Below are 230,686 nucleotides of genomic sequence, written 5' to 3'. Positions count from 1 at the left end.
AAAGCGAAAACAAATTTCCACGTCGTCCCCCATATGCTGCCCGCGAGCCACGTCGCGATGCGCTGGAAGTCCGCCGGATTGAGCCGAAGCGTCAGCACGATCATCGCCGCGTTAATTCCGGCTGTTACGGCAATACCCGTAAGCAGCAGGCTCGAGGTTGAGATGCCGTCCCTTTTCTTGTAGGCAAGCGCATAGATTAACGCCGCCGTCGCGGCTGCTCCCAGGAAAGCCATCAGAGGCAGCAGAAATACGGGAACCGCGGTCGTAAGCGGAACGTAAGCGATAAATAAAGCGATGACAAGCCCCGCACCCGAATTAATCCCGAGGATGCCCGGGTCCGCAAGCGCGTTGCGGGTGATGCCCTGCAGAATGCAGCCGGATATGGCTAGTCCCGCGCCAATCAGCACGGATATCACGATTCGGGGCAGTCGGAATTCCCAAAGAATCAGCTCTTGCTGTTTCGTCCCTGCGCCAAACAGCGAGCTGATGACCTCCTGCGGCGAAAGCTTGATTTGGCCGGTGTTCATGCTGATAAAAAATACAATGATTATTAGCGCCGCGAGAATGCTCGCGACGAGATAGGTTCTGCGCCTCATTTGCGCTTCGGATGTCAAGGCGGCGTTTATCTTCATCTACAGCTCCCTCCTTTCATTGCGGGCGAGATAGAGGAAGAACGGAACGCCGATCAGCGCGATTAGTGCTCCGACAGGAGTTTCGGCCGGCGGATTGACCATTCTAGCGGCCAAGTCCGCGTATACGACGAGCAGGCCGCCGAGCACGGCCGAACACGGAATGATCCAGCGGTAATCAACGCCTACCAGCTTGCGCGAAACATGCGGAATAATTAATCCGACGAACCCGACCATGCCGACTACGGATACCGACGCGCCCGCCAGGATAAGGACGATGACAGTGCCCGCAAGCTTGACGAGCTGCGTCCGCTGACCGAGCCCTTTCGATATTTCGTCGCCCAGGCTCAGCAGCGTAATGGAACGGGACAGCGCGAACGCGCCCAGCATGGCTGCGGCGACCCAAGGAAGCATAATCTCCAGATGCTCCCACTTTGTTCTCCCCAATCCGCCGGCATACCAGAATGCGAGATCCTGACCAATTTGGTAATGAAGCGCGATTCCTTCGCTCAAGGCGCTAAACAGCGCGCTAAGCGCGGCGCCCGCCAAGGTCAGCCTTACCGGAGTCAGTCCTCCTCTGGCAAACGCGCCGACGCCATATACGACAGCCACTGCGAAAGCCGCTCCCGCGAAGCAGAACAAGATCATGTAGGTATAGGGCAATCCCGGCAAAAAAGCCATGCACGCCGCAAGCGCGAACGCCGCCCCGGAATTGAGACCGAGCAAAGCGGAATCCGCAAGCGGGTTGCGCGTCATCCCCTGCATAATCGCGCCGGCTACAGCAAAGCTGGCGCCGACCATCACCCCCGCGAACACCCTTGGGAGCCGCAGCTCTCGAATGACTTGGTGGTCCGGATTATCCGGGTTAAAACGGAACACCGCTTCCCAGACGACCCCGAAGGAGATAGTAGCCGCGCCGAACGATATGGCAATGACGAGACCCAGCGCCAACGCGGCGAGGCCTAACAGAATGACGAGCGAGGCAGCCACGGGACGGCTTTGTTTGACGGCTTGCTCAGCCGCTAACTTTTCATACGATTCTTGCGTACCCATTATGTTCACCTTTCGAGCTTTTATATGATAGCGATTATCGTTATCATAAACTACGCGTAAATTCAGCGCCATACTTTTCTTATCCGACAAACAAATAAGGCTTTGCTCCCATGTCAGGGAACAAAGCCTCTCATCATTATGATCATCCCACCGAAGAGTTCATTCTGCCAAGTTCGTCTTCAACCAAAGACGTTAGTTCATCCTCATATCCGCCGGTAATGCGATATTTGCGAATGTAATCCTTCACAAACTTCCGCGGATCCTTGGGCTGGAAAATTCTCGTTAGTTCCTTCAGACTTTCCTTGACTTCATTCTGGCTATGTTTCGCCATGAAATCTCCTCCCTTATACGATGGATGGACGTCCTAAACAGCATTTTACGAGAACGTATGCGGCTCTTACACCGCACAACTCCCACTCGGTGCAGGCAACTCCATGGCCAATGAGTCACAATGTTTTCATTTTTCTTACTATTATAACAGTTATCATCCGAATATAAAAGCAAACAATAAATCTAGTCCTTCATCCCATTCTGCTCGGCTTCCGATTTCTCTTCCAAAGAACGCGAACGGTCAGGCGGGGCATCATCTGGCAGATGGGCCGCCGTCTTCTCCTTACGCAGCATTCGCAAATACGCGATAACGCCGATGACGCCGACCGCAACGCCAAAAGCCAGCAGCAGAGCCGAAGCCAAGCCCTGATTCATGCCCTCACCTCCATTCCTTCTACTCCTATTATCGGAATCCGGCATGCAGCAATTGATGTACAAGTTGCACAATAATATTTCCATAAATTTGCTATCATTATATCGAAACTGACAACCACTTACAAGACTAGCCACTTCTAGTCTCAGCTTCCAGGAGGGCGCCGTCAGCTATAAAATCCGGTAGCTTCCGCTGCCCAAAGCCAGCAGCTTGCCGTCCTCGGCCTTCACCCTCGATTCCAACGTCAGCGTTCGGCCCGTCCTATGAATCAGCTCCGCTTCGCAGGTCAGCAGGCCGCCTTTACTGCTTGCCAGAAAGTGCGTGTTCATCGTCGCGGTCACCGCGCGTTCCTTCGTCTCCGCCAGCATGACCACAAGGCCCATCGCGTTATCCATCAGCGACATTAATACGCCCCCGTGGACAATGCCCAGCAGGTTCAGGTGGGACGGCACAATATCCAGACATATGGCAGCCTTCCGTCCATCTGCCTGCACAATTTCACAGCCTAGCATTCCCCAAAAAGTTTTCTGTGCCCGTTCCGCAAGCCGGGTCATTTGACCGGCGTCATCCGCCTGCTGCAGAATCCAGCTATCGTCCACGCCGCTCACTCCTTTCCGCCTTCCGGACCATCGCTTAAATCGGTATCCTCCTCGGCAAGCTTCCGGCGGAGCACTTTGCCGACCATTGTTTTTGGAAGCGTTTCCTTAAATGCATAGTAGTGAGGCACCTTATACGCCGCCAGCCGCTCTCTGCACCACCGGTCCAGCTGGCTCCGCGATACTTGCCATCCCTCCTTCAGCACGATATAGGCTTTGACCGTCTCGCCGCGGTAAGCGTCCTTGACCCCAAGCACCGCCGCTTCCTTCACGGCGGGATGCTCGAACAGCACCTCCTCCACCTCGCGAGGATACACGTTAAAGCCGCTAGCGATAATGACATCCTTAATCCGATCCATTATCGTAAAGTAACCGTCCTCATCCATCGTCGCCAAGTCGCCTGTGCGAAGCCATCCGTCAACGAGCGTCTTCGCCGTCTCTTCCGGGCGCTTCCAATAGCCTTTCATCACCTGCGGGCCTCTTACAAAAAGCTCGCCAAGCTCGCCGGGCGGGAGCCGCTTGCCTGTCGACGGATCCACGACCGCCGCGTCCGTATCGGGGAACGGAATGCCGATCGTGCCGATTTTCCGCAGTCCCCAGATCGGATTGGCATGCGTAACAGGCGAGGCCTCCGTTAGACCGTAGCCTTCGATCAGCCTTCCGCCGCTTAAGCTTTCGAATCGCTCCTGCACCTCGAGGGGCAGCGCGGCCGAACCGCTGATACACACGTTGACGGAGGATAGATCGTTTTTGGCCGTATTAGGATGATTAATAAGCGCAACATACATTGTAGGAGCGCCGGGAAAAATCGTCGGCTTTCGCTCGTCGATCGTCTTCAGCACCGTTTCCGTCTCGAAGCGCGGCAGCAGAATAAGCGAGCCCGCCCGCATGACGGACATATTCAGCAATACCGTCAGCCCGAAGACATGAAATAATGGCAGCGCCGCAAGGAAACGCTCCTTGCCGTCTTCAGCCTTATAGCACCAGGCCGCGTTCTGATAGGAATTGGCCACCAGGTTGGCATGCGTGAGCATGACGCCTTTGGGCGTTCCCGTCGTCCCTCCCGTATATTGTAGCGCGGCCAGGCTGTCCCCGCCGGCGAGTTTAGGCAGAGGCGCGTCCGAATTCCCTTCTTTCAGCACTTTGCGGTAAGCGGCAACGCCGTATTGGCCGTACGGGATATCCGGGCGAAAGCCTTCTTTCCTTTGTTTGATCGGGTAGAGCATATTTTTCGGAAAGGGCAGTCCATCCTTAAGCGAAGTGACAATAACATGTTTCAACTCCGGAACCGGCCCTTCCTCCGGCGTCTCGCCGCGGACGCGCGCTACTCGGGCATACAGCATATCAAGCGTAATAATAGCGGAAGCGCCGCTGTCCTTCAGCTGATGCTCCAGCTCGCGCTCGACATACAGCGGATTCGTTTGGACGATCACGGCGCCGGCAAACAGGACTCCGTAGTAGGAGATGACGGCCTGCGGGCAGTTCGGCAGCATAATCGCGACGCGGTCGCCCGCCTTAATGCCGCGCGAGGCCAGCCCGCTTGCCAGGCGGGCGGCCGCATCATAAAGCTCCCGGTACGTCATCGTTTTGCCCATAAAGTATAGGGCATTGTTCTCCGGGTAGCGATCTGCGGCATCGAGCAAAAACTGCGCGATGCTGCATTCGGGATACGTTAAATGGGGCGGAACCTCTTCGGGATAGTGACGAAGCCATGGCCGCGGAAACGGCTCGCCGGCTTCATCATGGGAGCTTGCATCAGCCTCTGAATCGGACTCGGGTGAAGCGGCGTTCTCCAGGGCCGCCTCGGGCGCTGGCGCAGAATCGGCATTTTGACTTTCGTCCGTCGATTGTTCGGGTACAAGCGGGTCTTCCGGTCTAAGCGGTTCCATGCTGGCTCTCCCCCTCTACACGACATAGTGCTCACTTCGAATCACCTGGGCCGCGATCTCCCGCTTGAGCGCGATCGTATCCGAGAGCGGCGCCCGCATGAGCTTCTTCAGCACGGACAACTGCATCTGCAAGCCGTCGCCCCGCTCCAAGGCAGCCAGCGCAGTTTTGGCAAGGCATTCCACACGCTCCATCGATTCCTGAATGAAGACCTCCGTCATTGCCGCGGCTAGCCTGGATTGATCCGCGTTTTTGTCTCGGCTCAGCATTTTCTGCGAACGCAGCAAGACGCTTTCCATCGCAAAGGTTTGAATCATCAAGTCGGCTAATACGCAAAGCACCTCCTGCTCCTGCTCAAGGCGCAGACCCAGCTTTTGAACGGCCAGTCCGCCGATGGCAAGGAATGTTCGTTTCGCTTGGGATACCCGGTATGCTTCCTTGCTTAGCGGCTCGTCGAAGCTTGGAAGAGGCATCGGCTGCAGCAGCTCGCTTTGCAGAGCCTGAACCCTCTCTAGCAATGGCAGCTCGCCTTTCATTGCCTTCTTCACCAGCGTGCCTGGAATCAACATGCGGTTGATTTCATTGGTCCCTTCAAAAATGCGGTTAATGCGGGAATCCCGGTAGATGCGCTCCACTTTGTATTCACGGATATAGCCGTAGCCTCCGTGAATTTGCACGCCCTCGTCAATGACGGCATCCAGCGCTTCGGAGGCAAACACCTTCACCATCGAGCATTCAATCGCGTATTCGCTGATCGCTTTGGCGGCGCGCATTCCCGCATCCGCAGCCGCGGATTCGCTCTCCTCGCCGGAATCGCGCAGCGTCTCATCGATGAAGCCTGCCGTCCGGTAGATCATGCTTTCCAGCGCGAACGTGCGGATGTTCATGTCCGCCAGCTTCGCGGCGATGAGGGGATAGCTTGAAATCGTCTTCCCGAACTGCTTGCGCGTATTCGCGTAGGAAGAGGCGAGCTCGATCGTCTCCTTTGCCGAGCCGAGACAAGCGGCGCCCAACTTGAACCGTCCGATATTCAAAATATTAAAGGCGATATGGTGCCCCTTCCCGATCTCGCCCAGCACGTTCTCGACCGGCACAGGGACATCCTCGAAGTAAAGCGGGCAGGTCGAGGAGCCCTTAATGCCCATCTTATGCTCCTCCGGCCCGACGCTGAACCCCGGCATCGTCCGTTCGACGATAAAAGCGGTAAACTTCTCCCCGTCGACTTTGGCGTAAACGATGAACACATCGGCGAAGCCAGCGTTTGTAATAAATATTTTGGAGCCGTTCAGCAAGTAATGCTTGCCGTCCTCCGACAGCTTGGCGGTCGTGCGCGCGCCCAGCGCGTCAGAGCCCGAGGCCGGTTCCGTCAAGCAGTAGGCCGCAATTTTGGACCCGTCGGCTAAATCCGGCAAATATTTGCGCTTCTGCTCCGGCGTTCCGAAAAAAACGATCGGGAGCGTCCCTATTCCCGTATGCGCGCCTACTGACAGAGCAAAAGAAGAGGATCTCGCAAGCGTCTCCGCCAAAAGCGTCGTGCTCACCTTGTCGAGACCGATCCCGCCGTACGCCTCCGGGACATCCGCGCCGAGCAGACCCAGCTCTCCGGCCTTCCGCATCAGCTCGACTGTCAGGTCGTAATTCAGCGCCTCGATCTCTTCGTCCTTCGGCTTCAATTCCGCCTCGAAAAACTGCTCGGCGGCAACCGACATCATACGCTGCTCCTCCGTGAAATCCTCGGGCGTTACGATCGATTCCGGTTTGCTCTCCTCTATTACAAATCGTCCGCCGAACCGTTTCGTATCCGTCATCTAAGCAGCCCTCCCTTTCGATTTCGATAAGATGAAGAGGCTATCCGGCCGAATGGGATCGGATTAGCCCGAATACACCTCAAGCACGCCGGCGGCGCCCATGCCGCCTCCGATACACATCGTAACGACGCCGATGCCGCCGCCTCTCCGCCCCAGCTCGTGAATAAGCGATACGGACAGCTTCGTGCCGGTGCAACCGAGCGGATGGCCAAGCGCAATGGCGCCGCCGTTCACGTTCACCCGCTCGTGATCGAGCTGAAGCTCCCGGATGATCGGTACGCACTGTGCGGCGAAAGCCTCATTCAGCTCGAACAAATCGACGTCTTGGACGGTTAATCCCGTTTTCCGAAGCGCCTTCGGTATCGCCTCGATCGGGCCGATTCCCATAATCTCAGGGGCGACACCCGCCACGCAGAAGCTCCGGAAAGCGGCAAGCGGCTTAAGTCCAAGCTCCTTCGCCCGCTTCCTGCTCGTCACGATGACCGCTGCGGCTCCGTCGCTCATTTGGGAGGAGTTCCCCGCCGTCACGGTTCCTTCTCTGGCGAACGAGGGCTTCAGCGGCGCAAGCGTATGGACGGTCGTCTCCGGCCGCACCCCTTCATCGATGCTGAAGGTGAACGACTTCTCCCACGGGCGGCCGTTATCGTCCGTGCCGGACCGTCTGGCATGAACGGGCACGATCTCTTCTTGGAATAGGCCCGCCGCTATTGCTGTCGCTGCTTTCTGATGGCTGGCAGCGGCGAAAGCATCCTGCGCCTCGCGGGATACGCCGTATCTGCGCGCCACCTCCTCTGCCGTATGGCCCATGCCCATGTATACCTCCGGCATCGCATCCACGATGCCGGGGTGCGGCGAAGGCCGAAAGCCCGTCATCGGCACATGGCTCATGCTCTCGACGCCGCCGGCCAGTATAACGTCCGCTTCGCCCAAGCGAATGCGCTCCGCCGCATATGCGATCGATTGCAGGCCGGACGCGCAGAACCGGTTGATCGTAACGGCGGGAGTCGTCACCGGCAGACCCGCGTATAACGCGATGATCCGCGCGATATTCAAGCCCTGCTCGCCCTCGGGCATCGCGCATCCGATAATGACGTCCTCTATCGTATGGGGGGACAGCTCCGGCACGCGTTCCAGAGCCCCCCGAAGCACCGCCCGGCCAAGATCCTCAGCTCTTGTCTCGGCGAGGCTGCCCTTGCTCGCTTTGCCCACCGCCGTCCGTACCGCCGACACGATGACGGCATCGCGCTCATTCTCCTCGAATCGCGCTTGCTTGCTCACCCAGATTCCCCCTTTATCAATTGCGAAGCGGCTTGCCTGTGGCAAGCATATGGCTCATGCGCTCCTGCGTCTTGCGTTCGCCGCACAAGCTGAGGAACGCCTCGCATTCCAAATCGAGCAGGTATTGCTCGCTAACCTCGGCTCCAGGCTTCACATCGCCGCCGGCCAGCACATGCGCCAGCTTGCCGCCGATGAGGGCGTCGTGCTCGCTGATCATGCCGGACAACCGCATCATCTGCACGCCCATCTTCAGCACCGCCACGCCTTCCCTGCCGGCAACGGGAATCCGCTCCTCCTGCTGCGGCGTATAGCCGGCCCGGTCCAGCTCCAGAACCGCCCGCTTTGCCTCTGCAATGCGCATATCCTGCCGCGCATTAACGCGGTCTTGAGGGCGTAGCAGCCCAAGCTTCACCGCATCGTGGCCGCTCGTCGACGCTTTCGCCATCGCGATCGTTTCGAATAAAGCATTCAGCGGCGGCTGCAAGTCGACGCCTCCTTTGCCGCCTCCCGCCGCCGCTTTCGCTCTTGCGGCAGCTAGCCCCGCCGCCTCCTTACAGCCGCCTCCCGCGGGAATAAGGCCGACTCCCGTCTCGACAAGGCCGAAGTAGGTCTCCGGCGACAAAATAATCTGATCCGCCGGCAAGCAGGCTTCCACGCCGCCGCCAAGCGTCATCCGATGAGGCGCGGCTACGACCGGACGGTCCAGCCGTTTAAGCCGAAGCATACTGTCCTGGAAGAAGCGAATAATTTCTTCCACCTCATCCCATTCCCCGTTCTGCGCTTCCATAAGCAGCAAGGCAAGGTTGGCTCCAACGCAGAAATTACGCCCCTCATTCGCCAGCACCAGTCCCCTCCAATTACGGGAAACCTCCTGCGCCGTCTGGCGGATGGCCGTCAAAATTTCCCCGCCGATCGCGTTATTCGGCGAATGGAATTCCAAACAAACGACATCGTCGCCGATATCGATGAGGCTGGCGCCCGTTGTGGACAGAACGGTTTTGCCCGATGCTTTTAAAGCGGACAATGATATGAGATCTTCCGGCGTCTTCTCCTCCGCATAACCCCCTCTTGTCGCAAAAAACCGTTTCTGATCGGCCGTCTTGTAAAAGCTGTCATGTCCGTCGGCCAGCCACGTCTCTACCCATTCCGGAATGGCGTCGCCTTCCCGCTTCATCCGGGCAACCGACTTCTCTAGCCCGATGGCGTCCCACAGCTCGAACGGGCCGAGCTCCCAGTTAAAGCCCCACCGCATCGCGCGGTCGATGTCCGCGATATTATCTGCAATGGCGCCGACCTGTGCGGCGGAATACAGCAGCGTCTTCTTCAAGGTCGACCAGGCGAACTGCGCATGCTTATGCGACGGATCGGCGGCGAGCAGCGCCTTCGCCTTGGCGGCGGCGCCTTTAGCCGCTTTGGCCGCGTCGATTATAGGAGAGCTCGCGCGAATTGGGTCGCCGTATTCCAGCGTATCGAGCCTCAGCGACTCGATCCGGCTGCGGCCGCCCTCTCCGCGCTGCTTGCGGTAGAAGCCTGCGCCGGATTTCTCGCCAAGCCGCCCGAGACCGACAAGCCGGGCCAGCAGCTCCGGTCTTTTGAATACTTCCCGCTCCTCCGCGTCCTCGCTTCTCTCCCGCACATTATCCACGACATGCAGCAGCGTATCGAGCCCGACCAAATCCAGCATGCGGAATGTCGCCGTCTTGGGCCTGCCCATCGCAGGACCCGTGAGCGCGTCAGCCTCCTCGACGGTCAGGCCGTACGCGAGCGTATCCGCCAGCGTAACGAGCATGCCGTAGGAGCCGATCCGGTTCGCGATAAAATTCGGCGTGTCCTTCGCCACCACAACGCCTTTGCCAAGCCGCTTCTCGCACAGCTCCGTCAGAAGCGCCACCGTCTCCGGATCGGTATCCTCCGACGGCACGATCTCAACGAGCTTCATATAACGCGGCGGGTTGAAGAAATGCGTCGCGGCGAAGTGCCGCCGGAATTCCAGGCTTCGCCCTTCCGCCATCGCGGAGACGGAAAGCCCGGACGTGTTCGTGCTGACCAGCGTGCCCGGCCTTCTCGCCGATTCGATCGCCTCCAGCACTTCTTTTTTTATATCAAGCCGTTCTACTACCGCCTCTACGATCCAGTCGACGTCTCCAAGCGCTTGGAGATGGTCGGTTAAATTGCCCGGCGTAATTCGATTCGTCCAGGCGGAATCGTAGAGCTGAGCGGGCTGCGCCTTAGCCATCCGCGCGACGGCCGCTGCGGACAAACGGTTGCGCACAGCTGCGTCGGAGAGCGTCAGCCCCTTCTTCTCCTCCTCGGCCGTCAAGCTTTGCGGGACAACGTCCAGCAAGAGCACCCGCATGCCCGCGTTCGCCAAGTGAGCGGCGATTCCCGCCCCCATAACGCCCGAGCCAATGACCGCCGCGTTTCGAATCGATCCTGACTTTTGGAGCTTGGAAGATGATGATTGCGGCATCGTCTAGCTTCACCTCTCCTTATTTAGTTAGGTTCAAGTTTGGGAAAACATCGTTATGTCTCTTTGCCCGACTGACCAGCCGCCTCCTTTAACCTTGGCTTTGGACGTTACTTCTGAGCTCGCCTGGCCTACCTCTTTCAGTAACCTCCTTTTTCGACGTTACTGTTGGGCTCGGCTGGCCTTCCCCCTTTAGTAACCTCCTTTTTCGACGTTACTGGTGGGCTCGGCTGGCCTACCTCTTTCAGTAACCTTCTTTTTCGACGTTACTGCAGAGCCCGACGGGAGTCCCACCTTCAGTAACCTCCTTTTTCGACGTTACTGCTGAGCTTGGCTGGCCTACCTCTTTCAGTAACCTCCTTTTTCGACGTTACTTCTGAGCTCGGCTGGCCTTCTCCCTTTAGTAACCTCCTTTTTCGACGTTACTGCTGAGCTCGACTGGCCACCCTCCTTCAGTAACCGACTTTTTTCGACGCTACTGCTGAGCCCGACAGGAGTCCCACCTTCAGTAACCGTGTTAATCGACGTTACTGCTGGGCTCGATTGGCCTCCCTCCTTCTGTAACCGCCTTTTTCGACGTTACTGCAGATCCCGACTAACCTACCTCTTTCAGTAACCTCCTCTTTCGACGTTACTGGTGGGCCGAGCACCTACAAACAGGCAGCGTCAGCCCCCTGAAAAGCCAACCTGCGAGCAGCGCATCAAAACGAACTAACTGCCGAATACGCTTTCAGCAAGCAGCTCCGCAACGTCGCGAGCCGTTACCTGACCATCCTCCTGCAGCGTCTTGAGACCGTCCTCCATCATCGTCAGGCAGTAAGGGCATGCTGAGCTGATAACGGAAGGACGCACCTCCAGCGCTTGGGCTGTGCGGGCATAGTTGACCCTGGTACCGGCATGCTCCTCCATCCACATGAGTCCGCCGCCTGCACCGCAGCACATGCCGTTTGGCCCGGAACGCTCCATCTCTTCGAGCTCAACGCCCGGAATGGCCCGGAGCAAACTGCGCGGCGCTTCATAGGTGTCGTTATAGCGGCCTAAGTAGCAGGAATCGTGCACCGTTACCCTCTCGCGCACCGCAAATTTCGGCTTCAGCCTCCCTTCCTGCAGCAGCCTTGCGAGCAATTGGGTATGATGCTCCACACGGACGTCCGGGCTAAGCCCGAAGTCGGGATACTCGTTTTTGAACGTATTGAATGTATGCGGGCATGCGGTCACGATTTGCTTGACGCCGTATTTCTCCAGCGTCTCGATATTTTCGCGGCACAGCTCCTGGAACAGAAGCTCGTTGCCGATCCGCCTTGCCGTGTCACCGGAGCTGCGCTCCTCATTGCCAAGCGTCGCGAAGTCGACTCCCGCCTCGTTAAGCAGCCTCACCAGATCGAACATAACCCGTCGGCTGCGGTTGTCATAGGCGCCCATCGAACCGGCCCACAGCAGAATCTCCGGCATACGCCCCTTCGTTTTACGCTCCGCCATCGTCTCAACGCGAATGCCGGTCTTCTGCTCGCATTCGTCAAGCCATGCGGCTCTTTCCGCGCGGGGCAGTCCCCAAGGGTTGCTCTGCCGCTCGATGTTCTGAAGCGCGCGCTGCCCATCGGACGGCAGCCTGCCTTCCATAAGCACGAGATAACGGCGCATGTCGATAATTTTGTCCACGTGCTCATTGCCGACCGGACATTGCTCCTCACAGTTGCGGCAGGTGGTGCAAGCCCACAGCTCATCCTCCGTCATCACGTCGCCGATGAGCTCCAGCTCCTCCGCTTTGGCGCCTTCCCGTCTCGCCCAAGCGGCTCCTTGGACCGTCATCGTCGGAGAAATATTCGTCCGGTACGATGCTTCCTCGCTTTCCCCCTGCACTTCCCAAGCGGGCATGACCGCCCCCATGACATGGGCGTCCGACAGCGGCGACTTCGATCCCGCCCATAAGCCGGCGGGCAGCCATGGAGATTTGGACGTAAGCGCGGCGCCCTTCTCCGTCAGGTGGTCCCTCAGCTTCACAATCAGATGCATCGGCGACAGCAGCTTGCCGGTGCTGGCCGCGGGACAAACGTTGGTGCAACGCCCGCATTCCACACACGCGTACAAATCCAGCAGCTGCTTTTGGTTAAAATGCTCAATCTTTCCCGCTCCGAAGGTCTCCGCTTCCTCATTCTCCAAATCAAGCGGCGTTAACCGTCCATGCGGCTCGTTGCGGCGGAACCATAGGTTGACCGGCGCCGTCAACAGGTGAAAATGCTTGGATTGCGGGACATACAGCAGAAATCCGAGCAGCACAAGCAAATGCAGCCACCAAAACAGCTCGAACCCGGCGTGCGCAGCCACGCTCCCCTCCTGCACGCCCGCCTGATGCAGCAGCCTCGAGAGCGGCTCGCTGACCGGCGCGAATTCCCGCGCAACAGACTCAGCCTCTCCTACCGCCAGCCGTTCGAAGGATAGGGACAGCAAAATGGTCAGCATCAGCGAGCCGATGAACCACATGACAAGAGACGGCTTCCAGCCGCGCTTCAGCCGGGGCAGCTTCTCTCCATACCGCCGGTAGGCCCCGTACAACACCGCAAGGAGCACCAGCGAGACCGTCATCTCCTGCGACCACGAGAAATACGGGTACAGCGGAAGGGGAAGCGGTTCTCCGCCGCTTAATCCTTTCCAGATGAGGTCGATCGCGCCGAACTGCAGCATGATAAAGCCGTAAAAATAAATCAAATGCGCAAGCCCGCTCCGGACATCCTTCAGCAGCTTGCGGTGGCCGAATACTTCCCGGGCGAAGCCGCGCCCGCGCTTCGGTGTATGCCTCTCGAATTTGAAGGGAACACCGAGCCTTATGTAGCGGACCCGTCTGAGCACGACGGCCGCGAACATCCATACCGCACATCCGACAAGCAGCGCAAACAGCGCCCATCTGATCAGCATCACGTTCGCATGGACATCCGCGAGAAATAAGCTCACCTCCCCGGACAGCGTCTCCCCATGCAGCTGCAGCGCCTGCCACATTCCTGTCATTCGCACAGCCCTCCCCCCCTGTTCAGCCGCCCCGCTTAGCTCCTGCGGGGCTTTTGTTCGACTGAATCGGACAAGCATTTAAAGCGCTTTCAAAAATATCCGCGGTGCTCCATATATATGACCTATCGCTCATGAACATGCTTTTGGCGAGGGAATCTGGAAGCGGTCTATTCGGCCTGCATCCGACATAAGGTAGCACTGATGGACAGTCAAATCCTTCTGACAAGGCTAATCCGCCGGGTCAGAGCTTCCAGGAGGCTTCTATGCTGAAAATTGTTGTTCTCCTTAAGCAAACCTTCGACACCGAGGAAAAAATAACCGTCACGCCCCAAGGCGTAGATGAGCGCGACGCAAAATTCGTCATTAATCCCTACGACGAATATGCGCTCGAGGAAGGGATCCGCCTCAAGGAAAAGCTGGGCGGCGAAGTCATTGTCGTCACGTGCGGAGAGGAACGCGCGCAGGAAGCGCTCCGAACCGCTCTCGCCGTCGGTGCGGACGAGGCGGTCCGCGTCGATGCGGCCGGCTTGCCGGACGATAGCTTTGCAATCGCGGAGGCGCTTGCGGCGGTTATCAAGCCGCTTGCCCCAGACCTGCTGCTCGCCGGGCTGTTCGCCGTCGACACAGGCTCCGGCAGCGTGGCGCTGCAGGTTGCGGAGCGTCTCGGCCTTCCTCATGCGTCGGCTGCGCTCAAGCTGACGGTCGGTTCTGCCGCTGAGCTTGGCCTGACCCGCCCGGCCGAAGCGCAGCGCTATGCGCTTGTCGAGCGCGACGCGGAGGGCGACACCGAGACCGTGGCTCTCCCGCTGCCCGCGCTCGTCACCGCCCAGCAAGGCTTGAACGAGCCGCGTTACCCGTCGCTTCCCGGCATCATGAAGGCGAAGCGCAAGCCGCTGCGCACGGTAGACTTATCCGAGCTCGGGCTTAGCGCGGCGGCGCGCACCGTCCGGACCGCCCTCTTCCCTCCGCCGCCCCGCGCCGCAGGCAAACGGATCGCGGGCTCGCCGGCGGAGCAAGCCGCCGAGCTCGTAAAGCTGCTGCAATCGGAAGCCAAGGTGCTGTAGCCGCGGCCACTGCCGCAAATGGAAAGGAGCTGCAAGCGTATGAGCAGAACGATTCTTGTATTCGCCGAGCGCCGCGACGGACAGCTGCGGCGCGTCGCTTTCGAGGCGCTGGGCGCAGCCAGGCGCCTCGCGGGCGAGGACGGCGCGGTGCACGCCGTCCTCGCCGGGTCCGGCGTCGCGGCGGAAGACGCCGCCGCGCTGCAGGCGCGAGGGGCGGACGTCGTCCATATCGCCGACGATCCGTCCCTCAAGGACTATGCGCCCGAGGCGTACCTCGCCGCTCTGGGCGCAGCCATGGATGCGGTAAGGCCGGACGCGCTGCTGCTCGGCCATACCGGCGTGGGGCGCGACCTCGCGCCCCGCGTGGCCGCGGCCTACGGCGCCGGCCACATCGCCGATGTCACCGCCATCGAAGCCTCCTCCGGCGATGACATCGGCTTCATCCGCCCGCTCTACGCCGGCAAGGCGTTCGAGCGGCGCAGCTTCGCGCCGGGGCGCCCGTGGGTCGTCACGGTGCGCCCGAACAACCTGCCGCCGGCGGAGCCAGCGGATGCCGGCGCACGAGGCGGCGGCTCGGCGCAAGCGCTCGCTTACGCGCCGCCGCCGCTGCTCACCGCCGTGCGCGGCGTGCTTCGCCGCGCCAGCGGGCAGCTCGATCTCGCCGAAGCCGACGTCGTCGTCTCCGGCGGCAGAGGCGTGCGCAGCGCGGCGGGCTTCGAGCCGCTGCGCGCGCTGGCGGACGCGCTCGGCGGCGCGGTAGGCGCGTCCCGCGCCGCCTGCGACGCCGGCTACTGCGACTATGCCCTCCAGATCGGGCAGACCGGCAAAGTGGTGACGCCGCAGCTGTACATCGCCTGCGGCATCAGCGGCGCGATTCAGCATCTGGCCGGCATGAGCCAGTCGCGCACGATCATCGCCATTAACAAGGATCCCGACGCCCCCATCTTCGGGGTGGCGGACTATGGCATCGTCGGCGATCTGTTCGAGGTCGTGCCGCTTCTAACCGCCGAAGTGCTGCGCGTCCGCTCGAGCTAATACGACCGTTACGCGAGAAGAGCCCCGGCTTCAGCCGAGGCTCTTCTTATGTGTCTATGGTTAGTGCGATGCTCCCAGAGGCAACAGACGGCGATGAAAGGCTATAACGACAACGCCTTCGGCTGCCGGCGCCGCCTGTATGCCGCAACCGTCATCGACGCGGCGAGCAGCGCGCAAATCCCGTACATGGACGGATACGAGACGAGGTCCGCAACCGGTCCCATGAGCATTCCCCCCATCGATACGCCTAAATCCGCCGAAGCGATGAACAACCCGATCCGTTCGTTGCGGCCCGCCTTCGGAAGCACGAACGTCAAATACGTGGTTAGCGTCGGATAGAGAAGCGCCTGCGCGATTCCGATGAACACGGCCCCGGCATAAAAGTAACCGGCTCCGTGAGACGCCGCAAGGCTCAGACAAGCCGCCCCTGCGGCCAAAACGAGCATCATCCCCATCATCAAGAGCGGCCGCCACTTGCCGTCGGAGGGGATTTTTGCCCTCAGCGTAAACCGGGATCCAACAACGACAGCCGCTTGAAGCATGAGAAAGACACCCGCATTCCCGCCCTTTACTTGCTCCGCGTACAACGGCACAAAGACAGAGGCCGCTCCAAATACGGCGGAAGCCGCCAGCATCAAGACGCTGCATTTGACCAGCTCGGGATGCCTGAACCATCCGGCGAAGCCTTTCATCGCGGCTGCCGTTCCCTGATCTTCCCGGTCAGGGGCAGCTTCCTCCTTCGCGTCAATCTTCGCGCTGAAGCCTACCGCGACCGTACTGACAGCGATAAAAAGCATAGCGGCGGTAAAATAGGCCGAATTCCCCGCCTGCCATATGCCGAGCGCGAGCAGCGGCCCAAATATGCCTGGTATGTACGAGCATAGAGAATACATGGAAATGCCCTGCGAGCGGTGCTCGTCCGGCAGCGCGTCAATCATGCCGAGCTGCAGCGCCATCGAAAAAAAAGCCGTGCAAACGCCCTGCAGCACCCGCGCCGCGAAATATCCTTCCAATCCGGTACATGTATAAAGCAACAGCGCCGACCCGTTGATCACTAAAACCGCGCGAAGCACTTTGACCGGGCCATATTTTTGAATGAAGCGCCCTGCCCACGGCCGAAAAAGCATGGTGGTAAACAAATACGCGCCCATGATGATCCCAATCGCCGAATTGGCGGCGCCGAGCGAATCGCCTTTTAACGGAATGAGGACCGTAAGTATCGCGTTTGCGCTAAAATAGAGCAGCGTTAATCCATATAGCCGCATAAACGGCCAAGCAAGCGCCCCTTTCACACTCCGACTCCTTTCCATAAACCGCTTGGCCCCCCGCAGCCCGCATCATTACCTAATGACCATCTTCAGCATGTGTTGAGCATACGGAGACTGCACCTCTTTCAACCGGTTCACTCCGATCATTTCCTCCAAACGTCCTTCCCGAATGAACATCACCCTATCGCAAAGATAGGCGGCAGCCTCGATGTCGTGCGTAATAAAGATATATCCCATCCCGTACAGCTTCCTCAAATCCTTTAACAGATCAAGCACCTGGACTTGCACGGATCCGTCAAGCGAGCTGATCGCCTCGTCCAGTACGATGCACTGCGGTTCGGCGGCCACGGCCCTTGCGATGCACACCCGCTGAGCCTCCCCGCCTGACAGCTCGTGAGGATATTTGACCCGATAAGCCGGGTCCAGCCCGACCTGAAAGAGCAGGGAATCGATCTTGCCGTGATGATTAAAATGTCGCCCGTATCGGGTCGTAAGCGGCTCCAACACTATTTTTTCCACAGTATAGAAAGGGTTCATGGACGAAGTATAATCCTGGAACACGGCGCTGATCTTGCCTAATCTGGCCTTGCGGTCCGCTACGTTTCGGCCATCGAAGCGTACCGTTCCGCCATCCGGCTTCTCGATGCCCAGAAGCAGCCTCGCCAGCGTCGATTTTCCGCTCCCGCTTTCGCCGATCACGCCCAGACATTCCCCCGGCATCCAATCGAAGCTGATGCCGTGCAGCACCTGCTTCTTTTCCCTCGAGAGCATCCCGCCTTTGCGGTAGCTTTTTTGCACGCGGTGAACATGAAGCATCTCTACTCCCCCATCACTTGGCGAAAATGCTGATGCAGCGACAGCTTTGCCGTTACCAGGCTGCGGGTATAATCATGCTGCGCTTTTGTAAATACGGCGCCTGTGGTCCCATGCTCGACGATGCGCCCATCCTTCATAACCAAAACCTCATCCGCGATTTTTCGAACGACGCCCAAATCGTGCGAAATAAATATCATCGTGCTGCCGAGTCGCTCCCTGAGCCGGATGAACTGCTCCACCACTTCGTATTGCGAGACCGTATCAAGGGCCGTCGTCGGTTCGTCGGCAATGACGACGTCGGGCTCCAGAACGAGCGTCAGCGCAATCATCACCCTCTGCAGCATGCCGCCGGAAAGCTGGTGCGGATAGGCGTTCATGACGTCCATCGGTGCGTTCAGCCTCACGCTTTCGAGCGCGCGCTTCATTCGCCCGGTCATTTCGCTCTTGCTCCAATCGAAATGCTCAGCCAGCGTCTCTATCAAATGAACGCCTACAGCGCGGGAAGGGTCGAAGGCTCGCATGCCGTGCTGCATAATCATGCACAGCCGCCTCCCCCTCCTTCTTCTCATTTCCTGCTCCGGCAGCTTCGCCAGATTTTCTCCGCCCAGCCAAATGTCCCCGGCCTGCTCGATTCCGGGTTTATTTAAACGCATAATCGCTCTGCAGGTTAACGACTTTCCGCTCCCGCTCTCGCCTACGATCGCCAGACAGCTTCCCTTTTTCACGTCAAAGGAGCTATCCGGAATAATAACTTTCCCGGTGCTTCGCTCCCTTATGGTCAGCTTCCTGATTTCCAGCATGTTCACCATGAGTCTTAGGCCACCTCTTTTCTTTCCAGCCTGCCGGCTGCGGCTTCGGCCATGCTTCGTTCTTTTCGGCTCGAGGCCGCGAGCTTCGGATCTACTGCGGCTTGAAACGCATCGGACAGGAAGTTGATGGCCAATACGACAATAATGATCGCAAGTCCCGGCGCCAGCATAAATTCGGGCTTCGAAAACATAACCTCCCTGGCTTCGTTCAGCATCATTCCCCATTCCGCTTTAGGAGCTTGAATGCCTAGCCCGAGGAAGGAAAAGCCCGAGATTTGCAGAACCATCGAGCCGAAAGAGCTGCTCGCGATGACGGCAATGTCGGGCAGCGCGGCCGGAATCAGATGCTTCCTCATTATGGCCGCGTTGCCGACGCCGGCAACCTTGGCGAACTTCACATAGTCGGATTCGCTGAATTGCATGACGGATGTTCTAATAATACGGGCGAACCAAGCCCATTTGAGCAATAGAAACGCCATCAAAATATGTTCAAGCCCGACTCCGAAAATGCCGACAACCGCGAGGGTCATCACATAGCTCGGAAAAGAAAGCATCACGTCGCATATCCGCATCAGAATGACATCCGTCTTACCTCTGAAGTAGCCCGCAACAAAACCGATCACTGCTCCGAGCAGCACGGACAGCAGCAGCGCCGCCAGCACCCCCAATACGCTGGGCTGTATGCCATAAATCAGCCGGGATAAGATGCACCTGCCCAGATGATCGTTGCCCAGCCAATATTCCCATGAAGCGGACGCGTACCGAAGCTCCATATGAACTTCTTCGGGATCATGCGGCGCGAAGACCGGAGCAAAAATGCCAACGGTCATTACGGCGACAAGAATCGCGAACGAGGCCGCCGCCACCCTGTCTTTGAGCACGTTTTTTAAGAACATCATGACCGATCATTCCTTAACTTGGGATTCAGCGCCGCGTTCAAGATGTCCGAGGCCGTATTAAACAGAACGAAGGCTGCCGCCAAAACGAGCACATAGGCCTGAATGACCGGAAAATCTCTGCCCAAGATGGCGTTGACGCTTAGCGTGCCGAGTCCCGGCCATGCGAATATATTTTCAACGACGACTGTGCTTCCGAGAATAATAGGAACCGCCATGCAGAACACCGATACGGCTACCTGCAAGGAATTTCTAACGATGCGCGCTCTCACCTTTTTCTCCGGCAATCCGCACGCCCTTCCGTACATCGCGTAATCTTCATTCATGTTGCTCAAGACGGAGCTTCGAATGATCCGGAAGTAGATGCCCGCGTAGCTGACCGTGATCAATGCGACCGGCAAAATATAGCTCCGGTAGGAATCCATTCCGCTCGTCGGCAGCAGATCCAGCTTCACGGAGAAATACCAGATCATCAGGGTGCCAAGCCAGTACGACGGCATCGAAGTGAGAAAGAAGAAAAGGCCTCTGAGTGATCGGTCGATCATTTTCCCTGCCCTCCATGCGCAATAGACGCCAAATCCTATCGATACGGCAATGATTGCGGCCACCGAGACGACCGTCAGCTTGATCGTGTTGAATAACGCGGGACCCAGCTGCGACCATACCGGCTTGCCCGTTATATAAGAGCTTCCAAAATCGAATTGCAGGCAAGAGGCAAGCCAGTTGGAATAACGGACTAGAAAAGGCTGGTCCATTCCGAGGGCCGTCTTCGTTTCCGCAATCAGCTCATCCGTTATTTTCGGCACGCCCTGCGCATGCAGAACCACTTCCGCCGGATCCATCGGCGACAGCTGAATAAAGGCGAACGTAAAAAACGATACCGCAAGCAGCAAAGGAATGGATTGAAGAATCCGCTTGACCATATACAATCCCATGGCTGCCCTCTACTCGAATGCCATCTGCTCGAACGGCAGCTCGAATTGCGTCTGCTTAAAGGAAATGCCCTTCAAGCCTTTCGGGGCCACGACAGTTACGCTTCCGTTCGTAATCGGAATAAAGACCGCTTCGTCATGAACGATTGTCAGAATATCCTTGTATAGCGCCTTTCGAGTTTCATCGTCCGAGGAGACCATCACTTGCTCGATTTTTTCATACAGCTCTTCCGCGTTTGCAATGCCGCTTGTCGTATGTAAGTAGGAGGCTTCGGAAGTAAAGGCGGCGATCGTGCTTTGCGGGTCGTATGCGAGACCCCAGGTTTGGTTGAACAGCAGGTCGTAGTCGCCCGTCGATCTCCGGTTCGCGATGGAAGCCGACTCCTCGCCGATTAACTCAAGCTGCATCCCGATCTGCTTCGCCGTGCTTTGGATATACTCCGCCTGCGACTTCTGCGATGAGGAGTTGACGTCATAGTAAAGCTTCATGGCGAGCGGCGCGCCATCCTTCATGCGAATCTCTCCGCCGTCCCTCAGCTGCCAGCCGGCATTCTCGAGAATCGTCTTAGCCTTCTCTAGGTCAAAGTCCCGCTTGGCGAGATCAACCTTTGCGTAATTGACGTTAGGCGCAAACAAAGTATGCGCGGCAGATTCCGTCCCGCTGAATATTTGCTTGCGGATCGTCTCTCTGTCGACCGCATGCCATAACGCTTCGCGGACCGCCGTTTCCTTCACCGGGCTGCTCGCGCTGCTGTTCGCCACAATCATTTTCGTATTCATGGGCTCGCTTCGAACCAGCTGATAATCCCCGCTGTCCGCCAAGCTGTTCATCGCTTCGATATCGATGCTGTCCGTTCCCCGGTCGTCCGTAAAGACGAAGTTGACTTCGCCTTTTTGCAAAGCCAAGAAGGTCGTTTCGCCCGCAGGCAGCACCTTCGCCGTAATTTTTTTTATGGCCGGCGCGCCGCCCCAATAATGGTCATTGGCCTCGAATACGGCGTATTGCTCGGTTTGATGCTCGGCGAGCTTATAAGGACCCGTCCCGTGATAACCGTTCACGCCGTCCTTCGTTTCCCCGTTCTTGAAGTCCTTCGGCGATAAAAAGACGTACGGCCTCGTCATCGACAATTCTTCGAGCGCCGGATAATAAGGCTCCGATAACACCAGCTCGACCGTGTCTTCGTCAATGACGCTGCAGCTGACAATTTTGGTCGAAAGCTTGATCCAGGCGTGCTTTTCCGCATTGCGCTGCACCGCTTCGATATTTAGCTTGACGGCCTCCGCGTTAAAGGGTTCGCCGTCATGGAACGTCACATTTTTCCTAAGATGAAACGTGTAGACCTTGCCGTCCTCCGAAATGTCCCATGACTCGGCAAGCAGCGGTTTGATGCCTTCCTTCGTGTTCTCCACCAACGATTCGTACACCATTCCTTGCGCCGGCATGGATCCCGGATACAAGTGGGGATTCATATCGTTAATATCCTTTGCCGTCGCGTAGATCAGCTCTTGGCCGTTATTCGGGCTCCCCGACCGTTCCGCTTGCCCGCCGCTGCACGCCGTAAGCAGCACGCATACCGCAATTATCGATGATAAGACGGCGGCGTTTTTTCTTCTCATGGCTCCCTCTCCTTTAATAGTAATTATTACGATTTAATCTCAGGAAAAATCATAATCATTTCCACGTCCACTGTCAATACTATTCGTAATAATTACGATAAATACCTGTGAACATGCGCTCGAATAAACGCAGCAAGGCCCCCAGCCATTACAGCCGGGGGCCTTGCTTGATTGTAGGCTTAAGCGAAATCCGGTACCGCGATTTCGTTAATGCAGTCGGGGGACTCGTACCATTCGTCGCGGACGGCGTTGGTGACGGGATAAGAGCGCATGAGATAACCCTCCATCGCCTCCAAATGCTTGCGAAGCCTGCTGAATTCCGTCAGCTTCGGATCCAGCCAATCCTCGACGCCTTCCTCGTCGAGAATAACAGGGACGCGCGGCTGCCAGACGGACATCGAGCCCGATGCCTCGGCCGTCAGCATCGTGACGGCCCGCACCTCTTTGCCGTTCACATGGCGCCAGCAATCATAAATGCCGGCAATCGCAAGCAGCGGCTGCGTCGGCACGACGGTATGCATCGCTCTCGGATCGCGTTCATTGCCGAACGTCTTTTGCCCGTAGAAGCCGCTGCACGGAATAATGCACCGCTGGCGCTTCAGCATCCGCTGCAGAAACGGCTTCTCTCCTAACGTCGAATGGTCCGTATTCACCGAATCTTTAGCCCAGAACGGGAATAGTCCCCACCTTGAATCCTGAAGCACCCGCGTATCGTGCCTGTCGTTCATTATGATCGATACGGTCTGGGTCGGGGTGATGTTGAATCGGCTCGCATGCCCGTGCATCACCTTCTGTATGCCGAACTTCTCCATGATCTGTCCTATTTCCGCTGTCAATGAAAACCGTTCAATCATCGCTATCGCTCCTTCGCCCTTAGCTGGGTAATGAATCCAGTGTTTGTAGAGCGGAGGAAAATTATTCATGTTAAGCTGCATGCAGCTACGTAGTAAAGCGTTTACGGAATTTCAAAGGCGGCATGCCCGTATGCGCCGCGAACAATCTGGAGAAATGCGGTGTCTGGCGGAACCCCGTCTCCTCGGCGATTCTCGCGATCGTCCAATCCGTTTTGATCAGCAGAAGCTTCGCCTGATCGAGCCGGTAATAGAGTAAATATTGCTGCGGCGTGCACCCGAATACCTCGGTCATGCAGCGCGTGATATAGTTGGTGTGCAGCTCCAGCACCTCGCTTAGCATCGCATTGCTGATTGGCGAGCGATAATTCAGCTTCAGGTAAGCGGCGGCGCGCTCCGCAATCGATACGGCTGCTCGGGCCGCGTCGGAGCGCCAGCCTTCGTCAAGCATTAGAAGCAAATGCAAGAACCGCTGCTGCCGGTCCCAGAACGCCCCGTGCGAGGAGCTCTTGGCGGCCTCGTGCAGCTGCGCGAATATTTGCTTTGCTTCATCCGGATAGGAAAGCTTCATTTTTTTGGGCAATCGGATCGCGTACGTATAGTAATCGCCTCGAATCGTTCCCGGCTGATGATCCTCGGTCTCCTCCCAGGCGCCCACCGTCTGAAAATGCACCCAATCGAACACCGTCTCCTCCGAGCAGGGACGGAACGAATAATGCCATCGGTCAGGCCGCAGAATGAGAGCGTCGCCGGGCATTAACGTCCATTTGCGGTCTTCCTCGGCTACATAAAGCGTCCCTTCGTTCACGAACAAGAGGTCAAAGACGCCCAAATTCGTACGATTCGGGTGCTCTTCGCCGGCCTGATAGGTAATACGGTTCGATTCTATAAAAAAAGGAAGCGGCGGCGACCGAAACGTTAACAATAATTCGTCTGACAAGCTGATCTCTCCTTCGATGCGCAGCATCGTTGCATCGTTGCAATTCCCGTGAATACTGCCATGTTACTTGAAGAGCCGAGCTTTTGTCCATACTATCTTTCGCGGCTTTTTCCATAAAAAAAGCCGCGTCATCCGCCCTCTTCGGGCAGTAACGAAGCTTTATACGGCCTAGATTAAATTTCTAATGTCCGGACTCCATGGAAAAGCGTCGCCATGTACAAGGTGTTCCCGCGGAGATCGACATCCGTCACCGGAAAGCCTGTCTCTACCGCCAACAGGATCAGTCTGTCGGCGATGTAAGCAAGCTTATATAAGCCATGGTCGGTGCACGCATAGGTTACGCCCTCTTTGACAGCTACGGAAAATACGAAACGCCGTCCGAACTGGATAAGCTCGAACCGCCCCTTTTTGTCGCCGACAATGAGTTCCCCCCTGTCGCTCGCTCCGATCAGATGGCCGCGGTAGACAGCCAAGCTGGTCACGCTCCGGTTCAGCTCGAAGCTTGCCCATTCGTCCATAAACCGGTCGTACAGCGATATCCCGCTGTTATGCCCGACGATCACATACTGCGGCAAGTTCAAAAAATCGTAAACCTTTAAGCCCTCGCAGCACAGCTGCCCCCATTTCGATCCCGTTCGAACCCATATTCCGTCATCCGTGGCGGCGTAACACGCGCCTCCAATCCTTTTATATTGATAACAGGGCAGCGATAATCCGTCCTTCTCCCATTGCTCCCCCGCCCATTCGTACAATCCGTCTGCCGTGCAGGCATGCAGCAGCTCCTGGTGCAGGCCAAGTCTGTAAATATTTGCGTAATCTTGAAGCCCTGAACCAAGCTTATCCCACTTGTAGTTGTGATCGATCTCATATACGCCGTAACCGACGGACGCCGCGAACACCCCGAAAGAGCTTGCCTTCACGGAGGAAAACGGGAATAGCATCCAGTTCCACGGCTTCTTGGTTTCGGTTTGCATCTATCTTCACCCTCTTTGCGCTCGTTTTCTTACCGCCCATCAATTGATAACCGTTCTCACTTTCAGTATGGTGTTATGATAACCATTCTCAAATACAATGTCAACTCTGCGGAAATCCGCCCATTTTTTAAAAAATGGTGAAATGCCTATGCGCCCGCCCGTCTACACCCAAGCAAAACTATGTATTCGCCCGTAGTATAAAGAAAATCACCTAGGAGGTGCTCCAACTGAAGTACGTGACCAAGCGTAAAATCAGCAAACGCGGCTTCAAGAAACGGACCGTCTTTATTAAGCATATTTCAGGCGGTAAAGCTTCGAGCAAGCGAAGAAGACATAAGAAGCTGCCGACTTATAGTCGTAAAAAAATTGCCGTATCCAAGACAAAACTTAGGCCTCTTCAGCAGCACCAGCAGCAACCGGAGCTTGAAGTGGATATCTCCCGGCTCCGTGAAGAGTTTATCGGTCCTGCCGGACCTCCCGGACCGCCAGGACCACCCGGACCTCCAGGGCCTCCTGGAGAACGCGGAAAGAAAGGCGATGACGGCGACCGGGGCAAGCGCGGACATACCGGCGCGACCGGACCTGCGGGACCGCCGGGGCCAATGGGACCTGCAGGGCCTAGGGGGCCTGCGGGGCCTCCCGGAGCAACCGGGGCGACTGGCCCCCGTGGAGCTGACGGTCAACCTGGCGGACCTCCGGGGCCGCAGGGACCCACTGGCGCAACCGGCGCCACTGGCGCTCAGGGACCTATTGGGCCGCAAGGGCCCGCGGGTGCTCAGGGACCGGCTGGACCGCAAGGGCCGCAAGGCATTCAAGGTGACCCTGGCCCGCAGGGACCGCAAGGACTCCGGGGACCGGTCGGGCCGCAAGGGCCGCAAGGGCCGCAAGGCGCTGCCGGACCTCAGGGACCTGTCGGACCTCAAGGTCCAATCGGCAACACCGGCGCGACCGGCGCTACAGGAGCAACGGGGGAACGCGGTCCTCAGGGCGCCGTTGGACCGCAAGGGCCGCAAGGTGAAGCTGGCCCTCAAGGGCCGGCCGGACTGCAAGGACCACAAGGACTGCAAGGACCGGTTGGTCCACAGGGGCCAATTGGCAACACCGGCCCTACGGGTGCGACCGGCGAAGCCGGACCGACCGGACCGACCGGCGCTACTGGAGCTACGGGAGCTACCGGAGCGACTGGCGCGACTGGTCCGACAGGAGCGACGGGCGCAACCGGTGCAGGTGAGCCGGGGCCGACCGGGCCAACGGGAGCTACTGGCGCCACGGGTGCGACCGGTGCGACGGGGGCTACAGGCGCAGGAGAACCAGGGCCGACCGGACCGACCGGAGCCACAGGCGCTACAGGGGCAACGGGCGCGACTGGCGTGACTGGTGCTACCGGCGCTACCGGTCCAACTGGAGCCACAGGTGCTACTGGCGCTACTGGCGCGACAGGTTCGCCGGGCATTGGAGCAATTCTTCCTTTTGCATCCGGATTGCCGGTTGAATTGACAACGGTTCTTGGCGGATTGGCAGGCACTGCCGGGCTAATCGGATTCGGCTCGAGCGCGCCTACACTTAATGTACTTGGAGAAACGCTCGAGTTAACAGGCGCTGCGGGAACCTTGCTGAACTTCGCATTCCCCGTGCCGCGAGACAGCGCCATAACTGGAATTGCCGCCTATTTCAGCACAACCGCCGCAATAAGCCTGCTCGGATCGGAAGTTACGATAGTTGCCCAATTGTATCGTTCAACAACACCAGATAATATCTTTAGTCCGATTCCAGGAGCCCTTGTCACGCTCAGCCCTCCCCTTACTGGGCTTGTTGAGGTCGGGGAAAACAGTTCTGATGCGGTATCCGGGCTAAACATTCCCGTAGCTGCGGGAACTCGTCTTCTGATGGTATTCTCGGCTACCGCCACTGGTCTTTCTCTTGTTAATACAGTCATCGGGTATGCCAGCGCCGGCGTATCCCTGGCTTAGGCTTCAAGGTCAAGCGTTGTATGATACGCTTGGCCTTTTATTTTGTATGTCCGACCATTTTTATAAGTTTCCTCCCAACCCCTATAAACGCACATACATGATTCCCTTCCTCTTCGTACAATGAGACAAACGAATGGGAGGTGTGTCATTCTGAATTTTCAATCACGTAAACGAAAGACAATCAAAATTACGAAAAAACAAAAGCTCTCGAAAAAGCCTAATCTATCCATTCATTCTAGTAGAATCTCGCGTTGCTTCAAGAAGAAGGAGAAGCACAAGCATCACGGGCATCATGAGCATCACGGGCACGAACATCACGAACATCATGAGCATCATGGACATCATGGACTAAACAAACTATTTAAAGTTACGGGCCCTGTAGGCTCCGCTACCGTCGGTTTAGGTGAACGGTTGAACTTCGAATCAGACTCAATCGATATCGTCGTGACGGAAGGCTCGGCAAATGTTCGCCTTGAAGTGCCGCCGCCTCCGCCTGGACCACGCGGACCGCGCGGGCCTAGAGGCGAAGAAGGAAAGAAAGGCAAACGAGGTAAACGAGGCAAACGAGGCGAAACTGGTGCAACTGGCGCTACGGGAGCTACAGGAGCTACGGGAGCAACTGGCGCGACTGGGGCTACTGGAGCTACGGGAGCTACGGGAGCAACTGGCGCGACTGGGGCTACTGGAGCTACGGGAGCAACTGGCGCGACTGGGGCTACAGGCGGAACTGGACCGACGGGGCCAACTGGACCAACGGGTGTAACTGGCGGCACAGGGCCAACCGGACCGACGGGCGGCACCGGACCGACGGGGCCAACTGGACCGACGGGCGGCACCGGACCGACGGGGCCGACTGGACCGACGGGCGGCACTGGACCAACGGGGCCGACTGGACCAACTGGCGGCACTGGACCGACAGGGCCAACTGGACCAACTGGCGGCACTGGACCGACAGGGCCAACTGGACCAACTGGTGAAACAGGCGGTACTGGACCAACAGGGCCAACTGGACCAACGGGCGGCACTGGACCGACAGGGCCAACCGGACCAACTGGTGTAACAGGCGGTACTGGACCAACGGGGCCGACTGGACCAACTGGCGGCACTGGACCGACAGGGCCAACTGGACCAACTGGTGAAACAGGCGGTACTGGACCAACGGGCGGCACTGGACCGACAGGGCCAACTGGACCAACGGGCGGCACTGGACCGACAGGGCCAACCGGACCGACTGGTGTAACCGGTGGAACAGGACCAACAGGGCCAACCGGACCGACTGGTGTAACCGGTGGAACGGGGCCGACTGGACCAACCGGCGGCACGGGTCCGACTGGGCCAACTGGACCGACAGGTGAAACTGGCGCAGCAGGCGCTACAGGCGCTGAAGGTGCGACTGGACCAACTGGACCAACTGGGCCTACGGGTGCTGACGGCGCGACAGGTGCAACAGGCGTTACTGGTGCGACAGGTGCAACAGGCGCTACTGGTGCAACGGGAGCTGACGGTGCGACCGGTCCAACTGGGCCGACGGGGCCGACCGGAGCTGATGGCGCGACTGGCGCGACTGGTGCGACAGGTGCAACAGGCGCGACTGGTGCAACGGGAGCTGACGGTGCGACCGGTCCAACTGGGCCGACGGGGCCGACCGGAGCTGATGGCGCGACTGGCGCGACTGGTGCGACTGGTGCTACAGGCGCGACTGGTGCAACGGGAGCTGACGGTGCGACCGGTCCAACTGGGCCGACGGGACCGACGGGGCCGACCGGACCGACCGGACCGACCGGACCGTCCGGAGCTCCGGGAGAACTCGAAAGTTTCGTTACAGCATGGAGAGTATTTAGTGGCACGGGTACCGACACAGTGCCACCGGAAACACCGATTACGTTTACCAATGGATTTGAAGTCGGAACGGCATTTACGTTTACGCCACCATCAAGCACAATTACGATCAATGAAACCGGCTATTATGAAGTGAATTTTGCTGTCCACAACGCAGGCGATGCAATGGGCTTCAGCCTCGAGCTTGGCGGTATAAGTGTCACTACCTTACCTTTCACAGGCCAGGGCGGCGGACCGGTTACAGGCGAAATAATAATTCAAGTCACCACTGTACCTGTTACTCTTCAACTCGTGAACTCCGATACAACGAACCCTACACAATTACACGGCAATACAAATGCAACCATTACCGTCAAAAAAATCAGCTCTCTCTAACAATTAAAGGACCGAGCGCTTCAAGCGTTCAGTCCTTTTTTTGCTTCAAAATACTTGTTTACGGCAGCTTTATTTTAAACAGCAAATTAAATTTACAGGTTTAAGATCGTAAGGATCGACGATTCTAAATTTAAGTGAAATTGCACGAATCAATAGGAAGTTTTTCGCGATATCTGAATGTGCAAGTGTTTTTGAACAGATTGTTTACTACAGGCTCTATTCATTTGTATACATCTACCAGATGCTAATAGTATATAAGCATTCCGTACGAATAACGTAATTAAGAGGCTCTTCAACTCTATAAACCCAAAAGTCAAGCACTAAGCGACGCCACTGCCCTCTCCTTATAAATAACCATTTTTTAGAATTCCCCCCCCCTCCTCCTCTAAACGCACATACGCTTATCCTTTATTGATCGTACTATGAACCAAACTCAAGGGAGGTGTATGATTCTGGATTTTAATACACGCAAACGAAGAACCATCATCATCACAAAAAAACGGAATTCTTCAAAAAAATCTTCATTATCGATCCATTCATCCAAAAAAGAAAAAAAGGAAGAGAAGAAGCGCTCAAGAAAACATCATCGCTCAGAAACATTATTTAAAGTGACAGGCCCTATAGGCTCCGCTAAAGTCGGTCTAGGAGAACGATTGAATTTCGAATCCGATTCGATCGATATCGTCGTAACGGAAGGCTCCGCAAATGTTCGTCTTGAAGTGCCTCCTCCACCGCCTGGGCCACGCGGACCTCGAGGTAAAGAAGGAAAACGAGGAAAACGAGGAAAGCGTGGCGCGACTGGAGCAACAGGTGCTACTGGTGCTACTGGTGCTACTGGTGCTACTGGTGCTACTGGCGCGACTGGTGCTACTGGTGCTACTGGTGCTACTGGTGCTACTGGCGCTACTGGCGCTACTGGCGCTACTGGCGCAACAGGTGCCACTGGCCCTACAGGGCCAACTGGTGCGACTGGACAAACTGGACCGACTGGGCCAAGTGGATCGACAGGCGGCACTGGACCGACTGGACCAACCGGACCGACGGGCGGCACTGGACCGACTGGACCAACCGGACCGACAGGCGGCACAGGGCCAACTGGACCGACGGGCGGTACAGGGCCAACTGGACCAACTGGACCGACGGGCGGCACTGGACCAACGGGACCAACCGGACCGACGGGCGGCACAGGGCCGACCGGACCAACCGGACCGACGGGCGGTACAGGGCCAACGGGACCAACTGGACCAACCGGATCGACTGGCGGTACAGGGCCAACGGGACCAACTGGACCGACGGGCGGCACAGGACCGACGGGACCAACTGGACCGACGGGCGGCACAGGGCCGACGGGACCAACCGGACCAACTGGCGGCACAGGGCCGACGGGACCAACCGGATCGACTGGCGGTACAGGTCCAACTGGACCAACTGGACCGACGGGCGGCACAGGGCCGACGGGACCAACCGGACCAACTGGCGCTGACGGTGCAACCGGAGCAACAGGCGCTGACGGCGTTACAGGACCGACGGGACCGACGGGACCAACCGGCACTTTTGACACCGGCGAAGGGCTCTTTAATGTTCTTGGCCCAACGGGTGCTGCTACAGTAGCACTTGGAGAAAATTTAATTTTTGAATCTGATTCGATCGAAATTACAGTCACTGATGGTTCTGCCATCGTCCGGCTAGAAGCTCCTTTTGGAACAACGGGACCGACGGGGCCAACCGGGGCCGCTGGCGCGACTGGTGCAACTGGACCGACGGGACCGACTGGCGCAACTGGCGCGACTGGCGCTGACGGCGCAACCGGACCGACGGGACCGACTGGCGCTACTGGCGCTACTGGCGCGACTGGCGCTACTGGTGCTACCGGCGCTGACGGCGCGACTGGACCAACAGGGCCGACTGGCGCGACTGGTGCTACTGGCGCTGACGGCGCGACTGGACCAACTGGACCAACAGGGCCGACTGGCGCTACTGGTGCAACCGGCGCTGACGGCGCGACTGGACCAACTGGACCAACAGGGCCGACTGGCGCTACCGGTGCAACCGGCGCTGACGGCGCGACTGGACCAACAGGGCCGACTGGCGCTACTGGTGCAACCGGCGCTGACGGCGCGACTGGACCAACAGGGCCGACTGGCGCTACTGGTGCAACCGGCGCTGACGGTGCAACCGGACCGACGGGACCGACTGGCGCTACTGGCGCGACTGGCGCTACCGGCGCTGACGGCGCGACTGGACCAACAGGGCCGACTGGCGCGACTGGTGCAACCGGCGCTGACGGCGCGACGGGACCAACAGGGCCGACTGGCGCGACTGGTGCAACCGGCGCTGACGGCGCGACGGGACCAACTGGACCAACAGGGCCGACTGGCGCGACTGGTGCAACCGGCGCTGACGGTGCAACCGGACCGACGGGACCGACTGGCGCGACTGGTGCGACTGGTGCGACTGGAGCTACTGGCGCTGCCGGCGCGACGGGACCAACTGGACCAACAGGGCCGACTGGCGCGACTGGTGCAACCGGCGCTGACGGTGCAACCGGACCGACGGGACCGACTGGTGCGACTGGAGCTACTGGTGCTGACGGCGCGACGGGACCAACTGGACCAACAGGGCCGACTGGCGCAACTGGCGCTGACGGTGCAACCGGACCGACGGGACCAACTGGTGCGACTGGCGCTGACGGCGCAACCGGACCGACGGGACCAACTGGTGCGACTGGCGCTGACGGTGCAACCGGACCAACAGGCGCTGATGGCGCGACTGGACCTACCGGACCTACTGGACCGACGGGACCAACCGGTGCGACTGGCGCTGACGGCGCGACCGGACCAACTGGACCGACGGGACCGACTGGCGCTGACGGCGCAACCGGAGCAACAGGTGCTGATGGCGCGACTGGACCGACGGGACCAACCGGACCGACCGGTGCTGACGGCGCAACCGGAGCAACGGGAGCTGACGGCGCGACTGGACCGACGGGACCAACCGGGCCGACTGGCGCTGACGGTGCAACCGGAGCAACAGGTGCTGACGGGGCGACGGGACCAACCGGGCCGACGGGTGCTGACGGGGCGACGGGACCAACCGGGCCGACGGGTGCTGACGGGGCGACGGGACCGACCGGACCGACGGGCGCTGACGGGGCGACGGGGCCGACAGGGCCAACAGGACCAACTGGGCCGACAGGTGAAACTGGAGTTGACGGTGCAACTGGACCGACCGGACCGACCGGACCAACCGGACCGACCGGACCAACCGGACCGACAGGGCCAACAGGAGACACTGGCGAAACCTTTGCACCAGCAGCTGCACATTTCAGTAACGGAGCAGCCATCACCATCGGTGCTGATACAAGAATTCCACTCGTTACTCAGAGCATAGAACCAGCATTAACATTTACTAACGCCGCTGGTCTCATCACGATAAATCAGGATGGCATTTATGTCATTTCCTATATGGTAATCATTGATGGAGACCAAACTGCTAACTTCGCAATTCAGCTTAATTCGACAACCGTCTTAACTGGCTCCTCCGGAGGTACAGCCAGCCCTGAAGCCAGCCCACAATCATTCTCCGGTTTTGTTATGCGAAGATTAGTGACAGGGGACACTATCGAAATAATTAATAATGGTACTAGCGATATTACTTTGACAGGCTTACTTGATGGAGTTGCAGTAGACAGCAGTTCACTTACAATAGCAAAAGTCGGAGATTAAGTACGTTTAGCTTGGATTTCATAGGCCATCCAGATTCGTCTGGCTGGCCTTTTTTTTGCAAAATAACTATTGAGGAAAATATCTGTTCTATTAGAAAGGCAATTTCATATGGAATTTAACTCTAATCTGCCCAGTTTCAAATTTCACATCTTTTATAGAGATGACCTCATCTGCTGGCAAGTCAATAGGAATTGAAACCTTTTCGAGTATGTCACTCGGCAATCTTATACTTTTCAAAGACAAGTCTTTCGGCTCCAATATCAATTGGTGATCCTCCCACTTCAGTCCATACTCAGCTCGGATCTGTGCAGGAATTTTTTGACGATACGTCACATTTAGATCGGCAATCATTCGATCCTCTACTAAATGAAACTTAGCGCCTTCAACCCTCACATCCTCTTTTATGATTGGATCCAAATGTTTCTTAATCAAATTGTTTACATCCTCTTCCGTCAGCACGAGCTCCGGCTTCAGCTCTTTCACCATGTCGAGCGCCTTCTGCTTTACGTCGATTGGGCTATAGTTAAGATTCAGCTGTTGATCCGGCGCAATATAACGGAGCAGCCCCCAAATTGCGCCCCCCACTATTATGACTAATACAACTAACGTTATAAAAAGCCTCTTAAACACTCTTCCCATCATACACCCTCCCCCTGCTCTAGCAAGACATTCCCATCAATTATTTTGCAGACCGTCCCTACATTCTCTCTGACATAATGGTATAATGAATCATTAAAAAGTCAAAGTCTTGCGCTTAACCGGAAGGAAGGTTACGTAATGGGAGTCCATTCTAATTCATATTATCGCATTGGTCTGGAAGAGATTGTTCAAGCGCAGATGCATCTAAAGGATGTCATCTCCCGAACGCCTCTGCAATATAATCGCGTTCTATCCGAACGATACAACTGCCAGGTTTGGCTGAAACGGGAAGATCTTCAGGTTGTTCGTTCGTTCAAAATAAGAGGAGCCTACCACCTTATGCGCTCCCTGACACCGGAAGAAATTACGCAAGGCGTCGTGTGCGCAAGCGCCGGTAATCACGCCCAGGGCGTGGCCTATTCGTGTCAGGCGCTCGGCATTCCAGGCAAAATCTACATGCCTAGCACTACGCCTAGACAAAAGGTGAAGCAGGTCGCCTTTTTCGGCGGAGATATGGTTGAGGTTATTTTAACCGGGGATACGTTCGACGACGCGTACGCAGAGGCTATCGCGGAGAGCAAGCGGAGTAACATGGCTTTCATCCATCCTTTTGATGACCGCAAAATCATTGCCGGCAACGGTACAGTCGGTCAGGAGCTGATGGAAAAAGCGGAGACGGCCCCTAACTTTATATTCGTAACGGTCGGCGGTGGCGGACTCGCAGCAGGCGTCGCTTCTTACGTCAAAACGGTATCGCCCGATACCCGCATTATCGGCGTTGAGCCCGAGGGTGCCCCATCCCTGCGCGTTTCCCTCGATGCCGGCGAGGTCGTGCCGCTTGAACAAATTGACAAATTCGTGGACGGCGCTGCCGTGAAACGAATCGGCGACCTGACCTTCTCCATATGCCAAGAGCTCCTTGATGATGTAGTCGTCGTTCCGGAAGGTAAAGTATGTACGACGATGCTCGATCTGTACAACGAGAACGCCATCGTCGCTGAGCCTGCCGGTGCGCTTCCGATTGCCGCGCTTGACGCTTACCGTGATCAAATCGCAGGCAAAACGGTCGTATGCGTAGTGAGCGGAGGCAATAATGACGTCGACCGGATGCAGGAAATTAAGGAACGCTCGTTGATTTACGAAGGGTATAAGCATTATTTTATGGTCAACTTCCCTCAAAGAGCCGGAGCTTTAAGAGAATTTCTAGACCAGGTGCTTGGACCTAACGATGACATCACCCGCTTCGAATATACGAAAAAATCAAACAAAGATAATGGTCCCGCGCTCGTCGGCATCGAGCTCAAGCACCGGGAGGACTACTTGCCCCTCGTTGATCGCATGACGAAAAAAGGCTTTCAATTTCTAGAGCTGAACAAAGACCCCGTATTATTCAACTTACTTATTTGACCATGGACGCAAAGGAGCCCGAGATTTCGAATCTCGGGCTTTGATTATGATTGATGGCAAAACGGTTGACTATAACCGCCAAAAACGACGTTACCGCACAATTTCCAAACCAGATCGACCTCGTATAAAGACGATACTTACCAAGCGTACGCTCGCGGCGCGTCCCCGCCAGGACCCGGGAAGATCTCGTCGATTCGCTTCAGCGTCTCCTCGCTCAGCTCGAGCTCGACTGCGCGGAGGGAGCGCTCGAATTGCTCCAGCGTACGGACGCCGATAATCGGCGCGGTAACGGCCGGGTTATGCAGCAGCCATGCCAGCGAGACCAGGTCCTCCGGCTCGCCGATCTCGTCGCACAGCTTCGCATAAGCGTCTAGCTGCGCGCGATGCTTTTCGAGACGCTTGTCGTCGCCGCTTCTGCGTCCGCCGCCTTTGCGGCGGTGATTGCCCGCGAGCAAGCCCCCGTCAAGCGGACTCCACGGAATAACGCCCAGCCCAAGCGCCTGCGAGGCCGGAAGCACTTCAAGCTCCGGAAGCCTGCACAGCAAATTATACTTGTGCTGCTCCGATACAAGGCCCAGCCTTCCTCTCGCCTTCGCTTCCCCTTGCGCGACCGCAATGTCCCAGCCGGCGAAGTTGCTGGACCCGACATAACCGATTTTACCCTGCATTTGCGCGATTTCAAACGCATCCCACAGCTCATTCCAGCTGACGTTGCGGTCAACGTGATGCATTTGGTACAGCTCGATATGATCGGTCTGCAGCCGCTTCAGAGAACCCTCTAAATGACGTCGGATTTTGTAAGCGGACAGCCCTTGCTCACGGTTCGGACCGTCATATGTATCATGCATATCGCCATACACTTTAGTAGCCAGGACGGTACGTTCTCTCCGCCCCTCTCCCTCTTTGAACCACCTGCCGATAATTTCCTCCGTTCGGCCGGCATTTTCTCCCCATCCGTAAATATTCGCCGTATCGAAGAAGTTAATGCCGGCATCAAGCGCCGCATCCATAATTCGGAACGCTTCCCTTTCATCGGTGTCAACGCCGAAATTCATCGTACCGAGACACAGCTTGCTGACCTTGAGGCCGGATCGGCCCAGATAAGTATACTTCACAAGCTTTCACTCCTTTTGTTTAGGGTTCGTTAAATGAGGACGGATATTACAATTCCTACACAAAAATAATATAAAGGATCCAAAGTAAATTCACATCTATTTTACAATACAAATTTACACTTTAGGATAGGAGGTGCGGCATGCTGCTACAATCCCAAGCCCGTTTACCTAAATTGCTAATCGTGTACGCTTCTTACGGCGAAGGACATATTCAAGCCGCCAAGGCGCTTCGTGACGCATGCGCCGATTACGGGGAGCACCAGATTGTCATGTGCGATCTCATGGCCGAATCGCATCCTTGGCTGAACGAAATGACCAGGCGTTTTTATCAAAGCAGTTATACTCATCTCCCCTATCTATACGGGTGGATGTACGACATTACCAAGCCGATGAAGCACAATTCGCTGTTCGGCAGCTGGCTGCACTCCTTCGGCCGTCAGAAGGTTCGGCAGCTGCTGCAGAAGGAGAAGCCCGATGCGGTAGTGTACACCTTCCCTTTTTATGCCCATCAAAGCTTGAAAAATCCAAGCAAACGCGTCCCTTCCTTTTCGGTCATAACCGATTTCGATCTGCACTGCCGCTGGGTCCATCCCAGCATTGACCGGTACTATGTCGCTACTCCCGATTTAAGCAGCGAGCTTCGGCAGCTCGGCATTCATCCGCAAAATATTAAAGTAAGCGGCATTCCCCTAAAAAAAGGGTTTCAGGCCGCTACCCGCGCGGCTGAGCTCTATGCCAAATACGGGCTGCAGGCGGGAAATCCGACCGCCCTCGTCATGGCCGGCGCGCAAGGCGTCTTGCCCCATGTGCTGGAAATGTGCGAAACGATGCTGCTTCGGGCTCCCGAGCTTCAAATTGCGCTGGTATGCGGACGGAATGACCTCTTGCATTCAGCCGCGGTCGAGCGCTTCCGGCAGCATCCCGCCGCAAGCCGTCTTCACGCGTTTGGCTACATGAACGACATTCACGAGCTAATGGCGATTTCGGATTGCCTGGTGACGAAACCCGGCGGCGTGACGCTGGCCGAAGCGATTGCCGCCGAATTGCCGGCTTTTATTTACCGGCCGGTTCCCGGCCAAGAGAAGCAAAACGCTCTGTATCTCCAATCCAAAGGAGCGGCTATTGTCTCCAACGATATGGATGATTTAATTAACCAGATGCTTGAACTTGTCCATGACCCGATGCGGCTCATGAATATGAGATTCCACATCCGCAAGCTGCAGCCGAAGGATAGCCACCCCTCCGTCTCCGCCGCTCAGACCATCGTTTTGGATATTGTATCCAAATTACGTATAATAAATCATGCATCACTCTTTTGATGACATGGACGGCAAAGGAGCTTATTACGTGGCTAAACGTCAAATATTCGGAGTAGGGGCGAACATGCTGCTCCTCTCCGTCATTTTATTTATTGTGGAATTCGTAAGAGGAGCGGTCTTGGTCAGCCTGCTGCCGATCTATGGCGCCGAGACGCTTGGACTATCTCCCGATGTCATCGGCGTCGCTATTTCCGCTCACTATATTACCGATACCCTGCTCAAAATTATGATCGGTTATTTGTTAGACCGGTTCTCCCCTCGTCTTATCGTGCAAATCAGCCTTATTGTGGCGTTAGCCGGCGTCTACGCGCTGCAATTCGCCGATCTGCCCTGGATGTTCATCGGCGCGGCGGCGATATACGGCATCGGGATGTCGCCGATTTGGATCGTATGTTTAACGAAAGTAACGGACGAGCACCGGGCAACGCAAATGGGCTACTTATACACCGTTTGGCTCTTTGGACTCGGCAGCGGGCCGATTATATGCAACATCCTGCTCGATTACAGCTCAGCGATGACGTACAATCTGCTCATTTTGCTTTCTGCGGCCGCCGTCGTTCTGTCCTTCTTCATGCGAGGCGGCCGTGAGACCGCCGTGCTAAACCGTATACCGATACGCGAGCAATTAACGGCGCTTCGGGAGAGAATCATCGCAATGCGGCTGCTCTTGCCTGGCATGATTCTGCAGACGGTCGGTGCAAGCATGCTGATTCCGATCCTGCCCACGTTCGCTACGAACAAGCTAGGCCTGACCGGCGCCCAATATTCGATCCTGCTTACCGCCGGCGGCTTATGCGCCGTAGCCGGGATGATACCGATGGGCAAGCTGTCGGACATGCTGGGCGGCAAACGCTGGTTCCTTGTATCCGGATTCGCTTCCTTCGCGATCGGTCTTTACCTACTGGCATGGGGGCTTTCCTTCTGGTATTGTTTTGTTATTGCGGTAGTCCTTGGATTGTCCTATGCCGCAATATTGCCAACTTGGAACGCGATGCTTGCTTCATACGTACCACCTAAGCAAGAAGGGATTGGCTGGGGACTTCTATCCACCTTCGAAGGCATCGGTGTCATGATCGGACCGATACTAGGCGGCGTCCTCGCTTTATGGGGCGGCGAAACAACCGTATTTTGGACAAGCGCAGTGTTGTTCGGTTTAATTGGCGTCTATTATTCAACTTTGAAACAGGGCGGGGTACATTAACGTTATGAGTCATTTGCAGAATTGGATCAATGATCTGAAGGAGATGGATGTCGACAGCATACAGAAAACGCTTGAAGGCTATTCGCAATTCGGACCTTTGCCGGGCATCGCGCTTCCATTCGTGGAATCGTTCCTTCCCTTCCTGCCGCTGATCGTCATTATTGCGGCTAACGCCAACATCTATGGGCTTGGGCTCGGCTTTCTTTTCTCCTGGATCGGCGTTACGGCAGGCGCTCTCTGCGTCTTCCTGATATGCCGTTCTCTTGGGCGAAATGTCAAAACGAAGCTGATGCGGCGGTTCCCGAAATCGGAGCGGTTTTTCAACTGGATTGAACGAAGGGGCTTTACCCCGTTATTTCTGCTTGCCTGCTTCCCTTTTACGCCATCTGTCGTCATCACGGTTATTTCCGGATTAAGCAAGGTTCCCTTTCATACTTTCCTCCTCGCGACCATTATGGGGAAAGCCGTCATGATCTTTGTTATTTCGATTATCAGCTTCGACATCGGCAATCTAGTGGATGAGCCTTGGCGTATTTTCGTATCCATCACGGCTGTCCTCGTTATGTGGTTCGGAGGCAAAAAGCTGGAGAGCCGTTATCAGATTAACGGATGAGGCACACAGGCGGAGCGCAGCTTAACGTGTGGGTCGACATAGGCGCGACCTCGGTCGTGCTTCTCCTCGCCGCCCTCTTATTAGGTGCGATGTTTATATTTATCAAGGCGGCGTCCGACGATGATTCGGGCAAGTACAAAATGCTTCGGGAGATGGTCGAAACGATCTTCGGGACGCCCGCTCATTTACGAAGCGGCGGCGGACAAGAAGCCGCGAATCAGGCAGTTGAAGCCAACGGTAAGGCAAAGGTTCCTGCTCAAACGGCAGCCTTCCGCGAGCCTTGTCCGGCATGCGGAGCGGAAGTGACGGAAAAAGACGACGTATGCCCTTCCTGCGAGCTGCGATTGTTATAACGCTTATATATTCGAACCTCCCGTGGCACACTAATCCTGATCTTCATCACGTAAGATCATGATTAATCCTGCAAAGGAGCGATACCCATGTCCGGAAAGCATCTATCCGACCGCCAAAGGGCTGCCAGCAAGGCACAATCGTTAGCCGACCGCAACCTCGCAAGCAAAGAACGCGCGAGCGAGCAGCAATCGGACGCGGACCGCGCGGCGGTACCGAAGCACGGTCTGTAAGGCGCCGCGCTTCTTAGGACAGTGTGAGGAGGGGAATGGCAATGAGCAACGAAAAAAAACAAATGAATCCCATATCCGGCGAACCGGTAGAGGCTGACGGCGTCTATCAGAACGAATGGGGCCGCCCCGAGCGTTTAGAACGCGGTGAGCGTTTCCCGGCCGACCCCATTATGGGCAGCACGGAGTGGAAGCAAGTCGAGCTCGTGTTCGATAATCATCATGAGGGCCGCACCGATCAACGGCTTATCCCTCACGATGACGATGATGATCCCGAAGCGCATATGCAGCATCCAAGACGTCATAAGGGAAGCAATAAGACCGATAAGCAATAGAATCGTCTAGGCTCACAGGAACAGGAAACGGGAGGTAAGCTGCAGCTGCACGGCTGGCAGAAACCTCCCGTTTTTTATCGATGTTAAGCGTTGCTGCTAAAGAGCTGAAGCTCAGTCCTTGCTGTTTCGATTCCGTTCACCCATAAGGTGAACACATGCAGCCCCTCGTAATGCTTGCGTGTCGTCAGGTCCGCAAAGCGGTGAACCCGCTTTCCCGACGCCTTCTCACCGGACGCATATTCGCGGTCGGACAGCAGAAACCGCTTCATGGACGTTTTCCCTCCGGCCTTGACGAAATCGATGCCGTATTCGATCCGCAGCTTAAGCTTCCCTGCATTTTGCTGCGTATTTTGTCCGGTCACATGAAAGCTGTAACGAAGCTCGACTTCGCCTCCGATTTGCGCTTCCCCGCTCGAAAGGGTTAGGACTGCATCATGGACCAAGCTCTCCGCCGTACCGGCTCCTTCTTCTTGTCCCGCATAGCCGAACAGCGCCATCACTCTAGGTTCCGCCTGTTTGATTAGAGTACGGCATGCGTGCCGTATAATCCAGTCCGTCCGCTCATTCCGCCCCTTCCAGCGCTCGGCAAGCTCGATCACAAGCTGGGGATGATCCTTGGCAATATCGTTTAAGTGATTCGCGACGCTTTTGCGGACATATAATGACGGATCCGCCTTCAGTTTGTTCAGCAGCGGAATCATCGGCGCAGGATCCCGCTTAAAAAGCGTAAGCGCTTGTCCCCAAGGCAGACGCGGCCTCGAGCCCTCGCTCGACAGTCTCCGGACATGTTCGTTCGGATGCTCTGCCCACTGTAGCAGCTGCGGGATCATCCGGTCCGGATGCTCGCTAATAAAAGGCCTTACCGCAAACTCTGACGAGGAACGCTGCGTAAAGCGGGCCAAAGCCTCCATCGAGAGCTCCCAGTCCTGCTCCTGTCTTCCGTATACCTCAACGAAATCCGGGAAGAACAGGTACGGAAAGCCGACACATGCGCCGTCAATCTTGTATAGAATGCCGATGGCCTCCCGGTAATCGCTCGGCAGGTTTGCTCCTAAAGCCTCCGTAATTCTCCGTATACGCGGCTTCAGCTCTAACGTCTCCCAGTCGTCTCTCCGCGCATCCGCTGCAAATTTCACCTTATCGAACGGCGTCCAAGCTTCCTCCAGGCGGGAACCGAAATCTTCAAGGAACGTTCCGTCATACATATGCTTCAATGGTTCAGCCATCTCTTATTCCTCCTGGCGGCGACAATGCCAAACATGCTTTTCGACTAAGAACATATGTTTGGATATAAGAGATATATCACAGATGATGCACTTTCCGCAAGCGGTCCCCATCCGGGTTCGATTAGACGGACCGGGATTTCAAAAACTTGATTTTCGTATCCGCCGGGTAGCGGTGAGGCAGCCGAATGGTAAATGTCGTTCCGACGCCCACCTGGCTTTCCGCGAATATGTGCCCTTCGTGGTTGTCGATGATTTTATAGGTCACCATGAGTCCGAGCCCGGTGCCTTTCTCCTTCGTCGTGTAAAATGGCTGTCCCATCTTCGAAAGCTGCTCCTGAGGGATGCCTATCCCTTCGTCTTGAATCCGAATGCCGACCGTCGCATGGTCCTCTAAAAATGCCCGTATTTTAACATGGCCCCCGTTTTGCATCGATTCGATGGCGTTTTTCAATAGATTCAAAAATACTTGCCGAAGCTGAGGCCTCACTCCCATTACCCATAGCGGATGATCGCCAACCTCGTTCACGTATACCATTTTAACGTTGTGCTGCTTGGCAATCTGACTCAGATTTCCGATCGTCTCTTTCATCAAGCTGCGAATATCGATATAGACGTATTCATAGGCTTGCGGCTTTGAGAGCATCAACAGCTCGCTGATGATCGTTTCGATATGCACCAGTTCCCCATGCATGACCGAATAGTAACGGTCGTGGGGAATTCGCCCGGTAGCCATCAGCTGCATGAAGCCTTTGAGCGAGGTGAGCGGATTCCGAATTTCATGCGCAATGCCTGCCGCCAGCTGGCCCGCAATGGAAAGCTTCTCCGTCTTAATTAGAAGCTCCTCGTTTTTCTTCCGTTCGGAGATGTCCCGAATGATCACCTGCTCGATTGGAGAGCCGTACATCGTGGCGCGGACTCGAACCATCTCCGCATGAATGAGCTTACCGGTTAACGACCTCCACACCACCTCGACGGGTTTCATCGATTCCGGACTTGCCGGCATCTCCGCATCAAGCCAGGCTGAGATTTCAGCATGATCGCTTTCTTCCAGCCAATCATAAATGCTGCGGCCGATCAGCTCGCCTTCATGAGACGCCTCGAACAGCCGCAGGCCCGACGGGTTCATATAGTCCCATTTGCCTTCTTTAATAAGCGCGATGGTATCCATGGAGTTCTCGACAAGCAGCTTATATCGTTCGTCGATTACCGCGAGCTTCCTCGTGCTTATCCAAGTGATAAGGCTGAAGCTGATGATCATAAACGTGCACATGCCGATTACATAAGCCAGCATGAACATATATTCATTAACCCGCTCAACCGTCATCATTCCCCGATATTCCACGGTAATGGCTCGCATGCCAAGCAGGTGCATCGTGAGATTGGAGACGCCAAGCGCGACGCTGCCGGCGATTCTGTAGTACCGCGGCTTTCGGTTAAGCAGCAGAATGGTTATGTATGAGCCTGCCAAACTCATGATAAATGACAAGACGAACCAAAGCATATCGACGGCATAGTCCTGTACGTCACTCGAAAAGATCTGCGTATAATGAAGGGTCATTGAGGAGAGTGCGATTAGAAAGGCAGCCATCCCCTCTCTAATGCGGGAGCTTGAGCGATCCCGGTAGAGGAAATAAAGTCCGGTAAACGTTAGGAGCACGGAAACCGCCAATGTCGCTACGATGCTCCAATCGAGCGTCAGCACATAGTCGGACGCAAGCAAAGAGATGACATGCATCGTCCATGAACCCAAGCTAAAAACAAGCGAAGCACCTATCATCCAATTGAAAAATTTTTTCGAATCGTATGGCTTTATATACTCAACCATACTCATCATCGTGAAGGTTGCGTAACACATAATCGTTAATGCTAATAACAGATAGTAGAGATTCCCAAGACCTATGTGTTCATTCATTTCGCACCCCCTGGACTATAGATAGGTAAACTCACCTATTTTCTTCGACAAATTTCCAAAAAATCCTTTTTTTCTTTTCGGTAAATCTGGCGGTTTTTGTTGATTTTAGGGGGAGGTAGGCCTTTTTCAGCTTGCCAATCTCGTATAGCAATGCTAGATTTGGTTCATACTACATATTACTAGGGTTAGACCTGATGTTACGGAGGCAATCTATCTATGAAAATGTTAAATGAATTCAAAGAGTTCGCCGTAAAAGGCAACGTCGTCGATCTTGCGGTAGGCGTCATTATCGGTGGCGCGTTCGGCAAAATCGTTACTTCGCTCGTTAACGATATTATTATGCCGCCGATCGGGGCGATTTTGGGGAAAGTCGATTTTAGAGATTTGCAGTGGAAGATACCGGTGGATACGTCCAACTTATCTGATCCTTCAACCGCTCCCGTAATCAAATACGGCCAGTTCATTAACGTTATTCTCGATTTTATCATTGTCGCGTTCTGTATTTTCATGCTTGTCAAAGTATTGAACAGGCTTCGCCGCAAGAAGGAGGAGCCGGAAGCGGTCAAGGCGGAACCGACCGAGAAGGAATGTCCCTATTGCTTGTCTCAGGTGCCGGTGAAGGCAACGCGCTGCAAGCATTGCACCTCCCACCTGGAGGCCGCGCCGAATGTCTAACGAAGAGCGCTTTGACATCTACGACGAAGACATGCGGCCGCTCGGCACCGCCACCCGGTCTGAAACGCATGCGAAAGGCTACTGGCACCGTTCCTTCCACTGCTGGGTTATACGGGCGGAGGACGGGCGCAGGTACGTATGGTTTCAGATGAGGCAGCTGATCAAGGATACGAATCCCGGCCGCTTCGATATTACGGTTGCCGGGCATCTCTCGGCCGGCGAGACGCTGCCGGATGCCGTTCGGGAGCTGGAGGAAGAGATCGGTATATCGGCCGAATTTGACGAGCTTATTCCGCTCGGGCAAGTTCGGGAGGACCTGAGCGGAGCCGTAAAGGGCCAACCGTTTATCGACCGGGAGGTCAGCGATGTGTTCGCGTTCGTCAGCGAAGCGCCGATGACGCAGCTGCGCCTGCAGCCTGAAGAGGTTGCCGGCGTTTATGAAGCGGAGATTGAGGAGCTGCTCGCGATATTCGAAGGAAGGCGCAGCGAGCTGGTTGTCCAGGGGGTGGAGCTGGCGGAGGAGCCGGGATCAGGCGCGCTCCAGCCAAGCTGCCGCAGCATTCGAGCCGATCAATTTGTCCCGCGGGACAACGCCTACTATGTAGATGTGATGAAGAAACTGCTGGCCCTGAAGCTTGAATAGAAGCATGAAGCGAGTTTTGAGGTGCATTCCGTGCCCTTGAGCCTCGCTTTTTTTTGTCCTCTAAAACGACTAGTTCTTAAGATCCAATTACGCCGCCAGCGGATGATCGAAACCTGCAAATCCAAATTTTTCTTTGGAAAACCTCCACATCTCTTCATAATAAAATGGGATGTGTCGATAAAAGCAGAATACTGTCGAATCTTACCAACATGGAGGCAAACTATGAGACAAAAGCTTAGCTTCAAGAACAGTTCCATTCGCTTCAAACTCATTATTCTGCTGCTCGTCATTTCTGTCATTCCCCTATTAGCAGCCACTTCCCTTTCTATTACCTACTTCAGTCGTACAACTGAAGCTGAAAATTTTGAAGTGCAGAAAAAAATCGCTTCGATTTATTCCGCTCAAATCGATGAGTGGATTCGAGACAAAGCTGCGAGGACGGAAACGCTCATCGCCAATCACCCGGAATTCGCCGAAGGCAGCACCGACAAGATTCTCCCGCTGCTTCGCACCATCAAAGAAAGCGATACCGATATTCAAAACATGAACTTTTTGAACCCGAATGGCACCGGCTTGGATATCGCAGGCGTTCCGATTGACGTCAGCGATCGCGCGCATTTCCTCGCTGCCAAGGAGTCCAAAAAAACATCGATCGGAGACATGCTTATCAGCAAGGTCACAAACAGCTATATTTTCCCCATCGACGTGCCCGTGCTGGACGCGTCAGGCAATCTAGCCGGCGTGATCGTGAGCACCGTCTCGCCTGACACGTTCGCCGTGTTGACGGACCAAATCAAGCTCCAGGAGAGCGGCTTCGGCTACCTTGTCTCCGGCAAGGGCGACTATTACACCTACCCGGACAAAGAACGGATCGGAAAGAACATAGCGGACTATCTTAACGACGCGGATGGTAAATTGTTTATCGATCGGCTCCTAGCAGAAGAGTCCGGAGCCCTTACATACCGCGATGAAAATGGCGTCAACATGTATAATCACTTCGAGACCATTCCAGGAACGAGCTGGAAGCTCGTCGTCTCTGTCCCAGAGCCCGAAGTGCTGGAATCGGTGAACCAATCGCGGAACCTATCGATTGTTATCGTCGCGGTCGTCGCGCTGCTTACAGTCGCGATTGCCGTTATTGCTTCCCGGTATATTTCGAATATGGCGCTTACGATTACGAGCTTCATGAAAAAAGTTGCCGAAGGCAACTTAACGGAGCGGCTGAAGTCCGATTCCCGTGACGAAATCGGACAGCTGAAGAACAGCATTAACGTCATGCTCGACGCTTTCTCCACAACGGTCGAAAAGATTAATACATCAATAGCCGGCGTTGCTGCTGCCAGCGAGAAGCTGAAATTATCGTCGGAGCAATCCGATATGCTCTCCCGCGAAATCGGCAGCACGATCAAGGCCATTGCGGAAGGCACGGCTAACCAGCTGGCCGCTTCGGAGCAAACGGCGACGGCATCGGAAGAAATGGCTGGCGGGGTTCAACGCATCGCGGAGTCTTCCGGCGCCGTATCGGAACATGCTTCCAACGTTATGCAAGAGGTGGAGCAAGGCAATGTGGAGCTTCGGCAAGCAGTCAAGCAAATTCACGCGATCAGCGACTCGGCCAATCGGACGGCACTGGTTGTTGAGGAGTTAAACGCTCATTCGTCGGAAATCGGTCATATTATCGACCTCATCTCGGACATTTCAAACCAGACCGCTTTGCTTTCGCTCAACGCTTCCATCGAAGCGGCGCGGGCTGGAGAAGCCGGCCGAGGCTTTGCCGTGGTCGCCAACGAGGTGAAGAAGCTGGCGGAGCAAACCGGCGTATCCGTCAAGAACATTACCGAGTTGATCGGCATGATTCAGTCATCGTCTCGCGGAGCCGCCCAAGCCATCATCCAGAACCAAAAGGATATCGAAAACGGCTTGACGAATATGCGCCAAGTGGAGGAGTCCTTCAGCGATATTAGAACTGCCATCGTAGACGTAACGGGCCAAGTGCAGGAAATTTCCGCAGCTACGGAAGAGATGTCCGCCAGCACCGAAGAAATCTCCGCTTCTATGGGTGAAATGGTCCATATCGCGGAGGCGTCGGCTACAAGCTCGCAGCAAGTCGCTGACCACTCCTTGACGCAATTAAAGCTGATCGAGGAGATGTCCGCGTCGACCAGCGAATTAACCCGGATGATGAACGATCTGAAGGAGCGCGCGGCATTATTTAAAGTGTAAACCTATGTAAAAAGAGCAGGTCCGAGGACAAGGAAATCATTCGCCTCGGGTAGCCTGCTCTTTTTATTTTGAAGGGGTGAAAGACTATCATTTTTTAGAAGAAGCCATTGCCATTGTAACCATTGCCGTAGAACCCGTTGCCATAGAAACCGTTGCCGTAGCCGTTGTACAGGCTTCTCACGCAGATATCGAACGAAACGACGACCGCGCCTCTATTGAAGCTGCAGCAAATTCTGACGCAGTCATAGCCTGGTCTTTTGTAGAAATGAATGGATCTGCAGTGCCAGTCGAACAGCTCATTAACAGCTCTATGGTCGCAATGGCGGATCGCTGCCACGAGCTTGCGAGCTTTACAGCGTCTGCGGAGATTGTTAAACTTTTGGCCGAGCTCACGACCCATGTCTTGGACGCCTTCAACCACAAAGTCGTCTCTTCGATGATGGTTGCGGCGGCGGCGGCCGTTCATCGCTCCTGCTACCCGGCGCTTTCTCCAGTTGCTAACTTCCAGCTTGGCGGACATGTGGATCCTCCTCTCTATCATGCTTACTCTAGTTTATGCATGGCCGATAGAGAAGTATGGGTCAATGACAAGCGTCAAACGTTGAAAATGTAGACCAGCTGTGCGTCCGGCCAGCTTCAAGCCGACCACAGAGCAAATAACGCTTAATATGCAAGCGATACGAACCCAGCTCTTCGATTTTTTAAAGAATATCATGCCGACGATCGCTGCGCCGACGGTGCCGATTCCCGTTCATACCGCATAAGCCGTCGCAAGCGGTATCGTCTCCTTCGCCGCAAGCAGCAGCTGGAAGCTTACGACGAAGCCGGCAATAAGAATAATGTTATTCGTCCTATATTTATAGCCCGCTCCCCGAATAGATTTTTGCTGGAAGGGAAGGAATGTATGAAGCACATCTTTTGGAAGGAGCATATTGATGTCCAACGCCAAAATTCCGCCTTTGCCTACCTATCCGGAGTCCTATTGGACCGGAACTACCGAGGAGCTTCCCTCCTATCCCAAGCTGCAAAGCAATATAGAAGCCGATGTCGTTGTCGTCGGCGGCGGCATCTCCGGCATTACAACGGCTTACATTCTTACGAAAGCCGGGCTTCGCGTCGTCCTGCTGGAAGCGGGCAGGCTGCTAAGCGGCACGACCGCTCATACGACTGCCAAAATAACGGCGCAGCACGATCTTTTCTACGACGAGCTCATCCGACAGGAAGGCGTTGAGAAGGCCGGGCTTTATTACAACGCCAACCTGGACGCGCTGCATTTCATCCGCGACACCGTTCAAGGCCTGTCAATCGACTGCGGCTTTAGCGCTCAAGATGCATATGTATACACCAATTCAGACGATTACCTAAAAAAGCTCCAGAATGAAATGGCCGCTTACGAAAAGCTCGGCATTCCTGGAGCGCTAGTTGACCGCATCCCGCTGAACGGCATTCCGGCGAAAGCGGCTGTCGTCATGAAGGATCAAGCCCAGTTCCATCCTCTGCTCTATCTCAAAGCATTGGTCCGGCATATCGCGGAAGCCGGATGCCAGATCTTCGAGCATACGACGGCTTCGAAAGTTCAACAAGGCGACCCGATTAAGGTTGTCAGCATGGATAACTTCGAGGTCTCCTGCAAATATGCGATAAGCTGCTCGCATTTCCCGTTTTATGACGGACACGGCTTCTTTTTCGCCCGTATGCACGCGGAGCGCTCCTACGCGCTTGGCATCCGGACCGATATGGAGTATCCCGGAGGCATGTACATCAGCGCGGAGGAACCGAAGCGTTCGCTAAGAAGCGCAACGGCTGCCGACGGCAAGCCGATCCTTATCGTCGGCGGCCAGTCGCATAAGACGGGCCAAGGCATCTGCACCATCAACCACTACGAGACGCTTCAAAACTACGCGGCCGAGCATTTAGGCGCGCAGGAAATTACCTACCGTTGGTCGGCGCAAGACCTGGTGACAGGCGATAAAATACCGTATATCGGACGCATTACCGATTCGTCGGACAATATTTTCATCGCGACCGGGTACAAGAAATGGGGCATGACAAGCGGCACAGCCGCCGCGATGATCATCAGCGATTTGATTCAGGAGAAGGAGAGCCGTTACGCCGACTTGTTCGCGCCATCCCGGAAATTGTCAGCGAAAACGCTCAAAAACTTAGTCGTCGATAACTTCGACGTGGCAAAGCATCTTATCGGCGGCAAGCTGGAGATGGTCCACCGCAAGCCCGAGGATCTCGCGCTTGACGAGGGTGCCGTCGTCTCCGTTCATGGGAAGAGAGCCGGCGCTTACCGGGATAAGGACGGAAAGCTGCATATCGTAGATACGACCTGCACGCATATGGGCTGCGAAGTGGAATGGAACGATGGCGAGAGAACCTGGGACTGCCCTTGTCATGGCTCTAGGTTTACCCACACCGGAGAGGTGAAGGAAGGACCGGCCGAAAGGCCGCTGAAGCCGCTCACATTGTAATTGCGCAAAAGAATAATCCCCGAACGTCGGTACGCGTTCGGGGATTTTCGGTTATAATCGCTTATTGGCGGTAGAAGCCGGACTGAGTCGTGAAGTTTTGACTGTTGTTTTGCAGGTAAGCCGTATTCTGCAAAGTCGACATCGTTTGTGACACTTGATGGCACAGGTTCGTGATGCTGTTCAGCTGTTGAATGGCGGTTTGATGGCCTTGCAGAGCGGTTTGAATCGTCTGTGTCGCTTGCTGCTCGCGCTGCGCAAGCTGTTGAAGGACCGCCGCATTTTCTTGCTCCTGTCTGAGCATTTGCTGGTACATCTCCGTTGCTTGCTGCGTTTGCTGGATTAATTGCTGCACCGCGCTTTCGATTTGATTCAATTGGCTGCTTGCGTTGTGGTTAGGATTATGGTACATGGTTGCCTCCTTAGGGTCTTAGGTAATTTTTTGAAGCCTGCCTTATTATGAGACAACAATTCCAATCGTATGCACTACCTAGAACCGACAAGCTGCTCTTTTAGCATCGAGATGATACGGGGCACAGCGGCATTCGTTTGTTGGAAATAGCCGCTCATCGGGCACTCACCTTTCGACAGCCGCTCCAGTACCGTCGGAATGGTAAAACTCTTGCTGGATAAGCCGATTTGCACCTCATCCCAATAAAGCGGAGCCGCTACAGTCGCTTCGTCGGTTCCTCTTGGCGAGTATGGACATATGATCGTTTTCCCTTCCGCATGCTGGATATAATCCAGATAGAGCTTGCCGCCGCGGTTTTTCTTCAGCCTTTCAATCGTAAAGTCGCCGGGAAACCTCTCGACCAGATACTTGGCCACAAATTCGGTAAACACCCTTGTATCATCGTAGGTCAAGGAGGAACGATTCCCGAGCGGGATATGAATTTGCAGCCCTTTGCCTCCCGAAACTTTAGGATAGCTGATCACGCCGAAGCCTTCGAACACGTTCCTCATTTCGATTGCCGCCTTGACCGCTAAACTGAATTGCTCCCTGCTTGGGGGATCAAGGTCGAATACGATTTCAAGCGGCTTATCCGCCCCAATTCTGTTGAAGGGAATATGATACTCGATGGCCATCTGATTGCCCAGCCAGCCTAATGTGGATACATTATCGCAAACGATATAATCGATATCGTTCACTTTAACCGTTTGGATAAAATCCGGAGCGTAGTCGGGGCAGTTTTTCTGATAAAAAAACTCGCCGGGAATGCCCTGCGTATAACGGATATTGGTTAAAACCCGCTGCTCCAAAAAGGGAAGCATGACCGGCGACACTTGAAGCAGATACGAAATATAGCCTTCTTTGGTGATCGGGACGTCCTTCCACACCAGCTTGTCGGGATGCGTAACTTTGATACCGTTCGGCCCTGCGGGCGCATTGTCGATGACAAGCTTATCCCACGTACAGGCCTTCCAATCCACCCCAAGCTGAAACGAACGGAACATCGGATGTACGAGCCCGCCATTCTCAATGGCCGTGAAGCTCAGTTCTACGCAAATGCCCGGGTCAACACGCACGTTGACCGGATCGGAGCCCGGCTTTCGATTCGCGCTTATCGCTTGGATAAGGGTGCGCTTCTCCTCTTCCTTGAGACCCTGAGAAAAGAAGCCTACGGGCTGAATATCATCATTTTTCCGTATGCCCGCAAGAAAAGATTCATCGTCCGTCCGGTAGCCAAGGATGAAAAAAAAGCCCGTATAGCGAATGCCTCGATTGGAGAATAACACGGCAACAGCCTCCTGCTTTGCGGAATCATTCATAAAACCCGCTATTTGCCGCTATTATCCTCTCGATCCTCAAGTTTCATACCACCTCAAGAACACAAAAAAAGCGCGGCTCCCGAATCCATCGGAAACCGCGCTCTTCTTCGATGCTGGTGAAGGGACTCGAACCCCCGACCTACGCATTACGAATGCGTTGCTCTACCAGCTGAGCTACACCAGCGTATACTTATTGCTCCGATAAAAATCGGGGCGACAATCAATAGGATACGAATTTTCGTTCCTGCTGTCAAGTCTTTTTTCTCCCTTGGAATTCCGCTGTGCGTATGGCGCCGCGTTCCCCCGCATACCTTGTAATAAGCGGGCAACAAATGAGGTTTACGGCAACAAATGCAATACAAGCCGTTGAGGTAAGCTTATGCTATACTTATGGCAATCCCAACCTCTAGAATGAAGGTGATTGTCATCCAGTTTGTCGCGATGCTTACCATGTTAATCGATCATATCGGTGCCGTCTGGTATCCGGAGGATCCCGTGTGGCGGATAATCGGCAGACTCGCTATGCCTTTTTATATCTATGCGATGGTGATCGGCTACTTCCGAACGCGCGATGTGCACCGGTATTTGATGAGAGTGGGCATTCTGGCCGCCATCTCCCAAATTCCGTATCAGCTTGCGTTTGATGTGCTCGAAATCAACGTGATCGCGACGCTGTTCATCTGCCTGCTCACGCTAAGGCTTCTGGACTGGCTGAAAGACAAACCGATCGCCTGCGTTGCGGTAATTGCCGCCGCGATCGCGCTGCTGGAGGCATTCCCGTTCGATTACGGCGCTTACGCGTTGCTGCTTACGCTCATTTACAGGTATGCCTCTCCGCGCTATTTTGCCGCGCTTCACTTGCTCTTAAATATTGCCAGCGTCTTCTACAAAGGCTGGGTGCTGCAGCTGTTCAGCTTAATGGCGACGATTTGGATCGTCTATTTGCCCGACCTCATGAAGAGCATGGACAAAATTAAAGTCCCGAGAATCGTCTGGCGGAGCTTTTATCCCCTACATCTAATCGGCATTGCGGTTGTTCATTACTACAGTCGTTTAGAGGAAATGCTTGGGGCTTAGACAACGGTCAACGCTCGTTCAGCCGGTCCAGCAGCGCGGCAAGCTCCCGCTCGCATTGCTCCGTCGTCACCCAGGCATATTCGTCATTCAGCAGCTTGCCGACAAAATGCTTCACTTCGGGCTGCAGCTCAAGCTCCGCCTCCCAGCTCTTCTCCTCGGCGCCTGCCGCAGGCTCGTAGCCCGCATACATGACGAACAGGAATAAATGGCCGAGTCCGAACCAATCGCTTGCCGGCGCCGGAGTGCGCATACGGCGCTTTACAGCTGCGGCGCTGTCCTTCGCCAGCCCGCTTCCTTCGCCAAGCGCTTCAAGCAAGTGCTCCGGCAGGCGCTCGCCAATTCGGCATGCCAATCCGAAATCGACAAGATGCAGGAGACCGCCTTGGAGCAGCACGTTCGGAATGCGCACGTCCCGGTGGACGTAGCCTTGCTCATGCAAGTATCGAATCGGCTTCAGCAGCAATTGCAGCATCTTCAGCGCTTCTGCTTCGGAATAAGTCTCGTTCTGCTCATAAATCATATATTCCAGGTTATGACCATTCACATACTGCATAATAAGCGCTTCATCGCGTCTCCTCCTGCTGTAAGCAAGCCGCTTCGGAATTTGCGGATGATCCAGCGCGCTCATGATTTCACTTTCTCGCCTCAGCAGCTCAATTCCCGTTTGTCCTTTGCTCGGCTTATTGCGTTTCAGCAGCACCTGCTCGTTCGTTTCAAGATCTATGCATAGGTAAGCTTGCCCGTAGCTGCCCATCCCAAGCAGCCGCTCAATGCGGTACCGTCCGTTCCATAGCTTGCCGGGCTGCAGCGGATAATCGCGCCAAGCCTCTACGATGCCGCGCCATTTTTGCGCCAGTCTGTTCACCATTTTTGCATCAGCTCCTAAGCGTTGCTAGAATAAGCTTACATGCGTCTGCCCGCTCTGTCGAGCCGCGAAAAAAAGGCAATTGCATATAGAAACCTGAAGGAAACTTTTACGTATTAATAATCAACGCTATACCTTATTAGCGATTCCAAAGGAGGATCCAATATGTTAAAGCGCATTTTACATTCGATAGCCGGACCTAGGTATGGACACCATTTTTTAAGCAGCAGCGATTTCAAGAAAGGGCATTACCCGCCGCCTCATTATCCGCCGCCACCGCCGTATCCGCCGAATCAGCAGCATGGGCATTACCCGGGGCAGCAGCCTTACTATCCGAATCAGCATCACGGGCACCCGCCTTACCCGAACCAAGTTCCGGGACAGCCGCCGTATCCGCAAGGCCAGCCGCCTTACCCAAGCGGACAGCAGCCGTATTACCCGTCTCATCCGCCGCGCTACAATCATCATTATGGGCACGGCTATTACAAGAAAAAGTGGAAGTACAGCAGCTCGTAGGAGCTTGCAAATACGAGCCCCTAAATGTTAAAAAAGTATTAACAAACTAAACATTCTTCTGACGACAGTTTCATAAGAGGCTAAGATGTTCTAGGTATAATGGGAAAAACGCAATCGGAGGTGCATGCAAGTATGATGCGGATCATAACCTTCAAGAATCGTTCCGTCCCTGTCTACTACCCTAACGAACAATCAGCATCTGTAGAACTGCTTCATCATAAATTGTCCGAAATGGAACTGGACTTCGATTTTAGAAAACGGTGGAAACGTATTAAGTCCGTTGAAATGGTGCGCGATGTCGCCATCTTCCAATATAACGACGGCACAAAGCTTTATTTGGAGGTCAGCTAGAAAGCTGGCTTCCTTCTTTCTTAAGAAGGACCTTTCTCATAAGGAAGCATGCTCAGAACGGATGACAAACGAAACGGCAGTGCAAAGGTTATAACCTTTGCACTGCCGTTTCGTTTTCCCTTCCGTCGTAACCCCTGGTTAGAAAATGAATCGGGGGAATATGCCTTGTTCCTTTTCAGCCGCGGATGTGTTGAACATACAGCAGCTGCGATTCGATCGATGCCGCCTCCATCGGCTGGCCCAGCAGATAGCCTTGCGCATAATGGCAGCCCCATTCCCGCAGGAGGTCATATTGCTCTTCATACTCGACGCCTACCGCTGTCACTTCCAGCCCCAGCTTCTTCACGAGGCTAATCAGCGACTCCACGATATGACGTTCCGCACTGATCAGATCTATTCTTCCGATAAAAGACCGGTCGATTTTGAGACAATGAATCGGCAGCTGCTTCAAATTGTCAAAGGAGGAGTAGCCTGTTCCGAAGTCATCCAACGAGATGCGAACACCGGCTGCGCGCAATTTGCTGAGCGCGGACAATGCCTCCGGGGAAGCAATCAATGGGTGCTCCTTCATTTCGAGCTCAATGGCGCTTGCCGGCAATTGATACTCCGAAATCGTGTTCAACACGAAAAAGGCGAAGGTTGGATCGAGCAGCTGCACGGGAGACAGGTTAACGGATATCGTTAGCTCATTCATCCCGTAGGAGCGGAGCATGGACAGCCGCTTGCACGCCTCGCGCAATACCCATTCCCCGATCGGCACGATAAGACCGTTATGCTCCGCGATCGGGATAAATTCGTTCGGCTCTACGCTGCCAAGCTCAGGGTGCTCCCAGCGAATCAGCGTCTCAAAGCCTTTAAGCCGGCCGTCCGACAGGCGGTAAATCGGCTGGTAGCTAAGCTCAAACAAACGAAGGTACAATGCAGGCCGCAAGCTTGATTCGATCAACAGCCGCCTGTTCCGTTTCACCGTATCCTCGTTATTATAGAAATATACACGGTTACCGCCATGCTCTTTCGCTTGATAAAGCGCCGATTCCGAACGGCAAATGAGCTGATCGCTTGTGCGGCCATCTTGCGGATAAACGGACACCCCAATACTGGCCGTCATATGGAACTCCGCTCCCGCTTCCCCTGTAAAGGGGCGTTCCACCGCATACTTAACTGCCTCAACAGCCTGCCAATACTTCTGATCTTCAGCATCTGTCTGAACAATGACGAGAAAGGTGTTGCCTTCCAGCCTGCTGATTCCCTTTGCATGGAATGATGTCGAAAGCCTCTTCTCGATTTGGTTCAGTACGCTATCGCCAAAAGCCATGCCAACCGATTCATTCATCCGATAAAATTTATCCAGATTCACCAACGCGACCAACAATCGTTTACCTGTAAGGCGCGCATCGCCAATGGCGAGCTCCAATTGGACGAAAGCTTCCCTGCGCCCAGATAAACCGATTGACACCATCATTCCCCAACACCCCATCTTCCTTTTCAATCCGTACCTTAGTCCTAGTTATATACTCGCATAGAACTATTAGGAAAATGCCGGACAAACTTTTAGAAGAATGTTAAAGATGTTAGTAGGTTTGGCCAAAAAAAGTGCCCCGCATCAACTGCGGAGCACGAAGTCCAATTCATCGTTCTATTGATTCACTTCCGCAGGCTCCGTTAAGTCGAAGCCAGCGCGCCATACTTGTAACCAAAGCCCCAGACCGTACGGATAAGCTTTGGTTCCTTCGGGTTCTGCTCGATTTTTTTGCGAAGATTGACGATATGTACATCAATAGCGCGATCCGTTACAAAGGAATCGAAGCCTCTTATCGCATTAATCAGCTCTTCGCGGCTGAACACTTTGCCTGGATGAGAAAGGAACAGCTTCATCAGCTCATATTCAGAAAACGTCGTCTCCACATATTGACCGCGCACGAGCAGCAGACGCCGTTCCATGTCTAATTGAACCGGTTCTACGTCCGCGACAGGAGCTGAAGCCGCGGCAACCTGGGCTCCCGCCTCAATATGAATGGCTAGCGATCTTCGAATAAGCGCTTCCACTCTCGCTGTCAACTCATGCATGCTGAACGGCTTGCACAAGTAATCATCCGCGCCTGATTTGAGCGCAAGCACTCGCTCCGACACTTCGCTTTTCATTGACAGTATCATAATTGGTACATGAGAGACGCTGCGAATTCGGGTGCACACTTCGATCCCGTTCATATCGGGAAGCATCAGATCCAGAAGGACCAGATGCGGCACATACTCTTCCGAGAGCTGTAACCCCTCATCACCGCGATAAGCCTGCTTTACGTTGTAGCCTTCTTCTGTCAGATACATCGAAAGCATGTTGCTCATCATGACGTCATCTTCAATAACCAAAATTTTATACATTGGCGTCACCCTTTAAGAATTGAAGATTACTGTCCAATATAGTACCTCTACTATACAATAATGATGACCCAGGGACAACCGATTGTTAGAAATTTGTTAGATTTATTTGTCGAACTTCTGACGAGCGCCGTGCAGCCCCGCCAAAAGCTTGGCAAGCTCCTTCTCCAAATGAGCGATCGCCAGTTGCATCTCCTTCGGCTCGCCGTCAGGACGCTTCAGCTGCTCGCTCACCAAATTTGCGGCATCGCATAATTCATAAGCGGACAAGTACCCGCCAGCCCCTTTGAGCGTATGAAGCATGCGAGCGACCGTCTCCCGGTCGCCTTGCTTCAGCACCATCCGCAGCCGATCCATAAACTCAGTATAATCAAGACGGAATTGATCAATCATATGCAGCAAAATTTGCTTCTTCCCGTTCACGCGCTCAAGCGCGCTTTCCACATCCATTCCAGGGATTTGCGGCAGCTTCTCGGCTGCAGCAAGGCTTTCGGCCGGCGCCAAGCCGCCGGCCGAGGAACGGTAAGATGTTCTTCCAAGCTCCGGATGGGCCTCCAGTCTATCCAGCCAAAAGGATAGTGCATCCAGCAGCTTTTCCTCCGATAACGGCTTTGTGAGCGTGTCATTCATTCCCAGCCTCAAATACTTCTCGTGATCCTTCTGCAAAATATTCGCCGTTACCGCAATAATCGGAATGCGATCAAACTGCGGCTTGCATCGAATGATCCGAGTGGCCTCCGTACCGTCCATGACCGGCATATGAATGTCCATCAAGATCAAATCCCATGCTTCCTTCTCGAGCATGTCCAGAACCTGCTGGCCATTCTCGGCCAACCCCACCTGATATCCATTGCTGTTCAGCATCTCCACAGCAACCAACTGGTTAATTTTGTTATCTTCCGCTAACAAAATTTTAACATTTGTAACATTTCCTTTACAGCTAGGACTCTTTTGCCCTTGCTGTCCGTTATGCTGTCCGTCGAGCGAACGGTTCCTCAGCGCTTCGCTAAGCGCGCGCGCAATGGCGCCGCGAGTCGCAGGCTTCGTTAATATCGCAAGAGGCCGCTCCTCTGCAGAAAGCCTCTGCAGCTCATCCCTGCCGAACGTTGTTGTGAGCGCGATGATTCGGGCGCCTGCCTTATCCGCCTCGGCTCGGAAGGTGTTCCATGTATCAATGCCGTACATGTCCGGCATCTCCATATCCATCAGCAGCAGCTGAGGAAGGGCTCCGGCTCCGACGCGTCTAAGCCGCTCGAGCGCAGTCTCCCAGCTGTCGTACGCAAGGACGGTCAGACCCATGGTTTCAAACATATAGCTCCAATGGTCTCTCATCTTCCGGTCATCTTCAACGACCCAAATAATTCCTTCACGGTCTTCCGGCAATTCCGCCGTCAGCCAATCACGAGGCGTCTCCGCCGGCTTCTCCGCAACTTCGAACGGAAGCGTAAAGAAGAATCGGCTGCCAACCCCTTCTTGGCTGCTGACCTGCAGCGTGCCGCCCATCAGCGCCACTAGCCTTTGGGAGATTACAAGTCCAAGTCCGGTGCCTCCAAACTTCCGCGTAGTCGAGCTGTCGGCTTGCGTAAACGGCTTGAACAGCTTATCGACAACCTCCTGGCTCATGCCGATACCGGTATCCGCGACCGCAAAGCTCAGCAGGATCCGATCCTCCGACTCCCAGGTCACGTCGAGCTCAAGCTTCACCATTCCATGGGACGTAAACTTAATCGCGTTCATGCAAAGATTCAGCAGCACTTGCTCAAGCCGCAGCGAATCCCCGATCAGCTTGACCGGCAGACGGTCCGGCGTCTTGATCATAAACTCGAATTGTTCCTTGCCCCCGAGGAAGAAGCTGAGGCCGTTGGCAAGCCGGTACAGAAGCTCCTCCGGCCTGAACGGACGCTGCTCCAACTCGATTTTTTCCGCTTCGATTTTGGAGAAATCCAGCACGTCGTTAATGATCCGGAGCAGCGACTCCGAGGACATATTCATCTTGTTCAAATAATCCTTCTGCACAACCGACAGCTCCGTCTTGCGCAGAAGCTGGGTCAGCCCAATAATCCCGTTCAGAGGGGTGCGTATCTCGTGGCTCATCAGCGCAAGGAAGCGGCTCTTCGCCATATTCGCCTCCTCCGCCTCAAGCGTTGCGCGAACCAGTTCCTCTTGCACAAGCTTCTGCTCGGTAATATCTCTCGCAATACAAGAGTAGAACCGGTCGCCGGTCGCTTGATCCACGTGAGCGACGACGACCATGGACACATGCAGCACCTCGCCGTTTAATTTGGTCAGCTCGGCGACGCTTTCCCAAAACCCGAATTTTTTGGCCAGCTCCGCGCCTTTCAGAAGATGCGCGTACATATGGGAATCGACGTACCGCTCTAACGTTTCACCGATTTCATCGGAGTTGTTAAGACCGAGCATCTCTTTACCTGCACGGTTCATATAAATGACGCTGCCGTCCATATCGACCGAAGCGATTAAATCCTTGGCGGATTCCACAATGTCCATAAGCCGGTTGCGCGCGTTCTCCACTTGCTTGGTTTCGGAAATGTTCCTCACCATGCCGACAACGCCGGAGAACCTCCCGTTCCGGTCGCGCAGCCCGTTGGAGCTGTGAAGCGTTGGAATGCGCGTTCCATCCTTATGGATGAATGTCCATTCGCGTTCATAGGAGAACTTCCGATGCCTGAGCTCCTTGAATACCTGCAGGCCGGGAAGCACTTCTTTGCCCAGCTCTGCCGAGAGCAGCTCCGCTTCCTTCGCGATTTCATCGGGATCCATAAAGAGTAGAGGCGTTGCATGACCGACCAATTCCTCTGTCTTATAACCGAGCATCTCTTCGGCCGCCTTATTCAAATAGGTCACCCTGTACTGGTCGTCGAGTACAATGAACCCATATTGATTCTGATTAATAATTGCGCTTAGCTGATCGAACATTTCCTGCAAATGCTCCATCATCCCATTGACCGAATGCGCGAGCTGCCCAATTTCGTCCTCTGGCGAGATGTCCAGATGCTCCGCCTGAAATTTGCCCGCGGCCGCCTGCTCCGTAACATTCAATATACGTTCAAGCCTCTTCACAATACGATGGAAGTAAATAAAGAAAAGCACGGCGATAATGATCTCCGAGACGGTAATCATTGTGACGATCCGCCAAAAAATCGGAGTAAGCATCGCCTTCATATCGTCATACGGCTCCTGCAGCGCTAGCCGCCACGGCGTGCCGTCTATTTTCGAATAAAATACGAAAAACGATTCTCCATCCGCCCTCACCTTCACATGCCCGTTGTTATCTTTAAGCATGTCGCTTGCGACTGCGCTGAGCGCTGGATCCGTCTTCAGAGACGCTGCCTGCTCCTTCACCGAATTGGACGTATAGATCAGGTCGCCTTCGTCGTTATAAAAGCGAACCGGCGCGTCGTTTTCCGCGAAATCAAAAAAACGGTTAAAGGCTGTAAAAGGAATCGAGCCGTAAATCGCCCCAACAATATCCGAGCCGATCCCGTATACGGGAATAACGATAAAGGTCTGCTCTTCCGCGGAAAATGCAGGCTTATAAGGATCGGTTATCGTAATTCTTCCTTCCATTGCCAATCGAAAAAAAGGCTCTCCGCTCATATCCGCCGGGGGACCGTCGCTGCGCTGCGCCATCCCGTCCTCGCTGATAAAGCCGAGAGAAAAATAAGTAAAGCCATTCCGAACGAGCTCGCGCTCCAAATAGTTCAATCGCTCCTCGTTGGTCCCGAAGCGGACGACGCTTGTCCGGCTCATGACCATAACCTCCGCCCGACGAATATCCATCCAGGCCGCGATATTGTCCGCCTGACTGTCCTGCCTGCTGCTGATCTTCTCGATCTCCGAGCGCAGCATCGCGTCCTTGACGGCCGAATAGTTGCCTATTCCGGCAATAAGCAGGGGGATAAGCGATATGACGACCATCAGAATCAGGCCTTTTGTCCGCAGCGACATCTTGTTCATCCGTTATCCCCTCTTCTGCTGTTAAGCTTCAATTGCCTTGCTGCCGCTATTCCGCCGCGGCAAGAATGTCTTCGATTCGACGAAGCTCTTCGCTCGTGAACGTTAAATTATTGAGCGCCGCCACATTATCGTCGATTTGCTCCACCCGGCTTGCGCCGATCAAAGCCGAAGTGACGCGTCCGCCTCTTAGCACCCATGCTAGAGCCATCTGCGCGAGCGATTGTCCCCGCTCCTTCGCAAGCTCGTTAAGCGCTTGGATCTTATTCAGTCTGCCGGCTGTAATTTGCTCCGAGTTCAGGAAGACGCTCGGTCCTCCGGCGCGCGAGTCGGTAGGGATGCCGTTCAAATAACGATTCGTAAGCAAGCCGCCCGCCAGCGGCGAAAAGACAATGGAGCCGATGCCCTGTTCATCGAGCACATCCTGCAGGCCATCCTCGATCCAACGGTTAAACATCGAGTACGATGGCTGATGGATGAGGCATGGCGTGCCCAGCTCTTTCAGAATACGGGCAGCTTCAGCGGTTTGCTCGGCGCTGTAGTTCGAGATGCCGACATACAAAGCTTTACCTTGACGCACGACTGCGTCGAGCGCGCTCATCGTCTCTTCCAGCGGCGTCTCCGGATCGGGACGATGCGAATAGAAAATATCGACGTAGTCCAGCTTCATCCGCTTCAAGCTTTGATCCAAGCTGGAGATCACGTATTTGCGGGAGCCCCACTCGCCGTAAGGACCTGGCCACATATAGTAGCCGGCTTTCGTCGAGATAATCATCTCGTCGCGGTATGGAGCCATATCCTTCTGAAGCATTAATCCGAAAGCTTCTTCGGCCGATCCGGGAGGCGGCCCATAGTTATTGGCTAAGTCGAAATGCGTAATGCCCAGGTCAAACGCTCTTCTTACCATCGCCCGGCCGTTCTCAAAGCGGTCGTTGCCGCCGAAGTTGTGCCATAAACCAAGCGAAATAGCGGGTAGCTTCAGGCCGCTCCTTCCTACCCGGTTATATTTCATGCTGTCGTACCGATTACCGCTGGCTTGATAGGTCATGACAAACACCTCCATATTGTAGTAGACAACCTCATTATATACGAAAAACCGGCGGCTTTCGTGAATTACTTGGCCAGCTTCTTATCCAAACTCAGATGCGTGCTGTTCGCAAGCGTATCCTGGAAGAACTGCCGTTGTTCCTCCACCACTCTCTCCCATGAGCCGATGCATCTCGGATCGAAGTGAACGCCGCTTTCCTTGCGCAAAATCTCCATCGCCTCGTCATGCGACATCGCTTGCCGGTAAGCGCGCGATGAGGTAAGCGCGTCATAAACGTCCGCAACGGCTGTTATGCGCGCGACCAGCGGGATATTCTCGCCGGCAAGGCCGTCTGGATAACCCGTACCGTTCCATTTCTCATGATGAAACCGAATGACCGCAAGCTCATCCGTCATAAAGCCAAGCCGCTTGCAAATATCGAAGCCGGACACGGGATGCGCTTCAATAATATCGCGTTCCTCCGCCGTCAGCTTGCCGGGCTTGTTCAAAATGCCGTCCGGAATATAAATTTTGCCGATATCGTGTACAAGTCCCCCTTGCGCAATCGCCCGCAGCTGCAATGAGGATAACCCCATCTCCTCCGCCAGCTTGAGCGCATATAACGCAACGCGGTAATTGTGGCCCGCCGTATACGCATCCTTCGCTTCTGTCGTCAGCACAAGCTGTCTGACGCTCGGCGAGATGTAGGCGTTGATCCAGTCCTGCGGATTAGCCCGGAACAAAAGCTTGATCGAACCGGTCATGGAGCCGGTGCTTAGATACTCCCGGAAGATGCCGCCGACCATCACGATCACCGACGCGAGAAGCATGAAATGGTACAGCCACCAGCTTGCCCTCCAGGGCTCTCCCGTCACCATAATGATCTGCGCGATCAACATCCAGCCCGTGCTGTATACGATGGCCAGCTGCAGCGGGAACCTTGACACCCGATAGGTTTGCAAGTTCGACCAAATCGACCAGCCGTTCATAAGCAGAATCAGGACGGTTGTCACCCATTTCCCGACGCTTCCTTTTAAATGAAGGATATGTACAAAATCAGGGTACAGCCATAGGAAAACGCCAAAAACAAGCAGCAGGAGCGACCACGCGGGAAGCAGTGACCCCTGCTTCAGAGATAACCATCTAACCAGCCTTCGGTCCCCGGAAACCGAACAAAGCCAGAGCCAGAAAGCCGACAGCAGCACGCTCAGCTGGGCGAAGTTCCCCGAAATCGTGGAATGGTTCATCAGAAATCCCGGCGTTGTCAAGCCGTGTAAAATAAACATCGCAGCTAATGACACATAGGACAAAGACAAGAAGCTTACTTTAATGTTTCTTACGCGCGTCGCAACGACCCCCACCGCCGCAGCGACAACGAGCGCCAAGCAGGAGACGAGACTGACGATGTAGAAATGTCCGCTCGGATTATGGATCCAGGCATCGTATGGCGTGAATTGGATCAGAATATAGCCAAGCAGCGGAAAAAGCTGCAAGGCGGCTAGCGCGGCAAATACTTTTTTGTCACTTTTCAAAGCCGATCCTCCCATCACCGTAAGCAGGATGTTCCCTATTCGTTTATCAATAGAAAAAGTTATCCCTAGTATAACTCCACTTCGTCTAAGATTCGACATCATCTGCAACCTTTTTTTATTTTGAATTAAGGTTTTTTTGTTATGGTTTTGATATAGTAGGTGAAGAATTGCAAATTGAAGGGAGTATTATGGGATGAATAACAAAGAATCGCAGACGAACGGCAATCCAATAGACAACGAAGAAGAGAAAAAAGACCGTTATGCTTATGAAGAAAATCAAGACGAAACGGAGCAGGCGGCAGTGTCTGAGCAAGCCGGCGAGTTCGTAGAACCGGACAAGACCGCCGCAGCCGAGACTGCTGCCGCAGCGGCGCCGATCGCGGCGGTTGCAGGAGCCGAATCCGCTCCCCCTTCGAAAAAAGGAGGCGCAGTCGGCTGGATCGTGCTTTCCTCCGTTCTCGTCATCGCGCTTATCGTCGTCCTCATTAAACCGCCGTTCGGCGGCGGCAGCGGCGGCGAAAGCGTCGCAACCGTTAACGGAAAGGCGATTTCGCAGGACGAGCTGTTCGAAGCGATGAAAAAAACTTACGGAGAGTCCTCGCTCGAAACGCTGATTACGAAGACGCTTGTTCAGCAGGAAGCGGACGCAGCCGGCATCAAGATCACAGAGCAGGATGTAACGGACGAGATCGATCTTATTAAGCTGGACTTCGGCTCCGAGGATGAATTCAACAACATTTTGGCTCAAAATAATTTGACGGTTGAGGATCTTCGCGAAGATATGCGCATTAACGCGATGGTGCGCAAGGTGCTCGAGTCCAAAACAGACGTGACGGATGAAGAGATCCAAACGTATTTCGATGAGAATCAAGGCAAGCTGGGCGGCTCGGAAGAACAAGTCCGCGCGTCCCATATCCTTGTCGCTACGAAGGAAGAAGCGGACGCGATCTTGGCTGACTTGAAAGCCGGCGCGGACTTTGCGGAGACCGCAAAAGCGAAGTCGACTGACGGTTCCGCTGCGAACGGCGGCGATCTTGACTTCTTCACGAAAACTCAAATGGTCGAGCCTTTTGCGGAAGCGGCATTTGCTCTTGAGGTCGGCGAGATCAGCGACGTGGTTCAAAGCGAATTCGGTTATCACATCATTAAGAAGACGGATTACAAGCCGGCAACTGAAGCCAACTTCGACGAGAAGAAGGATCTGATTCGTATGAAGCTGGTAAGCGATGAAGTGAATCAGCTTGCATCGCCTTGGATCGAAGAAATCCGCGCGAAAGCAAAAATTACGAATAAGCTGACAGAAGAAGAGCCAGCCGCAAGCGAAGCTCCGGCTTCTGAGACGGCGACGGAAACAAAAACGGAATAATGATTCTAGGGCCGCTTCCAGGCAGCGCATGGCGCTCTTGGAGCGGCCCTTTACTCATGCCTGGGAATGAGGCACAATGGTAGAACATTAATTTTTTCGACAAGGAGGTCTATGCAATCGTGAATCGTTATGAAGTACATACCATCAAGGACGCTTATACCTTATATGAATTGAAGGAATCCTCCACCTCCTCCCGCGTGCTCGTATGCCCGGAGAGAGGCGGCATCGTCATCAGCTGCATGCTTCACGGGACAGAGCTGTTTTACCTGGACCGGACGACGTTCGAGAATCCTGACGCCAATATCCGGGGAGGAAACCCTGTCCTCTTCCCGATCTGCGGGCCGGTGAAGGACTCGGTCTATGAATGGAACGGCCGCGCTTACCGTATGAACCAGCATGGCGTAGCGCGCGTTAATCCTTGGGAGGTCGTATCGGTATCTACGGAGGGCGAGGCTTCCGTCACGCTCCGGCTCCGCGCGAATGAAAGCACGCGGGAAGCTTATCCGTTCGACTTCGAGCTTCTGTTCACGTACGCGCTAGTAGGCGGCGAGCTCCATATCCGCCAAACCTACCGCAATGCGGGCAAGAACGGCAGCATGCCGTTTTATGCAGGCTTCCATCCTTATTTTGCAATTGAAGGCAGCAAAAACATTCCGTATGAGACGGACGCGACCAAATACGTCGACTATAACGACAATGTTGAGAAGCCGTACAGCGGGCGCATTGATCTCGAGCCTTTGGTGGAGTCCGTCTGCCTGCTGGACGCGAAACGCAGTGAAATCGCATTCCCTGTCCGGGATGGCGCGAGCGTGCGTATGCGGTATGACGATAGTTTCAAATACGTTGTGATCTGGTCCGTGAAGGACCGCCCTTTCGTCTGCGTGGAGCCATGGATGGCGCAGCCGCTTGAGATGAACCGACGCGAGGAGCTCGTAATGGTGGAGCCCGGCGAAGAACGAAGAGCAAATCTTACGATTAGTCTGGAGAAGGATGAACAGCAATGATACAAGGATTATATGAGGCGCATTTGCCGGTAAAAGATTTGAAGGTGTCGATTCCGTTCTACGAGAAGCTCGGATTAAAGCTCGCGTGGCGGGAGGGCTCTACCGTTTTTTTCTGGATCGAGGAAGGAAAGAGCTGGTTAGGCTTGTGGGAAGGCCGCGAGGTGGAGACGCCTTATCATCCTTCGCTGCGGCATATTGCCTTCCGAGTGGCCTATGAGGATATGAAACACGCTTTAGAGTGGATGGCATCCATCGGCGTCGAGCCTTCCGCGTTCGGCGGCAGACCTACGTTCGAGCCCTTCGTTCGGCCGAATCAGGGCAACGCGTCCGTCTATTTCAACGACCCCGACGGGAACAGCCTGGAGCTTATGTGCTATGTGGAGGTTCCGGAATCGTTAAAATCGATAACGGACAAGCTGTCGCTTGCGGAATGGGAGCAGCTGCTTAAGCAGGCATAAAAAAGAGGGCTTAATAGCCCTCCCCCTTGCCTCCTGTAACAATCGCGACGCTGGAGCTTGCGCCGATCCGGTTCGCGCCCGCGCGAAGCATAGTAAGCGCCGTCTCCAAATCGCGTACGCCGCCCGACGCCTTCACGCCGATATTCGGGCCGACCGTGCGGCGCATAAGCGCGATGTCTTCCGCTGTCGCCCCGCCCTTGCCAAAGCCCGTAGACGTCTTCACGAAATCCGCTCCCGCTTCCACGCACAGCTTGCATGCCGTCACTTTCTCCTCGTCCGTCAGCATGCCCGTCTCGAGAATAACCTTCAAAGCGGCTTTGCCTTTGCACGCCTCGACAACGCCTTCCACATCGCGTTTTACCGCTTCTGTGTCTCCGGATTTAAGCAAGCCAATGTTCAGAACCATATCAATCTCCGTAGCGCCGTCCGCTATCGCTTGCGACGCCTCGAACGCTTTGGACGCGGTGCTTGTCGCCCCGAGCGGGAACCCGACAACCGTCGTAATGCCTACGCCCGAGCCCTTGAGCTGCTCCGCCGCCAGCGGCACCCAGTATGCATTGACGCATACCGTTGCGAAACGATGCTCCTTCGCCTCCTGGCAAATGGCGATTACATCCGCTTTCGTCGCGTCAGCCTTCAGTATTGTATGATCGATCATCGAAGCAACCTCGGCCGATGACCAATTTGTTTTATTTTCCATCCTGTTATCCTCCATTCCCTTATACAAGGGGTTCGTCTCGTCCTATTATACGAAGCTTTCCGTTAAACAACAACTTCCCCTTATCGTCGTGTGTAATCTCAGAGGTGTTTAAAGCGGTGCGGCAGTATATGCTGTTTTTTTACAAAAGCTTTGATTTTTCGCTACAGGATTTATGTTCCAGCTTGGAGAATATCTACCTGTTCAACTATAAAGGTATGGAGGGATGTTCAGCTCATGGTTAGACAATCGAAATGGATGTTGTCCGCGATTCTCAGCATGTCTTTGGTTCTGGGCGCTGCAAGCAGCGGCGCCGCTGCGGAGGAAGCTTCCGTCCCCGCGGGGTCGAAGCACATTACGCTCCTGCATACGAATGACATGCATGCCCGCGCGGTGGCGAATGGCGGCGACATGGGCTTCGCCAAGCTTGCCGGTATTTTCGACAGCTACAGAACCGAAAATCCGAACACGCTGGTGCTGGATGCGGGCGATGCCGTTCACGGCACAACCTTTGCGACGCTCATGAACGGATCAAGCGTGGTTGATGTGATGAACCTGATGGGCTATGACGCAATGACCCCCGGCAACCATGAATTCAACTACGGAACGGACAGGCTGCTTGCGCTGACGGAAAGCATGAATTTCCCCGTCCTCAGCGCCAACGTCAAGGACAAAGAGGACAACCTGCTGTTTGATCCCTACGTCATTAAAGAAATCGACGGCGTCAAGATCGGAATTTTCGGTTTGACGACTCCCGAAACCGCTTATAAAACCCATCCAAAAAACGTCGAAAACGTAGTCTTCACCGATCCTGCCGAAGAAGCGCAGGCGATCGTTGACAAGCTCGAGGAGGAGACCGATATTATCATCGCGCTTGGCCACTTGGGTCTCGATGAATCGAGTGTCGATACAAGCGCTAAAGTCGCCGAAGAGGTAGAGGGCATCGATATTTTCATCGACGGCCACAGCCATACGGTTCTCGAGGAAGGGCTCAAGGCGGACAACGGCACGCTGATTGTCAGCACCGGCGAATATACGCAGCACGTCGGCGTCGTTGACATTTGGGTGAACGAAGGCAAAATCGTAGACCGGGAAGCGAAGCTGCTAAACGCCGAAGCGGCGGAAGCGATTAAGCCGAACGAAGCGGTCGAAGCGAAGGTCGCCGCCATTCTTGAGGAGCAAAAAGAAATTCTTGCCGAAGAGGTCGGCGAAGCAGCCGTCCATCTGGAAGGCGCCCGCGAGAAAGTCCGCGCCGGCGAAACAAACCTCGGCAATCTGCTGGCAGACGCCCTGCTCTTTGTCACGAAAGCCGATGTCGCGATGACCAACGGCGGCGGTATCCGCGATTCGATTAACGAAGGCGTCATTACGAAAGGCGAAGTGATCACCGTCCTGCCTTTCGGCAATCAGATCGTCACGCTGAAAGTAAAAGGCGCGGATATTAAAGCGGCGCTCGAAAACGGCGTTACCGATTATCCGAATCCGAGAGGCGCTTTCCCGCAAGTCGGCGGCATGAGCTTCAAAATCGATCCTTCCGCGGAAGCAGGCAAGCGCGTCCACTCCATTCTCATCGGCGGCAAGCCGCTGGACGAGAAAGCAGAGTACACGCTTGCGACGAACGACTTCATGGCAGCCGGCGGCGACGAATATTTGATGTTCGGCCAGTACCCGCAGGCCGGCATGTTCGGTTCGCTGGACGAGGCTCTGATCACGTACATTCAGGAGCTCGGCACCGCCGATCCGAAGGTCGAAGGCCGGATTACCGAGGCCCCTGCTCCAGGTACGGTGAAGCCGGAGCCGAAGCCGGAGCCGGAGGTGAAGCCAGAGCCGAAGCCGGAACCGAAGCCGGAGCCGGGGGCTAAACCAGAACCGGCTCAGAAGGTGTACATCGTGAAAAAAGGCGATACGCTGTGGGCCATCGCCCGCAAGCACGGCACGACCTGGCAGGTGCTGAGAGACCTGAACAAGCTGAAAAACCCGGATTTGATCTTCCCTGGCCAGAAAATTATATTGCCATAATTAATCAGCCTCATAGCGCGAAACGGGCATCCCCTTGCGGATGTCCGTTTTTTTGTGCAGGATGTTTCTGCATTTGCAGGCAGTTTTGGCTCCCGCGGCGGTAGCAGTAAAATACGGCTTACTGGGGGCACTCACACCTCGATGAAGGTTCATAAGCAGCAAAGGACTCTACTAACTCGCTCAGCACGGCGTCGGACACTCCACCACAACTCCCGCGCTGCAACAGTAATTATAGGCTTACTAGCGGGCGCTCCACCTCTATTCTGCCCTGTAAGCAGTAAAATACGGCTTACTGACTCGCTCGCAGCCCGACGCTGTGCAGCAAGCAGTAAAATACTGCTTACTGGCGGGCTCTCCACCTCTACTCTGCCCTGTAAGCAGTAAAATACGGCTTATTGACTCGCTCGCAGCCCGACGCTGTGCTGTAAGCAGTAAAATACTGCTTACTGATGGGCACTCCACCTCTGCTCTGCTCTGCTCTGTAAGCGGTAAAATACGGCTTATTGACTCGCTCGCAGCCCGACGCTGTGCAGTAAGCAGTAAAATACGGCTTACTGATGGGCACTCCACCTCTACTCCGCGCTGCAAGCAGTAAAATACGGCTTATTGACTCGCTCGCAGCCCGACGCTGTGCAGTAAGCAGTAAAATACGGCTTACTGATGGGCACTCCACCTCTACTCTGCTCTGTAAGCAGTAAAATACGGCTTATTGACTCGCTCGCAGCCCGATGCTGTGCTGTAAGCAGTAAAATACTGCTTACTGATGGGCACTCCACCTATGCTCTGCTCTGTAAGCGGTAAAATACGGCTTATTGACTCGCTCGCAGCCCGACGCTGTGCAGTAAGCAGTAAAATACGGCTTACTGATGGGCACTCCACCTATGCTCTGCTCTGTAAGCAGTAAAATACGGCTTATTGACTCGTTCGCAGCCCGACGCGGTGCTGTAAGCAGTAAAATACGGCTTACTGATGGGCACTCCACCTCTACTCTGCTCTGTAAGCAGTAAAATACGGCTTACTGATAACACGCCACTCAACTCCGGCCCTTCAAGTAAATACTGCTTATTGGCGGGCACTTCACCACGACGCACACGTGAGCCGTAAAATACAACTTAATGACGTCCATGCTACAGGGCGGCTTGGAATCGCGGGGGCGCTGCAATGGCGGTTTTCGCCATTGCAAGCCATTCTGGCGCGCGCGGGGGCGCTGCAATGGCGCTTTTCGCCATTGCAAGCCATTCTGGCGCGCGGGGGCGCTGCAATGGCGCTTTTCGCCATTGCAAGCCATTCTGGCGCGCGCGGGGGCGCTGCAATGGCGCTTTTCACCATTGCAAGCCATTCTGGCGCGCGCGGGGGCGCTGCAATGGCGGTTTTCGCCATTGCTGGCCGCTCTGGCGCGCGCGGGGGGCGCTGCAATGGCGGTTCTCACCATTGCAGCCTAATCTGGCGCGCGCGGGGGCGCTGCAATGGCGCTTTTCGCCATTGCAGGCCATTCTGGCGCGCGCGGGGGCGCTGCAATGGCGGTTTTCGCAATTGCAGGCCATTCTGGCGCGCGCGGGGACGCTGCAATGGCGGTTTTCGCAATTGCTGGCCGCTCTGGCGCACGCGGGGGCGCTGCAATGGCGGTTTTCGCCATTGCTGGCCGCTCCGGCGCGCGCGGAGGCGCTGCAATGGCAGTTTTCGCCATTGCAAGCCATTCTGGCGCGCACGGGGGCGCTGCAATGGCGCTTTTCGCCATTGCAGGCCATTCTGGCGCGCGCGGGGGCGCTGCAATGGCGCTTTTCGCCATTGCAGGCCGCTCTGGCGCGCGCGGAGGCGCCCGCAGCGCTGAATTCTTGCGCCGAGCGAGGCAGCGCAGGTTTCATAATTAGTGGTCTTAGGCTATAATTATATAAATTACAATAAGCATCATTTTTACTTTAGGGGAGGTGGGATCATGCTTCAGCATTATCGACGTTTGCAAAGCAATTTATTAGGCCGAATCCTTGCGTTCATGGTCCTCCTCCCCCTATTCCTGACGGCGTCGTTCGCCTATCAGGCCGGCAACAATTTCGAACTGACGGCGGGCAGCGGCAGTAATAGAACTACTCCGAGCTCGCACACGGTTATTGTTTCACGCGACAGACATCCTTCCGACACGAAGGCCCTTCCCCCGCAAAGTCCATGTGTGGACGCGGTTGTTTCGAGCCTTTTAATCATATACCTGCTACGCATCCCGAATACTCTATTCCATACCCCCCATGTTCTGCAGATGAAGCGGCAATTGCTTCGTCCGGTCAAGCTTACCGGTGGTTACGTTGACAAGTTGCGAGAGATGATAAAGATATTGCGCCACTTGACTACGATAACGACCTAGGAGGAATAGATTGCATGAACATCAGAGAATCGGACCTGCCGGGCATCGGCAAAAAATACCAGGTAATGACGCGAAGCGGCGATAAGCTCGTGATCATCATCCATGACGACGGCCGCCGCGAGCTTTATCATTTCGACTATGAGGACCCGGATGACAGCATCTCCATGGTAACGCTGGAGGACGAGGAAGCGCGTCAAATCGCGGCAATCGTCGGCGGCATGACCTATAAACCGAAAGCGCTGGAGACCATCGAGGTCGCGCTTGACGATCTGACGATCGAATGGTACAAAATAGAACCTAGCGCTTCCTGTATCGGCCTCACGATCGGCGAAGCGAACATCCGTCAAACGACCGGCACGACCATTATCGCTGCCGTCGAGAAGGATACGAAGCATATCAGCCCCGGGCCGGACTACCGGTTCAAGGCGGATACGATGCTGATCGTCGCGGGCGAAAGGCATCAGCTTAAGCTCCTGAAAGCCATGCTGCAAAACGGGAGCCGATAATTATGGATCACATGGTGCTTGAAATCGGTCTTGCCGTCATCCTTGTTGCTTTAGTAGGCTTGCTTGCTGCGAAGATTCGTTTCTCTGTCATTCCCTTTTTCATTCTGATCGGAATGGCAGTCGGGCCCCATGCTCCCAAAATCGGCGTGCTGGACTTCACGTTCGTGCACAGCGCGGAGACGATCCAATTCCTTGGACGTCTTGGGGTTCTTTTTCTTCTATTTTATCTGGGCTTGGAATTTTCGGTTGGGAGGCTCATCAAATCCGGCCGCAACATCGCCGTCGGGGGCACCATCTATATTTTGATCAACTTTTCACTGGGACTGCTTTTCGGCTTTGCTACAGGATTTTCTTTCGCGGAAACGATGGTGCTCGCCGGCATTACGACGATCTCCTCCAGCGCGATTGTCGCCAAGGTGCTCGTCGATTTGAAACGGACGGCCAATCCGGAAACCGAGATGATTCTCGGCATTATTATGTATGAAGATATTTTCCTCGCCGTGTATCTCTCCGTCCTATCCGGCCTTGTGCTTAGTACGGAATCATCGCTGGGCGGCGTCTTGCTGTCGGCGTCCTATGCGCTCGGTTTTATGCTCTTGTTTATCGTCCTCGGACGGAAGGCGGCTCCGCTGCTGAACAAGCTGCTTGATATCCGATCGAACGAGCTGTTTATTCTTCTTATTTTCGGGCTGCTGTTTTTCGTTGCCGGGATCGGCGAAACCATTCACGTCGCCGAGGCGATCGGCGCGCTGCTATTCGGTCTGGTGCTCGCCGAAACGAAGCATATGAAGCGGATCGAGCATATCATTTTGCCCTTCCGCGATTTTTTCGGCGCGATGTTTTTCTTCAGCTTCGGCCTGACGATCGAGCCGGCGAAGCTCGGCGGCGCGGTATGGCTGACGCTCGGCGCAGTGGCTGTTACCTTGATCGGCAACTTCGTTGCGGGAATGCTAGCCGGCAAAAGCGCCGGGTTGTCGCCGAAAGCGTCGTCGAACATCGGGCTCACGATCGTGTCCCGCGGCGAATTTTCGATTATCGTCGCGAATGTCGGCCTAGCGGCGAATCTGGATGAAAGGCTCCAGCCTTTCGCAGCGCTGTATGTCCTCATATTGGCGATTTTAGGACCTCTTCTCACCAAGGAGTCCAAGACGATCTACAAAGGACTTAACCGCGTTTTCCGCTGGGATAAACCGAAACCGAAGAAAGAGCAGGCTGCAGGCTAAAGAAAATTCAGTTAGACGCATAAACAACAAAAAGGACGAAGAGGAAATCCCCTGCTTCGTCCTTTTTTATTAGCTGTATAATCCTTAGAGCTTAGGCGCGGCCAAACTGCGCTTCGTGCAGGCGGCTGTATATCCCGCCGGCAGCGACCAGCTCCTCATGCCTGCCCTGCTCGGTAATGCCGTTTTCGGTTACGACGATGATGCGGTCGGCGTTTTTGATCGTGGCGAGCCGGTGAGCAATAACAAGCGTCGTTCGTCCTACGGATAACTCCGCCAAGGATTGCTGGATTGCCGCCTCCGTCTCGGTATCGAGCGCCGAGGTAGCTTCATCCAAGATCAGAATCGGCGGGTTCTTCAAAAACATCCGCGCGATCGCAAGGCGCTGCTTCTGCCCGCCGGACAGCTTCACGCCGCGCTCGCCGACAACCGTATCAAGGCCGTTCGGCAAAGATGCGATAAACGACTCGAGACGGGCTCTGCGCGCCGCCTCCATAATCGCTTCATCGCTCGCGCCGAGCTTGCCGTACGCGATGTTCTCCCGGATCGTGCCCGCGAACAGGAACACGTCCTGCTGAACGATGCCGATGCTCTTGCGAAGCGATTCCAGCTTCAGATCGCGAATATTATAGCCGTCGATCGAGATGGTCCCGCCTTCAATTTCATAAAACCGCGGCAGCAGACTGCAAAGCGTCGTCTTGCCCGCGCCGGACGGTCCAACAAACGCGACCGTCTCCCCGGCCCGAATTGAAAGGTTAATGCCGTTAAGCACCTTCGCCTCGCCTTCATAGCCGAACGTGACATTGTGATACCGAATGTCGCCATGCAGACGCTCGACTTCGATCGCATGAGGCGAATCCGCCACGTCCGGCTCGGTATCCATCAGTTCGATATAGCGTTTGAAGCCGGCGATGCCTTTCGGATAGCTCTCGATAACCGCGTTAATTTTTTCGATCGGCTTGAAGAAAATATTCGTCAGCAGCACGAAGGTCACAAAATCGCCATGCGGCATTCCCTTCCTCAGCACATAGTACGCCCCTGCGATCAATACAAACAAAGATACCAGTCTCATCAGCAAGTAGGAGATCGAATGGTTGAGGCCTATAAGCTTGTAGGAAATCAGCTTCGCCTCGCGGAATCTCAAGTTGTTTGCGTTAAATAGCTTGCCTTCATGCTTCTGGTTCGCGAAAGCTTGCACGACCCGGATGCCCCCGACCGTATCCTCGACGCGAGCGTTGAAATCCGCCATATCCGTAAACAGACGGTTCGCAGCCTTCGTCATCCGGCCGTTGAAGTAGAGCACGAGCCAAATAATGATCGGCACGATAATAAACGTCATAATCGCCAGCTCCGGTTGAATGAACAGCATAATGCCGAAGGCGCCGATCAACGTCATGGCCGCGATAAACATATCCTCCGGGCCATGGTGCGCGACCTCGCCGATCTCGAACAAGTCGTTCGTCAAGCGCGAGATCAGATGCCCCGTTTTCGTATTATCAAAAAAACGGAACGAAAGCTTCTGCACATGCTCAAACAGCCTTCTCCTCATGTCCGTCTCAATGTTAATCCCGAGCATATGGCCCCAGTAGGTAACAATGTAATTGAGTAAAGTATTAATGACATAAATAAGCAGCAGCACGGCGCAGGCCGAAATAATCAGCCCCCAGTTCCCGTCCGGAAGCAGCGTATTGATGACATAACCGACGGCGAGCGGGAATACGAGCTCCAGCACCGCCAATATAACCGCACAGGTGAAATCCAGAAAAAACAACCGTTTATACGGCTTGTAATACGAAAAAAAACGACGCAGCATATTGCAGCTCCTATTCTGTCCACCACAAACTGAAGGGACGGTTCACTTATAACTGATAATAATTTTCAATTAAAAATGATACCGAATCCTTCCTCCAAGTGTCAAGGTAAGGATTGATTCATAATAATTCGTTCCGGATGGGTGTACACCGTCATGCCGCCCATCCGAATAAAACCGGCGCAAGTAATCCCAAGGTCGTCCGCCAGCCGCAAAGCAAGATCGGTAGGCGCCGATTTGCTCAGCAAGACGCCGCAGCCCATTTTGGCCGCCTTCAGCACGACCTCCGACGAGAGCCTGCCGCTGAACACGATCGCTTTGCCCTCTGGCTTTACGCCTTGCAGCATGCAATACCCATACAATTTGTCTAATGCGTTATGGCGGCCGATATCCGTCATGACAGACAGCAGCTTGTCCCCATCCGCAAGCGCCGCGTTGTGAACGCCGCCCGAGCGGTGAAAGTCGATGGAGCTTGCCTGGAGCAGCTCCATCAGCTTTATACACTGTTCCGCCCGTATCGTATACCGGGTCATGATCGTCCTGGCCGTCAGCATATCGTTATGAAAATAAAACTGGCGGCTCTTCCCGCAGCAGCTGCCAATCCATCGTTTCGCCATTTTGTCCCGGCTGATTGACGGCAAGCCCGCCAGCTTCAGATAGGCATAGCCCCTCTCCTCGTCAATCGTAAGCTTCTCGACTTGACCCGGCACACGTATGATGCCTTCGGAAGCCAGGAAGCCGAAGACGAGCTCGCGCAGATGGGAAGGGGAGCAGACGATGGTCGCGAGCTCATCCCCATCCAGCTTAACCGTCAAAGCAAGCTCCGCCGCGATCGGATCATCGATTTCTTCCATTTGCTCATTGCCGCCTCCGGTATACCGCACTGCCCGCCAAGTTGTCAAATTGCCCTGTTCCATCCTGCACCTCCCTTAAAGCTTATTCCGGCGGATCGGTATCCCGTACATCCTGAATAGCCGCATCTCTTCTTGCGCTCTTTACTTCCTTCAGCGCGTGGTAGAGGTCCGCCCGTTCCACAACGACGGATGCGTTGTATTCGGGAATGCCCGCATGCGGCTCATAGACGCCGCGTTCGAACAGCACATTCCCTTCCGGCCAAAAGAGCTCGATATTGCCTGCCGCCACAGGAGCAAGCTTCGCCCGTCCATGAAACACCCCGCTGCTGTTATGGACGACGATCGCGTCTCCCTCATTGATCGACAGGCTCCCCGCATCCTCCGTACTCAGCAAGACGTCATAGCGGCCGGCTGCGTTAAAGCTGTCGCGCTCGCCGAATATCATCGAATTGAATTGCTTCCCTCTCCGCGTTGTCGCATACATCCGTCCCTGCGTCCTTTGCAGATCGGGCATCGGTATCGGAATCAGCCTGCCTTTGCCGTCCGGAGTCGGACACTCCCCTCCTTCGCATAACCAGGCGCCGCCCCACTGAAAGACGTCACCGCGCTTGCCGAGCTTTTGAATGCCGTCGTAATAAGGAGCGGCGGCGGCAATCTCCTCCCGGATCGCGGCTGCGCTTCCGAACCTGGCTGCACGGCCTTTCTCGCCGCAAATCCGCTCCGCCAGCTCGCCGAAAATATCCCATTCCGCCCGGGCTTCTCCAACCCGTGGCCCTTCAATCTCTGGCGAATAATAAACCATTCGCTCGGTTGAAGTTGAGGTTCCGCCGCCAGGCTGCTCGTAACGCGTCATTGCAGGCAGAACGATCACCTCTTCCTCCGCATCGGCCAGCATGGAGCTGTTCAGGACGATGTCCTGATGCACGCGAAGCTCCACCCCCTCCAGGCACCGCTTCACATGCGCCGGGTCCGGCATCGTCTCCAGGAAGTTCCCGCCGGACGTATAGAAAAGCCGCAGCTTTCGTTCCTGTCCTTCCGGCAGCAAAGCGTTCTCCAGCGATACGCCGACGATATCCCCCTGCCAATTCGGCAGCTGGAAGCCCCACAGCTTCTCGATCCTCTCTCTGTCTGCGGCATTGCCGAACTCGCCGCCGGGCAGACTGAACGGATCGGCCCCCATCTCGCCTGAGCCCTGCACCCCGCTGTGTCCGCGAATCGGCATCAAACCGCAATGCTCCCTTCCGAGGAAACCCCGCAGCAGAGCCAAGTTCGCCACCTGCGATATATTGTCCGTCCCAAAACGATGCTGCGTCAGCCCCATGCTCCATACAAACACGCCTGACCGGGCGCCCGCCAGCAGCTTCGCCAGCTCCTCCATCCGCGACTTTGGAAGCCCGGAGCCCGCTTCGAGCTCCTCCCATGCCAGCTGCTCCACATGCTCGCGAAGCTCGTCGTAACCGGTCGTGTGCCGCAGGACGAAGTCGCGGTCAACCGCAGAGCCGGGCAGCTGCTTCTCCATCTCGAACCAGCATTTCATAATGCCGTGCATAAACGCGATGTCCCCGCCGATGCTCACCTGATAGAAGTCGTCCGCCAGCTTCGTTCCGAAGAGCGCGGATTCCGGAATGGACGGAATCCAGTAGCCGTCCATCGCAGGCTCGCGGTACGGGTTAATGACGATAATTTTGGTGCCTTTGCGTTTCGCAGCGTACATATATTTGGTCGACACCGGCTGATTGTTCGCCGCCACACTGCCCCAGAAGAGTAGGACGTCCGTCCCGATCCAATCTTTGTAGCTGCAGGTCGATGCGCCGACTCCAATCGAACGCTTGAGCGCCGTCTTGGACGGCGAATGGCAAATCCGCGAAGCGTTGTCGATGTTGTTCGTGCCGATCGCCCTAGCCGCCTTCGCCGCCGCGTAATACGTCTCATTCGTAATTCCTCTGCCCGTCAAATAAAAGGCGATACCCTTCGGGTCGACCTTCTTCGCCTTCTCCGCTATGCGTCTCATCGCCTCCTCCCATGTCAGCCTGACGAAACGCGCCTCTCCCTTGCGGCGGATTAGCGGATACGGCAGCCTTCCGAGACCGCGCAGCTCGGAGCTGCTAAGCTTGCGCAGCTTCTCTACGTCAGCATGCAGCGTTTCCTCCTTTATGGCCGGCATTGTGTTTAGCCTAAGCACGTTAAGCCGCGTTGTGCAAACATGCGGTCCCTCCAGCGTCTGGTCGTACAACCCGGACACGCCAAGCGCGCAGCCGTCGCAGACGCCTTGCGTCAGAATGCGGTAAGCATACGGCAGATTGTCCCGGTTATCCCAAACCGTGCGCAGCGTATCCCGAATATGATGCGGCTTGACGAGTCCAAGCCCAAAAGGCCGCTTGCTCACCCACAAGCCTGTATCCCAGCTCTTCGGCAGCTTTTGCCGCCCTGTATGCAAGCTTTTCCCCATACGCGATCACCTCTTCCTCACCATATTTATCGCCGCCAGATGTTAAAAAGACCGCTCGCTGCGATGATCTTCGTTCAGCCGATCCAGAGCTTATGCCAGAGGTCTGTCTCGTTCGCTATTGCTGTTAAGTCTATCAAGAAAACGCTTCCAAAACAATGCGTAAAAGAAGGCCGGAACGAATGCCCAACCTTCCCTTTAAAAGGCGAGCCCAGCTCCTATAGAGGAAGCAGCTCGACCGCAGCCTGCTTGCCGCTCTGCTGAATGCCTGTTTTGCGGGTACCGTATCCCTTCAAATCACCGGTCAGCCGTTCGAGCAGCGCCTTGGCCGCCTGCCCTTCCTTGCCCTGAATTTTCACCACAAGCAGCACGCCGTTGCCGCTTTGCAGCAGCTTCTCCGCCTGCCTGTATTTGGTATCGTAATCATGCTCTTCAATATGCGGCGTCAGCCTAATCTCTTTCACCTTGACCGCTCCGCTTGCTTGCCTTGCCGCCTTGCCCGCTTGATCCTTCTCCTGCTTCGCTGCGCCTCGCGCGACAAGCCGGCATGGCGGCGGGCTGCTCATCAGCGATTCGCACACCAGATCCGCCTTCCGCTCCTTCGCCATCGCCAGCGCCTCCTCGCGGGATACGACGCCAAGACTCTCTCCGCTTAGCCCCGTCAGCAGCAGCTCGGACGCTTTTATCGCTTCGTTCATGATAAGTTTGGATGCCATTGGTTAATCTCCTTCTTTGTTCTTTGTCCTCCAATTATACGTGATCCCGGCTAGATTCTCGAATCCTCGTCGGAAGAAAGCAGACTGCCCGCTTCCGGCAATGGAAGGCGGGCAGTCTTGTTCATGAACTATGAAGCATTAATGTCAAACATATATTGCGAGCTTCCCAAAAGACGATCCGTCCCCGCCTCAACCATATTGACGTATATGGTGTAATTGCCATTGACAAAATACTGCCCCTCGGATAGGGATAAAACGATATGATGGCCAACGGACAAATCCGGTAATTCGGCCAAATCGCTGCCGGCGAGATTCATCTTACCGTCCGCATCCGTTTCCTTCGTAATCGTGCTTTCCGTGCCGGCAACGCCTACATCAAAAACTTTCCCGCTCACCGAGCTGCCGGTAATTTGGATTTGATAGTCGACAGACAACCCGTCAGGAGAGCCGGCCGCGCTTGAATCGATGAAGAATACGCCGCTGTCATAGGCGACAGACACGCTATAGCTAGGCGAAACCGTAATCGTCCGGGTCTGCTGTCCCACAGATACCAGACCCGATTCCGTCACCTTCAGCAGTTCAAAGGTCATCTCATATTGTCCCGGTTCCATGAACTGGATATAGAACGCAACGGGATTTTGATCCTTTGACGTTAAGTCCGACAGCTTATAGCTGCCTTCGCTTGGGGCGAATATAAATTTGCCCTCCGTCGGCGCCATCTCACCTTCGCCCTCACGGAATACAACGACATTTCCAGCCGTTTCCCCGTCCTTTTTGACCGTAATTCCGACTTTCACGTCTGTGTCCATATGAAGGCCGGTTGTTTTAAAGCCGTAAGAAACGAAGTGATTGCTGCCCGCGTCCGCGTCCGCTCTAAAGTCGTCGCTGTACTCCACTTCAACCGTCGGGCCAGGAGCAGGAGGTATGTAGCCTCCGCTGCTCGGCGGGTTATTCCTCGCCGCCTCCGCCGCTATCCTCCGGGCCTGTTCGGCCTCGCGCTCCTTCAGCTCCCGCTCAGACTTATCCATCATGTCCGCGAGCCGCCCTTTTTGCAGGTCGTCCAGCTGATCCAACAGCTTATCTGCCGCCTGCTTTTTCTTCTCTTCTAGAAGCCGCTGATTCGCCGCCTGCAGCGCCTCCATTTGCCGGCGCATCTGTTCGATGAGGCTTACGTTATTTTGCTCGAGCTTTTCATTTTTCTCTTTCTCTGCATTTTTCCGCATTTCTTCTAACTGACGCTGTTTCTCTTCGACAGCTGCCCGCTTCGGCTGCTCAGCCGGGTTCACTCCTGCATTAGGATCAAGAGGCGGCACTTCGCGGTCCAGGTCATACTTTCGATCCGTGCTCGTGATGCCTTGATTCACTTCATTGATGATCTGCAGCGCTTCCTCTTCGGTCAACAGGCCATTTTCAACGGATTGTCTTAAAAGGCCCGGCAGCGAGTTAAGCACGTTTTGTTTATACTTCTCGAACTCAGCCTGGGTTGCGAGATCTAGACTGCCCCCGAGCTCCGGCAGGCCGCCGCCCTGCAGTCGGCCCAATTGCTCATCATTTTCTTGGTCGATCTGCTGCTTATTTTCTATTATTTTTTTGATCACTTCCGGTCCGGCTAGCTTGACCAATTCGTCAAGGTTCACCGTTTTGATCAAGGGTTCGTCCTGCTCGCCTCTAGAATCCAGGCTGATCTGCTGAGACGGGTATATCGTATGGACCCCATCAGTGGCTTGAGCGCCGCCAGCTCCGGAATGCGGAGCCGGCAGTACCGAAACAACGCCCGAAAATACGGATTGGTTGAATATGCCCGTTATCGGATTGATGGATTGAACAAAATGCGTGCCGCGCACGGAGTTGACCGTCTCGCCGGCCTTCACTTCGAATTTATCCTTCGAATCCGACAAGTCGGTTACATCGTAAAAAGCGCTGCCGGTTACAAGCTCGAGCTTCGTCAGGCGGGCGCCGTCCGCTTCATGCAGACTGACGACCTCCATGACGGAGTGCTCGCCGATGGTAATGATGTCGCCTGTGTCTTCCGCGGACAGGACGGCGCTGGAGAAGCCGCCCGTTTCAATGCGGTCTCCCGGTCCAAGCTCCATTCCGACATAAGCATCCTGCTTAAGCAGACCGCCTTGCGTAACCTGAGCTACGCCTGTCAGCGAATCAATCGTAAACGTCCTCTCGGCAGCTAGCTCCACAGAGGCTGCAGAATCCGTATTACCCGCTTTCTCACGAGCAACGATCAGCTTCTCATCTGCGAGCCAGCGAATGTGCTGACCCTGCGCTTCCGCGACAGCACGCAGAGGAGCCATTCCGCCGGCATCTCCCGCTATTTCATGGCCGAGCAGCTCGCTCAGCTTATCTGCCGGAATCAACGTTTTGCCATGCTTAATGAGCAAGCCCGCTTCTTCCGCTCCAATCAGCTTGCCATTCCAATCCAGTTGAACCGTTCTGTCCGCGCGGAAACCTTCAGGCAGACTGTAGCTTTCCCACTCACGCAGGGAGTCGTTGCCTGCGTCCGCGATCAGCAGCTCGCCCGAGGCAAGCTGGACGGCATCGGCAGGCGCCTCAAAGAGCGCCTCGCTCTCGATGCCGTCTTGATTGCCGCCGATCCCGTTCCATGAGCCGGCAAGCGTCGATACCTCGCCATCCTTCAGCAGCCGGACCGCGTTGTTGCCCGAATCTGCGATAACGAGCCCATACGCATCCGACCATTCCAATCCCCGCGGCGCGTTGAATTTTGCCTGACCGGCAGACCCATCCGAGTAGCCCGGCCCAGCGTACAGCTCGTGCTCCAGATCCGCTTCCTCCGGGGACAAGCCCGCTGCGGTTGTCACTGTATTATTGCCGAAATCAATATAACGAATGGCGTTATTGCCCGAGTCGCTGACATACAGATTTCCTTTATCGTCGATCGCCAGTCCAGCCGGCTCGTTAAACTCCGCCTCGCTAAAGCTGCCGTTCACGTAGCCGCCGGCCATAACCGCAACGCCGTCATCCCATAAGGCCGCCCGCTCCGGGACGGAGCCGATCGTCGTAACCTTGCCCGTCGCGTCAATCCGCCGGATGACATGATTCAGCGTATCCGCCACATAGATCACGCCGGTCTCCGTTACCGCGACGTCCGTCGGGTAATAAAACCGGGCCTCTTCGGCCGAGCCGTCCGCAAATCCCAGCTCCGGCTTACCGGCAACCGTCGTCACGTTCCCTTCCTTGTCGATGCGCCTTATCGCATGATTTCCCGCATCCGCAACATAGACGTTGTCCCTGTTATCGACCGCAAGGCCTGCAGGATCATGGAAAAAGGCCGTTTCCCCGCCGCCATCCAGCCAAGCGCCTTGCGGCAGACCGTTCACCGATTTCACATAATCCAGCGATGCCCCAGCCAATACCAATGCTTTGCCGTCACGAATCTGTTTAATTACGTGATTCTCGGTATCCGATACGATAATGGTGCCGTCGCTTCGTACGGCTGCGCTTTGCGGCGCGCTTAGCGCCTCCGCGCCCGTAATCGTTCGGATTTGTCCCATAAGCCGTTCCTCTGGTGATGCGGATACTTGCGCAGCGGATGCGCCGGCGCTTAACCCTCCGCATGCCACCGCGCAAGCGAGCGCGATTACGCCAATCTTTTTGATAGGAAACAACCGAATTTCCCCTCTCCCTCTTAAACTATGAGTACATTTTACCATAATCATGCAATACTCATAGACTTTAGCACAAAAAAAGCCTCGGGACCGGTATTTCGTCCCAAGGCTTCCTTTATGCCAGCACCGGCTCCACCAAACGACGGACGCGGTCGATGCCCGCCCACATATCGCCGGGGCCGTCGTATATAATGACGAAGGAGCCGTCGAATCCCGACTGGCGGACAGCTTCCAAGCAGCGCTGGAACTCCGCTTCATCCGGATACCCCTGCTCATCGCATTCCGATTTGGCGTGGATCCCGACGCTCACCGGAATGGTCATCGCCAGCTCGGTATATTTGCGCTCCCCTCCAAAGTTGCCGAAGTCCGTTATGAGTCCGACTTTGCCTCCCACTTTATCCATGAGCCGCATACAGCTCTCGCCGGTGGAAGTTAACGCCTTAAAGTTTTCCGTTATGATCTGTACGCTAAGTGTTTCGGCGAACTCCGCCAGCTGCAGCAATCGGCCCGCCGTCCGTTCCAAGGCCTCTGCATCTCCAGGCTGCGCCTCTCCCGCAACGATGCGAGTCCGCTTGGCCCCCGCGATGGATGCGGCCCGGATCCATTCCCGCATAAAGCTCATATCGGCTTCCGCGCGCTCCGAATCCGCCGTGCTCAAATCGCCATAATCCAGCAAAAGCGTATCGAAGGAAATGCCGGCGCTTACAAAAGCTTTCTTCAACTGCTCCAAATAAGCGGAGTCCGTGCTCGGGAAATGAAAATGGCAGATCTCCACGGCTTTAAACCCTCGTTTTGCCGCTTCTTCCGGAAGATCCAGCAGATTGAGAAGCTCCGGCTGTTCTTGAATGACGGTCTTTCGCGCCCGTGCGCTCTCGTCCCAAACGGTCCAGCGCAGCGGACCGAGCAGCCTGTGAAGGCTCCATGTGCTTACGGATAAATAAGACAAGTGGCTCACTCTCCCGTGTCGTATGGATGACATAAAACAATCTATCTGAAAGTATACACTTATTTCCATAAACCGAAAGAAGCGATCTTGCTCTTTTTATATCCGATTGTTCCCTTATCGCCGCTCGGCCGGCTTACCGCTTTCCCTTTACCAGTGCATCAAAATCGATATGCGTTAACGACGCTGCGCGAATATAGGCGTCGCCTGGATCAAATGAAAGCAGTCCCGTCAGCTCATTCGGAACGACGATACAAGTCATGCCGGCAGCCGCAGCCGCTCGCGCGCCGTTCGGCGAATCCTCGACCGCAACCGCTTCTTCCGGCGCCACGCCGAGCTCTTCAAGCGCTTTTCGGTATAGCTCCGGGTCCGGCTTTACATTCGTTACATCGTCCGATGTTTTAATGGCCTCGAAGTGCTCCTTCAAGCCCAATTCGTCCAAATGCTTGTCGATCCAGATTCTCGAGGAGCTGGAAGCAAGACCGATGCGAAGCCCCGCCTCCCTAGCCTGGCTCAATAGCTCGAGAACGCCTTCCCGGACCGTCTGCTTGCTCATAAGCCCGGCGTAATACGCTTGAACCTTGCCGCGGAATTCATCCTTATCGATGGGCAGTCCTTTCTCCGTCATCAAATATTCATAAGGGTTAAACGTATGATTGTTTGTGCCCACGCACTGCGAATACAGCTCCAGCGGCAGCTCTTCTCCGTACTCTTGGTACGCCTCCCGCAATGCGTAATACCATGGGGTCTCCGTATCCAGAATGGTTCCGTCAAAGTCAAATACGATCGCTTTTAACATGCTCCCTTACTCCTCTCCGCTCATGCCTTGCAAGCTATGCAACCAAACCGTACACGTTAATCAGGCGTCCGTCAAGACGGGTAGACGGCATCTTCGCCGCCCCATGCGTCAAAAAAAGCCTAAACCGCGCCATTTAAGCACGGTTCAGGCTTCTGCTCCCCATTCTATGCCGGTTAGTGGCCAAACCCGCCTTCGACTTGCTCCTCCGCGGAAGGGTCAAGCTTGCTCCTCCCCATAAAGAAGGAGACAAGAAGCGCCAGCGCCGCCGGAATGACCGCCATCGCAAACGTAAACGTGATGGAAGAGGACAGCGATTCGGTAATCACGTTCAGCACTTCCTCCGGGAAATTCGCGCGCGTCTCAGGCTTCAGCAGCTCGCGCGGGTCGCCGAAGGAAACGTCGCCCCCGCCTTGCATGCCGCTTGCGGCGAACGCGTCCGACAGCTTACCGGTAAAGCTGTTGCTCTGCAGAATGCCGAATACGGTAATCCCTACCGTCATGCCAAGCGATCGGATAAAGTTAAGCGTGGAGCTTGCCGTGCCGCGCTGACGGGCGCTGATTCCGTGAATGGCCGCATTGCTTAGAACCGAGAACGAGGCGCCGATGCCGAGGCCGATCAGAACCATATAAATCGTGACGACCAGCCGGCTTGACTCCGTTCCGAGCGTTGTGACCAGAACCGTACCCGCCACGAGCAGCACTAACGTCGGAATCATAATGTTCCGGTAAGGCAGCTTTGTCATAAGGAAGCCGCCCATCGTAGCCGTCACAACGGAGCCTACCATCATCGGCAGAAGCACGAGACCCGAGTTGGTCGCCGTCCCGCCGAGCACGCCCTGAATAAAAATCGGGATGTAGACGGACGCCACGATAAACGCTGCGCCGCTGAAAAACGCAGTCAGAATGCTGGTGGAGTAAATACGGTTTTTGAACAACCCGTACGTAATAATCGGCTCCTTCGCTTTTGTCTCCACGAACAGGAAGATGGCTAGCAGCGCCGCGCTGCCGGCGAATAAACCGATAATTTGAGCGGAATCCCATGCGAAGGTCTTGCCGCCTAGCTCCAGTCCGAACATCAGACAGACGACCGCGCCGATTAAGGTAACAGCGCCCAGCCAATCGATCGGCTGCTTGGAATGCTCCATGGACTCTTTGTAAAAGAATGCAATCATGCAGAGCGCGATAACGCCCAGCGGCAGATTAATGTAGAAAACCCACTCCCATGCGATATGGTCGGTAATATAAGCGCCAAGGAGCGGACCGAAAATACTGGACATCCCGAATACGGCGCCGAACAATCCGCCGAGCTTGCCGCGCTGCTGAACCGGCACCGCGTCGAACATGATCGTGAACGAGGTTGGAACCATCGCGCCTGCTCCGATGCCTTGCAGCGCCCTGAACAAAGCGAGCTCCGTAATGTTGGAGGCTGTGCCGCATAACGCCGAGCCGATCATAAACACGATTAGACCAAACACGAAGAACCGCTTCCGCCCGTACATGTCGGACAGCTTGCCGAAGATCGGCATCCCCGCCATCTCCGCCACCATGTAGGCGGATGTTACCCAGACGAACTTGTCGAAGCCGCCGAGCTCGGCGACGATATTGCCCATGGCGGTCGATACGATGGTATTGTCCATCGAAGCCATCAGAATCGCGAGCAGAAGTCCTGCCACGACGATGCCTATATTGTTTTTTGGTTTAACTGCTGTCAAAATTAACGCAACCTTTCTTCCTTAAATTCGATACATTCGTTAAACTCGAACCTCTGTACCTGTTTTTGCCTTCGCGTGTTTCTGAATGGTGTGGCGGTACTCCACTCTCCCGATAACGCAGCCCGGCCCGAGACTGATCTTATTGCCCCGCACCACATCGGCGCGCACATATTCGATATAGAGGTCATCCCCCTCGATCAGTTCAGCCATGAGCTCGGAACGGTGGCTCGAGCGGATTAAATCCTTCAGCGCCATCCCTCTGCTCCTGCGGATGGTTAGGCTGCCGCCCGCAATTTCTTTCGCGCGGGACGGTCCATGCATGCGGATCGTCAACTCATCCGCGTTGACCAGTCCAGGAGATTGCAGCGCGCCTCGTAGGCTGATGCGTTCCGCTTCGACGGCTTCCGAGGCGGTAAGACTACCCAATAAACGCAGCTCCTCTCCGCGGAAGCCGCTCTTCAGCAGAAGCTCGCCCGTCCCTTTCAGATTGCCGCCATGGAGCGGTCCTTCCACTTTGACGTCGCCTGTAAATGACATGCTTTTCATCGCTAAGCCGCCGCTTACCTGGGCCGTCCCTGTCAGCGCGAACAGGTCGCAAGTCACGTCGCCGGCAAACTTCGCGTCTCCCGTAATCCGGAGCCGGCCGAATCTGCCGCCAATTGTTTCTGAATCGCCTACCAGCCTTACATTTGGAAGCGCCTCAACCACCTGTTTTCTCCTCCTTCCGTACGATAGCGCCAGGATGGACGTTCAGTTCTTCTCGGTATTCCACGCGGCCGATTCGGCAGCCTTTCCCGATCGTCACCCGTCGTCCGCGCACGATGTCCGCATGGGTATGCTCCAGCAGCACGATATCGCCTTCGATCAATGCCGTCGTCAGAACAGGGTCGCTCTGCGGAACCGCCCACTTCCACAGCCAGCTCCAGCCGCTCCCCTTAAGCCGTTTGACGGTTACGGATTCCCCGCCGATCTCCTCCACTTCGCTCGCTCGGTGCGATAAGCCGATCTCGACGGAGCCGGCATTCACCATCCCCCGCAGCGAAACGACGCCGCGGATGTCAAGCTGCTCCGCCTCCACGTTTCCCTCCGCCGTCAGCATGCCGCTCATTTTGAAGGAATCCGCAACGATCGGTCCTCCGACCTTCATCATGCCGTCCAATCGCGCCGATCCTGCCCGCAATCCGCCTTCCACCTTCATCTTTCCGTCCATGGCGAGCTCAAATGCGCTCACGCTGCCTTCCACCGTAATAACGCCGTTCATTCGAGCATGCGACGCTGCCCTTACATCCCCGATAATACGGCCGACGCCATCCACCTCAACCGACGCGTAATCTCCTCCCGCGCCTTGAACGATGCCGTTCATTTTCATTTTGGGCAGCGCGTACGGCTGCCGTTCTTTTTTCTCCGTTTGTATCATAGATGAAAGTCTCCTTTACACCAGCATCCCTTTTAACTGCTCGACCTGTCCGGACATCGCAAGTCTGGCCGCAGCCTTTATACCGCCGTCAAAATAAAGCTCCGTTTCAGATTCGACAAGCGCAAACGAAGCGGCGCCCATTCGGCGGAACACGATAAGATCGCAAGGCTGCCCTTTGAACTTGGCGTAATGCTCGTTCAGCATCGCCAAAAGCGCGCCCCCTTCCTCCATTTGCAGCGTTCCAGCCCGAAGCAAGGCTTCAGCCGTTTGGAAAAACAGCATCTCCTCAAACGCATAAATCCGCTCATCGTCATCCTTTGCTGCCCATCTCTTCAGCAAGTCCGCGGACACGATGCCAAGCTTCAAAAAATCTCTTTTCCTGAGCTCAAGTCCGGCCATTTGCCCCGACAGCCTTTCCGCCAGCTCATCTAGGGACACATCATCCTTTAGGTTTAATATTTTGTCGATACGGGATAGGATCAGCTCTCTTGGAAAAAAAGTTTCCTGTCCCGTATAAGCGGACTTGCGGATGAACCACGCTTCGGGTATAAGCTGCTTGCGCTTCCATCGGTACAGCTGTCCGTAGGAAATGCCGGTCACATCGAGCAGCTCTTTTTTCGATATGAGATCCGAATCCATCGTTGCACCTCCCAGTCACGAGAGTATCGTAACATAACATTGTTACGCGTCTCATCGGTCTGAGGGCGGAGACCTTCCGAGTCTCTAGATAGCTTTGCGAGTTTTCGCAGGCTGTTCTAACATGGCACACGTTTTTATAAAAATGATGCGAAAATGCAGCATTTTGAATATTAAATGGTGGATCTCAGGGAAATTGCTGCAAAAATACATGATTATTAGCGAAACGTCCGGATATTGAAGCGGTCAGGTGAAAATTAATGCAGAATTGCAGGAATTTATTATACAGCAATTAGCAATGCGTTAAATTGTTGCAGAATCGCAGCAATTACGCGCCTGTGCCCTTAATGATGTAATTGCTCCACGAAAAAAGAAGCATGACCGGCCTCATAAGGCTGTATCATGCTTCTTATCTCCACTGCAGTGCGGCTCAATCCCTATTTCCGATGCATTTTAAACTCGAGGAACAGCTCGTTGTAATGCGACAGCATGCGCGGACCGAGGTTGTCGTATACCTCCAGACGCGCCGTCAGCTCCTCGTCCGGGTAGAAGCGTTCATCGCCGGAAATCTCCTCCGGCAGCATCGCGAGCGCTTCCTTGTTCGGCGTGGAATAGCCGACATACTCCGCGTTCTGGGCCGCCACTTCCGGATCGAGCATAAAGTTGATGAATTGATGCGCCCCTTCGAGGTTACGCGCGCTCTTCGGAATGACCATGTTATCGAACCATAGGTTCGAGCCTTCCTTCGGCACCACGTAATCGAGCTCCTCGTTCTCGTACATGATCTCCGAGGCGTCCCCGGACCAGACGAGGCCGGCTGCCGCTTCTTCGTTCGCGATGAGCATCTTAATCTCGTCGCCGACGATCGCTTTCACATTCGGCGTCAGCTTCGACAGCTTGGCGAGTGCCTCCTGCAGATGCTCCTCGTTCGTATCGTTGAGCGAATAGCCAAGGCTGTTCAACCCCATGCCCATCACTTCGCGAGCGCCGTCCAGCAGGAACACGTTATTGCGCAGGCTCGGATCCCAAAGATCGTCCCAGCTCTCGAACGTCAGGTCGCCGACCAGATCGGGATGGAACACAATGCCGACGGTTCCCCAGAAATACGGCACGGAGTAGGCGTTCTCCGGATCGAAGGACAGATTCATAAACCTTGAATCAATATGCTTTAAATTCGGCAGCTTCGAGTGATCGATCGGGAGCAGCAGGTTATCCTCTTTCATTTTGCTGATGGCATATTCGGATGGAACCGCTACGTCGAACGTCGTGCCGCCCTGCTTAATCTTCGTCATCATCGCTTCGTTCGAATCGAACGTCTGGTAGATGACCTTAATCCCCGTTTCCTCCTCGAAGCGTTCCAGCAGCTCGGGATCGATGTAATCGCCCCAATTGTAGACGGTTAGCGTGTTGTCGCCGGAATATCCTTCGCTTTCGTTCAAATACGCGGTGGCGTACATGAGGCCGAAAGCGGCGACGAACACGATCAGGAACATGCGTACAATCTGGCTCATGCGCGTCCCTCCTTCCCGGCCGGACGGCTGTTGCGGCGGTTAATGAAGTAGTAGCCGATCACCAGCAGCACCGTGAACAAGAAAATAAGCGTAGAGAGCGCGTTAATCGATAGCGACACGCCTTGGCGCGCCCGCGAGTAGATCTCGACCGACAGCGTCGAGAAGCCGTTGCCCGTTACGAAGAACGTGACCGCGAAGTCGTCGAGCGAATATGTTAACGCCATAAAAAATCCGGCAAAAATGCCCGGTTTAATATACGGCATAATGACCTTCGTCAGCACCTGCCAGGAGCTGGCGCCAAGGTCGCGCGCCGCGTCGATGAGCGAGCCGCTCATCTCCTGCAGCTTCGGCAGCACCATAATGACGACGATCGGAATGCTGAACGCGATATGCGACAGCAGCACGGACACGAAGCCAAGCTGGATGCCCGCAATCGTGAACAGGATCAGGAACGACGCCCCGATAATGACGTCCGGGCTGACGATCAGCACGTTGTTCAGCGTCAGCAGCGCGCCCTTCGGGCGGTTGCTGCGAATATAGTGAATCGCGATCGCGCCGAGCACCCCGATAATCGTTGAAATCGCCGAGGACAGCAGCGCGATCACAAAGGTGTTCAGCACGATGATCAGGAGCCGCGTATCCTGGAACACTTCTCCGTAAAACTCCCAGGTGAAGCCCTCGAAATTCCGCATCGAACCTCCGCTGTTGAAGGAGTAGAACATGAGATAGAAGATCGGCGCGTACAGGATGACGAACACGGCAATCAGATAAAGATTAGACAGCTTCCATTTACCTTTTGACAATGTCGATCAACCCTCGCTTTCGGTTCCCGGTAAGCAGCATGATCAGCGCCATCGCAATGATCAGGAACACCGCAATCGTCGCGCCCATGCCCCAGTCCTGCGTTACCAGGAAGTGCTGCTCGATCGCCGTGCCGAGCGTAATGACCCGGTTGCCCGCGATGAGCCGCGTAATCATAAACAGCGACAAGGCCGGAATAAATACAGCCATGCAGCCCGCCTTCACGCCGTCGAGCGTAAGCGGGAACACAACGCGGCGGAACGTCATCCACGGGGAAGCGCCAAGGTCGCGCGCGGCGTCGATGAGCGTCGGGTTCATTTTCTCCAAGGCATTGAATATCGGCAAAATCATGAACGGGATAAAAATATACACCGACACGAACACAAAGCTGAAGTCCGTGAACAAAATTTGCTTCGTGCCGATGCCGGTCATCTCGAGCACCGCATTAACCAAGCCGTATGTGCCGAACAAGCCGATGAACGCATACGCCTTCAGCAGCAGGTTGATCCAGCTCGGCAATATGATCAAGAGCAGCCAAAGCCCTTTATGCTTTGTTTTCGTCAGCAGATAAGCCGTCGGGTAGGCCACCAGCAGCGAAAACACGGTAATGAGCAGCGCATACCAGAAGGAGCTGAGCGTCATTTTCAAATAAACGGGCGTAAAAAACTTCTCATAGTTGCCGAAAGTAAACTGACCTTCGACATCAAAAAACGAATAATACACAATAAGCAGAATCGGCGCCGCAACGAACAGCACGATCCAGAGCACGTAAGGGACGATATACAGGTTGCGCGCTCTAACGTCCATCGCTGCCTTCACCGCCGCTTTCTTCATAAGACTCCAGCCGTCTGTCGAACTCCTCTTCCGTCTCGCCGAGACGCATGACGTGGATCGCTTCCGGCTCGAACGTCAGACCGATCTGCTCCCCGACCGTCGCTTTTTTAGTAGAGTGGACAAGCCACTCGTTGCCCGCTTCGTCGTAGCAGCTGATCTCGTAGTGCACGCCGCGGAACAGCTGCGTATCCACCTTCACCTTCAGCTTGCCGCTCTCAGGACTCGTAATCTCGAGATCCTCCGGGCGAATGACGATATCGACACTTTCCCCGTCGTTCAAGCCCTGGTCGACGCACTCAAACGTGCGGCCCGCAAATTCCACTTCGAAGTCGCGCAGCATGCGGCCCTTGACGATGTTGGACTCCCCGATGAAATCCGCCACAAACCGGTTGATCGGCTCATCATAAATGTCGGTCGGCGTGCCGGACTGCTGTATCGAACCTTCGTTCAGGACAAAGATTTCGTCCGACATCGCCAGCGCTTCCTCTTGATCGTGCGTCACAAAAATAAATGTAATCCCAAGGCGCCGCTGCAACTCGCGCAGCTCATACTGCATCTCCGTGCGAAGCTTAAGGTCAAGCGCAGACAGCGGCTCGTCCAGCAGCAAAATTTCCGGCTCGTTCACAATGGCTCTTGCAATCGCGACGCGCTGACGCTGGCCGCCGGACATTTCGGTAATTTCGCGGTTTTCATAGCCGCTCAGGTTGACGAATCGAAGCGCTTCGGTGACTTTGGCGAAAATGTCATCATGCTTCAGCCCTTTGATCCGCAGACCGAACGCCACGTTCTCGTATACGTTAAGATGCGGGAACAACGCGTAGTCTTGGAACACCGTATTGACCTGGCGTTCATTGGCCGGCACGCGGTTGATGATCTTCCCGTTGAAATAAATGTTGCCCTCCGTCGGCTCCGTGAAACCCGCAATCAGCCGTAGGATCGTTGTTTTGCCGCAGCCCGACGGCCCAAGCAGCGTGTAAAATTTGCCCCGCTCGATCTCAAAGCTAACGCTTTTAAGCACCGCAGGGTCGTTATGGTCATATTGCTTCGTCACATGCTCAAAACGGATAATTGTCGTATCCCGCATCCGGCTTGCCTCCTCTGCACCAAATAAAGAAATCAATTGGATTATACAGCATTCGCGCGAAACGGCAAGAGAAAACTTGGGACTTTTGTCCAATCTCTAATTTTTTGTCGAGATTGGGGGATGCGCGGGCGCGGGCCTGGGCGCGGCTTGTAAGCCGATTTTTGCGGCTTACTGCGCGGGCGGCGGGGCGCGGCGCGGCTTGTAAGCCGATTTTTGCGACTTACTGCTCGCTGGCCGGGCCTGGGCGCGGCTTGTAAGCCTATTTTTACGGCTTACTGCGCGTGTGCGGGGCGCGGCGCGGCTTGTAAGCCGATTATTACGGCTTACCGCTCGCTGGCAGGGCCTTGGCGCGGCTTGTAAGCCGGTTTTTGCGGCTTACTGCGCGGGTGCGGGGCGCGGCGCAGCTTGTAAGCCGATTTTTGCGGCTTGCTGCGCGGGCGGCGAGGCCTGGTGCGGCGCGGCTTGTAAGCCGATTTTTGCGGCTTACTGCGCGGGCGGCGAGGCCTGGCGCGGCTTGTAAGCCGATTTTTACGGCTTACTGCGCGGGCGGCGGGGCTCGGCGCGGCTTGTAAGCCGATTTTTGCGGCTTACTGTGCGGGCGCGGGTCGCGGCGCGGCTTGTAAGCCGATTTTTACGGCTTACTGCGCGGGCGGCGAGGCCTGGCGCGGCTTGTAAGCCGATTATTACGGCTTACCGCTCGCTGGCAGGGCCTTGGCGCGGCTTGTAAGCCGATTTTTACGGCTTACTGCGCAGGCGCGGGGCGCGGCGCGGCTTGTAAGCCGATTTTTGCGGCTTATAACGCAAAAAAAAGCGCCGCTTTACGCGGCGCCCCCACTTATACAGCTGCCATATCGTCGTTGCTCTCTCCGCGTCCCTTGCGGTGGCTGATGATGAAGTACGTCAGCGACAGAACCGCGAACGCGGCGGCGTAGACCGCCAGCAAACCAACGTCGTTCCACATGCGGCTTAGTTCGCCGCTCGAGATTACATCTCTCAGGCCCGCGACCGAATACGTCATCGGCAGCCAAGGCGACACATGCTGCAGCCAGCCTGGAGTCAGCTCGCCCGGGAATGTGCCCGAAGAGCTTGTGAGCTGCAGAATGAGTATGATTACAGCTATAAAACGTCCCGGATTGCCCATTGTTGCAACAAGGAAATGAATAATCATCATATACGTAATACTTGTCGCAATCGAGAACATTATAAACAACGGGATATTTTGAACGTTCAGCTTCAAAATATAGAGAAGCGCGGCGTCCGCGATCAGTGCTTGAATGGTGCCAATCGCCATAAGCGTCAGCGCCTTGCTCCAGAACCAGCTCCATCCGTTCGCAGGGCGAACAGCCGGTTCTTTTACCGAATAAACAATTGTAAGCAGCATGGCGCCTACATACAAGCCGAGGGACAGGAAGTACGGCGCAAGCCCCGTACCGTAGTTCGGCACATCCGTAATCGGGTCCACGTCAAGCTCAATCGGCTCGGCGAACATGCTCACCATATCATCGGTCAGGGATAGATCAGACGATTCCGAGGAAGCGTCGCTCAGCTTTGTCGACAGCTCTAGCGAACCGTCTTGAAGCTTGGTAAGACCGGATGCCATCTCCGTAGCGCCATCCTTCAGCTGCTTTGTTCCCGAAGTCATAGAGTCGACGGAAGCCTTCAGCTTGCCCAGTCCCGACGATAGCTCAGACGAACCGCCGGCCAGCTTTGTAATGCCCTCAGTTAACGATTCAGCCCCCGTCTTCGCTTCTTCCAGCTTTGTATTAAATGTACCTGCTCCTGCAGATAATCCTTCTAGTCCGGATTTCAGCTCTGCAGCGCCAGCAAGCAGCTGCTCTTGCCCGGCGGCCGATTGCTCCATTCCGATGGCTAAGCCTTTGCTGGCTTCAACCAAGGCTTGAAAGTTAGGGTCTTCCGCCAATGCCGGGTTTTTCGCCGCTAAGCCTTGAAGTCCAGCGGACAGCGACGCTGCGCCGTCCTTCAATTCAGCTGCTCCCGCTGCCGACGCCGTCAAGCCGTCTGTCAGACTCGAAGCGCCTTCTTTGGCGCTTGAAGCGCCCTGGGCCAGTTGACTGCTTGCGTCAGCAAGCTGCCCCATGCCTCCGGCAAGTGTTTCAGCGCCGGCTTGCAGCTCTGCACTGCCGCTTTGCAACTGCTTGCCCGCATCATTGAGCTTCGTTACACCTTCCTGCAGCGAGACTGTACCGCTAGCCAGCTTCCGCAAATTTTGCTCGAGCAGATCAGCGCCATCCTTTGCTTTTGCTGCTCCATCGGCGATCTCACCGGCTCCGTCGCTCGCCTGCACAATGCCGTCAGCGGCTGACTCCAGCTTATCGAATACGGTCCTTGTATAAGCCTCGGTTACTTCTTGGTTCAGCAAGCTTTTCATTTGTTCAACAGCATTGCTGCCGATCTGCGAGGCTAGAAAGTTCGAGCTTTTATTCGGCAGAAATACCAGCTTAGCCCGCTCCGGTTGGTCGGAGGTAAGAGAAGCTGTCTTTTCCGAAAAATCCTCCGGTATCTCAATAGCCATATAATATTTGTTATCCTTCATGCCTTGCATCGCTTCTTCTTCGGTCACGAAGGCCCAGTCAAATTTCGGCTCTTCCTTTAACTGTTCCACGAAATCTTGCCCGATATGCATTTGTTCATCTTGAAACACGGTACCTTCATCCGAGTTAACGACGGCTACCGGAAGCTTCTCAAGGTTGCCGTACGGGTCCCAGAACGCGCCGAGAAACATGGATGAATACATAACCGGGATAGTCAACACGCCGATTATGGGAATAAGCAGTTTTTTGTTTCGGCCGATTGCTGACAGCTCTTTGCCGAATTGTTTTATGCCTTTCAGTTTCATTGAGGATCTCCGCTCCTTATTGCAGTTATTTTAATGTTATCTTCGGTTATCGTACGAAATGACCACTTTGATCATTCGGTCAGTTCGCCCAGAAAAAAAGGCCCTGCTATACAGGCGCCAATCCCTGCTCCATATAAAACCGTAAATAGCCCGCGACCTGCCTCTTTTCCAACGGCTGATGCGTTTTCTTCCACTCCACCGCAAGCGCCATATACATTTTTAGCATAATAAAGGCTGTCATTTCCGGCTCACAAGGCTTAATCTCGCCCTTCTTAATCGCCTGGGTAACCTGCCCCGCAATATAACCGACGACTGCGCGCTCCATCTGCTGAAGTCCTTCGAGCGCCATTGGCGTTCCGATCTCCCGCATCTCCTGGGACAGCTTGAGCGCAAGCTCGTGCTCCTCCTGGAAGTCAAGCAAATGCTCAAGCACAACGCTCAAATTATCGAAAAATAACCGGCCCGGATCAATGGCTTCCTCTGCGATCCGCTTCATTTCGGAAATCATCCGGTTCATAATTTCCTGGAACAGCTCTTCCTTGTTCGTAAAAAACGTATAAATCGTTCCTTTTCCTACATTCGCGATCTTTGCGACTCCGTCCATTGTTGTCGCCTTGTAGCCAAACATGGAAAAGGACTTGGCCGCCGCGTCGATGATCTGTTTGCGCCGATCGATAATGGGTAACACCCCCTTGCTTTGACAAGTTTGACCGATTGACCAAAAAACCGATTCGGTCATTTCGTTGATGGTCCTATCTTATCAAAATCTTTACAGCCTTTCAATAGGAAAGTGATAATGATCACTTTCGCCATTTTCGCAAAGATGACTTTGTCCGCCAACAAGAGATATAATAGATGTACATTCGGCAAAAGACCGATCAACCAACCTAAAAGGAGTGTTCGCACATGCCATACAGAGAAATTACAACCGCACAGGAATGGGAGGACGCTTATCAGCGCTCAGACGAACGTCCTGTCGTCGTTTTTAAGCACAGCACGACTTGTCCCGTCAGCGCCAATGCTTATGAAGAATTCAACAATTACTTGAACGGAAGCCCGCGCGAAGACATTGATTACCTGTTGGTTAAAGTGATCGAGTCTCGCCCGGTTTCTAACCAAATCGCGGAAGACACCGGCGTTAAGCACGAGTCCCCTCAAATTATTTTCATCGACAAAAAAGCAAAGGTTTGGACCGCCTCGCATTGGTCCGTAACGAAAGCTCATATTAGCGCAGTGTTGGATTAATCTGACTGTGAGCAGAGACGGCTTCAAAAGCGCAATTGTCGCATTGGAGCCGTCTTTTTTTCTAGCTCAGCCACTGCCCCTGCAACGGCAAAAACCGCCATTACAGTCCCCCACACGCCACTTCCATCTCTGCAACGGTGAAAAACACCATTACAGCCCACACTCGCGCCACTCCCGCCCCTGCAACGGTAAAAAACACCATTACAGCCCCGGCATACGCCACTTCCACCCATGCAACGGCGAAAAACGCCATTACAGCTCCCTCACACGCCACTTCCACCTCTGCAACGGCGAAAAACGCCATTACAGCTCCCCCACACGCCACCTCCATCCCTGCAACGGTAAAAAACACCATTACAGCCCCCACTTGCGCCACTTCCATATCCCCGCAACGGCAAAAAACACCGCTGCAGCTCCTCACACTCGGCATCCACACCCACCCTCAGTCCCCATCCCTAATGCCTAAGCAAGACCTACACCCTCAGCCTCACGCCTGCGAAAAAGTAACTAGCAGTATGGACCACCCTATGCTTCAGGCTCTACTTGCAGTAGGCCTGTCCTGCTGGAAAAGGTTGCTTCATTCAGCCCATTCTAAAGAACGAACGGATGTGGTTATCTAGAGAATGTCGGAATATATCGATTTGGGAGGACATCGAATTCATGAAACGTTGGTTAGGACTCATCATTACCATCACGATGATAGGAGCGTCGGTTTCGCTTCCTTCGACCTTCGAACGCGCAGCGGCGGCTGCTCCAAGCGCAGGATTTTCAGATACAAAAGGGCATTGGGCGGAAGCCACGATTAAAGACATGGTTAATAGAGGCATCCTGGACGGTTACGCCGATGGGACTTTTCGCCCGGAAGAGCCGGTTAAGATCGATCAGTTCGTCAAAATGCTTATCCTGTCCTACTCCGATTTGCACCCTAACGGCACTCGCAGCTGGAACAGCGCTTTTCTAGCCTCGTTGAGTCTCGAGAACCAGACGATCCTGCAGCAGGATTATCGTTATTTCTCGTTCGAGCCTAGCGCATCCGGCTACTGGGCCAAAGAATTTATCGATATCGCCAGCGATCTGCACTTCATCAATAAAAGCCGCTACACGGACTTCCAAGCGGATATGACACGCGAAAATGTTGCCGAGGTCATCTACTACACGCTTCAAGAAACGGAGTTTCTGGAGGACAGCGTCTTCGGCCAAAAGATGGCGCAAGCATACGGCGATATTAACAGCGCGACGGAACGGGAGCAGCGCTTCATCGCCGAAGCTCTCGTAAAGGGGATTATGGAAGGGTTCCCGAACGGCTTTTTCGGCGTTGGGCAAAAGGTCACCCGGGCTCAAGCTCTCATCATCCTCGAGCGACTGACCCATAAGAGCAAACGCATCGCGGTCAACGTGTCCCCGGACAAGCTGGAGCGCGTCGTTCCGACGGCAGGCGGGGGCAGCAAAATTATTGTGTTCCCCGACAAGCGGATGTGGGACGCCTATGAATCGCTTCTAACGGTAGGCGCGTTAAGAGGCGCCAATCACGACGTGTTCGACACCACGTTAAGACTCTACAAAGATCAAGCCGAGAAGGAAAGCGTGCAGAACCAAAGCAGCGCGGCGAGCTCCACGGCGGTTAATGAAGAAGCTTCGATCTGGCTGGATCCGCAATACAACACATACGGTATTACGATCAGGCTTCGGGAAGGCACACTGGCGCGCAATAAGGAAGTCATCGAGCAATTCGCGAACGGGCTGTTCGGCTACAATGCTTCCGAATTCAAGCAATTGTTCAGCGACGTATGCGCAAAGGTGGAGGGCGGCCAGATCGTCAGCAAAACCTATGCCGAAATCGGCAATGATACGGTGACCCTGCTGATCGACAGCAAACAGAAGCAAGTCATCTTCTCTATCGCTCCAAAAAAATAAGAACGGCACAGAAGCGATAAAGAGCCGGCGCATCCCGCATGCGCCGGCTCTTTCACTATTTACAAGGTCGTTTTGGCTTTGAAGCATTTCAGTCGGTACCTGCGTCCATACCTGCTGCCATAATCGATTATTTTGCGAATCATCGTCTGATCCTGTAAAATCGCGAACGGACAATGATCCGGCGTCGTATTCACTTCCAAAATCCATGGATGGTGATTGCGGTCAATCGCGACATCGAGTCCGATCTCCTTCAGTCTCGGATAACGGCGGCGAAGACGCTTCATCGTGTTGACGCCGATTTGGTCGATCGTCCTGAGCAGCTTGACCCGTTGAAGCGGTGAAGTCGAAATCCCCAGCACCTGCTCTGCCGGAAGGATGGTGCCCCCTTGGCTGCCGTTTGTTACGATTTTGCCAGGGTGGGCTACCCTTGCTACAGTCCCCGTGGCTTCCAATCCGCCGGAAGGAGACTGCTGCACGACAACCCGCAAATCATAGCTTCTTCCTTCATATCCAAGCGCATGAATGCCTTGCTGCACGAGATAGCTTTTGCCCAGCGTGTCCTGTTTGACGGCGCGGTAAAGCGCGTCAAAGCTTTTAAACGACCGCCTTCTCCCCCCAAGCTGGTACGAATACGTACCGCCCGCTCTTTTCTCCACCCGCATCACGCCGCGCCCGAGTGAACCGAACGTCGGCTTTACGTAAACCATCCTGTAGCGCTGCAGCATGCTGCGAAACGTACTCTGGTTGAATCTCCGGGTTACGGGAATAAACGAGCGCAGACCTTTATCTTGAAGCATAACATTGGTTTTGGCCCACTTGTCGGCAATGCGGTAGACCTTTCTGCTAGATTTCACGTTAAGCTTAGGCATAAAATAATGAACTCCCTTCTCGCCTGCTTGGGGCGCAGGCGGAATTTTGCTCCGCTATTGTTTCTACTGATAGACTCTTGTCTCTGTTAATCTCGTTCTAGTATTACTATACGAAAAAATCAAAAAATCGCTTTAGGCCGCTGTCGTCATAACCGAACCAATATCTCCCAAAAACATATGCTTAAAGTAACGGCAATCGGGATGGTTGAACCGTTAAAACCGGAGGAGGGAGCATCTATGCGCGACAATAAAATGCGTCTTCTGACCGAGCAGCTGCGGCTCATCACCCGGTTGCATCCATGGTACAAAGACTTGTTAGAGCCCTCTAGCATTACCCTTGACGATCAGCACGACTCTCCCTCTTCTCTTCTTGAGAGGCTTCCACTGCTAGGCGCGGAGAAGCTCGAGAAATATTACTATGCGCAATCCCCCCGCACGGAGTTCGGCTTATCGGTTTACAGAACCTCCGGGACATCCACGGGCATTCGCAAAGCGATCTACTATTCCGCGGAAGATGACTTCCGCTACATGGAGGCCAAAAGAAAAAGCTATCTCGCGTGGCTGGGCGAGCGGCATACCCTCACTAAAGCGATGGCCGATCTCGGCACGGGTCATGCGGCAAGCACGGCGCTGTCTATTTTTGCAAGCATGGGGCTGCAAGCCGAGGCGATTCCGTTCACAGCTCCCATTGAAGAACACTTGAGCAGCATCAGACATTTTCAGCCCCAGCTTCTCTATACCATGCCTTCGATTCTTGAAGCGATCGCCGATGCGGCTTCAGACCCGCCCTCTTTAGGTCTTCGCAAAATCATCCTGGTCGGCGAGCTCGCCTCGTCCGAATGGCAGCGAAGGATGGCCGCGCGCTTCGGGCTCGCGCCTGCCGATATTCTGGATACCTACGGCTCCATCGAAGTCGGCGCGATCGCGGCCTTCGATCACGAGCTGGGGCGCTATGTGCTTGCGGACGGCCTCATCGGCGAGTCTCTCCCCGCAGAGCAGCTCGGCGAAGGGTTTCAGCCGCTTGGCGAAGAGGAAGGCGTACTGGTGTTGACCTCTTTTGAACGGAGCCTCTTCCCCGTCATTCGTTACGTCACGTATGATGTCGTCCGCGACTTTCGGACGGTTCACAAAGACGGCAAGCCGCTGCAGACGTTTCGCTGCTTGACGAAGCGGATCGGACACGAGCTGAAGCACGGCGAAAAAATAAGCCTATACGATATCGAAGAGGTGGTCAGCAAGCATCTGCCGCATGCCGCCCTTCGCGTGATGGTGCGCGATAACAAATTGAAGCTATATATCGCGGGAGAAGGCTGGCGTGAGGACACAGCAACGGCCATACAGACGGATGTAGAGAGGAAAATCGAGGAGATCGGACAGATGATTCAAAACCGTCTTCTGCAAGGTATCGAGGTCATTCCAACCGGCAAGCGCGAGGATTTGCCCAGCGGAACAGTAAAATCAAAGAGGCTGTATACATGAGAGAGCCTGGCATAATTTCAAAAAACAGCTGGTTAAGCCAAATCGGCAAAACGCCGCTTGTCCCCCTGCAGACACTGTTTGCGAATGACCGCGGCGTCCGGGTGTACGGGAAGCTGGAGCTGATGAATCCGACCGGAAGCGCAAAGGACCGCCCTGCGCTCCGCATGATCAGCCGCGCCTGGGAGGAGGGAAAAATCGGGCCAGGATCGGCCGTCATTGAATCCAGCTCCGGCAATATGGCGATCAGCCTATCGGCCATCTGCTCCTACCTGGGCATGACGTTCACCAGCGTGATCGATCCTAAAACAACCTCGCAAAATATCGCCATCATGAAAGCTTACGGCGCGGCCGTCTCACGCGTCGAAACGCCGGATCCGGCGACCGGCGAATTTCTTCCCGCCCGGCTGGAGCGCGTCCGCCAGCTGCTGGATGCCACTCCGGGCAGCTTCTGGCCGAACCAATACGGCAACGAGCATAACTACTTGGCCCACTACGAAGGGACGATGCCCGAAATTGCGGACGCGCTTGATCAAGTCGACTATGTGATCGGCGGCGTCAGCACATGCGGCACGATGCTCGGGTGCGCCAAATATGCCCGGGATCACGGGCTTGTCACAAAAATCGTAGCGGTCGATGCGGCCGGCAGCGTTATTCTGGGCGGCGAAAAAGGGCCTCGGCGTTTCCCGGGACTTGGAGCAGGCATCGTGCCGCCGTTTGCGGCTAACCGTTTCATGGATATCGCGATGAACGTGACGGACGAGGAGATGGCTCTCGGCTGCAGGCGGCTAGCCGCCTCCGAGTCGATTCTCGCGGGCCCCTCTTCCGGCGCAGGGATTGCCGCATTGAAAAACGTATTCGACCGCATCCCAGACGGTTCAATCTGCGTCGTTATTCTTCATGACCGAGGCGAACGGTATATGGACACGGTGTTTAATGATGATTGGATGATCGAGCAATTCGGCAGAACACGGTAACGGAGAGGGGAAGCAAGCTTGCGCTATTTGGGGGACAGTCACATCCAGGAGATCGGTTTTCATTGGGAGGCGTTAGCGGCGGTGATCCAGAGGGCTCTCGAAGCGATGGAGCATGGAGACTGCGCGCAGCCGCTTAAGCCGTACCTGCGTTACGGCGATACGCGCAATCGGATCATCGCGATGCCCGCTTATGTCGGCGGCGAAATCCGGATGGCCGGGCTGAAGTGGATCGCCAGCTTTCCGGGCAATATCGAAGCTGGACTGCCCAGGGCTCACAGCGTCACCATTTTGAATGACGCCGCAACCGGCGTTCCGGCCGCTATGCTGAACAGCCCCGCCGTCAGCGGGGCGAGAACCGCCGCAGTCAGCGGGCTGCTGCTGAAGCAATGGCTGAGCAGCCGCCCCGCATCCGAGCGCGCTCATAGAATCGGCATTATCGGCTGGGGGCCGATCGGCCGCTTCCATTTCGACATGTGCAGCAAATGGTTCGGCGATTGTATCGAAAAGCTGTACGTCTACGATATCCGGGGCGTGGACTTTCGCCTGGCTCCTTCGGCAAACGAGCCTTCGGCAATCCAGACGGTCGCCGCGAGCAGCTGGGAAGAGCTGTATGCCGCATGTAACGTCATTATCAATTGCACAGTCAGCCAAGAGAGATACATTGGGCTCCCGCCGTCTCCCGGAACGCTGCTGCTTGATGTTTCGCTTCGCGACTTCAAGCTGGAGGCCATTCAAGGGATCAAGGCTGTCATCGTAGACGATTGGACGGAGGTGTGCCGGGAGAACACCGATATCGAGCTGCTCCATCGCGAATCGGGACTGCAGCAGGATGCTGTCATGACACTGGAAGAAGTCGTCCTCCGAGACGCGCTGAAGCGCATCGATACTGTGAAGGATCCCGTTCTGTTCTGCCCCATGGGCATGGCTGTATTTGACGTTGCGGTTGCGGACTGGTTTTACAGAAAAAGCTTGGAGCTCGGCATTGGCGCTACTCTGGACTAAGCCAGGTTAGATTTTCCTGAGGCGGTTATGGTAAAATATTTCATAGGCGTCCAGCCTCCCGTCGAGGCAGCGCCGCTTACCATGAACTTCTCAGGAGGATTTTTTGCTATGCGTAAAATTCGTTCAAAATCAACCTTCGGGGCGCTTGCGCTCCTATTCTTAGTGCTCACAATGATGACGGCTTGCGGCGTCGATCAAGGCAAACCGGGCTCCGGCGGAAGCGCGGGGCAAGAGCAAGGCGGCGGCAGCACAGCCTCCCCCTCCCCTTCCCCGTCTCCGTCGCCATCGCCTTCGCCTGCGGAAGCGGACGGGCCTGAGCTGCTTGGTTCGGACAAGCATCCTCTCGTCACCATCGAGCTGAGCAATGACCAGGTCATTAAGGTCGAGCTTTATCCGGAGGTTGCGCCGAACACCGTCAATAACTTCATTTCTTTGATCGATCAAGGCTTCTATGACGGTCTAATTTTCCATCGCGTCATCCCGGGCTTTATGATCCAGGGCGGCGACCCCGAGGGAACCGGAATGGGCGGCCCCGGCTACTCGATTCCGGGCGAGTTCAGCGCCAACGGCTTCGAGAATAAGCTGAAGCATACGAAAGGCGTCATTTCGATGGCACGCTCGAATGATCCGGATTCCGCGGGCTCCCAGTTCTTCATCATGGCAGCCGACGCTCCTCACCTGGATACCCAATACGCGGCGTTCGGCGCCGTCACCGAAGGCCTCGAGGCCGTTGACGTGATTGTGAACCAAGAGCGTGACGCCAGCGATCGGCCTCTTGAGCCGATCTCGATGAAGAAGGTTACCGTCGATAAAAAAGGAATGACCTTCGAGCAGCCGGAAAAGACGCCTTAACTCGCGCTATATGACCGCAATGTGCTCCCCTAGCTGACAGGCACGCATCAAGCCTGTATGCTGAGGGGAGCTTTTTTCATATCGAGGACACTCTTTTTAAAGCGCGCACGCCTCAATCTCGAACCCCAGGTCTTCAATCATTTGATGATCGTACGCCGCCTCTTGTCCCGGCGTCGTCAAATAATCGCCGACGAATATCGAGTTGGCCGCGTAAAGCGACAGCGGCTGCAGCGAACGAAGACTCGCTTCGCGTCCGCCGGAGACGCGGATTTCTTTGGCCGGGCAGATGAACCGGAAGAGCGCGAGCACCTTGAGCGCCTTCATCGCCGGCGTTCGGGCCGAACCGCCAAGCGGCGTTCCGGGTATGGGAGTCAGGAAGTTAATCGGAACCGAATCCGCGTCGAGCTCGCGCAGCGCATAGGCCATCTCCACAATCTCCCGATCGGTCTCTCCCATGCCGATAATGATGCCGGAGCAAGGCGACATGCCGGCCGCTCTGCTTCTCTGCACGGTCTCTACCCTCTGATCGTAGGTATGCGTCGTCGTAATGGACGGGTAGTTCTCCCTGCTTGTATTCAGGTTGTGATTGTAACGATGCACGCCCGCTTCGGCGAGCTTCTCCGCTTGTCCGTCCTTCAAAATGCCAAGGCAGGCGCATATTTTGAGCGGCATAGTCGCCCGAATCTCCCGAACGGCCTCCGCCACTTGCTGAAGCTCCTTATCCGTCGGTCCTTTTCCCGCAGCTACAATGCAATACGTACCGGCTTTGCGCTCCATCGCTTCGCGGGCGCCCGCGAGCAGCGACTCCTTGTCGAGAAGCGTATATTTGCTCACCGGAGCCGTCGAGACAATCGACTGCGAGCAATATCCGCAGTCTTCCGGACAGAGGCCGCTCTTTGCATTGATGATCATATTCAGCTTTACTTTTTTGCCATAATAACGCTTCCGCACCTCAAAGGCGGCGTGCATCAGCGGCAGCACTTCGTCATCAGGCGCCTCAAGCACAGCCAGTCCTTCCTCGGGCGTCAGCTGGTCGCCGTTCAATGCTTTGCGCGCCAGCGCTTTCCATTCGACTGCTTGAAGTGTCAAATCCAACGCTTCACTCCCCTATTCGTATGAATTGTTAACTTAAATTAAGAAGTAAAAGGTTAACAATAAAAACACGTTCATTCTATCAGACAATGGTATTCTCTGTAAAGAATAAAGCGGCCTCCGTCCGACAGCTTTCAGACGAAGACCGCTTTTTTTATCATCATATCCGTACGTCTTTAAACAACAGGTCTTAACGGGGCCATGCGGTACATCAGCATGCGCACCGCCTCGAAGTTCGGCCGCAGCACCAAATCATCCAGATAGGCCGACACAAAGCTGAAGGGCCTTCTCGCCCGGTTAAGCTGCCTGATGATGTCGCCCGCCGTGCCGATTCCGATACCGTGCCCGAAATAAAGATTGTCATCGAGCATGATGACATTTTCCCCTTGCCACTCCGGCGTGGACGGATGATGGTCCGGATTGCGGAAATACAGCACGTCGCCCGCATATACTTCGTTCAAGTTATGGCTCGTTGTTAATTGAAGATCCCTATCCGTCTGCCAGTCTCTTAGGAATAGCCCCTGAAAGTGCCGGTTGAACGCCGCCTCGCCGATTGACTCCAGCACGGCTTTATACAGCATAATAATAATAGCCCCCGCACATTCGAATGCGTACATTTGACCCTGGTTGAAAATATCGCTTACCGCCACGGCGGGCGGAACGCCCGGACGAAGCAGAAATCCGCCGTCAGGCGTACGAATCCAGAACTGCGGGTTGGCCCGGGATCTGCTAAAGGTTGCGAAACGGACCCCGCTCGAGTATAACGCTCTCGCCGCCTGCACAATATTCGTGCGCAGTTTCAGCTCAAAAACAAGCGCGTCAAGGTCGGGATACCAATACGTAACGGGACTGTTCATCTTCCTCCGTAATGTTTTCCTCTCCAGCTCCGTCAGCATGCCTGGCGAAATCTGCACAGGGCTGCCATTCGCGATTACAATCACGTGCTTTCCCCCAAACGTCTTGATGTCATTGGGTTATTGTACGTGGGTAAGCGCCGATTGGTGCAGGCCGCTAAGCCGAATAGACGGGAAGCAGGCCCGCTTCGATCAATCCGTTGCGAATGCCTTGCTCGTCTACATGCGTCGTGACGAAATCGGCATAAGGAAGCAGCTCCGGGTTCGAGTTGCCCATTGCGACGCCAAAGCCGACGTACGCGAGCATTTCTTTATCGTTCAGCCCGTCCCCGAAAGCAACGGCATCGGAAGCGGTATACCCCAGCTTCTCGAGCATAGCTGCAATCCCCCTCGCTTTCGAGCCGCCGGCAGGCAGCACATCCATCGCGTAAGGATGCCAGCGGATCAGCGTAAAGTCCGTTTTCAACGCTTCATAGAGCGGTTCATCTTTGCTTTCGCAGTGCAGGAACACCTGGAAGATGTCAGCCGTTCTCCAAAAATCAGGGTTGTAGGCCGGGAGCTCCACCTTCAGCGATAATACCGATTCTGTTATAAAAGGATGCTCTTCGCGGTCCGCGCAGAAGGTATGCTCGCCTTCGAATACTAAGCCATGGCCGTGCCGGGCCGCAAGGGCAACCAGCTTCTCCAAGGCGTTTTTTTCAATCGTATGCTTATAAAGCGGCTCGCCCTTGTAAACGACATAACCGCCGTTAAGGCAAACAAACGACTCAATGCCTAGCCGCTCAGCCAGCGGTTTAATGAAATAAGGCGCCCGGCCCGTAGCGATTACAGGCTCGACGCCCCTCTCTTTCAATTCCCGAATCGCGGCGACGGTATCCGCCGGAATTTCCTTCTCTTCGTTCACCAGCGTTCCGTCAATATCGAAAAACACGATTTTGTAGCTCATGGCGACACTCCTATCCTTCTCTTTTTATATAAGTATAAGAGATTGATAGGCATAGGGCTAGTATCGTTACCAGCCGAGATTGAGCGTTCTCCCGGTTTCAGAGCTTGTCCGATTATTCGGCAGTCATCCGCGAAAGCTGCAGCGTCTGTTCAGCCATGTTGGGGTAAGTCCCAAATGGGTAATTCAGCTCTACCGGCTGCAGAACGCCGCGGAGTCTCTAGACAAAGGGATTCATGAGGACCTACAAATCCTTATCCTCCCCCCGTTGACTCCTTCCCCTTGGCTGATGTATAGTAATGGAAACGAATGTTCGGATCAGCGGGAAGCACCCGCAGGGCAAGACGATTATCGTCTGCCTTGCGGGTGCTTTTTTGCGTTATCCGTCCTTCGCTCTATTTTAAGGAGGTCGTTCAAATGGTTCGCAAATCGAAGTTCGTTGTCGCAGGGATGCTCATGATCGCCGTGTTCGCCTGCGCCGCCGCCGCCGGATATGCAGCTCCGTTCACGTTGAGCGTTACTGCCCAGAAGGCGTTCGACAAGATGACAGCCGAAGCGCCCGCAGGGGTAGGGGCCGCCCTGACGAAATATTACGCCGAGCTGCAGAAGCTCCAGCAGCAGGAGATCGATTGGGATAGCCGGATCAGTAATCTCCACTATAAGAACGAGGAGAACGAAGCTTCGCTGCGCAAACGGATCAAGAACATCGACAACGCCAAGCTTAGCGCCTTGGAGGCCGACATCGAAAAAACAGAGAAGCAATATGAGCCGCTCTTCGAGCTTTACGATTCCCAGAAATCGCAGCTTAGCTTGGCCAAAGCGTCCAAAAACAAGGACTTAATCGCTTTCGCGAATGCGCAGGTTACGGCAACCAAAATTGCCGTGCAGGCGGCAAATAAAGAGATTGACGCCAAGGAAAAAAAACTGAAAAAGGCCAAGTCAGACGCCTCAGCCAAAATGAAAGCCGTCCGGGACATGCTTGGCGGGAACGACAAGACGGAATCCCGGATTAAAGCCGCCAAAAGCTCGGCGAGCCATACGAAAAAACGATTTTCAGCCGAAGCGGACACGTTTGTTAAGCTTGTTCGGAAAGGCGATGCGAAAGGCTCCGCGAAGTCGCTGACCAGCCTGTTAGGCTACCAGAAGCAAATTCTGGTTCAAAAAACCAACATCCATTCTCTCGAAGAGCAGATCGCCGCTGTCATTGCCAAAGCGGATGCCACGCTTAAAGGCTATGGGGCTTAGACGCAACGCCGGATTTGAACTGTTCCTCCCTTTCCGCTTTAAGGCGAACAGTTACCTCCGTTCCCGCCCCCGGCTCGGAGGAGACACTAAGCCCATAACCGTCTCCAGCGTATAATTTAATACGCTCGTTGACGTTGAACAAGCCGTAGGAGCTTCCCCCGCCGGAGGAAGAGTGCTCGTTCCCGGAACGCGCTTCCGTCAGCAGCCGGCGAGCCAGCTCTTCGTTCATCCCAATGCCGTTGTCGGAAATCGAGAAGATCAGATCGCCATTCTCCTCCCTCGCGGTGATGCGGATAAGGCCGCGGCGTCCCTTTTCTTTACGGATGCCGTGCAGCAGCGCATTCTCGACGATAGGCTGCAGAATCAGCTTCGGCATCCGGTAGACGGAAAGCTCCTGCTGCGCTTGAATTTCAAAGTCGAACGTCCCGGAGAAGCGGCTCTGTTGAATTTCAAGATATACCTCCGCCAGCCGCAGCTCGTCCGCGGCGCTAACGATACTCCTGCCTTTGTTCAAGCTGAGGCGGAAATACTTAGCCAGACTGTCAATCATCTGACTGATGTCGGTCGCGCCTTTGCCGATCGCGATCCAATTGATGGTGTCCAGCGTGTTATACAGAAAATGCGGGTTAATTTGCGCCTGCAGCGCCTGCAGCTGGGCTTCGCGTTCACGGATCTCCGAGGTATAGTTTTCTTCGACCAGCGTCCGAACCCTTACGATCAGATGGTCGACGCTGCGCTCGAGCATATGGAAATCGCCGTTCATGGCGGGAAGATCGTTCAAACCGTCGATACCGTCCTTACCCTCTTTGCCTTCCTTGCGAATGGCGGTAATGACGCGATTGACCCTGCGGTTCATCCCTCGGACGATAATCGCGAGCAGTACGAACGGCAGAATGAGGAACAACGCGATATATTCGACAAGCGACCGCCACTCCGAACGTTTGGTCAGCTTAACCGTCGCCGGAGACAGCTGAGTTTCCGTTCCTTGCGCCACCAGCTTCCAGCCCGCGGTGCCGAGCGTCGTATACATAACGTCGTTCACCTCGTCGTCAAGTCTCAGCGACATCGTTCCTTCCGGCCCTTCGCCGAGAAGCTCCGCGATAGAAGGATGAACGCTCGTTCCGATCAACGTCGAATCGGGGTGGTAGACGATCTGCCCGTTCTCCGCGACGAGATAGACCATCGTGCCTGGCGCGAACTGAAGCTCGGATAAAATGTCGGCGACTACATTCTGTCTGATATCGATCATCAATACGCCTGACACCTTCTCATAATGGTTCGGATCCCGGAGCATGCGTGCGGCGGATAGGATCATCTCCTCCCCGCTGCCCAAATACGTCTCCTCGTAAACGCCTGTCCATACGATACCGCCGTTTCCTTCGATAATCGCGTCGAACCACGGTCTTTCCATCAAGCTGTCCAGCGAGAAGAAGTTAACGCGCTCTCCCGCATACAGCTTTGTTTTGTCCACAAACAGCTTTACCCGGAATACGTCGGAATTGGATTGCACGGTCTCGACCAGAAACCGCAAGTCCTCGATGACCTGGATTTGAATGCCGATCGATTGATCGTCCGGCCCGACCGACAGATAGGAATGCAAATTCGCGTTCATAAAGGCCGCGTCGCTGATGTCCTCGATACGCTCAAGCCGGTAGGACAGGTTGCTGCCCGCCTGCTTCAACGCCTGATGCATCGTCCGAACGACTTCGTTCTTCAAAATGACAGCGGACCGCTCGTAATAACCGTAGAGAAAAACGCCGGCCGGCAGAACGATCAGGAGCAGGTACGCGATTAGCCAAGGACGGGGGATCGACAGCCAGCGAAGCGACGAGAGCACTTTAAGCACCAGATTGGCCGCTTTATGCATGCGAATCCCTGTATGCGCTCGGCGTTACGCCTGTCGCCTTTTTAAACAGCTTGGTGAAGTAGCTAGGATCCGTATAGCCGATCGCGTTACAAATATCGTAGAACTTGTACTGCGGATCCCTCAGCAGCTCCTTGGCCTTCTCCACACGCACCTGCGTCAAATACTCGCCTACCGTTTGCCCCGTTTCCTGCTTGAATAACAGGCTCACATAGGTTGGCGACAAGTAGACGGCCTTTCCGATGTCCGCCACGGTTAAGTTGCCGTCTGCATACCGCTGCTCAATAACCCCTCGAATACGCTCGACGATGTTCGCCATCTTACCCGTCCGCTTCTCTCGAATGCGGCACATCACCGAGTTAAGATACGCCTCCACCTGCAGCTTCATCTCCCCGAGCGTTTCATGCTCGAGCAGCTGCTCCCATAAATCGGCTTCCATCGCTTCCAGCTCCGGCGACTGCACCCCGAGCTCCATCAGAAGCTGACTGACTCCGAGGACGAGCTGCAAGATCAAATTGCGCCCGAATTTCAGCCCCCCGGGCCGGTTATGGGCAAGATTTGCAAAGATTCGATCCACGGCTTCGCCAAGCTTCTCCGCGTCGTCCGCCTTGAGCGCGGAGAGAAGCTGGCCGTTAAGCGCGTAATCAAATTTCGGCGCACCCCCCGCTTCTGTCCCCGAGCTTTCCAGACTATCCATCGTGATAATTCGATTTTTGCCTAAATACCATTTATAATCGGCCGCTTCGCGAGCCTGCTTGTAGGCATGCGGAATATCGGCAAGCCCATTCGCCCGGTCGCTAATACCGATCGTCACGCCAAGCTTCAGCCATCTCTCCAAATTCGAACGAATATCGCCGGCTAGCGCGAAGAGGGCTTCCGACGCATCGGAGACGCCTCCTGCCCCCGCATCCGGCAGCCTCATAATACCGACAAATTCACCCAGCCGATGCTCGAAAGCATAGCCTTGAAGGTACGTATCCATCAGTTCCTGGTAAATATTCAACACCGAATACCAAAGCAGCTGGCGGTCCCGTTCGGAGCGGCTTTCCAATACATCGGCGATATCGTCCACCGAAATGACCATGACCCAGTAGGGAGATTCAGAAGGCAGATTCAGCTCAAGGAAATGGATCCGGCTCTGCATATCGATTTTGGACGTGCCATTGACAAGCAGCGACAACAGAAACTTCTCGCGGAGGAGCGGCATGCTCTCCTTCAGCTTAACCAGCAGCTCCTCCCGCTTCCGCCGCTCCGACCGCTCGGCGTCCATGTCGGCGGATACGCGCTGGATAACGGCTTTTAGCTCCTGCAAGTTAACCGGTTTAAAAATATAATCGACCGCGCTCACCTTCATCGCCGACTTCAAATAGTCCGCGTCGTCGTGTCCGCTGACAAAAATAATTTTGATATGCGGATACTCCTCCGCGATCCTCCGCGACATCGCGATGCCGTCCATATTCGGCATTCGTACATCCGTCAGAATGAGATCCGGCTGACTGCTTGCGATCATCTCCAGCGCGACATCTCCGTCGTCAGCTTCCCCCGCCACCACGATACCGTAAGAAGCCCAATCCACATATTCGCGCAAGCCCGCTCTTACTGCCGGTTCGTCGTCCACGATCAGCAATCTGTACATCGCCATATCCTCCTTGTACGCCGTCTAGTTCCGCCTTCTTCTCTTCGGTGTGTGGCTTGAGGTTATCTTTGCCGCTCCTTTATGCCAATTAATCGAGCATCCTGTTTCATGAGCTCCGCCTGGAGCTTGCCGATCTCGACATCGCCCACCGGAACCGCATCCTCAATCGAGAGCGCAGCGGCAATCCCTGCCGCTTGGCCAAGCGCATAGCAGGTTGCCTGCACCCGCATCGACGACATAGCCACATGCGTCGCGGAGATCGCTCTTCCCGCCACAAGCAAATTTTCGAACTCTCCAGCGGGCACCATGCAGCGATAAGGAATATCGTATCCGTCGACATGCCGCTCATCGGTCGTTTTTTGCGCATCGGGACTATGAATGTCGATCTCGTAATTCGTCTGGGCCACCACGTCTGGGAACCGGGAGCCGTTCACAACGTCATGCTCCGTTAGCGTGTAGCGCCCTTCGATCTGGTTCGTCTCGCGAACGCCGGTCTGCGGCGCGATATGGGCAATGGCGTAGGTTTCAAAACCGGTTCTCTGCAAATAATGAGCGATTGAGAATACCTGCTTCAGCGCTTCGGTTTCCGCATAGTTGACCTGCTCCGCGTCAGCCCCGTTCGCTTTGACCCGGGACATGTTGACAAGAAGCACGCCGTCGTCATGCTGCTCCCAGTAGAGCCTCCGCCCCTGCGGCAAATCCGTCACATCCTTATAATAATAGCAGCCCTCCGGCAAAATCGGCTTCACCGGTTTTCCCGTGTTCTGCATCGTGAACATCAGCGTCATCGGCTGGGTCAGACCGTCTCCTTCTCTGCCCGTCCGGTAAGCTGCTCCGGCATCGATCGCTACCCTGGCGTCCCCCGTGCAGTCGATGATCTGGTCTCCCTCGAAGGCCAGCAAGCCCTCTCTCGTCGACGCAATGACCGCCTGAATGCGGCTGCCCTCGCGAACCGTTCCGACGAACTCGCAGTGGAAATAGACGTCGACGCCTTCTTTCTTCATCTTTTCATTAAAGTAGTGCCGCAGCAGGAACGGCGAATATTGGGGAGCAATCGATTCATCGTGCCCGGCAGGCAAATATTCGGACAACATCTCCTTAATGATTTCGCGGTATATGCCGGTTACGTTGCCGACCGGCATAAAGATGCTGACATTGGCGAGCGTGCCCATGCCGCCCAGCTGCGCCGACTTCTCCAGCAGAATAACCTTTTTGCCGAGACGCGCTGCGCCGATGGCCGCCGCGGTACCGGCCGGCCCCCCTCCAACAACGAGAACATCCGCTTTTTTATGGGTTTTGATTTGGCGCTCGAACGAATAAGCTGACTTTTGCATAACGATCTCTCCCTTAATAGAAGGAAGCGGCCGGCGCTCTTCCACTCGCCGCCGCTTATCCCCTTATTTTTGAACCGTTGCGTACCACTCGTTCACTTCATTGGAGCTCGCTTCGCCCCCAGCCTCGAGGAACTTCTGCTGGAAACCCGGCAAACCTTCGATCGTCTCTACGCCTGCAATCAGCTTGACCGTGTAATCGTTCAGCATCGTATGCAGCTGCTGATTGCTCTTCGAATATTCCTTCATGTAAGGCGCAAGGCCAAGCGCGTTCTCCTTCTTCGCATCCTCCGGCAGCTTATTGTTCAAGTAATCGAACGCCTCGAACATGACCGGATTTTTGCGGACGCGCGCCTGCCAATATTGCGGGTAATTTGTTTCATCCGTACCGGCCATAAAGTTATTCGCCAGATTGCGCTCATCGGTGAAGATGGGCTGAATCGGCTCATAGGCGCCGTCGACCACCTTATGATGGGTACCCTCTACGCCTATCGCCAAATTTTTGAACGTTTCAGGCTCTAAGCTTGCGTTAATCCACTTGATCGCGTCTTCCGGATGCTCCGCCGACTTCGGGATAAACGTCAGGCGGTCAAAGCCGGCATTGGCTCCGAAACCGAATTCGCCGGCTGGCCCTTTAAGCGCCGGCACATACGCAAATTTCGCGTCAGGCTGGTTTTTTGTCAGCGCGTCATAGATGGCCGGGATGTCCGCCCAATGGACTACGATGGCGCCTGCGGCCCCGCTCGAGAACTTCTCCTTCGCCGTCGCGTCTTTGTTGGCGACGAATTCACGGTCGATCAAGCCTTGTTTGTACAAGTCGGCCACATAAGCTACATAATCCTTATAGGCCGGGTCCATAACGCGAGGCACCAGCTTGCCGTCCACGTCGTTCCAGGCATTCGGCATGCCGAACGCGCCTACAAGATTATCGATCATCGCTTGGTCGCCTTTGATCGTCATCGGCACGTTGCGGTCGCCATTGCCGCCTGGGTCCTTCTCTTTAAATTGCTGCAAAACGTTTTTTAGCTCCTCAGTCGTCGTCGGCATTTGCAGACCGAGCTTCTCGAGCCAATCCGTGCGAATAAGGATGGAGCTGTTAATTTTATAAGTTACGGTTGTTGGAATCGCGTATAATTTCCCGTTTACCTTCAGCGCTTCGATCGATTCCGGTTTTATGGCCGTCTTGATGTTCGGACCGAACTCTTCGATCAGCGGCGTCAAATCAACGAGCGCGCCTTTCTGCGCGTAATCCGAATACAGCGCCATATCGCTGTACGACGTTACGAGATCGTACTCCTCCCCGGAAGACATGATCAAGTTCAGCTTCTCTACCCATTTATCCTGGGGCAGCATGTCGTGCTGTACCTTATAACCCGTCGCTTCCTCGAGCAGCCCCGCTACCGGATACGTGTTGTAATCCTCGTTCGCCCATACGTTTAGCCGCTTCAGGACCGGCTTCGGCGCTTCTTTTCCCGAACCCGCCGAATTTGCATTGCCCGTGTTTCCGTTTTTGCCATTGCTGCCCGAGCATGCGGCCATAACCGATACCAGCAGCGCAACCGCGGCGATAACCGAAATAAGCTTAAATGCTTTTTTCATCGTTGACCCTCCTGCTTGTATTGTAATCTATATCATTAATTTTCCGATAGATTGCCCTTCAGCGCTTCTACACAGACCGGTACAGGAAGAAGACGCGTCCGCGCGCCTCGGAAAAGTTAATGCCCTTAACCTTTAACGGAGCCAATAAGGACGCCTTTAATGAAATATTTTTGCAAGAACGGATAGACCAGCAAAATCGGAATCGTAGACGCGATGACGGTTGCTGCCCGCACCCCTTCGGCCGGCACATTCATAAGATCGTCGGCACTCTTGTCGAGCGCTGATGAGGTGTCGGCATTCATGACGATATCCTGCAAATACAGCTGAAGCGGCTTCAGCGACGTGCTGTTGATGTAAAGCATCGGATGGAAATAATCGTTCCAATAATAAACGGCATAGAACAGCCCGATTGTCGCGAGCACAGGGCCGCTGAGCGGCAGGATGATCCGGAAGAGGATCGTCAGATTGCGCGCTCCCTCGATTTTTGCGGATTCCTCCAAGCTTGAAGGCAGACTTTCGAAATAGCTTTTTATGACCAGCATGTTAAACACGCTTATGAGCGCAGGCAGCACCAGCGAGCCTAGATGATTGATGAGTCCCAGCTCCCGGATGAGCAAATAATTCGGAATAATGCCGCCGTTGAACATCATCGTAAAAATGAACAGGACGATCAGAACGCCCATGCCCGGAAGCTCCCGCTTCGACAAGGGGTAAGCGGTGAGCGACGTAATGAGCAGCGATGCAAGCGTACCGATGAGAGAAATGAGCACCGAAATCCAGAGCGAGCGAAGAAATTGGCTGTTCGTCACCACAAACGCCATCGTATCAAGCTGGAAGCCGACCGGGAACACGCCGACTCTGCCGGACACGATCGCCCATTCCTCGCTGAATGACTTGGATAGAACGTTCACGAAAGGAAGCAGCGTCATGAGTCCCATGAGGATCAAGAGCACATAAATCGTACCGTCCAGCGCATAATCTTTGATTGTTTTTCTGTACATGGCCCTTCCTCCTTACCAAATGCTGCGATGCAGAAACTTGCGGCTGAGCATGTTGCCGATAACGATTAACAGAAATCCGACCGCGGAGTTAAACAGCCCGACCGCCGTGCTGAAGCTGTAATCCTGCTGCCCGAGACCCATCCGGTATACATAAGTGCCGATGACGTCACCGTTTTCGTAAACAAGCGGATTGTACATCGTCAGAATCTGCTCCGTTCCCGCCTCCAGCAGGCTTCCGATCCGAAGAATAAACATCAGAACGATGGTAGGCAGCATACCCGGCAGGGAGATCGACCACATTTGGCGCAGACGGCCCGCTCCGTCGATCGCGGCCGCCTCATACTGCTCCTGCTCGATGCCCGCGATTGCGGCGATAAAGACGATCGCGTTCCAGCCGATCTCCTTCCATCCCGCGGTAAACACGACCAGGCTGCGGAACAAATCATTATCCGTAAAAAACGATATCGGCTCCCCGCCGATGGCCCGGATAAACTCGTTAACGATGCCTCCCGTCGGTGACAGGATGTTCATGAACAAGCCGGAGATGATCACCCACGAGAGAAAGTGCGGCAAATAAATAATCGTTTGGATCGTCCGCTTGAAAAACATGCGCCGCACCTCGTTCAGCATTAGGGCGATAACGATCGGGATCGGGAATAGAAACGTTATCTTGTACAAGCTGATCAAGAGCGTATTGACCAGCACCTGAAGAAATTCGTCCGAACGGATCAGCTTCTCGAATTGCGAGAGTCCCACCCATTCGCTGCCGGAAATGCCGCCGAAAATATTAAAGTCCTGAAATGCGATGACGATCCCGTACATCGGGGCGTATTTGAACAGCAGCAAAAAGATGACGCCTGGAATGAGCAGCAGATACATATCCAGATTGCCTCGTATTAATCTCCACCGCCGCCCGCCGGCTCCGCGCTGCAAGGATGCCTCTCCTCTATTACGTCTGCTCATGTGAACTCCACCTTTTCTCTGTCTTGATTCCATTGTAGAGAGAGGGAGCTGAGGGGAGTAGGAGACGATCCTTTTATTTCTGGTCATATCCGACACAGTTTGGCAACGAGACCGTTTCCCGCTTAGGACCGCTTTACTCATCTCAAAACAAAAGAGGCCTATGCTATAAAAGCATAGACCTCTTCAACTGATCTGCTGATTATTTTGACTTACTTCTCCCCGCGGCTGCCTTTGCCGACTCGAATAACCGCGGCAATAATTTCCGCGATGACGCCGGCCGCAAGACCGACAGCTGTAAACATAAGGAACGCCGCAAAGCTGACCAGGTCCTCCCAGCCCGTTCGATCGTTGCCGTAAACCGCCATCGCCGCTAAGCCAACTGCCATTCCAAGCGTCGACAGCCCCCAAATCCAGCGCGCGCCCAGCCATCCCGCCAAGCCGAATGCGAACGATACGGCGGCTGCAAGCAGAAGCATCCGCAGCGCTTGCTCGCCTGTGAAGGTCTGGCCCATTAATCCGAACCGGATCAGCCATAGGGCCGCGCCGGCCGCAAGCGAAGAAATGCCTGCCACTATCCACCATTTCGAGCTTCTCGTCTCCGGTAACCAGCTCATGTGTGCTCACTCCTCATGTTTGAAGCGATTGTGACTCATTATCTTAAACGATGCGCAAGAATGATTTGTTTCATTCCCTTGTCTGTCCGGGCTACCGCCTGCTCGACTCTTATGCGCGTCGTTCCTTCCTCCGGTACTTCCGCTTCGGGAGCAGCGTCTTATAAATGTAGATCGTATGCAAGGCATCGCTCGCGCAGTACTGCACCTCGCCGCTTATATTCAGTATCAGCAAGGAGCGGGTTATTCGGTTCCGGTAGCAGAAGCAGCCCTCCTCCATCCCCGCATACAGCAAATATCCGAGAAGCCTCTCCGCTTCTTTCGGATATTCCCGCTCCAGAAACCGTCTAAGCGGCACGTCGTTTGTCTCGCCTGACCCGCTGTCGCTATTCAATCCATTCTCCCCCTTTACCTTAAAAAAATAGCACCGCGCAAGCAAAATGGCTTTTGCATGCGCGGTGCTTCCGCATTCCTTTGACAACTACCAACAATTTAGCATATTTTGTTAGGATCGTAAACCATTAATAGCATAAAGCGCCTCTACCGCCCGTCCTGCATTGTTCCATTCGGACGCAAGTACTATAATACACCTATAGAGAGGGTGTTCAGGAATGGAACAAAAACAGATTTGCGCCAAGTTTGAGAAGGCCGTCGAATTGCTGAGCAAGCGTTGGGTCGCCTTTATTATATACCAGCTGATGTCCGGGCCGCAGCGGTTTTCCGATATCGAGCACGGCTTGCCGAACTTAAGCGGAAAGGTGCTTTCGGACCGGTTGAAGGAGCTTGAGGCGGAGGGTTTAATCCGGCGGGATGTCTATCCGGAGATGCCCGTGCGGATCGAATATTCGCTGACGGAGAAGGGCCGCGCCTTGTCGCCGCTTTTTACGGATATCGGGAACTGGGCGAACCAGTGGATGTCCGATGGTCATGAATAAGCAACAATTGCTTATAAATAAAAAGTACCAGCAGATTGGGCTCCCGACCAGTTGAACCCACTTTCTGGTTATGCTACACTGATGTCATTCCAACAAGGACGGAGGGTTACGTGTGATAGATTATATCCGAGTTCGATCTTTGCGCGGCTAATTGAATAGCGCCGAAGCTCTGCCTGTATGCAGAGGACTCAGGATTAGTCTATACACTTTCAATCGTAACCGACTTACAGCCCATTGCGAGAATGCGGTGCAACGCCCGCATTATTGCTTATGGTTTGCTTTTTCGGAATGACTGAAATCCTATTTCCTCATGCAAAGACGCGAACACAGGCGGCAGCCTGTGTTTTTTTATGGCCATAATAATACGAAATAGCCAAGGAGGCTGATCCTATGCATGAATTGAATGAACAGACGGTGCAGAAAGCGATTATCGCCGGTGTGCAATTACAGAAGGACTACGATTTTGCCTACTCCATGCTGGAGCTGCGCAATCTTGCCGCCGCTAGGTACATTGAGGTGTCAGGCGAATTAAGCCAAAAGGCGGAACGCGTGAATTCCTCCCATTATCTCGGCACCGGCAAGCTACAAGAGCTTCGCGCGCTGCTGGAAGCGCATGATACGGATCTTGTTATTTTCAACGACGAGCTCTCCCCTTCCCAAATCCGCAATCTGGAAGCCGAGCTGGAGTGCGTGGTGATGGACCGCACGATGCTGATCCTCGATATTTTTGCGGAACGCGCGAAAACGAGAGAAGCTCAACTCCAGGTTGAGGTAGCGAGGCTGCAATATTCGCTGCCGCGGCTTGTCGGCCTGCGAGCATCCCTCGGCAGGCAAGGCGGCGGCGCCGGCCTGAAGAACAGAGGCGCCGGCGAAACGAAGCTCGAGCTCGACCGCAGACGGATTGAGGAACGCATCACCGCACTCCAGGCGGAGCTCGACAAGCTGGTCGCGACACGTCAGCTGCAGCGCAAGAAGCGGAAGAAAAACGAAGTGCCCGTCGTCTGCTTGGTCGGCTATACGAATACCGGCAAATCCAGTTTAATGAACGCCCTGCTCGAAACGTATGACCCGGACACGACGAAGCAGGTTTTTGCCGAAAATATGCTGTTCGCGACATTGGAGACATCCGTTCGAAGCATTGACCTGCCGGACAACAAGTCCTTCTTGCTTACCGATACGGTCGGCTTCGTCAGCCAGCTTCCCCACCATCTGGTTAAAGCGTTCCGTTCTACGCTCGAAGAGGTAACGGAAGCCGACCTCCTCATCCATGTCGTCGACTATGCCCATGAGGATTACGAGCAGAATGTCGCCGTTACGAACGAGACGCTGCAATCGCTGGGAGCCGAAGGAATTCCTACCGTATACGCCTACAACAAATGCGATCTGACCGACCACCCTTATCCGCAGGTCGTTGAGAACAACGTATACATGTCGGTCAAAGAAAGACAAGGAATTGCCGAGCTGGTCGATGTTGTGCGAAGCCATATTTTCGAGGACTACGTGACGCGCGAAATCCTCATTCCTTACGATCAAGGACGGCTCGTCTCGTATTTCAACGAACACGCGAATATCCTCTCTACCGAATACGAGGAAGGCGGCACGCGCATGAAGCTGGAGTGCAGCTTGGCTACCTACGAGCGTTACCGCGACCAATTCACGGAGCTGGAGCAGGAATAGTCCACCTCACAAGGAAGGGCAGCCCTGCCGTCATTACGGCGGGGCTGCCCTCTTTATCGGCGAGCCTGTTCTATTCGGATGCAGCCGGCTTGAAGGAAGCCGTAACATCCAGAAGCTCTTCCTTGAGTTCCTGGAACTCCTCGGTTAGCGTCCAAGCGACTACTTGATGGAAATGCTCCTCCGTCTCGATTGCCGTCACAAGGTAAGTGACGTCGTAGCCGTCCACATCCTCTTCATATTCGAACTGATTCGCTTCGTACCCGCCAATGTCGGCTGCTTTCGAAAGAACCGGCAGCGCGTCTCCTCCCGCGAAGCTCTCCTCTACCAACGCCGAAAAATCGTCAAGCGTGTAACCGGCGTCGAAGTCCGATTTTCTCTCCGACAGCACGATCAAATATTTCTCCTCGTACAGGTTGGCGATCGACAGATCGGCTTCGTCGTTAAGATCGTTCTGAACCGACCAGCTGTCGTCCGCCGTCACTTGAAACTCTCCGTTCAAGCTCAGGAACGTCTCCCGCTCAGACGGTCCGATGATGCTTCCGGGCGTCTTGCTGGCTATCGCGATGCTCGCAACCGCCAGCGCGATCGATACGACGATGGCTCCTACGGAAGCCAGTGTCAGGCCGGCCGGAAACTTCTTGCCGGCAGGCAGCACATCCCGCGCATTCAGAACATAGGTATTCGCGATCATGTCGCCCAGCCGCTGCTTCTTCCTCGTCGCAAGCACGCAAATGCCGGCAGGCAGCGCCCCCATCAGGAACGGGTTCGTATCGACGATACGAAGCGCTGCGCGAATGATCCCCTTGACAAAGCCCGGCGCCCTGCCGTCTTCCCGAACCGCGCGGATGCGGAACAGCAGCTTGCCGACGGTATAGCCCGTCAAGCCTTCAAGCAGCACGTAGTAGAGCAGAACGAAGAGAATAAATGCAAAAATTGCAATACCGAAAAAAGAATCTGGAATAAGCAGCAACGTGATGCCAAAACCGATTAGGAACAGAAAATCGACGACCGTCGCTCCCCAGCGTTTGAAAAAAATCGAGCTGCCGTAATTTTGCATGAAGTTCTCCATCGGGTCTGACGGCGGCGGGGGCGGCGGCGGATACGAATAAGCTTGACCCGTCTGGTAATCCAATACGTTACCTCCTGCTTCTGAAATACGTAATGGCAAGCGCCAGCGCCAGAACGGAGCCTTTGACAATGTCCATCGCGTAATAAGGAACGGACATCATGATGAGGCCGTTGGACAAAATGCCGATCAGCACCGCGCCGACGAAGGTGCCGAACGCGTTAGGCTTGCCCGCGCCCAGCACGGAGAACCCGATAAAAGCAGCGGCCACCGCGTCCATCAAATACGGTCCGCCCGCATTCACCTCAGCGGTCATAACGCGCGAGCCCAGTATAATGCCGCCGATGCCGGCGAATAAAGCCGAGATGAGGTAAGCAAGAAGCCTGTATTTGTTGACGGCGATTCCGGAAAGCTTCGCTGCCTCGGGATTTCCCCCTATCATATACATATAACGCCCATGCTTCGTATAGGTTAGGAAAATATGCACCAGCAGAACAACAACCAGCATGATGATGATGATCCATGGCGCCTTGCCGAGCGCGCCGAACGAATCCGGGATTTGGCCGGTCGCAAATTCGCCGCTTGGCAAAATCATATTTTCGGAAACAGTCGCTCCTCTTGTATACGTCAAAGCGATGCCTTGGAACACAAACATGGTCGCGAGCGTCATCAGCATATCCTGAATTTTAAAATTAATAACAAGGAAGGCGTTCACAAGCCCCACGACAAGGCAAAATAAAAGGGTCACGACAAGTCCGACACCGATATTCTGCCCATGCCAGACAAACATCGAAATGACAAGCGCGTTCGCGATCGAAGCCGTCGAGCCGACGGATAAGTCAAAGCCGCCTACCGCAAGGGATACGGTCAAACCAATTGCGATAATCGTAACGATGGAAATCGATCTTAAAATGTTAATGATGTTCGTATAATTCAAGAAATTGTCCGTCATCGTTCCGAAGAAGACGATAAGCAATAGAATCGTAAGAATAGTCCCGTATTTATAAAGCAGCTGGAACGCGCCCGCGTTTTTGCTCTGCCGTGTCGCTTCTGCACTGTTCATCTGATTAAGCCTCCCGTGCTGTACAGCATGATTTCTTCCTCATTCGTGCGAGCCGTCTCCAGCTCCTTCATGATCTTCCCGTCGTACATGACGTAGACGCGGTCCGTGATCCCCATAATTTCCGATATTTCGCTCGATGCGTACAGGATGCACTTCCCCCGCGAGGCCAGCTCCGCAATCAGGTTGTAAATATCGCGCTTCGCCCCGACATCGACGCCTTTGGTCGGTTCGTCGAAAATGTACACGTCCGCGTCGGCCAGCAGCCATTTGCCGATCGCAATTTTTTGCTGATTGCCGCCGGATAAGTTTCTGACCTTGGCTTGTCCGTTCGGCGTTTTCACCCCGAGATCGCGGATGATCCCATCCGCCGCCTGCTTCTCCCTTTTCCGGTTCAACCAAGCGCCGAGACCGGCAAACTTGGACAGGCTGGAAGCCGTCATATTCACAACCACCGATTCCTCTACAAAAATGCCTTCACGGCGCCGCTCCTCCGGAACCAGCGCCAGGCCGTTCTGCACCGCCCGATGCGGATCCTTCGTCCGAAGCTTCACGCCATTTAAGATCAGTTCCCCTTTTGCCGACTCCGATGCGCCGAACAAGGCTCTGCACAGCTCGGTCTTGCCAGCGCCAACCAAACCGGCCAAACCGACGATCTCGCCTTTGCGCACCGTTAGGGACACACCGTTCACCTTGCCGTTGTCATACATATCCTTTGCTTCAAAGCCCGTCTCGCCAATTTTACTCTCGCGGCGCGGGAATTGTCCGTCCAGCTTGGAGCCAAGCATATGCTCCACGACTTCATGCTGCTCCAGCTTCGCGATTTCCTCCCGAATGACCAGACGGCCGTCGCGCATAATCGTAATGTCGTCGCAAATTTCATACAGCTCGGGGAGGCGGTGGGAAATGAAAATAATGCCTACTCCTTCGGATTTCAAAAGTCTGACCAAAGCGAACAGCGCCTCCGTCTCGCTCTGGCTAAGCGGCGCGGTAGGCTCGTCCAGCACAAGGAAACGGCAGTCCATCGTTACGGATCGGGCGATCAGCACCATTTGCTTCTCCGCCAGCGTCAAGTCCTGGACCAGCTTTTTCGTCGGCACGTTGACCCGCAGACGGTCCAGCACAGCCTGCGCCGATTGATGCAGGCTTCTCCAATGGACGAAATGCTTGCCGTTCATGCCGTGCACCGTCTGCTCCAGCATGATATTCTCTCCGACGCTTAAATTCGGGATAAGCGCGGTGTCCACTTCCTGGTACACGATCTGGATCCCGTACGCCTTCGCGTCCTTCGGACTGCGAATATGCGCGGGCTCCCCGTCGATCCATATCTCGCCCGTATAATGGCTGTAAGCGCCCGACAGCACCTTCATGAGCGTCGATTTGCCCGCTCCGTTCGCGCCGATCAGCGCATGCGCTCTGCCGCTTTCGGTATGGAAATCCACCTCGGTCAGCGCTTGAACCCCCGGGAAGGCGATCGAAATCCCCTTCATTGTAAGCAAACTTCTGTTCTTATCCGCCAAGAGGCGCACCTTCCTCTCCAAACAGGATAGAGCGCCCTCATCCAATGGACAAGGGCGCCTGCATGTTAGAACTGATTATAGCATGAATTCCGCTTACTTGGCGTTTGCTTCTTTTAACGATTTCATCCAATCTTCTTCGAACTCGTCCGTCGTGCCCCAGCCTGGAATAATGTCGGCCAGCGTGGCTACGTTAACGGTTTCGCTGGATTTCTTCAGCTCTTCTTGCGTAATGAGCGCCGCGTCCAGATCGAATGTCGCCGGCGTCTCTTCGCCTGCAAGCTTCTTCGCCGCAATTCGCAGGTTAACCGAGCCGATCATCTTCGCGTCAACAGCTGCTGTCGCCGCCCAAGGGCTGTTCTCTTCCTGCATCGCCTGCAGATCCGCGTTGGACACGTCGATGCCGTAAATTTTAACCTCTGTGCGTCCCGCTTCAACCAAAGCGCGAGTTGCGCCGATTGCGAAGGCGTCCCAAGTCGCGAAGATCGCGTCGATCTCGCCCTTCGGATATTTCGCCAGCATAGCGGCAACCGCATTTTGCGTATCAACGGAAGTGTTATCGGAAGCTACACCGAAACGGTCAACTTCCGTAATGCCTGGATATTTCGCCAGCACGTCTTGATATACCGCGTTGCGGCGTACCATCGGCGGGAAGCCGTCTACCCACAGATAAACGATTTTTGCGTTTTCGCCATGCTGCTTCACGAGCTCGTCCAGCGCGTATTGCGCCAGCGCTTCATCCTTCTGGGAAGTAAGCGTTACCCCTTCGATCTCGCCGATCGCAGGCAGAGAGTCGAACGCGACAACCTCGATCCCTTTTTCTCTCAGCTTCTTAACGGCCTCCACGGAAGCCTCGTTGTCCGCATGGGACAAAATAACCGCGTCAACATCGCTTTCCGCCGCTTGGTTGATGGCATCCAGGAATTTCGCCGTATCTCCGTTCGCAGAGAAGGTGTCTACTTTGAAGCCAAGCGCTTCGCCTTCTTGCTTCGCGCCTGCCAGGAATTGCGCTGTATGATCGTCTCCGCCGATTTTACGGATAACTTTAATGTTGATTTCGCCTTTTTCCTTCAAAGCGGCTGGAAGGTTCTCAACTTCCTGCGCTGCTCCGCCGGACTTTCCAGCATTTCCGGCATTTCCTCCGTTGTTTGCTCCGCAGCCCGTCGCCGCGATCACAATCGCAAGCATAATGGCAAGCACTGCGCTGAACTTGCTTTTTCTCATTGTTTCTCTCTCCCCTTTTGACTGAGTATGTATCGAGTTATTAATACAAGTAATCCTATCGGATTTACATCACAACGTCAATAACTTTTTTCCGTTCAGCCTACCTTGACGCGGGGGAAAGCAAGCGTAAACTCCGTTCCTTTTCCTACCTCACTCTTTATATCGATCCTCCCGTCCATTTTTTTAATAATACTAAACGAAATCATCGTGCCAAGTCCTGTCCCCTTTTCCTTCGTCGAATAATACGGCGTGCCCAGACGCCTAATTTGATCAGCGGTCATACCGCTGCCGGTATCCCGGATCGTCACCGCCGCTTGATCGCCAAGCCGGCCGGTCATTAGCCTTAGCGTCCCCCCCTCCGGCATCGCTTCAATTGCGTTTTTCCCGATATTGATCAGCGCCTGTCTAAATTTCGAGCGGTCCCCCATCGTCGTTAAAGAAGTGTCTTTGGATAACGTAACGACCAGCGTTACATTATTCAAATTCGCGTAAGTGATCAAAATATTGGACAAATAACTCACTTCGGCATTGACGTCGATCAGCTCCATCGACTCTGGATCCGTTCTGGCTAATGACAAGTAATCCGAAATGATCTGCTCCGCCCGGTCCAGCTCCGAGAAGCATATGCCTTTGTAAAACTCCCGTTTATCCGGTCCGACATCGCCGGTACCGAGCAAATGAATAAACCCGCGCACCGCCGTTAACGGGTTGCGGATCTCATGCGCGACAGAAGCCGCCATATCGCTGACGAGCCTCAGCTTCTCGCTTTTCTCCACTTCCTCCCGCATATGATGGTGACGGTTCAGAAATTCTATGAGCGATACGAACCCCCATACCATGATGCCATGCGCCAGATAAAGCGCCGCGGTCAGAAGCGGCTTGTCAATCAGCTGTTCCGGCCGGCCTGTATATGTAAGAAATAAGGAGAGGGTAAGCAGCTTAATAAGCGAGCATTGCGCGATCGCTATTGCGACCTTCCGCCTGAAGGAGGCTGTTTTATATATTCGCTGGAAGAAAAAAACCGTAAGGAAAGCCGGCAAAATGGACAACGTATAGAGCAGATTTTCCGGGCTTCCGAGCAAGTACCGTCCTAGAATAACGGAGCCGAACAGCAAAAACGTAATGACGCCGCCGCCGTACAAGGAGCCGATCGCAAGCGGAATCGAACGAAAATCATAGCTTATTCCATTGTATTTGACCGGAAAACACATCGTGGCGATTATGGCTACCGCGAATAGCGCGAATAACAGCACCCGGTGCAGCAAAGGTTTTTCTCGCAGCCGGTATAGGTACGGATAGAGAATGAACGGCATCGAAATGATAAGCACATTTAATAAAAAATCTTTAAACACTTGCACCGTGTTCCCTCCGTTTATAAAGGCAGCCCCGCTCTATCAACTTCAACATGAACAATATAGCATAAATGGTATAGCCGCACCTCAAAAATATGTATTTTTTTGGACATCTAACTAAAAGAAAAACGCCCCTTCGGGCGCCTCTCCATGCTACCGCTATTCATTTCCCGCAACAAAGAAGGCGAACTGATTTTTCCCTTTGCTTTTGGACAGGTACAGCGCTTCGTCCGCTCTCTTCAGCAGCAGCTCCGTGTCTTCTCCGTCTCTTGGCCACATGGCGCCGCCAATGCTGCAGCTTATATCGACCTTCTCCGCTCCCAGCACATAAGGCTGACGGAGGCTCTCGAGCAGACGGCTCGCGGCTTCTTGCGCTTCCTGCCGCGCTCCGGAAGACGATAGGGATAATATAATAACAAATTCGTCGCCGCCCATCCGGAATACGTCGCCCTGCTCCCTTACGCAGTTCGTCAATCTCCTTGCCGTTTCACGCAAAACCTCGTCGCCTGCGGCGTGTCCATATGTATCATTAACGCCTTTGAAGCCATCCAGATCCAGATAGAAGAACGCAAGTCCTCCCTCGCGCTGCACGGCCTGCTCCCTAGCTTTTTTCCCTCTCGTCTCGAGCGAAGCCCGGTTCAGAAGTCCGGTTAGCCGGTCATGGTGGGCACGGTCTTCCATTTGAACCAGCTCGGATTCCGTCTCGCTCAGTTCACGAATCAAGCCGCGCAATGAGCTGGAGAGCATTTCGATATCCTTTATGCCTTTAGTCAATGGGATTTCCGCTTTCTCTCCGAACCGGAGACGATCGGCGGCGGCGGCAATCCGGGACAACGGCTTGGACACGCGGCCGGCAAGCATCCAGCCTATCCAAGCGAATACAGGCATCAGAATAATGCCAAGCACCGCAATGTCGAATACAAGCTGCTTAACTGGGGAGAATGCCACATCCACAGGCTGTCTAATGATGATGCGCCAGTCGAGCCCGGGATAATTCTGATAACCCGCTCCGCTGGCAAAGCCGGTCAAGTACCGCTTGCCATCCGGCCAGGTCTGCACTTCCCACGCGCGGTCTTCGCTGTTCTCCTCCGCGCCTTCCAGGGTGAGCGACTGCCCTACCCACTCGTTCGGCCCGAGAAGAACGGCATGATCCCTCCCGCTAATGACGAACGCCTCGATCTGGCTTGTCTTCTCCTCTTGCAGCGAATCGAACACCGCGGCTCGAATCTCCTCCGACCATTTCCAGCTGAGATGCGCCGCGAGCACGCCTGAGAATTTCCCTTGACCGTCGTAAAGCGGCGTACTGATGTCGACAAGCTTCAAAGGCTCTCCCGACGGATTCGGCAGCAGCTTGGCCAGCAGCACGGCATCATGCACATCGCCGATGAATGGCTCCTTTAGCGCCTCCTTGAACACGGGACGTTCCGCAATACTTTCGCCAAGCAGGATATTTCCGGTGGACGCAACCACCTTCCCTTCCGTATCGGCAATTCCAACCCAGGAGAAGGAAGGAATATTGCGGTTCAGCTCCTGCAGCAGCTCATGCCCTTTCTCCTGCTGTTCCGGTTCCTTGACTGCATCCAGCTTGCTCAGAAGCAATACTTCGTTGTAGCGCGACCACATGTAGTGCTCCAGCTTGTCCGACATTTGGCTTGCAAGCGCTGACAAGGATCCGCCGATTTCGTTTTTGAGCGCGGCGCTTGTCCTTCCGCTGACCGTGACGCTCATCGAAATAACGACTATAACGATTAACAATGCAAACGATAACGAAAAAAAAGTTCTTACCTTGATGTCCGTAGCCCTCCCCAACCAAAACTGTCGAATTATGTCGGATTATTACATATAAGCAACATTATATTTCAGTTACAAATTGAAAGGAAGAAAAAATAAAAGAACGCGGCCAATATCCGCGTTCTTTTCCTGCGAATCTCTCTATCTTTCCTTATTGGTTGACGCGCGAATCCTGCGGATGCGGCTCCGATACCAGCTCCGCCGCTCTCGCATTCGATTCCACCTGAGCTGGGTCCTTGCAGCCCGGAATAACCGTCGTAACCGCCGGATGCTTCAGGCACCATGCCAGCGCCCAGCTTGCCATATCCACGCCTTCAGGCACCTCTTCTTTGCGAATACGCTCCACTTCTTCAAGCTTCTGGCGAGTCGCCTCCGCATCGTGGCGATGACGCACATCGTTGCCCGCAAAGACGGCGCCCGGCTTATATTTGCCGCTCAAATACCCGCTGGCAAGCGGCACGCGCGCAAGCACGCCTAAATTCTGCTTCTCGCATGACGGGAATACGCGCTCCTCCGGCATTCTATCCAACCGATTGTAGACGACTTGGATCGCTCGCGAGCCTACCCTCGTAGAAGCCTCCGTCTGATGCAGGTTATCGTTACTGCCGATCGATGTGCCCAGAAACCGGATTTTCCCAGCCTCAATCTGCTTGTCCAACGCCGTCCACAGCTCGTCATTATCAAACGCGGCATCAGGTCCCGAATGGAATTGGTACAAATCGATATACTCGATTCGAAGCGCCTTCAACGAAGCGTCCAGCTGAGCCACAACGCCCGCCGCATCGAACGAATCCGTCCGCGTGAACAGATCGTGGAAATGATGGCCGAACTTCGTTGCGATAACCCAATCCTCACGGTTTCTGCGGCTAAGGTAATCGCCGATCAAACGCTCCGACAGGTGGTCGCCGTAGCATTCCGCCGTATCGATGAGATTAATCCCCAGCTCATGGCCCTTATCCAGAATCGCGTCCGCTTCCGCTTGGGTATATTCTCTTCCCCACTCGCCGCCAAACTGCCAAGTTCCAATACCGATTACCGAAACATCCAGCCCGGTGCTGCCTAATCGTCTATATTTCATCATTGTCTCTCCTTCCAATTCGAAAGTAAGCTGTCCGCTTCCATTATAATCCTTGCACTCGTCAAAAAAAAATGCCAAGCGTCTATGAAATTTGCGCCGCTTCCTCAGGTACAAGAGTACAAGCTCACCCTCTCCTGCTGAATACGCTAGGTATTAATGACAAAGGAGTGATGACTTATCGCAACATTCAGAGCTAGACTGCGGGGAAGAAACGAAGTTCCCCCTGTCCGTACGAACGCGTCCGGCTTTGCCGTGTTCACCGAATTCCTGCGCAAGGGCGGCTCGAGCTCGGGCGGCGGTATCGGCAGCGGCGCGGTGCCGGGCGGCGGCAGCGGCGGCGGCATCGGCAGCGGCGCGGTGCCGGGTGGCGGTAGCGGCGGCGGCATTGGCAGCGGCGCGGTGCCGGGCGGCGGCAGCGGCGGCGGCGGCATCGGCAGCGGCGCGGTGCCGGGCGGCAGCAATGGCGGCGGTATTGGCAGCGGCGTGACGTATAGCAATCGCAGCGGAATCGGGACGGGCGTTACCGTCAACAGACATCTTCAGCTGAGGTTTAGACTTAGACTTTTCAATATCAGACGCGTAACGGAGGCCCATATTCATCTGGGACGGCCGGGGACGAACGGGCCGATCGTCGCTTATTTGTACGGGCCGAACAGAAGCGGCGTCTCGTTCACCAGCGGAACCATAACCGGCACCCTTCAGGACAGCGATCTTGTCGGCCCTTTAGCCGGAACCTCGATCGCCCGCCTGGTTCGGGAAATTCAACGCGGCAACGCTTACGTTAATGTCTACACACGCAGGAACCCCGGCGGCGAGATCCGCGGCCAAATTTCCTAAAACGAGCATTCCGGATAATGGCGTTTTACCGTATATCCGAAAAATCCGCCTCTACCTTGGGATAAGCGAACACGTCCTCTCCGGCATTTGCGCATACGATAACGCATCATTGATGAAGGAGTGATCACTTATCGCGACGTTCAGAGCTAGATTGCGAGGCAGAAACGAGGTCCCTCCCGTCCGCACGGACGCTTCCGGCACGGCTACGCTTACCGAAGTGTTCCGCAGAACGAACGGAAGACGCGTAGACCGCCTTCGCTTCAGACTCCGTCTCTTCGATATCAGACGCGTAACGGAAGCGCACATTCATCTGGGACGGCCAGGAGAGAACGGACCCGTCGTCGCTACCCTCTTCGGACCGAACAGACGCGGTGTAACCTTTTTGGACGGAACTGTAACGGGCACGCTGAGAGACCGCGATCTTGTCGGTCCTCTTAGAGGAAGCACCATCCGCCGTCTTGTTCGCGAGATCGAACGCGGCAACGCCTATGTAAATGTTCATACCCGCAGAAACCCGGACGGCGAGATCCGCGGCCAGCTCCGCTAATGCAGCCTAAATACGCCAAGCCTAAAAGGCTTGGCGTATTTTCATTTATATTCCGCCCTCAGCCGAGATGAAAAACGATCCCGCCTATGCTACAATACGGGAGTTGAATTCTCTCGAAACTGTTTAATCGCTCAGGAGGCTTAATTGCGCATATGCTTATTATAGGAATCGCCGGCGGCACCGGTTCAGGCAAAACAACGGTAGCCCGCTCCGTCATCGACAGACTCGGAACGGATAAGGTTACGTTTATCTCGCAAGACAATTACTACAAGGAGCATTCGCAGCTCAGTATGAGCGAACGCGAAGTCGTCAACTACGATCACCCTCTCGCTTTTGACAACGAGCTGCTGATCGAGCATTTGGTCAAGCTGAAAAGCGGCGAAACCGCTTATGCGCCGGTATATGACTTCACTGTACATACCCGGTTTGCGAACAAGCGGATTGAGCTGAAGCCGAATCCCATCGTGATTCTCGAAGGCCTTCACGTGCTGTCGGATGAGCGGCTGCGGGAGCATCTCGACATCAAAGTATTTGTCGATACCGACCCCGATGTCCGCATCCTTCGCCGCGTGCTCCGCGATATTGAAGAGCGCGGCCGGACGATTCAATCGATTCACGACCAATATATGAACACCGTCAAACCTATGCACGAAGCGTTCATTGAACCATCGAAAAAATACGCCGACCTCATCATCCCCGAGGGCGGACATAATCAAGTCGGCATCCAGCTTCTATCCGTGCTGACGGAGAAATATTTGAGCGGCGACCGCGAATGGGGCGCCGGGCATTAATCGAAATAAGAATGGAGCATGGCCATGCAGGCCTGCTCCATTCTTATTTTATAGCAAGCGGCTGCCGCGCTAAGCTACCGGCAGGCTCCCGCTCCCCAACGGCTTCCGGGCATCTGCCGGAAAACGCAGCGTGACGGTTGTCCCCTCTCCGGGCTTGGACTCCGCCTCAATACTCCCATGATGCGCAAGCGCAATCGACCGGGCGATGCTCATGCCGAGCCCCCCGCCAGCTGTCTGTTCCTCCGTATTCGTGCCGCGGTAATACCGCTCGAACAAATTGCGCAGCGTCTCTTCATCCATCCCGACACCGTCATCGTTCACGGATACCACCGCTTGTCCTTCAGCCGTTCCAACCCGAACGGTAACGGTTGTGCCATCGGGATTGTGGCGTACCGCGTTCATCAGAACATTGTCCAGCATACGGGCAAACCATTTGTCATTCGCGCTTATCCATACCGGAGCATCATCCTCTTCATAGCGGAACGCTACCCGCTCCATCGTGATGTCGTTCACGTAACGAAGCACCGTCCGCCTGACGAACTCCCGCAGCTCCACGGAATGGACCTCGAACGGCACCTTTTTATTCTTTAACTGGAACGCCAACGAAAAGTCCTGGATCAGCTCGATCATATAATCGCTTTTGTCCCTGATCGTGGCCCCCATCGCTTGTAGCTCCTCATCCGTCCAGCTGTACTGCCCGCTTTCCAGCAAATGGCCGTAGCCTTGAATCGAGCTGAGCGGCGTGCGCAAGTCATGGGAGATGCCGGTCATCCACTCCTCCCTCGTTTTCTCCAGACGGATACGGTCCTGCTCCGCCTCATTCAGCCGTGCGGTCATCTCGTTAAAACCGTCGATGACCTCTTTGTAAAGCTTATACTTCCGGCGAAGCTTGCCGTTTTTGCGATACAGCTTCTTCCTCTCCGTCTCGGTCTGCATCACTCCGTATTGCCCGCTGCCCAGCCGTCTGAACCAACTGATGAATAACAGCAAAGGCTTACCGTACCGGTAGCCGTGATAGATCGAAAACGCAATCGTAACGGCCAGCACGAATCCGCCGATGATCGATGTCCACGTAATGATTTCCTTAAGCAGCGGCTGCCGCTCATAGGCGGCCAGCCTCGCTTGATGCAGAATCCAATACGTGTCCGTCTCTTCGCTAAGGTACACCGTAATTTGCGTCGGATAATCGCCTTGCAGTTCCTTCATCCGGATCAGCTCGAGCGGCTCGTAGCGCCGAATCGTATAAGGCTCTCCGAACGACTGAAGCGCCTCGCCTTCGCTGTTTATAATTTGAAGCGACCGCTGGGATTGCCGAAGCTCTTCGTTCAGCCTCGCCATATCGCTTTCCCCCACGACCCCGCCGGAAGCATACTGCTCAAACAGCGTTTCAACCGCAACCGCGCCTTCGTTTTTGAAGCCCATCATAAAAAGCACCGATTTCGGAACGCTATTGTCCAGCTTTATCATCACGTCATAAGGTCCATACCGCTTCGTCTCCTGCATCCGAAGCAGCTCTCCCGGAGCATAGGATCGCGGCAGATCATCGGGAGCATTCGCCGAATAGACCACCTCGCCTTTGCTGTTCACCACTTGCAGCCAGTATTGATGCTCTTTCAGCTGTCTCTCCCAATGTTTCGGCACTTCGGCTTGATTTTCGCTCGTTAAGGTATCCATAATGATCGCGTCCAGCGAGCCGACCGGGAAGGTCCGCTTCAAATCCTCATTCACCATGATTTGCGAAAGCAGAAGAAAAATGGTCGTTACGGCGACGAGCACAAACGCGAACAACAGCAGCATTTGAAAGATAAAATGCAGCGTCAGCCTTCTGCCGATAATGCCGCGCTTCATGCCCGCTTCTCCTTCATAAGCTTGTAACCGAGCCCTCTCACCGTTAGAAGAAAGCAGGGCTCGCTCGGATTCCGTTCGATCCGTTCCCGAATTTTGCGGATATGAACCATCACCGTATTGTCGTCGCCGTCTCCTTCCATCCCCCATACCGCTTCGTACAGCTGCGATTTCGAGAAAACAATGCCCGGGTTTTTGCATAGAAAGAGAAGCAGCTGGTAAACCATCGCGGGACAGGCGACCGGCTCCCCCTCCACCATCAGCTCGCCCGCAGCGTCATCCAGCACAAAGCGGCCGAAGTCATAACGCTGCCGCTTATCCTCGGGAAGCGGCCCGCTTTGGCGCGCGCCGTTCCGCCGAAGCCTCGCTTTTATTCTGGCCGCAATCTCCAGCGGGTTGAATGGCTTTGTGACGTAATCGTCCCCACCCGTCGCAAAGCCCGTCAACACATCCAGATCGGAAGCGCGGGCCGTCAAAAAAATAATCGGAGCATCCGTAAGCTCTCTAATTTTCGGGCACAGCTCGAAACCGGTCTGATCCGGAAGCATGACGTCCAGCAGCACGATATCCGCTCCGTGCTTCTCCAGCAGCCGCAGCGCCTCCGCCGCGTTATACGCCGCGTACAAATGGCGAAAGCCCTCCTTGCGGAGCGTCATCTCCAGCATGACCGTAATGGCCCGTTCGTCGTCAATCATCATAATTTTTGCGTTTGAAACATCCAACCGTAATCCCCTCCGGCCATTATTTTACTATAGGAACCTTAATTTCCGTTTAACTGCGCCGTAAAAATTTAACAAACCATAAGGCAGTCATAATGTACTGGTAAATTGGGGCATATACAATAAGGCCGAGGTGAAGATGCAATGATACAAACGATGGAAAGACAAAGCCTGGTCGACGAGATACGCGGATTCAGCCTGCTGGGCATTCTGATGGCGAACATGCTTATTTTTCAATACGGCATGTGGGGAATGGACGAAATGGAGCTGTTCGGGCAAACGTCCTTTGACAGCTGGGCCCACAAAGCCGTCAAAATTTTCATTGAAGGCAGCTTCATGCCTATTTTCTCGTTCTTGTTCGGCTTTGGCTTGTTCAAGCAAATGCAGAGCCAGGAGGCAAGGGGCGGCAAGTTCAGAAGAGTGCTGCTGCGCCGTTTTCTGATGCTGCTCATCTTAGGCTTTTTGCACAGCTATTTTATATGGGACGGGGATATTCTGCTCTTCTACGGAGCCATTGGCTTCTTGCTGCTGTTGTTCTTAAGACGAAAAGCGAAAACGGTCCTCATCTGGGGAATCGTGCTGCTGTCGCTGTTCGGGTTAGCCGGTCTCGGGATATCCGGCACGGATATGAATGTGACGCCGGAGCAGGAGCGTAAAACCGAGCAATACGTCGAGAAATCGATCGAGGTCTATCAGACGGGCACTTACGCGGAAATTACCCGCTTCCGCAACAATGAACCGGTGCCGATGGTAGATGACCCTCTCTTCCTCATGATTGCTCTGTTTCTGATCCCGTTTATGACCGGGCCGATGTTCCTGTTCGGCATATACGCGGCCAAAACCGGCCTGTTCGAGCAAGCGAGGACAAAACGAGCCTTCTACGCCAAGGGAGCCGCCATGTTTATCGTTCCGGGATTGATTCTCAAAACGCTCGGCGTCATTTCGCCCGGCTTTATCATCAGCGGAATCGGCAAAACGGCGGGGATGCCGCTATTGTCCATCGGTTATATTTTAGGACTGGCATGGCTGTTCACCCTTAAGGAGGCAGGAATGGTTCGGAAAGGGTTCGCCTCGATCGGCAAGCTGTCGCTGTCCAACTATTTGACGCAATCGGTCGTCTGCACGACGTTGTTCTACGGCTATGGCTTCGGCTGGTTCGGAAAGCTCGGAGTGACGGCCGGCATCGGAATCGCGCTGCTCCTCTACATCTTGCAGATGATCGTCAGCACCTGGTATGCCGGCCGATTCCGCATCGGTCCTGTCGAATGGCTCATTCGGGCATGGACGTACTGGAGCTGGCGCGGAAGACCGAAGCGCGCCGTTCTGCCCGGACCTGTCGATACGAACGCGTAGCTGCGTTGATTGCCATTTAAACGCTGCTTTCAAGTTAAATTATCTAAGGGTGTGAGAACGACCACATAAAAAGCACCCATGCCGCAAAAAACGGAAAAATGGAAAGGATCATCAGCCACTTCACGATGACGAATAACCGGAGTTTTATAAGACCGAAGCAAAGAAGCATAATGACTGCAAGAATACATGCGATAATAACCAAAACGAGTAATTGGGATAGAACGGCAATGAAGTCTCGCGCAAGCAGGAAATAAAACATTACGAATACAAACACCAGAGTAAGTCCGAGCCACTTCGCTGAACGCGCACCTTTAGCAGAACCAGCAGACTTGCCGTTCTTGTGAACACCTCTAACCGACGTCAACCGTCCGAAACAATACAGCAGCAGCAAAAAAGCAAAAAAGCTACCGTAAGCATTCATCGAGTACATGTCCACGAGACAGGCCGCCCATACTGCCAATAAAGTATATGTACCTGCTGTGAGATAACTCCCACCTTTATTGTAGGTCAGCATATATCCCATGACAGGCGCATCGTACCAATGCTGTATTTTCGCTTTGCCCGATACCTCTTGCAGTGAGATATGAAGACTTGCAACGAACAGGAACGCCAAAAATAAGATGACTATTCCAGCCATGTGCAGCATCCATAGCCAGAAATTGGACATTGCCGCCCGCCCTGCATAGGCGAACCATGACGTCAATCCGCTGAATAACCCGAACAGCACCCCGGAAGCGATTAGGGTCCATACGGTCGACCAAACGACCGTTGTTAGACTGGCTTCCCTGCTTGGATTCCGTTTTTTCAACGCTACTTCCAGTAAAAGACTGCCCAGCGCATAGACGGCGATTGCTGAGAGTACGGGAACTGTGAGCGTGAACTTAAGATGATAAATCGTCCACGCCGTTAAGGATAAACCGATTGCGCTAACCAATCTTTGAATCAACAAGATGATACGCTCCTAACGTTATTAAGAATTGCAGCATTTCAATAGTAGCAAATTCCTTTTGTTAGTAAAGGATAATTTTATAGAAGAAGAACATCCTCCCACGAGGATGTTCTTTTTTTAGTCCTTATACGGATCGAATTCATCCGCGCCCGCCATGCAGACGCCGATCGGCTTCAGCACATGCAGCACATCGATGGTCTCCGCATGCGCGTCCAGCACCTCCTGCAGCTTGCGGTAGACGAATGGACTTTCATCCGTCCCCGCCCCGCGCAGCTCCACGCCGAAATCCTGCACCGCTTTTTTCATTTGCTCCACTGTAATCGCGCCGCCCGAGCGGGTACGCGTCTTCCAGTTCATTTTGCCAGCCGCCTGGGTACGGCTCATCACGCGGCCCGCGCCGTGCACGGTGCTGTAGAAGGAAGCCCTGCTCTCTTCTGTGTCTCTGCCCCTTACGATCACCGAAATATCCCCCATGCTCCCGCCGATAAAGCCGAGCTGCCCCGGCGCCGACGGCGTAGCGCCCTTGCGGACAACGACGGTCTCCCGGCCGTCGTGCGTCTCCCGCCATGCGAAGTTGTGATGGTTATGCACTTCAAAGTCGGCTTCCGCGCCAAGGATGGACAACGCCTGCTCTATGACATAATCTCTCCCCGCATAAGCGTAGCGGCCTGCCAGCTTCATCGCCCGCTCGTACATATCGCCGGTCTCGCTGTCCAGATCGAGCAGCACGGGCGGCTGATCCATCTTTTCGCCAGGAGCGTTCGCCAGAAACTCGCGGCCCGCCGCCAGGTTGAGAAAGCCGCTGGCCGTTTTGTGGCCGAAGCCCCGGCTGCCGAAATGATTCCCGATCCACAGCCTGCCGGTTTCCGGCTCCTCGAACAAGTCGACGTAGTGATTGCCGCTGCCGACCGTACCGAGCTGATCGCGGGCCAACGCCTTCAGCTTGTCGTGTACGGCCTTGCCGATTGCCGAATAAACCGCCCAATCCGGATCGTCGAACAGCTCATGGTCCACCTTCTCGCTGTTCACGCGGCCGACGCCGAACGATATTTTGCGCGCCAGCTCGTTCATGATACCGGCGAGGCGAGGCCGAATATCGGCCGCCATGAGATTCGTGCGGACGGCCTTGTTGCCGCATGCGATATCGTATCCGACGCCCGACGGCGATATTTGCCCCTCGTATGCGACGACGCCGCCGATCGGCTGGCTGTAGCCTTTATGATGATCCGCCATAAGCAGCGCCTGTACAACGTTGCCATGCATGGCGCATGTTTTCGCCTGCGACAGCGCGCCTTCCTCAGGCTTCCCCCATACGCGTACGCCATCTATAATTTGATAAGTCATATGATCACTCCGTTTTATTGCCCCTACAGCCTCGGGTCGATATCCTTTTCCTTCTCGACCTCGAACAGCAGGCTCGCCGCAATCTCCTTATACCTCTCATTATCCGGCGAGATGTCGTCCAGCTTGATGGCCAGAAGACTTTGACCTAGACGATGCTCGCTCAAAGAAGTTTGCAGCTTGGGCATCATATTTTTTTGCTTGAGCAGTTTATTATATTTGTGAGGGAATTTGTAATCATATCCGTAAATGATCGACAGATATCCGGCATTCCGAACCTTTAGGTACGGAACAACGCCCTGCTTCTCAGCCTCCGGCTTAATGACTACCCCCTCCATGCCTTGCTCGGTTGTCAGCTGCCGGAAAAACTGCTCCGCCTTCGCATAAGAGGACTTGTCGCTCAAATCCAGCACCAAGCACTCATCATCCGATAAGATCCGGTACATCTCCGAAGTACGGAACTCCGGCAATCTCTCTTCGCCGCTCGTCATCATTTCCTTTAAGATTGCAAAAGGCTTGTAAGCCAGCTCCGCGTCTCCCGCATACAGCTCCATTTGGCGCTTGTACGTCAGATAAGCCGCTTCATGCTCTGCAATCGGAACATAGGCGTCTCTCACTTCCCGCACGTATTTGTAGTTCTGATACACGCTGGGGCCGTATCTCTCGGCAAGCGCCGATTTGGACAACGCAAATTGCTCCTTTTCGAAGCCGCTTGCTTCATATTGCTGAATGAGTCCGGTTAGCGCCTCTTCAAATCCATTTTGTTTCAAAAATGCAAGCTCGGTCTCCAGCGCTTTCTCGATCGGTTTGAATTGGCGCTCGATCAGCCCTTCGCCAAGCGTTTTCCAAGGCATCAACTCGCCGTCCAGAATCATGCCCGCAACTCCATGCTTCTCCATATAACCGCCAAGCCTTGCAAGCAAAGCCTCATAGACGGGCACGATATTGACGGATGTAATCCTGTACCCGTTCCGGCTAACCGCATAGCTGCGTTCCATGTCCCGGAACAGATACACATTACAGCGAGAGCCCATATATTTCGGCTGCAATACCACTTCATGAGCACCGCGTTCACGATAATAATCGAGCCCTTTGGCCAGCGATTCCAGCTCGCCCGCTGCCATATCTTTATCGGCTGGCGACATGGTGCCGGAAATATAATTGATCCGGTTATTCGAGCTGTACCGAAGCCTGCGGACGGATGCGTCGTCAAGCTCTTTCAGCTCAACCTTTTTCTCGTCAGCCTTGAACAAAGCCGGCAGCGGCTCCACTATTGCCGCGTTTTGGGAACGGAAGCTTTTGAAAAACGGTTTGAACGTAATCAGAACGGAGCTCAATTGATTGCCATGTACGCAGCCGGTATCGAGATGCAGCTTATTTTTCAAACGAAACGCCTGCTTCGCCGCCACATGCCCGAATAAGTGATACGGATGGTTGCTCACCGCTTCCTCGCGAAGGAATGTAAGCTGCTCCTCCGTATCGCCTTCACGGTCCAGCCGGAAATTCCGCTGGTGGCGAAGCGAATTCGCGTCCAGCTTGCCGATGTATTTATTCCTGCATGGCGCGTGAGTCACATAATACGTCGGCCCTTCCGTCCCAGTGCGGCGGTAGAATGGCTGCGACTGCTCGACCAGCAGGTTAAATTTTGCTCGAAGCGCCTCATCGGCCGACAGCACGGCTGCGGAATCGAAATACGTTTCCAGCAGCTCAGGGTCTGCTCCTCCAATATCTCCACGCAAATATTTATAGACGAAATTTTCATGATTGCCAAGCACAAGCAGGATATGCTCGCGGTTTGCATACAAAAACTCGACAATCTCCCTTGTCTTTTTCCCCTTATCGATCCAGTCGCCCGCCAATATCACTTTGGTGTCCCGAACCCGGTCCGTTTCTTGAAGCTTGCCGTCGTCTCCAACAAGGAACCCATAGCTTTTCAGAAGCCCCTGAAGCTCGAGCACGCACTCGTGCACGTCTCCGACAACGATATAGTTGTATTCCCGGGGGAGTTGAGTCGCAAGATACGCATCCCAATCTTGAATGTCTACCGTGTAGTCCGGATTCCGCAAATTCGTCGACGGGTCGAAAAAGTTTTTCGCCTTCACTTTGTGGATAGCCGCATACCCCTCGCGCGAAAGAACCGGCAGAACGTCCCGCTTTAGGCGGTTCAAGTGTCCGCTTATCAGCTTCTTCGATCTTTCCGAGCTATAGTAGTCGTCGCGTTTCCGATAATCGAACAGTATCACTTCAACGTTATAGTTGTTCTCTTTTGCAACCTCGCGGACCTTGGCGCGAAAATCGTCGGCGAGTCCGAGCGTATCCAGCACAACAAACTCCGCGTTAATCGGGAATGACGTCACCAGCCTAAGTCTTTCAAACAACAGCTGGAACGCGTGCGAGCTGGCCTCCAGCATGATTTGATCGTACTTGTCGTAGCCGTATCCCAGAATGTCTTGCCGAATGGCGTCCGAGGACAAATACTGGACGTTCGATCTTGCCTGAACGCCTGCTTCACTCCTCTGCAGCTGCGGGATCAGAACCTCCCGCGCAAAGGTTGATTTCCCGCATTCCGTCGAGCCGACCAGCATCAATATCGTATGAACCTTTGTTCGGATATGCATCTCCTACTCCTCCTTTCCGTACATGACAATTCCTTGCGTAGAGTAAACGCCGTTCACGCTGTCTCCAATCGAAACAAATTCATAGGAGCAATCGCAATCGCCGATTATTTTCAGAAACCATTCCTGGAAGCCGGCTTGCCCCATCTCCCACTTATGGTCATCGTGCCGGAAGCCCTCGAGCTCATAATGGACATTAAAATCAGCGTTCGGCGTCGTAATAATAAAACGGTTAAAATTTATGGCCGAGAGGATTTGGCGAATGAGTCCAGCCGCTTCTTCCTCCGGCATATGCTCGATGACCTCCGTCAGAATTACGTCAACGCGCTCTCCGTCGTACGACTCCAAGAAGTGATCAAGAGAAACAAAAAGCGCAATATTTTCGATCCCCTTGGCCGCAGCCTTTCGCTGCACGACCGGATGAAGCTCCTCATTAATATCTATTGCGTAATAAGTTCTTTCGATTTTACCGGCGAACGGTATCGCGTAAAAGCCTTCTCCGCATCCGATATCAAGAATCGGCAGCTTAAATGGCAATTTGCCGCTGATGAAGCTTCGCCGCTGATGCGCCGTCCCCCCATATTCCAGCTTGATCTCGTACCGGTCTGTCCGCTCGATTTCGGCTTTGTAAGCATTGAACCTTTCCCGCGTAGGAAGAAAGTTTCTAGCGAACAGGCTCCGGATGTAGAACGGCGCATCGATGACATTCAAGCTTCGAATATACTTATCCAAGATCGATTCAGAAATATCGATGTACTCCTCTCCGAACATGGAGAAGAACAGGCACAGCACGCTGACGGCATGCAGCAGATGATAGAGGCTTTTATTCGTCGTTACCGTAAGCGAGCAGCTCTTATACGACTGGTGCTGCAGGTCGAACGTATACTCCGGCATATGCCTTCGGAAAAACTCGATATAATGCGAGCGGTCGATATGAATCATATTGATAAAAAACATATGCTCAAAGCCTTTCGCATCCCGGTGATCCAACGACTTAAACGGCGAAGAAAAATATTCGTTAACCGCATTAAGCGGAAACATCGGCGTGTTATAGCGCGATACGTTTAAGTATTCGAACTTTTCGTTTTCATCCTTTTTATAAGAAATGCCATTGTCGGCGTCTTTGAAGTAGACATTGAAGGTAGACTCATCAGAATACCAGCCGTACGCCATTCCTTGCCTGACCGAGCGAAGGAGCATGCCCGTCCCCGGATTTTTCCTCAGCAGATATGAAAAATGAGGATTGTTTGACTTCAGCTGCACGATAGCCATAATCGATTCCCCTCTCCCCTTACTAAGCGTAGATTCCTATTACATCCAAACTTCCCGTAACGACGAGCGGAACAAATCATCCAGTTTGTCGTCGATATCCGTTTTCGCCGGCGGCATCTGTGCGGCGGATTGCTCGAGCGACACTAGGCTTCGTTCGATGTAGTCGTTCACGACAGCAAGCTTCGGCTCATAGTCCAACTCCTCGCCCGCTTTCTTCCGCTCGAGCAGCTCTTCGATGATCGCTCTCAGCTTGCTGTCCTCCGGCACAAGACGCTCGACTAGGATGTCGAACTCCATAGGCGGCATCGCGCCGTACTTCAGAATCCATTCGCAGGCAAGGATCGGCCTCAGCACGTAAAAATATTTTTTGATCCGCACGGAGTCGCCCTGCAAATAGGTCCTGTAATTGCCGCGCGCCATATGCAAATAGTGATAAATGCTCGCCTTCGGCGAAAAAGCCTGCTCGCTCAGCCTTCTCAGCCGCTCCGCCGTGTCATGAGCCTCCAAATAGCGAATCGGCGAGCCCAGCCACTCCATCAATGGCGGGTTGGATTTGCGGAACAAGTTCAACGTTTTCCGCAAGTCCCAGCCGCTGATGTCCAGCCGGTCGCTAATCGGACGTTCGATCACGTCCCGTTTCTCGAAGATCGACAAATACCAATCGACGGGATGGATATAAATAAAACGAACGTCGTAGTCGCTGTCTCTAGACGGAAATCCCCATGCCCGGCTGCCCGATTCGCAGGCGTACACGATTTTGATATGCTCTTCCTTCTCCAGCCGCAATAGCTCTTCTTTTATCGTCATCATCATATTCGTCATTGTAAAAACCCCCTCTTTCGGACCGCGTTCGTCGTTGTTCGCTGCTCTCATTGTCACCTATACACAAGCGCGCGAACAGGGCGGAAGTATGGCGACGGGCAAATATTGTTAGTCATTTTCACCATGAAGACCATTTGATAGAATGGAGTTTAACCAATCTCGACTAGCGGCTTACTCACCGAAAGGGGGCCATGACATGGCAAGAGAAAGCTTCGATAAAGAAATCCAGTTCCTCCGGCTGCTCGCGCTGACAGGCGGCGCTTACAGCAGGAAGCAATTCGCGGATCGGCTGGGCATCTCCGTCCATACCTACGATAAGACGCTGCGTTATTTGAAGGACATCCTGAGCGCCGGACAGCAAGGGCTGACCCCGGAGCAAAGCGCGGAGCTGACGGCGGGCTTCCGCTATAATCATTACGAATCCGCGGACCCGCTTCTGCTCTTCCTCTACCGGGCCAAATCTCTTAAGGAAACCGAAAGCGCAAGGCTTGCCCTGATCATGGCCGCTTTGCGCAAGCAAGACCTGGCGGCGAACGATCTGATGGAGCTGTGCGGACGAGAGCTTCCCGCCGATGCAGCCTTGCCCGACGAGAAGACAATCCGCGGCGATTTAAAGTATTTGGAGGAAGTCGGCGTTGTGAAGCGCATTGACGGGAAACGCCCCTACCGATACCGCGCCCGTACCGAGCTAATCGACCAGCTGACGGATGATGAGCTGATTGATCTTTACGATTACACGGATGTGCTCGCCAACACGCAACTTCCATCCGTTCAGGGTTACCTTCTCCGCGATACGCTCAAGAAAGCGCTGAGAGCCCGCGGTCTCGGGCCGGAGACGACGGAGACGCATGTCTACAAATATCACTATCACTCTCGCATATTGGACGAGGCGCATTTATATGCCATTCATAAAGCGATTGAGAGCCGGCGAAAGCTTACCTTTTTGTACCTCTCGCCCAAGAGGGGGACGCGTTACGCGTCCAAAAACACGAACCCGTTGTTTGAAACCCAGACAACCGGCGTGACGGAAACCATTCTGCCTCTTAAGGTCATTTACGACCATCAATACGGCAGATGGTATCTGGTTGGCCATAACGCAAGACAGGGACTGATGAAATTCCGGATGGAGGGTCTGACGGGCCTCGAGGAAGGCGCGCAGGTAAGCGAGGAGGAATTCGCGATGCGGCTGTCCCATGCGGAGGAGAAGCTTCGGCACAGCTGGGTAATCGATACGATGCGTTCCTTTCGTGTCGTCGCCCGGTTTTATAACCCGGAGAATTCGAGCCATAATTTTGTGAAAGCGCGCGTGCTCGCCCAAGGACAATGGGGCGAAATTACCGAGGAGACGGAGTCTTTTTTTCAATTCGAAATCACCGTAAACGGTTTAACCGAAATCAAGCCTTGGCTGCGGAGCTTCGGTTCGAGCTGCGAGGTGCTGGAGCCGAGATGGCTCCGCCATGAATTCATGGCGGAATGGAAGGAGCTGCAGGCGTATTATGAACCCGTTCGAGAAGATTTTTAACTATCAAATCATGTCGCGGCTGGACGAGACGGGCTCCTTCGCCGTCTCCAGTCAAGAGCGCTCTTGGCTGAAGACAATGCTGCGGCATGAAGCGGCGGCAGGCGCCTTTACGCAGGAGACGCTCTCGAAGCTGGAGCGGCTGCTAACCGATGAAGAGGACTTTCGCGTAAAAGATATCATAATGGAGAAAGGGCGCGGCGAAGAGCGGCAGGTTTACCACCCCATGCTCCGAAAGCTTCGCCGCCTTATCGTGCAAGGCAAAGGCGTCAAAATCAGCGTCGCTTTGAAGCACGGCGGCTCCCATCAGCAGCAAGCCGGCATCCCGTGCAAGCTGGAGTATTCGATGGTGAAGAGGGAGTGGTATTTGCTTTGGTACGGCACCAGGCCGCATGCGCTTCGCTCCACCCCGCTTCGCAGCATTGAATCGCTGGAGGAGTATGAGCTGTCCCCGCAGCAAAGCGCAAGCGCGAAGGCGCGCCTGGCGGAGGTGCTGGAAAAACGGATGCGCACCGCCGTCATTGAAGTCGTTCGCGCCTATAACTCGGAATTATCTCGAATTGTTTCCGCCTTCTCCTGCTTCGACAAAACCGTCAGCTTCGACGATAATACGGGTGTTTATCGTCTGCGCGTCAAACACCTTGCCGACGAAAGCGAATTTCTGTTGTTGAAGATCCGATTCCTCGGGCTTCGGGTCAGGGTTGTGGAGGGAGACTACTTCATACGGCGCATGATGGAGACAACCTCTAAGGCGCTTATGCGGTATCAAGCGGATAACGAGGAAGAATAGCGGGCTGACGGATTCATGTTCCGTCCGCCAGCATGGACCAAAACGCTTTTTCCCGGTCAAGCATGGCCTGCCCAAGCTCAAGCTCGCGTTCACGGTCAAATGTATGATGAACAAACGCGCGCTTAATGCCCTTCCACCCTTCCTGGATGCCGCGAAGCTGGACCATCAGCAGATCGCATAGCCGCTCATCCAGCAGCCTTTGCTCCCGAATAATCCGAAGAAGACCTTCGTTTGCGGCTTGGCGGTTCACGATGTCCGTTGCGCCTATGACCGCGTACGTCATATGCGATTTATATTTTTCCGGGCTTCGCTCCACCTTCCACATCTCATTCATCGAGAACAGCGAAAGCTCCCTTATCAGCCTCTCCGCATGATGCGCGATCTCGGTGAGCCGAAGCTCGAATGGCTCTGGATTTGAACGAAGATGATAGACGTAATAATCGGGTTCATCACGGTCGCGATTCATGCAGGCCTCCGAGCTCAGGAATGCTCTACGCAGCCTATCCTCCGGAACTTCATGCTCGTTGCAGCCGTCTATTGTATCGTCGATCACGTAGAAAACAGCCCGCTCGTCGTCATAGCCGTTGAATAAAGCGTAATGATGCCAGTGGAATTTTTGCCATGCGAGACTCCCCGGGAGCCAGTGGTACAAATCAACGTTTACGCTCAAGCTGCGGCCGCTCCGCAGCACTCCCTTAATTTCCTCCATGAACGTATCCTTGCTTCGAACCTGCCGAGGCTCGATCCGATTAATAATGCGGGCCAGCGGGAGCTTGGCCCATTCCTCCCCATTATATAGCGTTTCGATCGCCGGATAACGGAAGCAGCGGTCGGTCGCAGCCTCGCGCGGCAAGTAGCGGTAATGATTCAAATACGCGGCGAAGCGGTAGCTCGGATGAACCGATGACGCGATAGTAAATGCCTGGTTCAGCATGCCGTTCATCCACAACTCGTTAAACGGTTTTCGGTCCAGCGTAATTCGCATGCCTTAGCCCCTCCCTCGAATAAGCCCCGGGCAAAACAACGTCTCTAAGCTCAGGTTCGATTATATAGTAGTGCGGCCGGCTCCTTTTGCGTAAGGGTGATTATTATGCGGGCAGGGGGAAAATTTTACGATCCGCCAGAGGATGGACACAGTCATTGCCAACGGCCTATTGAGACGTCTAATAGAAACCTTCCTGCGCTTACATGAGACAAGCCGAACAGCTGCGGAATGTCACTTCCCGCACTTGTTCGGCTTGTTTTTGCGTGTGTGCCCCTATAAGCCAGTCATCATTGCGGTATGGCTAGGATGCCGAGGACGCTCGGTTCGTTTGCTCTGCCGTCTGCTGCGGCCATTGCTCCACGAACTCCGGCTCCTCGTAAGCGTAGAAGTTACGCAGGATCGTCTCGCGGTCGTCCATAAACAGCTGATCCGCGATTGCGGACGCCAGCCTTGGAATCGCAAAGCGCAGGCCCGATATAGCCGATGCGGATAAACCGCAGCTGACCATCACGGAATAGTTGAAGGCGAACAGTCCATGCAGCCTCTTCGCCCCCTCCTCGTCCCTTCCGGTAAATCCAAAGCCGGACGTTAAATAAGGGTGAGCGTCGAGCATGGAGCTTGCGATGTCGGCAGGCGCTTGATAGCGGTCGGACCAGCGGGCGATGTCGCGTTCCACCAATCTGAGCTCCGGACGCAGGGCCGGATCCGAGACGAGTCCCGTGCTCACAATAAGAAAATCAAACGGAAAGGTTCCATGCGGCGTTGTTACGGAAACTCCGTCCTGCTCGGAGACGGCACGCAGCCAAGGAGAGCCCAGATGAAGCTTGAAGCCGGGGTAAGCCGCCGCCCGCGAGAACGTATCGTTGGTAGGCGGCTGGTTATGCTTGTAGAAATGCGCGATGACCGCGTATTTGTCTGCATCGGACAACGCCTGGAACCGTTCGATCATACCGGAGCCTTCCATCTGGCGGATCGGATTAACGCGCGGCAGCCGATTGCGCCTGATGAACACATGCACCTCGCCTGCGCCCTCGGACAAGGCATACTGCGCATTGTCAAAGGCCGACGCCCCGCCGCCGAGGATGGCAATCCGTTTGCCTCTGAGGGCGCGGAAATCGATATTTTCCGAAGTATGGGCGTAGAGGCTGCGAGGCACGTTTTCTTTGATCATGGCGGGAACATGCCACTCGCCCCCGCCCTGGATGCCGGTTGCCAGCACGACTTTGCGGGCTAACAGCCGACCGGAAGGCGCGCCTCTCCCTTCCAGGTGAAGACGGTGCAGCCCTTCGCCTAGCGGCTCGATCAGCTTCAGCTTCGTTTCGTTCACGACCGGAAGCTTCAGCACGCTCCGATACCAGCGAAGGTAGCTCATCCAGTCGCCGCGCTTTATTTTATCGATGGTCTCCCAGCCTTCTTTTCCAGTCTGCGCCTCCCACCAGGAACGGAAGGTTAAGGATGGAATGCCGAGATCGATCGATGTGAGATGCTTCGGCGTACGCAGCGTAACCATCCTCGCATACGTGTCCCACGGTCCCTCCAGCCCCTCCGGGTTCTCATCGATGACGAGAATGTTCGATATCCGCTCGCGAAGCAGACCGAATGCCAGGCCTAGCCCGCTTTGCCCGCCTCCGACAATAACAACGTCATAGACATGTCCGTCCTCATGCTCCCTTCGTCGCACCCAGTCCGGTCCCCCATAGGCCAAATAGGACAAGTCGGCTGCCACTCGCTCATTCAACGCCTCGATGCTCATGCGGATTTCCCCTTTCGTTCACCTGTTTTCGTCTACTGTATGCTCACAGGAATGTTTATGTCATGTTATCTAACATAATATTTTTTTCCTATCTTAGCGCTTATTCGCGCGCTTTTAAAGCGTTTTTCAAGATTATGGCGATTGCAACCAAACGGGGAGAAAAGCAATGTGCAACATGTATAACTTTTCCGGCCTTCTTAACCATAGCGGACAAGCAGCTTGTAGGAATTGGAATTATACGCTATATTAATACCTAGATATTCGATGCATCGAAAATAAAGGTAAGATGAGGTTGGATTCCGCAATGAAAATTAATAAAGAGCTCATGAAAGGCAGCACGGTCATGCTGATCTTGTCGCTTCTCGGTCGAAAAGACATGTATGGTTATGAAATGACGAAGGAGATCGAGCGGAGTTCGGCAAGCGTATTTACTTTGAAAGAAGGCACGCTGTACCCCATTCTCCATACGCTGGAATCGGAAAAGCTGGTGGAAGCCTATTGGCATGAAGAAGGCGGGCGAAGACGGAAATATTACCGTATTACCGAGAACGGAAGACGTCAGTTGGAAGAAAAGCATAAAGAATGGGCCCTTTTTCGTACGACAGTCGACCGCGTGATCGGGGAGGGATCGGTATGAGTGAACGCAACTGGGCGGCTGATCATCCCGCAGTTAAGGCCTATATTGAGGAAGTGTGTCAGCAAGTTAAAGCAAAGGATATTCATATGGATATCGCACAAGAGATGCTCAGCCACCTTGAGGAGCTCACGGAAGAGAAGCTGGCGTCCGGCCGATTATCTCGTGACGAAGCGGTAACGGAAGCGTTGAAGCACATGGGAGAGGCGCGTGAGATAGGCAGAGGCTTTCATGCCGTTCATCGTCCTAAGCCCGAGTGGAGCGTGATCGCTCTAGCAGCGGGGATGGTTATTATCGCGGTGTTGGCCTTGTTCGCGATGCCTGCTTATCCATCCGGCAATCAAGCTAACAACGCCGTGAAATGGGTTTGCGGCGGAGTCGGCATCACGCTTATGATCTTGTTTTATTTTGCCGACTATCGAAAGCTGTTGAAATGGTCATGGCCGCTGTATTGGATCACGATCGGCTTGATGACTTATGCTTGGCTGTTCGGTCCCGAAGTTAACGGGTTTCGTAAATTTATAAGAGTCGGTGCATTCGGTTTAGATATGTTCACGCTATCTTCCTATCTCCTGTTGATAGCTATTGCAGGACTGCTGCACCAAGAACAACGAAAAGACTCCAAAAGTGATGCGAAGTGGCTGCGAAGCTTGAAGGCCGTGAGGAACCTTGCCGCGTATGCGTGGATCCCTTCCTTTCTTTACCTCATATCCCCCTCGCTCGCTGCTTTCATCCCCTACGCAGTCGGATTATTCGTCTTGTTGGTCTTGTCCGGGAGGATCAAATTGCTGCTTGCGTCCGGTTCGGCCATTTTATTAGGATTGCTGCTAATTATGAACAACCTTCCACACTATATGTCGTTAAAAGTTCGACTTGGCGGCATTTTACAGCTGAATTGGATTGGCGGCTTTCAAACGAATGTAATTCTGGACACGATCCGTTCCGGCGGCATGTGGGGGCAAGGATTCGCCGTTCCGAACGAATCCCTTCTCCATATGTACAGCGAGATGTTATTCCCGAACCTCGTCTACTCCTTAGGATGGGTGTTCGGAGCGTTCGTTATTTTGGTTGTGTTCGGATTTGTTTTCCGCACGCTTCGGATGGGACAGAGACTCCATGACCAATACGGCAAATATATAGTTTTCGGAGCAGGCACTGTATTCACCGTCCGTTTGGTATGGAATATCCTTATGAGTCTGGGGCTTGTCCCCGTCATCGGATTCGACCTGCCTATTCTGAATTGGAGCTCGGTGACTATATTCGAATTCGCTGTGGCTGGCCTTATGCTTAGCATTTACCGACGAAAGGATATGGTCAGCCGGCTGCAGCCAGCGAATCCGTTTCGTTAGCCATTAGAGAAGGGCCGGCTCATATTGAGCTGGCCCTTCAGCATTGCTTCATTTTGCTGCAAAAATACATGATTTTTTTAGCGAAGTGCGGGATTGAGAGGAAATGCTGCGTAAATGCAGTAATTTTATCGTCCTTGCACCGCATTCGGGCTTTTTATTGAAAAATGCTGTAGTTTTGCAGCAATTATCAAGAATGCACGATGCTCCGCGCAAAAATGATGTATATTCGCAGCAATTTCGACTTTCAGCTCGAGTCTAGACTCCCCTCCCCTCATCTATACAATCCCTAACCTCCACTTAAATCACTTAAATCTCCTTCCGCCGCATATACATCAGAACCCCCGCACAAAACGACCACGAAGCTTACATCCACCGTCCATTTTGCTGCAAAAATACATGATTTTTTTTAGCGAAGTGCGGGATTGAGAGGAAATGCTGCGTAAATGCAGTAATTTTATCGTCCTTGCACCGCATTCGAGCTTTTTATTGAAAAATGCTGTAGTTTTGCAGCAATCATCAAGAATGCACGATGATCCTCGCAAAATTGATGTATATTCGCTGCAATTTCGGCTTTTCAGCTCGAGTCTAGACTCCCCTCCCCTCATCTATACAATCCCTTACCTACACTTTATCCCCTTCCGCAGCATATACATCAGAACCCCCGCACAAAACGACACGAAGCTTACGAGCACCGTCCATTTTGCTGAAAAAATACATGATTTTTTTTAGCGAAATGCGGGATTGAGAGGAAATGCTGCGTAAATGCAGTAATTTTATCGTCCTTGCACCGCATTCGAGCTTTTTATTGAAAAATGCTGTAGTTTTGCAGCAATTATCAAGAATGCACGTTGCTCCGCGCAAAAATGATGTACATTCGCAGCAATTTCGGCTTTCAGCTCGAGACTAGATCACTCACTTAAATCTCCTTACGCCGCATATGCATCAGTCCGCCGCACAAAAAGACGACGAAGCTAACGAGCACCGTTCCCAAAATGTTGACGAGCGGAAGCGTAAAGCCGCCGAAGTCCATGGAACCGCCGCCGGAGGACAGCATCGCCAGCGAGGGCTGGGCCCACGGATAGAACGGGCTGAACCTCTCCGAATTGACGACCAGCATGTTCGGCAGTGTAAAGGCAACGTTTATCGCCAGCGGTGCCGCAAAGCTGCTCCAGCCGATGGAGGCCCACAGCTGCAAGGCTGCGAGCGGAAGGCAGGCCACCCAGCCGCTTACCGTCGCCGAGATTGCCGCTCCCCAGTCCATCCCGCCTTCGATGCCCTGGAATTTAACCGAAATAATAAGCGAGACAAGCGTAAGCAGCTGCGTTACCGCAAGCAGGAGAGCTACTGTGATGAATTTGGCCGCGTACAGTCCCGTTCTCGATACGGGAAGAGACAGCATGCTCTTCCAGCCTCCGCCGCTATGTTCGAAACGGCATACGAAGGATGCGAAAATACCGGTCAAAATCGGCAGCAGCAAAATGGCGTGTACCGTAAATACGGAGGATTGCAAAATAAGATAGCGGGCTTCCGGCGCCACGTCATCGAGCGAGGACAAAAATCCGGCCGTCAGCGCTAAGATCGGGCTGACCAGAACGAGCAGCCAAATCGGAGACCTCACCAGCTTCAGCCGTTCGGAGGCGAGCAATCCCATAAAAGCTTTTACCCTCATCTTAATGCACATCCTTTCGGCTGAAGTGAAGCATGCCTATGAGGAGAATAATCGCTCCGACAAGCAGCCCCGCTCCGATGAACCACTCTCGCTTCGGTCCGGTAAAAGCGAGCATCGGCCAGCTGACAGGCACCCATTCCGATATGCCGAACAGCGTAAGGATCGCCGCCACGACGCCGAGCGTCATCGGGACAGCCTGGTTGCGAAAGGTCATGCACAGCCACAAAAACAGCGCAAGAAACGGCCACGACGCTAGATACGGGAAGAAGCTCAACGCGAGGATGTCAGCCATCGGCATCTCGATGCCAAAACGCAGCGCCAAGCCCAATAGGACCGTCCCGAGCGTCAACAACACGCAAGATAAACCTAACATGACAGCCGCGACCGCAAACTTCGCCCCGAATACAGCAGAACGCGGAATCGGCAGCGCAAGCAGCTGCTTCCACGAGCTTGTGTGATGCTCGATATTCGCCAGCAGCGAGCAGACGATCGTAATGCCCATGACCAGCGCTATCGGCACGAACATGGACAAATTATCGAGCAGGCCGATCCACAGCTTGCCGGCGAATATACTCGTTAAATAGTCGTAACGAAGGCCGAAGTTGAGCGCCTGCATCGCAATTAGCCCTACTGGCGCGAGGCAGACGAGAAGCCACAGCCCCTTCCCCTTTGCCTTCAGCAGATCGGCTCGGAAAGCTTTGACCAGCATCATCCCTGCCCCTCCCCTACGATACGAAGGAACAGCTCCTCGAGCGATTTCCGCCGCTCTTCCGCCCGGTAGACAGCGTGTCCGGCCATGACCAGCTCCTTCACCGCCTTAGATACGACCGCGTCATCCGTGCTGTCCAGCTGCAGCAGCTCTCCCGCAAGCGACGAGTCGACGCCGATACCGTCCAGCAGCACCATCGCCCGCTCCGCCTCCGATACGCGAAGCGAGATACTGCCTCTCGCCTGCTGCTGCAAGCTTTCCAGCGTATCCTGGAAGACAAGCTCGCCCTGCCGGATGATGCCGACTTTATTCGCCATTAGCTCCACTTCGCTCAGCAAATGGCTTGAGATGAGCACCGTAATGCCGAACTCCCGCGGCATCGATTTGATGAGCTCGCGTATTTCCAGAATGCCCGCGGGATCAAGACCGTTCGTCGGTTCGTCCAGAATGAGCAGCTCGGGATTGCCCAGCAAAGCGCCGGCAATGCCAAGCCTCTGCTTCATCCCAAGAGAGAAGCCCTTCACCGGCCTCTTCGCTTCCTTAGAAAGCCCGACGATGCGAAGCACTTCGCCGATTCGCTCCTTCGGCGCGTCAATGATCCGGCGAATGGCCTCGAGATTGTCCGTCGCGCTCAAATGCCCGTAATAAGACGGATATTCCACCAGCGAGCCCACCTTGCGCAGGATCGAAAGCTTATGCTTATGAAGCGGCTGGCCGAACAGCTGAATCGCGCCGCTTGACGGCTTGATGAGTCCGAGCAGCATGCGGATCGTCGTTGTTTTGCCCGCGCCGTTCGGCCCCAAAAAGCCGTAAATTTCACCTTTTCCAATTTTCAAATTCAGGTTGGAGACGGCGTAGCGCCCTTTATAACGCTTACTAAGCGCGCTCGTCTCAATGACCCATTCCTTCATTTCCCTCACCTCGTTAATCAGCTTACAGCCCCGAGGTTAAAAGAACAGGCAGCCAAGTTTAAATTTCGTTTAAAAAATCGAAGCCCATCGTTACGCTTCTTTATAAATCAAGATACGCAGCCCCTGCTCGGAGCTTTCCCGCCGCCAATGCAGTCCCATCTCCCGCAGCAAATAGTCTACGATCGCAAGCCCGATCCCGGCGCCTTTTTCTTCCGAGACCATTGATCCGCTCTCCAGACCGGGGCCCCGATCCGCGACAATAAGGGATACTCGCCCTTCTATTTCCTCCACATAAAGACCCGCATACTTCCCGCTTGCGGCATGGCGGACAATATTTTGAAACAGATTGTCCAAAATTCGGCGAAAAGCCAGCTTATCGATTTGCCAAATCAGCGGTTCGGCGGGCAAAGAAATATCCGCTTCGATCCCCGCCTTCTCCCATACCGGATACCATGCCGCGGCGCTCTCCCGGACCAGCCGCAGGACGTCGACAGGTTCAGGCTCCAGCTTATACCGGCCGCTCGTCATCAGCGTGTAAGCAAGCAGGTTGTCGATCAGCGCGCCGAGCCCCTCCGTCTTTCGTTCTAATGTGTCCAGCGACGCCTTGCCTTTGCCGCTCAAATTTTCTTTGGCGAGTGTGTAAAGATGGCCGCGCATAACCGTTAGCGGCGTCCGAAGGTCATGCGACAGATTCGAAATAAGCCGTTTGCGAAGCTCCTCTTCTTCCTGCTGAAGCAGCCTGCCGGCCTTTAATTGCTCGACCATGCCGTTAAAAGCCGCCTCCAGCCCGCCGATTTCATCCGGCCGCTTCTGTTCGACAGGCGCGGGAAGCCCATGCTCGTCCCGCTTCGACATAGCCGCTTGAAGCAGCAGCAGCCTTTTTCGAATATGCATAAAAAACCATAGCGACAACGCCGTGAATAAAGCAAACGTGACGAAAATAAAAACGACGATAAAGGTTGTCCCGCGTCCGCCGGACACTCCGCCTTCGACAAGCGCCCGAGGCATTTGCAGCGCCATAAACGCGCCATCGCCATTCTCCGCTCCAAGAAAAGCGACGACCGTAAACGGGTCGCTGCCTACGCTCGACTTCATAAACCGGATCGCCTCAGCCGCCGTCCACCGGTCCGGCACTCCGCTTCTCGCCTCCGGTAACCGCAGCCTCGTGCTCCCGTCCGCATCGACCCAGAACATGGAGGCCTCGGGATATTTGGCCTTCAACTCGCGAAGCTTCGCGTCCACTTCATCCGCATCGGCTCCATGAAGCGTTCTCGCTTCGGCATGCCAGGCCGCCTCCAGCTCGTTTGCATTGCCGTATTTCAAGCTGATCCTGTCGGTCTGCCCGTCAAAAGCCTCCACCCCAAAATAGATCATGCTCGCTAGCGGAATAATGATCGGAATAAACAGAAACGCGCTCAGCACGATGAGCAAATACCGGCTTAGCAGCGACTGCCGCGCGAAAAAACCGCGCTTTCGCTTCTCGTTCTGCGGCGCGCTCATGCTCTCACCCGATAGCCGATCCCCCGCACGGTCTCGATAATTTCCGGAGACGCGGGTTCCTTCTCAAGCTTTTCGCGGAGATAGCGGATATGGACCATTAACGTCTTATCCCCCTCCAGATACGGCTCGCCCCATACCGACTCGTAGATTTGCTCCTTCGTCATGATCTGTCCCAAATGGCGCAGCAAATATTTGAAAATATGAAACTGCTTGCCGCTAAGCGTAATTTCCTCTCCGGTCTCGCTGTTCACGATCCGGTTCTCCTTTTCGTTCACAAGCAGATGCTTAATCTGAACGGAATCGGGCGCATGAGCGCCGGAACGCCGCAGCAGCACCTCGATTCTCGCCGTTAATTCATCGGGATGAAACGGCTTCGTCACATAATCGTCGGCGAATTGCAAGCCTTGCAGCTTATCATCGATCGCCGTTCGCGCCGAAAGCAGTAAAATCGGCCGCTCAGGCGCCGCTTTTTTGAGCCGCTGTCCCACTGTAAAGCCGTCAAGCCCCGGAAGCATGACGTCCAGGATGACCAGCTGGCACCCTTCCGCCTGCTCTACAGCCTGCTCCCCGCTCCTAAGCCATTTCACTTCATACCCGTTCGACCGCAAATGCTCGGCAACAAACGCCCCAATTTCTTGATCATCTTCAATATATAACAAAGCGGCACTCATTCTACTTACGTCCTCCCCACCGTTTGGCTTGCTTTTGTACAAATTATAAGCCGAATGGAAAGCCTAGGGAAAGTCAGGTTCACAGTACCGTCAGCCTAAACGGTTTACGATAATTCTCCAAAAATTTTCAAACTCCGTGAATGAAGCATCATTTTCTTGCAAAGCTAAACAAATAAAGGAAGGAGCTTGTGACACCGCTATGCAAAAAACAAGGTTCATCACCGTTATTACAGCGCTGCTGCTTTTTATAGGAGAAGTCCCGGCCGAGCTCGTTAGCGCGAAGTCCCTCAGCGCCGCCGATGCGGAGCTTTCTGTGAAAGCTTCTCCGCAAGCCGAATATGCGACACGCCGGTCCATCCCGCTGGCCCGTTTGTTAGACGGAGCCGTGTCGCGGCCAGACTCTCCAGTGCCCTCTACGGATACCTATTTGACGGTAAAGAAACAGGGCGGGAAAAAGACTGTCTATCGCGTTGATCCGGACGGCGACCTTCATCAGGAGGACGGCGTGGAGCTGCAGCTCCGGCCGGCGGAACGAGCGCGTCTGCTAAAGGCGGCTCGCGAGCTCCGCGCGAAGCATTACGGCGAGCTATTGCCATGGGACGAAGCGAAAACCGTCATTCCGAGGAAAGCTAAGGTGAAGGTCATCGACCTCGAGACCGGTTTGTCCTTCAACGCGCAGCGCAGGGCCGGCAGCAGCCATGCCGACGTGCAGCCTCTGACGAAGGCCGATACGGAAATTATGAAGCAGATCTATAACGGCAGTTGGAGCTGGCGCCGCAGAGCCATCCTGGTCGAATCGAACGGAAGGGTGCTTGCCGCTTCGATGCATGGCATGCCCCATGGCGGCGACGGCATTCCGAACAACGGATTCCGCGGCCATTTCTGCATTCACTTCTTAGGTAGCGTGACGCACGGTAAAGGCAACGTCGATCTCGCCCATCAGCTGATGGTCGCCAAAGCCTCCGGCACGCTGGACGCATTCGAGCGGCAGTTGGATCCTTATGACGTGATCAATGCGTTTTTCCTCGCCAATGAGTACGGGGACAGCCAGCTCCTGGCCGAGCTGTTCCCTGACGCCCGTCACGCCCAAGCCGGAATCCGCCATTTCGGCGCGGAGGACGGAACGGTGCGGCATCAATTCGTGGAGGCGGAGGAAGAGGTGGATCAGCTGGTCGCGGCGGACATCCGGGTGGATACCTGCGTCATTCGCGGGAACAGATGCGCAGACAAAACGCGAAGCGTGTTCCAAATGCGCAGACTGTCGCCGGCGGAGCCGTGGCGGATTGATTGGATCGAAAAGCCGTAAACATAAAAGAGCTGGAAAGACGGCGGCTTAAACCCGGTCTCTCCAGCTCTTTTTCCTCTCTTATTGCCGTTTGAACAAAATAAAATCGACGGGCACAGGCTCACTCGATTCCATACGGAGAATACGGTTAATCTGTCCTCTGTGGTATTGGCCGTGCAAGGCGACATGGGTCAAAATATTCCGGATGGAATTCTCGAAAGGCTGACCGCTCTGATTCCGGTAATGCACGATTGTGTCCAAATCCTCTTCCCTCAGCTTCCCGATATATGCCCTGTATCCTTCTTCGTTTTGCTTAACCATGTGCAGCAGCTCTTGAAGCTCCCCGCTTGCCCATAGGACGAATTCGAAGCTGTCCTTTCCTTCGAGCCGGGTCAACCAGACTTTCTCGGCTACAAGCGTATGCCTGAGCAGCGTCAGCGCGTCCGGATGCGAGACGTTTTGCTTCGCCATCCCTTCCGCGATTAAGCTATTCGCCCAGTACAAATGCTCCATCATGCTTTGAATTGTTTTCATATTCCTTCACTCCCGTCTCTGTTTGCTTGGATTAGAAAATCAATCATCGCCTTATTCACACGCTCCGCCTGCTCCGAGGATAAGCAGTGGGACGCATTCGGGATCAGCTCCGTCTCGAAGCCGGATGCCGCCGCGGCGCGGGAGACCTCGCCCGCATCGTAGATGACCTCCTCCTCGCCGACGAGAACCAGCGTCCTTGGCAGGCGGGCGAGCTCATCGCTCCGAAGCACAGTAGGAACCGCCCTCAGCCAGAAAATGCCGTCCTGAAAGCCCCGCACAAATTGTTCCTCGAGCAATGGATGCGGACGGTTGCCCGAAGCGTGGCACCATTGCAGCAGTCCCGCAATCCTTCTGCGCGACCGAAGCAGCATCGCCGGATACATCTTCAAGAAAAACTTCAGCTTCACCTTGGCAATCGTCGCGACCGGCGCAAGAAGCACCAGCGCCTGACAGCGTTCCGGATAACTCGCCGCAAAAACGGCCGCCATCCATCCTCCCATCGAGTGGCCCGCAACAAACGGCTTATCCAGCCTCAATCGGTCAAGCAGCTCCACGATCCATTCTATGCAATCCGATTTTTCCGCTAGCGCCTCCCTCGGCTCGCTTTTCCCGAAATCTCCCATCAAATCGACGGCATAGATTCGAAAATGGCCTGCAAGCGCGGCAGCATTGGGATACCACATGGCGGAGCTGACCCCCATGCCGTGGAATAAAACGAGAGGCGGCGCCTCTTCAGGTCCGGCCATCCATACATGCGTGCGTCCTTGCTTTGTTTCAACGTAACATGATTCATACGGCACTGTCCACAAACTCATTGCAGCTTCATACGCAGACATATAACGGCTTTGCCGCTTGTCCGACCGGAAATGTTTCAGCATTGTTCCGTCACCTTCCTTACCCCATCATAGGCGACGGTACCTCGCATAAAAATACCAAATCTTCGCGGTCTTTTTTCTCCTTTTATCCCAAAAAAGTGTACCCTCTGCTAAGCCTCCTGATCAAATTCCTGCAAAAATGCAGGATTTCCCGCCATATTCGTAATGTTGTTATAAAAATGATGCAAATGTGCAGGAATTAAAGTGTGTTCAGGCGATTTCCACTGCTAGGAACCTAAAAATGATGTATTTTTGCAGTAATTTGGCCATCATGAGGGTTAGACGGTAGAATTTCCTGCACATTTGCAGGATTTTCCGCTAAGGCGCAGCCTTCTAGATAGGGTGCAGATTTCCAGCTAAAGCGAAGCCTCTACGCTAAGACGATGCCCTACAAAGGCGATGCCCTTGTGCTATGGCGCAGCCTTTCAGCTAGGGTGCAGATTTCCCGTTAAGGCGCAGCTTGCCAGCTAGGGCGACGCCCTTGTACTATGCCCTGCAGCCTTTCCGTTAAGACGATGCCCTTGTGCTATGGCGCAACCTTCACGCTAAGGCGATGCCCTTCCGCCAAGGTGCAGTTCAGCATTGTTCCGTCACCTTCCTTAACCCATCATAGGCGACCGTACCTCGCTTAAAAAACACCAAATCTTCGCGGTCTTTTTCTCCTTTTATCCCAAAAAAGTGTACCCTCTGCTACCTCCTGATCAAATTCCTGCAAAAATGCAGGATTTCCCGCCATATTCGTAATATTGTTATAGAAATGATGCAAATCTGCAGGAATTAAGGTACGTTCAGGTGATTTCCACTGCTAGGAACCTAAAAATGATGTATTTTTGCAGTAATTTTGCCATCATGAGGATTAGACGGTAGAATTTCCTGCACAATTGCAGGATTTTCCGCTAAGGCGATGCACTTTCACTAGGCGCAGCCTTTCAGCTAAGGTGCAGTTCAGCATTGTTCCGTCACCTTCCTTAACCCATCATAGGCGACGGTACCTCGCTTAAAAAATACCAAATCTTCGCGGTCTTTTTCTCCTTTTATCCCAAAAAAGTGTACCCTCTGCTAAACCTCCTTGTCACAAATTCCTGCAAAAATGCAGGATTTTCCGCCATATTCGTAATGTTGTTATAAAAATGATGCAAATGTGCAGGAATTAAGGTACGTTCAGGCGATTTCCACTGCTAGGAACCTAAAAATGATGTATTTTTGCAGTAATTTGGCCATCATGAGGATTGGACGGTAGAATTTCCTGCACAATTGCAGGATTTTCCGCTAAGGCGATACACTTTCGCTAGGCGCAGCCCTTTCGCTAGGCGCAGCCTTCACGCTAAGGCGCAGCCCTTACGCTAAGGCGATGCCCTTTCGCTAGGCGCAGCCCTTTCGCTAGGCGCAGCCTTCACGCTAAGGCGCAGCCCTTGCGCTAAGGCGACGCCCTTGCGCTAAGGCGCAGCCTTTCAGCTAAGGCGATGCACTTTCGCTAGGCGCAGACTTCACGCTAAGGCGACGCCCTTGCGCTAAGGCGCAACCTTCACGCTAAGGCGACGCCCTTACGCTAAGGCGAAGCCTTTCAGCTAAGGCGACGCCATTGCGCTAAGGCGAAGCCTTTCAGCTAAGGCGACGCCATTGCGCTAAGGCGCAGCTTGCCAGCTAAGGCCCAGCCTTCCCGCTATGCTTCCTTAAACCAAATCGTCTGAAAGTCGACCCAGCCTTTCGTGTTAATGCGGACGCCCTGCAGCGACGGATGGTAGATCGTCCTCACCGTCTTCGTGACGAGGAACACACTGGCAAACGATTCCTGAAGAATACAGTCGATCGCCGCCTTCCAGCGCTGCTCCGCCTGCTCGCTCGGGTCGGCCAGCAGCCTGTTCGTCGCGTCATCGATGTCGCGGATGATCGCTTCGCTCAAGGCGCCGCGCACAAATTTGCTGTCCGACTGAAGGTACTCCAGCATACGGCCCGGCCCTTCGCTTAACACCGCCTCGAACAAGATCATATCGGCGGCTTCCTGCGTTGAAGGCTCGATCAATTCCGCCCATGGCACGATATGGACGTCAACCCGGACCCCGATCGATGCATACTGCCGCTTCAGCCATTCCGCATCGGGAACGTGTCGGGCAAAGGTGTACAGCTGCAAAGCTTGCCCATCATACCCCGATTGCCGAAGGCTTTCCGCCGCGTCATCCGGCCGGAACATCAAGTCCCCGGCGGAGGCTGCCCGCTCCATATGAAACCCTGCCGCCGGGTAGGCCCGCGGCTCGCCGAGCTCGCCGACCATCCTTTTGCGGTCAACGCCGTACACGAGCGCCCTTCGGAACAACGGACTTTGCAAAACGCCGCCCTTCCTCAGATTAAACACAAGCGTCTCAACCCCTGTCACCGTCTGCTCAAGCGGATAGTCAGGGATAACGGGAACCGTGAATTCCCCCGTCACAACGGTTAAGACGCCTGGGCTGGTTCCGAAGCACGCTTCCGCTTCATTCTCGGGCACGATAATGATCTCGATTCGGTCTATGATACCGGATAACCCATAATAGGAAGAGAACTTCTCCAGCACGACTTTGCCTTTGCGGCGATCCGTGACCCGGTATGGGCCCGAGCCGACAGGCACTTGGGCGCCTGCCGGTTCAGAAGGATAGCTCGACGGCACTATGGAGGCGGCGCTATGGCTCATATACCATAAAAATCGCCGGTTGGGCTTGCTCAGCTTCATGCTCACCGTATAACGCGAGCGTGCCTCCACGCTATGGATATGGTCCGTCAGCCAGCCGTGCATGCTCGGATCATTGCGCAGTCTCGCCAGGCTCGCCCGAACATCCTCCGCCGTCAGCTCCTGTCCGTCATGAAACAGCACGCCTTTGTACAAATAAAACGTCCATTCGGTCGCGTCCTCATTCGACTCCCAATGGTAAGCGAGACCTTTCGTATACGCACTCGCCGCCGCGTCGTACTCCACGAGTCTGCTGAACAATTGATGAACCAAATGCGTGTCGAACGAATAAAACGCGTTCGCGGGGTCCAAGGACACGATCTCGCGGTAAATCGGCAGCCGCAGCGTCTCCACGACGCGTTCCCCTTGGGTTTGATCGGTTTTGTAGCCGAAGTAAGCGATCAGCCATTCCAGAAACTGCGGCCTGACGGAAACGAGGGGTTCATTCGTCTTCAGCCATTCGAACGCCCCCTGCACATCCCCCTCCTTCGCCCGCTCCTGCGCCTCTCGAAGCACCAATGCGGCAGAGTCCATCAGGAAAGCGAGCTCTGATGTATGTCCCCGCCCTCTGCCCGGCACAAAGCGCACCCACTCCAGCTCCACCCATTTTTTTACGATCAGTTTGGCGTTTCTGGGGGTGCAGTAAAGGGCATTCGCGATCTCCTCCATCGAAATCGCGAACGGCTTCCCGTCCTGACGCCCCGGACAGGCCATTCGCAGACGCAAATAATCCTCCGCGACGCGCATCTCTAACACTCCTCTTTGAAAAGATGAAATTATGCCGGCATGATCTACCCTTTTTCCTTCGGCCAGCAGCCTCTAACATAAAGAGCATACTACTTCGAAGGACTGATCTTATGCTTGCAGCCAAACTCAAAAGCGCCAAAAGCGCCGCGTCGAACAATCATTTCGCCATACTATTAACCAGCATTCTATTCGTCAGTATCGGCAATAAAATATACGAGCTCGTGCTTCCGCTCTTAATGTATGAGCTCACTCATTCCTCGGTGTCGATGACTTCGATGCGAACGGCGGAGCTGCTGCCGAACTTCTTCTTCGCCATCGCGATCGGCGTCCTAGTGGACCGGGCGAACAAGAAGCGATGGGCGATGTGGATGCTGGGCTCGCAGGCTGTACTTCTCATCCTGTTCACGTTCCTTTATAAATCCGGCTCCCAGCAGCTGATGTTCTACTATATGATCGGTTTTTTGCTCATGACGTTTGGTTACGGTTTTTTCAACGTTCAAGTCAGCCTCGTCAAACAAACCGCGCAGCCGTCGAAGCTGACGGAAGCAAACGCCCAAATCAGCTTGGTCGAAACGCTCGTCACCGTCATGGGACCCGCGCTGACGGGGCTGCTGCTCCTGTTCTCGGATGTGTCCGACGGCATTCTGATTACGGCGTTATTATTTATTCTATGCCTGCTGTCAATCTCCTTGCTTCCCGCGGAGGCGCCGCGGCTGCACCGGCCGACAACCAATATGGTGCATGAATTCCGCGAAGGGTGGCGCGCCTTCCGATCGAATCGAACGCTATTCCATATCACGATCTTTGTGATGTTCATCAACTGCTCCTTCACCGTTGTGCAGACCTGTCTGGTGTTCCATGCCAAAGACGTGCTGCAGCTTTCGTCCTCGATGCTGGCCGTCATCTTGTCCGCCGCCGGTATAGGCGGACTGGCAGGGAGCTTGATGACCAGCAAGCTTCGCGCAAGGGTCGGCTTAGGGAAAATTTACGGCTTCTCCATCATCCTGCACGCGATCGGCTCGGGGTTGCTAGTGTTTAGCGAATCCATGACCTTATTTGTCACGGCGCTGTTTCTTATCGGGCTCGCCACATCGTTTCACGGCATATCCGTCTATACAATGAGACACGAACAGACCCCTTCTCATCTGATGGGGCGAATCGCCGGGATTACCGGCACGATCTTCCGGATCGGCATGCCGATTACGATGTTCTTATCGGGCTGGATTATCGAAATTTGGGGAACGCAAGCTATTTTTACAGGCGCCGTTGCCTGGAACGCTTTTTTCCTGCTGCTGTATGTCCGCTCGGCGCTCTGGAAGGAAAGATGAGGAATAGACGGGCCGAATCTGAGGCACATTGTAATGGAAACGATATACAATCATGAAGGAGGGGCTGCAGTTTGCCTCACGAGCTCGTAAATGGCGTCAAGCTGCATTACAGTGACAGCGGCGAAGGGATTCCTCTCGTGTTCATCCATCCCCCGCTGCTGACAAGCGCGAATTTTCAATATCAACGGGTGCAGCTTGCGGATGAATTCCGGGTCATTACTTTCGATATTAGAGGACATGGGCTAAGCGAGGAATCGGAAAGCCCGATATCGTATGCGCTGATTGCGGAGGATATTAAACAATTGCTGGACCGCTTAGGCGTAGAGAAGGCGTTCGTATGCGGCTACTCCACCGGCGGAACCGTCGCCTTAAAGGCGCTGCTCGATCACTCCGACCGGTTTCTCGGTGGCATCCTGATCAGCGCGATGTCGGAGGCCAGCGATCCCTATCTCAGGGGACGCATCCGGCTTGCGATCGGATTATCCCGTTGGAAAACAGCCGTTCGCCTCTTAATGCTGGCGATCACATGGGGCAACTCCGACAGCAAACAAACCTACCGCAACATGATGAAGCTGACCGAAAAAGGCAGCACTAGCAATATTCATCAATATTACCGCTACAGCTTAAATTTCAATTGCACGAAGGAGCTGCCAAGAATTAAACACCCCGTTCTGCTCCTCTACGGGGAGAAGGATTGGGGCTTCCGGCGTTACCGCAAACTATTAATGAGCCGATTGCCGAACGCTTCCCTTGTCGTCCTCGGCCAGCAAAAGCATCAGCTGCCAACGAAAGCGGCCGACGAGATGAACGAGGCCATCCGCCAATGGGTTCATTTGCAAGGCTATCCAACCTCAAAAAGCCCCGGGAGCGGTACTAACGACCGCATCCCGGAGCCGTTCATTATCGAAGGCGAAGCGACTGAGCTTCATCACCCGGAAGCATAACCCAATTCATAAGGCCATGACGCTTAACGTCATGGCCTTATCGCGCGAAATCGCGACATATCGTTATACAAACACCATGAGTCCGGCGAACGCCAGCACCCACACCATCGGAATTAAATTGACGATTATGGCCGCCCGCCGCCTGCGCTTATGAATGAGCCAAGCCACCACCGAACAGACGATAACGGCTATGGGGTAAAGCGTAATGGTCCCCACGAACGCCAGATTGGCCGCGCTGAACCCTGCGTCAAAGCTCATAAAGGACAATCCCCATATGACGACCCACGGAATGAGACTAAGCCCAAATAAAACTTGCGTAAGAATAAGATAAACCTTCACAGCCCTATCCCCTTCGACCTGTTCAAATGAATAGCTAACAAATTATAGCATCTCGCGCATCAGTCAGCTATAACAATTTGACATGCCCAAGCAATCACTTATGAAGGCGAAATGTGCTTGAGGGGGGTAATGGACGCCGCTGCCGTCTTAAAGCCTGGCATCTTGCAGTTCGGGTCAAGCTCGGGGTTGGTCGCTTTATTCACATTTTGCGCGCCGCCCCAATGCATCGGCACAAACAGCAGATTCTCGCGAATCTTCGCATTCACCTTGCAGCGAACACTGAATGACCCGCGCCTGGAGCTGATTTGCGCCCAATCGCCATCCTCCAGGCCGTACTTCTTCGCCGTTCTCGGGTGGATCTCCGCAAAGTTATCCACGCTTCGCGCCGCCAATGACGGACTTCGCCGGGTTTGCACCCCGGTCAAATAATGCGAGAGCACCCGCCCGTTCGTCAGCGTAAGCGGATAGTTGTCGTCGGGAAGCTCCTGCGGCTGCCGGCTTGGAACCGGCAAGAAGACCGCCTTCCCGTCCGGATGCGCGAACCGTTCCTCGAACAGAATGCCGCTGCTTTGCTCCTCGTCCTCAGACGGGCAGGGCCAATAGACGCCGCCTTCCCTTCTCAGCCGGTCATAGGTAATGCCGTAATAATCGGCGGCCCCTCCTTTGCTCGCAAGCCGAAGCTCCTCAAAGATTTGTTCAGCGGACGCATAGGTGAAATAAGCCGATTTGCCCAGCCTGGCCGCAAGCTCGCATAAAATATCCCAATCGTGACGCGTCTCGCCCGGAGGCTCCAGCTTCGATTCCCTCAGCAGGACGCGGCCTTCCAAATTGGTGAGCGTCCCGTCGTTTTCCAAATACGCAGTGACCGGCAGCACAACGTCCGCCATCCGCGCCGTCTCCGACAAGAACATATCGGCAACCGCGAGAAAATCGATGTTCTGAAGCGCCTTCTCGACCAGATCGGCGTTAGGGTTCGAGACGACGGGGTTCGAGCCCATCACGAACAGCGAACGAATGACGCCTTGGTGCACAAGCTCCATCATTTCGTACGCCGACACGCCTTTGCGCGGAATACGATCCGGCTCTACGCCCCATACGCCAGCCACATATTTGCGGTCCTCCTCGTTCTCAATGAGCCGGTAGCCCGGCAGCTGATCCGCCTTCTGGCCATGCTCTCTTCCGCCTTGGCCGTTTCCTTGGCCGGTTACGGCGCCGTAGCCGCAGCCCGGCCTGCCGATCTTCCCTGTAGCCAGCACAAGGTTCAAGAAGTTCCGCACTGCCTCATGCCCGTCCGTCTGCTGCTCGACTCCGCGGGCTGTAAATACAATACCGGTTTCGGCCGTTCCGTACAGCTCGGCCGCTTTCTCGATCTGGCTCTCTGTAAGACCGGTTATTTCCGCAATCTCGGAGAGCAGCACCGATTCCAAATGCCTCTCGAGTTCCGGAAATCCGTTTGTCCTGCTGTCGATAAACGAACGGTTTATCCACCCGCCGCGCAGCAGCCCCTTCAGTATGCCGTTCGCGAGAGCGGCGTCCGTGCCCGGACGAAGCTGCAGATGCAGATCGGCCAGCTCGGCGGTTGCCGTCATTCTCGGATCGATGACAATAATAGCCGCTCCGTTCTCCTTCGCTCTTGTCAAATAAGGCATAAGCGTCGGCTGGCATTCGGCGATATTCGTCCCCGCTAGGATGATGCAGCGGGCCAGCGGGATGTCCTCGAGCCTGCAGGTCAGTCCCCGGTCGATGCCGAACGTCTTCACCCCGGCCGAAGCCGCCGCGGACATGCAGAATCGTCCGTTGTAATCGATATACTTCGTGCCCAGTCCAATCCGAGCGAATTTGCCAAGCAGATAAGCCGTTTCATTCGTCAGCGAACCGCCGCCGTAGAGGCCGATCGCATCCGCGCCGTATTGCTCGGATACAGCTTTAAAATGATCGGCGATGAGACCAAGCGCCTCCTCCCAAGAGGCGGGCTGCAGCGCGCCGTTTCTGCGGACGAGCGGCTGCATCAGCCGTTCGCTGCTGATTACATGCTGGTGCGCGTTCATCCCTTTGACGCATAGCCGCCCTTCGGACGCTTTATTCGGGATACCCTCAACCGTATACATCGCCCGCCGTTCGCCCGCCGCCTGCTCATTCTTCGTCAAGCGGATCTTGCACTGAACGCTGCAGAACGGGCACTGCGTATCCACATGCTCCCCCGCCTCCAGCATCGCAGGCCGATTGGTTAACCGGATCATAGCCGCACTCCCTCCCTCTCTAAACGAAACGCGTCTCCCCCAGCCGAAGCAAACGAAGCAAATAACGCCGCGCGCGCTTCCGGGTCAAACAGCGCCTCCCTAATCTCTACGATGCCCTCCCGTTCTACCCACTTCCACATCGGCTCCAGGAAGTCTGCCCGCTCTCTATACAGCTGCAGACATGCGCCCGCGAGCTCAAGCGCCTGCCCGCTCGTCTCCACAAGCCCAAGCAGCTGTCCTTGCTTTACGGGATTCTCCGAATGCCCAGCCGCGTAAATCTCCCAGCCTGCCGGCGATCCGTTCAGCCCGATGTCATGAACGAGCACGCCGACGGCTTGATGAATGCCGGAGGCGGCGGCCGCTCTCACGGGATAAGGGAAGGTTAACGTCTCGCCCATCCGCCGAAGCTCGCCGCCTAAGCAGAGAGCATCATACCCGAATGGCGAACCGGCGCCGTCATCTTCAGCGACGTTAATTTTTAATCCGATAAACGATCTCCTTCCTATCTCACCCGTAAGGCTCCGACCCGCATCAACAATCTTTAACGACATATAATATCGGATTGCCGGCATACACGTATCGCAGCCGGACAGGTTCCGCCATCCGAGCGCCTGCACCGCTTCTTCCGGGCTTCTCCAGCCGCGGTCACTATTTGCGATGGCTTCCTTCACCTCATGATGGGCGCTTTCCGTACATCCGCACATCGGAACGGACTTTTCCGCCATCCCCTCTGCGCCGCTTCGCTTGGCAAAGCCTACGATCGCCTCCACGGTCGCCCGGCAGCCTCCGCATGAACTGGACGCCTTCGTCCGGTCCCGCACCTGATCAGCCGTCTCCAGTCCTTCTTCGGCAACCGCCTTTAAAATCATCGATTTGGTTACGGCGTTGCAGGCGCACACGGTTTCCCGGTCGGGCATCGCGGCGATTATCTCGTCCTGCTCGCGCCCGCCGCCAGACGTGCTTGCCGCGCTCGCCAGCTCGCTCGCCGGCGCTCCTCGCTTCACCATTTGCAGCAGCGCGCCGCTCTCCGCCGTGTCGCCGTACAGAATGGCGCCGCATATACGCCCGCCTCGCATCGTCACTTTTTTGTACGTTCCTTTTATGCCGTCGAACGATTGCAGTGCAGTCTCCGCTTCGATATCGCCGACCGAGAACATCTCCACGCCGGACACCTTCAGCTTGGCGGAAGGAATCGAGCCCGTGTACGGCGCATTCTCTTCGTCTGGCCGGCACAGCGCGCGCGCCAGCACTTTGCCCTGCTCGTAGAGAGGAGCAACCAGACCATACGCGATCCCTCGATGCTCGGCGCATTCCCCTACGGCGTAAATATCCGGAGCGCTGGTCCGCATATAGTCGTCGACAATGATCGCCCTATTCGTTGCGATACCGCAGCCGCGCGCCAGCTCAATATTCGGGCTAATCCCTACGGCGACGATAATCAGATCGGCATCTAGCACGGCTCCTGACGTAAACCTGAGACCCTTCGCCCTGCTGCGCCCGACTATGCTTTCGGTGTTCGCGTTAAGCCGGAAGCGCATCCCTTGACCCTCCAGCTCCTTGCGAAGCAGCTCGGCGGACATCAAGTCCAGCTGGCGGTTCATTAAATAAGGCGCGTTGTGAATGACCTCGGTCTCCATCCCAAGATGAAGCAGCCCTCTCGCCGCCTCCAATCCGAGCAGACCGCCCCCGATCACCGCCGCCTTCCGGTACTTCACCGCATAGTCCATCATGACGCGGCAATCGTCCATGTTCCGGAATGCGATAACGCCCGGCTTACGAATGCCGTCAATCGGCGGCATAAACGGCGAAGAGCCCGTCGCCAGTATAAGAACGTCATAGCCCGCCTTTATACCGGACGCCGTCTCTACGATTTTTTCTTCCTTACGGATCCGGACCACGCTCTCCCCGGCAAGCAGCTCAATGCCGTTCTCCTTGTACCAGGACCAATCGTTAAGGACGATCTCATCCATCGAGGAATTGCCCTGCAGCACTTTGGACAACAGAATCCGGTTATAGTTCGGCCGCGGCTCGCTGCCGATAATCGTAATATGGAACCGCTCCGGATCCAGCTTTAATATTTCCTCTACGCACCTAACCCCTGCCATGCCGTTTCCGACTACAACCAGCTTTGTTTTTTTCACGAATTCTCACATCCCAAGAAGAACGCCCCTCGGCTTCCCAGATTGAAAAAAAGCATAAAAAGCCCTTTCCCGCTTTATACGGAAAAAGGCATCGTCGCCTGCTGAACACGCACCCCATTGTGCGGCTCACATCATAAGGCTAGCGTAGAGCATGCCGGAACATATGTCAATATATCTAACATAAAATAGACTATAAATTGTTTTCCGTGTCACGCCTCAGCCATATTGACAACTCAGAAAAGGGGAACTATAATTCGTTGTGTGAACTTTTCTGACATAAAATAGGAATGGCAACGGCGCACAATGACGTGCCGCCAAATTCGGCAACGAAGCCGCATTCGATCCCTTTAACAAGGGCAGAGTGCGGCTATTTTTGCTTCCGAAAAGGAAAGAAAGATGAAAAGGGAGAGATGGAGATGGAGATGGAGAAAAAAAGTTTTTGGCAAAGCGGCCACCGACCTACCCTGTTTAGCGCATTTCTTTATTTCGATGTAAGCTTTATGATCTGGGTGCTGATCGGGCCTCTAGCCGTCATTATCGCACAGGATTACCCGATGACTCCCGTCGAAAAAGCAAACCTCGTGGCGCTGCCGGTGCTCGGCGGATCCATATTACGTCTCGTGCTCGGCTATTTGACCGATTATATCGGGCCGAAACGAACGGCCCAAATCGGGATGATCGTGACGATAGTGCCGCTTGTCATGGGCTGGCAGTTCGTAAAGTCGCTCGATCAGCTTTATATCGTCGCGCTGCTGCTCGGCGTAGCCGGCGCTTCGTTCGCGGCCGCGCTGCCGCTCGCCAGCCAGTGGTATTCCAAAGAGCATCAAGGGCTCGCGATGGGCATCGCCGGCGCCGGCAACAGCGGCACCGTAATATCGACCCTGTTCGCGAACCGGATCGCGCAGCATTTCGGCAGCTGGGAGGTTGTTTTCGGCCTCGCTCTCATTCCGATCGTGGTCGTATTCATTTTCTTCACCCTATTTGCTAAGAACAGTCCGAACCGCCCGGCGCCGCGGACGCTTGCCCAATACGGCAACGCCTTCAAGCAGCGCGATACTTGGATTTTCTGCGCGTTTTATTGCGTCACCTTCGGAGGCTTCGTCGGCTTGTCCAACTACCTGACCATCTTCTTCAATACCCAATACGGCCTCGATCCGGTCCGCGCGGCAGACTTCACGACGACAGCCGTTATTGCGGGCAGCTTCTTCCGTCCGGTCGGCGGCTATTTGTCGGATAAATTCGGCGGCACCCGCATGCTGATCATGCTGTACTGCGGCGCGGGCATCCTGCTTGCTTCCGTGGCGTCGATGCCGGCCTTGCCGGTCGTCATCACGCTGCTGTTCCTGGCGATGATGTGCCTCGGCATGGGCAACGGCGCCGTGTTCCAGCTGGTCCCGCAGCGCTTCGGCAACGAGATCGGCCTTTTGACCGGCATCGTCGGCGCCGCAGGCGGACTTGGCGGCTATGCGCTTCCGCTCGTTCTCGGCCGTCTCTACCAGTCCACCGGTTCCTATACGCCTGGCTTCCTCACCCTTAGCGCAATTGCGCTCTGCGCGCTAATCCTGCTGGCGGTCGCGCAGCTTAGCTGGCGCAACAAATGGCTGGGCAAGGGCGGTAAAGCGCGGCTCGAACCGGCGGGCGATACCGGCGTTCAGCTCTAGCTTCGCCGAACCGTCCGATTCTTGCTTTCAGAGGCCGGCCTCCCTCTTCTTCCCGGGACTATGATACACTTGGGCTATAAGAACGGGGAGGTCGATCATGGATGAAGCTAGAATTAGAAGCCATCGTGAAGGAATTGGACAGCCGCGAGACGTTGTCCGCCTTGCTGCCGAAGCAGATATGGAGCGCTTCCTTGGAGGCCCGTATCGACGCGCTCGAATGGAATGGCCGCGACGACGAAACGGCGGTCATCGCTTTAATGGCGGGCCTTCACCTGCGGAACGACAGCTTGGACGCGTCCCACTCCTACGCGCAGCAAATCGAGCATGACGCCACCGGCGCTTACTGGCACGGCATCATGCACCGGATGGAAGGCGATTTCTTCAACTCGAAATATTGGTTCCGTCAGGCGGGCCGTCATCCCGCAATGGAGCGCACCCGTCTTCTCGTCGCGGACTGGCTGGATAGGGAACCGGAAACCGAGCTGTCCGGCCTCGATTCGTACGCGCAAGGCATACTCGCATCCTTCCGGTCAGAATCTGGCTGGGATCCGTCCCGGTTCGTCGATTTGATCGTCTGGCAGGAGAAGCAAGGAGCGGCGGGTACGGCACGGCCGCTGCTGGAGAAGATCCAGCGCATCGAGATTCAGACCCTGTTCGCCTATACGCTGGAGAAGGCGCAGCCCTATTTGACGGAATGAAGAAACGGCGTCCAAGCACTGCTTCAAGAGCAGGCTTTGGACGCCGTTTTCCTATTTAGAAATTGTTATAAATCGCGTCGGCCGTCACTTTGCCGCTTGCGACATCTTCGGAAGTAAAGCCGGACACCGTGTTGCCCACCTTAAACTCCTTGCTGACCAGCTGCTCGGACGGATCCGGGGCATTCGGCCCGGTAATGCCGTATACGGTCTCGTCGGTAACCGTAACCCACAAGCTGCCGATGCGGAAGCTCTTGCCGTCTTCGCTGACCTCCTCGATGACGCCGTCGATATTCACCTGCTGTTTGGCAGAGTGCGGCGGGACGCTTACGACTGGCGGGCCTTCAGCGCCTGGCGTACCGTTGTTCGGCAAGCCCATATAGATGCCGAACGCCAGTACGGCGCATGCCGCAAGACCGACGGTCCATGCCGCAGCTTTTCTCGTTGCTTTGAATGTTCTTTGGGTTTGGTTGGACATCTTCAGTCCTCCTTTATTCAAATGGCTCTGCTCGATTTGCTGCGCTTCTCGCCGAAGCCGCTCAAGCGTTCTCTCTTTAAAGTCATCGCTCGTTTTAATCCGCGAGACGGCCGACCTGTAGGTTGGTTTTTTCATGCCCATTGTCCTCCTAACGCTTCTTTCAAACGCTTCCGGCCGCGCGCCAGCCAGGTGCCGACCGTAGCCGGCTTCGTCTGCAAGATCTCCGCGATTTCCTCTAGGGAATACCCCTCGTAGTAATGCAAATGAATAGGAAGCCTGTACTTTTTGTCGAGAGCAAACACGGCGTGAAGAAGCTCCTGTTCTTCCTCGGGCATATACGCCAAGTCTTCCGGTATCGGATGCCGGCTCCGAAACCAGCCTGATTTGACCGCGTTTTTGCTTTTATTAATCGCTGTCCGGATCAGCCATGCCTTCTCATGCTCGGAGCTTGCGAATACGGGAGCTTGGCGCAAATAGGCCAGGAATACCTCTTGCGCCACTTCCTCCGCATCGGCGATATTTTTGACGTAAGTAAACGCGATTCTTATCAGACTGTCCGAATATCGGATAACCGCTTGCTGGACAGATTCACCGAGCTCAGATGAATCTTTCACATGTAGCCCCCCTTTCATAAGAAATACAACTCAGAACACGCGCATTTTTCACAGGGGTTAAAAAATATTTTAGTTGGACCCATCATTGCAGCAATCGTATCTATTTTCAAGCAAAAAGGCGTCCCTCATCGCCTTAGGCTTTGAGGAACGCCGTTTACCGCTCATCCGTATTGAAGCAAGCTATACGCGTATCTCTTCTCGAAACACGTGACGGTGCAGAAACCACTCCGCCACCCCAAGAATAAGCGAAATGATAAGCAGCTCGCCGAACGACAGACTCCAGTCAAAGAAATAGGACAACAGCCACAAATAGCCAGCGGCCATTACGAAATCGCAGACAGTCGCGAAAAAATTGTTCGTTGCGCGCAGAATCAGCTGGTCGCCGATGAAATAGGCTAGAACGGTTAATCCTGTGGCGGCCGCCACGGCGCCCCAAAATGTAATTTCGGTATAATAAAGCATCAGCGCAACGACGATCGCTCCGTTAAGGATATACTTCAGTAGAAATTTTAACATCGGTCACGCAACTCCTTTCTCCGCCTGCAGGCGAAGGTAATTTTAGGACTTACGTTATACCATTCCACAATTCACATAAATTATCCGCAGCAATCATAAACCCGCTAACCTTGCGGCTAGCGGGCTCTGTGCGCAAGACGAGTTTCGAAATCCGCGCCAACGAGGCGGTTTACCATCGGATGCGGGAGATGAGCTGAATGATTCCGCTTCTCTCTCCCACTTCCATCTCCCACGTTTCGATCTCTTTTTTCACTCTCTCTAAGCCGGTATAACCTTTCGCCAATCCGTTCATGCGGGCGGCAATCGTAGAATCGTTAAATTCGGCATGCGTATCAAACAGCGGCAGTAGCGTCTCCATCGCATGGGGATACCGCTTCAGGTAATATTTTTGATGCCGCTCCTCAGCGAGGTAAAAACTGGCATACGGATGAATCTCCGTATCCGGCTCGCCCCGTCCCCCAACCTTTAACTCCTGAAGGACTTGATGGATGACTTCTTTCTGGGACGCATCCTCATAGAACAGCAGAGACTGATATTGCCTGCCTTTATAGCCATTAATATTGCTCGGCTTATGATTGTCCCAAAATACGGTGACGATTTGCCGGAAGGATAGCTTCGAAGGGTCGAACTCTACCTGCACCGTCTCCGTATGATCGCCCATCTCCCGATAGCTTGGATTCGGCGAGCTGCCGCCGGCATAGCCGACCCGCGTTCGCACAACGCCCGGCAGCTGTCCGAACAGCGCCTCCGGGCTCCAAAAGCAGCCCATGCCGAATGTCGCCTGCTGGATGGATTCGATCTCAGGCCGGAAAAGCGTTCTGTTCGTTTGACTCATGCTCCTCCTCCTCCTCACAGCATCATTTGCATTTGCGGTTAGTGTATCACATAGGCGGGCAGGGATAATAATGCTATGATTTGGATTCTCCCGCCCGCGCGCCGAGAAAAGAGTTCAGCTGCTCCAGCAGATTGCCTCCGCCAGTAAGCGAGATGCTGCCGACGCGGTCGCAGATCTTCTCCAGAAACTCCAGTTCCTTAAGCCGATAGAGCGTGCTGTTCTCCTCCATAAGCTTTGCCGTATTCAGCAAGCTTCGGGTCGAGGCCGTCTCTTCGCGCCGCGTGATCAGGTTGGCCTGCGCCTTTTTCTCCGCCAGCAGCACTGTGTTCAAGATGTCGCGCACCTCGCCCGGCAGGATAATGTCCTTCACGCCCGCCGACAGGAACTCCACGCCGAACGCTTCATTTTTTTCGCTGAGCCGGTTCAGCACGTACGCGCCGACCTCCTGCTTCACGCGCAGCAAGTCGTCCAGCTTCATCGTCCCGACGTATTCGCGCAGAATGAGCTGCAGCATAATGTACACCTGCTCGTCGAAGCCCCGGATTTCCAGCGCTTTAAGAGGGTCGGTGATGCGATATTGGCAGACGAAGTTCAGCCGCAGCGGCACTTTGTCCTCCGTCATGATCTCCTGCCCCGTCATATCAAGCTGCTGCTGGCGCAAATCAACGGTCTTAACCTGCACGCTGACCGGGCCCTTCCAGAAATAATATTTGCCCGGCGCGAGCTCTCTTTGAAACACGTTGTTGAAAAACAGCAGCCCTCTCTCATAGCTTGCGATTTCCGTCAGCATGCAGTACCCGGCCAGCTTCGGAGGCACAGCTGCGCTGAGCTCCTTGGGCAGCTCCGGCCGGCGGATGTCCACGCGCTCGAAGCTGTGGTTCCTCAGCACTGTCCAGAATGCATATGCGCCAGGGGTCAGAAGCGAGGAGAAGCGTCCATCCTCGTAATGAAGCACATATTCGTTATCCTGCACGTCCACGATTTCAAGCTCCTTCAGAAGCTCGGCGTCATGGCGGAATACGCTCAAGTCTTTGCCTTTCACCGAAAACGGCTTCGCTGTATCCAAAATGACGGCGTCATGCCCGGACCATGCGGCAAACCGATAAGTTCCCGGACGCAGCAGCTTGACGTAGCTTCCTTTATGGAACAATAGCCCGCGTTCATCCGCTTTGACAATGACGGTCTTTATTAGTTTTTTCATCACAAACACCTCTTTTTCATGTGGTTGATCAATCGCGGGGAACGGCCCTCCGGCTTAGGCGGAACCGGCCGATTAGAAAAGCCATCCCGGCGCTAAGGAAAAGTTCGCAAAAGAGTTTCAGCCTGCCTGCGAGGGCACGCTTGCTCTCTATCCTTCCATTCCTCCTCCGCTTCCGTAACACCCTTCTCTAAGAGCGTCCGATTGCAAGGCTTAAGCCCAGAGCGGGCGTAGACGCCTGTTAGCACCGAGCATTCCCGCGTACATGCCGGGCTTGCGCATGCCCCCGGAATCCTCAGTCCCAACATGGCATCCCCCCCGGCCATTCCCGCGAAGATCATTGTGGAGTTATTGCTCGATCCCATATCGAGTGCTCTACCATGAGCGATCGCTTAGCAGGCGATTGGGGAATCGAACCCCTTCATATCAACTTGACGGATTAATGCCCTGCAGCATGCTCAGCATACCGACGCATAGATGCTCGGCACTGCGGAACCTTGCGGAGATTCGCGCCCGGGAGCTGCGCAGCCGGCGATTAACCTCCTTCATCATGCCAGAACATGTTAATCCGGAACATGGTGAAAGTATTACAATGGGAACATTTTTTTGGAAAGTCTATTGACAGGTCGTCAGTTAACAATTAAAATTTTAATTAATTAGAAAAATATCTAAATATCTAATGAACGAGAAGGAGCCCCACACCGCCATGTCCATCAACGATGCATTCAAAGCGCTGGCCGATCCGACAAGGCGCAAAATTCTCGATCTGCTCAAGCAATCCGATCTTACCGCGGGAGAAATCGCCGAGCAGTTCGATATGACGAAGCCAAGCATATCGAACCACCTGAACATTTTGAAGCAAGCGGAGCTCGTATGGGTAGAGCGCCAGGGCCAGAATATGGTCTACTCATTGAATACAACCGTGTTCCAAGACGTAATGAAATGGATCTTGGACATTCAACAATCGAAAGGATGATGAACATGAACAAATGGTTAATCCCCCTCGCCTCCACTCTGGCGGCCGTCTTAATCAGCATTTTCACCTATAACAGTCTGCCTGCGGAGATCGCCGTCCACTTTGATTCGGCGGACAATCCGGATAATTGGGTCAGCAAGCCTGTAGGCGCCTTTCTGTCGCCCGCGTTTATACTCGTTCTTTCCTGGATCGTCATGTTCTCGATTCGTTTCGAGAAGGACGAGAGCAAACGCGCGCGCGCCGAAGCCACTCTTCCTACCATTGTCGGCACCTTGTCGCTTATGCTGCTTGCGGTGCATGGCTCGATCATCGCGTTTAATCTCGGCTACGACATTCGCTCAAGCGCAGTCGCCTCTTTCATCGTCGGCGGTGTATTCATCGTCCTCGGCAATTTGCTGCCGCGTCTGCCGCAAGGCAGGTACCAATGGCCGAAGCTGCCTGATCACAAGCAGCGCCAATTCGCCCGTTTCCAAGGCAAGCTTATGTTCTTCTCAGGATTTATCTTTATCGCGCTGGCTTTTCTGCCAGGCACGTACAGCTTTCCTGTCTTTCTGGCGGTCCTCTTCTGCTTCGTCGCCGTTACGATCGTAAAGGCCGTCACCGCCGTTCGTCATTCCTAAATTATGAAGAGCCCCGGCAGCAGCTGCTGCCGGGGCTCTTCCGTCTTATCCCCATAAAACTGAATTTTGGAAAAAAACGTTTAGTTCCTTTCTAGTAAACTTGCTATACTGAGAGCAATACATATTTATGAGCGATAAATGAATGAATGGAGGTAGCGGGAGTGGAACAAGAAGATGCTTTCATGCAGCAGAGGCAAAGCGAGGCGCATCTTAGGCAGCTGGCGTCCGTAGGACAGATTGCCGCCGGAATCGCACACGAAGTGAGAAATCCTCTTACAGCCGTCAAAGGCTTCTTGCAGCTATTAAAGGAAAAGAACGAAGAGCGCTACATCCAGATTGCCGAGACGGAGCTGAACAACGCAATCGCCATCCTGCAGAACCTGCTTCAGGTATCCAAGCCCGATATGGACGATGAGCCTGTCGAGAGAATTGATTTAACGGTCGAGCTGGAATCGATTATTCAATTGTTCCAAGACCAATTCTACCGCGTGAACGTTATTAAAAACTTTGAAAACCCCGGAAACTATATCTATGGCAAAAAAAATCAGCTGAAGCGGGCCTTCTTCAATTTGCTGAAAAATGCTTTCGAGGCTATTGAAGACAAAGGCTCGATTATGATCAACCATTCCGCAACAAAGGATTCGGTCACGGTTTCGTTACAGGATACCGGCAGCGGAATACCGAATGAGAAGCTGAAGCTGCTGGGCACCCCGTTTTTCACAACGAAGCAGAACGGCACCGGCATGGGGCTCGCTTTTGTGTTTTCCGTTATCTACCAGAACGGCGGCACAATCGAGGTCGCTAGCGAAGAAAACGTGGGCACCACCTTTACGATCCACTTTAGCAAAGACCGCAGAAAAAATCGTCGGGAGGCCGTGCATCTGGACCAGTTGGAGCTGCAGCAAACGGAAGAGCTCAGAGAGTTCTTTATTTTAAACAGGGAAAAATTCGCGGAACAGCTGTTGATTGAAGCCGTTAATGTCCGGGATAAAATCGATGAAATCATGGGCATTGGAAATATTAATCTGCTGGAGAACGCTCATAAATTGGTTCTCTCTATCGCCGAAGGACGGGAGCATGAGGTCGTGCATTTCGCCAAGACGGAAGGCGTGGCGTGGGCCAAGCATTCCCTTACGCTGGCTTTCAAGCTCGAGTGGATCCAGTCGGTAAGGCGCGTGATGTGGAGCTTCCTCTATAATTTCAACCGCGAGAACCATGACTTCTCGAGCAAAGAACAATTTTTTAGTCTGGAGAAGCAGATTAACGATCTGATGGATCAGTTCCTGAACCATTTCTTCATCAGCTATTCGCAATACAAGGATGATCTGATCCGCGCTCACCGCGAGCTGGTCGACGATCTCTCGGTGCCTATTATTCCTTTAACCCGCAACATGTCGATTCTCCCGCTGATCGGCGCGATCGACTCGTTCCGTGCCACGACACTTGAGGACAAGGTCATTACCGAGATTGGAGCAAGCGGCATCGCGACGCTAATTATCGATTTGTCCGGTGTCGTGGACATGGAGGCTAACGTCATCCATCGCCTGATCGCCCTGATCGACGGGGTGAAAATGATGGGCTGCGAAGTGATCCTGACGGGAATAAGAGCGGAAATTGTGAAGCTCATGCTCCGGCTGGGCGTTACCTTCACGAATAAAGCCATTACGAAGGGAACGCTGCAGCAAGCCCTTGAGGATCACCTGTCCAAAAGCTACGCGCAATAACTCCGTGCATAAAATCGCATGGCTGACAAATATTAACCCCTATATGACAATTCGAAAACCTGCCTAAACAGCAGGTTTTTTTGAAATTGTAAGCATTGTTTGGTTAATGCTTGATCTGCAGCCAGCAACCTATACGGAGGAAGCTTACATGACCCAGACCAAACCTTCATCAACAAAACCGATGCTATCCGTCTTCGCGCTTGGCGGCGTCTTCGAGGTCGGTAAAAACATGTATGTCGTGCAGTACGGGGACGACATCATCGTCATTGATTGCGGCTCCAAATTCCCGGACGAAACCTTGTTTGGGATAGACCTGATTATCCCGGACATCACCTACTTGCAGGAGAATGCCGACCGGATTCGGGCGTTAATTATTACGCATGGCCATGAGGACCATATCGGCGCCATCCCTTATGTGCTCAAACAGCTGCCTATGCCTGTCTACGGCACGCCTCTGACGCTTGGCCTTATTCGCGGCAAGCTGAAGGAGCACGGCATTAATCACAGCAACGATCTGCACCTGATCGAGCCGGATACGGAAGTCCAGCTGGGCAAGCTCAAGCTGAGCTTTTTCCGCACCAATCACAGCATTCCCGATTGTGTCGGCCTCGCCATTCATACCCCGGAAGGGACGGTCGTGCATACCGGGGACTTCAAATTCGATCTGTCGCCTGTTAACCGCCAATTCCCCGATATTCATAAGATGGCACGGATCGGCGAAGAAGGCGTGCTTCTCCTGCTTTCGGAGAGCACCAACGCGGAACGTCCCGGCTTCACGCCATCTGAACGGCTGGTCGGCGAACGCATTGAAGAAGCGTTCCAGAGAGCCAAAAACAAAATATTCCTCACCACCTTCGCATCGAACGTCAATCGTCTTCAACAGGTTGTCGAAGCGGCGGCTTTGACGAATCGTAAGCTCGTCCTTCTCGGCAGAAGCATGGTGAACGTCGTGAAGGTCGCGAAGGAGCTGGGCTATTTGGACTTGCCTGAAGGCATGCTGATCGAACCGAAGGAAGCGGCCAATCTTCCGCGGGAGCGCGTGGCCGTCCTATGTACCGGGAGCCAGGGCGAGCCGATGGCGGCTTTGTCGCGGCTTGCCACCTCCACCCACCCGCTTCTGGCCGTCGAGCCCGGAGATACGGTCATCTTCGCATCATCTCCCATTCCAGGGAATGAAAAAAATGTGTCGAACACGCTGAACCATCTCTACTTGCTCGGGGCGAACGTCATTCACGGAGGCAGCTCGGCAACGGGCATGCACGTCTCGGGCCACGGCAGCCAGGAAGAGCTGAAGCTGATGCTGACGCTGATGAAGCCGAAATTTTTTGTCCCGATTCACGGGGAATACCGGATGCTGCACCAGCACCGGTTTTTGGCCGAATCCGTAGGGGTTGAACGCGAGAACATTTATATTTTACGAAATGGAGACGTCCTGGATATCCAGAACGGACAGGCAAGCCGCTCACGCCAAGTGACCGCCGGCAACACGCTTGTAGACGGCTTCGGCATCGGAGACGTCGGCAACATTGTGCTGCGGGACCGCAAGCATCTGTCGGAGGACGGCATTCTCATTGTCGTCGTTACGCTGAGCAGCCAGGACAACGAGCTGCTGTCGGACCCCGATGTCATTACAAGAGGCTTCGTCTATGTGCGGGAATCGGAAGGGCTGCTCGGCGAGGTAGGCCGCCTTGTCACCGTCACGGTCGAAGAGCTGCAAGAGGCCGGCAATGAATGGACCTGGTCGATGCTGAAGACGAAAATTAGAGATTCGATCGGCTCCTTCCTCTACTCCAAAACGAAAAGAAGACCGATGATCCTGCCGATCATAATAGAGGTGTAGTCCTGCATATTTCTCCTCCCGATTTGGAACGTTAATTTTGTTCCAACATCACACATCAAACCATTACGAGGAGGAATTTTCAAAAATGGCAGCACATTTAGGCGCACACGAAACAATGGAAGTCCATGAAATTTTATGCTCGGCGATCGCGGGCATCAATACGATGCAGCTCTACCGCCCTCATGTGAAGGACCAGCGGCTCGCTCAAATCATGGATAAGCAAATGCAGTTCACGATCAATGAATATAACCAAATGGTGCAATCGGTGCAGCACTTGAGCGGACAAGGCATGGCGCAAGGAACGCCATACCGCGCGCCAAGCAACTTTCAGCCTGTCTACGGCCTAGACAATCCGGCGGCATCCACGCCGAATATGTCCGCTAACCAAATCGACGATCGGGATGTATCCAGCGCGCTGCTTGCTTTCCACAAGTCGTCGGCGATGATGAAAATTATCGCGGCGCTGGAATGCGCAAATCCGCAAATCCGCTCGATGATGCAGCAAGGCGCGGTGAACTGCTCCGAGCAAGCTTACGAGATTTGGCAATATATGAACCAAGCCGGCTATTATCAAGTGCCTACAATGAAGGAAATGACGACGAACACGGTTCTGAATCATTATGAGCCTGCAAGCGGCATGGGCATGCCGAATATGACGAACATGGCGAACATGGTGACGCCGCAATCGAACCTGTACCAGCCGAATACGAACACCGTTCGTCCAACACTGCCTCAATAAGCCGTTAGAAAAGGAGCGTGCCGAAAGTGGGCATTTTATCTGGAAACCCGAAAGAAAACCCGCTGCACTATGGCGAGATTTATGACGTGTGGCAGTTCTCGATGGCCGCAAAAGGCTGTGTCTCCATGTATACGACGTTGAAGGCGCATGCCGGCGATCGGGATCTCCAAAAGATGCTGGAGCATGGAATCGAGCAGGCGAAGCTGGAGATTGAAGAGTGCGACAAGATCCTAATCGACAACGGCATTACGCCTTCTCCGGCGCTTGCGGTTAAGCCCGATGCGAAGCTGGAGGACATTCCGATCGGCGCCCGATTTACCGATATGGAGATTGCTCCGATGCTCTCGGCGGATCTGGCGGCCGGACTTGTCATTTGCAGCCAAGTTATGGGCAAATCGATTCGCGAGGACGTCAACGCTCTATTCGCGAAGTATCATGCGACGAAAGCGGCCAACGCCTTAAAGATGCTGCGCCTCAGCAAAGAGAAGGGCTGGTTGATTCCGCCTCCGCTGCAAATTCAACGCCCGGAGCCTGTTCACGCTTAATTCAGAATGCTCAGCTTAAAAAAGGGATGCTTCAGCGCCGCTGCGCTGGAGCATCCCTTATCTGTTACGCGTGTCACTACCGATTGCCGATTACCAATTACCGCTTATGCCGCCTCCTGTATCTTGCCGGAACGCAGCAGGCCAAGGTGAACGAAAAATTCGATCACGCCAAGAATCAAAGATACAATTACCGCCGCTCCAAGCGTGATGGCGGCCCCCTCCAGCATGTTCACCACGTAATACAGGACAATCGCGGATACGACAAAGTCCATCATGACGCTGAGCCATAACGTGCCGTCCCGCAGCAGGAAATATTCCATCAGCGTCCCGATCGCCGCGAGAATGATGCCGAACGTAATCGCCTGGCCGACACCGGCAAATTCGATCCGGCCGGAAAAGCCGTCGCTCAGAATCAGGATGAGCGGAATCGTAATCACCTTCAACAGAAAGCTAGTCATAACGCATAGGCCCCTTCCTTCTTCAAGGCTGTGTATAACGGATCTAATGGTTAATCTTCCGTTAAGCGACCATTTTATTCATCAGCCTGGTTCCGGTCCAGAAGGGACGCTTGAAGCCTAGCGCTCCGACCACTCCATTAACGCGGGATACAACCGCTTCGCGTCCTCATAGCCTTGCACATACAGCGCGTCCAGCTTCGCCGGATCCCGTTCTGTCCGCCCAACGGTTAACGTCTCCTGCGGACGGATGACGAAGACGTTCCCTTTCTTCTCCTGCTCCGCGATGTATTCCAGCGTCTCGTTATAGACCTCATGCCGGCTCAGCATCGTTTCGACCAGCTTCGGATACGCCCTGTAAGCGCGGCGCAGCAGCCAAGGCGTTCGATTAGGGGACTTGCGGTAGTCTTCGTTACGCGTAAGGATCAGCACATTGCGTCCGAAGCCGTCGCGCTCCGCCTTCCGAAGCGGTATCGGGTCGGATAATCCCCCATCCAGCAGCTTTCGTCTGCCGATTTCGACGATCGGCGCTATAAACGGCAAGGAGCTGGACGCCCGCAAAATGTTCAGCAAATCGTAACCGGGCTCCTTCTTGTAATAAACGGTTTCGCCGGTCTCGCAGTCGGTCGTTCCGATGACGTATTCCTCTTTTCTTTCGAAAAACGCCTCGTAATCGAAAGGAACCAGCTGATTCGGTATTTCGTCGAAAATAAAATCCATCCCGAACAGCTGCCGCTTCTTGAGCAGGTTCCCCCATGAAATATAGCGCGGGTCGGTGACAAAACCGACATTCACCTTCCGATTGCGGCCAATCTGTCCGGACAAATAGCTTGCTCCCATGCAAGCACCGGCCGATACGCCGATCGTATAAGGGAAATACAAATTCCGCTCATTAAAGTAATCCAGCACCCCTGCCGTATAAACCCCGCGCATCCCCCCGCCTTCCAGTATAAGTCCGACAGAATCCACGTTTTTAGCCTCCTCCGCGCATGAACCAATGCTTGTTTATTTCCACTCTTTTTACAGCCTAGCACTTGAGCCGCCAAAAATCCATATCACTTGCCTGTTGCATTATTCAGTCGGACTGTATATAATCAAACTATACATTTGAACTATATAAAGTTTAACTGAGTAGTTTCAAGGAGATGAACAGACCTATGAACCGGGATAAAAACCTGCCGCTCACCGAAACGGTTTATTACATTTTGCTGGCGCTGACCGAGCCTGCTCACGGCTATTTGATTCTGCAGAAGATTGAAGAGCTCAGCTTAGGCCAAGTCCGCATGGCAGCCGGCACTTTGTACGGTGCGATCGATAATTTGCTTAAGCTGAAATGGATTCAGCCCGTCCAAAGCGAAGACAGCCGCCGCAAAGTGTATGTCATTACGGATCGGGGAATGGAAATGCTGCGGATGGATTCGGAACGCATGATGCATATGGTGGAGACAACCAGACGGCGGATCAAGCTTTGAGGAGGATGTGTAATGCGAAAATATAAGTTTTTTGTTGACTTGGCTAAAGAGGAACAATGGCTGAATGAAATGGCGTCGCAAGGATATGTATTAGCGGGCAAATCAGGCGCCAGCTACCGTTTCGAGTCCGGCGAACCCGGCTCCTTCGTCCTCCGGATCGACTACCGGTCGTTCAAGCATGCCGCGGATTTCGAGGACTACCGCCTTTTATTTGAAGACAGCGGCTGGCGGCATATCGCAGGCACGAAAAGCTCAGGCGCGCAATATTTTTTGAAGAAAACGGCGGACCAGTCGGAGGATATATTCTCGGACGCGGATTCCAAGGCCGGCAAATTCAAACGGCTGTCGGAAATGTGGTTCTCGCTCGCCGTCTGCTTCCTCCCGATCCTTACCGCTCTCGTAATGGCGGGCAATATTGATTTGACGGCTTTCCTGCAGCCCGCGAAGCTGTATTATACGCCGGGGCTATGGGATAAGACGGGCGCGGACTTCTGGGGCGCCTTCCTTTTCGAGACGCCTTTCGCCTTGCTCCGGGGATTTATTTGGCTCATTCTGCCGGTGTCCATTGTTCTATATGCGGTTTTCGCGGCAAAGGCGAGGAAGCAGTACAATAAAACGTTAAATAAAATATAAGATCAGAAAGATCGCCGCTGCGGCGCTCTTTTTCTGTCGTTTTTAAGATCAGTCCTTTTTCAGAGCATAAATCCCGCCGACGTATACGCCGGCACCGAAATAAGGCTCTCCGTTATCCCATACATACAACTCGTTAGGCGAGATTAGAGACAGCCACAATTCGAACGATTCATCCTTGAATACCATGTCCCCTTCCGAGCGGAACGCCTCGCCGCTTAATTCCCCGAGATTCACGTTCCCTTGCTTCAACCCCTCCTCCCCGCCTCTTACGCTGAAAGCGTCCAAGTTCAAGGAGATTTGGTCAGCCCTTCTATTTTTAATCTCGATCACGGAGCCCGCCCATTCGTTCGAGCCTTCCAGTTCATAAACGCCGGGGGCCAAGGATGCCCAAGCTTGATCGGCATTGGACGCGAAGCCGGATTCCGCAAGCGCCATCACCTGATCAACCGTTATTTGCCGGTAGATATTCGCTTCCTTTATCGCCTCAACGATAGCAGCGTCATAGGTAAAGCCCGCTTCCTGCTGCGTGAAAGTAACGACGGTGGAATACGGAATCGCGCCCATTTTGCCTGCTCCCGTTATTCGATCGATAATGACGAGAATATCCTTTTTGCCGTCCTGATTCACGTCTCGGAACGCGACCGCCTTTAGGTCGGCAGGCCCGGGCAGCTCCCAATCATAAATAGAATAAGTTAACTCCGTTAACTTTCCTTGCTCGTTTTTTAAGTAAAAATGATACGTCGGAAATCCTTCTGCGGACAGCTCTTGCGAAGCGATAAACGCGAACTGCCCCGCCGGCTCCAGTACAGCTGAGAACGATTGCTCTTCGATGACCTCGCCTGCGATGACAGAATCTTCGCTGCTAGGCTCCGCTTCCTCTTCCGGCCCATCTTTTTTATCCTCTGCCGTCTCCTTGCCGGCAACGGATTCCACACTCTCTTGGGCGTTATTTTCTTCTGCGTTCCCGCTTACCTGCTTATCTACCGTATTGGAAGCGGATTGACATCCGCCGAGCAGCATTGCCGTTATCCATAAGCCAAATAGGGCCCGTCTGCCGAAATGCATAGGTATTCACCATCCTAATATTCCCTTTTGTAGACCTTCATTGTAATACGGCAAGCCCTATAAGGGAAGCGAAACGAAACCATCATCCCTTGAACGCTTTTCGGTTTGATGTGGCCGTCTTCGGGCATTCTAAAGAAAAACTTCCGAAGGGAGCATGAATGATGGCTAGGAGAAGAAGACGATATATCGTGCCTGGTGCCGAGCAAGGCATGCAGGCGTTCAAAGCGGAAGTCATGAGGCGAGAAGGCTATAACGTGAACCCGGAGAGGCCGGATGACGTCAAGTTCGAGGTGGCCAAGGAGCTGGGCGTGCCGCTTAAGCCTGGGTATAACGGCGATTTGCCTACAGAATCGGCAGGACATATCGGCGGCAAGATCGGCGGTTCCATGGTGCGCGAGATGATTAAGCTTGCGCAGGACCGGTTGTCCAAGCAATAATCAATAAAAAGGAGCTTGCCGTCATCCGATTGTTGACGGGCAAAGCTCCTTTTTTTGAGGGATAAGCGCCATATGCCATCGACCGCTTCAGCCCTTCGATAACGCCTTCGCGCGTGCCGAGACGAAATGCTTCTTCATGACATAAAACAACGGAAGCAGCCCAAATTGCGTAATCACATAAAAAACAAACGAATATTTCAGAGCCCAGCCCTTCGTAAAATGGAATACGTTGAAATGCGCCGCCAGCCCTTCCACCAGAACGGAAAAGGCGGACCATAGGAGCACATAAATGATGACGGCAGGTCCTTTTATCCGCAGCCGGTCGTAGACATACAAGAAAATATAATTAAACGGCGGATATTGAAAATAGACCAAAACGTCGAAAACCTCAAATTCCTTACGATCGTTCACATCGAAAAAGTCCGCCGGCGGAGCCGCAAAAAGAGAGTCCGCCGCAAAGCCGACCCCCACGCCAAGCGATAGAATGGCAAGGGTAACGATCGTCGGGAATCTTCGGGGAAGCAGCCAAGCCGCCGCATATCCGATCACGATAACCGCAAGAACGAACCATTCGTTCGCGTCAAAACGAATCGGCCATAACAGATTCATCCCTTCACATCCTTAGCAGCGATACTGCGCAGCCCTAAACACAGGACATAAAGAAGAATCGCGATTCCTGTCCAAAACAAGATGGCGTAGCCGGTTATAAAACCGGGCCTCTCCTCGATGACGTTGAACGCTCTGCATGCAGCCTCCATCGTCCAAAACACCGCAGAGCTCAGCAAGACAGCAACCGGCTTCAGCCATTTAACTGTTGCCGATACCGCCAGCTCCAGGCAATAGAAGGTCAGGATGGGAACCGTAATCAAATGGTTGAATAGAAACGCAGTGTACTTCTCTGCATCGTTCGCGATCTGCAGCAGCTTCATATTCAGGCTTAAATCCCAAAAATACTGATTCTGAACGAGCTGCAAAAAGCTCCAGACGATGATCATTTCGAACAGGCTGAGCCTCCGCTCCGTCAAAAAAAGCGAGGCGAACAGCGTAATGCCCAGCGAAGCGCTTATAACAAAGGCCATAGCGGGTTCCTTTTTTACCAGTAGAATTCCACCCTGCGGAACGGATTATTCCGATAAAAAAGATGCCGGGCATCCATCCCGGCATCCTGTTGCTGTTTGGCTCTACGTTTTAACTTTGACATACACCTGCCCGCCTTCCACGGTAACCGGATAAACCTGAGCGCGCCCGGTATCCGGCTCCTGCACGCGGCCGCTTGCCAAATCGATTTTCAAATCCCTCATTGGGCAGTAAATAGAGCGCCCGCTTACGATCGCTTCCGCGAGCGTCCCGCCCTTCGGATGCGGCGTACGGTTCTCTAAGGCGAAGATTTCCCCTTCCGTCGTCTGGAATACGGCGAGCTCTATCGTTCCGATCCGCACCGTCTTGCCTAGCCTCCGCGGAAAGTCGGCTGTTCGTCCAATCTGCTGGTATCCTTCCATATCTGTCGCTTGCATGATTTCTTGCCTCCCTTCTCATTCGAACCGTTCCCCTATTTTTCCTTTACTTTAATAGCTTCGTAAAGCTCGCGCTGCAGCTTCTCGCTCTCCAGCACTTCCTTCCACGGATCATGAAGACCTGCCAGCGCGAGCTCTACGCGCTCGGCCAGCTGCTTGCGGTTCGCAGCATCATCCACGACGGCCTTGCAAACCTGCTCCATCCCCAGCCGCTCAAGCCAATCCGACGTGCGCTCGGCATAGTTGCCGGTTTCTCTGTAGTATTGAATGAAAGCGCCGCAAATCTCCGTCAGCTCCTCGTCGGTCTTCACCTTGCAGAGAAGCTCCGCTTCCTTCATTTTGATCCCGCCGTTGCCTCCGACGTAGACTTCCCAGCCGCCGTCGTTGCCGACGATGCCAAGATCCTTCGTGCCCGACTCCGCGCAGTTCCGCGGACAGCCATTCACTGCCATCTTGAATTTCGCCGGCATCCAAAGCCTTTCGAACTTCTTCTCGAGCGCAATGCCCATCGATACCGAATCCTGCGTGCCGAAGCGGCAGAACTGCGAGCCTACGCAGGTTTTGACGGTTCGGAGCGCCTTGGCGTAGCCATAGCCCGATGGCATGCCGAGCTCCTCCCACACAGCCGGCAAATGCTGCTTCTCGATACCGAGCAAGTCGATGCGTTGGCCGCCCGTAACCTTGACCATCTTCGCGTTGTACTTGTCAGCCACATCCGCAATCTGACGAAGCTGCTCAGGTGTCGTCACGCCGCCATACATCCGGGGAATGACGCTGTACGTGCCGTCCTTCTGAATATTGGCGTGCAGCCTTTCGTTAACGAACCGCGAGTCTCGCTCATCCTCGCGCTCCGCAGGCCAGATCATGCCGAGATAGTAGTTGAGCGCGGGACGACACTTCGAGCAGCCCTCTTCCTGCTGCCATTCCATCACCATCATGACCTCGCGGACGCTGGTCAGTCGCTTCTCCCGAATCGCCGCCACAATCTCTTCGCGCGTATGCGCCGTGCAGCCGCATATGCCCTGCTTCTTCTCCTGCTTCTCATATCCGTCGCCCAGCACATATTGAAGCAGCTGCTCGACGAGCGGCTTGCAGCCGCCGCACGATCTCGTCGCGCCTGTCTTCACTTTAATCTCATCAACGGTCGAAAGCCCGTCTTCTTGGATCACGCGGACGATATCCGCTTTCGTTACGCCATTGCAGCCGCAGACGATTTCATCGTCCGCCATGCCATCCACGACCGACGCCTTGGCGCCGCCTCCGCAGCAGCCGCCGCCGTCTCCGCCGAACAGCTGACGGTACAGCTCGTCGGTCATTTCAGCCCCGTCCTTGATAAGCCTGGTGAGGAGCGGAGCATCTGTAACGTCGCCATACATGACGGCGCCTGCAATCCTTTTTTCCCGGAGCAGCACCTTCTTGTACAGACCGCGCCAATCATCGTGAACGCGAAGCACGCGATGCCCGGCATTCTCGAGATATTCGCCCGCCGAGAACACGTCGACGCCCGAAATTTTCAGCTTGGTCGATACCGAAGAGCCTTTATAAGGCGCAGTATCGACTCCGCAGATCGTCTTGGCGAGCACGGCGCCCTGCTCGAACAGAGGCGCGACCAGACCGTAGCATACGCCGCGATGCTCGCAGCATTCCCCGACCGCGTATACGCCGGGCGCGCTCGTTTCCATGTAGTCGTTCACCAGAATTCCGCGTCCTGTCTCGATCCCGCTTGCTTTGGCCACCTCGGCGTTCGGCACGATGCCCGCAGACATGACGAGCAGCTGAGCTTCCAGCTCTGTGCCGTCCGCAAAACGAAGACCGCTTACATGCGTATCGCCCAGCACCTCCGTCGTTTTCGTCCCCATCAGGAAGCGAATGCCTTGTCTTTCCAGCTCCGCCTTCAGCATGCCTGCGGCTGTCGCATCCAGCTGACGTTCCATCAGCGTATCCATCAAATGAACGACGGTTGTCTCCATCCCCAGCTGCACGAGGCCTTTGGCCGCTTCCAGGCCAAGCAGTCCCCCGCCGATGACGGCCGCCTTTTTCACCGCCTTGGAAGCTTCTATCATGCGCTCGCAATCCGCAATGTCACGGAATCCGATAACGCCTTGCTTGTTCGCCCCCGGTACCGGCAGAATAAACGGCTTCGAGCCGGTTGCGATAATGAGTACGTCATAGCTTGCGGTTACTCCGGCGCTTGTCCGAATTTGTTTCGCTTCCGTATCGATAAACTCCACTTTCGCCCCCGTGTGAAGCGCAATGCCGTTCTCTTCGTACCATTCTCGGCTGTTCAAAATAATATCGTCGATCTTCTTGCTGCCCTCCAGCACGTAAGACAGTTGAATCCGGTTATAGTTAGGGTACGGCTCTTCGCCGTATACGCTTATATCAAAGGCTTTCGACAGCTTCAGGATTTGCTCCAATGTATTGACTCCGGCCATCCCGTTCCCGATTAGAACCAGCTTGCGGCGCTTATTCATCGATTGTTCCATCGCTTATTCACATCCTCATTCAACGTTATGAGCTGAGTATAAACGAACCGTCTCAGAATGGATGTGAACAAAGTCACATCGCACAAGCCTGACGGAAAGAAGCTCTATTCAAAATAAAACGGCCGATACGCAGCTTATCGCCGCGATCGGCCGTTGCCCCTATTCCTCTTTCAATTGCTGCAGCTCGTCGATGAGCTGCTTCGTCCGCTTGGCGTTGCCTTCCGCGAAATTGACGAGCCGCTCCCTCAAATCCTCGTTATGATGTAACCGCTCCGAAGTGATGACATAAGTGCGCAACAGCTCGTTTTCCTTCTCCAGCGACTGCTCCAGCGTAGCGATCAGCTCTTCCTTGTCCATTTCTCCTTCTTCATGACGCCGTTCCTCGTTCATCCCGAACCACCTCCATTACAAAGCGTTGCCCAGGATACGAGGATGTAAACCGTACCGCGCATGCCTGCCGGCTAAAAGTGCTACGGCATCCAGACAAGCGAATAAACAAGCTGCGCGCCGCGATCCTCCGATATAAGCCGGGGACTGTCCGGACCTTCCGAAATAAACTTTGTGCTGCCATCGCTAAAGACCGGGATCGTCACATGCTGCGTCACGCTGAGATCGCATATCAACCCGGTCCCCCCGCTGCTATTCTCAAGCTTGACCCTCACCAATTCAAAGACTCGAGGCGGCGCAACAGGCCCCTCTCCGGAAGCATCCTCAATCCTCACCTCTACTTTTCTGCCGTATAACGGTTTCAGCTGCTTTTCAAGCTCGTTCACGCTGTATTCCTCGCTTCCTCAGCCGGCACGGCCCGGCATCTTCCTTCAGGATGACCTCCGCTTTGATCCCGGCAATCCACATCCACCATGATTCCGGGAGCCGCCTATCTAGCCAATCCAAAAACTGCTCCTCCGATGCCCATGCCGCGAGGCCATTCAGACGCGCAATGACGACTTCATGACCCTCTTCTTCAACTTCCTCCATATAGAGAATCGCCCCGGGAAGCAGACTCTTCAGCAGCTCGCCCGCTTCCCGGCCGAGGAGCGCCGGCTCCCCCAGATCCAGACCCGGGCGCGCAAAACAAATATCGATGTTATATTCGCAAGCCATCCTCAGCCCTCTCCTTCATCCCTGACATTCCGTTCCCGTCGGTATATCCACAGCGCGACCGGGAACATAAGGACGTTCAATCCGGCGAACACGAGGACCTTCCCATACTGCTCGTAAAAGAACGCGTTGACGACCTGCTGCGTAAACACGATATGGAGCAGCAGCACGAAGCTCATATAGATAACGCCCCTGTAGCTACGCTTCATACCGCTTCACCCCAGTCGCATAGACCGCCCCATTCTCGATCGACAGCTCTATTTCCGGCAGCGGCCGCCGCGGAGGACCTGCGGTCGGCTTTCCCGTATGGACGTCGAACAAGCCATGATGGCAGGGGCAAACAAGCTCATCCTTTTCCTTGCTCCAAAAAACAGGACATTTCAAATGGGTACATGCATTGTGGTAAGCCTTAAATTCTTGATCGGAGAGGCGCACCAGAAGCGCGGTGTCATGCTCGCCCGGATACACGAACTCGATCGCATCGCCTGCCTTCATCGCGTCTAGCGCCGCGAGCTTCTTCACCGGGTACGTCCGCTTGCTCGGATTCACGAGATACTTAGCCGCGATCGCTCCCCATGGGAGCGTCGATATCGCGAACACGCCTGCGGCTCCCGCCATCGTCTTCAAGAAGCTTCGCCGGTCAAGATTTCTCTCATTATCTTTGCGGATATTGTGCGTATAATTATCTTCGTCATATGGAACGCGGGATCCATTCCGGTCCCGTTTCTCCTGATCCTGCTCCATCATGCCGATTCCTCCTCTCAGAACAGCTTCTGCACACCTTGCAAAATGCCGGGCAGGCTAATTCTCACATTCGTCTCGCCTTCAAGCGGATGATCCGGTATATGGCTGGCCGTCCATTTGCCGAGCTTATGCCGCTCTTGTTTCTCCTGCAGTTCCTCTTCCGTCAGCCATTGAAGCGTGTTGGTCGGACAGACGGACGCGCACATCGGCGGAATGCCGTCTTTGGTCCGGTCGTAGCACAGATCGCATTTGTACATCAAATTCTGCTCTTCATCAAACTTCGGTATGCCGTAAGGGCAGGCGATCGTGCAGTTCTGGCAGCCGATGCACTTCTCCACCAGAGCGGACAGCACGGCGCCTTCCGGGGTAACCTGAATGGCTTGAGCCGGGCAGCTTCTCGCGCATGCCGGATTGACGCAGTGCAGGCACATAAGCGGTATCGTCTGCCGGTTCACGAGCGGATTCACGTCGTAGACATAGTTGCGGTTGCGTTCGTCATGGCCGCCGCATTGGGTGCACGCCGCCAAGCAGCTGCGGCAGCCGATGCAGTTGTCCATTTCGATATATAAATGCTTCTTCATCGTTTTATCGCCTCACTTTGCTGCTTGCAGCGGCTGGCCTTGCGGCGCTTTATCGATTTGTACGGCGCAGGCCTTGAATTCCGGCATTCGCGACATCGGATCGAGCGCCGCAATCGTAAGCAGATTCACGGATTCGTCATGGCCGAAATGATACGGCACGAACACCGTATCCGGGCGGATCGCCTCCGTTATTTTCACTTTGAAATTGGCTTGCCCCCTCCGTGTCCGAAGCTTTACGATTTCCTCGTGCTCGATACCGTAGAGGCGCGCGGTTTCCGGATGCACCTCCACGAACGGTTCCGGGCACATCGCGTGCAGGAACGGAATGCGGCGAGTCTGATTGCCCGACAAATAATGGTACACAACCCGCCCCGTCGTCAGGCGAAGCGGATAGCTTTCGCAAGGCTCCTCCGCCGGAGGACGGTAAGGGAGCGCGCAGAGCTTTGCCTTACCGTCGGGATGGTAAAATTTCTTGTCCAGAAACATATGCGGCGTGCCGGGATCCTGTTCGTCCTTGCAAGGCCAGAAGACGCCCTGCTGGCGGTCGATCTTCTCCCATGTCGCGCCGTAATAATCGGCATAGCCGCCTTTGGAGGCCAGCCGAAACTCGTCGTTGATGGCCTGCGCCGAAGTCAGATGACGGAAGTATTCGCCTCTTCCGAGACGCTCCGCCAGCTCCACCTGCATCAGCCAATCCGGCTTGGACTCTCCGACCGGCTCCTGCGCTTTGTTGATTTTGATAATGCGCCCCTCCAGATTCGTAACCGTGCCTTCGTCCTCGCTCCATGTGGTAGACGGAAGCACGACATCGGCATATTCGGCCGATTCGGACAAGAAAATATCCGAGCAGACCATGAAGTCGAGACTCATCAAAGCCGCTCTCACCTCATTCAGATTAGGCGCGGAAACCGCCGGATTCGAGCATAGCAGGTACAAGCCGCGAATCGTCTTCTCCTTCATCAGCCCGAACATCTCATAAGCGGACACGCCGGGCTGCGGCATTTCCTCCGGACGGATTCCCCATACCTTCGCGACTTCCTCGACATGCTTAGGGTTCGCGATCTTCCGGTAGCCCGGCAGAGCGTCAGCCTTCTGGCCGTGCTCTCTTCCGCCTTGGCCGTTGCCTTGGCCCGTAAAGGTCGCGACGCCGGATTTCGGACGGCCGATCTTGCCCGTCACCAGGCACATATTCGTATAAGCCGAGACGTTGTCCGAGCCTTTATGCTGCTGCTCGATGCCGCGCGCGAACATGACGACGGCGTTCGGCGCTTTGCCGTAAATGTCGGCCGCGCGTCGCAGCTTATCCGGATCCACGCCCGTAATTTCGCTTGTATATTCAGGCGTAAACGCCTTTACCAGCTCCGCGAGCTCCGCGATCCCGCTTGTGTGCGCCTCGATAAACGCCTTGTCTGTATACCCGCCTTCGATCAGAAGATGAACCATGCAGTTGGCAAGCGCCAGATCCGTTCCCGGACGCAGGTCCAGATGAACATCCGCTCTTCTGGCAATCGGCGTCTCCCTTGGATCGACGACGATGAGATAGCCGCCGCGGTTTTGCACCTCCCAGATGCGGAACATCGATGTCGGGTGACATTCCGCCGTGTTGCTCCCTGCGATGAACAAGCAATCGGTCTCATGCAGATCCGTCCAAGGCAGCGTCGACCCCCGGTCGATGCCGAACGTTCGCATGAATCCGGCCGCCGCGCTCGACATGCAGAAACGGCCGTTATAATCGATGTAGCGGGTGCGCAGGCCGACCCGCGCGAACTTGCCCGTCAAGTAACATTTCTCGTTCGTCATCGAGACGCCGCTGAATACGGAAAGCGAATCCGCGCCGTATGAGCTTTGGAGCTCCCGGAATCGGCGCACGACCAGATCGTATGCCTCCTCCCAAGTGGCCTCGCGGAACCCTTTCTTCGTTCCCCGCAGCGAGCGGTCGTCGCGAATGAGGGGCTTCATCAATCTGTCGTCATGATTCGTCTGCTGATAAGCGGTCACGCCTTTCGGACACATCTTGCCTAACGTCACCGGCCAGTCATAGCGGGGCTCCACCCCGATGATCCGGTTCGCGGCGGTATCGACGCGCAGATTCATCCCGCACTGCATCCCGCAGTAGGAGCAATGCGTCGGAACCAGCCGTTCGCCCGGATGGCGCTTGTTCTCGACTTCCTTAAAAAATTTATCCTTTGGCATTTTGATTGCTCTCCTTTACGCGAATCTGATGAGTCGGGACGCCCGTGAACCGGGACATCCGGTATTTCCTGCGGCAAGGCAAGCACAGCTCCGCAAGATGATAGCCTTCTTCGGTCACGAATTCGAGGCTGCTCTGCTTCAGCACATCGACAACATCCTGCGACTGCTCCTCCGATACGAAATGCGTGCCGCACACTCTGCAGGCTTTCGGCGCCTTCTCCGCATAATGCTCGCGATAGTTTCTCGCCAGCACGCTCATAGGACGGAACGGGATATGCGCCAGCTTGCCGAACGGCAAATAAATAAGCGTAATAATGACCGACCATTGATGGATCATGGACATAACGGGATGCGCGAACCCATCCAGAAAAATATTGTTAAACGTCAGAATTAAACCGGTAATCGAGATGAATAATAGCAGGTATAACGGCAGGAAATCGTAAGCGAAGCTCTGTTCCGCGCGAGCCTGCATATTGCGGACGCGGCGGTAAAGCGCCATGCACACGCCGCCGATCACCATAAATGCCGTAATGTTCAGCGCGTTATAGAAGAGGAAGGCCAAAATGCCGTCCGCCTTTACGCGCACGAGGTCGATCCCGAAGCCGACGACGGTGTAATAACCGTTATCCGACATCGTGAAATACATCCATCCGAATACTAAGGGGAATGTCACGAACGCGGACAGGATGCAGCCCCATCCGAGCAAAATATGCTGCAGCCAGCGGTACCAGCCCCGGTTCCAAATAAACCGGTACACGACCAGCTGGTCCGCCGCGGTCTTCGGCGTCGACCTCCGGAACAGCAGCCGCATCCCCTTCTTAAGGATGATTCTGGTCGGCGGACGGTCCCCCCACGCCATGAAGCGGTAGAAGAAGCCCCCTATAAAAACGACCGTGCCAACCATATAGCCATACAGCGCCAAATCGATATGCGTGAAGAAACGCGAACCGATATAAATCATGACCAACAACCCGCAAACCGTCAGGAACACGTTGCGCGCCCATCTCGAAGCAAATGCTCGATTCATCCTTCATTGCCCCTTGCCATTAAGTGATGTACTAAGTAGACCACAACGAAAGAAGGCCCTGCTGTGACGAAAATCATAGCATGGGCCTTCTTCCATTACTGTCCTCTTCTATCCCCAATATCGACACAATTTTGCCAATCGAACTGTGACCAATATTACAGTTGGGCGCTCCCGCGCTTTGCTACACTGAGTCCATCACAGACGGGAGCAGTCCTACAAGCTTCAGCCCGTGGACGCTCTCGATAGGAGGAACTGTAATGGCAAGATCAAGAATTCAACAATGGGAGCCCGAAAACCCGTCGTTCTGGAGCAAGGAAGGAAAGCGGCATGCAACGCGCAACCTATGGATATCTATCCCTTCCCTGATGCTCGCGTTTATCGTCTGGCAAATCTGGTCCGTTGTCGCCGTCCGGCTTAACGATGTCGGATTCCAGTTTACGGAGGAGCAGCTGTTCACCCTGGCGGCCATTCCGGGTTTGGTCGGCGCAACCTTGCGCTTCGTCTACACCTTCGCTGTCGGGATCGTCGGCGGCCGCTACTGGACCGTCATCTCGACTGCGGTCCTGCTCGTCCCATCGATCGGCATCGGCATCGCCGTGCAAAATCCGGACACCCCATATTCCGTCATGCTGCTTCTGGCGGCATTATGCGGACTTGGCGGCGGCAACTTCTCTTCTTCGCTGGCCAACATCTCCCTTTTCTATCCGAAAAAAGAGAAAGGGACTGCGCTCGGCCTCAACGGCGGTCTCGGCAATATGGGCGTATCCGTCGTTCAATTCGTCACGCCGCTCATCATTGCGGCAGGCACATTCGCCGCATTGTCCGGCGATAGCCAAGTGTTGGCGGACGGCCAGCAAGTCTGGCTGCAGAACGCCGCTTTCATCTGGGTTATTCCGATTGTGCTGATGACCGTTATCGCCTACTTCGGCATGGATAACCTGCCTGGCGCCAAGCAATCGTTCGCCAGCCAATTCATCGTCGTGAAACGGAAACATACTTGGATTATGACCTACCTGTATGTCGCAACATTCGGCTCGTTCATCGGCTTCTCCGCAGCATTCCCGCTGCTGCTCAAGTCGCAGTTCCCGGAGCATGTGTCGCTTGCGTTCCTGGGCGCGTTCATCGCGGCGGCCGCTAGACCGGTCGGAGGCTTCCTGTCCGACAAATTCGGAGGCGCTAAAGTCACTTCGATTGTGCTGTTCATGATGGGTATCGGTTCGCTGGCGGTGATCTACTTTATCCAGCAAAATCATTTTGCAGGGTTCCTGACTTCGTTCCTTGTTCTGTTCTTGGCGGCAGGCACCGGCTCGGGCTCGACATTCCAGATGATCCCCTATATTTTCCCGGTCAAAGAGGCGGCTCCCGTACTCGGCTTTACCGCGGCATTCGCGGCGTACGGCTCCTTCTTCATTCCGAAGCTGTTCGGGTGGTCGGTCACTTCGACGGGCTCGTACGTAACCGCGTTTTATATTTTCATCGCCTTCTACGTCGTTGCCATTGCGCTGAATTGGATCTTCTACCAAAGCAAACGGGCCGAGGTGAAAACATTCGTGGCAGCGAAGACGACGGCGCCGGTCGAGCAGCCTTCGATGGCCGCGCCGAAATAATAGAAAGCCCCTTCGTCCTGGAGATGGCGAAGGGGCTTTGTCTCCATAAAAAATGCCCCGCCTCTCGAGACGGAACTGTTGTGGTTCGTATATAGTTAGGCTTTGATCTTTCTTCCCTGTTTATCTGTAAACTGGCCGACGATAATCATAATGAAGTCGATCAGCAGCCAAATGCCAAGACCGCCCAACGTGACGATTTGCAAAATGGCGGTACCTGCTTTACCGACATAGAAACGGTGAATCGACAAGCCTCCCAAGAAGAAGCAAAGCAGAAGCGTCGCAATAAACGATTTCGGGCTTTTCTCCATGTGTATGTCCTCCAATGATGTATTGAAACCCTTCATCACTATATCAGAGGGTCCGCCTCTTGTTAACCAGCAGTATTTCCCTGCTTTTGATTATAGCGTAACTTGAATGAATACCTTGCCGTCCTCGCAGTTCACATGAATGCTTCCGTTATACTTCTCCACGGTGCGCTTAATAATGGTCAGCCCGTTCCCTCTGAGCTTGTCTGGCGACGATTTCGTCGTGTAGCCCTGCTCGAACAAGCATTTCTGCTCCTTCGCGGAAAGCAACGCCGGATTTTCTACGGCGAAGATATAGCTGTCTCTCTTCGCTTTACAGATGACGCGAATCATCCGGGGGAGCTCGCCTTCGTATACGTCAGCCGCCTCGATCGCGTTATCCAGCAGATTGGAACAGATCTTGACTAAATCCAAGGCGTCCACGCGGTCGTATTCGTTCAGGTCCGTGTCGAACTCGATATCGATGTTTTTCGAGCGGGCAAGCTCCCATTTGCTCTGGAACAGCACCATCAGAACCGGATTTTTGATGCGCATGGACAGATCCAGCGGCTTGGAGTCCGACGACATCCGTTTCAAATAATCGAAGGCCCGGTCGTAATATTTCATCTCCAGAAGTCCCCTCAGCACCTGCAGATGATTCATCATGTCGTGCCGGCTGAGCTTGATGCTCTCCGTCACTTTCCCGAGCTCCGTAATATACACGCTTTCGCTTTCCTTGAGATCTCTTCTTAGCCTGCGTTTATACCACATGTTCAGGAAGAACACCGAGGCAAGCAGGACAACGGCGAACAGGATGTCGATGCCGAAGGCAAGGCCGTTGCTCTTCACAACCTGCCCGCCCACATGCTCTACTCTCTCCGCCGGCACGTCGATGCCGACGACCCCCATCATTTCGCCGTCGGCGCCGTAGAAAGGCACCCCAACCGACAGGTAGGAGACGGAATGCACTTCGTCCCGAATAATGCCCGTATAGTAGCTCATGCCTTGCTTGGCCTGCTTCACTTGTTCCGCCGGCACGGTGCACGCCCCGCCGATCGGCAGGTCCCGCACGCCTTCCGGTATGGACGATACCATCGCCTTGGCTACGTCCGAGTCGTCGAGCATGAGAATGTAGACGAACAGCGCGCCCGTCGGCTCCCGGAACTGCTTCAAATATTGGCTGATCCGCTCTCGTTCCTCGCCGTATTGCTTGGTTTGGAGAAATTTCCCGTACAGCTCCTTGTCAAGGCCGCCGGCGATCCGTTCCGCGATTCCGACATATTGCTTCGCGATCGCGGTTGTGGCCGACTGGTTGACCATATGATAAGAGAAATAGAGCTTGGAACTGGTAAGAACCGCCAAGATCACAATGGCTACGACAAAAAAAACGATTCTATTCTTAAGATGAAGGGGATTCTGCTTCATTTTTCCGGTCTCTCCATTTGCAGCTTCGACAAGTGATATCGAGGATTCGTTCGATGCAATCCGTTCACAACGATCCTTTCATTATACCGCAAAGCCTCCTTCTTCGAACCTACATTTATTTAGGGTAAAAAAAGGAGCATTCCCCAGCGCAGCGCATATCCTGCTGCTGGAGATTGCTCTTTGGGCTTAATTCATCATCGTTATCCCGCCATGTCTTCAATGCGGACAGATCGCGTATGAACCGTATGATTCCAAGTCTTGTTCCTGCTTGTGACGAGTCCGACGAGCGTTATCGGGAACCATGTGAACTGGAATACCGGGAACAAGATAAGGCCCAAGTACGAACGCCACGGCCTGCGCTCCAGAAGCATAACGAGCGGGAACTGCAGGAACAAGGCGGCGTTCAGCGCGACCCAAGCCGAGTCCGGCAGCGTGCGCAGCCAAGCGAACTGTTCGTGAAGCGGCGTCGCCAGCTGCAAATACGACATGACCCAGACTGCGGCTACGAACATGAACCGGATCGGCTGGAACAGATACATCGCCGCATCGAACTGCGCGAAGCTTCGCGACCGAATCGCCTGCAGCATCAACGGTCCCATGTACCGCCTTGCGCAGTCGGTATGGCCTCTCATCCAGCGCACCCGCTGCCTCATCGACGCGGCTAGCGTGATCGGCTTCTCGTCGTAGATGATCGCCTGATTCGCCCAGGTCGGATAAATGCCGAGCCCGATGCATCGCGCGGTGAACTCGACATCCTCCGTAAGCGACGTGGCATTCCAGCCGATTTCCTTAAGAAGGCCGGATTCAAAGCACATCCCCGTCCCGGCGAGCGTTGTCGCCATGCCCCAATTATGCCTCGCCTGCTGCCACATCCGGTTAATGAACCAATACGTAATGGCATAAGAAAGAGAGACCCAGGAATCGAACGGGTTTTTGGTCTCGACATAGCCTTGCACGACCCGGTGCCCGTCCGCCAGCTTGTTATTCATCTCGCGGAGGAAATTGCGGCTGACCAGGTTGTCCGCGTCGAACACGACCACGGCGTCGTATTGGCGCTCCCGCTCCCACAGCTGCTCGAGCATCCATTCCATGGCGAAGCCTTTGCCTTTCCGGGAATCGTCGGACCTCTCCATCGCGTAGACGCCGTGCGCGGCCGCGATTTCCGCCGTGCGGTCGGTGCAATTGTCGCAAATGACGAATACGTCGTACAGCTCGGCAGGGTAGTCCAAGGTGTTCAGGTTGTCGAGCAGCGGCGCGATCACCCTCTCCTCGTTGTGCGCGGCGATCAGAATCGCGAAGGATTTCCGGGGAGCGTGCTGTAATCCGCGCTTTTTCTCCCGTCTGAAGCCGGCTAAGCTAATCAAGATTTGATACAGGGTAACGGCAAAAATAATAAACTGAAATACATTGGCGAGTACCATAAAAAAATGCTGCATAATGCCGTCCTTTCGAGGTTAACGGGCGCTGCCCCGGTACGATAGCGCGAGGTCGAGCACATTCCCTGTTTGATCATAAGATGCGATATCGGATTTGCCGTTGCCGTCCATGTCGGCGACGAATCCGATCCTTCCTTTTTCCCCGGCCCATGGGCCGTAATCGTTGTCCAGCCGCACAAACCGGCCTTCGCCGTTATTCTCCCCTACTCGCCATACTCCCTTCGAAGCGTTATAGAAGATCAGGTCGTCCAGACCGTCCCCGTTCGGATCGCCGACCATCAGGTCGCCAGACTTCCAGGAGACGTCGACCGGCACGGGAGCGGAAAGCTTCCCGCCGTCGTCCTGGTATAGGATCGCAGTCGTCCCCTCCGTCTCCGACCGGAACAGCAGATCGTCTCTCGACGCGTCCCGGAAACGGCCGGCGTACAGTACGGCATCCTCAGGCACGCCCGGCTCCGCCTCCGCGATATCCCATCCGTCCCCGCTCTTGTTCACGGCTCGGATGAGCAGGATTCGCGTCTCCTGTCTGGCGATGAAGCCAAGCCCTTGCCCGAATCGGAAGGGCAGCAGCTGCTCCAGCCCCGGCGGGAGCGTCCCGGCCGGCTCCATCGCCAGAAAACGCCGATCGTCCGCCAGCCCCGCGCGAAGCGCGCCCGATACCGGATCATACCCGATCAGGTCCTCCTTGCCGTCCCCGTTCACGTCGGCCAGAACAAGCCGCTCCTCCGGCGCGAACGTCTCTTGCAGCCATACTTCAGACGCTTCCTGCATTCGGTTGCGAGGCCATTCGTAGCTGCCCGGAATAACCCGAACCCGACGCAGCTCGCGCACGAGCACGTCGTCGCTGCCGTCTCCCGTTATGTTCCCCAGCAGAATATCGGCGGCCGCGGCGGACGGAGGCAGTGTTACCCGGTGGGCGGGCGTGAACGGCACGATATCGTGGAGCGACTGCCACTTGTAGCCTCTCTCCTTCATCCCGCTTATAAGCCGGTGCAGATAAGAAGGCTCGCCGCCGTCCGTATAGCGGTATACCGGCAGACCGTCCTTCATCTCCGGCTCTCCGTCCGGTCCGACAACCGGCTCGAGATAGTCGAACTCCTTGAACGGATGCACGTACATCGCCGCCAAACCGTTGTCACCCTCCGCCTTCTTCAGCATACCGTCGACGGAAGAGTCGTCGCTCACGTAGCTGTACGGAGCCGGCACGTAGACGGAGCCGAGAGTGTCTTGTCCGTATGGGTTGACGCTGTCGTAGGCGTTCAAATCCTTCAGCGACCGGAGCGAAAAAAAGTCGGGCTGGTACAGAATGCCGACATGCGAGCGGAAAACCTTCTCCTGCTCTCGCGTATCGTGATAATGAGGCGATTCCCAGAACGCGGGAAGCAGCCCCGCCGTCTCGAACGCCTTCAGGCTGCTCATCATGCGCGCCGCCGCATAGGAAGCATCATTCGTCTCCGGCGCGTCCTTCACCTTGAACTCGTTGCCGGTTCCCGAATTGTGTCCGCCGTCCTCTCTCTCTGCCTCTCCGTACTGGTGCGTGTAGCCGTGCATGCCGAGCACGCCGCCGCCAGCTTGGACATGGCGCAGCAGTTCGACGAAATGGGCCGTCACCTCGTCCGGGTCCGGATCATCGATCCCCCTCTCCGTCCAGGCGCCGTCCTCCTCGAGCATCATTCTTCTTGGAATGACCGCCACGTGGAACGGAATCCGCTCCGACGCGATATAGTCGAATACGGCCCTCAGCTTGCCAAGGCCTTCGATGCTGCCGTAATCGCCTCCCGGCCCGACGTCCTCGAGACGAAGCATCGCATGTTTTTTGTCCTTATTCGGATAAATATTCGCGCCCGTGTAGGTATGGACGAGCACGAACGCGGCCAGCGCGATTAGCGCGGCTGCCGCGCAGATAACGATGATCCGCGCTCGCGCGGCTCTTTTATTTTTTAATAGCATGCTCTTCAATCTAGGTGCCCCCGCTGACGCTCAGTCTCTATCAAATTTTGTCGAAAAAAAATAGGCATAGCGATTATAGCATTAACAACTTCTGCTTACTATAGAAAATTTTCGTGCCGGAGCAGAGCGCCATCAACGGCTAAGCGGCCGGGGAATAGGGCATGAAAAAAAGCCCCCCATACGGCAGCAGGCATCTATCCTTTCGCCTGTCTGCCGTATGGGGAGCCTATTATGTTGCTTTAAGCGGATGCCGCTTCCAGCAGCCCGTTCTTCTCCAGCTCGGCCGCCCGCTCCAGCAGCATGACCGCGCTGAGCTGGGTGCTCAAGGTCACGCGTTCGGCCGGCTGCGACGACCAATCGGTATGGAACAGCTGGCGATTCGCATCGCGCCCTTTATTCCACAGCGCGCTTGCGTTGCCAAGCAGCAGCTCTTCAGCCGCCGACCGCGCCGGCGCTTCCTTGGCAAGCTCGGCAAGGTAACGAACGAGAATGCCTTTGAACAGTCCGCCGTCGCCGTCGCCTTCATCAGGGAATACGCCGGTCGTACCGTCCGCCAGTTGGGCCCGCGCGGCCTCAGCCGTCCGGATCGCATCTTGCAAGTACGCCTCTTCCCCGGTAGTGCGGTACAGCTCCACGCCGGCCCCGATATAGACGCCTTGGCAATACGTGAACTTCCAATCCTTGTCGATCGAGCCGTCGCCGGTCCGGTTCATGCCGTCCCAGACAAAGCCGCTGTCCGGATCGACCAGATGCGTCTTCTGCCACTCGTAAATGCGGAGCGCCCACTCGAGATTGTTCGGCTCGCCGAACGCCCGGTACAGCCTTGCGGCCAGGATGACCGCAGGCGCGTTCGCCGGCGTATTCTTGTAATCCAGCTGCGACTTCTGCCAGGCGATCCCGCCGCCCATATGATCGTTCCACCCGGTCTTAATATCCTCCCACAGAATAAGCGCAGCTTCCTTATACGGCTTGACGCCGGTTGCCTCGTAGGCCCTCAGCCAAGCGAGCGCCATCCATTCCATATCGTCGTACAGCTCGTTCGGGAACGCTCCGCCGTTCCTGCGCAGCAGCCCGTCGTAGAGCTGCTCGAGACGTCTGGCGTAGCCGCTGCCCCCCGTCCTCAAATAGCCGTCCGTGAGCGCGTCGACCGCGTGCGCCATCCACCAATAATGAAAGATCGTATTGCATGCCCCGTTCGGACATGGCGTCTCGATATTGAACATATGGATCCCGTCATTCCAAAAATAGCGGTCAAGCGCCGCCTGCGCGTCGTCGGCCCGTCTGTGCCATTTCATCTGTTCCACTCCTCTGCTTTCTCTAGCTCCTGTTCCGTGCCTCAAGCCGGGCGAGCTGCTCCAGCAGCATCATGCCGCTTAGCTGCGTGCTGAGCTGAACGACCTCATCCGGCGTCTGCGCCCACGAGTTGCTGAACAGCGCCCCTTCGGCTCCTTTGCCGTATTCCCATAGACTGTCCCCGTTCACCTGAAGCAGCTCCGCCAGCGACTTCGCGGTCTCATCCTCCGGATCCAAGGCGATCAGCTCGCCCACGTAACGGACAAGCACGCCTTTGAACAAAGCGCCGTCCCCCTCCCCTTCGGAAGGGAGCATGCCGGTTGCCGGACTCGTAAACGCTTCTTTCAGATAAGCGGCCGTCTTGCGGGCATCGGCCAAATATTCGGCTTCGTTCGTCGCCTTGTACAGCTCGGCTCCCGCTCCGATGTAGACGCCTTGGCCGTACGTAAACTTCCAGTCCTTGTCGATGGCGCCGTCACCCATCCGGTTCATGCCGTCCCACACGAGACCCGTGCCGGGATCAACAAGCGCCGCCTTCTGCCAGTCGTAGATTTTTCTCGCCCAGGCGAGATCATCTTCGTCTCCAAAGCGCTGATACAGCCTTGCCGCGAGAATGGCGGCGGGCGCGTTGGCCGGCGTATTTTTGTAATCCAGCTGCGTCTTGCGCCAAGCGATGCCGCCGCCCATCTCGTCGTTCCAGCCGGTCTTGATGTCCTCCCATAAGACAAGCGCCGCTTCCTTGTACCGTTCTTCTCCCGTCGCGTCGTAAGCGCGCAGCCAGGCAAGCGCCATCCACTCCATATCGTCGTAATAGTCGTTCGGGAAGACGCCGGCGTTGCGGTCCAGTATGCCTTGGTACAGCTTCGCCAGCTGCTCCGAATACCGCTCACCGCCCGAGCGCTCGTAGCCGTCGACGAGGACGTCCGCCGCATGCGCAAGCCACCAATAGTTGAACGGATCGGTGCAGAGCTGCAGCATACAAGGCGCGGCGTTGTTGTAGAGCCCGCGGCCCTCGTCCCAGAACGACTCCTGCAGCTGCAGCTGCGCTTCCTCGGCGCGTTCGGCCCAGACGGCCGCGTCCCTTGTGCCAAGCGCCTGCCTCAGCAGGCCGTTCGGCCACGCCGCGGCCAGCGCGGCCATTGCAACGACGGCGGCGACTGCCGCGGCCAGCATTTTGTTCCGATGTCGCTTCATGCAGCCGGCACCTACCCCTTCACGCCCGTGAAGGCGATGCCCTGCACGAAATATTTTTGCAGCAGCAGGAACAGGATCAGAATCGGCAGAATCGCGATCAGCGCGCCGGCCATCATCGGGCCGTAGTCCGTTTGATAGTTGTACGAGAACGCCTGCAGCCCCATTTGAATCGTCGCTTTGTCGGGGTCATTCAGCACGATCATCGGCCATAGGAAGCTGTTCCAGCCCGCCTGGAACGTGAAGATGCCGAGCGTCGCAAGGGCGGGCTTCGTCAGCGGCAGATAGATATTCCAGAAGATGCGGAATTCCTTGCAGCCCTCGATCCGCGCCATCTCCATCATGTCCGACGGCAGCGTCAGGAAAAACTGCCGCATGAAAAACACCGCGAACGATCCCGAAGCGCCCGGCAGAATGATGCCCCAGAACGAGTTCAAAAGGCCGTTGCCGCCTCCGCCGAGCAAGTCGTTCCCGCCGAAGAGCGGGAAATGCTTCAGCACGTAAAAGCTCGGAATCATCGTGACGATGCCCGGAATCATCATCGCGGCCAGCAGGACGCGGAACATCGCCGTGTTGCCGCGAAAGTGCAGCTTCGCGAACGCGTAGCCGCTGAGCGAGCCGAAAAACAGGTTCGCCAGCACCCCGGCTACGGCAAGCACAAGCGAGTTCCAGAAATAAAGGCCGAACGGCACGGTCGTGAACGCTTGCCGGTAATGCTCGAGCGTCACCTCCGACGGCAGCCACCGGATCGGGATCGAGAAGATGTCTTCGCTTGGCTTCAGCGACGTCATCAGGCTCCAGAAGAACGGCAGAAACATAAATACGGCGATCGCGATGCTGACCGCGTAGAATAAAGCATTGCCAGCCGCTGCGCGGGTCCGGTAGGAGACGGCCGGAGAGGCGGCGATTGACGATCGGCCAAGCCGTGATGGTTGAGTCTTCATACCGTCCCCTCCTATATAATCGATTCTTCCGATTTATTGATCCGCATGTTAATAAACGAGAAGATCAGGATCGCAAGCGCCAGAATAAACGCCTGCGCGGACGCGTATCCCATCTGCAGCTGGTTGAAGCCCTGCTGGTAAATCAGGTATACCGGCGTTTTCGTGACGTTGCCAGGCCCTCCCTGCGTCAGCACGAACGCCTGATCGAACAGCTGCAGCGCGCCGATAATCGACATGGTGCTGACCAGGAAGGTCGTCGGTCTAAGCTGGGGCCACGTAATGTAGCGGAACCGGTCGAAGGCGGTCGCCCCGTCCAGCTTCGCCGATTCGTACAAATATTCGGGGATGCCCTGCAGGCCGGCGATATAAATAATCATGTTGGAGCCGACCGACTGCCACAGCGTCACAAGAATAATGGACAGCATCGCCGTCTCCGTCTGCGCGAGCCAAGCCGGACCGACAACGCCGAAGTAGCTCAGGATCCCGTTCACGAGACCGAACTCCGGATGCAGCAGCCAGATCCATACCGTGGCGGCCGCAACGGCCGACGTCAGCGTCGGCAAATAGTTCATCGTGCGGAACAGCCGGACGCCCGGACGCTTAAAATTCATCAGCATGCCGAGCAGCAGAGAGATCAGGATATTAAGCGGAACAAATACGATTGCGTAATAAAAGACATTTTTGAACGTCTGCCAGAACAGGCTGTCGTCAACAAGCCGCTTGTAGTTGTCGACGCCGACAAAGTCCATGCGGCTGACGACGTCGTAATTGGTGAAGCTGAGGAATAGCGCCATAACGACCGGTATGATCGTAAAGACGAGGAATAACACCATCGTCGGGGTTATGAACAGATAGGCCATCTTCGCCTGATGGCGGTTCAGCTTGCCGATGGAAGCCACATGCGTTCCCTCCTTGCCATTTAAGAATACGGGCGGAGAAGAATATCCTCCCCGCCGCATCCCCAAGCGTTATTTCACTTCCGCATTATCCGCAAGCAGCTTGTCGCCTTGCGACTGCGCCTTGGCTAGCGTATCCTCCAGGCTCTGCTCGCCCTGCTGGTACAGCTGAAGATTCGGAATCAAGCCGTCGTTCTCCATGACCGAATACCCCGGATGCGCCGGACGGATCTTCGCGAACTCCAGCGTCTCCATGAACGGCTGCCAGAACGGATCGTCCTTGAAGAACGGATCCTCGAGCGCCGCCTTCAGACCCGGCATGTTCAAGCTCGTTTTGGCCCAGAGCAGCGCGTTGTCTTTGTTCGCCGTCCACCATTTAATGAACTCCCAAGCCTCTTCCTTGTGCTTCGCGCCTTCTGGAATGACGAGGCCGAAGCCGCCCATGACGCTGCCTTTGCCGCCGTTTGGTCCCGCCGGCGGCGGCACGATGCCGAAATCGAGGTCCTTGCCGTATTTTTTGTACGTGCTCAGCATCCATGGCCCCGTATAATGCATCGCCAGCTTGCCGGTGACGAACGCGTCCGTCCCTTCGCCCAGGCCCTGCTCGAAGCCGACTTTGTACACCTTATCCTCGTTCAGCAGCTTGTTCCAGAAGCTCAGCACCCTTTTGCCCTGCTCGTTGTTGAAGTTCGTTTTGCCGTCCTCCGTCAGCATCGTTCCGCCCGCCTGCTGCAGATACATATTGAACAGGCCGTTATCTCCCAGGGAGAAGCCCGCAACCTCCAGCTTGTCGCCGTTCCACTTCGTCGTCTTAATCGCCGCATCCTCGAGCTCCGCCCATGTCGTCGGCGGCTTCACGCCCGCTTCATCCAGAAGCTTCTTGTTGTAGAAGAGGGCGCGGGCATCGACCGTTAGCGGCAGACCGTACAGCTTATCGTTGTAGGACAGCTCTTTGATCGACTCCTCATAGAACGCGTCCTTCGCGATGCCGTCCTTCGCCATATAGTCGTCGAGCGGATGCAGCACGTTCTTCGGCGCGTACAGCGACGTTCTCCACCTGTCCCAGAACAGGATGTCCGGGGCGCCTCCCGAGGTGGCCGCCGTCAGAAACTTCGTAATCATGTCCTGCTGCAGCACATATTTGACGCGGATGCGGTCCTGCGATTTGTTGAAGGCGTCGACCATCGTCTCGAATTGCTTCTGGCCTTCCCCGCCCCAATCGCCCCAGAACGTCAGCTCGACGGGCTTGCCGCTGCCGCCGTCTCCCGCTCCGCCGTTCGAGCCGCCGCTATTGTTGTTATTGCCGCTGCAGCCGATAACCCCGATGATTAAGATGACTGCCAGCATTGCCTGCGATACCCATCTCTTCATTCGACTTGCCTCCCTTTTCGTTTAGCTCTTGGAAACTTGAATGCCGCAATATTCCATCGCCAGCTCGCTGAACATCATGTTGGCCCACGAGAACCAAGGCCTTGTATATTGGCTGGGGTCGTCAACGGAAAATCCTTCGTGCATGAAGCCCGTATCCGCATCCGTTCGGGACAGCAGCTCCAGCATACGCGCCTTCTCGCTCCGGTCGCCGGTCGTGAGTCCCTGCATGGCAAGAGCGATCGGCCAGACGTAACGTTCCGGCGTGTGCGGACTCCCGATTCCTTCCGCTGCTTTTCCCCGGTAAAAATAAGGATTGTCTTCGCTCAATATAAAGCGCCTCGTATTCCGATACACCGGATCATCCGCGCTCCGGTAGCCGAAATAAGGAATGGCCAGCAGGCTCGGCACGTTCGCGTCGTCCATCAGGTTATAGCCGCCGAGGCCGTCGGTCTCATAGGCGTAGATTCGCCCGTACTTCGGATGCTCGACGATCCCGTACCGCTCGATGCCCTGCTCGATTTCGTTCCGAAGCGCCTCGGCTTCGGCCGCGAGCTCCTTATCAAGCAGCACCTTGTTCGCGATCTGCACGAGATAGCCAAGCACGACAACGGCAAACATATTGGACGGTATCAAGTAGCCGTACGTACAAGCGTCGTCGCTTGGCCGGAAGCCCGACCATGTCATGCCGGTATAGGCGGTCAGACTGCCTCTCCCCTCGCGCGTCAGCGTATCCGTCGGCGGGCAATTCAGCCTTTCGAACGTATACGGAGATTGCGTCTCGTGGTGCTGCTCCGTGCGCCATAGCTTCAATATCTCGCCGGCCGCCTCGCGGAACGTCGCGTTGAAATGGCTCGTTCTTCCGGTATTCCGCCAGAGCAGATAACTGAGCTGGATCGGGTAGCATAACGAATCGACCTCGTACTTCCGCTCCCACAGCCACGGGTTCATCTCCGTCAGATCGCCGTGATGCCCGTCTCCGGTAGGCGCTTCATTGAAAGCGTTTGCGTACGGATCGATCAAAATACATTCGAGCTGACGCTGCACCACCCCGGCGATCATGTCCGCCAAGACATGATCGCCGGCTGCCGGAATGAGGTACGGCCTCACCTGCGCCGCCGAATCGCGAAGCCACATCGCGGGTATATCCCCCGTAATGACGAAGGTTGTGCCGTCCCCTTTTCTTCTGATCGTGGTCTGTAGCGTATTGATATAACATTTTTCGAACATATTTCCGAGTTTGCTGCCGTGCCCCCACTGCCCGGTCACCTTATTCAAGATGGATTGAATGGAAAATGGCGTTTGCGGTGACGTCTGGTTCAAATCGTTACCTCCCCCTTTAATCTTCTCCAACCGGCTGATATCCGCTTAATGAACCGCTTACATTTCCGATTATAGGGAGGGTAACATAATATGTCAATATAAAAATGTAATATTTAAACATGCCAATATATCTAGTTATTTAATTGGTATAACATTATGCGACAAATTTCGTTTATACCCATCCAGCTCCTGCGTCTCCGTAAGTCGGCCCAGAAAAAAACTTTTTTAAAAAATTGAACAAAATCGCTTGCACCTTACGTAACGTAAGCTTTTATAATGAGGCTACCGGTGATCGAGCTAGCGAAATAGAAAGGAGATGATCAATGAAAACCTATTGGAAGGTCGGAGATTTAGCCAAGCTGACAGGGCTAACCGTGCGTACGCTGCGCTTCTACGACCAGATTGGCCTGCTCTCGCCTTCGGCTGCCACGGAATCGGGACATCGGCTCTACGATGACGAGGATTTATCGCGGCTCTATCGAATTGTGTCGCTGAAAGAGTTAGGCCTGTCGCTCGACGAAGTGAAAGCGGCGCTGACGGGCCGCGGGATAGACCCTCTCGAGGTCGTCAATTTGCAGATCGAGCGTGCGCAAGAGCAAATACGGCGGCAGCAGAGGCTGCTGGATCAATTGAGGCACGTGTCTAAGCTGATGAAAGGTAAGGAGCAGGTGACGGTAGACGATTTCACCACGCTGCTGCAAGCGATGAAGAATGACTACGAGAAGCCTATTCTGAATCGTCAACAAAGCTGGGAGCAACGTTTTGGCCTGCTGGGGATGTTCTTAGCGGGTGGAGATGACAAAACAAACAATAAAAAAGAAGAAAACAAGGAGGATTAAGATCATGAAAGAAAAATTTGTAAGTCATGGAACATTCGTCATTGATAAAACGTATCCGGCATCCAGGGAGCAGGTATACCATGCAATGGCTGACGCTGAAGCCAAAGCGCGCTGGTTCACGAAGCCAGAAGTGTTCGACTTTCGGGTAGGCGGACGGGAGTTCAGCAGCGGCGAAGCGCCGGACGGCGGATTGTACACGTTCGACGCGACTTATCAAGAGATTGTTCCGCTCGAGCGGATTGTGTATACGTACGTGATGGACTTTAATGGCGTTCGGTTCTCGGTGTCGATAACGACGATTGAGCTTTCAGACGCGGATGGCGGCACAAAGCTGACCTTTACGGAGCAAGGCACCTTCTTCGACGGGCTGGACGCCGTGGAGAATCGGGAGCACGGATCGAGAGAGCTGCTGGAGCTATTGGGCAATTCGCTTGCTCAGAGCCATGAGAGCGCTGCGGCTGAGGACGATGCCGATCCAGCTCCCGGCGAATTAGAGTTTGTCCATATGCGTTTGTATGATTTCCCGAAGGAAGCGGTTTACAGTGCATGGGCGCAGCCGGAGCTTCTAACCCAGTGGTGGGGGCCAAATGGCTTCACGAGCACGTTCCACGAATTCGACTTCCGCGAAGGCGGCTTCTGGCGCTTTACCTTTTACGGACCGGACGGCAAGGATTATCCGAACGAAAACAAGTTTATCGAGATTGAGCCGGGGAAACGGATCGTACTGGAGCATCAAGGCGCTCCCGAATTCCGGCTGACGGCGACATTTACGGAACAAGCTGGTCAGACGCGTTTGACATTCCGTCAACAGTTCAAAGACGAGAACGTATTCGAGCAAGTCAAATCATTTTGCCCGGACAGCAACGAGCAGAATCTGGACCGTCTTCAGGCCGTGTTAGAAGGACAGCATGTTAAGTAACTGCAGGCAGCATGCCGCTTAAACCGCATCGGCCTAAGAACTTTGGAACGTTCTTAGGCCGATTTTGGGTTGTCCGTTTAATACCCGCGTTCCGAAACTCGCGGCTTAACCGGCCCCGTCGAGCTGCCGACAATCAGCTCGGCATCCAATAAGACGCGGTTCGGAAGCTGCTCGCCCTCCCGAAGCCTGAGCACATGCTCGAATGCGAGCCGCCCCATCTCTTCTTCATTCTGCCTTAGATGCGTGTAAGGCTGGACGCCATTGCGGTACGGGCTGTCGAAGCAGATGATCGACAGATCGTCCGGCACGGCAAGTCCAAGCTCCTTCGCCGCTTCCGACGCCAGCAAGGCGATATTGTATTCGGTCGCGAACAGCGCCGTAATATGCGGATGCTTGACCAGATGAGCCTTGATCTTCTCGATGTCCTTCCGCTTGTTCTCCTCGACGTAAGCGGTAGGCAGCGTGGATGTAATGTCTTGGATCCATATATCGCGGTCCACGACGACGCCCCGTTCCGCATGCGCTTGGATGAAGCCTTCGATCCGGTCCTCGATCGCGGTCGTGTCCATCGGCGGGGGCGTAAGAAACGCGATATGCCGGTGGCCGAGCTCGAACAGGTAATTCGTCCCCTTCACCGCGCCGGTCACGTTATCCGTGCTGATGGAGCCTGCGGACAAGCCCTTCAGATGCCGGTCCACAAGCACGAACGGAAACTGGCCGATAACCAGCTTCAATATTTCGGAGTTGAAATATTCCCCCTGCGCCGGCAAAATGATAAGCCCGTCCACGCCAAGCTCCAGCAGACCCTTAATCGCTTCTTCTTCGTTCGCGGGAATGCCGAACGACCGGCGCAGGACGAGATAGGAATCATGATCGCGCGACGCCTGCTCCATCCCGTAGACCAACCCGTTGCCGTACGCGTCGCCGAAATCCGTCATAATTAGTCCGATGAGACGCCTGCCGCCCGTCCGGCGCTGCTTGGACGGTATCGCCGCCGAGCCTTGAAGCGGCGTATGGGAGCGGCCAAAATCCGCTACGAATGAGCCTCTGCCCGGCTGCCGGACGATATACCCGTCCATCGCCAGCAGCTCCAGCGCCTTCTTGCTCGTAATCCGGCTCACTTGAAACTCGTCGCCGAGCTCCTTCTCCGACGGGACACGGTCCCCCACCGCGTATTTGCCCTCCCTAATCCGGTCGCGCAGCGTTTCGAATATTTGCTCGTACATCGGCTTTGACGCCTGATCGTTCGGCATCCGGCAATCCCCCTCATCCAATAGCCATATCTAGTTATATACTAATATATCATGATATATATGATTTGTGAATACAAGCGGGAGGACGCGAAAAAACCGGAGGCTGCTGGGGAGAGCCTCCGGTTTATCCTGTATCAATATGTTAACCCCATTAAGGATTTGCGGAATGAGCCGCCGATACAGCCAAATAGGCTGCGCCGATGATCCCGGCTTTGTTGCCGAGCGCCGCTTTCTCAAGCCGGACGGGCATCGGCGTCGCCTCCGCGACGGCCTGCTCCAGACGATGCCACCATGCTTCGGGCGTCTCGATCAAGCCGCCGCCGATGACGATCGCCTCCGGTCCGCATACATGGTACAGCGAGATAAGCCCCGCCGCGAGATCGCGCGCGAAGCCGTCGACCGCTTGTGCGGCTCGGCTGTCCCCCGCTTCCGTCCGCCGCAGCAGCTCGCGGCTGTCCCAGCCGGGGTCGATGCCGCGGGCGACTCGATTCAGGGCGCTGCCGGAAGCGTATTGCTCCAGGCAGCCGCGCTGGCCGCAGTTGCATGGCAAGCCGTCCTGCTTCAGAATCAGATGCCCGATCTCTCCGCTTCTTCCGAGATGGCCGTGCACGAGCCGGCCGCCGCTGACAAGCGCGCCGCCGATTCCCGTTCCGACGGCGGCGAGAGCGAAGGAGGCGCAGCCCTTCGCGGCGCCGACCCACGCCTCGCCAAGCGCCGCCGCGTTCACATCGTTGTCCGCGCGCACCGGCAGGCCGGTGTGCCCGGCCAACAATTCGGCGAGCGGAGTGCCGGTCCAGCCGGGCAAATTGTCCGTCGCGTAGGTGACGCGGCCCGATACCGGCTCGATAATGCCGGCGGAACCGACTCCGATGGCATGCACCGGCTCGCCGGCCTCCGCTAGAAGCGCGTCTGCAAGCTTATACATCTCGCGCATGATGCCGGCTCCGCCTTCCTCAACCGGCGTCCGCACGGCGAGCTCCCGCGCGATGGAGCCATCCGGCGTTACAAGACCCGCCTTCATGCCCGTCCCGCCGATATCAATGCCAAGGAAGAAGCCGGCGGATGTAAACTGCGCCATCGTCAAGAACGCCCTTCCGCGGTCTTCATCGCCGCCACATAATCCGCCGTAATCAGCTGCGGCCGCGTAATGGCCGATCCGACCACCACGAAATGCGCGCCGCGCTCAAGCGCCATCGCCGCCTGCTCCGGCCTGCCGATCCCGCCCTCCGCTACGACCGGAACGGCGAGACGTTCCGCTAACCGGCTCACAAGCTCGAGGCGCGGAAGCGGTCCCTGGCTGTAGGGCGTATAGCCGGCCAGCGTCGTGGATACATAGTCCGCTCCGAGCTCCGCTGCCCGCACGCCTTCCTCGAATGTCGAAATATCCGCCATGATGGCGATGCCCTTGCGCTTCAGCCGGGCGATCGTTTCGCCTAACTCAAGGCCGTCCGGCCGGGGCCGGTCCGTTGCGTCGATCGCGACAATGTGCGCGCCGGCTTCATGAACGGCGGCCGCATCCTCCACCGTTGGCGTAATATATACGTCAAAGCCCGGATAATCTCTTTTCCATAACCCGATAATCGGCAAGCCGACCGCTTTCCTAATCGCCTGTATATCCTCCGGGCTGTTCGAGCGGATGCCTCCCGCTCCTCCTTCCGCGGCGGCGCGGGCCATCGCCGCCATATGATGAGAGCCGTGCAGCGGCTCATGCGGCAGCGCCTGGCACGATACGACCAGACTTCCCGCGGCAATGATAGACGTCGTCATCGCTATTCCTTCTTTCTATTAAAGTGCGCGCAATGCCGGCCACTTCATCTCGACGCCTGCGTCACGCAGCCAGCCTTGATAGCCGGCCAATGCGGCTTCATCCCCCCGGACGGCGCGCGGCTCCAGCTTATGCTCCACGCAGTAAGCCGCCAAATAGCCGGCCGCTTCCCCGATATTCCATTCGACCGGATGAAGTCTGTAGCAGCCGTTCGTCAAATGCGTCGTGCCGATGTTTTTGCCGGCTGCGATCAAGTTGTTCATCCGTACGGGAATGAGGCTTCCGAGCGGAATCTGGAACGGCAGGCTCGAAATATCGATGTAGGTGCGGAGCGCGGTGCTCGGATGCAGGTCGATCCGATACCCGCCGACGCCTACGGAATCGTGATAGTCCATCGCCTGGCCGTCCGGGCGGCATAGCGGACTGACATGCTGCTCGACGATGGTCGTCTCCGCCTTAATCCGTCTAGACTCCCGGATATAGGGACGTTTGGCCAGGCCGTCCAGCGTGCCGGTCACATCGCCGCGCAGCCGCAAGCCCGGATATCCGGCTTTGCCGTCCGGCCGCGGCGCTTCCGTCTGCATCCAGTACATGAGCGACAAGCTCAGCTGACGGGCGCCCTCCATATGCTTCCGCCGCTCCGCTTCCTCGACGTCGATGACCGGCCCCAGCCAATAGTCGTTCTGCGGCCAGTTGACGAGCGTCATATCGCTCTGGAACGCGCCTTCCTCGAACTGCGCGCGGTCGATCACCCGGCGGTACTTCCATAACGAGAACGACTTGCCGTCCGGGAAGAGGCTGTAGCGGATCGGCTCGAGCGTATGGGGAACAAGCCCCATCCAGCTGAGCTGCTTATCCGGCCAGAAGCCGGCTTGATAGCTCCGCCAGAAGTCGTATTGCGCCGGCTTCGCGATCGTAAAGTCCTCGCCTTCAATATGGTCCATCGCGAAGCACCACGTGATCGCCTGCATATCCGCCGGATCCGCTTCGCCGTCCAGCGCGTGGGGCTCCCCCGTATCCCGCTTCGATTCGGCGCCGGTCACGTATTCCGTTCCGGTCAGCGGCAGCAAGTCGCCCTCCTCCGTCGCATCGAGAAAATAAGCGCCCGTCAATACGGCCGTGTCGCCCGTCCATGCATGGCGCACATGCACCGCTCGCACCTGGTCTCCGTCCGTTTCCGCCTTAACCGGCTTCATATTTTCCATCACAAGCAGCGAGCCCCGATGAACGTAGGGAGCCAGCATATCGCGGAGCACCGCGAGAGCGCTCCTCGGCTCATGCGCGATGGAGCTGACGATCGCGTTCCCCGGGTTGAACTGAACCGCCGCCTGAGCCGAAGGCTGCAGCTTGAAGTTTCTTTTATAATAATCTCTGACTCTCGTCCGGAATTCCCGATATGCCGCCGTGCAGCCGAACTGCTCGATCCACGGATGCTCGTCCGGAGGCACGGCCTGATTCGTCAGTTGTCCGCCGATCCAGTCCGATTCCTCCGTCATGATGACCGTTTTCCCCGCTTTCGACGCCGCAAGCGCCGCCGCGCAGCCGCCTACGCCGCCCCCGATAATGACGATATCCGCCTGAAATTGATTATGCATCGTACCGATCTCTCCCATCGTGTTGGTGTAGAACGTTATTCACATACTCCGCGGCCGCCTCCTGCAAGGAAGGCGCGCGATCGTACAGCAATATCACAGGCAGGTCCGGCAGCCCCTCGATATCGTACGGCGAGCCGAAATGAACAAGCAGCATCGGCCCTCCGCGTTCCGAAGCAATACGGTTCACGCGTTCGAGCGCGTCCCGCTTCATCCGCTTGTTATGCGTAACAGCGGCAATAACCGGCCGTTCTCCCGGAGTCTCCGCAAGGACCTCCTGAAGCTCTTCATACGTTCCGATCTGCCGGACCTCCGTCACGATCCCGCTGTCGGACAAGCGAACCGCAAACTCCGCAAGCTGCTTCTCGCCTATAAGCATCCAGTTCGTCACGCCGCTTAGAACGCCCGCCCACAGCTCCTCGCTTCCGGATGCCCGCAGCGCCTTGCGCGCCAGCTCGAGGCTGACGAGCTTCGCTTCCTCCTGTTCAAACGCCGAAGCTTCGTACGGCTGCAGCTTGAACCGGTCCGGCGTCAGACCGTATTTCTCTTTCATTTGCATAATGCGCGCAGCCGATTCATCGATTCGGCTCTCGCTCAGCTTCCCCGACTTAACGGCGCCAAGCACGGCGTCGACCATTTCCTGTGCCTCATCCCCGCGCTCCGGACACACAAGCAGAATGTCAGCGCCGGCCTGCAGCGCCATGACGCAAGCCTTCGCCTGCGTGTATTTGGATGTCACGCCTTTCATCGACATGCCGTCCGTCACGACGAGGCCGTCGAACCCCAGCTCCTCCCGCAGAAGTCCGGTTACCATCGGACGGGACAACGAGGCGGGCAGCATGCCTGGATCGAGCGCCGGAACCGCGATATGTCCGACCATGATTGCGTCGACGCCCGCTTCAATCGCCTTGCGGAACGGAACAAGCTCGAACGCCTCCAGCCTGTCGCGGTCAAAGGGCAGCACCGGAAGATCCAGGTGCGAGTCGACGTTCGTGTCGCCGTGACCGGGAAAATGCTTGGCGGTCGCAATCATGCCGCGCTCTTGATAGCCGCGGATGACGGCCGCGCCCATACGCGACACCAGCTCCCTCGAGCCGCCGAACGAATGCGTGCCGATGACGGGATTGTCCGGGTTGTTGTTAATGTCGACGACCGGGCTGTAGTTGAAGTTCACGCCCATCGCAAGCGACTCGTCCGCCGTCGCCTTGCCGCTCTCGTATGCGAGCCGCTCGTCATTCGCCGCGCCGATTGCCATATTTTTCGGAAAATGAACCGCGCCTCCCCGCGACAGCTTGCAGCCCGCCCCCGCCACAAAATCCGCAGCCACAAACAGCGGCAAACCGCTTCCTCTCGTAAGGGACGCCTCCTGCATGCGAGACGTAAGCTTATGCACCTGCTCCGGCTCCTCCAAGCATTCCATATCAAGAAAGATGCCTCCGGCCTTGTAGCCGGCGATATATTGCTCCGCTTCCTCCGCGTAAACCGTCTCTTTGTAATAAAAGGTGAACAGCTGTCCGACCTTCTCCTCCAATGTCATCTGATCAAGCGTCTTCCGCATGGTGGGCTTCCCTTCTTTAATCGAAAATACTTTCATCCAGCAAAGCGAGCAGCATGCCCGCCGACGTAACCGCATTCGTCCAGCCGCTTTCCATGCAGTACGGTCCCCAGCCGGTATCGCCGTTGTTGCCGAAATATTCGCCGGCATTCATATCGAACGCCCGCATCCAGCCGCCGCTGAACCTGTCTTCCTTGCTCTTGATCTGAATGCGCCGCATAAACGCGGACACCTCATCGTGCAGCTTCTTGTACCGCGCTTCTCCGGTCGCCCGCCACATCTCCCAGCTGTTCATGACCAGGAAATTGTTCGTATACAGCTGATCGGCGATGCCTTCCCCGTTCCTAATATAGACGCCCGCATCCTCGAGCCCGAACCGTTCCGGATCCGGATTGTCCGCTTCCTCTATACCGCCGAGCCGGTGCTGACGCCCGATCAAATAGTCCGCCGCTTCGCGCAAGCCGGCTTCGATCTCGCCGCTCTCGTCATGGCGGGCCAAATAGCCGAGCGGCAGCAGCAGCCGTGTCAAGCCCGACGTCCGGCTGTACATAAACTGCAGCTCGCCCTTTCTGGCCAGCAGCGTCCGGGCGCCCGTCAGCGCCGTCTTCAAATACGCTTCGTCGCCCGTCACGAGATAGGCCTGAATAAACGCTGAATGCGCGATGCTCTCGAAATGCGGGTTCAAGCTCGGCTCGAGCTCCCTCGCCCCTTCCACGCCCAGCTCAGCCAGCTGCGCTCTTGTCAGCACGTTCGGGCGCAGCCCGTCCTTCCGCTGCGTGGCCAGCAAACGTTCCGCAACGAGCACCCCTCTCTGCCGGTAGACGTCCTTGCCTGTTTTCCGGTACAGATAGAGGAGCACGAAGCATACCCACGCGTTGTCGTCCGTAAATATTTGATGCGGATAAGCGCCGGGGAAATCATACCACTTCCAAAAACCGTACGACGGCGAGTTCGGATCCATATCCTGATAGCCCCGATCGAACAAGTAGCCGAGGAGGCGGTCTGAGACGTCGAGATAACGGTCATCCTTCTTCCATCTGCCGTACAAATGAAACATAAGCGCCGTATGCGCGTGGCAGTCCGGACGGCGGTCCTTCGACAGCTTGCCCGTCACCGAATGAATATTTTCGTATACGCCTTCGGAGCCGTCCGCAGCCGGCAGCATGCCCGACGCGCGGAACCAGTCCGCATTCGCGTCTACCGCCTGTCCGGCATCCGTATCTCCGGCCAGCTCAATGACAGGCGACCCTATCCGGAGCGGCAGCCCCGTCTCCTCCGTCAAACGGTTAAGCAGCAGGCTCCAGCGCCCATATGGACGAAGCGCGGCCGCATCGGCGCAAGTTAGAAGCGAGAACGCCGCATATACGACAAGACCTTGCCCGAGCTTGCGCACGATCAGTCCGGGATGTCCCGGCTTGCCGCCTGACGGACTAACATGCGTCTCTTGGTACGCGCCGAACGACAGCTTCGTCTCCCCATCAACCGCAAAGCCTTTCGCAAGTCCGCCCGCCCATTCCAGCAAAGCCCCTTCCGCTGCGCCCGGGATCGCCTCATCGCATCTCAGCTTCTCGATCGTTCTTCTCGTCGCCGGGAAGTCCTGCTTCCAGCCGAACAGCCGGGAGCTCGGGAAGTCGAACGCCTCAATCAGCTCCGCATAGATCCGTCCTCCTTGCTCCGCGAATGTCCATAGCCTCGAGCTTGCAATCGGCGAAAGAGAGACCGGCGCATCCAACGAAGCGGAGCCAAGCAAATAGACCGCGTCGAACAGCGTCAAATCGCGGCTCTCCACTTCCTCCCACGTGTAATTCTCCGCGCCGTCCGGCAGCAGCAAATGGCGTATATTCGAATCTTTTGAAAAAATGGCCGTTTTCATAGGTACCCCCTAGACTAATAAATGACGTTGGCTGCACCGGATCGAGTTGACCGGCAAGCGCGCTTCTGCGATATGCCGCTCAGCTCTTCGGCTGCCCATTCGCCATTTCCGAATTTATCCGTTTCCCCGCTTCGCTCCGTATAAGCTTTGGTATTCCGACGGCGTAAAGCCCGTCATTTTTTTGAAGGCCTTGCTGAAGGAATGGATCGACTGGTAGCGAAGCTCCTCGGATATTTGCGTAATGCTCGCTCGTCCGGCCTGAAGCCGGTTCATGGCGCGCATCATGCGCCGGTTCGCCCAATAGATTTGCAGCGGAACGCCCATCTCCGCTCGAAACGCGTGCGAGAGATAGGAATAGCTGTACCCGAAGTGCGCGGCTACCTGCCCAAGCTCCTCGATCCGGTCCATATGCCTGTCGATATATTGCACAACCTGATAGACCAGTTCCTTCCTGCCCGGTGCCTTCTCGCTCGAACCGCCCCCGCGGCCGGCATAGCCGCCGGCAATCCGGCCCGCGGTAATGACAATTTGATTGAGGATGCTGTCCAGCATGATGCGGGTCTGATTGTCCTGACGCTGCAGCTCCCCAATCAAGCTGAAGAACAGCTCATCCATCCCGAGCCGGTCTGCTACAACGCGATGCCCCGCCTCGGTCTCGAACAAAGAGAACAGGCGATTCGAGCCCGGCCGGGGCTTCAGCTCGACGCATAGGAATCGCGCCGCCTCGTGAGGTCTTCCTTCCGAGGCGATCCGGTACCCGGTTCTTGGATTCAAGCGAATGAAATGCCGTGCCGGAAGCCTAAGCTGCTCCTCGGCGGCGGTTACGACGGCGTCTCCCGACAGCATATAGACAAGCAGGTGCGCGTCGGAAGAGGTGCGCCCCTCCGCTTCGCGGCAGCCGCAGTCCCGCACCTGGCACAGCTCCAGCATGTTCAGCGCGACCGTTCTCTCCAAGTAGCGTTTATCGAAGCCGGCAGCACGTTCCTCCCTTGCAGCCGCGACCTCCGTCAGCGCCATATGCCCCCTCCCCCTTCCGGTAATCATGATGTTTGCCTTCTCTTTATTTAACCGTATTAGCCGGAACGCCGTTATCCCTATATCTTATGAAAACAAGGAAAATCTTTAGGTATTGTAAACAAATAAAAGGCCGCCCCCCGGTCTTGAACCGGCAGGGCGGCCTTCGCTTCAATCGTTATTCCTTCGCGCTGTCATACCATGCCGTCAGCTCGGCCATCATTTCCGATCCGCCCTGCGACATCCAGTCGGAGACGAAGGCGTCGTATTGATCCAGCGATTCCGCTCCGGCGAACACCTTAATGATATAGTCGTTCTCCAGCTTGTTCAGCTTCTGCTGGTTGTTCGCCACAACCGGAAGCGGCGGCGCCAGCAGCGTCGGGTCGCTCCGCGAGACCGAAAGCTGCTTCTCTTGGATCTCCTCGAAGGTCGCCTGCAGCACCGGATCCTTGCGGACGCGAAGCAGCCACTGGTCTTCGAACGCTTTGGCGTCCGTACTGGTCATGAACCAGTCCGCATTGCCGCGCTCCTCGTTAAAGATCGGCAGAATCGGCATCAGCTTGCCGTCGGCACCCGCTTGGTAGTGAACGCCTTCTTCCCCGATCGCCAGCTCCTTGAACAGGTCCGGCTGAACCTTCAAATTCATATATTTCATCGCTTCTTCTTTATGTTTGGACGATTTCGGAATGGCGATATACCAGCTTACACCGCCGCCCTGCACCCAGTTGCCGATTTGGCCGTCTGGACCTTTAAGCGAAGTGATGAGCGTAATTTCCGCGTCCGGATCGTTCTTCTTCAGCGCTTCCGTGACTGCCGGAGCTACGCCCCAGCCGTATGTCATAATGCCGGCTTTGCCGGTCGTGAACTTCTGCTGAATCGTCTCTGTCTTGTTCACCGGCCATTCCGGATCCATCAAGCCTTCGCTGTACAGCTTGTTCATGAACGCGAGATATTCCTTCATGCCCGGTCCTTCCAGACGGTGGATCAGCTTGCCGTCCTGCACGTCAAAGCTTGTCACGACGCCGAACGCGCCGGATATTTCAGGAATGATGCTCTCAAAGCCCGTCAGAGGCACGATGCCCTTCTCGTCTTTAATCGCTTTCAACAAATTGTAGAATTCATCGGTCGTCGTCGGCACTTCCATGCCAAGCTCGTCAAGCAGATTCTGGTTGATCGCTAGGGCGCTGCCGACAAATCCGCGCGGATGCTTCTCCGGAATGCCGTAGATTTGGCCGTCGACCTTCGCGTTTTCGTAAAATTCCGCCGGCGTTGCGCCAAGCAAGTCCTGCCCGTACTGTTCGAGCAGCTCGTCGAGCGGCTCCAGCGCGCCCTGCACGGCCAATCGGTTATATTGCGAGCCGCTGAGCTTCACGATATCGTACGGCTCGTTGTTCGCCATGAGCAGGTTCAGCTTATCGTCCGGGTTTTCGAGCGGAAGCGTCTCGTACTCGACCTTATAGCCGGTCGCTTCCTCCAGGAACGCGGCTACCTTATCCCCGTTCGGATCGAAATTCCGTTGTGGCCCAAGCTGCTTCAGAACCGGCTTCTCCTGCTGCTCCTCCGCCCCGCTGCCGCTTGTCCCGGTATTCGCGTCCCCGCCCTTCGAACCGGTGTTGCCGCTGCATGCGGATACCAGCAAAGCCATCATTGCTGCACAGACGATACTTAACTTCCATTTCTTGCCCACCGTATCTCCCCCATTGCGTCAATTTGTCTTCACGGATTCATCCTATCATGGCGCGTCTTGCCTGTATTTGTCTGCAGTCGCTCCGCTTGTTGTCCTCTGTTGCTGTTCATGTCTATGTCTGTTCAGCCCTGTTCCGCTCCGGCCGGCAGCTCCCGCTCCAATGGAAAAGAAATCGTCACCTTCGTGCCGCCTTCCTCCCGGACATCGAACGCGACCCCGGACGTTTCCCCGAAATAAAGCCGCAGCTTATCTCTCACATTGCGAATGCCGTAGCCGATATCCGTCGTGTCGCCGTTCAAGCGGTCAAGCAGATCCATGCTCATGCCGACGCCGTCGTCCTCAATGACAAACACGGCATGCCCATTCTGAAGACGCGACCGGATCGCGATAAAGCCGGACTTGTCCCGCTTCTCCCGAATGCCGTGCTGAATCGCGTTTTCCACAATCGGCTGCAAAATCAGCTTAACCGTCTTATGCCGAAGCAGCTCGGGATCCGCCTCGATCGAAAACTGAATATTGCCGCCAAAGCGCCGGCTTTGAATATGCAAGTACGTCCGGACATGCTCCAGCTCGTCCGCGATCGGGATAATATCCCGCCCTTGGCTTAAGCTCAGCCGGAAAAAATCCGACAGCTGGCCGGCCACCTCGCTTATATCGCGCGCCCCTTTCTCCATCGCCATCCAATGGATCAAATCAAGCGTGTTATATAGAAAATGCGGATTAATCTGCGCGTGCAGCGCTTGAAGCTGCGCCTCCCGCTTCTCCGATTCGGACTTGTATTTCTCCTCGATCAGCTGGCGCATATTGACGCTGAGCCGGTTTAGATGGGTTTGCAGGACGCCGATTTCGTCATGCGAGGTGACGGCCGTCTGCGAGTCCCAGTTCTCCGTCTCGATCTTCTTAATCTGCTGAAGCAGCGGGCCGATTCTTCGCGTCAGCCCCTCCGAGAAGGCAATGGCCATGATCGCTCCGAAAAAACAGACGATAACAAATAAAGCAAACAGCTGATACGACCACGATCTGCTCTCCGCGTATATTTCATCCTTCGGAATATGCGCAACCAGCTGCCAGTTGGAGCCCTCGATCGGCGTGCTGCTTACGATATACGACTGCGGGTCAATGTCCGCGACCATTTGACCGGTGTCGGCCGGGTCGCTTCCCGAGACGATGCGGTTGTCCCGGTCGGTCAAATACACTTTTCCGTCCTTCGTAATTTGCGTTTCCTTAATGATGTCCTGCAGCTTCTCCTCCAAAATATCGAGAGACAGCACCGCCAATATGTCGCTGCCATAGCCTTCGGAATAAAGCACCCGGCTGCAGGTGACGACTTGCTGCTTGCCTCTTTCGCCCAAATAGTCGTACTCGTAGGTCGAGCGGCAGTACAGGCCGTCCGTCGTCGCGAGCAAGTCGCGGTACCATCTCTCGTTCTCGATGGCGGACAAAGCAAATATCGTCATATTTTCCTTGGTGTAGATATTGTTCGAATTGGCGAACAAGCGGATGCTGTATATTTCGCGGCTGTTCTGCACGGACCTTAGAATGTTCAATATTTTCTGATAATCGTCGATCTGACGGCCAAGCGGAATATCGCCTTTGCCCCGCTTCAGCGTATCGATCAGCTCTTGATTCATAAACAGGATGCCGGCTACGTCCTTGACGTTGCTCAGCTTGTAGGACAGGAAGGAGCTCGCCTGACGGATAGCTTTATCGACCGACTGCTCAACCCGCCGCTCCAGAATCTGCATCGTATTCTGATAAATGACGACGGAGACCAGACCGACGGTCACGATAATTAACGCCATAAAAACCAGCATCAGCTTCGTTTTGATCCGGGTGCGCGAAAGCCTGTCGCGGAGACTGTTCTCGGTCATCATAGCTCCTCCGGCAAGCTGTCCCGGTACTGGGACGGGATGACCCCGGTCAGCTTGCGAAATACTTTCGCGAAATAGTTGGCGTCCTGGTAACCGATCATCGACGCGACCTCATACAGCTTCAGCTTACGGTCCCGCAGCAGCCGCTTGGCATGCTCGATCCGGTACTGCGTAATATAATCGTTGATCGACACGCCCTTTTCTTTTTTGAACAAAATGCACATATACGTCGGGGCCAAATGAACATGGCTGGCGAGCGTATTGATGGACACGTCCTTGTTGTAGTTCTGCTGAATGTAGCGGATGATGTCCCGAATGACCGATTTGTCGCTCGAATCGCTCATATCAAGCGCCTCTTGAATCGCCTCCAGCCGCTGCAGCATAAACTTGCGGATCGAGAAGAGCTCGCCGGACACGAACATCGTCGCCCACAGCTGATCGTTCTCGAACTCCCACATCGTCTCCGAATAGATGCGGGTCATCGCCACGTACCAGCGGAACAGCTTCTTCCGCACCGCCTCGACGTCGAGAGGAGCGTGAAGCAGCAGCTCGTTGACCGTCTGATCGAGCCATTCCGCCGCGGCCTTCAGCTGCTTCTCCCGCAGCAGCTCCTCGAATTTGATGAACGCCTGCTTATCGAACAGCGCCGCCGAATAGTGGCCGGCAGCCAGGTTGCCGAACCATATCGTCGTGTGCCAGCCGCGGTAGAACCGGTGTGACAACGCTTTCAGCGCTTGCTCATAGGAGCCGCCGCAGCCGTTCAGATGCATGCAGGGCTCGCCGACGCCCGCAGCGGTCCCCCGCTCTTCTCTGCCTCGCCGCCGGGTCAGCCGATTCAGCCAGATGACCGACCGGTCGTCGTTGCGCTGCGAGGAAAGCGCCATACACGCAACCCCGACTCCATCGATGATCGCGGTCAGGACAGGCAAGCCGGCCTGCGCCGCCTCCGCTTCGGCCTCCTCCCGCCAGCGAAGCCTCGCTTCATTATTCTGAAAGCCGAACGCAGCAATCTGATAAGGGCCCTTGACCGGAAGCTTCGGATACAGCCGCTTCAGGTCCTCTTCGATCGTCGCGTACTCCGCCTCATATTCGGGCGTCAGCTTCAAAATCGTCTTCAGCAGCCGCTCGGCCAGCTCCGGCTTGCTCCGGTCGAATTGCTCGCGGATCGCGCTAAGCTCCTGCTGCTTCGTCCTTTCCCCCTGAATGGAGGCAACCGTCTCCTCCAGCAGCTTCGACAGCTCGTCCATTTGAATCGGCTTCAGCATATATTCGACGACTTGAAGCTTGATGGCTGATTTCAAGTACTCCACATCGTTGTACCCGCTTAAAAAAATAATGCTGCACTGCGGATCGGCCTCGCGGATCCGCTGCGCCAGCTCAATGCCGTCCATCCGCGGCATTCGCACGTCGCATAGGACCAGCTCGGGACGGGTACGCTCATACAGCTCGAGCGCCTCCACGCCATCCTCCGCTTCGCCGGCCACCTCAATGCCGAGGCGGCTCCAATCCACGAAACGCAGCAGTCCTCTTCTCGTCATCGGTTCGTCGTCTACCAGAATCGCCTTGATCATGTTAAACGCCCCTATCATCAGTTGTTAAATTATGATAGCAGAAAACCCCCTTATTGCCATTGGATGAATCCTGGCAATAAAGGGGGAGATTGCGCAAAGAGGCTAGCCTTTTACAGAACCGACAAGCGCGCCCTTCACGAAATGCTTTTGAAGAAACGGATACACAAGCAGGATCGGAAGCGTCGCCGTTACGATCGAAGCGGCGCGGACCGCTTCCGGCGCCTGGTTCAAGTCGCGGTTCAGGTCGATCTGCCCGGCGGTCGTCAGCACCTCCTGCGTAGAAGCGATCAATTCCTTCAAATATAGCTGGAGCGTCTTAAGCTCCGGCGACGTGATATAGATCATGGCGTTGAAGTAGCTGTTCCACAGCAGCACCGCATAGAACAGGCCGACCGTCGCCAGCACCGGCTTCGACAGCGGCAGAATTATACTGAACAGCACCCGCGTATTGCTCGCGCCGTCCAGCTTGGCCGATTCCTCCAAGCCTTCAGGCAGCGCTTCGAAAAAGTTTTTGACGACCAGCATATAAAACACGTTGATCAGTCCCGGAACGAACAGTGCCCACATCGTGTTGATCATCTCCAGCTCGCGCATTACGAGATAGGTCGGGATAATGCCGCCGTTAAACAGCATCGTGAACACGTAAATAAGCAGCAATGATTTCCGGAACTTCAAATGCGGCTTCGACAGCGGGTAAGCGGCCAGCACCGTCATCAATAAGGAGGCGAACGTGCCGATCAGCGTGACCAGAATCGTAATTTTGAACGAGTTCAAAAACTGCGTGTTGCCCAGCACCATTTGATAGGTCCCTACCTGAAAGTCGATCGGGAACACGGTGACCATGCCGGACACGACCGCCGCTTCGCTGCTGAACGATTTGGCGACGACGTTAATGAACGGAAACAGGGTGATGATGCCGAGGATACAAAAGAACGCGTAGTTCAATACCGTAAACAGCTTTTCGCCGAACGATTCCTTGATCGCGTTGCCGCTTCGTTTTGTCATTCCCATTACCAGATGCTCCTTCCGAGAAACTTTTTGCACAGCGCGTTGCCGGATATGACAAGCACAAAGGCGACGACCGACTCGAACATGCCGACAGCGGTCGAGAAGCTGTAGTCGGATGCGCCGATGCCGACCCGGTACACGTAGGTGCCGATGACGTCGGACACGTCATAGACGACCGGATTGTACATGACCAGAATTTGCTCCGTGCCCGCTTCGAGCATATTGCCGAGCCGCAAAATAAACATCAGCACGATCGTCGAGAAAATGCCGGGCAGCGTAATATGAAGCATCTGCCTCAGCCTGTTGGCGCCATCGATCTTGGCCGCCTCATACAGCTCGGGGTCGATGCCGGTAATCGCCGCCAAATAAATGATCGTGCCCCAGCCGATCTCCTTCCAGCCTTCCGTCGCGACGAGCAGCGAACGGAATACGCTCTGATCCATGAAGAAGGCGATCCGCTCGCCGCCGAGACGCTCAATTAACGTGTTCACGATACCGTCGTTGAGCGACAGCAGGTTCAGGAACAAGCCGCTGATGATGACCCACGAGATGAAATGCGGCAAATAGATAACGGATTGAATGATTCGTTTGAACGCCATCTTCCGAATTTCGTTAAGCAGAATCGCCACAATGATGGGCGCCGGAAATAAGACGACCAGCTTGTACAAGCTGATAATAATCGTGTTGGACAGCACGCTTAAAAACTGATCGTTAATGAACAGCTTCTCGAAATGCTTCATGCCCACCCAAGGGCTGTCCCCTATCCCTTTGAAAATACTGAAGTCTTGGAACGCGATCACGAGTCCGTACATCGGCGAATATTTCAACAGGAGAAGGAATATTAGACCCGGCACGAGCATGAAATATAAGTCCCAGTCTTTAGCAATCGTTTTCCAGGTACGCGCTTTGCGCGGTTTTTTGTTTTTGTCCGTGTCCGTATTCGTATTCGTATTCGTATTCGTGTTCGTGTTCGTATTCGTGTTCGAAACCGCCACTGATCCTCTCATTTTTTTGAGCTCCTTTAGCTGTGTATTCGGGCCGGCAGCCTTGCTTACGATTCATTATGGCCCTGCGGAGCCGGACGCGAAATATTGCAATCTTAACATTATAAAGAAAATCTAAAGGTTCTTCTCCGGTTCCATTGACAACCCAAAATGCGCGGCGCTACTGTAATAGGCAATTCCTCACTCATGGACGCAGCTGTCTTTTTTTCATCATGGGAGATGAGGGAATTCCACTTACCAGGAGGTTTGCCTGCATGAAATGGAAGAGATTGACCGCATCACTGGCAGCCGTTACGCTCCTCGTTCCGGCGCTTGGCCCGGGGGGCTATTCCGTCAGCGCCTCTGACTTCACCTACGAGCCGCTTACGGTGCCGAACGGCAGCTTCGAGCAAGCGTCGGACGGCTATCCGGGCTGGACGACGGTACCGGCCATGCCGGCCGAAGGCTTGCATGTCGAAATTCGCCAGGACCGCGCTTCGGAAGGCACCAACAGCTTGTATATGACGGACAGCACAGCGTCCAAATCGCTCGAGGTCATGAGCGAGCTGATCCCGATCACGCCGGGCGAAACGTACAGCGTCACCTCCGACATCTACGTCGAGGCGAAGAGCGTGCGCATGTATTTGCGGTTTAAAAAATCGGGCTCGAGCACCGATTTAAGCGGAAGCGCTAACACGGTGCTGGCGAACAAGGCCGGCGTGTGGGATACGGTGAAGCTGGAAGGCGTAGCGCCGGCCGACGCGGAGTTTGCGCAGATCACGTTCTATTACGGGGCGTCGGGCGTAGGAACGCTGGCGAACATTGACAATGTGAGACTGGAGAGGAAGATTGCGGCCGATCCGCTGGAGCTGGTCTATGACTCCCCGGTTATGATCGGCGATGCGGTCTCTTACGCGTTGTCGCAATCCGCCGCTTATGGCATAGGTCCTGACGGCAATTGGGAGCAATATGTGACGACAGTCGGGAGCCCCGTTTCCTTCCATGTCGTGGACGCCGTAACGGGCGAACTGAAATTTACGCAGCCGATCGCCGGCTCCTCCGATACGATCTGGGCGATCGCGAAGGGCTCGGACGGCAATATGTATTTCAGCTCCAACGGGGTGCTGTACCGCTATGTCGTAGCGGAAAGAAAAATCGAAGCGCTCGGCGAAAATCCGTCGAACAAGCAGGTGTTCGACCTGAAGGCGAGCAACGACGGCAAGCTGTACGGAGGCACTTATTCCAATACGAATATGGGCCGCGTCTTCGAATACGATATCGCCTCCGGCGAGTTTACGGATTTGGGCGTGATCAAGGAAGGCCAGCAGTATGTAAGAGGCCTCGGCGTGACCGACGACTACGTGTATGCGGGTATCGGCACGACGGCCCATGTCATGCGGATCAACCGCGAGACGAAGGAAATAACCGAGATCGTGATTCCCGGCATTTCCGGCACAAGCAAAACGATATCGGAGGTTGACGTATACGGGGGCAAGCTGTTCGCCTACAGCGGAGACCAGCTGTATGTGCTCGACGAGGCAACGGGGGCTTACGTGACGACGATCGAGTTCCAGACGAAGATCTCTCCCCCGTCGCCGCATCAGCCGAACCTGATCTACTACAAGCTGGATGGCGAGCTGTACACGTACGACTTGACCGCCAACGTGACGGCAAAGGTTGAGGGAATTCCGGAGCTTCCCGCCGATACGGCGGTGAAATCGCATGCGTGGATTACGCCGGACAGCGGTCCGTTCGCGGGCCGGACGGTGCTCGCCGGCATGGCCGCATTCGGCGAATCGTTCCTATACGATCCGATTAGGAACGAATACGCGGAGCATGCCGCCGATGTCCCGGCATCGCCAACGACGGTTAACGCTCTGGAGACGGACGGACGGTATTTGTACATCGGCGGCTACCAGCGCGGGATGAGCATCTACGATACGCAGACCGGACAATTTGTTTATAGCAACAAGGAGTTCCATCAGCCCGAGGGCATCGGATTTCTGGGCGGCGCCGTCTACTTCGGCACGTACAGCGGAGCCGTCATGTACAGGCTCGACATGAGCAAGCCGTTCTCCTACAGCGAGCTGGGAGGCGGCAATCCGGGCATGGCGCTGAACATCGAAGAGCTGCAGGACCGCCCGTTCACCATGACGGAAGGCGACGGCAAACTTTTCATCGGCACCTTCCCTACTTACGGCCAGCTTGGCGGCGCCTTGACCATAGCGGAAGAAACCGCCGGCGCGTCCGGGGTGGAATTGCGGGCGGAAACGTTCGCCAATATCGTGCCGAACCAAAGCTTATTCGGCCTTGCCTATCATGACGGCAAGGTGTTCGGCGGCACCTCCGTATGGGGCGGTCTCGGCGTGACGCCGACGGAAGCCGAAGCGAAGCTGTTCGTCTTCGATACGGCCACGAAGCAGGTAACGGCTTCGTTCACGCCGGAAATTCCCGGCGTAGACGGCGAAGTGAAGCTGATCGGCGAGCTGTCCGTCGGTCCCGACGGCTTGATCTGGGGTATTCTCGACGGATTCGTAAGCGAAAGCGCCGGTTATGACGCCGCCATATTCGCGATGAACCCGGATACTTTGGAAATCGTCAAAAGCAAAGTCGTGACGGCATCGCCGTACAACACGAGCAAATACCGCCCCTATTATATCCGCTGGGGCGAGGACGGGCTCATGTATACGACCATCGGCCGCAAGCTGATCGCGATCGATCCCGAGGATTTGCGCTCCGCCCAAGTCATTCCCGGCACGGTTAACCTCATGGCCCAGACCGCAGACGGCAGCCTGTATTACGCGCAAGGCAGCAAGCTGCACAAAGTGCCGGTACAGCTGGATCGCGCGGCGCTCACGGTTACGGCTACGAGATTCGAGGCAGGCAGCAGCGTCGACGCGTCCGTTCAAGTGCTTCTGAAAAACGGCGAACAAGCCGCGCTTGGCGGCGCGACCGTCAGCTATGTCTCAAGCGATGAGGCTGTCGTGTCGGTTGCGGGAAGCAGGCTGACCGGCGTCGCGCCGGGAACGGCCGATATTTCGGCGACCGTGACGCTGGACGGCCGCACGCTGACGACAGAGACGGTTACCGTCACGGTAGCGCCAAGAAGCTCGGCCCCAGGCGGCGTTATCGTCGTGCCCCCTCCGGCTGACCCTGCCGCTCCTGTCGTCGAGGGCGATACGATTAAAGTGCCGGCAGCCGGCGCGGGCAAGCCGCTCGACCGCGAGCTGATTGCGGATCTGCTGAAGGAGCATGGCCGCGTCGTCATTGACAGCGAAAGCGGCGCGCTTCTGCCGCTTACGCCGCTTGCGGAGGCGGAGGCGTCCTCCGTCATCGATGTGCAGGTTGGCGGAGCTGCGTGGACCTTGCCAATAAGCAGCTTCCCGTTCGATCGTTGGAGCTCCGCTATCGGGAAGCCTGCTGACGAGATTTATGCGCGAGTGGAAGTGGAGTTGGCGGCGGATGCTGGTGATTCGTCGGGTTCGAGTGATGCGTCCCTCCTGTCGCCCGTTTACACCTTCTCGCTGTCCTTGGTCGACAAGGACGGCAAGGTGCTGCTGACGCCGGATGCCAGCGAGCTTTATTCGGAGCGCAGATTCCCTCTGCCGGAGACGGACTTAGCTGGCGCGGTGCTGATGCGGATCGATCCGATGAACGGAGCTCTGCGGCATGTTCCAAGCCGCCTTACGGACTTAGATTCGGATTCGGAATCGGATTCGGAGGCACGGTTCTGGAGCAGCGGCAGCGGCAGCTACGCCTTTGTCCAAGCCGGCCAGCCTCGCTTCGGCGACACAGGCGGACACTGGGCGGATGCCGCGATTCATCGTATGGCGGGCCGCTCTATCGTAAACGGCATAAGCGAGAGCAGCTTCGAGCCGCAGCGCGACATCTCCCGCGCCGAGCTGGCGGCGCTGTTCAACCGCGGCATCGGCCTGCTGCCAAGCGATACGATTGAGAGCGGCTTATCCGACCTCAGCGGCTCGGAATGGTTTGCCGGCGAGATCGGCGCCGCCGTAAGCGCCGGCGTCATTAGCGGCTACACGGACGGCACGTTCAAGCCGGACCGCCCTGTCACCCGAGCGGAAGCGGCCGCAATGATCGGCAAAGCGCTGGCGTTAGCCGGCCATTCGGCGGACGTGTCCGATGCCGAAGCGGTGCTGGCGCCGTTCGCGGACGCAGACAAAGCCGGCGAATGGGCGCTCCCTTGGCTGGCATTGGCCGTGGGCGAAGGCCTTATGCACGGGCGCGGCGACGGCTCCCTCCAGCCGGATGCCTACATTACGCGCGCGGAAGCGGCCGTCCTGCTGGAGCGGATGCTTCAGCTAGCCGGATATATAAACTAGCCTGCTTCATCGCCGAAAAGGCCGTTCCTCTGCCCTGTGGCAGCTGGAACGGCCTTTTTTTAATGGCTAAAACGATTCACCCTGTTAATGACCGAAGAAGGCCAACTGGATGAAGAAGAGAACCGCGAACAAGTAGAAGATCGGATGCACTTCGCGCCATTTGCCGCGCACCGCCTTCAGAATCGGGTATGCGATGAAGCCGACGCCGATTCCTGTCGCGATGCTGTACGTAAGCGGCATCAGCACAATGATCAGGAATGCGGGGAACACGACGTCGAAGTCGCCCCAATCGATTTTGGACACGACGCTGATCATCAAGAAGCCGACAATAATGAGCGACGGGGCCGTAATGGCCGGGATAGCCGCAAGCACCGAGACGACCGGCGAGAAAAATAACGTGAGGCCGAGAAGCACGCTGACCGTCACCGCCGTCAGTCCTGTTCTGCCGCCTACCGCGACGCCTGCGCTCGATTCGATATAAGCCGAGGTTGGGCTTGTCCCCAGCGCCGCCCCTGCTGTTGTGCCCAGCGCATCCGCCAGCAGCGCTCCGCGCGAACGCGGGAACTTGCCGTCTTTCGTTAAGCCGGCCTGCTCGGCAACCCCAAGCATCGTGCCCGTCGTATCGAACAGCGTAATGAGCAGGAACGTAAAGATGACCGCATACAACCCGTGCGAGAACACGCCGCCGATATCCATCTGAAGTGCTGTAGCGTTCAGTCCGCTAGGCATCGCAACAACCCGTTCCGGCAATTCTATTAACCCCATAAAATACGCGATAATCGCCGTAATGATCATCCCGATGAACAAGTAGCCTTTCACCCGGTAGGACATCAGAATAAGCGAGATTGCAAGACCGATAATCGTAAGAAGCGTCATCGGCGCCGTCAAGTCGCCAAGCGTCAGCAGCGTGGAGGGCGAAGCCACGATGATCTTCGAATTTTGCAAACCGATAAACGTGATGAACAAGCCGATCCCCACTGTAATCGCATGCTTCAAGCTGGACGGAATCGCATCCAGCAGCATATAGCGGAACGAAGTGAGCGACAGCAATATAAAAATAATACCCGCCACGAACACGGCGCCAAGCGCGATCTGCCAGGACAAGCCTTCGCCGGCTACGACGCTGAACGCGAAGTACGCGTTAAGCCCCATCCCCGGAGCTATGACGATCGGGTAATTCGATGCGAGCCCCATCATCAGCGTGCCGACGATACTCGCCAGCACTGTCGCCACGAATACGCCATGAAAGTCCATGCCCGCCTGGCTCAGAATGCCGGGGTTGACAATGACGATGTACACCATCGTAAAAAACGTCGTAAGTCCAGCCAGCAACTCCGTGCCGACCGAGGTGTTGCGTTCCTTCAGCTTAAACAATGTCTCCATCCCTGTTGCCTCCACGATACGAAATGAAAAAAATCCCAACTACTTCAGGTATAGGATACGCTTAAATACGCGCCGCCTATACTCGTAGTCAGGATTGTTCGGTTCCTAGTAGAGACCCTCAAACCATATTATTGAGGTTATACGAGACATTAGTGCCTTTAGTAGATTACTCAATTCACGGGGAGATGTCAACGGTTTCTTCGATATTTTTGCATGAAATCACGAACGATCTTAATTATAAGGTTTGGAACATTCGTTAAATCGTTGTTTTTGCAAGCACTATTCCGTAATCAGCCCGTAAGCCGAAATCCTTCTGATGCCCCAAGACACCAGCATTGAGACGCCGTACGATAGGCCGATCAGTCCGACGCAAATGAGGGCGATTAGAGGCAAGTGAACGATAAAAGCGACCTTATGGATGCCCGCTCCGGACAATAGCAGCGTCAGCACCGAATTCGTGAACAAGCTGCCCAGCACGCCGCCGGCCAAGACGCCCGCGATGACGACCGGCACGAAGCTTAAAGCGATTTGCCGCATGAGCTGGAACGTCGTATAGCCGGTTGCTTTCAGAATGCCAAGCTCCTTTTTTCGCTTCACGATCATTTTTTTAATGACAAGATACAGAATAAGCGTCACGACCAGAATCGTGATGAGCAGAACGATCACCATGACGGCAAATACCGCAGAGATATAAATGCTGGTCTGCCCGTCGATCATCTCGTCCATGTCGACAACCTCCCCGACCTGGCTTCCGAACCGCTTTTTGATCTGCTCCATGAAGCCGGCGTTGTCGGCGCCGTCCAAATAGACGTTAATGCTCGTGCCCTTATAACCCGGCATAATGTGCTGCGCGCCCGGTATCGTAATATAAGCGGCCTGCCCCAAGTTGCTGATGGATTGGCTAAGTCCGGTAATGAGGTACGTATAGGAAGCGTCGCCCGCTTCCGCCACAATCGTATCGCCGACCTCCTTGCCCAGCATATCCGCTACGACCCAAGTCACGGCGATTTCATTATCGTATTTCGGGTAGCGGCCTTCGTACACGCTCTGGTTCTCCAGCTTGGCGAAATCGTCCGAGATCGACGTGAACACGGTCTCGCCGTCCAGCTTCATCGACGTCATATCGAGAATAACGGACTTCCGTACGCCCTCAAGCTTATTGATGTCCGCCATCAGCTTCCCGCTATCCGCGTCAGGAGCC

198 protein-coding genes, 1 tRNA gene and 1 riboswitch (2 of these 200 only partly in view) are annotated in these 230,686 nt (G+C 55.1%); of the genes, 63 read left to right on the top strand and 136 right to left on the bottom strand.

Annotation, left to right across the window (positions count from 1 at the left end; genetic code table 11):
• The 10 genes from D3P08_RS01510 to D3P08_RS01465 form a co-directional block, all read right to left on the bottom strand.
• Positions 1-632: the 5' portion of a FecCD family ABC transporter permease gene (locus D3P08_RS01510; RefSeq protein ID WP_119597649.1), read on the bottom strand. It extends 403 nt beyond the left edge of the window; only the first 632 of its 1,035 coding nucleotides appear in the window; the start codon lies at positions 630-632; the stop codon falls past the left edge of the window.
• Positions 633-1,682, bottom strand: a complete 1,050-nt coding sequence (locus D3P08_RS01505) for a FecCD family ABC transporter permease (RefSeq protein WP_119597990.1) — start codon at positions 1,680-1,682, stop codon at positions 633-635.
• 142 nt (positions 1,683-1,824) lie between these two features.
• Complete coding sequence (locus D3P08_RS01500) at positions 1,825-2,013, bottom strand: hypothetical protein (RefSeq protein ID WP_119597648.1); 189 nt, start codon at positions 2,011-2,013, stop codon at positions 1,825-1,827.
• Positions 2,014-2,195: 182 nt separating this feature from the next.
• Positions 2,196-2,387, bottom strand: a complete 192-nt coding sequence (locus D3P08_RS01495) for a hypothetical protein (protein ID WP_119597647.1) — start codon at positions 2,385-2,387, stop codon at positions 2,196-2,198.
• A gap of 168 nt (positions 2,388-2,555) precedes the next feature.
• Complete coding sequence (locus D3P08_RS01490) at positions 2,556-2,984, bottom strand: PaaI family thioesterase (RefSeq protein WP_147381763.1); 429 nt, start codon at positions 2,982-2,984, stop codon at positions 2,556-2,558.
• A 5-nt stretch (positions 2,985-2,989) separates the two neighbouring features.
• Positions 2,990-4,870, bottom strand: coding sequence for a long-chain-fatty-acid--CoA ligase (locus tag D3P08_RS01485; protein ID WP_119597645.1), 1,881 nt, complete (start codon positions 4,868-4,870; stop codon positions 2,990-2,992).
• A 15-nt stretch (positions 4,871-4,885) separates the two neighbouring features.
• Complete coding sequence (locus tag D3P08_RS01480) at positions 4,886-6,676, bottom strand: acyl-CoA dehydrogenase family protein (RefSeq protein WP_119597644.1); 1,791 nt, start codon at positions 6,674-6,676, stop codon at positions 4,886-4,888.
• Positions 6,677-6,739: 63 nt separating this feature from the next.
• The gene (locus D3P08_RS01475; RefSeq protein WP_119597643.1) at positions 6,740-7,954 is read right to left on the bottom strand and encodes an acetyl-CoA C-acyltransferase; all 1,215 of its coding nucleotides are present in this window, start codon (positions 7,952-7,954) and stop codon (positions 6,740-6,742) included.
• A gap of 16 nt (positions 7,955-7,970) precedes the next feature.
• Positions 7,971-10,424 carry a 3-hydroxyacyl-CoA dehydrogenase/enoyl-CoA hydratase family protein gene (locus D3P08_RS01470; RefSeq protein WP_119597642.1) on the bottom strand — a complete coding sequence of 818 codons (2,454 nt, stop codon included), beginning with the start codon at positions 10,422-10,424 and terminating at the stop codon, positions 7,971-7,973.
• A gap of 708 nt (positions 10,425-11,132) precedes the next feature.
• The gene (locus tag D3P08_RS01465) at positions 11,133-13,334 is read right to left on the bottom strand and encodes a (Fe-S)-binding protein (protein WP_119597989.1); all 2,202 of its coding nucleotides are present in this window, start codon (positions 13,332-13,334) and stop codon (positions 11,133-11,135) included.
• Positions 13,335-13,690: 356 nt separating this feature from the next.
• Here D3P08_RS01465 and D3P08_RS01460 point away from each other — a divergent pair, with 356 nt between their 5' ends.
• Together D3P08_RS01460 and D3P08_RS01455 are read left to right on the top strand one after the other, a co-directional pair.
• On the top strand, positions 13,691-14,488 hold the full coding sequence (locus D3P08_RS01460) for an electron transfer flavoprotein subunit beta/FixA family protein (RefSeq protein WP_119597988.1): 798 nt from the start codon (positions 13,691-13,693) through the stop codon (positions 14,486-14,488).
• Positions 14,489-14,527: 39 nt separating this feature from the next.
• Positions 14,528-15,523, top strand: a complete 996-nt coding sequence (locus D3P08_RS01455) for an electron transfer flavoprotein subunit alpha/FixB family protein (protein ID WP_119597641.1) — start codon at positions 14,528-14,530, stop codon at positions 15,521-15,523.
• Between the two features lie 101 nt (positions 15,524-15,624).
• On the opposite strand, the gene cntE is transcribed toward D3P08_RS01455, so the two are convergent.
• The 9 genes from cntE to D3P08_RS01410 form a co-directional block, all read right to left on the bottom strand.
• Positions 15,625-16,815 carry a staphylopine family metallophore export MFS transporter CntE gene (gene cntE / locus D3P08_RS01450; protein ID WP_119597640.1) on the bottom strand — a complete coding sequence of 397 codons (1,191 nt, stop codon included), beginning with the start codon at positions 16,813-16,815 and terminating at the stop codon, positions 15,625-15,627.
• A 48-nt stretch (positions 16,816-16,863) separates the two neighbouring features.
• Positions 16,864-17,607, bottom strand: coding sequence for an ABC transporter ATP-binding protein (locus tag D3P08_RS01445; protein WP_119597639.1), 744 nt, complete (start codon positions 17,605-17,607; stop codon positions 16,864-16,866).
• Positions 17,608-17,609: 2 nt separating this feature from the next.
• On the bottom strand, positions 17,610-18,416 hold the full coding sequence (gene cntD, locus D3P08_RS01440; RefSeq protein ID WP_206098905.1) for a staphylopine uptake ABC transporter ATP-binding protein CntD: 807 nt from the start codon (positions 18,414-18,416) through the stop codon (positions 17,610-17,612).
• Between the two features lie 5 nt (positions 18,417-18,421).
• Complete coding sequence (gene cntC / locus D3P08_RS01435) at positions 18,422-19,315, bottom strand: staphylopine uptake ABC transporter permease subunit CntC (protein ID WP_119597638.1); 894 nt, start codon at positions 19,313-19,315, stop codon at positions 18,422-18,424.
• Complete coding sequence (gene opp1B, locus D3P08_RS01430; RefSeq protein ID WP_119597637.1) at positions 19,312-20,247, bottom strand: nickel/cobalt ABC transporter permease; 936 nt, start codon at positions 20,245-20,247, stop codon at positions 19,312-19,314. Before opp1B ends, cntC begins: the two co-directional genes overlap by 4 nt.
• Positions 20,248-20,256: 9 nt before the next feature.
• Positions 20,257-21,861 carry a staphylopine-dependent metal ABC transporter substrate-binding lipoprotein gene (gene cntA / locus D3P08_RS01425; RefSeq protein ID WP_119597636.1) on the bottom strand — a complete coding sequence of 535 codons (1,605 nt, stop codon included), beginning with the start codon at positions 21,859-21,861 and terminating at the stop codon, positions 20,257-20,259.
• Between the two features lie 179 nt (positions 21,862-22,040).
• Positions 22,041-22,715: an SOS response-associated peptidase gene (locus tag D3P08_RS01420; RefSeq protein WP_119597635.1), complete on the bottom strand. Its 675-nt coding sequence runs from the start codon at positions 22,713-22,715 to the stop codon at positions 22,041-22,043.
• 85 nt (positions 22,716-22,800) lie between these two features.
• The gene (locus tag D3P08_RS01415) at positions 22,801-23,652 is read right to left on the bottom strand and encodes a helix-turn-helix domain-containing protein (RefSeq protein ID WP_119597634.1); all 852 of its coding nucleotides are present in this window, start codon (positions 23,650-23,652) and stop codon (positions 22,801-22,803) included.
• 173 nt (positions 23,653-23,825) lie between these two features.
• Positions 23,826-24,626, bottom strand: coding sequence for a hypothetical protein (locus D3P08_RS01410; RefSeq protein WP_119597633.1), 801 nt, complete (start codon positions 24,624-24,626; stop codon positions 23,826-23,828).
• A 1,043-nt stretch (positions 24,627-25,669) separates the two neighbouring features.
• Between D3P08_RS01410 and D3P08_RS28005 the strand changes: the two genes are divergently transcribed.
• From D3P08_RS28005 to D3P08_RS27815, 3 genes are all read left to right on the top strand, one after another.
• Positions 25,670-26,596, top strand: a complete 927-nt coding sequence (locus D3P08_RS28005) for an exosporium glycoprotein BclB-related protein (RefSeq protein ID WP_476703853.1) — start codon at positions 25,670-25,672, stop codon at positions 26,594-26,596.
• A gap of 411 nt (positions 26,597-27,007) precedes the next feature.
• Positions 27,008-28,810, top strand: coding sequence for a hypothetical protein (locus tag D3P08_RS27820; RefSeq protein ID WP_276311096.1), 1,803 nt, complete (start codon positions 27,008-27,010; stop codon positions 28,808-28,810).
• A gap of 653 nt (positions 28,811-29,463) precedes the next feature.
• A complete protein-coding gene (locus tag D3P08_RS27815; protein ID WP_276311095.1) occupies positions 29,464-32,535 on the top strand; it encodes a collagen-like domain-containing protein in 3,072 nt (1,023 codons plus the stop codon).
• Between the two features lie 90 nt (positions 32,536-32,625).
• Here D3P08_RS27815 and D3P08_RS01385 read toward each other — a convergent pair whose 3' ends face one another.
• Positions 32,626-33,177 (bottom strand): hypothetical protein, encoded by a 552-nt coding sequence (locus D3P08_RS01385; RefSeq protein ID WP_147381760.1) that lies wholly within the window; start codon positions 33,175-33,177, stop codon positions 32,626-32,628.
• A 135-nt stretch (positions 33,178-33,312) separates the two neighbouring features.
• Between D3P08_RS01385 and ilvA the strand changes: the two genes are divergently transcribed.
• Positions 33,313-34,581, top strand: a complete 1,269-nt coding sequence (gene ilvA, locus D3P08_RS01380) for a threonine ammonia-lyase IlvA (protein ID WP_119597631.1) — start codon at positions 33,313-33,315, stop codon at positions 34,579-34,581.
• A 137-nt stretch (positions 34,582-34,718) separates the two neighbouring features.
• On the opposite strand, the gene D3P08_RS01375 is transcribed toward ilvA, so the two are convergent.
• Complete coding sequence (locus tag D3P08_RS01375) at positions 34,719-35,696, bottom strand: aldo/keto reductase (RefSeq protein WP_119597630.1); 978 nt, start codon at positions 35,694-35,696, stop codon at positions 34,719-34,721.
• 140 nt (positions 35,697-35,836) lie between these two features.
• Here D3P08_RS01375 and D3P08_RS01370 point away from each other — a divergent pair, with 140 nt between their 5' ends.
• The 6 genes from D3P08_RS01370 (at position 35,837) to D3P08_RS01350 (ending at position 39,745) form a co-directional block, all read left to right on the top strand.
• Positions 35,837-37,015, top strand: coding sequence for an MGDG synthase family glycosyltransferase (locus D3P08_RS01370; RefSeq protein ID WP_119597629.1), 1,179 nt, complete (start codon positions 35,837-35,839; stop codon positions 37,013-37,015).
• A gap of 28 nt (positions 37,016-37,043) precedes the next feature.
• A complete protein-coding gene (locus D3P08_RS01365) occupies positions 37,044-38,216 on the top strand; it encodes an MFS transporter (protein WP_240647189.1) in 1,173 nt (390 codons plus the stop codon).
• A gap of 4 nt (positions 38,217-38,220) precedes the next feature.
• On the top strand, positions 38,221-38,829 hold the full coding sequence (locus D3P08_RS01360; RefSeq protein WP_119597628.1) for a TVP38/TMEM64 family protein: 609 nt from the start codon (positions 38,221-38,223) through the stop codon (positions 38,827-38,829).
• Between the two features lie 26 nt (positions 38,830-38,855).
• Positions 38,856-39,182: a hypothetical protein gene (locus D3P08_RS01355; RefSeq protein WP_147381759.1), complete on the top strand. Its 327-nt coding sequence runs from the start codon at positions 38,856-38,858 to the stop codon at positions 39,180-39,182.
• Between the two features lie 87 nt (positions 39,183-39,269).
• Positions 39,270-39,413 carry a hypothetical protein gene (locus tag D3P08_RS27170; RefSeq protein ID WP_162848326.1) on the top strand — a complete coding sequence of 48 codons (144 nt, stop codon included), beginning with the start codon at positions 39,270-39,272 and terminating at the stop codon, positions 39,411-39,413.
• A gap of 41 nt (positions 39,414-39,454) precedes the next feature.
• Positions 39,455-39,745, top strand: a complete 291-nt coding sequence (locus D3P08_RS01350; protein WP_119597626.1) for a transposase — start codon at positions 39,455-39,457, stop codon at positions 39,743-39,745.
• 83 nt (positions 39,746-39,828) lie between these two features.
• Here D3P08_RS01350 and D3P08_RS01345 read toward each other — a convergent pair whose 3' ends face one another.
• Positions 39,829-40,971: a DNA alkylation repair protein gene (locus tag D3P08_RS01345; RefSeq protein WP_119597625.1), complete on the bottom strand. Its 1,143-nt coding sequence runs from the start codon at positions 40,969-40,971 to the stop codon at positions 39,829-39,831.
• 121 nt (positions 40,972-41,092) lie between these two features.
• On the bottom strand, positions 41,093-42,883 hold the full coding sequence (locus D3P08_RS01340) for an ATP-binding protein (RefSeq protein WP_119597624.1): 1,791 nt from the start codon (positions 42,881-42,883) through the stop codon (positions 41,093-41,095).
• A gap of 216 nt (positions 42,884-43,099) precedes the next feature.
• Here D3P08_RS01340 and mscL point away from each other — a divergent pair, with 216 nt between their 5' ends.
• The 3 genes from mscL to D3P08_RS01325 all read left to right on the top strand — a co-directional run bounded on the left by mscL (position 43,100) and on the right by D3P08_RS01325 (position 46,424).
• Positions 43,100-43,558, top strand: a complete 459-nt coding sequence (gene mscL / locus D3P08_RS01335) for a large-conductance mechanosensitive channel protein MscL (protein ID WP_119597623.1) — start codon at positions 43,100-43,102, stop codon at positions 43,556-43,558.
• Positions 43,551-44,201 (top strand): NUDIX hydrolase, encoded by a 651-nt coding sequence (locus D3P08_RS01330; protein WP_119597622.1) that lies wholly within the window; start codon positions 43,551-43,553, stop codon positions 44,199-44,201. The genes mscL and D3P08_RS01330 overlap by 8 nt, the downstream gene beginning before the upstream one ends.
• Before the next feature lie 222 nt (positions 44,202-44,423).
• Positions 44,424-46,424: a methyl-accepting chemotaxis protein gene (locus D3P08_RS01325; RefSeq protein WP_162848325.1), complete on the top strand. Its 2,001-nt coding sequence runs from the start codon at positions 44,424-44,426 to the stop codon at positions 46,422-46,424.
• Between the two features lie 94 nt (positions 46,425-46,518).
• Here the strand turns inward: D3P08_RS01325 and D3P08_RS01320 are convergent, their stop codons facing one another.
• Together D3P08_RS01320 and D3P08_RS27585 are read right to left on the bottom strand one after the other, a co-directional pair.
• On the bottom strand, positions 46,519-46,944 hold the full coding sequence (locus D3P08_RS01320) for a hypothetical protein (protein WP_119597620.1): 426 nt from the start codon (positions 46,942-46,944) through the stop codon (positions 46,519-46,521).
• A gap of 231 nt (positions 46,945-47,175) precedes the next feature.
• Positions 47,176-47,367 (bottom strand): SMR family transporter, encoded by a 192-nt coding sequence (locus D3P08_RS27585; protein ID WP_240647188.1) that lies wholly within the window; start codon positions 47,365-47,367, stop codon positions 47,176-47,178.
• Between D3P08_RS27585 and D3P08_RS01310 the strand changes: the two genes are divergently transcribed.
• A complete protein-coding gene (locus tag D3P08_RS01310; RefSeq protein WP_119597619.1) occupies positions 47,360-48,901 on the top strand; it encodes an FAD-dependent oxidoreductase in 1,542 nt (513 codons plus the stop codon). The two genes, D3P08_RS27585 and D3P08_RS01310, sit on opposite strands and share 8 nt — an antisense overlap.
• A 61-nt stretch (positions 48,902-48,962) precedes the next feature.
• Here D3P08_RS01310 and D3P08_RS01305 read toward each other — a convergent pair whose 3' ends face one another.
• The 3 genes from D3P08_RS01305 to D3P08_RS01295 all read right to left on the bottom strand — a co-directional run bounded on the left by D3P08_RS01305 (position 48,963) and on the right by D3P08_RS01295 (position 50,852).
• Positions 48,963-49,310, bottom strand: a complete 348-nt coding sequence (locus D3P08_RS01305) for a hypothetical protein (RefSeq protein ID WP_119597618.1) — start codon at positions 49,308-49,310, stop codon at positions 48,963-48,965.
• Between the two features lie 74 nt (positions 49,311-49,384).
• The gene (ligD, locus tag D3P08_RS01300; protein WP_240647187.1) at positions 49,385-50,635 is read right to left on the bottom strand and encodes a non-homologous end-joining DNA ligase; all 1,251 of its coding nucleotides are present in this window, start codon (positions 50,633-50,635) and stop codon (positions 49,385-49,387) included.
• Between the two features lie 144 nt (positions 50,636-50,779).
• Positions 50,780-50,852 (bottom strand) — tRNA-Thr (locus D3P08_RS01295).
• A 206-nt stretch (positions 50,853-51,058) separates the two neighbouring features.
• Here D3P08_RS01295 and D3P08_RS01290 point away from each other — a divergent pair.
• Positions 51,059-51,745: a TraX family protein gene (locus D3P08_RS01290; protein WP_240647186.1), complete on the top strand. Its 687-nt coding sequence runs from the start codon at positions 51,059-51,061 to the stop codon at positions 51,743-51,745.
• 7 nt (positions 51,746-51,752) lie between these two features.
• Here the strand turns inward: D3P08_RS01290 and D3P08_RS01285 are convergent, their stop codons facing one another.
• Entirely contained in the window at positions 51,753-52,613 is an 861-nt protein-coding gene (locus D3P08_RS01285; RefSeq protein ID WP_119597616.1) for a serine/threonine protein kinase, read from the bottom strand.
• A 162-nt stretch (positions 52,614-52,775) separates the two neighbouring features.
• On the opposite strand from D3P08_RS01285, the gene D3P08_RS01280 reads away from it, so the two are divergent.
• Positions 52,776-53,126 carry a hypothetical protein gene (locus D3P08_RS01280; protein WP_119597615.1) on the top strand — a complete coding sequence of 117 codons (351 nt, stop codon included), beginning with the start codon at positions 52,776-52,778 and terminating at the stop codon, positions 53,124-53,126.
• Positions 53,127-53,258: 132 nt separating this feature from the next.
• Complete coding sequence (locus D3P08_RS01275; protein ID WP_119597983.1) at positions 53,259-53,477, top strand: hypothetical protein; 219 nt, start codon at positions 53,259-53,261, stop codon at positions 53,475-53,477.
• A gap of 175 nt (positions 53,478-53,652) precedes the next feature.
• Here the strand turns inward: D3P08_RS01275 and D3P08_RS01270 are convergent, their stop codons facing one another.
• From D3P08_RS01270 to D3P08_RS01250, 5 genes are all read right to left on the bottom strand, one after another.
• Positions 53,653-54,939: a putative bifunctional diguanylate cyclase/phosphodiesterase gene (locus D3P08_RS01270; protein ID WP_162848324.1), complete on the bottom strand. Its 1,287-nt coding sequence runs from the start codon at positions 54,937-54,939 to the stop codon at positions 53,653-53,655.
• 200 nt (positions 54,940-55,139) lie between these two features.
• Positions 55,140-55,856 carry a response regulator transcription factor gene (locus tag D3P08_RS01265; protein WP_119597613.1) on the bottom strand — a complete coding sequence of 239 codons (717 nt, stop codon included), beginning with the start codon at positions 55,854-55,856 and terminating at the stop codon, positions 55,140-55,142.
• A 102-nt stretch (positions 55,857-55,958) separates the two neighbouring features.
• Complete coding sequence (locus D3P08_RS01260; RefSeq protein ID WP_119597612.1) at positions 55,959-59,831, bottom strand: response regulator; 3,873 nt, start codon at positions 59,829-59,831, stop codon at positions 55,959-55,961.
• 46 nt (positions 59,832-59,877) lie between these two features.
• The gene (gene mgrA, locus D3P08_RS01255; protein WP_119597611.1) at positions 59,878-60,876 is read right to left on the bottom strand and encodes an L-glyceraldehyde 3-phosphate reductase; all 999 of its coding nucleotides are present in this window, start codon (positions 60,874-60,876) and stop codon (positions 59,878-59,880) included.
• Between the two features lie 65 nt (positions 60,877-60,941).
• Positions 60,942-62,387 (bottom strand): HD-GYP domain-containing protein, encoded by a 1,446-nt coding sequence (locus D3P08_RS01250; RefSeq protein ID WP_240647185.1) that lies wholly within the window; start codon positions 62,385-62,387, stop codon positions 60,942-60,944.
• Between the two features lie 193 nt (positions 62,388-62,580).
• On the opposite strand from D3P08_RS01250, the gene D3P08_RS01245 reads away from it, so the two are divergent.
• The 3 genes from D3P08_RS01245 to D3P08_RS01235 all read left to right on the top strand — a co-directional run bounded on the left by D3P08_RS01245 (position 62,581) and on the right by D3P08_RS01235 (position 65,215).
• Positions 62,581-63,753, top strand: a complete 1,173-nt coding sequence (locus tag D3P08_RS01245; protein WP_119597609.1) for a peptidylprolyl isomerase — start codon at positions 62,581-62,583, stop codon at positions 63,751-63,753.
• A gap of 119 nt (positions 63,754-63,872) precedes the next feature.
• Positions 63,873-64,757 carry an aldose epimerase family protein gene (locus D3P08_RS01240; protein ID WP_119597608.1) on the top strand — a complete coding sequence of 295 codons (885 nt, stop codon included), beginning with the start codon at positions 63,873-63,875 and terminating at the stop codon, positions 64,755-64,757.
• Positions 64,754-65,215, top strand: coding sequence for a VOC family protein (locus D3P08_RS01235; protein WP_119597607.1), 462 nt, complete (start codon positions 64,754-64,756; stop codon positions 65,213-65,215). Before D3P08_RS01240 ends, D3P08_RS01235 begins: the two co-directional genes overlap by 4 nt.
• Before the next feature lie 10 nt (positions 65,216-65,225).
• Here D3P08_RS01235 and deoC read toward each other — a convergent pair whose 3' ends face one another.
• Positions 65,226-65,915, bottom strand: coding sequence for a deoxyribose-phosphate aldolase (deoC, locus tag D3P08_RS01230; RefSeq protein WP_119597606.1), 690 nt, complete (start codon positions 65,913-65,915; stop codon positions 65,226-65,228).
• Between the two features lie 234 nt (positions 65,916-66,149).
• Between deoC and D3P08_RS01225 the strand changes: the two genes are divergently transcribed.
• The 5 genes from D3P08_RS01225 to D3P08_RS01205 all read left to right on the top strand — a co-directional run bounded on the left by D3P08_RS01225 (position 66,150) and on the right by D3P08_RS01205 (position 72,016).
• The gene (locus D3P08_RS01225; protein ID WP_119597605.1) at positions 66,150-67,931 is read left to right on the top strand and encodes a 5'-nucleotidase C-terminal domain-containing protein; all 1,782 of its coding nucleotides are present in this window, start codon (positions 66,150-66,152) and stop codon (positions 67,929-67,931) included.
• Positions 67,932-69,092: 1,161 nt separating this feature from the next.
• A complete protein-coding gene (locus tag D3P08_RS01220; RefSeq protein ID WP_119597604.1) occupies positions 69,093-69,818 on the top strand; it encodes a hypothetical protein in 726 nt (241 codons plus the stop codon).
• Between the two features lie 49 nt (positions 69,819-69,867).
• On the top strand, positions 69,868-70,287 hold the full coding sequence (locus D3P08_RS01215) for a hypothetical protein (RefSeq protein ID WP_119597603.1): 420 nt from the start codon (positions 69,868-69,870) through the stop codon (positions 70,285-70,287).
• Between the two features lie 14 nt (positions 70,288-70,301).
• Positions 70,302-70,793 (top strand): cation:proton antiporter regulatory subunit, encoded by a 492-nt coding sequence (locus tag D3P08_RS01210; protein WP_119597602.1) that lies wholly within the window; start codon positions 70,302-70,304, stop codon positions 70,791-70,793.
• A gap of 2 nt (positions 70,794-70,795) precedes the next feature.
• Positions 70,796-72,016 carry a cation:proton antiporter gene (locus D3P08_RS01205; protein ID WP_119597601.1) on the top strand — a complete coding sequence of 407 codons (1,221 nt, stop codon included), beginning with the start codon at positions 70,796-70,798 and terminating at the stop codon, positions 72,014-72,016.
• Between the two features lie 91 nt (positions 72,017-72,107).
• On the opposite strand, the gene D3P08_RS01200 is transcribed toward D3P08_RS01205, so the two are convergent.
• From D3P08_RS01200 to D3P08_RS01130, 15 genes are all read right to left on the bottom strand, one after another.
• Entirely contained in the window at positions 72,108-73,826 is a 1,719-nt protein-coding gene (locus D3P08_RS01200; protein WP_119597600.1) for an ABC transporter ATP-binding protein, read from the bottom strand.
• A gap of 101 nt (positions 73,827-73,927) precedes the next feature.
• The gene (gene fdhD, locus D3P08_RS01195; protein WP_119597599.1) at positions 73,928-74,740 is read right to left on the bottom strand and encodes a formate dehydrogenase accessory sulfurtransferase FdhD; all 813 of its coding nucleotides are present in this window, start codon (positions 74,738-74,740) and stop codon (positions 73,928-73,930) included.
• Between the two features lie 19 nt (positions 74,741-74,759).
• A complete protein-coding gene (locus D3P08_RS01190; protein WP_119597598.1) occupies positions 74,760-77,126 on the bottom strand; it encodes an FdhF/YdeP family oxidoreductase in 2,367 nt (788 codons plus the stop codon).
• Between the two features lie 215 nt (positions 77,127-77,341).
• A complete protein-coding gene (gene infC / locus D3P08_RS01185) occupies positions 77,342-77,839 on the bottom strand; it encodes a translation initiation factor IF-3 (protein WP_119597597.1) in 498 nt (165 codons plus the stop codon).
• A gap of 128 nt (positions 77,840-77,967) precedes the next feature.
• Positions 77,968-81,477, bottom strand: coding sequence for a FecR domain-containing protein (locus tag D3P08_RS01180; protein WP_162848323.1), 3,510 nt, complete (start codon positions 81,475-81,477; stop codon positions 77,968-77,970).
• A 115-nt stretch (positions 81,478-81,592) separates the two neighbouring features.
• The gene (locus D3P08_RS01175) at positions 81,593-82,432 is read right to left on the bottom strand and encodes a sugar phosphate isomerase/epimerase family protein (protein ID WP_240647248.1); all 840 of its coding nucleotides are present in this window, start codon (positions 82,430-82,432) and stop codon (positions 81,593-81,595) included.
• 124 nt (positions 82,433-82,556) lie between these two features.
• A complete protein-coding gene (locus tag D3P08_RS01170) occupies positions 82,557-83,219 on the bottom strand; it encodes an HAD family hydrolase (RefSeq protein WP_119597594.1) in 663 nt (220 codons plus the stop codon).
• A gap of 173 nt (positions 83,220-83,392) precedes the next feature.
• Positions 83,393-84,934 (bottom strand): MFS transporter, encoded by a 1,542-nt coding sequence (locus D3P08_RS01165; RefSeq protein ID WP_420819009.1) that lies wholly within the window; start codon positions 84,932-84,934, stop codon positions 83,393-83,395.
• A gap of 36 nt (positions 84,935-84,970) precedes the next feature.
• Complete coding sequence (locus tag D3P08_RS01160; protein WP_119597593.1) at positions 84,971-85,639, bottom strand: hypothetical protein; 669 nt, start codon at positions 85,637-85,639, stop codon at positions 84,971-84,973.
• Complete coding sequence (locus tag D3P08_RS01155; protein ID WP_119597592.1) at positions 85,632-86,348, bottom strand: hypothetical protein; 717 nt, start codon at positions 86,346-86,348, stop codon at positions 85,632-85,634. Before D3P08_RS01155 ends, D3P08_RS01160 begins: the two co-directional genes overlap by 8 nt.
• 15 nt (positions 86,349-86,363) lie before the next feature.
• On the bottom strand, positions 86,364-86,987 hold the full coding sequence (locus tag D3P08_RS01150; RefSeq protein WP_119597591.1) for a YhbD family protein: 624 nt from the start codon (positions 86,985-86,987) through the stop codon (positions 86,364-86,366).
• Positions 86,988-87,421: 434 nt separating this feature from the next.
• Positions 87,422-88,495: an ABC transporter substrate-binding protein gene (locus tag D3P08_RS01145; RefSeq protein WP_119597590.1), complete on the bottom strand. Its 1,074-nt coding sequence runs from the start codon at positions 88,493-88,495 to the stop codon at positions 87,422-87,424.
• Positions 88,492-89,298 carry an ABC transporter permease gene (locus D3P08_RS01140; RefSeq protein ID WP_119597589.1) on the bottom strand — a complete coding sequence of 269 codons (807 nt, stop codon included), beginning with the start codon at positions 89,296-89,298 and terminating at the stop codon, positions 88,492-88,494. Before D3P08_RS01140 ends, D3P08_RS01145 begins: the two co-directional genes overlap by 4 nt.
• Positions 89,285-90,103, bottom strand: a complete 819-nt coding sequence (locus tag D3P08_RS01135; protein ID WP_119597981.1) for an ABC transporter permease — start codon at positions 90,101-90,103, stop codon at positions 89,285-89,287. Before D3P08_RS01135 ends, D3P08_RS01140 begins: the two co-directional genes overlap by 14 nt.
• Positions 90,093-91,214, bottom strand: coding sequence for an ABC transporter ATP-binding protein (locus tag D3P08_RS01130; protein WP_119597588.1), 1,122 nt, complete (start codon positions 91,212-91,214; stop codon positions 90,093-90,095). The genes D3P08_RS01135 and D3P08_RS01130 overlap by 11 nt, the downstream gene beginning before the upstream one ends.
• Positions 91,215-91,497: 283 nt before the next feature.
• On the opposite strand from D3P08_RS01130, the gene D3P08_RS27050 reads away from it, so the two are divergent.
• A complete protein-coding gene (locus tag D3P08_RS27050; protein ID WP_147381758.1) occupies positions 91,498-91,734 on the top strand; it encodes a hypothetical protein in 237 nt (78 codons plus the stop codon).
• A 315-nt stretch (positions 91,735-92,049) separates the two neighbouring features.
• On the opposite strand, the gene D3P08_RS01125 is transcribed toward D3P08_RS27050, so the two are convergent.
• Positions 92,050-94,071 (bottom strand): YhgE/Pip family protein, encoded by a 2,022-nt coding sequence (locus D3P08_RS01125; protein WP_119597587.1) that lies wholly within the window; start codon positions 94,069-94,071, stop codon positions 92,050-92,052.
• 106 nt (positions 94,072-94,177) lie between these two features.
• Positions 94,178-94,759, bottom strand: a complete 582-nt coding sequence (locus tag D3P08_RS01120; RefSeq protein WP_276311092.1) for a TetR/AcrR family transcriptional regulator — start codon at positions 94,757-94,759, stop codon at positions 94,178-94,180.
• 218 nt (positions 94,760-94,977) lie between these two features.
• On the opposite strand from D3P08_RS01120, the gene ytxJ reads away from it, so the two are divergent.
• Positions 94,978-95,316, top strand: coding sequence for a bacillithiol system redox-active protein YtxJ (gene ytxJ, locus D3P08_RS01115; RefSeq protein WP_119597585.1), 339 nt, complete (start codon positions 94,978-94,980; stop codon positions 95,314-95,316).
• Positions 95,317-95,416: 100 nt separating this feature from the next.
• Here the strand turns inward: ytxJ and D3P08_RS01110 are convergent, their stop codons facing one another.
• Entirely contained in the window at positions 95,417-95,692 is a 276-nt protein-coding gene (locus tag D3P08_RS01110; protein ID WP_147381757.1) for a hypothetical protein, read from the bottom strand.
• A gap of 284 nt (positions 95,693-95,976) precedes the next feature.
• On the opposite strand from D3P08_RS01110, the gene D3P08_RS01105 reads away from it, so the two are divergent.
• The gene (locus D3P08_RS01105; protein ID WP_162848322.1) at positions 95,977-97,230 is read left to right on the top strand and encodes an S-layer homology domain-containing protein; all 1,254 of its coding nucleotides are present in this window, start codon (positions 95,977-95,979) and stop codon (positions 97,228-97,230) included.
• A 59-nt stretch (positions 97,231-97,289) separates the two neighbouring features.
• Here D3P08_RS01105 and D3P08_RS01100 read toward each other — a convergent pair whose 3' ends face one another.
• Positions 97,290-98,099 carry a YheC/YheD family protein gene (locus D3P08_RS01100; protein ID WP_119597582.1) on the bottom strand — a complete coding sequence of 270 codons (810 nt, stop codon included), beginning with the start codon at positions 98,097-98,099 and terminating at the stop codon, positions 97,290-97,292.
• A gap of 237 nt (positions 98,100-98,336) precedes the next feature.
• On the opposite strand from D3P08_RS01100, the gene D3P08_RS01095 reads away from it, so the two are divergent.
• From D3P08_RS01095 to D3P08_RS01080, 4 genes are all read left to right on the top strand, one after another.
• Positions 98,337-99,578: an AMP-binding protein gene (locus D3P08_RS01095; protein ID WP_240647184.1), complete on the top strand. Its 1,242-nt coding sequence runs from the start codon at positions 98,337-98,339 to the stop codon at positions 99,576-99,578.
• Entirely contained in the window at positions 99,575-100,552 is a 978-nt protein-coding gene (gene sbnA / locus D3P08_RS01090) for a 2,3-diaminopropionate biosynthesis protein SbnA (protein ID WP_119597581.1), read from the top strand. Before D3P08_RS01095 ends, sbnA begins: the two co-directional genes overlap by 4 nt.
• Positions 100,553-100,570: 18 nt before the next feature.
• Positions 100,571-101,554, top strand: coding sequence for a 2,3-diaminopropionate biosynthesis protein SbnB (locus D3P08_RS01085; protein ID WP_119597580.1), 984 nt, complete (start codon positions 100,571-100,573; stop codon positions 101,552-101,554).
• A gap of 108 nt (positions 101,555-101,662) precedes the next feature.
• Positions 101,663-102,406, top strand: a complete 744-nt coding sequence (locus tag D3P08_RS01080; protein WP_119597579.1) for a peptidylprolyl isomerase — start codon at positions 101,663-101,665, stop codon at positions 102,404-102,406.
• Positions 102,407-102,502: 96 nt separating this feature from the next.
• Here D3P08_RS01080 and bioB read toward each other — a convergent pair whose 3' ends face one another.
• The 3 genes from bioB to D3P08_RS01065 form a co-directional block, all read right to left on the bottom strand.
• Positions 102,503-103,495: a biotin synthase BioB gene (bioB, locus tag D3P08_RS01075; protein WP_240647246.1), complete on the bottom strand. Its 993-nt coding sequence runs from the start codon at positions 103,493-103,495 to the stop codon at positions 102,503-102,505.
• A gap of 179 nt (positions 103,496-103,674) precedes the next feature.
• Positions 103,675-104,439: a protein-glutamine gamma-glutamyltransferase gene (locus D3P08_RS01070; protein WP_240647182.1), complete on the bottom strand. Its 765-nt coding sequence runs from the start codon at positions 104,437-104,439 to the stop codon at positions 103,675-103,677.
• Positions 104,440-104,509: 70 nt separating this feature from the next.
• Positions 104,510-105,298: a Cof-type HAD-IIB family hydrolase gene (locus tag D3P08_RS01065; RefSeq protein ID WP_119597577.1), complete on the bottom strand. Its 789-nt coding sequence runs from the start codon at positions 105,296-105,298 to the stop codon at positions 104,510-104,512.
• A gap of 414 nt (positions 105,299-105,712) precedes the next feature.
• On the opposite strand from D3P08_RS01065, the gene D3P08_RS01055 reads away from it, so the two are divergent.
• Positions 105,713-106,540 carry a hypothetical protein gene (locus D3P08_RS01055; RefSeq protein ID WP_119597576.1) on the top strand — a complete coding sequence of 276 codons (828 nt, stop codon included), beginning with the start codon at positions 105,713-105,715 and terminating at the stop codon, positions 106,538-106,540.
• Here the strand turns inward: D3P08_RS01055 and D3P08_RS01050 are convergent.
• The 8 genes from D3P08_RS01050 to D3P08_RS01015 form a co-directional block, all read right to left on the bottom strand.
• Positions 106,521-108,407 (bottom strand): cache domain-containing sensor histidine kinase, encoded by a 1,887-nt coding sequence (locus D3P08_RS01050; RefSeq protein WP_119597575.1) that lies wholly within the window; start codon positions 108,405-108,407, stop codon positions 106,521-106,523. The genes D3P08_RS01055 and D3P08_RS01050 overlap by 20 nt on opposite strands.
• A complete protein-coding gene (locus D3P08_RS01045; RefSeq protein WP_119597574.1) occupies positions 108,400-110,040 on the bottom strand; it encodes a response regulator in 1,641 nt (546 codons plus the stop codon). Before D3P08_RS01045 ends, D3P08_RS01050 begins: the two co-directional genes overlap by 8 nt.
• A 62-nt stretch (positions 110,041-110,102) precedes the next feature.
• Positions 110,103-111,374 (bottom strand): FAD-dependent oxidoreductase, encoded by a 1,272-nt coding sequence (locus tag D3P08_RS01040; protein ID WP_119597573.1) that lies wholly within the window; start codon positions 111,372-111,374, stop codon positions 110,103-110,105.
• Between the two features lie 63 nt (positions 111,375-111,437).
• Positions 111,438-112,970, bottom strand: a complete 1,533-nt coding sequence (locus D3P08_RS01035; protein WP_119597572.1) for an extracellular solute-binding protein — start codon at positions 112,968-112,970, stop codon at positions 111,438-111,440.
• A 125-nt stretch (positions 112,971-113,095) separates the two neighbouring features.
• Positions 113,096-113,971, bottom strand: a complete 876-nt coding sequence (locus tag D3P08_RS01030) for a carbohydrate ABC transporter permease (RefSeq protein WP_119597571.1) — start codon at positions 113,969-113,971, stop codon at positions 113,096-113,098.
• Between the two features lie 12 nt (positions 113,972-113,983).
• Positions 113,984-114,934: an ABC transporter permease gene (locus D3P08_RS01025; protein ID WP_119597570.1), complete on the bottom strand. Its 951-nt coding sequence runs from the start codon at positions 114,932-114,934 to the stop codon at positions 113,984-113,986.
• A gap of 209 nt (positions 114,935-115,143) precedes the next feature.
• Positions 115,144-115,548, bottom strand: a complete 405-nt coding sequence (locus D3P08_RS01020; protein WP_119597569.1) for a hypothetical protein — start codon at positions 115,546-115,548, stop codon at positions 115,144-115,146.
• Between the two features lie 109 nt (positions 115,549-115,657).
• Positions 115,658-115,939 (bottom strand): hypothetical protein, encoded by a 282-nt coding sequence (locus D3P08_RS01015; RefSeq protein ID WP_119597568.1) that lies wholly within the window; start codon positions 115,937-115,939, stop codon positions 115,658-115,660.
• Positions 115,940-116,156: 217 nt separating this feature from the next.
• On the opposite strand from D3P08_RS01015, the gene D3P08_RS01010 reads away from it, so the two are divergent.
• Positions 116,157-116,480, top strand: a complete 324-nt coding sequence (locus D3P08_RS01010) for a winged helix-turn-helix transcriptional regulator (protein WP_119597567.1) — start codon at positions 116,157-116,159, stop codon at positions 116,478-116,480.
• 390 nt (positions 116,481-116,870) lie between these two features.
• Positions 116,871-118,157: a GTPase HflX gene (gene hflX / locus D3P08_RS01005; protein WP_119597566.1), complete on the top strand. Its 1,287-nt coding sequence runs from the start codon at positions 116,871-116,873 to the stop codon at positions 118,155-118,157.
• Between the two features lie 70 nt (positions 118,158-118,227).
• Here hflX and D3P08_RS01000 read toward each other — a convergent pair whose 3' ends face one another.
• From D3P08_RS01000 to D3P08_RS00970, 7 genes are all read right to left on the bottom strand, one after another.
• Positions 118,228-119,289, bottom strand: a complete 1,062-nt coding sequence (locus D3P08_RS01000; RefSeq protein ID WP_119597565.1) for an RDD family protein — start codon at positions 119,287-119,289, stop codon at positions 118,228-118,230.
• A 4-nt stretch (positions 119,290-119,293) separates the two neighbouring features.
• Complete coding sequence (locus D3P08_RS00995; protein WP_119597564.1) at positions 119,294-120,286, bottom strand: ABC transporter permease; 993 nt, start codon at positions 120,284-120,286, stop codon at positions 119,294-119,296.
• Positions 120,283-121,773, bottom strand: coding sequence for a sugar ABC transporter ATP-binding protein (locus D3P08_RS00990; protein ID WP_119597978.1), 1,491 nt, complete (start codon positions 121,771-121,773; stop codon positions 120,283-120,285). The genes D3P08_RS00995 and D3P08_RS00990 overlap by 4 nt, the downstream gene beginning before the upstream one ends.
• Before the next feature lie 123 nt (positions 121,774-121,896).
• Positions 121,897-123,024 (bottom strand): sugar ABC transporter substrate-binding protein, encoded by a 1,128-nt coding sequence (locus D3P08_RS00985; protein WP_119597563.1) that lies wholly within the window; start codon positions 123,022-123,024, stop codon positions 121,897-121,899.
• Positions 123,025-123,119: 95 nt separating this feature from the next.
• The gene (locus D3P08_RS00980; protein ID WP_119597562.1) at positions 123,120-124,382 is read right to left on the bottom strand and encodes an ATP-binding protein; all 1,263 of its coding nucleotides are present in this window, start codon (positions 124,380-124,382) and stop codon (positions 123,120-123,122) included.
• Between the two features lie 153 nt (positions 124,383-124,535).
• Entirely contained in the window at positions 124,536-126,131 is a 1,596-nt protein-coding gene (locus tag D3P08_RS00975) for a sensor domain-containing diguanylate cyclase (protein ID WP_119597561.1), read from the bottom strand.
• A 187-nt stretch (positions 126,132-126,318) separates the two neighbouring features.
• Positions 126,319-127,245, bottom strand: a complete 927-nt coding sequence (locus tag D3P08_RS00970) for an aldo/keto reductase (protein WP_119597977.1) — start codon at positions 127,243-127,245, stop codon at positions 126,319-126,321.
• A 252-nt stretch (positions 127,246-127,497) separates the two neighbouring features.
• Here D3P08_RS00970 and D3P08_RS00965 point away from each other — a divergent pair, with 252 nt between their 5' ends.
• The 3 genes from D3P08_RS00965 (at position 127,498) to udk (ending at position 129,420) form a co-directional block, all read left to right on the top strand.
• Positions 127,498-128,082, top strand: a complete 585-nt coding sequence (locus tag D3P08_RS00965) for a CHRD domain-containing protein (protein WP_162848321.1) — start codon at positions 127,498-127,500, stop codon at positions 128,080-128,082.
• A 130-nt stretch (positions 128,083-128,212) separates the two neighbouring features.
• On the top strand, positions 128,213-128,629 hold the full coding sequence (locus tag D3P08_RS00960; RefSeq protein WP_119597559.1) for a CHRD domain-containing protein: 417 nt from the start codon (positions 128,213-128,215) through the stop codon (positions 128,627-128,629).
• A gap of 152 nt (positions 128,630-128,781) precedes the next feature.
• A complete protein-coding gene (udk, locus tag D3P08_RS00955; RefSeq protein WP_119597558.1) occupies positions 128,782-129,420 on the top strand; it encodes a uridine kinase in 639 nt (212 codons plus the stop codon).
• Positions 129,421-129,489: 69 nt separating this feature from the next.
• On the opposite strand, the gene D3P08_RS00950 is transcribed toward udk, so the two are convergent.
• Together D3P08_RS00950 and D3P08_RS00945 are read right to left on the bottom strand one after the other, a co-directional pair.
• On the bottom strand, positions 129,490-131,268 hold the full coding sequence (locus D3P08_RS00950) for a sensor histidine kinase (protein ID WP_240647180.1): 1,779 nt from the start codon (positions 131,266-131,268) through the stop codon (positions 129,490-129,492).
• Positions 131,265-131,963, bottom strand: coding sequence for a response regulator transcription factor (locus tag D3P08_RS00945; protein WP_119597975.1), 699 nt, complete (start codon positions 131,961-131,963; stop codon positions 131,265-131,267). Before D3P08_RS00945 ends, D3P08_RS00950 begins: the two co-directional genes overlap by 4 nt.
• 165 nt (positions 131,964-132,128) lie before the next feature.
• Here D3P08_RS00945 and D3P08_RS00940 point away from each other — a divergent pair, with 165 nt between their 5' ends.
• On the top strand, positions 132,129-133,337 hold the full coding sequence (locus D3P08_RS00940) for a DUF418 domain-containing protein (RefSeq protein ID WP_119597557.1): 1,209 nt from the start codon (positions 132,129-132,131) through the stop codon (positions 133,335-133,337).
• Between the two features lie 43 nt (positions 133,338-133,380).
• Here the strand turns inward: D3P08_RS00940 and D3P08_RS00935 are convergent, their stop codons facing one another.
• The 5 genes from D3P08_RS00935 to D3P08_RS00915 form a co-directional block, all read right to left on the bottom strand.
• Complete coding sequence (locus D3P08_RS00935) at positions 133,381-134,286, bottom strand: hypothetical protein (protein ID WP_119597556.1); 906 nt, start codon at positions 134,284-134,286, stop codon at positions 133,381-133,383.
• A 117-nt stretch (positions 134,287-134,403) separates the two neighbouring features.
• Positions 134,404-135,630 (bottom strand): RtcB family protein, encoded by a 1,227-nt coding sequence (locus D3P08_RS00930; RefSeq protein ID WP_119597555.1) that lies wholly within the window; start codon positions 135,628-135,630, stop codon positions 134,404-134,406.
• A gap of 23 nt (positions 135,631-135,653) precedes the next feature.
• On the bottom strand, positions 135,654-138,245 hold the full coding sequence (locus D3P08_RS00925; RefSeq protein ID WP_119597554.1) for a metallophosphoesterase: 2,592 nt from the start codon (positions 138,243-138,245) through the stop codon (positions 135,654-135,656).
• 3 nt (positions 138,246-138,248) lie between these two features.
• Positions 138,249-139,514, bottom strand: coding sequence for a class I SAM-dependent methyltransferase (locus D3P08_RS00920; RefSeq protein ID WP_119597553.1), 1,266 nt, complete (start codon positions 139,512-139,514; stop codon positions 138,249-138,251).
• A 39-nt stretch (positions 139,515-139,553) separates the two neighbouring features.
• Positions 139,554-140,336, bottom strand: coding sequence for a nucleotidyltransferase domain-containing protein (locus D3P08_RS00915; RefSeq protein ID WP_119597552.1), 783 nt, complete (start codon positions 140,334-140,336; stop codon positions 139,554-139,556).
• Positions 140,337-140,532: 196 nt separating this feature from the next.
• Between D3P08_RS00915 and D3P08_RS00910 the strand changes: the two genes are divergently transcribed.
• Complete coding sequence (locus D3P08_RS00910; RefSeq protein ID WP_119597551.1) at positions 140,533-141,858, top strand: helix-turn-helix transcriptional regulator; 1,326 nt, start codon at positions 140,533-140,535, stop codon at positions 141,856-141,858.
• Positions 141,833-142,645 (top strand): WYL domain-containing protein, encoded by an 813-nt coding sequence (locus D3P08_RS00905; protein ID WP_119597550.1) that lies wholly within the window; start codon positions 141,833-141,835, stop codon positions 142,643-142,645. Before D3P08_RS00910 ends, D3P08_RS00905 begins: the two co-directional genes overlap by 26 nt.
• Before the next feature lie 13 nt (positions 142,646-142,658).
• Here D3P08_RS00905 and D3P08_RS00900 read toward each other — a convergent pair whose 3' ends face one another.
• Positions 142,659-143,630, bottom strand: a complete 972-nt coding sequence (locus tag D3P08_RS00900; protein ID WP_119597549.1) for a cysteine peptidase family C39 domain-containing protein — start codon at positions 143,628-143,630, stop codon at positions 142,659-142,661.
• Between the two features lie 301 nt (positions 143,631-143,931).
• Positions 143,932-145,383, bottom strand: a complete 1,452-nt coding sequence (locus tag D3P08_RS00895; protein ID WP_119597548.1) for an NAD(P)-binding domain-containing protein — start codon at positions 145,381-145,383, stop codon at positions 143,932-143,934.
• A gap of 304 nt (positions 145,384-145,687) precedes the next feature.
• Between D3P08_RS00895 and D3P08_RS00890 the strand changes: the two genes are divergently transcribed.
• Both D3P08_RS00890 and D3P08_RS00885 read left to right on the top strand, forming a co-directional pair.
• A complete protein-coding gene (locus D3P08_RS00890; protein ID WP_119597547.1) occupies positions 145,688-146,020 on the top strand; it encodes a PadR family transcriptional regulator in 333 nt (110 codons plus the stop codon).
• A complete protein-coding gene (locus tag D3P08_RS00885; RefSeq protein WP_162848320.1) occupies positions 146,017-147,366 on the top strand; it encodes an FtsW/RodA/SpoVE family cell cycle protein in 1,350 nt (449 codons plus the stop codon). Before D3P08_RS00890 ends, D3P08_RS00885 begins: the two co-directional genes overlap by 4 nt.
• 916 nt (positions 147,367-148,282) lie before the next feature.
• Here the strand turns inward: D3P08_RS00885 and D3P08_RS00880 are convergent.
• The 5 genes from D3P08_RS00880 to D3P08_RS00860 all read right to left on the bottom strand — a co-directional run bounded on the left by D3P08_RS00880 (position 148,283) and on the right by D3P08_RS00860 (position 152,826).
• The gene (locus tag D3P08_RS00880; protein WP_119597545.1) at positions 148,283-149,035 is read right to left on the bottom strand and encodes an ABC transporter permease; all 753 of its coding nucleotides are present in this window, start codon (positions 149,033-149,035) and stop codon (positions 148,283-148,285) included.
• Between the two features lies 1 nt (position 149,036).
• Positions 149,037-149,744 carry an ABC transporter permease gene (locus D3P08_RS00875; RefSeq protein ID WP_119597974.1) on the bottom strand — a complete coding sequence of 236 codons (708 nt, stop codon included), beginning with the start codon at positions 149,742-149,744 and terminating at the stop codon, positions 149,037-149,039.
• On the bottom strand, positions 149,744-150,655 hold the full coding sequence (locus D3P08_RS00870) for an ABC transporter ATP-binding protein (RefSeq protein WP_119597544.1): 912 nt from the start codon (positions 150,653-150,655) through the stop codon (positions 149,744-149,746). The genes D3P08_RS00875 and D3P08_RS00870 overlap by 1 nt, the downstream gene beginning before the upstream one ends.
• A 90-nt stretch (positions 150,656-150,745) precedes the next feature.
• Positions 150,746-152,155: a sensor histidine kinase gene (locus D3P08_RS00865; RefSeq protein WP_119597543.1), complete on the bottom strand. Its 1,410-nt coding sequence runs from the start codon at positions 152,153-152,155 to the stop codon at positions 150,746-150,748.
• Entirely contained in the window at positions 152,152-152,826 is a 675-nt protein-coding gene (locus D3P08_RS00860) for a response regulator transcription factor (protein WP_119597542.1), read from the bottom strand. Before D3P08_RS00860 ends, D3P08_RS00865 begins: the two co-directional genes overlap by 4 nt.
• A 199-nt stretch (positions 152,827-153,025) precedes the next feature.
• Here D3P08_RS00860 and D3P08_RS00855 point away from each other — a divergent pair, with 199 nt between their 5' ends.
• Entirely contained in the window at positions 153,026-154,132 is a 1,107-nt protein-coding gene (locus D3P08_RS00855; protein WP_119597541.1) for a hypothetical protein, read from the top strand.
• Between the two features lie 60 nt (positions 154,133-154,192).
• Here D3P08_RS00855 and D3P08_RS00850 read toward each other — a convergent pair whose 3' ends face one another.
• The 3 genes from D3P08_RS00850 to D3P08_RS00840 all read right to left on the bottom strand — a co-directional run bounded on the left by D3P08_RS00850 (position 154,193) and on the right by D3P08_RS00840 (position 158,971).
• Positions 154,193-154,645, bottom strand: a complete 453-nt coding sequence (locus D3P08_RS00850; RefSeq protein WP_119597540.1) for a DinB family protein — start codon at positions 154,643-154,645, stop codon at positions 154,193-154,195.
• Complete coding sequence (locus D3P08_RS00845) at positions 154,642-155,523, bottom strand: alpha/beta fold hydrolase (RefSeq protein WP_119597539.1); 882 nt, start codon at positions 155,521-155,523, stop codon at positions 154,642-154,644. The genes D3P08_RS00850 and D3P08_RS00845 overlap by 4 nt, the downstream gene beginning before the upstream one ends.
• A gap of 1,660 nt (positions 155,524-157,183) precedes the next feature.
• Positions 157,184-158,971, bottom strand: coding sequence for an ABC transporter substrate-binding protein (locus D3P08_RS00840; RefSeq protein WP_119597538.1), 1,788 nt, complete (start codon positions 158,969-158,971; stop codon positions 157,184-157,186).
• A 110-nt stretch (positions 158,972-159,081) separates the two neighbouring features.
• Between D3P08_RS00840 and D3P08_RS00835 the strand changes: the two genes are divergently transcribed.
• Both D3P08_RS00835 and D3P08_RS00830 read left to right on the top strand, forming a co-directional pair.
• Positions 159,082-160,299, top strand: a complete 1,218-nt coding sequence (locus D3P08_RS00835; protein WP_162848319.1) for an MFS transporter — start codon at positions 159,082-159,084, stop codon at positions 160,297-160,299.
• A gap of 71 nt (positions 160,300-160,370) precedes the next feature.
• Positions 160,371-161,243, top strand: coding sequence for an alpha/beta fold hydrolase (locus tag D3P08_RS00830; RefSeq protein WP_119597536.1), 873 nt, complete (start codon positions 160,371-160,373; stop codon positions 161,241-161,243).
• A gap of 63 nt (positions 161,244-161,306) precedes the next feature.
• On the opposite strand, the gene D3P08_RS00825 is transcribed toward D3P08_RS00830, so the two are convergent.
• From D3P08_RS00825 to nirB (D3P08_RS00815), 3 genes are all read right to left on the bottom strand, one after another.
• A complete protein-coding gene (locus tag D3P08_RS00825; RefSeq protein WP_119597535.1) occupies positions 161,307-161,582 on the bottom strand; it encodes a hypothetical protein in 276 nt (91 codons plus the stop codon).
• A 98-nt stretch (positions 161,583-161,680) separates the two neighbouring features.
• Entirely contained in the window at positions 161,681-163,822 is a 2,142-nt protein-coding gene (gene nasC, locus D3P08_RS00820; protein WP_119597534.1) for an assimilatory nitrate reductase catalytic subunit NasC, read from the bottom strand.
• The gene (gene nirB, locus D3P08_RS00815) at positions 163,819-165,963 is read right to left on the bottom strand and encodes a nitrite reductase large subunit NirB (RefSeq protein ID WP_119597533.1); all 2,145 of its coding nucleotides are present in this window, start codon (positions 165,961-165,963) and stop codon (positions 163,819-163,821) included. Before nirB (D3P08_RS00815) ends, nasC begins: the two co-directional genes overlap by 4 nt.
• Positions 165,964-166,385: 422 nt before the next feature.
• Here nirB (D3P08_RS00815) and D3P08_RS00810 point away from each other — a divergent pair, with 422 nt between their 5' ends.
• Positions 166,386-167,624: a nitrate/nitrite transporter gene (locus D3P08_RS00810; RefSeq protein WP_119597973.1), complete on the top strand. Its 1,239-nt coding sequence runs from the start codon at positions 166,386-166,388 to the stop codon at positions 167,622-167,624.
• Positions 167,625-167,725: 101 nt separating this feature from the next.
• Entirely contained in the window at positions 167,726-168,322 is a 597-nt protein-coding gene (locus D3P08_RS00805; RefSeq protein WP_119597532.1) for a hypothetical protein, read from the top strand.
• Between the two features lie 55 nt (positions 168,323-168,377).
• On the opposite strand, the gene D3P08_RS00800 is transcribed toward D3P08_RS00805, so the two are convergent.
• The 5 genes from D3P08_RS00800 to D3P08_RS00780 all read right to left on the bottom strand — a co-directional run bounded on the left by D3P08_RS00800 (position 168,378) and on the right by D3P08_RS00780 (position 171,963).
• The gene (locus D3P08_RS00800; RefSeq protein ID WP_119597531.1) at positions 168,378-168,932 is read right to left on the bottom strand and encodes a hypothetical protein; all 555 of its coding nucleotides are present in this window, start codon (positions 168,930-168,932) and stop codon (positions 168,378-168,380) included.
• Entirely contained in the window at positions 168,929-169,411 is a 483-nt protein-coding gene (locus tag D3P08_RS00795; protein WP_119597530.1) for an RNA polymerase sigma factor, read from the bottom strand. Before D3P08_RS00795 ends, D3P08_RS00800 begins: the two co-directional genes overlap by 4 nt.
• 180 nt (positions 169,412-169,591) lie before the next feature.
• A complete protein-coding gene (locus D3P08_RS00790) occupies positions 169,592-169,927 on the bottom strand; it encodes a DUF2512 family protein (protein WP_119597529.1) in 336 nt (111 codons plus the stop codon).
• Positions 169,928-170,096: 169 nt separating this feature from the next.
• Positions 170,097-170,762, bottom strand: coding sequence for a peptide-methionine (S)-S-oxide reductase MsrA (msrA, locus tag D3P08_RS00785; RefSeq protein WP_119597528.1), 666 nt, complete (start codon positions 170,760-170,762; stop codon positions 170,097-170,099).
• Between the two features lie 73 nt (positions 170,763-170,835).
• Complete coding sequence (locus D3P08_RS00780; protein WP_119597527.1) at positions 170,836-171,963, bottom strand: slipin family protein; 1,128 nt, start codon at positions 171,961-171,963, stop codon at positions 170,836-170,838.
• A 703-nt stretch (positions 171,964-172,666) separates the two neighbouring features.
• Here D3P08_RS00780 and D3P08_RS00775 point away from each other — a divergent pair.
• From D3P08_RS00775 to D3P08_RS00750, 6 genes are all read left to right on the top strand, one after another.
• Positions 172,667-172,936, top strand: coding sequence for an autorepressor SdpR family transcription factor (locus D3P08_RS00775; RefSeq protein WP_420819004.1), 270 nt, complete (start codon positions 172,667-172,669; stop codon positions 172,934-172,936).
• Between the two features lie 5 nt (positions 172,937-172,941).
• Positions 172,942-173,556 carry a DUF1648 domain-containing protein gene (locus D3P08_RS00770; protein ID WP_162848318.1) on the top strand — a complete coding sequence of 205 codons (615 nt, stop codon included), beginning with the start codon at positions 172,942-172,944 and terminating at the stop codon, positions 173,554-173,556.
• Between the two features lie 161 nt (positions 173,557-173,717).
• Positions 173,718-175,280 (top strand): ATP-binding protein, encoded by a 1,563-nt coding sequence (locus D3P08_RS00765; protein WP_240647178.1) that lies wholly within the window; start codon positions 173,718-173,720, stop codon positions 175,278-175,280.
• A gap of 148 nt (positions 175,281-175,428) precedes the next feature.
• Positions 175,429-177,120 (top strand): ribonuclease J, encoded by a 1,692-nt coding sequence (locus D3P08_RS00760; protein WP_240647177.1) that lies wholly within the window; start codon positions 175,429-175,431, stop codon positions 177,118-177,120.
• An 85-nt stretch (positions 177,121-177,205) separates the two neighbouring features.
• Positions 177,206-177,859 (top strand): spore coat protein, encoded by a 654-nt coding sequence (locus D3P08_RS00755; RefSeq protein ID WP_119597525.1) that lies wholly within the window; start codon positions 177,206-177,208, stop codon positions 177,857-177,859.
• Positions 177,860-177,885: 26 nt separating this feature from the next.
• Positions 177,886-178,404, top strand: a complete 519-nt coding sequence (locus tag D3P08_RS00750) for a DUF3231 family protein (protein WP_119597524.1) — start codon at positions 177,886-177,888, stop codon at positions 178,402-178,404.
• Between the two features lie 104 nt (positions 178,405-178,508).
• Here the strand turns inward: D3P08_RS00750 and D3P08_RS00745 are convergent, their stop codons facing one another.
• On the bottom strand, positions 178,509-178,862 hold the full coding sequence (locus D3P08_RS00745; RefSeq protein ID WP_119597523.1) for a hypothetical protein: 354 nt from the start codon (positions 178,860-178,862) through the stop codon (positions 178,509-178,511).
• 117 nt (positions 178,863-178,979) lie between these two features.
• Positions 178,980-179,828: a patatin-like phospholipase family protein gene (locus tag D3P08_RS00740; protein ID WP_119597522.1), complete on the bottom strand. Its 849-nt coding sequence runs from the start codon at positions 179,826-179,828 to the stop codon at positions 178,980-178,982.
• A 188-nt stretch (positions 179,829-180,016) separates the two neighbouring features.
• Here D3P08_RS00740 and D3P08_RS00735 point away from each other — a divergent pair, with 188 nt between their 5' ends.
• Positions 180,017-180,331 (top strand): PadR family transcriptional regulator, encoded by a 315-nt coding sequence (locus tag D3P08_RS00735; RefSeq protein WP_119597521.1) that lies wholly within the window; start codon positions 180,017-180,019, stop codon positions 180,329-180,331.
• A 12-nt stretch (positions 180,332-180,343) separates the two neighbouring features.
• Positions 180,344-180,964, top strand: coding sequence for a DUF2812 domain-containing protein (locus tag D3P08_RS00730; RefSeq protein ID WP_119597520.1), 621 nt, complete (start codon positions 180,344-180,346; stop codon positions 180,962-180,964).
• A 48-nt stretch (positions 180,965-181,012) separates the two neighbouring features.
• On the opposite strand, the gene D3P08_RS00725 is transcribed toward D3P08_RS00730, so the two are convergent.
• Positions 181,013-182,029 (bottom strand): hypothetical protein, encoded by a 1,017-nt coding sequence (locus D3P08_RS00725; protein WP_119597519.1) that lies wholly within the window; start codon positions 182,027-182,029, stop codon positions 181,013-181,015.
• Positions 182,030-182,190: 161 nt separating this feature from the next.
• On the opposite strand from D3P08_RS00725, the gene D3P08_RS00720 reads away from it, so the two are divergent.
• Complete coding sequence (locus tag D3P08_RS00720; RefSeq protein WP_119597518.1) at positions 182,191-182,466, top strand: alpha/beta-type small acid-soluble spore protein; 276 nt, start codon at positions 182,191-182,193, stop codon at positions 182,464-182,466.
• Positions 182,467-182,553: 87 nt separating this feature from the next.
• Here the strand turns inward: D3P08_RS00720 and D3P08_RS00715 are convergent, their stop codons facing one another.
• The 12 genes from D3P08_RS00715 to D3P08_RS00660 all read right to left on the bottom strand — a co-directional run bounded on the left by D3P08_RS00715 (position 182,554) and on the right by D3P08_RS00660 (position 192,112).
• Entirely contained in the window at positions 182,554-183,075 is a 522-nt protein-coding gene (locus D3P08_RS00715) for a hypothetical protein (RefSeq protein WP_119597517.1), read from the bottom strand.
• Entirely contained in the window at positions 183,072-183,545 is a 474-nt protein-coding gene (locus tag D3P08_RS00710) for a hypothetical protein (RefSeq protein ID WP_119597516.1), read from the bottom strand. The genes D3P08_RS00715 and D3P08_RS00710 overlap by 4 nt, the downstream gene beginning before the upstream one ends.
• A 102-nt stretch (positions 183,546-183,647) precedes the next feature.
• Positions 183,648-183,980, bottom strand: a complete 333-nt coding sequence (gene nirD / locus D3P08_RS00705; protein WP_119597515.1) for a nitrite reductase small subunit NirD — start codon at positions 183,978-183,980, stop codon at positions 183,648-183,650.
• Between the two features lie 35 nt (positions 183,981-184,015).
• A complete protein-coding gene (nirB, locus tag D3P08_RS00700) occupies positions 184,016-186,466 on the bottom strand; it encodes a nitrite reductase large subunit NirB (protein ID WP_276311089.1) in 2,451 nt (816 codons plus the stop codon).
• A gap of 159 nt (positions 186,467-186,625) precedes the next feature.
• On the bottom strand, positions 186,626-186,856 hold the full coding sequence (locus D3P08_RS00695; protein ID WP_119597514.1) for a hypothetical protein: 231 nt from the start codon (positions 186,854-186,856) through the stop codon (positions 186,626-186,628).
• A gap of 80 nt (positions 186,857-186,936) precedes the next feature.
• Positions 186,937-187,239, bottom strand: coding sequence for a hypothetical protein (locus D3P08_RS00690; protein WP_119597513.1), 303 nt, complete (start codon positions 187,237-187,239; stop codon positions 186,937-186,939).
• A complete protein-coding gene (locus D3P08_RS00685) occupies positions 187,226-187,570 on the bottom strand; it encodes a hypothetical protein (protein WP_119597512.1) in 345 nt (114 codons plus the stop codon). The genes D3P08_RS00690 and D3P08_RS00685 overlap by 14 nt, the downstream gene beginning before the upstream one ends.
• Before the next feature lie 2 nt (positions 187,571-187,572).
• Positions 187,573-187,776, bottom strand: coding sequence for a hypothetical protein (locus D3P08_RS00680; protein WP_119597511.1), 204 nt, complete (start codon positions 187,774-187,776; stop codon positions 187,573-187,575).
• Complete coding sequence (locus D3P08_RS00675; protein WP_240647175.1) at positions 187,766-188,314, bottom strand: Rieske (2Fe-2S) protein; 549 nt, start codon at positions 188,312-188,314, stop codon at positions 187,766-187,768. Before D3P08_RS00675 ends, D3P08_RS00680 begins: the two co-directional genes overlap by 11 nt.
• A gap of 14 nt (positions 188,315-188,328) precedes the next feature.
• Positions 188,329-188,892 (bottom strand): 4Fe-4S dicluster domain-containing protein, encoded by a 564-nt coding sequence (locus D3P08_RS00670; RefSeq protein ID WP_119597510.1) that lies wholly within the window; start codon positions 188,890-188,892, stop codon positions 188,329-188,331.
• Positions 188,893-188,904: 12 nt separating this feature from the next.
• Complete coding sequence (locus tag D3P08_RS00665; protein WP_119597509.1) at positions 188,905-191,085, bottom strand: molybdopterin oxidoreductase family protein; 2,181 nt, start codon at positions 191,083-191,085, stop codon at positions 188,905-188,907.
• Positions 191,072-192,112, bottom strand: coding sequence for a hypothetical protein (locus D3P08_RS00660; protein WP_119597508.1), 1,041 nt, complete (start codon positions 192,110-192,112; stop codon positions 191,072-191,074). Before D3P08_RS00660 ends, D3P08_RS00665 begins: the two co-directional genes overlap by 14 nt.
• A 257-nt stretch (positions 192,113-192,369) precedes the next feature.
• Here D3P08_RS00660 and D3P08_RS00655 point away from each other — a divergent pair, with 257 nt between their 5' ends.
• Complete coding sequence (locus D3P08_RS00655) at positions 192,370-193,719, top strand: NarK family nitrate/nitrite MFS transporter (RefSeq protein ID WP_119597507.1); 1,350 nt, start codon at positions 192,370-192,372, stop codon at positions 193,717-193,719.
• Positions 193,720-193,814: 95 nt separating this feature from the next.
• On the opposite strand, the gene D3P08_RS00650 is transcribed toward D3P08_RS00655, so the two are convergent.
• From D3P08_RS00650 to D3P08_RS00610, 10 genes are all read right to left on the bottom strand, one after another.
• A complete protein-coding gene (locus D3P08_RS00650) occupies positions 193,815-194,027 on the bottom strand; it encodes a TM2 domain-containing protein (protein ID WP_119597506.1) in 213 nt (70 codons plus the stop codon).
• 90 nt (positions 194,028-194,117) lie between these two features.
• On the bottom strand, positions 194,118-195,428 hold the full coding sequence (locus D3P08_RS00645; protein ID WP_119597505.1) for a GHKL domain-containing protein: 1,311 nt from the start codon (positions 195,426-195,428) through the stop codon (positions 194,118-194,120).
• 200 nt (positions 195,429-195,628) lie between these two features.
• A complete protein-coding gene (locus tag D3P08_RS00640; RefSeq protein ID WP_240647174.1) occupies positions 195,629-196,864 on the bottom strand; it encodes a glycosyltransferase family 2 protein in 1,236 nt (411 codons plus the stop codon).
• 18 nt (positions 196,865-196,882) lie between these two features.
• Positions 196,883-198,814: a DUF2334 domain-containing protein gene (locus D3P08_RS00635; protein WP_240647243.1), complete on the bottom strand. Its 1,932-nt coding sequence runs from the start codon at positions 198,812-198,814 to the stop codon at positions 196,883-196,885.
• Positions 198,815-199,053: 239 nt separating this feature from the next.
• A complete protein-coding gene (locus D3P08_RS27165; RefSeq protein ID WP_162848317.1) occupies positions 199,054-200,109 on the bottom strand; it encodes a glycoside hydrolase family 76 protein in 1,056 nt (351 codons plus the stop codon).
• Between the two features lie 22 nt (positions 200,110-200,131).
• Complete coding sequence (locus D3P08_RS27160) at positions 200,132-201,301, bottom strand: glycoside hydrolase family 76 protein (protein ID WP_162848316.1); 1,170 nt, start codon at positions 201,299-201,301, stop codon at positions 200,132-200,134.
• 11 nt (positions 201,302-201,312) lie between these two features.
• The gene (locus D3P08_RS00625; protein ID WP_119597503.1) at positions 201,313-202,242 is read right to left on the bottom strand and encodes a carbohydrate ABC transporter permease; all 930 of its coding nucleotides are present in this window, start codon (positions 202,240-202,242) and stop codon (positions 201,313-201,315) included.
• Positions 202,243-202,253: 11 nt separating this feature from the next.
• On the bottom strand, positions 202,254-203,102 hold the full coding sequence (locus tag D3P08_RS00620) for a carbohydrate ABC transporter permease (RefSeq protein ID WP_240647242.1): 849 nt from the start codon (positions 203,100-203,102) through the stop codon (positions 202,254-202,256).
• A 108-nt stretch (positions 203,103-203,210) separates the two neighbouring features.
• Positions 203,211-204,509 (bottom strand): ABC transporter substrate-binding protein, encoded by a 1,299-nt coding sequence (locus tag D3P08_RS00615; protein ID WP_119597502.1) that lies wholly within the window; start codon positions 204,507-204,509, stop codon positions 203,211-203,213.
• Positions 204,510-204,530: 21 nt separating this feature from the next.
• A complete protein-coding gene (locus tag D3P08_RS00610; protein WP_119597965.1) occupies positions 204,531-205,736 on the bottom strand; it encodes a glycoside hydrolase family 125 protein in 1,206 nt (401 codons plus the stop codon).
• A gap of 416 nt (positions 205,737-206,152) precedes the next feature.
• Between D3P08_RS00610 and D3P08_RS00605 the strand changes: the two genes are divergently transcribed.
• Positions 206,153-206,668, top strand: a complete 516-nt coding sequence (locus tag D3P08_RS00605) for a MerR family transcriptional regulator (protein WP_119597501.1) — start codon at positions 206,153-206,155, stop codon at positions 206,666-206,668.
• A gap of 4 nt (positions 206,669-206,672) precedes the next feature.
• The gene (locus D3P08_RS27955) at positions 206,673-207,587 is read left to right on the top strand and encodes an SRPBCC family protein (protein ID WP_119597500.1); all 915 of its coding nucleotides are present in this window, start codon (positions 206,673-206,675) and stop codon (positions 207,585-207,587) included.
• 77 nt (positions 207,588-207,664) lie between these two features.
• On the opposite strand, the gene D3P08_RS00595 is transcribed toward D3P08_RS27955, so the two are convergent.
• The 12 genes from D3P08_RS00595 to D3P08_RS00545 all read right to left on the bottom strand — a co-directional run bounded on the left by D3P08_RS00595 (position 207,665) and on the right by D3P08_RS00545 (position 223,783).
• A complete protein-coding gene (locus D3P08_RS00595; RefSeq protein ID WP_119597499.1) occupies positions 207,665-208,840 on the bottom strand; it encodes a GntR family transcriptional regulator in 1,176 nt (391 codons plus the stop codon).
• Positions 208,841-208,991: 151 nt separating this feature from the next.
• Positions 208,992-209,918: an ROK family protein gene (locus D3P08_RS00590; protein WP_119597498.1), complete on the bottom strand. Its 927-nt coding sequence runs from the start codon at positions 209,916-209,918 to the stop codon at positions 208,992-208,994.
• 2 nt (positions 209,919-209,920) lie between these two features.
• On the bottom strand, positions 209,921-210,607 hold the full coding sequence (locus D3P08_RS00585) for an N-acetylmannosamine-6-phosphate 2-epimerase (RefSeq protein WP_119597497.1): 687 nt from the start codon (positions 210,605-210,607) through the stop codon (positions 209,921-209,923).
• 18 nt (positions 210,608-210,625) lie between these two features.
• Positions 210,626-212,200: an FAD-dependent oxidoreductase gene (locus D3P08_RS00580; RefSeq protein ID WP_119597496.1), complete on the bottom strand. Its 1,575-nt coding sequence runs from the start codon at positions 212,198-212,200 to the stop codon at positions 210,626-210,628.
• On the bottom strand, positions 212,193-213,755 hold the full coding sequence (locus D3P08_RS00575) for a glycoside hydrolase family 3 protein (protein WP_162848315.1): 1,563 nt from the start codon (positions 213,753-213,755) through the stop codon (positions 212,193-212,195). The genes D3P08_RS00580 and D3P08_RS00575 overlap by 8 nt, the downstream gene beginning before the upstream one ends.
• Positions 213,756-213,771: 16 nt before the next feature.
• On the bottom strand, positions 213,772-215,625 hold the full coding sequence (locus D3P08_RS27155) for a hypothetical protein (protein ID WP_162848314.1): 1,854 nt from the start codon (positions 215,623-215,625) through the stop codon (positions 213,772-213,774).
• Between the two features lie 114 nt (positions 215,626-215,739).
• Positions 215,740-216,642, bottom strand: a complete 903-nt coding sequence (locus tag D3P08_RS00570) for a helix-turn-helix transcriptional regulator (protein ID WP_162848313.1) — start codon at positions 216,640-216,642, stop codon at positions 215,740-215,742.
• Positions 216,643-216,817: 175 nt separating this feature from the next.
• On the bottom strand, positions 216,818-218,326 hold the full coding sequence (locus tag D3P08_RS00565) for an extracellular solute-binding protein (protein ID WP_119597493.1): 1,509 nt from the start codon (positions 218,324-218,326) through the stop codon (positions 216,818-216,820).
• A 122-nt stretch (positions 218,327-218,448) separates the two neighbouring features.
• On the bottom strand, positions 218,449-220,197 hold the full coding sequence (locus tag D3P08_RS00560; RefSeq protein ID WP_162848312.1) for a cache domain-containing sensor histidine kinase: 1,749 nt from the start codon (positions 220,195-220,197) through the stop codon (positions 218,449-218,451).
• The gene (locus tag D3P08_RS00555; protein ID WP_162848311.1) at positions 220,197-221,768 is read right to left on the bottom strand and encodes a response regulator; all 1,572 of its coding nucleotides are present in this window, start codon (positions 221,766-221,768) and stop codon (positions 220,197-220,199) included. The genes D3P08_RS00560 and D3P08_RS00555 overlap by 1 nt, the downstream gene beginning before the upstream one ends.
• A gap of 102 nt (positions 221,769-221,870) precedes the next feature.
• The gene (locus D3P08_RS00550) at positions 221,871-222,779 is read right to left on the bottom strand and encodes a carbohydrate ABC transporter permease (RefSeq protein ID WP_119597490.1); all 909 of its coding nucleotides are present in this window, start codon (positions 222,777-222,779) and stop codon (positions 221,871-221,873) included.
• Positions 222,779-223,783 carry an ABC transporter permease gene (locus tag D3P08_RS00545; RefSeq protein WP_119597489.1) on the bottom strand — a complete coding sequence of 335 codons (1,005 nt, stop codon included), beginning with the start codon at positions 223,781-223,783 and terminating at the stop codon, positions 222,779-222,781. Before D3P08_RS00545 ends, D3P08_RS00550 begins: the two co-directional genes overlap by 1 nt.
• A gap of 251 nt (positions 223,784-224,034) precedes the next feature.
• Between D3P08_RS00545 and D3P08_RS00540 the strand changes: the two genes are divergently transcribed.
• Positions 224,035-228,102 (top strand): S-layer homology domain-containing protein, encoded by a 4,068-nt coding sequence (locus D3P08_RS00540; RefSeq protein WP_162848310.1) that lies wholly within the window; start codon positions 224,035-224,037, stop codon positions 228,100-228,102.
• Between the two features lie 84 nt (positions 228,103-228,186).
• On the opposite strand, the gene D3P08_RS00535 is transcribed toward D3P08_RS00540, so the two are convergent.
• Entirely contained in the window at positions 228,187-229,485 is a 1,299-nt protein-coding gene (locus D3P08_RS00535; protein ID WP_119597487.1) for an NCS2 family permease, read from the bottom strand.
• A gap of 65 nt (positions 229,486-229,550) precedes the next feature.
• A riboswitch (purine riboswitch) is annotated at positions 229,551-229,650 on the bottom strand.
• Positions 229,651-229,764: 114 nt separating this feature from the next.
• A protein-coding gene (locus D3P08_RS00530) for an ABC transporter permease (RefSeq protein WP_119597486.1) crosses the window boundary here: on the bottom strand, positions 229,765-230,686 show its end. The gene runs 1,427 nt beyond the window's last position; 922 of the gene's 2,349 nt are visible here — the last part of the coding sequence; its start codon lies off the right edge, out of view — the gene reads right to left on this strand; its stop codon occupies positions 229,765-229,767.

It is taken from the genome of Paenibacillus nanensis (assembly GCF_003583765.1).
In the GTDB taxonomy this organism is placed as follows: domain Bacteria; phylum Bacillota; class Bacilli; order Paenibacillales; family Paenibacillaceae; genus Pristimantibacillus; species Pristimantibacillus nanensis.
Note: the sequence above shows the minus strand (reverse complement) of the source record. Positions and strands in the feature narration are given on the sequence as shown.

What these genes read in the sequence shown, in the direction of transcription:
- D3P08_RS01505 (WP_119597990.1), bottom strand. Translation starts at nt 1,682, where the DNA reads ATGGGTACGCAAGAATCGTATGAAAAGTTAGCGGCTGAGCAAGCCGTC.
- D3P08_RS01500 (WP_119597648.1), bottom strand. Translation starts at nt 2,013, where the DNA reads ATGGCGAAACATAGCCAGAATGAAGTCAAGGAAAGTCTGAAGGAACTA.
- D3P08_RS01495 (WP_119597647.1), bottom strand. Translation starts at nt 2,387, where the DNA reads ATGAATCAGGGCTTGGCTTCGGCTCTGCTGCTGGCTTTTGGCGTTGCG.
- D3P08_RS01485 (WP_119597645.1), bottom strand. Translation starts at nt 4,870, where the DNA reads ATGGAACCGCTTAGACCGGAAGACCCGCTTGTACCCGAACAATCGACG.
- D3P08_RS01480 (WP_119597644.1), bottom strand. Translation starts at nt 6,676, where the DNA reads ATGACGGATACGAAACGGTTCGGCGGACGATTTGTAATAGAGGAGAGC.
- D3P08_RS01470 (WP_119597642.1), bottom strand. Translation starts at nt 10,424, where the DNA reads ATGCCGCAATCATCATCTTCCAAGCTCCAAAAGTCAGGATCGATTCGA.
- D3P08_RS01465 (WP_119597989.1), bottom strand. Translation starts at nt 13,334, where the DNA reads ATGCTGATCAGATGGGCGCTGTTTGCGCTGCTTGTCGGATGTGCGGTA.
- D3P08_RS01455 (WP_119597641.1), top strand. Translation starts at nt 14,528, where the DNA reads ATGAGCAGAACGATTCTTGTATTCGCCGAGCGCCGCGACGGACAGCTG.
- D3P08_RS01445 (WP_119597639.1), bottom strand. Translation starts at nt 17,607, where the DNA reads ATGCTTCATGTTCACCGCGTGCAAAAAAGCTACCGCAAAGGCGGGATG.
- cntD (WP_206098905.1), bottom strand. Translation starts at nt 18,416, where the DNA reads ATGGTGAACATGCTGGAAATCAGGAAGCTGACCATAAGGGAGCGAAGC.
- cntC (WP_119597638.1), bottom strand. Translation starts at nt 19,315, where the DNA reads ATGATGTTCTTAAAAAACGTGCTCAAAGACAGGGTGGCGGCGGCCTCG.
- opp1B (WP_119597637.1), bottom strand. Translation starts at nt 20,247, where the DNA reads ATGGGATTGTATATGGTCAAGCGGATTCTTCAATCCATTCCTTTGCTG.
- cntA (WP_119597636.1), bottom strand. Translation starts at nt 21,861, where the DNA reads ATGAGAAGAAAAAACGCCGCCGTCTTATCATCGATAATTGCGGTATGC.
- D3P08_RS01420 (WP_119597635.1), bottom strand. Translation starts at nt 22,715, where the DNA reads ATGATTGAACGGTTTTCATTGACAGCGGAAATAGGACAGATCATGGAG.
- D3P08_RS01410 (WP_119597633.1), bottom strand. Translation starts at nt 24,626, where the DNA reads ATGCAAACCGAAACCAAGAAGCCGTGGAACTGGATGCTATTCCCGTTT.
- D3P08_RS01385 (WP_147381760.1), bottom strand. Translation starts at nt 33,177, where the DNA reads ATGATGGGAAGAGTGTTTAAGAGGCTTTTTATAACGTTAGTTGTATTA.
- ilvA (WP_119597631.1), top strand. Translation starts at nt 33,313, where the DNA reads ATGGGAGTCCATTCTAATTCATATTATCGCATTGGTCTGGAAGAGATT.
- D3P08_RS01370 (WP_119597629.1), top strand. Translation starts at nt 35,837, where the DNA reads ATGCTGCTACAATCCCAAGCCCGTTTACCTAAATTGCTAATCGTGTAC.
- D3P08_RS01360 (WP_119597628.1), top strand. Translation starts at nt 38,221, where the DNA reads ATGAGTCATTTGCAGAATTGGATCAATGATCTGAAGGAGATGGATGTC.
- D3P08_RS27170 (WP_162848326.1), top strand. Translation starts at nt 39,270, where the DNA reads ATGTCCGGAAAGCATCTATCCGACCGCCAAAGGGCTGCCAGCAAGGCA.
- D3P08_RS01350 (WP_119597626.1), top strand. Translation starts at nt 39,455, where the DNA reads ATGAGCAACGAAAAAAAACAAATGAATCCCATATCCGGCGAACCGGTA.
- D3P08_RS01345 (WP_119597625.1), bottom strand. Translation starts at nt 40,971, where the DNA reads ATGGCTGAACCATTGAAGCATATGTATGACGGAACGTTCCTTGAAGAT.
- D3P08_RS01340 (WP_119597624.1), bottom strand. Translation starts at nt 42,883, where the DNA reads ATGAATGAACACATAGGTCTTGGGAATCTCTACTATCTGTTATTAGCA.
- mscL (WP_119597623.1), top strand. Translation starts at nt 43,100, where the DNA reads ATGAAAATGTTAAATGAATTCAAAGAGTTCGCCGTAAAAGGCAACGTC.
- D3P08_RS01330 (WP_119597622.1), top strand. Translation starts at nt 43,551, where the DNA reads ATGTCTAACGAAGAGCGCTTTGACATCTACGACGAAGACATGCGGCCG.
- D3P08_RS01325 (WP_162848325.1), top strand. Translation starts at nt 44,424, where the DNA reads ATGAGACAAAAGCTTAGCTTCAAGAACAGTTCCATTCGCTTCAAACTC.
- D3P08_RS01320 (WP_119597620.1), bottom strand. Translation starts at nt 46,944, where the DNA reads ATGTCCGCCAAGCTGGAAGTTAGCAACTGGAGAAAGCGCCGGGTAGCA.
- D3P08_RS01310 (WP_119597619.1), top strand. Translation starts at nt 47,360, where the DNA reads ATGTCCAACGCCAAAATTCCGCCTTTGCCTACCTATCCGGAGTCCTAT.
- D3P08_RS01305 (WP_119597618.1), bottom strand. Translation starts at nt 49,310, where the DNA reads ATGTACCATAATCCTAACCACAACGCAAGCAGCCAATTGAATCAAATC.
- D3P08_RS01290 (WP_240647186.1), top strand. Translation starts at nt 51,059, where the DNA reads ATGGCAATCCCAACCTCTAGAATGAAGGTGATTGTCATCCAGTTTGTC.
- D3P08_RS01285 (WP_119597616.1), bottom strand. Translation starts at nt 52,613, where the DNA reads ATGGTGAACAGACTGGCGCAAAAATGGCGCGGCATCGTAGAGGCTTGG.
- D3P08_RS01280 (WP_119597615.1), top strand. Translation starts at nt 52,776, where the DNA reads ATGTTAAAGCGCATTTTACATTCGATAGCCGGACCTAGGTATGGACAC.
- D3P08_RS01275 (WP_119597983.1), top strand. Translation starts at nt 53,259, where the DNA reads ATGATGCGGATCATAACCTTCAAGAATCGTTCCGTCCCTGTCTACTAC.
- D3P08_RS01270 (WP_162848324.1), bottom strand. Translation starts at nt 54,939, where the DNA reads ATGATGGTGTCAATCGGTTTATCTGGGCGCAGGGAAGCTTTCGTCCAA.
- D3P08_RS01265 (WP_119597613.1), bottom strand. Translation starts at nt 55,856, where the DNA reads ATGTATAAAATTTTGGTTATTGAAGATGACGTCATGATGAGCAACATG.
- D3P08_RS01260 (WP_119597612.1), bottom strand. Translation starts at nt 59,831, where the DNA reads ATGAACAAGATGTCGCTGCGGACAAAAGGCCTGATTCTGATGGTCGTC.
- mgrA (WP_119597611.1), bottom strand. Translation starts at nt 60,876, where the DNA reads ATGACCTATCAAGCCAGCGGTAATCGGTACGACAGCATGAAATATAAC.
- D3P08_RS01245 (WP_119597609.1), top strand. Translation starts at nt 62,581, where the DNA reads ATGAATAACAAAGAATCGCAGACGAACGGCAATCCAATAGACAACGAA.
- D3P08_RS01235 (WP_119597607.1), top strand. Translation starts at nt 64,754, where the DNA reads ATGATACAAGGATTATATGAGGCGCATTTGCCGGTAAAAGATTTGAAG.
- deoC (WP_119597606.1), bottom strand. Translation starts at nt 65,915, where the DNA reads ATGGAAAATAAAACAAATTGGTCATCGGCCGAGGTTGCTTCGATGATC.
- D3P08_RS01225 (WP_119597605.1), top strand. Translation starts at nt 66,150, where the DNA reads ATGGTTAGACAATCGAAATGGATGTTGTCCGCGATTCTCAGCATGTCT.
- D3P08_RS01220 (WP_119597604.1), top strand. Translation starts at nt 69,093, where the DNA reads ATGGCGGTTTTCGCCATTGCAAGCCATTCTGGCGCGCGCGGGGGCGCT.
- D3P08_RS01215 (WP_119597603.1), top strand. Translation starts at nt 69,868, where the DNA reads ATGCTTCAGCATTATCGACGTTTGCAAAGCAATTTATTAGGCCGAATC.
- D3P08_RS01210 (WP_119597602.1), top strand. Translation starts at nt 70,302, where the DNA reads ATGAACATCAGAGAATCGGACCTGCCGGGCATCGGCAAAAAATACCAG.
- D3P08_RS01205 (WP_119597601.1), top strand. Translation starts at nt 70,796, where the DNA reads ATGGATCACATGGTGCTTGAAATCGGTCTTGCCGTCATCCTTGTTGCT.
- D3P08_RS01200 (WP_119597600.1), bottom strand. Translation starts at nt 73,826, where the DNA reads ATGCTGCGTCGTTTTTTTTCGTATTACAAGCCGTATAAACGGTTGTTT.
- fdhD (WP_119597599.1), bottom strand. Translation starts at nt 74,740, where the DNA reads ATGGAACAGGGCAATTTGACAACTTGGCGGGCAGTGCGGTATACCGGA.
- D3P08_RS01190 (WP_119597598.1), bottom strand. Translation starts at nt 77,126, where the DNA reads ATGGGGAAAAGCTTGCATACAGGGCGGCAAAAGCTGCCGAAGAGCTGG.
- infC (WP_119597597.1), bottom strand. Translation starts at nt 77,839, where the DNA reads ATGGCATCCAAACTTATCATGAACGAAGCGATAAAAGCGTCCGAGCTG.
- D3P08_RS01170 (WP_119597594.1), bottom strand. Translation starts at nt 83,219, where the DNA reads ATGTTAAAAGCGATCGTATTTGACTTTGACGGAACCATTCTGGATACG.
- D3P08_RS01155 (WP_119597592.1), bottom strand. Translation starts at nt 86,348, where the DNA reads ATGATACAAACGGAGAAAAAAGAACGGCAGCCGTACGCGCTGCCCAAA.
- D3P08_RS01150 (WP_119597591.1), bottom strand. Translation starts at nt 86,987, where the DNA reads ATGGATTCGGATCTCATATCGAAAAAAGAGCTGCTCGATGTGACCGGC.
- D3P08_RS01145 (WP_119597590.1), bottom strand. Translation starts at nt 88,495, where the DNA reads ATGAGCCAGATTGTACGCATGTTCCTGATCGTGTTCGTCGCCGCTTTC.
- D3P08_RS01135 (WP_119597981.1), bottom strand. Translation starts at nt 90,103, where the DNA reads ATGGACGTTAGAGCGCGCAACCTGTATATCGTCCCTTACGTGCTCTGG.
- D3P08_RS01130 (WP_119597588.1), bottom strand. Translation starts at nt 91,214, where the DNA reads ATGCGGGATACGACAATTATCCGTTTTGAGCATGTGACGAAGCAATAT.
- D3P08_RS01125 (WP_119597587.1), bottom strand. Translation starts at nt 94,071, where the DNA reads ATGAAACTGAAAGGCATAAAACAATTCGGCAAAGAGCTGTCAGCAATC.
- ytxJ (WP_119597585.1), top strand. Translation starts at nt 94,978, where the DNA reads ATGCCATACAGAGAAATTACAACCGCACAGGAATGGGAGGACGCTTAT.
- D3P08_RS01105 (WP_162848322.1), top strand. Translation starts at nt 95,977, where the DNA reads ATGAAACGTTGGTTAGGACTCATCATTACCATCACGATGATAGGAGCG.
- D3P08_RS01100 (WP_119597582.1), bottom strand. Translation starts at nt 98,099, where the DNA reads ATGCCTAAGCTTAACGTGAAATCTAGCAGAAAGGTCTACCGCATTGCC.
- D3P08_RS01095 (WP_240647184.1), top strand. Translation starts at nt 98,337, where the DNA reads ATGCGCGACAATAAAATGCGTCTTCTGACCGAGCAGCTGCGGCTCATC.
- sbnA (WP_119597581.1), top strand. Translation starts at nt 99,575, where the DNA reads ATGAGAGAGCCTGGCATAATTTCAAAAAACAGCTGGTTAAGCCAAATC.
- D3P08_RS01080 (WP_119597579.1), top strand. Translation starts at nt 101,663, where the DNA reads ATGCGTAAAATTCGTTCAAAATCAACCTTCGGGGCGCTTGCGCTCCTA.
- D3P08_RS01065 (WP_119597577.1), bottom strand. Translation starts at nt 105,298, where the DNA reads ATGAGCTACAAAATCGTGTTTTTCGATATTGACGGAACGCTGGTGAAC.
- D3P08_RS01055 (WP_119597576.1), top strand. Translation starts at nt 105,713, where the DNA reads ATGGTTCGCAAATCGAAGTTCGTTGTCGCAGGGATGCTCATGATCGCC.
- D3P08_RS01050 (WP_119597575.1), bottom strand. Translation starts at nt 108,407, where the DNA reads ATGCATAAAGCGGCCAATCTGGTGCTTAAAGTGCTCTCGTCGCTTCGC.
- D3P08_RS01045 (WP_119597574.1), bottom strand. Translation starts at nt 110,040, where the DNA reads ATGTACAGATTGCTGATCGTGGACGACGAACCGGCAGTAAGAGCGGGC.
- D3P08_RS01040 (WP_119597573.1), bottom strand. Translation starts at nt 111,374, where the DNA reads ATGCAAAAGTCAGCTTATTCGTTCGAGCGCCAAATCAAAACCCATAAA.
- D3P08_RS01035 (WP_119597572.1), bottom strand. Translation starts at nt 112,970, where the DNA reads ATGAAAAAAGCATTTAAGCTTATTTCGGTTATCGCCGCGGTTGCGCTG.
- D3P08_RS01030 (WP_119597571.1), bottom strand. Translation starts at nt 113,971, where the DNA reads ATGTACAGAAAAACAATCAAAGATTATGCGCTGGACGGTACGATTTAT.
- D3P08_RS01025 (WP_119597570.1), bottom strand. Translation starts at nt 114,934, where the DNA reads ATGAGCAGACGTAATAGAGGAGAGGCATCCTTGCAGCGCGGAGCCGGC.
- D3P08_RS01020 (WP_119597569.1), bottom strand. Translation starts at nt 115,548, where the DNA reads ATGAGCTGGTTACCGGAGACGAGAAGCTCGAAATGGTGGATAGTGGCA.
- D3P08_RS01010 (WP_119597567.1), top strand. Translation starts at nt 116,157, where the DNA reads ATGGAACAAAAACAGATTTGCGCCAAGTTTGAGAAGGCCGTCGAATTG.
- hflX (WP_119597566.1), top strand. Translation starts at nt 116,871, where the DNA reads ATGCATGAATTGAATGAACAGACGGTGCAGAAAGCGATTATCGCCGGT.
- D3P08_RS00995 (WP_119597564.1), bottom strand. Translation starts at nt 120,286, where the DNA reads ATGAACAGTGCAGAAGCGACACGGCAGAGCAAAAACGCGGGCGCGTTC.
- D3P08_RS00990 (WP_119597978.1), bottom strand. Translation starts at nt 121,773, where the DNA reads ATGAAGGGGATTTCGATCGCCTTCCCGGGGGTTCAAGCGCTGACCGAG.
- D3P08_RS00985 (WP_119597563.1), bottom strand. Translation starts at nt 123,024, where the DNA reads ATGAGAAAAAGCAAGTTCAGCGCAGTGCTTGCCATTATGCTTGCGATT.
- D3P08_RS00970 (WP_119597977.1), bottom strand. Translation starts at nt 127,245, where the DNA reads ATGAAATATAGACGATTAGGCAGCACCGGGCTGGATGTTTCGGTAATC.
- udk (WP_119597558.1), top strand. Translation starts at nt 128,782, where the DNA reads ATGCTTATTATAGGAATCGCCGGCGGCACCGGTTCAGGCAAAACAACG.
- D3P08_RS00950 (WP_240647180.1), bottom strand. Translation starts at nt 131,268, where the DNA reads ATGAAGCGCGGCATTATCGGCAGAAGGCTGACGCTGCATTTTATCTTT.
- D3P08_RS00945 (WP_119597975.1), bottom strand. Translation starts at nt 131,963, where the DNA reads ATGATGATTGACGACGAACGGGCCATTACGGTCATGCTGGAGATGACG.
- D3P08_RS00940 (WP_119597557.1), top strand. Translation starts at nt 132,129, where the DNA reads ATGATACAAACGATGGAAAGACAAAGCCTGGTCGACGAGATACGCGGA.
- D3P08_RS00930 (WP_119597555.1), bottom strand. Translation starts at nt 135,630, where the DNA reads ATGACTTATCAAATTATAGATGGCGTACGCGTATGGGGGAAGCCTGAG.
- D3P08_RS00925 (WP_119597554.1), bottom strand. Translation starts at nt 138,245, where the DNA reads ATGCATATCCGAACAAAGGTTCATACGATATTGATGCTGGTCGGCTCG.
- D3P08_RS00920 (WP_119597553.1), bottom strand. Translation starts at nt 139,514, where the DNA reads ATGGCTATCGTGCAGCTGAAGTCAAACAATCCTCATTTTTCATATCTG.
- D3P08_RS00915 (WP_119597552.1), bottom strand. Translation starts at nt 140,336, where the DNA reads ATGACGAATATGATGATGACGATAAAAGAAGAGCTATTGCGGCTGGAG.
- D3P08_RS00910 (WP_119597551.1), top strand. Translation starts at nt 140,533, where the DNA reads ATGGCAAGAGAAAGCTTCGATAAAGAAATCCAGTTCCTCCGGCTGCTC.
- D3P08_RS00905 (WP_119597550.1), top strand. Translation starts at nt 141,833, where the DNA reads ATGAACCCGTTCGAGAAGATTTTTAACTATCAAATCATGTCGCGGCTG.
- D3P08_RS00900 (WP_119597549.1), bottom strand. Translation starts at nt 143,630, where the DNA reads ATGCGAATTACGCTGGACCGAAAACCGTTTAACGAGTTGTGGATGAAC.
- D3P08_RS00895 (WP_119597548.1), bottom strand. Translation starts at nt 145,383, where the DNA reads ATGAGCATCGAGGCGTTGAATGAGCGAGTGGCAGCCGACTTGTCCTAT.
- D3P08_RS00890 (WP_119597547.1), top strand. Translation starts at nt 145,688, where the DNA reads ATGAAAATTAATAAAGAGCTCATGAAAGGCAGCACGGTCATGCTGATC.
- D3P08_RS00885 (WP_162848320.1), top strand. Translation starts at nt 146,017, where the DNA reads ATGAGTGAACGCAACTGGGCGGCTGATCATCCCGCAGTTAAGGCCTAT.
- D3P08_RS00880 (WP_119597545.1), bottom strand. Translation starts at nt 149,035, where the DNA reads ATGAGGGTAAAAGCTTTTATGGGATTGCTCGCCTCCGAACGGCTGAAG.
- D3P08_RS00875 (WP_119597974.1), bottom strand. Translation starts at nt 149,744, where the DNA reads ATGCTGGTCAAAGCTTTCCGAGCCGATCTGCTGAAGGCAAAGGGGAAG.
- D3P08_RS00870 (WP_119597544.1), bottom strand. Translation starts at nt 150,655, where the DNA reads ATGAAGGAATGGGTCATTGAGACGAGCGCGCTTAGTAAGCGTTATAAA.
- D3P08_RS00865 (WP_119597543.1), bottom strand. Translation starts at nt 152,155, where the DNA reads ATGAGCGCGCCGCAGAACGAGAAGCGAAAGCGCGGTTTTTTCGCGCGG.
- D3P08_RS00860 (WP_119597542.1), bottom strand. Translation starts at nt 152,826, where the DNA reads ATGAGTGCCGCTTTGTTATATATTGAAGATGATCAAGAAATTGGGGCG.
- D3P08_RS00855 (WP_119597541.1), top strand. Translation starts at nt 153,026, where the DNA reads ATGCAAAAAACAAGGTTCATCACCGTTATTACAGCGCTGCTGCTTTTT.
- D3P08_RS00850 (WP_119597540.1), bottom strand. Translation starts at nt 154,645, where the DNA reads ATGAAAACAATTCAAAGCATGATGGAGCATTTGTACTGGGCGAATAGC.
- D3P08_RS00845 (WP_119597539.1), bottom strand. Translation starts at nt 155,523, where the DNA reads ATGCTGAAACATTTCCGGTCGGACAAGCGGCAAAGCCGTTATATGTCT.
- D3P08_RS00840 (WP_119597538.1), bottom strand. Translation starts at nt 158,971, where the DNA reads ATGCGCGTCGCGGAGGATTATTTGCGTCTGCGAATGGCCTGTCCGGGG.
- D3P08_RS00835 (WP_162848319.1), top strand. Translation starts at nt 159,082, where the DNA reads ATGCTTGCAGCCAAACTCAAAAGCGCCAAAAGCGCCGCGTCGAACAAT.
- nasC (WP_119597534.1), bottom strand. Translation starts at nt 163,822, where the DNA reads ATGATCCGGTTAACCAATCGGCCTGCGATGCTGGAGGCGGGGGAGCAT.
- D3P08_RS00810 (WP_119597973.1), top strand. Translation starts at nt 166,386, where the DNA reads ATGGAGAAAAAAAGTTTTTGGCAAAGCGGCCACCGACCTACCCTGTTT.
- D3P08_RS00805 (WP_119597532.1), top strand. Translation starts at nt 167,726, where the DNA reads ATGAAGCTAGAATTAGAAGCCATCGTGAAGGAATTGGACAGCCGCGAG.
- D3P08_RS00800 (WP_119597531.1), bottom strand. Translation starts at nt 168,932, where the DNA reads ATGAAAAAACCAACCTACAGGTCGGCCGTCTCGCGGATTAAAACGAGC.
- D3P08_RS00790 (WP_119597529.1), bottom strand. Translation starts at nt 169,927, where the DNA reads ATGTTAAAATTTCTACTGAAGTATATCCTTAACGGAGCGATCGTCGTT.
- msrA (WP_119597528.1), bottom strand. Translation starts at nt 170,762, where the DNA reads ATGAGTCAAACGAACAGAACGCTTTTCCGGCCTGAGATCGAATCCATC.
- D3P08_RS00780 (WP_119597527.1), bottom strand. Translation starts at nt 171,963, where the DNA reads ATGAAAAAACTAATAAAGACCGTCATTGTCAAAGCGGATGAACGCGGG.
- D3P08_RS00775 (WP_420819004.1), top strand. Translation starts at nt 172,667, where the DNA reads ATGTCCATCAACGATGCATTCAAAGCGCTGGCCGATCCGACAAGGCGC.
- D3P08_RS00770 (WP_162848318.1), top strand. Translation starts at nt 172,942, where the DNA reads ATGAACAAATGGTTAATCCCCCTCGCCTCCACTCTGGCGGCCGTCTTA.
- D3P08_RS00760 (WP_240647177.1), top strand. Translation starts at nt 175,429, where the DNA reads ATGACCCAGACCAAACCTTCATCAACAAAACCGATGCTATCCGTCTTC.
- D3P08_RS00755 (WP_119597525.1), top strand. Translation starts at nt 177,206, where the DNA reads ATGGCAGCACATTTAGGCGCACACGAAACAATGGAAGTCCATGAAATT.
- D3P08_RS00745 (WP_119597523.1), bottom strand. Translation starts at nt 178,862, where the DNA reads ATGACTAGCTTTCTGTTGAAGGTGATTACGATTCCGCTCATCCTGATT.
- D3P08_RS00735 (WP_119597521.1), top strand. Translation starts at nt 180,017, where the DNA reads ATGAACCGGGATAAAAACCTGCCGCTCACCGAAACGGTTTATTACATT.
- D3P08_RS00730 (WP_119597520.1), top strand. Translation starts at nt 180,344, where the DNA reads ATGCGAAAATATAAGTTTTTTGTTGACTTGGCTAAAGAGGAACAATGG.
- D3P08_RS00725 (WP_119597519.1), bottom strand. Translation starts at nt 182,029, where the DNA reads ATGCATTTCGGCAGACGGGCCCTATTTGGCTTATGGATAACGGCAATG.
- D3P08_RS00720 (WP_119597518.1), top strand. Translation starts at nt 182,191, where the DNA reads ATGGCTAGGAGAAGAAGACGATATATCGTGCCTGGTGCCGAGCAAGGC.
- D3P08_RS00715 (WP_119597517.1), bottom strand. Translation starts at nt 183,075, where the DNA reads ATGAATCTGTTATGGCCGATTCGTTTTGACGCGAACGAATGGTTCGTT.
- D3P08_RS00710 (WP_119597516.1), bottom strand. Translation starts at nt 183,545, where the DNA reads ATGGCCTTTGTTATAAGCGCTTCGCTGGGCATTACGCTGTTCGCCTCG.
- nirD (WP_119597515.1), bottom strand. Translation starts at nt 183,980, where the DNA reads ATGCAAGCGACAGATATGGAAGGATACCAGCAGATTGGACGAACAGCC.
- nirB (WP_276311089.1), bottom strand. Translation starts at nt 186,466, where the DNA reads ATGGAACAATCGATGAATAAGCGCCGCAAGCTGGTTCTAATCGGGAAC.
- D3P08_RS00695 (WP_119597514.1), bottom strand. Translation starts at nt 186,856, where the DNA reads ATGAACGAGGAACGGCGTCATGAAGAAGGAGAAATGGACAAGGAAGAG.
- D3P08_RS00685 (WP_119597512.1), bottom strand. Translation starts at nt 187,570, where the DNA reads ATGGCTTGCGAATATAACATCGATATTTGTTTTGCGCGCCCGGGTCTG.
- D3P08_RS00680 (WP_119597511.1), bottom strand. Translation starts at nt 187,776, where the DNA reads ATGAAGCGTAGCTACAGGGGCGTTATCTATATGAGCTTCGTGCTGCTG.
- D3P08_RS00675 (WP_240647175.1), bottom strand. Translation starts at nt 188,314, where the DNA reads ATGATGGAGCAGGATCAGGAGAAACGGGACCGGAATGGATCCCGCGTT.
- D3P08_RS00670 (WP_119597510.1), bottom strand. Translation starts at nt 188,892, where the DNA reads ATGAAGAAGCATTTATATATCGAAATGGACAACTGCATCGGCTGCCGC.
- D3P08_RS00665 (WP_119597509.1), bottom strand. Translation starts at nt 191,085, where the DNA reads ATGCCAAAGGATAAATTTTTTAAGGAAGTCGAGAACAAGCGCCATCCG.
- D3P08_RS00660 (WP_119597508.1), bottom strand. Translation starts at nt 192,112, where the DNA reads ATGAATCGAGCATTTGCTTCGAGATGGGCGCGCAACGTGTTCCTGACG.
- D3P08_RS00655 (WP_119597507.1), top strand. Translation starts at nt 192,370, where the DNA reads ATGGCAAGATCAAGAATTCAACAATGGGAGCCCGAAAACCCGTCGTTC.
- D3P08_RS00650 (WP_119597506.1), bottom strand. Translation starts at nt 194,027, where the DNA reads ATGGAGAAAAGCCCGAAATCGTTTATTGCGACGCTTCTGCTTTGCTTC.
- D3P08_RS00645 (WP_119597505.1), bottom strand. Translation starts at nt 195,428, where the DNA reads ATGAAGCAGAATCCCCTTCATCTTAAGAATAGAATCGTTTTTTTTGTC.
- D3P08_RS00640 (WP_240647174.1), bottom strand. Translation starts at nt 196,864, where the DNA reads ATGCAGCATTTTTTTATGGTACTCGCCAATGTATTTCAGTTTATTATT.
- D3P08_RS00635 (WP_240647243.1), bottom strand. Translation starts at nt 198,814, where the DNA reads ATGCTATTAAAAAATAAAAGAGCCGCGCGAGCGCGGATCATCGTTATC.
- D3P08_RS27165 (WP_162848317.1), bottom strand. Translation starts at nt 200,109, where the DNA reads ATGAAATGGCACAGACGGGCCGACGACGCGCAGGCGGCGCTTGACCGC.
- D3P08_RS27160 (WP_162848316.1), bottom strand. Translation starts at nt 201,301, where the DNA reads ATGAAGCGACATCGGAACAAAATGCTGGCCGCGGCAGTCGCCGCCGTC.
- D3P08_RS00625 (WP_119597503.1), bottom strand. Translation starts at nt 202,242, where the DNA reads ATGAAGACTCAACCATCACGGCTTGGCCGATCGTCAATCGCCGCCTCT.
- D3P08_RS00620 (WP_240647242.1), bottom strand. Translation starts at nt 203,102, where the DNA reads ATGGCCTATCTGTTCATAACCCCGACGATGGTGTTATTCCTCGTCTTT.
- D3P08_RS00615 (WP_119597502.1), bottom strand. Translation starts at nt 204,509, where the DNA reads ATGAAGAGATGGGTATCGCAGGCAATGCTGGCAGTCATCTTAATCATC.
- D3P08_RS00610 (WP_119597965.1), bottom strand. Translation starts at nt 205,736, where the DNA reads ATGTTCGAAAAATGTTATATCAATACGCTACAGACCACGATCAGAAGA.
- D3P08_RS00605 (WP_119597501.1), top strand. Translation starts at nt 206,153, where the DNA reads ATGAAAACCTATTGGAAGGTCGGAGATTTAGCCAAGCTGACAGGGCTA.
- D3P08_RS27955 (WP_119597500.1), top strand. Translation starts at nt 206,673, where the DNA reads ATGAAAGAAAAATTTGTAAGTCATGGAACATTCGTCATTGATAAAACG.
- D3P08_RS00595 (WP_119597499.1), bottom strand. Translation starts at nt 208,840, where the DNA reads ATGCCGAACGATCAGGCGTCAAAGCCGATGTACGAGCAAATATTCGAA.
- D3P08_RS00590 (WP_119597498.1), bottom strand. Translation starts at nt 209,918, where the DNA reads ATGGCGCAGTTTACATCCGCCGGCTTCTTCCTTGGCATTGATATCGGC.
- D3P08_RS00585 (WP_119597497.1), bottom strand. Translation starts at nt 210,607, where the DNA reads ATGACGACGTCTATCATTGCCGCGGGAAGTCTGGTCGTATCGTGCCAG.
- D3P08_RS00580 (WP_119597496.1), bottom strand. Translation starts at nt 212,200, where the DNA reads ATGCATAATCAATTTCAGGCGGATATCGTCATTATCGGGGGCGGCGTA.
- D3P08_RS00575 (WP_162848315.1), bottom strand. Translation starts at nt 213,755, where the DNA reads ATGCGGAAGACGCTTGATCAGATGACATTGGAGGAGAAGGTCGGACAG.
- D3P08_RS27155 (WP_162848314.1), bottom strand. Translation starts at nt 215,625, where the DNA reads ATGAAAACGGCCATTTTTTCAAAAGATTCGAATATACGCCATTTGCTG.
- D3P08_RS00570 (WP_162848313.1), bottom strand. Translation starts at nt 216,642, where the DNA reads ATGGCGCTGACGGAGGTCGCGGCTGCAAGGGAGGAACGTGCTGCCGGC.
- D3P08_RS00560 (WP_162848312.1), bottom strand. Translation starts at nt 220,197, where the DNA reads ATGACCGAGAACAGTCTCCGCGACAGGCTTTCGCGCACCCGGATCAAA.
- D3P08_RS00555 (WP_162848311.1), bottom strand. Translation starts at nt 221,768, where the DNA reads ATGATCAAGGCGATTCTGGTAGACGACGAACCGATGACGAGAAGAGGA.
- D3P08_RS00550 (WP_119597490.1), bottom strand. Translation starts at nt 222,779, where the DNA reads ATGGGAATGACAAAACGAAGCGGCAACGCGATCAAGGAATCGTTCGGC.
- D3P08_RS00545 (WP_119597489.1), bottom strand. Translation starts at nt 223,783, where the DNA reads ATGAGAGGATCAGTGGCGGTTTCGAACACGAATACGAACACGAACACG.
- D3P08_RS00540 (WP_162848310.1), top strand. Translation starts at nt 224,035, where the DNA reads ATGAAATGGAAGAGATTGACCGCATCACTGGCAGCCGTTACGCTCCTC.
- D3P08_RS00535 (WP_119597487.1), bottom strand. Translation starts at nt 229,485, where the DNA reads ATGGAGACATTGTTTAAGCTGAAGGAACGCAACACCTCGGTCGGCACG.